Raw genomic sequence first — 228,094 nt, 5'->3', positions numbered from 1 at the left:
AGAGCGAACTTTCAGGTAGGCGTTGGAATAAGGCTAACATTTGGTAATAATCGATGAATATAGATACGCTTGACGAACAGGAATCTGAAGGCGGGAATTTTATTTCTCAGATTCCGGTAATTATCTGGCAACGAAAGTGGCTGTTCATCATTCCGCTTTTGCTTTGTTTAGCCGCTGGTATCGCGGCCTATTTCCTTTTGCCTACGGTATACAGGTCACAAGCGATCTTGCTGGTGCAATCATCGCAACTTCCCGATGAAGTGGCTGGAGATGGCGCGAACGAGATTATTGATCGCCGCATCGCCAGAATTCGTCAGCAGGTACTTAGGGTCAGGACCTATTAAATTGCTTGCATGATTGGTTGAAGGTTGATTCAATGGTGGCATCAAAGGAGATGCCGCTGATGAGTGAACTGTTTATGTTGAGCAAGGCGCAGATGCGCCGGATAGAGCCATATTTTCCATTATCGCACGGGGTCCCCAGGGTTGATGACCGGCGAGTGCTAAGCGGGATTGTCTTTGTGATCCGCAATGGCTTGCGCTGGCGTGATGCCCCTGCTGGTTACGGGCCGCACAAGACGATCTATAACCGGTTCATACGCTGGAGCCGTCTGGGCGTGTTCAACAAGATACTCGCGAGCCTTGCCGCCGATAGCAGCGCAGACGATGTGCTGATGATCGATGCCACACATCTCAAAGCGCACCGTACTGCTGCCAGCCTTTTAAAAAAGGGACTATTCCCAGACGTATCGGAAGAACGAAAGGCGGCTTGAACTCCAAACTCCATGCCGTGTGCGACGGGACCGGAAGACCGCTGATCCTGTGTTTAAGTGAAGGGCAGATGAGCGATCACATCGGTGCAAAGCTCACATATCCAGTACTTCCGCGCCATGCCAAGTGCATGATCGGAGATAAAGGCTATGACAGCGACGAGTATCGCGCTGCCCTGCAGGCCAAAGGCATCACGCCATGCATCCCACCGCGAAAAGGACGGATATTACCCGCTGACTTCGACAAAAACCTCTACCGTCAGCGTCACAAAATCGAGAATATGTTCGGGCGCCTCAAAGATTGGCGACGCATCCACACCCGCTATGATCGCTGCGCTCACACATTCTTGTCCGCAATCGCTATCGCAGCTACCGTCATCTTCTGGCTCAGTTAATGAGTCCTGATCCTAGTCGTCCTGGCCTAATCGAACTGATCAACAGATATCAGCTTTATAGTTCCGAACGCGGCAGCGACCCGCTTTCCGAAATTGTTGAGAATATGCGCGATTCCGTCGAGATCGTTCCGATGACCGCAGAAGTGCAGCGTATCGGCAGCGGACAGAGCGCAACGATCGCATTTGCGCTGGCTTTTGAATATTCCGATCCGGTCCGAGCGCAAAGCGTTGCCCAAGACCTGACCGAGCAGATTTTGCAGCTCGATTCCACCGTAAATTCTGAGCAGGCCAGTAGCACAGAGGAATTTCTGACTGATCAAGCTGCTGGGCTCGAAGCGCAGATTCAGACGCTGGAAGGCCAAATCGCCATGATCAAGGCAGAAAATGGCAGTGTTCTAGGCAATAGCGGAATGATGTTTGGTGGCGGTGGCGGCGGCTATGATGTGCAAATTGCGGCGCTGCAAAGAGAAAATTCTCAATTGGTGTCACAGCGGGAAGACGCGTTGAAATCATCCAACCGTGATCCCATTGTGTCAGCGGCTGAACAACAACTAGCCGGTGCGAAAGCGGTTTATTCTGATAATCATCCGGATGTTGTTATTGCCGAGCAGAGATTGGCAGAGGCAAAGGCACTGGCGAACCAAAATCTTTCAAAATTGCCAGTCGACACAATCAATCAGCAGATCGCTTTTAACAACACGCAAATTGCCAGTTTGCGCGCGGCAAAATCAAGGGAGAATGCTCAGGTATCTGCATCTCTCAATGCACAGGCACGTGCCCCGGTTATCTTGCAACAGATTGAACAGCTTCAACAGCGGCTCAATGGCCTGAACGAGCAATATCAAGTGGTCTCAAGCCGATTACTGGCTGCGCAGGCTGGCGTAAAAGCCGAAAACGAGCAAATGGGTGAGCGGTTGTCGGTTATCGATCCGCCGGTGATACCCGATAAACCAGCGTCTCCCGATTGGATGCTCCTATCAGGGGGTGGCTTGGGTGCGGGATTGGCCTTAGGTTTCATTCTGGTATTCGGTACAGAGTTGTTTTTGCAGCCCATTCGTGATCCCAAAACGATTTCCAACGCTTTGGGTGATGCACCGATGGTCGTTATTCCAACGATTAAAGAGATCAGTGATGAAGAGCCTCGTCGCAGTTTTTGGCCATTTCGCCGTCGTGAGGCCCACGCCGAATAGTTTTTAAATGATTTTCGACTAATCCTAACTTTTTAGATTTTGGACAATGCTCTGTGCTTAACACTACTAATGACAAAACCGATATTCCAGGGCCTGTTGTGATTCCCGGGCCAGCAGAGTTGGAGACGCTTGTCCCTGATGCGGCGACATTGGAAGCCAATCATATCGTGGGATTTGATGGCAATGATATCCGGTCGCGACCATTTAACTTATTGCGGTCCCAAGTGATAAAAGCGCTCGATGCGAATGGTTGGAAACTGTTCGGGACAACGTCGGCAACACCCGCTGCTGGCAAATCCTTTCTTTCCATGAATCTAGCTGCAGCGCTTTCCCGACTTTCCGACAAAACCATATATCTGTTTGATTTGGATCTAAGACGCGGATCTTTGGCAGACGCCTTGGGGATTGAGGGAAAAGTGGGTCTTGGCGAATATCTGGCCGGCAAAACCGACGATTTGCGATCTGTCGGTCGTCGTATCGGTGATAACAATCTGGTTCTTTTTCCTTGTTATCGTGTCAAATCCAACTCTGCAGAACTGATTGCGGGCAAGAGATTTGCCAATTTGATGGAGGCCGTGAAAAACCTTCCTGATGATGTGATCGTGATCTGCGATCTTCCGCCAGCTTTTGCCAATGATGATACGATAATGATTTCGGAATATCTGGATGCCTATATGCTCATCATTGAACAAGGCATCACGACAAAGAAGCAGATGAACAACACGGTCGATTTGCTCAAACCAACGCAATGTCTTGGGACCGTCCTTAACAGATATGTAGGCGGGTTGATCGATCCCTATGGCTATGGATATGGCGGGTCCGAATATAGCAAATATTATTCGGATTGAGCTATTGAGTCCGCAAATAGTTTTGGGAGCGGAGATACCGCAACTTTAATGTCAAATTCCCGGGCAATTGTCTGTTCGGCTTTTGAAGCCATCATCAATGATTGTTCGGGATTGGTCAGGCTTTCGAGCATAGCTGTTTGCAAGCCTTTCCAGTCTGCCGGGTGAAACAGCCGACCGTTCTCACCGTCATCGATCAGCTCAGGCACACCTGCAACACGGCTAGCGACTACTGGCACACCCAGCGCCATCGCTTCCATGAGCACTACTGGCAGGCCTTCCATGAAGCTTGGAAGAACCAACAAATCGGCTTCGGCAATAGCCGATAGCGTATCTGGCTCAGATCTCCGGCCGAGAAAACTCACATCGCCTTCAATGCCTAGCTTCTTGCATTTTTCTTCGATCGCTTCTTTTTCAGGGCCATCGCCCAACAATGCCAGTTCTGCCTCCAATCCGTCTTTCCTGGCTCCTGCAAAGGCTTCCAGCAGGCCAATTATGCCTTTCTCACTGGAAAGTCTGGCGACACAAATAATTCGTTTGGGCGATCCGGACAAGCTCTCCGGTTGTCGCTTTGGCATTCTATCAAGCGCAATTCCGCATCTAACCGTATGAAATTTGTTCCAATGCTTAGGACTGCTAATCCGCATCGCCTGTGCGCGTCCGAACCATGACACGCACGCCACAAATTCAGCCGCTGCCACCTTTTCCCCAGCAACAGGCCCGCCGGATAGTCAGTCTCGGAAATGCCGTGCAAAGTCATGCTCCACGGTATTTTCCCAAAATACGCTGCAAGCATACCCACATTGGCGGCGGAATTGGCGAAGTGATTGTGCAGATGTGACACATTATCCGCTCTCAATTGATCAGCCAGCGTGATGCTTTCCACGAAGTGAAACAGGGACCACAATAATGCTTTTCCGCCCGGCACGCGATGCTGCATCGCACGTTTCAGAGTTTTGAAATAACGAGATGGGTGCCTGAAAAGAGCTGCGCCATGAGCAGAGATATGCCTCGTCGCCCCCTGCCCCAGGACATAAAATGTCTGATCCTTGGCTTCGATATCCATGGGATGATCGAGCCCGGAAACGGGCTTCCTGATGCTATAGGTCAAAATGTCGAGACCCTTTTCCCGCAACTCAGCAATTTCCCGTCGAATGAAGGTGTGGGAAGACGCAGGATATTGACTTGTAAGATAGGCAATAGGACCGGACGTGCCGGCTATTGGTCTTTTTTCCTTATCTGATGCAGGGATTGGGGTCATTTATAAAATATCGCTCCCCCGCTTCGCCCTTGCAGCATCCGCACAACGAACCGGAATGCGCCTAGACTCTCGGCAAATTTCGCTATCATATTCAATGCAGCAAATTTCCAGGAAAAGCTATTCTTGATCCCCAGCCTGGCTGCCATACGCGTTAGTTGCACGCTATAGATCAACGGCAGGGCCAGCAGAAAAAGTGGACTGGCAAAAGCACCGATAATGATCGCAAGGGGCAGGATAACCGACCAAAATACGGCCCGCGCCAATTCACGTCCGTACAGCGCATGGCCTTTCCGGCGCGTGGCCCACCACACTTGTGCATAGCCAAAACCGCTGCGTATCGCGCGCATCCACCATTGCTGAAAATGATACATTGCAGCATCGTGGATTGTCATCGGTTGATCAATACGCCAGATTTGCAACCCTTTTGCCCGTATACGGCTGCATAGTTCGGGCTCTTCTCCTGCTATCATGCTTCCATTATAGCCACCGACGATGGTTAGAGTACTAACCCGCATCAACGCATCACCACCGCAGGCTTCAGCCTGTCCAATGGCAGTATTCCATTCTCGGTCACACAGCATATTAAAGAATGAAGCATCGGGATATCGCTCTCTTCGACGTCCGCAAACGACTGCAGCTTCCGGTTTATTGTCAAGAAAAGCAGCGGCCGCCGCAATCCATCCCTGTTCAACCTCACAATCACCGTCAACAAATTGCACATAGTCGATATCGGGCGCGATCTCCATCAATCGCGCAAAACCTTCATTGCGCGCGCGCGCCGCAGTAAAGGGTGTCGCCAGATCAAGATCAAGGACATCGGCACCACGCATTTTTGCCGCGGCGACACTGTCATCGGTGGAAGCGGAATCAACATAAACAATTGGCAATCCCGATGATGCCAGGGAATCGAGACATTGGATCAACCTCTCCCCTTCGTTCCGCCCGATGGCAACGACCCCTATTCTTGCATCCTGTCGCGCGCTATCCACCATTCATGATGCTCCCATAGGCCAACCATGTATTGAAATCTGCAACCAGACCCAATTGCATGAATATGTAGCGCCATGCCACCACAAGAATTGCAAACAAACCAAGCAATAGAATATCCTGCTTGAAGAATGACAGACCTTCGCGCCACTGCGAGTAGGACAAGGAAATATAACGAAACAAGTCAGCGATTGCGATAGCACCAAGTGCCGCGATAAATCCTGAATAGGTCAATGCCAATGGCACAGAAATGACCAACCAAAGCAGTTTGGCAAAATTTGCCTGGGCGCTATGGACCGATTTCCCAATTCCCAACATGAAAGATTCACCCATAGTCGAAAGGATTGAAAACCATGCGCCAGCCATCAATATTGGCAGCATGAAAGCAGCCGCCGTGTAACGGTCATCATAGAGTATGAGGATTATGATGTCGGAAAGCGCTACCAGGATAGATAAACCACAAGCCGTCGCGAAAAGGGCTTTCAGCCGCAATCCGGCAATCGCGGGCCGCAGCTCCGAGCGTTCCTTGGCGAAAGCGGCAACCTTTGGAAAGATCATCATGCTGCCAACCCGCTGGACCAGCATGCCGATCATGTCGGAAAAGGTGCGTGCTATTCCGTAGATGCCCAAAATCGCGAAGGGAATCTGTTTGGCAAAATAGAGACGGTCAAAATTCATCGCCAGGAAAAACACAACGGAAGATGCAAAAACCCACTTCCCGAAGGAGATGATCGCTTTCACATGTTCGCGCGAAATCTTTATCCTGTGCAGTCGGAAATCGATCAGGAAGAAGCTCGTTGTCGCCGAAACCGAGGTGGCAACGATTAAACCTGCCACCAGGGCCCAGATTGTCGGAGAATAGAGTGCCAAGGCAATGTGAACGATGGCGGAAACAACAGCCATCGATATATCATATAGCGCGATTTTTCTAACGGCTTGCTGCTTTTGAAGTATGAAGCGTGCCGGCGATTGGAAACCGGTAAGGAGAAAGAGCACTGAAATAATTGGAATTATTTCAATAAGTTGCTTGCTCTCATAAAAATCTGCCAAAGGCTGGGCGAGCAGCAAAGCAATTGCGAAAAGCAATATCCCGCGGATAATCTGGATCGTCCATGCCGTGTTATAAAAATCGGGCTGATCACCTTTGCGATTGCTAACAATATTTTGGCCGATACCGACGTCAGATAACAATTCTATGCCGGTACGAAGCGTGTTGACGATGAGCATAATGCCAAAGAGCTGGGGCGCCAACAGACGTGCCAGAATGACATTTGTGAAAAGCCTGAGACCCTGTGTAACGCCATAGGATCCCGCAACCCAAGTGATCTGGGATAACATTTGACGAGAAATTATTGTCATCCCTTTATTCTCGTCTGTCCCATCATGCTGAATGCCCTATCGCATGTTGTGATGGGATACATCACAAAAAGGGACACTTAACTGTAAACTGTAATGGCATGGAATTCCGAATATATCGTTACAAACAAAAAACCCGCCAGCTTTCGCCAGCGGGTTCTTTCTTAAAGCTGATCTCGAATTAGGCGAGCGCAGGCAGTTCAGCAACTGACTTGCGGCGGCGACGCAGCGCTCCACCAACAAGACCGAAACCAAAGATCATCATGCCCCAGGTTGCTGGCTCAGGAACAGCTGCAATGTTCACAGTGCTGAAGCCTGCATCTGGATTGGCCAAGACATCAAAGTTCAGGTTCCAACCCATTGCATCAAATGCAGCAAGGTCAAGAGCTGTAATAATGCTGTTGGTGCCGCGAGACAATGTTGGATCCATGATGCCGCGCTGGACTTCGTCACGGGCAACATCTCTCCAGTGACTAGCCTGACGCCCGTCACCCAAGAAGTCACCGGTTGAGAAAAATGCATCACCAAACAGGTTTGTTGCACCGCCATCAATGGAGAAATATGGCGCTTCGCCATCTACACCACCAACGCCCCAATCTAGAACGCCGAGTTGATCACTCAGTTCGCTGTAGCGGAACAGATCAAATGGACTGGCGATACGGAATGGATTAAGATCCAGGTCCGCAAAGGTGCCGTCGCCGAAAGGAATGTCCGGGTTTCCGCCAACAAAGTCATAGGTATCAACACCAGAGACAAAACCAAGAGCGTGACCGATTTCATGGATGGCGATGCCGATAAAATCAAAAGCACCATCGGAAATACCGTCAGTGGAATTGAAGTCAAAATCAAACTCGTTGCTGAAGGTGATGGCTGCATCTGAAGAGCCGTCATCTGCCAGCAATCCAACAGCCTTCAAATTCGCGGTGTTCGCATCGAGCACAACGTTATTTGCACTGCCGTCAGCATCAAGCGTCCGGCTCAAAGGCACAGCAACGCCGCCACCGCCTGCATTTGGAGCTGAAATCAGAGCGTTAACGCCAAGAATATTGCTGCCATCGTCATTTTCAAATTGCGAGGCAACCAGATTTGGGAATACGGCCTGCGCATCCAAATTTGTTGTACCGGTTGCACGAAGCGCATCCAGAAAATCTCCAACCAATACGCCAGAACTATTGCTTCCTGCCTGTGCCAGAACACCCGGGCGCAATGCCTGAAAACCGACATCAATGCGGACGGTTGCATCGTTCGTTAGAATACTTTCCCAGAACTGTGCAGCCGCTTTAAAACCAAGAAATGCGTCTGTACCCACTTCTGCGCCACCATTATTATTCAGCACAATCGTTAGAGCATTGGCTGGTGTGGCTGAAAGCGGCACTGCAAAGAGCGCAGCACCTGCAAGCAGTGACTTGACTTTATTCATATTTTTTCCCCTTTGGTCCCGCCAGAATAGGCGTTAATAAAAAGTTAATTCCAATTCCATGGGGTAGAGTCAATGGGATTTTTGGTTTCCGATTAAATTACTTTGTGACTGTCGGAATTTATTACAACTATGCTGTACCCAGTATGTTTCCAGAGGATTTATTGGGAATTAATCGTTTAATAATAGATAGATCGGTCATCGGAGCAGCTTGGTTAATCCAAACATGTGTCAAAATAGGACAGGTCATTTTACTTTACGATACTGTAAGGTTAAGAATGGGCTATCTCCACTAAGCTGTTACAAAGGATACCAATTTAGTTTCTTGGCTCCGCATAATTCATCTAACGGACGAGGAGCATGTTATGAAGCTGTTATCCATTTTATGGTGTGACACAAAAAAATAAGCTTGATGGTTTTTTGATAGTTATTCGGTATTTGAAAGCGGACTCGGGTTGCGACTCCAACGCTCATCTTTCCGTAGGGGAAAATAGACAATGAGATTTATTGCGCTAGCAGCGATCATTTTCTCCGTTCCGGTGTTTATGGTTCTGTTGCAGCAAAGCGCCCAATATCGGCGCTATCTTTATTTTGCGGTTGGGCTTTTGCCGTTCATAATGTCGGCACTGAATCTGGATGCTGCCATTATCAGCTGGGCCAGTTGGCCGGGTCAAAGCAAGGGAATGATTATTTCCCTGCTCGACGCGCTGGCTTTGGCGATTGTTATTAGAAGTCGGCGATCGCCTCTCTTTTTTCCTTTCGCAGCCATATTGATCGCATATATTTGCGCTGCAGCCTTATCGATTGCTTTTTCCAACAATCCTCAAGCTTCATTCTTCTATGTTTGGCAATTGTCCAGAATGTTTCTCGTCTTTTGGGCTGTTGCAAATATATGCATGGTTGATGACGGCCCAAAAATGATCATCAGTGGCCTGGTTTGTGGCGTAGCGTTGCAAGCAGGCTTTGCGATAAACCAGAAATTGTCCGGTGTCGTTCAGGCTAGCGGTACGATGGGGCATCAAAACCTGTTGGGTGTTGCAACCCATTTCGCGCTTTACCCTGCCCTTGCTATGTTAATGGCATCCAAAAAAGCAAAATTGCCTATATTAGGCGTGATCGCTGGCCTGGTTGCCGTTTCCTTTGGCGCATCCCGAGCTACAATCGGCCTTGCAGGTATCGGCGTTGTGTTACTGATCTTGCTGTCCATGGCGCGCAAGCCATCGGCCCGGAAAACCAAGGTTGCCATTGCCGGGCTGGTCATTCTGGCAATAGCAACCCCGGTTGCCATCGCCTCGCTACAGCAACGATTTACCATCCAGTCGACGGAAGGCAGCAATGAAGAGCGGCAGGCGTTTAATCGTGCCGCCAGAATGATCTTTGCGGATAATCCGATGGGCATTGGCGCAAATCAATATGTCGTTATTGCCAATACCAAAGGCTATTCGGAAAAGGCCGGCGTTATCTGGAACAGGTCCAGTCGCACAGCGCCGGTGCATAACAGCTATCTGTTGGTTCTCGCGGAAACCGGCTTTGTCGGACTATTCTGTTTCATACTTGTCCTGATTGTGCCCATTTTCATGGCTCTTCGATTTGCCTGGCAAAACCGCAGGGATCCGCGCGGGGATATAGCCCTGGGCTATGGCGTTACGCTGATCATATTCGCGCTGCACAGCTTTTACGAATGGATCATGTTGACCTGGATCATCCAATATATGTTGGGCATAGCACTCGGGCTGCTGGCTGGCCTTATAATGCAACGCAAGGCGATACAGCGCGCCACTCTCGTGGCCAGGCGCAAAGAACGTCAGAAGAGCGAGGCGAATGACACGCCCGCTCTTGCCAAATCATCATGAAATCATTCGGGACGTGTCAGAATCTGGCTAGAATCTATCAAGAACCGCGCTTCCTATTGTTCTTTCACCGGCCTTGTGTTCGAACTCAGATAGCCTGCATAAGCCTCTGTAAAGGATGACAATACGCTGTCGGCCTCTTCGGTCGCATATGCGAGTGCTTCTTCTTCCGAGCTGTCAAATTCGATTTCGTCTTTTTTGATCGCCGCGATCATCGCGCTGCGCTCATCCATACAAGCCTCTTCTGCAGCTTTCCTGAACGGGCCACGTGCTGTCTTCTGGTCAAGATGAGTGATTGAAAAATCGGTCAAGCAATTGGAATAATTAACTCTGCTGGTTTCCGCATCGGCGGCGCCAGTTGAGGCAGAACTTAAGAGGGCAACGGCGAACAATGTAAACATAGGAACCTCCCAAAAACGATATCTCAAGATATCATATTTTCCATTTCTACGCTACGAAATCTGCATGCTCCGACTATATCGGGTAACGCTTGAAAAACCCCGGAATTTCGCTGTTATCAGAGAATTTTGAGGTGAAAACCTAATAGTTGATTGTAAAATTTGCGACACTGATCGGCGATCTGCTGCTGGCTAGCCGTCAGAATCGGAGTCCGGTCCGATGGCGCTGCAAAGCTGGTGGTATCGAGCACGCGATTATACCAGTGGGAAGCCCATATCCCGTCCGTGTCCCGTGGCCCGCTCTTCCACGCAAGCATTGCCGGGTCCCAACCGATATCCAAAGCCGCGCACAGGCTCTGCAAATGCTTTTCAGGAGCCTTTAGGATTTCAGCGCTATCCAGCACAATTGGCGCACTTCCCGTCATTTGCGCGGCGCGGTCGCAATATTCCACCTGCCGCTCGTAACCAAGATCTTCGGGCGTCACTTCCACCCGCTTGGCGGCGTAACTCGCAACAACATGGTCTGGGTCACGAATCAGGAAGGCGTGCCGGTGATTGGGAAAATCCGCAATCGAAACATCGTCAACCATGTGATGCGGCATATGCTTTTGATACCAGACCGTCTTACCCTCTGGCACGGGGCCAAGCATGGTGTTCTTCACCGAGGTCCAATCGCAATCCATCGAAGCGATGATCTGATCAGCCATGGGCTGCTTAAATCCGGTCTTTTTCAGGAAGGCACCGTAAAATGGCTCGTCGGTAACCGCGCAGTCGCTACGGCTACCAAAACTGCGCATCATCGCGGTAGAGATGTTCCGCGGGCCCGACCACATGGCGATACGAACAGGCTGTGACGTCATGACACCGTGTCGCGTTCAATCAGGTCTTTGTACAGCCCCTGCAGGCGTTCGACCATCGGCCCCCTGCCCTTGCTCAATATGCGGCCATCCACCTCGGTAGCGGGCACAACGCCGGCAAAGGTTCCAGTGACAAAGGCTTCATCGGCGCCATAAACATCGGTCAGCGAGAAATTCTTCTCAAATACCGGGATGTCATTCTCCCGACACAGCTGGATCACGTTGCTCCTTGTGATACCGCCAAGGCAATAATCGCCACTCGACGTCCACACCTCGCCTTTGCGGACAATGAAGAAATGCGTGCTGTTACAGGTCGCAACAAAACCCTGCGGGTCCAGCATCAGAGCCTCGTCTGCCCCGGCCTGTGTCGCCTGAATACAGGCGGTGATGCAGTTCAGCTTGCTGTGCGAGTTCAGCTTCGGATCCTGCACCGCCGGATCACCGCGCCGGACATGGACGGTAAACAGCCGGATGCCATTCTCGACAGTGCTCGGCAGCGCTTCCTTATATTCCGGGATGATGACGATGGTGGCGGGTGAAATGATCACACGCGGGTCTTGATAAGGCGTGGACCGGATACCCCGCGTCACCATCAGGCGGATGTGGCAGGCGGTCATGCTATTGGCTTCTACGGTCTCATAAAGCCGCGCAACCAGTTCGTCCCGGCTGATGCCGATATCCATCGCTATGGCTTTCGCCCCTTCGAACAGGCGGTCCATATGCGCGTCCAGAAAGGCTATACGGCCCTTATGAACCCGCAAGCCTTCCCAGACCCCGTCGCCCAGCATGAAACCGCTGTCAAATACCGACACCATGGCCTCGGCCCGCGGCGTAATAACGCCGTTGACGTTGATCAGGATCGTTTCGTTGCGCGGGTCCTCGACATAATCATGGGTACCTTTTGCCATTTCATTGTCCCTTTACGAGCGCTCCGCCCTTCACCACGACATCGACATCTTCCAATTCTTGCACATTGGCAAGCGGATCACCGTCAACGGCGATAAAATCCGCATGATATCCGGCCTTTATCCGCCCAACCTGATCGGCTTTGCCAAGCGCATCGGCGGCATTGATGGTGGCGGCTCTTATGGCTTCCAGCGGCGTCATGCCGTAGTCGACCATGATCTTGAACTGACCGCCCGCAATACCGTGCGGCATGACGCCGGCATCGGAACTGAACACCATCTTCACGCCCGCCTGATGCGCGGCGCGGAAATTGTCGCGCTGCAGCTGGGCAATTTGCCGGTCTTTGAGAAGATTTTCCTCCAACACCCCGTTTTTCTTGCCTTCTGACTGGGTATATTCGGTGTTGAAAATATCCATTCCGAAATAAGTGCCGTTCTTGCGCGCTAGATCAATGCCCTCTTTGTCGACCAGGCTGGCATGCTCAATAGTGGTAAAACCGGCACGGATCGCTGTCTTGATTCCGGCAGCGCCATGGGCATGGGCCGCTGTTTTCAGACCCCACAGCTTCGCCTCATCGACAATCGCGCTGAGCTCTTCCAGCGACAATTGCTGCTGTCCCGGCTCCGTATTGCGGGAAAACACTCCGCCCGTGGCACATACCTTGATGACCTCGGCGCCATATTTGCGCTGTTCACGCACCTTTTTGCGCAGTTCCGCAGGGCCATCGCCGACGGCAGGCGATTTGGCCTGGAACGACGGTGGCAGGAAGGTCTGGTCGCAATGGCCTCCGGTTGCGCCTAGCGAATAGCCCGCAGGTGTAATGCGCGGTCCAGCGATCAATCCTTCATCAATCGCCTGCTTGTATGCGATGTCCGAGTAATTGTCGGAACCGATATTCCGCACGCTGGTAAACCCTGCCTCCAGCATAGCGCGTGCATTGGCGACACCCTGCACCGTAAAGAACTGATCCGTGAATTGCAGGCCGCTATAGCCGCCATAAAGCGGATTGGCATCAAGATGGACATGCATGTCGATCAGACCGGGGAGAATTGTGACATTTCCCAGTGCAATTGTTTTGGCGTCTGCCGGTTCGACCGGGTCGTTCTGATTCGTAACCCGGGCGATTTTGCCATCGGTGACGATAATGGCGGGATTCTCGATCATCCGGCCACTATCGACATCCAGCATCCGGTCGGCCGTGTAGACAATAGTTTCCGCATTAGCGGTCGCAGAGACGGTAAGAGATAGTGCCAGTAAGCCTTTGATCGGATTCATCGATTTTTCCCCTCTTTGAATCCTCTCCCCTTGAGGGAGAGGACAACGAAGACTTAGCACCGCAGATGCTTAGTCGCAGTCGGTGAGGGGGCAGCGTCCACACGCAAAGCTAGTGTTTGCCGCCCGCCCCTCTCTAAGACTTGCTAAGGCAATAAATTGCCAAGCCAAGTCTTTTCTCTCCCTCAAGGGGAGAGAAGTAGTTTTCCACTCCCAATTTGCGCTCCTATGATTGGCGCGACGATACCCCGTTTTTCCTCTCCCCTTGAGGGAGAGGATACCAAAGCCTTAGCGCCGTAGGCGGTTAGGCGACGTTGGTGAGGGGTGTTGGGAAAGCGCAACCAAAATAGCTTCCAAAACGCCCTCCAGATTCTCGTTTATCTCATTATTCCAATATCTAAGAACAGAGTAGCCTTGCTTTTTCAACCACTGATCGCGCGCCAGATCATGACCGCTATCATAATGCTGCAATCCATCTGCTTCCACAATCAGATTCTCTTCGTGGCATATGAAATCAACAATATAAGGACCTATTGGCTGTTGTTTTCGAAACTTATACCCACCTAATTGCCGATCTCTTAACCGGTTCCAAAGCAAGCGTTCCTGCGGCGTCATGTCGCGCCGTAGCTGTTTGGCGTGTTTTAGAGTTTGCGGACTATATCCGGCCATCGGCGCTTGACCATCACCCCTCACCAAGATTTTCTAACGAACAAGTTCGTAAGCAAATCTGTCCTCTCCCTCAAGGGGAGAGGAAGGTTGTTCTTGTCAGTTTCGGCCACTTTCCTCTCCCCTTGAGGGAGAGGATACCAAAGCCTTAGCGCCGTAGGCGGTTAGGCGACGTTGGTGAGGGGTTAACGCGCCTGATCACATGTGCAAAACCCGCTCATAGGCGTCGAGCACGCTTTCGTGCATCATTTCGCTGAGCGTCGGATGCGGGAAGACGGTGTTCATCAGTTCCGCTTCGGTCGTCTCCAGCGTCTTGCCAACAGTATAGCCCTGGATCAGCTCGGTAACTTCCGCGCCGATCATATGCGCACCCAGTAATTCGCCGGTTTTCGCATCGAACACGGTTTTGATGAAACCTTCGGTCTCTCCGAGCGCAATGGCCTTCCCGTTCCCGATAAACGGGAAATTTCCGACTTTGACGTCATGGCCCGCTTCCTTGGCCTTCGCCTCGGTCAGGCCGACGCTCGCGATCTGGGGGTGGCAATAGGTGCAGCCCGGGATATTGTTGACATCCATCGCATGCGGATGGCCGCCAGCAACGGCTTCTGCCGCTATAACGCCTTCATGACTGGCCTTGTGCGCCAGCCATGGTCCGCCGGTGACGTCACCAATGGCGTAAATGCCCTCGACATTGGTCCGGCACATGGAGTCGGTCTTGATATGGAAGCGCTCGTCCGGTTCGATGCCCAGCTCGTCCAGACCGACCGTTTCGACATTGGGCTGTATGCCCACAGCGACGATGACGTGGCTGAAGTCATGGCTGGCCTTTTTGCCTTTGCTGTCTTCAATCTCCGCCTTGACGCCCTTGGCCGACGTCTCGATGCTCTTGACGCCAGCGCCGGTCATGATGGTCATGCCCTGCTTCTTCAGCGACTTTTCAAGGAATTTCGAGATTTCCTCGTCTTCTACCGGCACAATGCGGTCCATCATCTCCACCACGGTCACGTCCGCGCCCATGTCATTATAGAAGCTGGCAAATTCGATTCCGATCGCACCGGAGCCGATAACCAGCAGTTTCTTGGGCATTTCCGGCGGCGTCATGGCGTGGCGATAGGTCCAGATGCGCTTGCCATCGGCCTTGGCAAAAGGCAGATCGCGGGCGCGGGCACCGGTCGCGATGATGATATTCGGCGCGGTTAGTTCTTCGTCGCCCTTCTCTGTCTTGACGGCGACTTTGCCTTTCTCGACAATCTTGCCATCGCCCATCACGACATCAATCTTGTTCTTCTTCATCAGGCCGGTGACGCCTTTGTTCAGCTGGCTCGCCACCCCGCGGGAGCGTTTGACCACCGCATCGAGATCCGCGCTGATCTTCTCCGCCGCCAGACCATAATCCGCGGCATGTTTCATATTGTGAAAGATTTCGGCGGAACGCAGTAGCGCTTTGGTCGGTATGCAACCCCAGTTGAGGCAGATGCCGCCGAGATTTTCGCGCTCGACAATGGCGGTTTTCAGGCCGAGTTGCGATGCGCGGATGGCCGCGACATAGCCGCCGGGGCCAGAACCGAGGATGATGAGGTCGTAAGATTTAGTCATATTGCACCTTTTCATCCTCTCCCCCTGCGGGAGAGGAAACCAAAGCCTTGGCAACTTGTTGCTTAGGCGACGTTGGAGAGGGGGTTTTCAGCGCCGCGAGAATCGCCTCCGCTACCCCATCGGGATTGTTCAGGATATCATTATTCCAGAAACGCAGGATCTGAAAACCTTCTGCCTTCAGATAGCTATCACGTTTCTCATCATAACTATTCTCTGCATGTTGAGAGCCATCTGCTTCCACTATCAATTTTCGCGCAAAACAAACAAAATCTCCAATATAGTGGTCGATCGGAACCTGCTGTCGGAACTTATAGCCACCCAAGCGTTTGGCACGAAGGATGGTCCATAGCTTGGTTTCGGCTTCAGTGGGTTCGGAGCGCATAGACTTAGCCCGGCGGCGTATGATTGCTTCGGGGGCTTCCGTTTCTTTGGGACGGCAGACGCCGTCCACCCCTCTCTCCAACCTCTCTCCCGCGAGGGGAGAGAGGCTACGTTCCATTTGCGTAGTCCTGTGTTGAAAGCTCAAGCCAACATCCCCAACGGGTTCTCCACCAGCTCTTTAAACACCTGCATCAACTGTGCGCCATCTGCGCCGTCAATGGCCCGGTGATCAAAGCTGCCAGTGGCACTCATGATCGTCGCGATTTGCAGGCTGTCGTCGATGACATGGGGGCGCTTCTGCCCTGCCCCTATGGCCATGATCATCGCTTGGGGCGGGTTGATCACCGCATCGAAATTCTTGATGCCGAACATGCCCATGTTCGAAATACTCGCAGTGCCGCCCTGATATTCGTGCATCTTGAGCTTGCCATCCTTGGCGCGGCCAGCCAAATCTTTCATCTCGGTGGAGATGGTGCTGAGCGACTTGGTGTCGGCGCTAGTGATAATCGGTGTGATCAGACCGCCGGGAATGCTGACCGCGACCGAGATATCGGCGCGTTCAAAGGTCTTGAGCTGGTCCCCGTCAATCGAGACATTGCATTTGGGCACTTGCATTAGCGAGACGGCCAGCGCCTTGATCAGCAGATCATTGACCGACAGTTTGACGCCGCGCGGTTCCAGCGTCGTGTTGAGCTCGCTGCGCAGCTTGAGCAGCTTGTCGAGCTGGATATCCACGGTGAGATAGATATGCGGTATGGTCTGTTTCGCTTCGGTCAGCCGGCGGGCAATGGTCTTGCGCATGCCCGACAGTTTTTCCGACGTGTGCGGGATATCGAAATCATTGGCTGCCGGTGCCGATGCCGGGGTCGCGGCAGGGGTTGGCGCGGGCGCCGCAGTTTCGCTTTTAACCGGCGCGGTGCCGCCTTCGGCCGCATCAATATCCGCCTTGATGATCCGGCCGCCGGGGCCGGAACCGGTTAACGCGGCGAGATCAACGCCCTTTTGCTCGGCCAGACGCCGGGCCAGTGGGCTGGCCTTGATACGGTCGCCATCCGGTGCGGAAGCGGTAACTTTAGGGGCCTCATCTGTAACCTTTGGAGCAACCTCCTGTACCGGTTCCGCAGGCTTTTCAGCAACTTCCGCTGCCTGTTTGGGCTTCTCCGCGGCACTTTCGTCCACTTTTGAAGCGGCGCCAACATCCTCCCCCTCTTCGGCGATAATCGCAATCACTTCCCCAACTTTGACATTATCGGTTCCCTCGGCAACGACGATCTTCGCAATCGTGCCCTCATCAACCGCTTCAAACTCCATCGTCGCCTTGTCGGTCTCTATCTCCGCCAGCAAATCACCTGAAGCGACCTCATCGCCTTCCTTGACCAGCCATTTGGCCAACGTCCCTTCTTCCATTGTCGGTGACAAAGCGGGCATTTGAAGGTTGATCGGCATGGAGAGGAAACCCTTATTCTATAGCAACGTTGCAGGCGTTTATGCGCAAATCTCAGGAAAGCGCAAGCTGTGTAAATCTTGCATATCACAGGCTTTTATCGCAAGCATGGTTTTAATAGTGATTTTGCGCAGTCAGTTGGGGAGTTTTCATGCGTACTTACCTGGTGGTTATCGATGAGACCGAAGAGGCAAGCATCGCGCTTCGCTTCGCTTCACGCCGCGCAATGAAAACCAATGGCGCCTTGCACATTCTGGCTTTGGTGGAGAGCGAAGGATTTGTTGCCTGGGGCGGCGTTCAGGCGACGCTGGAAGAAGAAGCAAAAAATCGAGCCGAAGCACTTGTTTCCAGCGCTGCCGGTACGCTCTTTGAGGAGACTGGTATCAGGCCTGCAATAACCGTCAGAGAAGGCAAAGGGCCAAAAGATGTGCGAAGGTTGATGGACGAGATTGATGGTCTCGCTGCTTTGGTTCTCGGAGCTGCCAGCAATGGCTCACCCGGTCCGTTGGTAACCCATTTTGCCGCAACGGAGGCAGGCACCCTTCCCTGTCCGGTGATGGTTGTACCGGGATCACTTAGCAAAGAAGAAATTGATCGATTGAGCTAAGCTATCTGCGCCGCTTATAGGTCGTCGTAGCCCTATTCGCTAATATCATCGGCTGCGATGACGAATATTTGCCGGACGACCTTGTTTTCCCTTGCGATGTGCCTTTACCTTAGACTGACTGCGCCCGCGTCGGGGTTCATGGCGACCTGACATGTGATTGGCCCCTTCTGCCAATTCAAAGAGTAAGCTTCCCGTAGCGGCGTTGGCCTCGACTAAACGCAAATCGAGCTTTTGCCCGATATTGTAAGTAACTCCGGTCTCAACGCCTTCCAGTTGTTGCTTTTGTTCGTCATAGTCAAACCGTTCGACACCCAATGTCCGGACAGGAACAAGCCCATCTCCGCCCAATTCTTCAACCGTTGCGAAAAACCCGAAATTCTGGACGCCGGTAATCCGGCATTTGAGCACTTGACCGACATGATCGGACAAATGCGCCGAGATATAACGATCTATGGTTTCCCGCTCGGCCTTCATGGCGCGGCGTTCGAGCTGGCTGATCTTCTCGGAAATCATATCGAGCTTGCCCGCCATATCTTTCGATAGTCCGCTTTGCACCGGAATATTCTCATTCTCGGGCTCAGGTTGCTCCAATTTGCAGCCACTGACCAGAGCGCGATGGACTATCAGGTCTGCATAGCGGCGAATGGGGCTGGTGAAATGCGCATAGCTGCCAAGAGACAGGCCGAAATGGCCCATATTTGTGGCACCGTAATAGGCCTGTGTCTGACTGCGTAATATCTGTTCCATAACCAGCGGCAAAATCTCCGCCTCGCCAACTTGTGAAATCAGACGGTTGAACACGGCGGGCTTGATCACCTGGCCCATGGCAAAGCTAACGTCGAAGCTCTTCAGATAGTCTTTGAGCGCGATCAGTTTTTCGCGTGACGGTGTCTCATGGACACGGTAAATCAAAGGCGACTTCTTGGATTCAAGCATCTTCGCCGCAGCGACATTGGCCGCGATCATGTAATCCTCAACCAGACGATGCGCATCGAGACGCTCACGAACGGCAATTTCAGCAATGCGCCCCTGATCATCCAGAACAACGCGCTTTTCCGGCAGATCGAGGTTTAGCGGCTCACGGCCATCGCGGGCCTTTGAGAGCAGTTTCCAGCAGGTCCAAAGTGGTTCAAGAGCTGCTGCTTTCATCGGATGCTCTAATTTTCCGTCCATCGCAGCCTGTGCATCTTCATAAGCGATGTTGCCGGTCAAACGAACGATTGCGCGCGTGAAACGGGACGAGACCACCTTGCCCTTGGCGTCTATCTTGAGATGACAAGCCAATGCGGCCCGGTCGACATCCTGTTTGAGCGAACAAACATCAGTCGACAGCGCTTCGGGAAGCATGGGAACCACGCGATCCGGAAAATAAACGCTATTGCCGCGCTTATAGGCTTCGCGGTCGAGTTTGCTGCCGCTGCGGACATAGAAGGACACGTCGGCAATCGCGACTATGGCTTTGAATCCGCCAGCGTTATTCTCGTCATCATCGGGCGCTGCCCAGATGGCATCATCATGATCCCGCGCATCAGCCGGGTCGATTGCTACGATAGGTAGATCAGTCAGATCTTCGCGATGTTGCTTGCTGAGCTCCAATTGGGTCGCTTGTTCCGCTTCGTCCAGAACATCAGAGGGAAATACTTGTGGGATTTCATATTTGTGGATCGCAATCAGACTGAAAGATTTCGGTGCAAAAGGATCGCCCAGCACCTCTTTCACCTGCGCTTTGATTTGCGTTCCGCGACCAACTGGCTCTGCGAGAACCAAATTTCCGACTTCCGCTTCACCCAGATCAGAAATGGCTGTGCTGCGCCTGATTTTCCGATCGACAGGTTTCAACCAGAACCGGTCGCGCTCGTCTTTCTCGATTACACCCAACAGCATATCACTGCTTTGGGCGATTTTTTTCATCATGAAGGCGATATGCCCCTGGCCGCGCTCTTCGGTCCGGGCCAATATGCGGTCGCCGACAGCCAGTGCTGCGCGGCGGCCTCTTTCCTTGATCCGCAGACGCGGCGCTGGGGCTTCGGCTTCCCAGCGTTCCGGCATGCCGATGGCTTCATTACCATCAATTTCAACAATTTTGAGCACGGTAACCTTCGGAATACCGCCCATTTTGTGAAAGGCCCGCCCCGGTGTGCTGTCGATCAACCCCTCATCGGCCATATCTTTCAACAGGGCTTTGAGGGTGATTTTATCGGATCCGCGCAATTGAAAGGCTTTGGCGATTTCCCGTTTGCCAGCGGGCTGATCAGAGTTTTCGATAAATTCCAATATCTGTTTGCGCGAAGGAACCTGTCTTGGCTTATGAGATTTGGACGGTTTGGCCATTAATAGGCTTTGCCGATGAGAATCCGCTCAACTGCTGGCTTTCCGGTGAATATACAATTGCCATCCACGGCAGCCGCCTCCTGGGGAACATTGCGGAAGGTCAACTTCAACTTTTTCAATCGCTCCTCGATCTGGTCCAACTCTTCACCCGTGGCTCTACACCACTGCACTTCGAGCCAACCGGGATATTTTTTATTCTCTTTGTAAAATTTCTGAACTTCAGCAAAATCGGTCAAACCGCGCGTAATATTGGAGTCCAGTCTCTGCTTGGCTTCACCATGCAATTTTGACTGGATTTCTTCCAGCAAGGCAGGAACCTGATCCGCAAAAGCATCTTTTGCAAGAATCTGGGAATCCAGTTTGCCATTATCTTTGTAAAGCGCATCTCGGCGAAGTGCCGAAACATTGCTTTCCGCGACATCACGCGGACCGATTTCCAGTATCAGCGGCGCACCTTTTTTGACCCAGGCCCAGCGTTTATTGGATGCCTTGGCTCCGCTCTTGTCCAGTTTTACCCGAACGTTCTCGTCAAAGGCGCGTAATCCGGCGATTTGTTTCGTTAGCGCGGTGCAGAAGTTCAAGACCTCTTCATCTTCCGGTTTGTCGCGCAGCATGGGTATGATCACAACCTGATAGGGCGCAATCAGTGGCGGTACGCGCAGGCCGTCATCGTCGCCGTGGGTCATGATCACGCCGCCGATCAGCCGCGTGGATGTGCCCCAACTCGTCGTATAAGCGAACTGAAACTGCCCCTCTTTATCCTGATATCGGATGTTCTGCGCCTTGGAGAATGTTTGGCCCAAGAAATGGGACGTACCGGCTTGCAATGCTTTGCCATCCTGCATCATGGCTTCAATGGAATAGGTCGCATCAGCACCGGGAAACCGTTCATTTTCCGGTTTTTCACCAGCAACAACCGGCATGGCCAGAACTTCTTCCGAAAAGCTGCGGTACATTTCCAATATATCGAGCGTTTCTTCCATAGCTTCGTCGCGGGTTGCATGGGCGGTGTGCCCTTCCTGCCAGAGAAACTCGCTGGTGCGCAGGAACATCCGTGTGCGCATTTCCCAGCGCACGACATTGGCCCATTGGTTGATCATAACCGGAAGGTCACGCCAGCTTTGCACCCATTTGGAAAATGATGTGCCGATCACGGTTTCCGATGTCGGCCGAACGACCAACGGTTCTTCGAGTTTTGCTTCAGGATCGACAACAAGGCCGTCCTTATCGTCTTTCATCAATCGGTGATGGGTAACGACTGCCATTTCTTTGGCAAAACCGTCCACATGTTCGGCTTCCTTGGCGAAGTAGCTGAGCGGAATGAAGAGTGGAAAATAGCAATTTTCATGGCCGGCCGCCTTGATCCGCTGATCCATCAGAAATTGTACCCGTTCCCAGATACCATAGCCCCAAGGGCGCATGACCATGCAGCCGCGAACACCGGATTCTTCGGCCAAGTCTGCTTCGGATATAAGTTGCTGGTACCAGGCTGAAAAGTCAGCCTCTCTGGTCACGGATAAAGCATTTTTCTTCACGTAGTTGGGTTCCTGTCGGGAAATTTCCAGAAATTCAGAGCGGCAAAAGGCAGTTTAATCGTCGAGACTATCGATCTTCGATTGAATGTCGGCAAGCTGCTGTTTGAGTTGCATGATCTCAAGATCTTTTGCAGACATTTCTTCCTCTTCCGGCTCCGGTTCTGCGTCGTTAGAGGCTGTCTTATCACCCAGTCCTAGTGGGTTTAGCGCCTTTTCAACGACACCCGCCAATGGACTGGATTTCAAAGCATTTTCGATGGCTTCCTGAAACTGTTTCTGATTCTTGACGGCCATCTGCCCCAATGGATTCTTGTTCAACGCACCCTCGACAGCTTCTTGAAACTGTTTCTGGTTTTTGCGGAAATTTTCCATGGATGCTTCTAGATATGAGGGCATCAGGGATTGCATGCTGTTGCCGTACATCGAGATAAGCTGGCGCAGAAAATTAACGGGGAGCATATTTTGCCCGCTACTTTCCTCGTCAACAATGATCTGGGTGAGGACATTATGCGTAATATCATCGCCGGTTTTCGCATCGACCACGACAAAATCAATATCGTTCCGCGTCATCTCAGCGAGAAAATCCAGTGTGATATAATTGGACGTCTGCGTATTGTAGAGCCGCCGATTTGCGTATTTCTTGATCGTGATCGGGCCGTCCGGATCGCCCTTTTTCGTCTTCGCCATGTTATCTCCTGTGAACCATATCGCGTATTTTATGTTTTTGTACGTCGACATGCCTTCAAAATAATGAGGGATCCCAATGGCATTAGACAATATTGTGCATCGCCGCAACCAAAGCCGCTGCAGGAGATGAATATAATGCAACTAGCGCGGAATTTCGCCGGTTAATTCATGTGCGTCTGCGATATGGCAGTTGCTCAGTTTAGACCCAATACCGATCGTAACGCTGGCCAAGTCCGGTGATCAGCTCATATTGGGAAAGCCCGGACTGCTGCGATGCAATCGGCAAATTATATTCCGCCGTCACCCAGTCCGATTCCTTGAGATGGGAAGCGTCAGAAATATCAATCGCGATCAAGTCCATCGACACACGACCAAGAACCGGGAGCTTGGTGTTACCGCTTAAAAACACACCTTCATTGGAGAAGCCGCGCAGATATCCGTCCGCATAGCCCATTGCCAGGATCGCAATCGGATGCGCCCGTTTAGCCGTATATTTTGCGTTATACCCAAGCTTGTCACCAATTTTTAAATCCCGGACCTGCAATATCTGCGTTTCGGGAAAGGCAACTTGCCGGATTGTTTGTTCAAGCTCGGGACGCTGTTTTCCACCATAAAGTGATAAGCCGGGCCGCGTGCAGTCGAAGTGATAGGCGCTGCCCAGAGCTATGCCGGCGCTGTTGCTGAGACTCCGGCGCTGGCCGGGGATATATTCGAGCGCATCGATAAATTGTTGCAATTGACTGGCATTCTGCGGGCCGTCTTCGTCGGCTGATGCCAAGTGACTCATTACGATGTCGATATCCAGACCGCTCCAGTCATATTGCTCGATATCCACTATATTGATCCCGAGCCGGTTCATACCGCTATTGATCATGACATCACATGGGCGACCAGTTTCCTGCCAGCGATGCACCTGCTCGATGCTGTTCAGCACCGGTTTGGCTGCTGAGACGGTGGCAAAGGGCATGTCTTCGGCACGGACACCGTTAAGGACGGAGATACAGCTATCCCCTTCCAGATGACCTTCTAGCTCTCTGGCCTCCTGCCAGTTTGCGACGTAAAAATCGCGGCAGCCTGCTGCCTGCAAGCGCTGCAGCACCTCGATTGATCCGAGGCCATAGGCATTGGCTTTGATGGCTGCACCGGCACTGGCCGAACCGCTCATCCTATCCAACGTTTGCCAGTTGGATACGAGCGCATCTTCATCAAGACGCAGCTTGGCCGTTGCAGGAATTTCGATCGTCTTATCGCTCATCATGCGGCGATAGTCAGTTTAATCCGCTTCGTCGAGTGCTGCTTCCGGATCTCTGGGAATACCCCACCACGCCACGATTACCCCAAAGGCAACCACGACCCAAGTATACCAGAGGCCCGAATAGACATCACCCGAACGCGCTACAATATAGCCTGCAATCAATGGCAGGAAGCCACCAAGATATCCCGCGCCAATATGATAGGGTATCGACATGGAGCTGTAGCGAATTTTTGGCGGGAACATCTCCGCCAGCAGCGCCGCAACCGATCCGTAGGTCAGTGCGCTAAGTGCGCCCAGAACAAGCAATATGGCGACAATGCCCAATATCCGCATGGCTCCAAGCTGTTGTTCCTCAAAATCAAAGCCAGATTCACTCAGTGCGCTGCGAATACCATCCCTACGCGCCGCGCCGTCGCTGAACCAGGTGGCGTCGACTGCGATTTCCTCGCTGCCGGCGAAGAGTTTTAACTCAGGCCCATCGGTCAACGAATAGGCCACGCCAGAGGCGGTAAGGGTCTCCAAGATCTTACCACAGTCGCTTTGCTCGCGATTAAACAATTCCGCAAAGGGATCCGTACTGCAAGCCGTGCCTTCGACACGAACCGGATTGGCCTCCGATGCCGCCGTTAGTCCGGGATTGGCGAGTTGCCCCAAGCCCCAGAAAGTAGGGAAAAGCAATAGCAGCGACAGGATTGCACCGACAATTATCGGCTTTTTCCGCCCCACCCTATCCGACCATTTACCAACCATCAGATAGAAAGACATGGAGATCAGACCGGCAAAAAACAGGATCAGGTCCACCGTCAGGTCGTTAACGTTCATAGGTCCGCGCAAAAAGGACATGCCGGAGAAGAAAGCAGTATACCAGATCGTGGTCAATATGCCGGTGATCCCGAACAGCGCGACGAAAATCCGCTTCTTGTTGCCAGGATAGGAAAAGCTTTCGGTAAAGGGGTTTTTGGAGGTTTTTCCTTCCGCTTTCATCGCCTGGAACACGGGGCTTTCGTTGAGCTTCAGCCGCATCCACAGCGAAATGCCGAGCAATATGATCGAGAGCAGGAACGGTATTCGCCAGCCCCAATCATTAAATTCTTCTGTCGGAATCAGGAAACGGCAAGCCAGCACCACGCCGATAGATAGCACAAAGCCTCCAGCGACGCTGGCCTGGATGTAGCTGGTATAATAGCCGCGTTTCTCCGTCGGAGCATGTTCCGCCACGTAGATGGCCGCGCCGCCATATTCTCCGCCCAGCGCCAGTCCTTGCAATACACGCAGGAAAATAACGATAGCCGGGGCAGCCAGCCCGATGGTTTCGGCGCTAGGGATCAAGCCGACGCCAGCGGTCGCTATGCCCATCAAGGTAACCGTAACCAGAAACGTATATTTGCGCCCTAGTCGATCGCCCAGAAAGCCGAACAAGACAGCGCCTACGGGACGGAAACCAAAACCAATTGCAAAGGTCGCCCAAACCAAAAGGATTTCGAGCGTTTCATTGCCGCTCGGGAAAAAGGTCGGGCCAATGATGTAGAACAGCGTTCCATAAATAAAGAAATCATACCATTCGAAAACCGTCCCTGCGGATGACGCGCCGATGACGAGCCTGATTTCCTTGTCGGTTGGTTCGCGCTGCATTGCAACGCCTGCCTCACTGGCCATATTTGCCCTCCCCAAGGCGTTTTGCTTATTCCAGTTCGAGTATCACTGCATCGACCGCAAGGCTATCCCCTTGTGCTGCCTCAATCGATTTCACGACTGCATTTTTTTCTGCACGCAGAATATTTTCCATTTTCATCGCCTCGACAACCGCAAGAGGCTGGCCTTCCTCGACCTTGTCGCCTTCTTTCACATGCAGCGCCACCAATAGTCCTGGCATTGGGCAAAGCAGATATTTGGATAGATCGGGCGGTATTTTCTCGATCATATGCACGGCATGTTGGGCGATATGAGCCGGCAAGACCCGGGCCTTATGCGTCGCACCATGCGTATTCAGCGCAAAGCCATTAGCGGTTTTGGATATTTTGACGGATAGCGGCTCTTCGCCAATACTCGCCAATATCAGGCTGTCGCCTGGCGTATAGGCAACCGACAGATCCACGTCCTGATCATCGACCAAGATGCCGTCTTCGGAGACAGACACCTTTTGAACGCTATCGCCAATTTTGACTTCCCATTCCGATGGTGGCTGCAAACGCTGTCCCAATTGATTGTCAATCCGGCGCGCACGATCGGCGTGGGCTGTCGCCGCAAAAGCAGCGATGGCAGCCAGATTGCGGAGCAGGTCATCCGACGCCGGTGCGCCCTGAAAGCCGTCGGGATATTCCTCGGCAATGAAATTGGTGGTGATATTGCCTTCGCGGAACCGTTCGTGCTGCATTAGCGCCGACAGAAAATCGATATTGTGACCCGGGCCAATAATCTCGAACCGGTTCAGCGCATCAATCTGGCGATCAATCGCCTCGATGCGGGTTTCGCCATAGGTGATGAGCTTCGCAATCATCGGGTCATAGAAGATCGACACTTCTCCCCCCTCGGCAACGCCATCGTCCACGCGTATGCCTTCCTCGGCTTCTGGCGGATTATATCGCACCAGACGGCCCGTGGATGGCAGGAAATTGCGATAAGGATCTTCTGCATAGACGCGGTTTTCAACCGCCCAACCTGTCAGGGTGACCTCATCCTGCGTCAGCGGCAGCTTCTCTCCATAAGCAACGCGGATCATCTGTTCGACGAGATCAAGGCCGGTAATATATTCGGTCACGGGATGTTCGACCTGAAGCCGGGTGTTCATTTCGAGAAAATAGAAACTCTTGTCCGCACCGACGATGAGTTCGACCGTACCGGCGCTGTGATAATCTACCGCCTTGGACAGAGCGACGGCCTGCTCACCCATTTTCTTGCGCATCTCGGGATCGACAAAGGGCGATGGCGCTTCTTCGACGACTTTCTGGTGGCGCCGCTGGATCGAACATTCGCGTTCGCCGAGATAGATGACATTACCATGTTTGTCGCCAAGCACCTGGATTTCGATATGGCGGGGTTGCTCGATAAATTTCTCGATAAACACACGGTCGTCACCAAAGCTGGCAAGACCTTCGCGCTTGGTCGCTTCAAAGCCCTCGCGGACGTCTTTCTCGTTCCAGGCGAGGCGCATGCCTTTGCCGCCGCCGCCGGCGCTGGCTTTCATCATCACCGGATAGCCAATGCCTCCCGCAATCTCGACCGCATGTTCCGTATCGGCAATTTCACCGATATGCCCCGGAACAACGCTAACTCCGGCCTTTTCGGCCAGTTTTTTGGACTCAATCTTGTCCCCCATGGCCGCGATGGCATTGGGCGGCGGGCCGATAAAGGCGATGTCATTTTCGGCCAATTGCTCGGGAAAGCTTGTCCGTTCGGAGAGAAAACCGTAGCCCGGATGCACGGCTTCTGCGCCCGTTTCCTTGCAGGCCGCGATAATTTTGTCAGCGATCAGATAAGATTCCGCCGCAGGAGATGGCCCAATATGAACCGCCTCGTCCGCCATCCGCACATGCGGTGCGCGCGCATCGGCATCGGAATAGACGGCCACCGTCTTGATACCCATTTTCTGGGCGGTGCGAATGACCCGGCAAGCAATTTCACCGCGGTTTGCGATCAGTATTTTTTTGAACATTATGGCTCCAGCAGGTCGACACCCTGAACTTGTTTACCTTGCGGTGACCTTCGGTTCAGGGTCCATCGTGCAAATTGCAAGAATGGTGCATGTTTAAAAATAGATGCGGAAACAAGTTCAGCATGACGATGATATTTAAAATTCATAACTATTCGGCGGCTTCCATCTGAACGTCTCTGGGTTCCGCTTCCATCGGAACCAACCCCAATTTCTCAAACATCGCCTCATCCGCATCATCACCAGCATTGCCGGTCGTCAGCAATTTGTCTCCGGTAAAGATGCTGTTCGCTCCTGCCATGAAACAAAGCGCCTGTGTGCTCTCCGACATGGATTCTCGGCCAGCGGACAAGCGCACCATCGAGGCAGGCATTGTAATCCGTGCCACCGCAATCGTCCGGACAAACTCGATATCATCGATCTTCGCCAGCGGCGTGTCGGCAAGCATATCGCCAAGCACGGTTCCTTTGACAGGAACCAGCGCATTCACAGGAACGCTCTCGGGATGCTTGGGAAGCGTCGCGAGCGCATGGACAAAACCGACCCGGTCTTCGCGGGTCTCGCCCATGCCGACAATGCCGCCAGAGCAAACATTGATCCCGCTGGTCCTTACATTTTCGAGTGTTTCGAGACGATCGCCAAAAGTCCGCGTTGTGATGACCTTTTCATAATGCTCGGGCGATGTGTCGATATTGTGATTATAATAATCCAGCCCCGCCTCGGCGAGCATATCCGACTGTTTCTTGGTGAGCATGCCCAGCGTCATGCAGGTTTCCATACCCATTTGCCGGACACCTTTTACCATCTCGATAATCGCCGGCATGTCGCGGTCTTTGGGATTGCGCCACGCGGCACCCATGCAGAAACGGGATGAACCGCGATCTTTCGCCTGCGCTGCTGTTTGTAACACCGAACGAACATCGACCAATTTTTCTGCTTTCAGACCGCTTTCGGCATGGGCAGATTGATTACAATAGCTGCAGTCTTCCGGGCATCCGCCCGTCTTGATCGACAGCAATGTGGACAGTTGAACCTGGCCGGGGGTGTGATGCTGCCGGTGGACTGTGGCGGCCTGGAACAGCAGTTCGTCAAAGGGAAGGTTGAACAGGTCGGCAATTTCCTCGCGCGACCAGTCTTGACGGACTTCGTATCCCTGCGCAGGCAGGGATCCATCTCTTGCCGTTGCATTACGTGAAGATGTTGGGAGATGGGCACCTGCCTGCGCAGGTGCACTGGTGTTTTCGTCTAAATTCATTCAGCGGCTTCCTCGGTCTCGGGTGGCATATTATGGCCCAACAGGCGCAATATATCCGCGGCACATTCCACAATATTGCTCCCCGGTCCATAGATTCCGACAACACCCGATTTACGGAGGAATTCATAGTCTTGTGGCGGGATGACACCGCCTGCAAAAACCTTGATATCGCTGCGCCCGGAATCCCGCAGCATTTGGATCAGCTCCGGGATGAGGGTTTTGTGACCAGCGGCGAGACTGGACGCGCCTACGGCATCCACATTTTCTGACAGTGCCAGATCGCGGGTCTCGCCCGGTGTCTGGAACAAGGGTCCGGAAATCACATCAAAGCCCATATCTGTAAACGCACTCGAAACGACATTGGCGCCACGGTCATGACCATCCTGCCCCATTTTGGCGACAAGGATTTTTGGTTTGCGGCCGAGCCGTTGTGAAACAGCATCCACACCGTCGACAACCAGTGCATATTGCGGATCGCCTTCATAGGCCGCCCCGTAAATGCCTTTCACCGGTGTCGGTTTGGTTGCGTACCGGCCAAAGGCCGCTTCCATCGCATCCGATATTTCGCCCAAAGAAGCGCGTTTGCGCGCAGCATCAACCGCAAGAGCCAGCATATTGCCATTGGCCTTGGCGCCTTCGGTAATGGCTTTTAGCGCAGCCTGACAGGCATCTTCGTCCCGTTCTTTGCGCATCTTGTCGAGCCGCGCGATCTGCCCCTGCCGTACCTTAGCGTTATCGATATCCAGCGTTTCCAGCTGGTCTTCGTCTTCCAGAACATATTTGTTCACGCCGACAATGACATCATCACCCTTGTCGACCCGCGCCTGACGACCAGCAGCGGCTTCCTCAATCATGCCTTTGGGCCAACCATCAGCAACCGCTTTGGCCATGCCGCCTTCGGCGTCGACCCGTTCAATAATCTCCCACGCCTTTTCAACCAGTTCATCGGTCAGCGCTTCGACATAATAGCTGCCACCCAGCGGATCGACGACCTTGGTGATACCGGCCTCTTCCTGCAAAACAATCTGTGTATTGCGGGCAATGCGGGCGGAAAAGTCAGTCGGTAGCGCAATCGCCTCATCCAGCGCGTTGGTGTGGAGTGACTGCGTACCACCCAATGTTGCGGCCATGGCCTCTATGGTTGTCCGGATGACGTTGTTGTAAGGATCCTGCTCGGTCAGCGAAACGCCCGATGTCTGGCAATGGGTACGCAGCATCTTGGAACGTTCCGATTGCGCGCCCAGATTGGTCATGACGCGGTGCCACAAGGTCCTGGCTGCCCGCAACTTGGCCACTTCCATGAAAAAGTTCATGCCGATGCCGAAGAAGAAACTCAGGCGGCCTGCAAATGCGTCAATGTCGAGCCCCGTCGCCATGGCTTGCTTGGCATATTCCCGGCCATCGGCAATGGTGAAGGCCAGTTCCTGCACCGCTGTCGCGCCCGCTTCATGCATATGATAGCCGCTGATCGAAATGCTGTTGAATTTCGGCATATGCTCGGACGTATAGGCGATAATATCCGAGATGATCCGCATGGAAGGCGCAGGCGGATAGATATAGGTGTTGCGAACCATAAACTCTTTAAGGATATCATTCTGAATCGTGCCGGCGAGTTGATCTTGCGAGACCCCCTGCTCTTCTGCTGCAACAATGTAGAAAGCCAGACACGGGATAACCGCGCCATTCATCGTCATCGAAACCGACATGGTGTCGAGCGGAATACCATCGAACAGGATTTTCATATCCTCGATGCTGTCAATCGCCACACCAGCCTTGCCGACATCGCCGACTACGCGGGGATGGTCACTGTCATAACCCCGATGGGTCGCAAGATCGAAAGCAACCGACAGGCCTTTCTGCCCCGCCGCCAAATTGCGACGATAGAAGGCGTTGGATTCTTCGGCTGTTGAGAAGCCTGCATATTGACGGATTGTCCAGGGACGCCCCGCATACATGCTGGCCTTCACACCACGCGTGAACGGCCCAAAGCCGGGAAGTCCCGGGTCACCCGCATCGTCCGCTGTATAAAGCGGTTTGACAGCAATGCCTTCCGGCGTTTCCCAAGTCAGATCACGCCCTTTGACTTCTTTGTCAGCCAGCGCTTTCCAGTCTTCTATCGTCGGTTTATCGGTCATTATTCGCCCTTAAATTCGGCTTTCCGTTTTTGCAGAAAGGATATCGCACCCTCGCGTGCATCTTTGCTGTCACCGGCCAGTCGCTGGCCTTCGGCTTCCTTGAGCAGAGCCGAACTATAGTCGCTTTCGAGCGCCGCGGCCAGATTTTGACGCATGACGCCCAAGGCGACTGTTGGTCCATTGGCCAGACGCTTTGCCAAGGCGTTGGCTTCATCCATCAAAGCGGCATCGTCCACGCATTTATAGATTAATCCCCAATCTGCGGCTTTTTCGCCGGGAATTTTTTCGCCAAGCATCATCATCTCGGTGGCCCGCGCCTTGCCGACCAAACGGGTGAGCATCCAGCTCGCCCCGCCATCGGGCACCAGACCAATATTGACGAAGGCTTGCAAGAAATAGGCGGACTTTCCGGCAATCGCAAAATCACTTGCCAGCGCGATAGAACAACCCACGCCTGCCGCTGGACCGTTGACTGCGGTAATCGTCGGAATATTCAGCTTGGCGAGTTTCAGCATCAACGGGTTATAATGTTTGTTCAGCGCCGCATATGAGCCCTGCCCACCTGACAAGGCGCTATCACCGCCTTTGGCTTGAAGATCGGCACCTGCACAAAAGGCACGGCCTTCACCGGTGATGATGACCGCGCGTGCATCTTCCAGCTTGTCGAGCGCCAGATAGATGTCGTCCGCCATGTCCAGGGAGCAAGCGTTGAGGCGGCTAGGCTGGTTCAGCGTGATCGTTGCCACCTGATTGGCAATGGCCAGTTTGATATTCTCGAATTCCATATGTTGTCCCTTTGAGTGGCGTCAAACCGGTTGGTTCCGGATCGACTTTTCTATTTTTGGCTGAGCGGATCAGTGATCCTTTGGTGTTTCCATAATCTCGGTTAGCATCCCGCCCATATCCTTGGGATGCACAAAAAAGATAAGAGTGCCGTGCGCGCCAATGCGCGGTTCGCCCAGGACGCGCTTGCCCATGGCTTCGAATTCGGCCCTGGCGGCATGAATATCGGGCACTTCAAAACAAATATGATGCTGTCCGCCAAGCGGGTTTTTGGCAAGGAACCCATGGATCGGACTATCTTCTCCGAGCGGTTCGATCAATTCGATCTGTGTGCCGTTCGTAGGTCCATCTGCCGAGGTATCAACAAAACAAACCTTCACACCTTGTGCGGGAAGATCGAAAGGTTCGCAAATGGATGTCGCTCCCATAACATCGCGCCAATGGGCGATACTGTCAGGGATAGAGGGAGTAACTACGCCGATGTGATTGAGGCGGCCTAATTTCAATGTGCTTCTCCGTGCGGAATGATTTTATGAACCAGTGGCGCGATCACCGCGCCCACGGCTACGCCGAGCAGGCCGGATAATATCGCAAAACTGATCCCGCTGGCAAATAGCTGGGCCGTTTCCGGAAACAGGCCGACGAGCGGATGTGAAATGACTTCAATAAGATGCTCCGGACCATGCCAGCCAACCGCCGCGATATTATGCACCAGCAGGCCTCCGCCGACCCATGCCATGGCCAGTGTGCCAATGATCGAAATGGTAGTCAGCAATTTGGGCATAAACGCGACCAAGCCGCGCCCAAAGGATGCGACAAATCCTTCATTTTCGGTCGCGAGATGCAGCCCGACATCATCCATTTTCACGATCAAAGCGACGACACCGTAGACACCCACCGTTATCACGATGCCGATCAGCGCGAGAATGATGCCCTGTTGCCACCAAACTTCATCAGTAACCTCGGACAGAGCGATCGCCATTATCTCCGCAGACAGAATGAAATCGGTGCGGATTGCGCCCGACACCATTTCATCTTCGCGGCCAGGACCTTCGACAATGGCGGGTTTTGTGTGCTTGGTGGTTTCATCGACATGAAGCCATTCCAGCACTTTTTCAGCCGCTTCATAGCATAGGAACAGACCGCCAAGGATCAAGATGATCGGGATCAGAAACGGTGCAAACTGACCCAGCAGAACGGCTGCGGGCAGCAGGAAAAGAAGCTTGTTCTTGATCGATCCCTTGGCGATCTTCCAGATCATCGGCAATTCACGCGCCGGGCTAAAGCCGGTCACATATTGCGGTGTGACAGCAGCATCATCGATAACGACACCAGCAGATTTGGTTCCAGCGCGAGCGGCGGCTACACTAATATCATCAATCGATGCGGCAGCGACCTTTGCAATGGCTGCGACATCATCGAGAAGGGCTACTAATCCTGTTGGCATAGCTACCCTTTACAACGGAATATTGTCATGCTTTTTCCACGGATTTTCGAGCTGCTTGTTGCGCAGCTTCCGCAATCCCAGTGCCACGCGTCTCCTTGTCGAATGCGGCATGATTACCTCATCCACAAAGCCCTTTTGTGCCGCGATAAACGGATTGGCGAAGCGGTCTTCATATTCCTTGGTTTTCTCGGCAATTTCCTCTTCAGTCTTGCCGCGGAAGATGATCTCGACTGCCCCCTTGGCGCCCATGACCGCGATTTCAGCGGTCGGCCAAGCATAGTTCAAGTCGCCACGCAGATGTTTTGACGCCATGACGTCATAGGCACCACCATAGGCTTTGCGGGTGATGATCGTGATCTTCGGCACCGTTGCCTCGGCATAGGCGAAGAGCAGCTTTGCGCCATGTTTGATAATGCCATTATGCTCTTGCGATGTGCCGGGCAAAAAGCCGGGGACATCGACCAGAGTCACAATCGGAATAGAGAACGCATCGCAATAGCGGACAAAGCGTGCCGCTTTCTTCGATGCATTAATGTCAAGGCAGCCTGCGAGAACCATCGGCTGATTGGCGACCACGCCAACGGTAGAGCCTTCCATCCGGCCAAAACCGCAGATGATATTGCCGGCATGGGCTGGCTGAATTTCAAAAAACTCGCCTTCATCCAACATCTTTTGAATGACCTCATGCATGTCATAAGGCTGGTTCGCGTTAGCGGGAACCAGTGTATCGAGACTGTCTTCCAATCGGTCCCATGGATCGGCAGTTGGTCGCTCGGGCACTTCTTCCCGATTGCTCAGCGGCATATAATCGATGAAATCACGTGCCGCAAGCAGGGCTTCGATGTCATTTTCATAAGCAACATCGGCGACGCTGGTCTTGGTGGTGTGGGTTACGGCCCCGCCCAATTCTTCCTGGGTTACAATCTCGTTGGTGACCGTCTTCACAACATCCGGCCCAGTCACGAACATGTAACTGCTATCCTTCACCATGAAGATAAAGTCTGTCATCGCCGGTGAGTAGACCGCTCCGCCGGCACAAGGACCCATGATCAGGCTGAGCTGCGGAACAACCCCGCTGGCCAGCACATTTCGCTGAAACACATCGGCATATCCGCCAAGCGATGCGACGCCTTCCTGGATACGCGCTCCGCCGCTGTCATTAATACCAATGACCGGGGCGCCGACTTTCATGGCGTTTTCCAGTATCTTACAGATTTTCTCTGCATGGCGTTCGCTGAGCGAGCCGCCGAAGACAGTGAAATCCTGAGAGAAAACAAAAATCAAACGGCCATTAATCGTACCGGAGCCGGTAACAACACCGTCGCCCGCAATTTTGGTTTCCTCCATGCCGAAATCGACACAATTATGTTCGACATACATGTCGATTTCTTCAAAAGACCCTTCGTCAAGAAGTATCTCAATCCGTTCGCGTGCGGTCAGCTTGCCTTTGGCATGCTGGCTATCAATCCGTTTTTGTCCGCCGCCGAGCATCGCCTCTGCGCGCTTGGCTTCCAATTGTGCGATAATGTCTGACATTCATCCCCCGACTGTGAATCACTAGGTGTGATATGCCCTAGTCAATGCACAGCCGGTTAGGCAATCGTCAATATCAAATTAATCGATCGATTAAGTTACTTTTGAAACGGCCCATGCCGTAGCGTCACCCTATTTCATCAATACCAATTCTTCGGACATGCTAGGGTGCAACGCGACGGTGTCATCAAACGCCTGCTTGGTCAAACCCGCCTTGACCGCAACTGCCGCGGCTTGAAGAATCTCCGGCGCATCCGGACCGATCATATGAAGGCCAAGAATCTTCTCGCTCGTGGCCTCGACAATCATTTTATAAAGACTGCGTTCTGGACGGTCAGCAAAGGCGTTGCGCATCGCCCGGAAATCGGACGAATAGACTTTGATATTGCCATATTGCGTCCGCGCCTCGCCCTCGGTCAGGCCAACAGAAGCAATAGGCGGTTGAGAAAATACCGCCGATGGAATGCAGCTATAATCGACTGTCTTGGGCGTATCGTTAAACACCGTTTCGGCAAAAGCCTGCCCTTCACGAATAGCCACAGGGGTCAGTTGGACGCGGTCCGTCACATCACCCACGGCGTAAATGCTATCGACATTGGTCCGGCTATATTCATCAACTTTGATGGCACCTTTGTCGTTCGTTTCGATGCCTGCATTTTCAAGACCAAGGCCTTCAATCTTGGGACGCCGACCTGTCGCCGCAAGCACAACATCAGCCCGCATTGCCGGCTTGCCGTCCATATAGACATCCAGCGCCCCATCTTCGCGTTTTTCAATCTTATCGAAGGTGCAGTTAAATTTGTAATTAATGCCCTTGGTCATGGCGATTTGCAGCAACCGGTCGCGCAAGCTTTCATCATAGCCGCGCAAGATCACGTCTGACCGATTGACCACAAATACTTCGCTGCCCAGACCATTGAAAATACCGGCAAATTCATTGGCGATATAGCCTCCGCCCGAGATGATCACGGTTTCGGGAAGTTTATCCAAATGGAACATTTCGTTGGATGTCAGCATATGTTCGCTGCCTGGAAATTCTGCCACATCAGGCCATGCACCTACAGCAACCAGTATATATTTGGCTGTGACAGTCTTGCCGCTGGCCAGCTTCACTTCATGCGGGCCAGCAATCTCAGCACGCTCTAGGATGATTTCAACATCATGGTTGTTCAGCGTCTGGGTGTAAGCGGAGTTAAGCCGGTCGACGTCGGAAAGAATATGATCACGCAACTTGGTCCAGTCGAATTTCGCATTTTCCCAAGTCCAGCCAAAATTCTTGCCATCTTCCAAATCTTCGGAAAAATGAGAGCCGTAAACCAGCATTTTTTTCGGGACACATCCACGAATGACACAGGTGCCACCAACGCGATATTCTTCCGCAACGGCTACTTTGGCACCATAAGATGCGGACACGCGCGCCGCTCTTGTTCCGCCCGATCCTGCACCGATGACGAACAGGTCATAATCATATTTCGACATTTAATTTCCTTGATAACTCAGGCAGGAAATGCCCGGTTTTTTAGTGTTTCGGTCGATGCGTCCATTTGGTTACTATCCCCTGCCATAAGCGTATTAGCCATTTCCTTGCCCAGCTCCACACCAAACTGGTCATAGGGATTAATGCCCAACAGCACAGCATTGGCAAAAGTGCGATGCTCGTAAAAAGCGATCAGCGCGCCCAAGGTCCGGCCGTCAAGATCGTCCAGTAATAGAGTGACCGATGGCCTGTCGCCCGGATAATTTCGATTAGGGTCATCGGATGTCTTGCCTGCCATCAGGGCAGCGCCCTGCGCGAAACAATTGAGCAACAAGCCGTGATGATGTTCGGCTGCCAGGGAATGACCCGGTTCAATCACAGCAAGAAATTCAACCGGTACAAGATGGGTGCCCTGATGGAGCAATTGGAACACGGCATGCTGCGCATCGGTTCCAACTCCGCCCCAGACAATCGGGCTGCTGTGGCGATCAAGCGGCTTACCGTCCGCCAAAACCGACTTTCCATTACTTTCCATTTCAAGCTGTTGCAGATAATCCGGCAAAAGGCCCAACCGTTCGTCATAGGCGAAGACCGCGCGGGTCTCGCAATTGCGGATCTGGCTGTAATATTGGTCACAAAAGGCAGCTATGACCGGTATATTCTGATCAAAGGAAGCCTCTTTGAAATGCTGATCCATTTCAGCGCCACCAGCAAGCAGGTCATCGAAAACATCCACGCCCAGCGTCAAGGCGACGCTAAACCCGATGGAAGACCAAAGCGAATAACGCCCGCCAACTGTCTCGGAAAAGGGCAAAACGCGGCTTTCGTCGATGCCCCATTCAACCGCCTTGTCCGGCATGGCAGTCAGTGCGACGATTTTTCCGAAAGGATCAGTGACGCCCTGCTCTGTCATCCAGTCTGTCACCGACCGCGCATTGAGGAAGGTTTCCGCGGTCGTGAAGCTTTTCGAAGCGATCACCAGCAATGTTTTATGCGCGTCAAAACGCTCGAGCACCGGTTCGAGCGCGCAGCCATCAATGTTTGAGATGACAGCCGTCTCATATTTTTCGTCGCCGATTTTCAGGGCTTCGAGTAGCAATTCCGGTCCTAATGCCGATCCGCCAATTCCGAGATGAATGATATATTCGATATCACCGAGCGCCCCGTCATCAATCGCTTCAATCAAGCCTTGCATCCGGTTTTTCAGCAAGCGGGCATTTTCGACACTGGTTTCCGCGCCGATCCCCCGTTCAGCGGTGTGTTCCGCAGCACGGCCTTCACTTATATTGACGGCAATACCGCTGATCAGTGCGTCAACTTGAGTGGATAAGCCTGCATCTTCAGCCAGTTTTTGAAAATTTTCAAGCAAGGCTGCATCCATATGTGTCTTAGAGAAATCAAAATAGATGCCGGATTGTTCAAAGCTGAGTTTCTTCACCCGTTCGGGATCGGCTTCAAACAGAGCAGTGAGAGTCGATACAGGTTGGGTTTCAATCAAATTCCAATAATCCAAATCAAATTCTTTCTTGTTAATTACAATGACCTGTTCGCCCCGCGTTTCCGATCCTAGCTCTATCCTGCGACCCTTTGATGAACAAGGTCAAATCACCAGCTATCGCCGTTAAACACTGTCTCTTGACCGCGCGCTTCAATATAAGCAAAGGAGCGCGATGAAAGATAAAACCGCTGAGCGATCAGAAACCGCTGATTTCATGATATTCCTCGTAAAATTGGCGATTTTCGTCATTATTTTGCGCAGCTTTATCGTCTCTCCATTCAATATCCCGTCGGAATCCATGCAACCGCGCCTGATGGTTGGCGACTATCTGCTGGTCGCAAAATGGCCCTATGGCTATTCGAAATACAGCATGCCGTTTAGCGTCCCGGTCATCCCAGGACGTATTTTAGCGAACAAGCCGGAACCCGGTGATGTCGTGGTGTTCAAGGCACCGCCGAGTGGCTCGGACGATTATATCAAGCGGGTTATCGGTTTGTCCGGCGATATTATCCGGGTAAGTGATGGCGTTGTGTCAATCAACGGCGTCGAAGTCGGCCGCAAGAAAATCGATGACTATGTGCATCTGGTTTCGCCTAATAGCACCTGCTATGAAAATTACTTTGAAACAACCAATGCAGACGGCGAGCGGATTTGCCGCTATCCGCAATATGAAGAGACGCTCCCCAATGGCAGATCCTATCGGGTGCTGGACGTCAAACAAGATTCTGTAGGCGACAATACTGAGAGCTTTGTTGTTCCGGATGGTCATATGTTCCTGATGGGTGACAACCGTGACCGTAGCGCTGATAGCCGTTTCCCGGCTGTTGAGGGTCAGGCTATCGGGATGGTGCCGCAGGAAAATCTTGTCGGTCGGGCGTTGGTATCGGTATTCTCAACCGACGGATCGGCAGAGTGGGTCAAACCATGGACATGGTTCACCGCCGCGCGTTGGGATCGTATTGGAGAGGATTTTGAATAAGTCGGCATTTCTGGATTGGATCACTGGGTTGATCGGAAAAGCCCCTCGGGATGAAAAACTTTATATTCGCGCCTTTACTCATGGCAGCTTCGGCGATGAAGATTATCAGCGCCTGGAATTTCTCGGTGACCGGGTTCTGGGCGTAACCATTGCGACGCAACTTTACGAGCAATTTCCAAACGAGCCAGAAGGCAAGTTATCACAGCGTTTAAATGGTCTTGTTTCGGGAAAAGTCTGTGGAGAGATTGCTAAGGAAATCGGTTTTTCCCATCATTTGCTGCTCGGTAAACAGGCGCGCGATGACGGAGCACGCCAGAGCAGCAAAGTGCTTGGTGATGTCATGGAATCCCTGATAGGAGCGCTTTATCTTGATCAGGGTGCTGATGCGGCGAAACAGTTCATTCTCAAATATTGGGGTGACCGGATATCGGGCATGGCAAAGGATATCCGCCATCCCAAATCCGCGCTTCAGGAATGGGCAGCGGCGCACAACCGAAAAATGCCGGTTTACGAGCTCGTCGAAAAATCGGGCCCTCATCATGACTTGCGTTTTACAGTTCGGGCCAGCATCAACAACGTCGGAGCAGTGGAAGCCTCTGCGTCCTCCAAACAGACTGCAGAAACGGAAGCTGCGAAACTCTTTCTGGAACAATTTACATGACCGAAATATCCACCTCCCCGAAATGTGGTGTAGTGGCGCTGATCGGCGCACCCAATGCGGGAAAATCTACGCTGATCAATGCACTTGTAGGCCAGAAGGTTGCGATTACCAGTTCCAAACCACAAACGACGCGGACCCGATTGTTGGGAATTGCGATTGAAAATGAAGCGCAACTGTTGCTTGTCGATACACCGGGCATCTTCGAGCCGCGACGCCGGTTGGATCGCGCAATGGTTTCGGCAGCTTGGGAGGGCGCGGAAGATGCTGATATTATCGTCATGCTGGTGGATTCGCGTGCGGGCCTTGGCCCCAAGGTCACTTCGATTGTGGAACGGATCAAGCATCGCCCGGAAAAACTCATTCTGGTGATGAACAAGGTCGACATTGCCGCAAAAGACAAATTGCTGACGCATGTTACTAAACTCAATGACCTGTGCGGTTTTGACGAGACATTTTTTGTCAGTGCGAAAACTGGAGACGGGTTGGATGAACTGAAATCTTATCTGGTCGATGCAATGCCGGAAGGGCCTTGGCACTTCCCGGAAGACCAGGTGTCTGACGCCAGCGAACGGCTTTTGGCTGCCGAGATTACGCGGGAACAGGTTTTCCGTCAGCTCCATGCCGAGCTGCCTTATGCGACCGCGATCGCGATGGAGCAATATAAGGAACGTCCAGATGGATCTCTGGAGATTCACCAGCAAATTCTGGTCGAGAAACCGACCCAGCGCGCGATCATCCTCGGCAAAGGTGGGCACCAGATCAAGGAAATCGGTGCCAGAGCCCGCGCTGAGCTGTCCGAAATTTTGGGTAAAACCGTGCATCTTTATCTCCATGTCAAAGTAAGTGCGAATTGGGATGAAGACAAAAGCCTCTATCAGGATATGGGCCTCGACTGGGTCAAGTAACCGGACGGTTCAGATACTATCTAAAAATCAGGGGCAGGCTGTTCCCTCACCATCTTGTTTGGTCACTCCCAGATAGAGTTGACGGACCAACGCAGACTTAACTTGCGAAAATCCCTTAAGATATCGAAGCGCCAACCGTTATAAACAGAGTGTTTCGGACTCTCCATCATAGCAATGATGCAGACAGCCCTCGCACAACAATTGAGCACTCTTTTTTTCCTCTCCAGGACAAGGTGAAATAAATGGTCGGAAATGTTCAATCAGCTAAGGTTGAAGCCCTGGATCATGACAATTCTGAAAGCGCGCAGGAACGGCGAAAAAAGGAACGTCAGCTGACCGTATTTCGCTTGGCAAAAATCACGTCTGGGACAGCCGAAGGGTGGGGTTTCATAAAAAACATCTCCGGCAGCGGGGTCATGATTGAGATACATCCCAGTTTTGAATTGAAGGAAACGGCAACGGTCGCTCTGACCGATGATGTCGCGCTCACGGCAACCATCCGTTGGCGCAAGGATGCGCTGGTTGGCATGCAATTCAAGAACGAGATCAACGTCAACGAGCTGCTCGCCAGCCTGCGGGTCCACAACAAATATCAACTCTCCCGGCTGCCGCGTGTACATATGCGGCAAGCAATCGTTTTCAGGATCGGTTCCACGTTGGTGAGAGCCGAAATCTGCGATATCTCACCGGCCGGAATCCGGATCAATGCCGATTATATATGTGAAGTCGGCAACCAGCTAACACTGGTGGTGCCAGATCTGGGCGATATTGCCGGCACCGTCCGCTGGCAAAAAGGCTCTGAGATTGGCATCAAATTTCATCAGAGGGTTTCTGTTCCGCAAATAACCGATTGGCTAGCCAATTTTTATACGAAGGAAATTACGCCTGAATCAGGGTGCAGGGTTGAGTTGGGTTAAGCGACTACTTACCGCTCAAGAACATCGGCTTTCTCTCCGAAGCGGACGCCAAATTTAAGTTTAGATTGGCCTGTCTCTTTATTGTGAGACCTCCAACACTGCGTCAATCGGGCGACGGAGCGACATTGGCATTGTTGGCCCATAGCCAAAGCGCATGATGATATTGGGGCGCCGCTTCGGCGTTCCAACCAAGGCCGCCAGCTCCGGACGCAGTTTTAAGACTTCAACGGGCTGATTTATATACGCCTGCTTCAATCCCAGAGCGGTCGCCTGCAAAGCAAACCTTTGACAGGCGCGGCCTGCTTGCACCCAATGCTCCGGATCATCCTTCTCTCCAACAAATACCGCAATGCCAGCAGAACCGTTAATCTGGCGGGCATATTTGTCGTTCTCCGTGTTTTTCTGGAATAGCAGATCAAACATCCCACGCCCGAGCCAGCTTGGCAAAGCGGGATTTCCACCGCTCGCCCCAAACAGACCATCGCGCTTTTCCATCGCATCATTGGGATTGAAGCGGATCCACTGCTTCAGTTCGTCAACAAATCCCTTGTCCTCCATCTGCAAGCTATTCCCGGCGATCACTAAATCCCGAATGCGGTTCATTTGCATTCTGTCGGTTATCAGAATCGTTGCGACGCCAGGAATTTCCGATGCAGAGGATAGCAAAGCCAAATCGGTGGTGCTTACAGATCTGCCATCATAGTCTGTTCTGGTCGATTGCCTTTTGATAATAGCCCCTAACAAGGGTGAGCGTTCTTCGCCGCCTGCCACCGTATCGACCACAACTTTTCCGTTTTCAGCCGGATCAAAGCGAAGCTCGCTCGTGCGATTGGCGGCTGTGCATGCAATCATCAGGTTTTCGGCAGCACAGCCAAGGCTGGCGAAGAGATGATGATCGTCGGGATCAACTACGATCGTTCTTCTCGTGAAATCCGGCAGAATCTCAAAGCTGCCCCCTCGAACTCGAAACTTCCAAGGCTGGGTATTGTGCCCATTGGCTGCGAGTGTTGCGTAACGGATCAGTTCGCGGTCGTTTGGTTGCACAGCAAGCGGCAAGCGCAATTGTTTTGCAACTTCCTTATATTCGTCCATTGATCCCGTTTGCTTAAGTCCGATTGCGGTTGCAGCGCCACCTGCGACAATCACAGCCCCGCCGCCAATCAAAAGAGTGCGCCTGTGCATCCGCTTTTCTCCCGTCAATTATCGGAAAATTGGTCCGATCAGGAATATGCGTTGGCTCTGGATACACAAATACGTGTTCTAACGGATATCCTCCGAACAGATTGAGCTCCATGTTTAATGTCCGCTTTTGCGCCCAAAGCAGACACTGGCGTTGCCGGTGACTCAAGCCCCAGCTCGAGCAAACCGGAGCTTCCCTACTCCGCCTTAGCCTTCGCAGGGGCTTTCTTCGCCGCCGGTTTCTTTTTCGCCGCAGGCTTTTTCTTGGCCGCAGCCTTCTTCTTCGGCACTGCTTTCTTCTTGCGCTTCTTTGCCGGGCCTTTTGCCGCGCGGTCATCAATCAGCTGTGCTGCTTCTTCGAGCGTGAGCTGATCCTTATCCACTGTCTTGGGTAGTGACGCATTGGTCGTACCATCGGTCACATAGGGGCCATAGCGACCATCCATCAGCTTGATTTCTTCTTCGGTGCGCGGATGTTTGCCCATGATCTTGAGTGGCTCAGCGCCTCTGCGGCCACCCTTACCGTTTTTCGCGGCATCGGCGAGCTTGGCAACGGCGGCGTTCATGCCGATTTCAAAGACTTCCGCCGTGTTTTCCAGACGTGCCGATTTGCCGTCATGACTCAAATAGGGACCATAGCGACCAATCAGCGCGTTAACTTCCTTGCCCGTTTCCGGATGCACACCAACTTCGCGTGGCAATGAAAGCAGTTTCAATGCCCATTCGAGGCCAAAATCTTCTGCCGGCACATCTTTCGGGATGGAGGAACGCTTGGCTTCCTTGCCCTCGCCACGCTGGACATAGGGACCAAAGCGGCCAACCATCTTGGTCACTTTTTCATCTGTATCCGGATCAACACCCAAATCTTCCGGACCTTCATCCGCATCGGCATTGGCGCCGCCACCTTGCGCAAAGCGCCGGGTGAACTTGCATTCAGGATAGTTGGAACAGGCGACAAAGGCGCCAAAGCGGCCGCCACGAAGGGCCAGTTTGCCTTCGTTACAGCGCGGACAGAGGCGCGGATCGGTGCCGTCTTCTTTTTCCGGGAACAGATAAGGTTCGAGAAACTTGTCCAGTTCTGCCGTTACTTCTGACGGCAATTTCTCCATGACTTCGACCGTTTTTGGTTTGAAGTCATGCCAGAAGGCTTCGAGAATCTTCTGCCATTCGGCACGACCGCCACTGACATCATCCAGCTCGTCCTCAAGGCCGGCGGTATATTCATAAGCGACATAGCGCTCGAAAAATCTTTCGAGAAAACCTGTTAAAAGCCGCCCGCTTTCCTCTGCAAAGAAACGATTTCCCTCGGTCCGGACATAGGCACGGTCTTTCAGCGTCTTGATGATCGAGGCATAGGTGGAAGGACGGCCAATGCCGAGTTCTTCCATCTTCTTGACCAGGCTCGCTTCGCTGTAACGCGGTGGCGGTTGCGTGAAATGCTGATTGGCTTCGACGGACTTCTTGGCCGGACTATCACCTTTGGACATAGCCGGGAGCAAGCCGCCATTTTCGTCTTTGCTGTCGTCGCGGCCTTCTTCGTATAGCGCCATAAAGCCCGGGAATTTGACGACCTGACCGGTGGCGCGCAGGCCGGTTTGACCCGTGCCATCGAGCATTTCAACGGTCGTGCGCTCCAGTCGCGCGGCGGCCATCTGGCTGGCCATAGCGCGTTTCAGGATCAGACTGTAAAGCTTGGCATGATCGCCGCTGCCCATCGTGTCGCGGGTAAAGCTGGTGGGCCGGATCGCCTCATGGGCCTCCTGCGCATTTTTGGCCTTGGATTTGTAGATGCGGGGACTGTCGGGCACATAGCTGGCGTCATAGCGATCGGATATCGCCTTGCGCGCGGCGGAAATGGCGCTGCCGTCCATCTGCACGCCATCGGTACGCATGTAAGTAATACCGCCATCTTCATAAAGCTGCTGCGCGATACGCATCGTGTGGCTTGCCGAATAGCCGAGTTTACGGGCTGCTTCCTGTTGCAGGGTCGAGGTCGTAAATGGCGGTGGCGGGTTGCGGGTAAGCGGCTTTGTTTCGACCGTTTCAATCGTGAACAGGCCGTTTTCAACCGCTGTTTTGGCGGCCGTGGCCTCGGCTTCGTTGGACAGGTCCATCTTGCCAAGCTTTTTGCCCTGATGAATAGTGAGCCGTGCTTCAAAAGCCTGACCGCCCTGCTCCATCTGTGATGTGACGGACCAATATTCCTGCGGATTGAACGCTTCAATTTCGCGCTCACGCTCAACGATCAGGCGCAAAGAGACGGATTGGACACGGCCAGCGGATTTGGCACCGGGCAGTTTACGCCACAATACAGGGGACAATGTGAAGCCCACCAGATAATCCAGCGCGCGGCGCGCACGATAGGCATCGATCAAATCGTCATCCAGCGCCCGCGGATTGGCCATGGCTTCGGTGACCGCAGATTTCGTGATCGCGTTAAAGGTTACGCGGTCGACCTTTTCAGGGAGCGCTTTCTTTTTCCGCAAAACTTCCTGCACATGCCAGCTAATCGCTTCGCCTTCCCGGTCAGGGTCGGTCGCGAGAATGAGGCGCGTGGCCTTTTTGGACAGGTCGGTAATCGCCTTGAGCTGCTTGGTCTTGTCCGCATAGGGCTGCCACAGCATGGCAAAGCCGTCATCAGGATCAACCGAACCATCTTTGGGTGGCAGATCCCGGATATGGCCATAAGAAGCCAATACCTTGAAATCCGACCCCAGATATTTTTCGATTGTTTTCGCTTTGGCGGGTGACTCAACGATTACTAATTGCATAATTTCCGATTTTCATTTGTCTCACGTATACGCGCGAGGCTGGAACACAGGTTGGACATTCGTCAAGCACTTGATGGACGAGATTGCCGTTTAGCTTAATTTTATAGGATTTCAACTGGGCAAACTTACGCGGGCTCCCGAGTGGCGTACCAATCGGCCGGCGAGTTCCAGTTCCAGCAGGATCATTTGTACCGAGGCAGCGGACAAGCCGGATTGCCGGACAAGCTCATCGACTGACACCGGCGTCATGCTGAGCAGCCGGGTTAGCAACTGTCTGGCTGTGTCATCAATTTCTTCATTGGGCATTTCCCGCAATTTCGAGGGACCACCTTGGTTTTCAAACAGATCGAGCGGTATATTGGCGCCTGCTGCGCGCTCATCAAAATGGCGGATGAGTTCCAGAACGTCATCTGCGGACTGGATCAGCGTCGCGCCTTCGCGGATCAGTCCGTTGCAACCCCTTGACCGCGGATCGAGCGGAGAGCCGGGTACAGCCATGACATGGCGTCCGGCCTCTGCGGCCAGTCTGGCGGTGATCAGAGAGCCTGATCTGGGAGCGGCTTCAACGATGATTGTTCCTTGGGACAGGCCGGCAATAATCCGGTTCCGATAGGGAAAATGGCGGGCTTTGGGTTCTGTACCGGGTGGTTGCTCGGCCAATAGCAGACCATCTTGCGCTATCTGGTTCTGTAGTTTTTCATTTTCCGGTGGATAGCAGATGTCGATGCCGCCGGCGATTACCGCAACGGCGGATTTGTTGACCGATCCCTGATGAGCGGCCGTATCTATTCCTCTCGCCAGGCCGGAAACAACCGTAACATGCTCGGTCATCAGGCTGTTGGCGAGATCCCTGGCAAACCGGCAAGCGGCGGCGGAGGCATTGCGCGCACCGACAATCGCAACGGTTGGATGGCTGAGCAAAGCCAGTTTGCCGCGATAGATTAAGGCTGGCGGCGCGTTGCCAAGTTCTGTCAGCAGATAGGGGTAATCCGGGTCGCCAAGAAACAGATATTGCGCGCCCAGCTTGCGCGTCCTTTCCATTTCCCGTTCGATGCTGGAGCGATCAGAGAGGCGTGGTGCCCTGCCCCCGCCTCTTGCGGCCAATTCAGGCAGCATCTCAAGCGCTTTGGCGGCAGTGCCATAACGACGGATGAGTTGGACATAGCTTACCGGGCCAATATTGGCGGATCGAATCAGCCTCAGCCGATCAAAGTCTTCGTTCATGCTGCGTACCGTTTAACGGGTTGGGGGAATTAGGACGCGCCGACTTTGGGCTCTTCGCCTGCCATCAGCCGCTCAACATTAGCGCGGTGCTTCCAGATTACAAGCAGGGCAAAGCCTATAAACATGGGTACCCATGAATATTGACCAACTATAACAGCTGTGATGGGTATCGAAATAGAGGCGAGCATGCCACTAACCGATGAATATCGTAATATTACCAGACAGGCGATCCAGGTTATGGCAAAGACTATGCCCAATATAGGGGCCAAAGCGGCAACAATACCGAGCAAGGTCGCGACCCCTTTACCACCCTTGAATTTCAGCCAAACCGGATAAAGATGGCCCAGAAAAGCCCCCATCCCCGCCAACACGCCCAATCCGCCTTCAATGCTCGACGCAATAAGCACCGCCACGGCACCCTTGCCGACATCGAGTAGCAGGGTCAGCGCTGCTATGGCTTTGTTTCCGGTTCTCAAAACGTTGGTCGCGCCTATATTTCCAGAGCCAATATCGCGCAGATCGCCACCGCCAGACAAGCGCGTCAGCAACAGGCCAAAAGGGATCGACCCCAGCATATAGCCAAAGAACACAGCCAAAATTGGTTCAATCCACATGGATTGCATCGTACCAAATCCCCTTTGATTTCTGGGAGCTATCTGCAAGAAAGCTTTTGAGCAAGGCTTTTACGTTGTAAAAACAGGTAAGATCAACCAGTTGTAGGGTCAGCCGAAACAATTGAGATTCCAAATTATTCGGGTTTAAAGGTGCAGTGATGAAGGCCGATCAAACAAAAACAGTTGCTCCACTTTTGTTTTTCGACACTGGTATTGGTGGATTCTCGATCCTGCGTGAAGCACAAAAATTACTTCCTGGAGCGCCAATCATCTACGCGGCTGATTATGCCGGGATGCCTTATGGCATGAAGTCTGAAGAGGAGCTTTCCACCAGAATTCCTTTACTACTCGGGCGTTTGGTTGAACGCTACAAACCCAAACTAGTTACAATTGCTTGCAATACGGCATCTACAATTGCACTCGACGTCGTTCGATCTGTTTTGGATACACCCGTCGTTGGAACCGTCCCCGCGATTAAACCAGCAAGCCAGATCACGAAAACCGGTGTCATCGGTTTATTGGGTACCCGAGCCACCATACGGCAACCCTATGTCGATCGATTGGCTGCTGAATTTGCAGCAGACAAGCTATTGCTACGCTATGGCGCTCCTGATCTTGTTCATGCTGCTGAAGCCAAATTGCGTGGTGAGGAACCTGATTCTGCAATCATCGATGCAGCGGTTCAGGGCCTGTTGGACCAAGAGCGCGGTGAAGAAATAGACACAGTCATACTAGCCTGCACTCACTTTCCATTGCTGCAAGAAGAGTTGCAGAAATCATTTGTCAGAGACATTCAATTTATCGATGGCTCTCGAGGTATTGCAAGACGGATAGCCTATCTGACAAGTGATGTCATATGGCCAGAACCGTCAGAAAATGGCGTTTTTGTTACAACGGGCACACTTGATCAATTGCTACCTTATAGAGCAACGTTTCAAAAGTTCGGCATTACCAAATTGGATACATTGTAATTGGAAGGCTTATTGCGAATGGTTCGCGCTGGAAATTCAGCAAAAAGGTCGTTAATGGCCGTCGATAAAGGATCGCTTGGCAAAAGAATGACACAGGGAAAAGTGTAAAGTGGACTACGACAAGGTTTTTTCTCAAGCGATTGACCGCCTTCACAGCGAAGGCCGCTATCGAGTTTTTATAGATATTTTACGGAACAAGGGAACGTTTCCCAATGCGCGCTGTTTTGCGCATCATAATGGACCAAAACCTGTTACCGTTTGGTGTTCTAATGACTATCTCGCAATGGGCCAGCATCCTACTGTCATTGCAGCAATGGAAGAAGCCTTGCATGATGTCGGCGCAGGCTCTGGAGGAACCCGCAATATCGGTGGCAATACCCATTATCATGTAGAGCTTGAAAACGAACTTGCAGACCTGCATGGCAAATCCGGTGCCTTGCTTTTTACCTCCGGCTATGTTTCCAACGAAGCCACACTTTCAACACTGACCAAGATACTGCCCGGTTGCATTATCTTTTCAGACGAATTGAACCATGCATCGATGATCGCCGGTATCAAGAATAGCGGATGCGAAAAACGCGTTTTTCGGCATAATGACCTTGAACATCTTGAAGAACTGCTTGCGGCCGAAGAGCCGGACGCTCCCAAATTGATCGCTTTTGAAAGTATCTACTCGATGGATGGGGATGTGGCACCATTACACGATATTTGTGATCTCGCCGACAAATATAACGCCCTTACCTATTGTGATGAAGTTCATGCAGTTGGCATGTACGGCGAACATGGTGGCGGTATATCAGAGCGCGACCGCGCAGCCGATCGCATCACAATTATTGAAGGCACTCTGGCAAAGGCCGTTGGTGTTATGGGCGGCTACATTACGGCTGATCAGAAGATCATCGATGTTATCCGATCCTATGCCCCCGGGTTTATCTTTACTACTAGCCTGTCTCCAGTCCTAGTTGCTGGCGCACTTGCAAGCGTGAGACATCTCAAGCAATCAAATAGCGAGCGGGAAGGTCAGCAAGCTGCGGCGCAAACATTGAAAGACATGCTTTCCAATGCCGGGCTCCCGGTAATGGGTTCGACGACCCATATCGTTCCATTGCTTGTCGGAGATCCCGTCAAAGCCAAAAAGATAAGCGACATCCTCTTGGCCGAGTACGGCGTCTATGTGCAACCGATTAACTACCCCACGGTTCCTCGTGGTCTTGAGCGGCTACGCTTTACTCCAGGCCCGGTCCATACAGAGGAAATGATGGCTGAGCTTACGAAGGCCTTGGTTGAGATTTGGGGCCGAATGGAATTACAACTCGCGGCTTGATATAGTTTCTCTGGAACTTTTATCAATTTCAGTACTATAGATGGGGATGACCGAAGCAGCCCATTGGATAGAACCCCATCCGCATGGAATCTATATCAAACCGGCAGATGCCTGGATTGATCCATCCCGACCGGTATCGCGCGCATTGGTGACCCATGGTCATGCCGATCACGCCAGAGGCGGTCATGAAGAAGTATGGGCAACCCCCGAAACGCTGGCCATAATGGGCTTGCGCTATGGCACGCATTCAGGACAAGCGATTAGATATGGAGACGGTTTTGATCTGGGTGGCGTAAAAATAAGCTATCACTCTGCAGGCCACGTTCTGGGTTCCGCCCAGATATTGATGGAATACGAGGGAGAGCGCGTCGTTGCCACCGGAGATTATAAACGACGAGCCGACCCAACTTGTGAGCCTTTTGACGTGGTGCCTTGCGATATTTTCATAACGGAAGCTACTTTTGGATTGCCGGTTTTCAAGCATCCAGAAACGGAAGTTGAAATTCAAAAACTGCTTTCTGCGAGAGCGGCCAATCCCGACCGCTGTATTTTGGTGGGCGCTTACGCATTGGGTAAGGCGCAGCGGGTGATTGGGGAATTGCGAAACGCTGGTTATAACAATCCAATCTACCTGCACGGTGCGCTGAAAAAAATGTGCCATCTTTATCAAACACTCGGCATTGCCTTGGGGGATATCCGACCTGTGATGGATACCGAGAAAGATGCTATGCGAGGTGCAATAATTTTGGCACCACCCTCCGCTCTAAATGACCGCTGGAGCCGGAGGTTGCCAAATCCGATAACGGCAATGGCTTCTGGATGGATGCGTGTGAGGCAACGTGCTCGTCAGCGTAACGTCGAGCTACCTCTCATCATGTCAGACCATGCAGATTGGGAGGAACTGACACAGACTATAAAGGAAGTCTCGCCCTCCGAAACATGGATTACGCACGGCAGAGAAGATGCTCTTGTGCATTGGTGTTCACTAAATCAAATGAAGGCTAGAGCATTGGAAATGGTCGGTCGCGAAGAAGAAGATGACTGAATAATGCAGGCCTTTTCCGATCTCTTGGATCGTTTGATTTATACCCGTTCGCGTAACGGAAAGTTGCGCTTGATTAGTGAGTATCTGAAAACAGCATCTGATCCCGATCGTGGATGGGTTTTGGCTGCTTTGACGGGAGAGCTTGATTTTCCCAATGTCAAAGCCTCCGCGGTTCGCACCATGGCGATGGAACGCGTCGATGAGACTCTTTTCAAGTTAAGTCGGGATTTTGTAGGTGACACTGCGGAAACCGTTGCACTAATTTGGCCTGACAAACCGAGAGCGGACAATATTGATGTGCTTTCGGTCGGACAAATTGTCGATGAACTACTCACCGTCAACCGATCTGATGCACCCAAATTACTGACAAATTTCATGGATCGGATGGATGCAAATGAGCGCTATGCACTATTGAAACTAGCCACCGGTGGAATGCGTGTGGGAGTATCAGCACGATTAGCTAAAACCGCTTTAGCGCAAGCCTTTGATTTGACGGTCGAGGATATCGAAGAAGTTTGGCATGCTCTGACGCCACCCTATTTAGAACTGTTTGCTTGGGGTGAAGGAAAAGCTGAACGTCCGAACTTGGACGGCATGGCGTTTTTCAGACCATTCATGTTAGCTCATCCTCTCGAAGATAAAGCTCTTGATATGACGGACTATGCCGCCGAGTGGAAATGGGATGGAATTCGCATCCAAATTACTGGAACAGGAGAGGAAACCAAGCTTTTTAGTCGTGGAGGAGATGATATTACCGCAGCGTTTCCTGACGTAGCGACGGCTTTTCAATCAACAGGTGTTGTTGATGGCGAGTTACTGGTTCGTGGTGAATTCCAGGGTGGGGAAGCTGCAAGCTTTAACGCATTGCAGCAAAGACTGGGACGCAAGAGAGTATCGGCCAAAATGCTCAAGGAATATCCAGCATTTGTCCGGCTATATGATATTTTGCTTGATGGAGACGAAGATCTGCGAAATCGAAGCTGGGCATATCGGCGAGCGAAGCTGGAAAAATTCGTTCCTACATTGGACTCAGAGCGATTTGATATTTCAGCGATATTGGAAGCGCCTGACTTTGAGCATCTTACCAAAATTCGAGACGGGACGCGTGATTCTGCCATAGAAGGCGTCATGCTCAAACGTCGAGACAGTCCCTATATCTCTGGCAGAAAGATAGGCTATTGGTACAAATGGAAGCGCGACCCATTAGTTGCTGATTGTGTATTGATGTATGCTCAGCGCGGATCTGGTAAAAGGTCATCCTTCTACTCTGATTATACATTTGGATGCTGGACGGAAGAGGGGGAGCTTTATCCCGTCGGTAAAGCTTATTCGGGATTTACCAATGAAGAGCTGAAAATGCTCGACCGTTTTGTCCGACAGAATACGATAAACCGGTTTGGACCAGTTCGCGAGGTTGAGAAAACAATGGTTTTGGAAGTCGCGTTTGATTCCATCCATCGAAGCAAGCGTCATAAATCTGGTTTGGCTATGCGCTTTCCCCGGATATCAAGAATACGAACAGATAAACCCGCCGCAGAGGCAGACCTTGTCGCCACTCTAAAGCGCATGGTGACTTGACAAAAGACCCACAGAAACGAATTTCTGTGGGTCCAGAGCGAATAGAACTGCTTATCGTCAGGGCATTACAACCGTATCGATGGCGTGAATTACGCCATTGGACTGGTTTACGTCGGCCATAACGACTTTTGACATACCGCCCTTCGCATCAGTGAGCGTCAATGAACCGTCGCGTCCCATGGATGCCTTTAATACACCACCTTGGACGGTTGGAATTGAAGCAACACCGTCAGGCGCTTTCTTGATTAAACCCATCACATCTTTGGCTTTGAAGCGACCGGCTACCACGTGATAAGTCAGGATTGAGGTAAGGGTCTCTTTATTCTCAGGCTTCACCAAAGTTTCGACGGTTCCTTCGGGGAGTTTTGCAAAAGCGGAATTCAGAGGCGCAAATACCGTAAAAGGGCCTTCACTGGACAATGTACCAGCAAGATCAGCTGCGGTGACTGCGGCGACCAGAGTGGAGAAATCATCGGTACTGGCGGCTTTCTCTACGATATTCTGTGAGGACATTTCCGCGTGATGCTTCATGGCATAAGCACTGCCACCACTGACCAGTGCAAGCGAACCGACTAATGCTACTGCGACTTTGGAAAAACGAATATTCTTCATTGGGGGTAACTCCTAAAAATTTATATCCGAAGCTGGATATGCGAGGAGTTACGGGGAGAGTTTTGCAACGGATGCAAAATCGATCAAATAATTGTTATTTTGCCCGTTGCGACTGGTTCCCCGGTGGGTTTGGCGTGGGGAGTTTCGGAGGGGGGTTCCATGGTAAGTTGCAAAGTTGCCGCGGAAGTGATGAATTCGCGGTGGTCGCTGGGGACCGTCATCTCGCTAACGCCATCACGCCCGATCTGGCCCAGGGAACGGAAGACGCCGTCCTGATCGACAACCCAGATTTCCGGGGCCGTGTCGGTTTCCGGCATACCATCCACATCAACCCGCATTTCGGCAGTTTCAGGATTGTAGGACACCGCCAGAACCAGCCCCTCAATATTGCCGGTCAGTTGCGCAACCGCTACAGACCGGGGCTCGGAAGTTGGCGTTATGGTACCAGGACCGACAATCAAAGCCAGCGCCAGACAGGCTGCCAGCGCGCCAGACACAATCGCCCCCATGCGCCAGCGTTTCAACTGCACCACCGCGCTGGAGGAAGATGATCCCCCGTCAAGCCGGCTCTCAATCCCGTCCCAGACAGAAGCCACTGGCTCGACTTCTTTAATTTCCTGAAAAAGCGGATCGATGCGCGCATTCCACTCATCAACTGTCTGCGCAAATTTTGGATCGGAAAGTTGCATGCGCAGCGCCCTGGCTTTCTCGTCACCATCCAGCAGCCCAAGCACCAGCTCGGCGGCCAGTGCCTCGTCATCTTTCAGCGGTTCCGTTTCTTCAACCATCGTCCATGCAATCCTTCAAACGCTTCAATCCCCGGCGAACCCAGCTTTTAACCGTCCCTAATGGCGTGCCCAGCTTTTGTGCCAATTCATTGTAGCTATGCCCTTCAAAGAAAGCCGTTCGGATTACGTTGCGCTGCCGGGCTTCCAGACCATCAAGGCATTTGTTCAAAATATCCGCACCTTCCTTTGTCTCTAATCTTTCCAATGCACTTTGTTCATCCGCTGCCATATCCTTTATGGCATCATCCGAAACCATCACCCGGTTACCGCCCGATCGTTTCCGATCAATGGCGGTGTTGCGCGCTATGGTGGCCAGCCAAGTTATCGGACTGGCACGCTTTGCATCGAACCGCCCTGCGCTGCGCCAGACTTTGACATAGGCATCCTGCAGCGCATCTTCCGATGCCTGGCGATCATTCAAGATACGGAGGCAAACGCCAAAAAGTTTCGCCGAAGTCAGATTATATATATCCTGAAACGCCTGACGGTCACCATCAGCGGCCTGCCCGATCAGGGCCGAGAGCTGCGCGCGGGCGCGATCTGTTTCACTGGATTGGGGCATATTCTCCGCCGCAGAGACTATGATAATTCACCAAAGTTTCAAGCACCTATTATCGCAGCGAACCGATCACGGTCGACGTTGCCACCGGAAATTGTAATGACGGTTCTGTCTGTCACAGCGGCTTTACCGGACAATATCGCGGCCAGGGCCACGGCTCCGCCCGGCTCCACAACCAGACGCAGTTTTTCAAACGCCACCCGCATTGCATGATGCACTTCCGCCTTGGTGACAGCGAGACCCGTCGCCTTACGCGTTTTCAATACGTCAAAAGTCAGCGGTGAAACCAACAAGGTTTGCAAGGCATCACATTCTGTTTCAGGCGGATTGTCCTGAACCGGAACGATGCTGCCACCTTCCAGCGACCGTTTCATATCGTCCCAGCCTTCCGGTTCGACAACCGTTATGCCCGCTTCGGGATTGACCAGCGACATGCCTGTCGCCAATCCGCCGCCGCCGCAGCAGGCAACGAGGTGATCGGGCACACCGCCCGCTTGCTCCATCATCTGTTCGCGAATCTCCGCGCCGGTGCTGCCCTGCCCTTCGATAATCCAGGGATCGTCAAAACTGGGCACAACCACCGCACCGTTTTTACCTGCCAACTCTGCCGCCAATTCTTCGCGGGAATCAGCCAGACGATCATAGGTAATGACTTCGGCACCCAGCTTCTTCGTATTCTCCAGTTTCGCAAGTGGCGCATCCGCCGGCATGATAATGATAGCTTTGATGCCAAGGCGCCGCGCCGCCCACGCTACGCCCTGCGCGTGATTGCCGCTGGAAAAGGCCACCACACCGCTCTTGCGTTGCTCTTCGTCGAGATCGGTAAGACGATGCCACCCGCCGCGTATTTTGAAGGCTCCGATCGGCTGCAGGCATTCCGCTTTGCACCAGATTGTCTTTCCATCGACGGTCAATGGCAGCAATGGCGTTTTTGGAAGAATATCCGCAACCTTGGCAGCCGCCCTTTCGACGCCCGCCGCACTTGGTTTTCGGTTCGGGTCCAAAAGTAATTGCTCTGTCATGGCGTCCTTCTATATGCGGTTACTCGATTCCTCTAGCAAAATGAGTGTGCGATATGAGCAAAGTTTTGGTGATTGGTGCAGGTGGTGTCAGTTCAGTGGCAGTGCACAAGATGGCGCAGCTGATCGCCAAAGAAACTGGTCCCTTTTCAGAAATCATGCTGGCCAGTCGCACGGTTTCCAAATGCGAAGCCATTGCCGAGTCCGTCAAGGCCCGTACCGGCGTAGTGATTGAAACTGCCCAAATTGATGCAGATGACGTTCCCGCCATGACTGCGCTGATCGAAAAAGTGCAGCCCGCTCTCGTCGTCAATCTGGCCCTGCCCTATCAGGATTTGCCAATCATGGATGCCTGTCTGGCTACCAATACTGATTATCTCGACACAGCCAATTACGAACCACGCGACGAAGCCAAGTTCGAATATAAATGGCAATGGGATTATCATGATCGCTTCAAGGATGCCGGTATCATGGCGCTGCTTGGGTCGGGCTTTGACCCCGGAGTCACTTCCATTTTCACATCATGGCTTAAAAAACATCATTTCGACCGGATCGACACGGTCGACATTCTGGATTGCAATGGCGGTGATCATGGCCAGCATTTCGCCACCAATTTCAATCCGGAAATCAATATCCGCGAAGTGACCGCTCCTGCGCGCCATTGGGAAAATGGCGAATGGGTCGAGACACCTGCCCTATCCCACAAACAGGAATTTGATTTCGAGGCCGTGGGTCCGAAGAACATGTATCTCATGTATCATGAGGAAATTGAATCGCTCAAAACCCATATTCCGGAAATCAAGCGCATCCGGTTCTGGATGACCTTTGGCGATGCCTATCTTACCCATCTGGAAGTGCTGCAAAATGTAGGCATGACCCGGATTGATCCGGTTATGTATGAGGGCCGCGAGATCATTCCGCTGCAGTTTCTGAAAGCCGTATTGCCCGAACCTGCAAGCCTGGGCGAGACGACAAAGGGCAACACCAATATCGGGGTGATTGCGACCGGTGAAAAAGGCGGGGTCCAGAAGACGCTGTACGTCAAGAATATCTGCAGCCACGAGGCGGCGTTTAAGGAGACTGGCAATCAGGGTGTGAGCTACACAACCGGCGTGCCGGCGATGATTGGATCAGCCTTGATGCTGTCCGGCAAATGGGTCGGCAAAGGTGTCTTCAATATGGAAGAATTTGATCCCGATCCGTTTATGGATATGCTCAATGAATACGGCTTGCCGTGGACGCTGGAAGAGCTTGATGGGCCGTTGGAATTCTAGTCCCCTCTCCCCTTGAGGGGATAGGGTTAGGGAGAGGGGCAGTCTCTCAAAATTTATCTTACTGGCCGGGGAAATTGGATTCCCCCTCTCCCCGGCCCTTTCCCCTGAAGAGGTAGAGGAAGGCTATATGGAAACCAAAGCAGGCGATCCCGGCGCATTTGCGAATTTTGATCTGTCGCGAGTCCCCTCGCCTGCCTTTGTGGTGGATGAAGCGGCTGTTCGCCGCAATCTTGAGATATTGGCTGATATAAAGGCGCGATCTGGCGCGAAAGTACTGCTGGCGCTGAAAGCTTTTTCGATGTGGTCCCTAGCGCCGCTTATCGATCAATATCTCGACGGCTTTTGTGCATCCGGGCTTTGGGAGGCGAAGCTCGCCAGTGAGCATTTCAATGGCTCTATCAGCACCTATTCCCCCGCTTACAAAGCGGACGATCTTGTCGAGATTGCGGCTCTTTCCCATCATGTCACTTTCAACAATCCAGCACAGATTGTTCAGTGGAAAAGCCATTCCATTAAAGGTCTGGATGACTGCGATATTGGTCTTCGCCTGAACCCCGAAATTGCGCTGGGTGAGACACCAAAATATGACCCCAGCCAGAAACACAGCCGTTTGGGCTTTCCAGTGTCACAGCTGCAGGCCGGTCATTTCAACGACATCTCCGGCATCCATTTTCACAATTTGTGTGAGCAAAATTTCGATGCCCTGGAACAGACCTGGGCAAAGATAGAACCGCTTATCGCTCCCTATTTCGATCAACTCAAATGGATCAACCTGGGCGGCGGTCATCATATTACCCGGGATGATTATGACCGCGAGGCGCTGGTTGAGTTTCTAACCGAGCTCAAGGCCAAGTGCGGTTGCGAGATTTATCTCGAACCCGGCGAGGCCGTGGCGCTCGATGCAGGGATATTGGTCGGCGAGATACTGGACGTTTTCGATAACGACATGCCCATTGGTATTACTGATATATCAGCCACTTGTCATATGCCCGACGTAATCGAAGCACCTTATCGCCCCGCAATGTTGAACGAAGCCAGCGATGGGGACGCGATCAGGCTGGGCGGACCAAGCTGTCTCGCGGGTGATATTATCGGCGACTACCGGCTGCCGGAACCGGTGCATATCGGCCAGCGGATCGCCTTTCTCGATCAGGCCCATTATTCAATGGTCAAAACCAATACATTTAACGGTGTACCCCTGCCCTCTATCTGGCTGTGGAATAGCGAGACCGATGATCTGCGTTGTGTGAAGCAGTTTGACTGGACGGAATTTCGCGATCGCTTGAGCTAGCCAGTTTTCGGGCCGTGAAAATATTTTTCATACTGTTCAGCTTTTATAAGGCTTTGGGTCTTTACAGATCGCCCAGTCGGCAATATAGCCGCCCTCGCTGCCCCATGGCCGCTTGCGAATCCGCAAGGCAGCTCAATCGATCTTAAATCTAGGGGGTCCCTTGAGTTGCACAATTTCCATGATGCGCAGGAGCTGACGAAGGCTCTTAGCCCCGATATTCCAGTTTTGCTGAACCGTCCGCATGCGGCCCGGCGTGCTGCGCGCTATTTTGTCGAGCAGTTTCCCGGCAAGTCGCTTTATGCAGTGAAGGCGAATCCATCACCTGCACTGTTGCACTTGTTGTTTAGTGAAGGTGTGACCCATTTTGACGTGGCGTCGATTGATGAAGTGCGTCTTGTTCGCAGCACTATTCCCGAGGCTGTACTGTGCTTCATGCACCCAATCAAATCGGAAGCGGTAATCCGCGAAGCCTATCATGACCATGGCGTGCGTGTATTCTCGCTCGACAGCATGGATGAGCTGGAAAAGATTGAACGGGCCACCAATGGCGCAGAAGATCTGACGCTTTGTGTCCGTATCAAGGTTGCTTCGGAATTTGCGCAGATCAGTCTGGCATCTAAATTCGGTGTAGCTGTGGACCAGTCAGTTGAGCTGCTGCAACGCGCGCGTCAGGTTGCTGATGAACTGGGAATCTGTTTCCATGTTGGCAGTCAGGCGATGACGCCGCTGGCCTATGTTCACGCATTGGAACGCGTGCGTACGGCGATTGTCGAGGCATCTATCACCGTTGATATCGTCAATGTCGGCGGCGGCTTTCCGTCTATCTATCCCGATATGGAGCCACCATCGCTAAACCACTATTTCAACGCGATTGACCGGACATTTGAAGATTTGCCGATCAGCTATTCGGCTGAGCTTTGGTGCGAGCCGGGTCGTGCCTTGTCCGCGGAATATAATTCGCTCATCGTCAAGGTAGAGCAGCGACGCGGCAATGAACTTTATATCAATGATGGTGCTTATGGCACCTTGTTTGATGCAGCCCATATTGGCTGGCGCTTTCCGGTGCAATTGCTCGGTGACGGATCCGATGCGGCAGCGACAACAGAATATAGCTTTTACGGCCCCACTTGCGATGACATGGATCATATGGCTGGACCCTTCATGCTGCCCGCAGATGTGAAGGCCGGCGACTATATCGAGATTGGCATGCTTGGCGCTTATGGATCGGCAATGCGCACCAAGTTTAACGGCTATGGTTCGATCGATGACCATGACGTGGCGGACGAACCGATGGCAAGCCTCTATGTCGGCGAAAATCTCGACCGCACAGATCGTGAAAATGTGGTGTCTTTTCCGGGCGCATAAGCTCCGATTAAGTTGCATTTGACAATTTACAATATGTGACGCAGGTTCCGCCCAATTATTGACTAATTGGGGAGGAAACTATCATGAGCACTGCAATATTGGCGCCAGCAGCCCTGCTGGTCATCTGGTCTCTTGTCATGCTTTTCTGGATGGCGGGGACGCGGCTTCCGGCAGCCAAGAAAATGGGCATCGACATCGCCGCCAAGCCCGGTGGCCGGGGTCCGGATGTCGATCCGCAACTGCCTGACAAGGTTGCTTGGAAGTCTCACAACTATACCCATCTGATGGAACAGCCGACGCTGTTTTACGCTACTGTCATTATCCTTGCGATCGCTGAGGCGGGGACAGGGATCAATCTGTGGCTGGCGTGGGGCTATGTCTTGCTGCGGATCGCTCACAGCATCTGGCAGGCCACCGTCAACCTGGTGAATGTGCGCTTCATGCTGTTCCTGGCGTCGACATTATGCCTGCTGATCATGGCGATGAATGCTTTTTTTACAACTTTTGTGTGAATTTTTAGGGGGGAATAAAAATGGAAAATAGTCCTATCTTACAGCCTGTTGTGGCGCTTATCCTGTGGACCATGATCATGTGGCTGTGGATGTATGTGACGCGTCTTCCAGCGATGAGCAAGGCCAAGGTTGATCCTGACAAGCTCAGCCGGGAGTCCACCGCTGGCGGCCTCGATGCCCTGCTGCCGCCGGAGGTACAGTGGAAAGCGCATAACTATAACCATCTGCTCACCGAACCGACGCTATTTTATGCGGTATGCATTGTGTTGGCGTTGGTCGGACAGGGAGACGGCCTGAATCTTGTCATCGCATGGGCCTATGTTGGCTTGCGCGTGCTGCACAGCCTGATCCAGGCGACGATCAACAAGATCATGTACCGCTTTTTGGTGTTCGCCTTGTCCAGCCTGTGTATTATCGCCTTGGCTATCCATGCAGCAATTACAGTGTTCCACTAACCAGAAACGGTCTTTGCCATGCCCCAGTTTTTGAATGTCGCAATAGTCCAGGCGGCACCGGTTCCCCTATGCATCGACAAGGGGATAGAACAAGCCGTTAACCTGGCCCGCAAGGCCAGCGACGAGGGCGCGCGGATGCTCGCCTTTGGCGAGACATTTCTGGGCGGCTACCCGATCTGGCTCGACGAAGCACCGGGGGCCGCGCTGTGGGATCATCCGGGGAGCAAGGCCTTGCACCGGATATTAATGGACCAGGCGATAGTCGAGAACGATCCAAGACTGGCGCCGCTGCAGGAACTGGCAGACGCGAGGAAACTGTGTATTTCAATCGGCGTGCACGAGCGGCTGCGCTCCAGTCTCTACAACAACCAGATGATGTTCCGACCGGAATTGCCGGTGCTGAACCATCGCAAGCTGGTCCCGACCCACGGCGAGCGGCTGATCTGGAATCGCGGTGACGGCTCCACCATCAATGTGCATCAGGCTGAGTGGGGTCGGGTCGGCAATCTGATTTGCTGGGAACACTGGATGCCACTCGCCCGCGCCGCGATGCATAATTTACGGGAAGACGTCCACGTCGCAGCCTGGCCCACGGTTAGAGAAACCTATCAAATAGCCTCGCGCCATTATGCCTTTGAAGGTGGGTGTCATGTGCTGGCGGCGGGTACATTATTGCACCGCGATGATCTGATCGAAGGCCTGAAACTGGTCGGAGGCAATGAAGACGCGCTGGCCCTATTCAAGGAAATTCCGGACACGCAATTGCAATTTGGCCACAGCATCATTGTCGCGCCCGATGCCACCATATTGGCAGAGGCAGGCGAAGAAGACATTATCCTGACAGCCGATATCGATCTGGATGCCGGTAAAGAGGCGAAGGCGGCACTGGATGTTGACGGTCACTATTCCAGAGCAGACGTGTTTGACCTGACGGTGGATACACGATCAAAGGCAGGCGTGAACTGGTCCGAAAACTAGACTAACCCTGCTATGCCTTGGTGAAGCTTGAAACCAGCTCCACATGGGTCGACCACAGGAATTGACCCACCGGCCACAGAGTATCCAGCTTATAGCCTGCGTCACAAAGCTGCTTTGCATCACGCGCAAAGCTCGCTGGATTGCAACTTATGTAACAAACCTTTGGCACCTCGGATTGCGCGATCTGGGCAACCTGATCCCGTGCACCGGCACGCGGCGGATCCAGAATCACGGCTCCAAACCGATTCAATTCTTCCGGACTGAGCGGGCGACGAAACAGATCGCGATGCTCCGTAAATATTTGCCGACCGGAAAGGTTCGCCGCCATTTTCAATGCGCCAATTGCATCACGCGATCCCTCCGCGGCATAGACCTTATGGCCGTCCCCTAGAGCAAAAGTAAAAGTGCCAAGGCCGGCAAACAGATCGGCAACCAATTTGGTATCACCCACCGTTTCCAGCATCGCGGCGACCAGCGCCGCTTTGCCGTCCGATGTGGGCTGGAGAAAACTGTTGTGCGGCAAGGCCACGGCAATTCCGTTGAAGGTGACAGTCACCGGCTCCGGCTCCCACTGGGTTTCCGGTCCATAGCCATTGTCGACCGACAGCCGGGCCAATCCGATAGACTGGGCAAAGGCGGCCAAGGCTTCACGCTGTTCCAGGTTTTCCGGCTCATAATTTTTGATACACAGATCAACGCCCTGATCAGACAGGCTCATCTCGACATTCATGTCATGCTTGCGCCGCGCCACGGATTTCAGAAAATTGCGCAGCGGCGCGATAACGGCAAATAGCTCAGGCCGCATGATTTCACACTGTTTTAGATCAATGATCCGATGACTGCCTGCGCCGCTAAATCCTAGCTTAAAGACTTTACCCATCATCGCACCGCGCAGGCTTGCGCGGATACGGCTTTTTCGACTGGAAACCTGCGGTGGATGCAATGTTCCGACTGTAAGCCCCTGTCCTTCCAGGGCATAGGCAACACGATCGATTACAAATTGCGCATAGCTCTCGGCATCAAGCTGTTGAAGACTGCACCCTCCGCATGCTTTAAAATGCTGACAGGGCGGCTCGACATGATGCGGCCCCTTTATCAGGCCACCGTCATCATTTAGCCTGTCGAGAGGCGCGGAAAAGGCGATATGACGGCCGTCGGCGGTAACGCCGTCTCCCTTGGCTGCAATGCGTAAAATGACATTTGGATCGGTTTCGGTGCTCATAGGCACTCTTGTAATGCTTTCGGGATATGATCAATCAGTATCTCGGGTGAAAAAGCAGCCCCCGCCAAAATGGCTGCACGGCCGTGCAGCCATTGCCCCTGTTTTGCAGCCAAAAACGCATCTTTCTCATTCGTGAAACGGGCTGCGATCATGCCGGCCAGAACATCTCCTGAACCGGCGGTGGATAGCCAGCTGGAGGTTCGAGCAACCAAGACCACATCGCCATCGGGAGCAACGATAACGCTGTCGCTGCCTTTATGGACAACAACCGAGCCGCTTTTGGTTGCCAATTTTTCAGTAAGCTCGATCTTTGATCCGCCGCGTTCGGAAGAGATTGCCGCAAACTCGCCAGCATGAGGGGTCATGATTGTTGGCGAAGATCGACCTTTTAGTCGCTCGGCACCGGTACTGCCTAAAAGAACCAATGCATCGGCATCCAGCAGAACGGGCTTTTCGATATTCAGGGCCAAATCCAAAAGACGCTTGGCATGGTCATCGCGGCCTAATCCCGGTCCAATGACAATGATCCCAATCCGTTCATCCGACAAGTTTTTGGTGAGATCGTCCAGATCCCGATATGATTGAACGACTATGCTGTGATTGGGCGACGAAAACCCGTTTTCAGCAAATATCTTCACATAACCAGCGGCTGACCGCTGTGCTGCCAAGGCCGTGAGCTTTGCCGCTCCCGGCATGTTTCCTGCAACAACCGCAACCAGTCCTCTTGTATATTTGTGGTCGAGCTGCGCTGGTGGCTTTATGGCAGGCCGATCGAGCAGCCGGATGTGTGAAGCGGCACTGACACCGATGTCGACCCCGATCAAATCACCCATAAGCGCGGAGGCCGGTGCGAGGTAATGCGCCGGTTTATACGCACCAAGAGCAATGGTCAGATCATAGTTTGAGACTGGGTTTAGAAGATTCCCGGTATCCGTTTCAATTCCGCTAGGCAGATCTACCGCTATCCGCCGCTCCGCTCCATCAAACAGCCGTTGATAGTTGACCAACAAACTGCCCGAGACTGGCCTCGTTAATCCCGTTCCAAACAGACAATCCACAAACTGCATCTCTGGCTTGGTATCGTCCCATGCCATTATCTGTCCCTGCCATAGGGATTTTGCATTTTTTGCAGCATCAGTTTCCGGTTCGGCTGTTGCCGCAATTTTTACGGTCACTCCCTTTTCCAGCAGAGCTTGTGCGATGACATAGCCATCGCCGCCATTATTGCCGGGGCCGCAAAGTACCAGTGTGGGGCAATCCGGCGCTGCCCGCCAGATAACATCTGCAGCACCAGTCCCGGCCCGGTGCATCAACTCTGTAACCGATATTCCATTATCTATGAGCTGTTGCTCCGCGGCCCGCATCGCCGCGGCAGTCAGGATATGCCCTTTATTGAGCATCGTGACCGCTAATTTCCGGCTTGCGGTGCTGGTCCGTCGACTTGGCCAGCAGCGTGAGCCGTCGCGGACGTTTTCTTCCGAGCGGGCATGATATATTTGTCCGAACCAACGCTCACCAAAATCTTGTTTTCTTCGACAATTTCGATCTTGGCTTTTTCCGATCCGTCAGCGGCCTCCAAGCCACGGCCATCGGTGAGAATATTGAACCGGCGAAAACCACCATCGGGATGCCGCACAATCAAGGTGACGCCATTTTCCCCGGCGAGACGTTCGCTCAGGCAACCGTTTGAAAAATCGCTGTCTCCATTGATAGCGCATTCAATCCTGCCGTCATCGGCAGCCTGTTCTGCCGCATCTTCTTCGGCCTCGGCCAAGAACTCGTTATCCGGCATGCCGCATGCCGTAATCAGCAACAGGGCAGAAAGGGTGCTATATATCCGCATAGACATGTTTTTCGGCTTTTGCTCCAGGATGGGTAACAGCCCCCTTATAGGCCGGACCCACATTCTGAGCATAGCGCCATAATGCCCCTGACCCATAATCATTCAAATGGGGAGTGAAGCGTGAACGGCGTTCTTCCAGGATATCTGCATCAACCTCAAGGTCAATTACGCCTGATACTGCGTCAATATTGATGATGTCACCCTCTTCCACCAAGCCTATGGGACCTCCATCTACCGCTTCCGGTCCGACATGACCTATGCAGAATCCGCGCGTCGCGCCGGAGAAGCGGCCATCGGTTATAAGCGCCACCTTTTCACCCATCCCCTGACCATATAGCGCTGCGGTGGTGGCCAGCATTTCGCGCATGCCCGGACCGCCTTTCGGGCCTTCGTTGCGAATGATGATAACCGAACCTTCTTTAATCTTGCGGTTTTCAACGGCCGCATAAGCATCTTCTTCACATTCGAATATTTGTGCGGGGCCGCGAAATTGCAATCGTGCCATGCCGGCAACCTTCACAATCGCCCCTTCCGGAGCAAGCGAACCCTTCAGGCCGACCACACCGCCGGTTTCAGTGATCGCGTTCTTCACGTCATATATGACCTTCTGATCACTATTCCATGTAATCTCGTCGATATTTTCACCCAGAGTTTTGCCGGTAACGGTCATGCAATCGCCATTGAGTAGATCATTATCCATCATGGTTTTCATCAGCATATAGACGCCGCCGGCATCATGCATGTCTCTGGCGACATATTTTCCGCCCGGTTTCAGGTCAGCGAGATATGGCGTTGATTTGAAGGCTTCTGCCACATCAAACAGATCAAAATCGATACCGGCTTCACTGGCCATGGCTGGCAGATGGAGAGCCGCATTGGTTGATCCACCGGTGGCGGCGACAATACGGGCGGCGTTAACAAAAGCCTCGCGCGTACAGATATCACGCGGACGGAGATTGCGTTCGATCAAATCCATCACCTGACGCCCTGCGGCTATCGCCATATCATCACGGCTCTCATAAGGTGCTGGCGCCATGTTACTGTTGGGCAATGACAATCCGATCGCCTCGGCAACGCAGGCCATGGTGTTGGCGGTGAACTGACCGCCACAGGCGCCGTGACCGGGACAGGCGACTTTTTCGAGTTCAATCAGTTCCTGCAGCGGACAGTTTCCGGCGCTATGCTGTCCAACAGCTTCAAAAACATCCACCACGGTGACATCTTCGTCATGGAACCGTCCTGGCAGGATGGAGCCGCCATATACGAATATGGAAGGCACATTCAGCCGCAGCATGGCCATCATCATCCCGGGCAGGCTTTTGTCGCAGCCCGCATAGCCGATGACAGCGTCATAGCAATGCCCACGCACACTGACTTCCACGGAATCTGCAATGACTTCACGCGACACAAGCGAGGATTTCATTCCTTGATGCCCCATCGCAATGCCATCTGTTACGGTTATGGTGTTAAACCGGCGCGGTGTGCCACCGGCTTCGATAACACCTTGACGTGCCATATCGGCCTGTGCATCCAACAGAGTGTTGCACGGCGCGCTGTCATTACCGGCGGAGGCGATGCCAACAAATGGTTTTGCGATATCTTCTTCGGTCATGCCCATGGCGTAATAATAGCTGCGCTGCGGTGCGCGTTCCGGGCCGACGCTGACATGGCGGCTTGGTAGTTTGGATTTATCGAACGTCCGGGTCATTTGTTGGTCCTGCAAAAGAGGGAGCTGAAGTTGCCGATCCTCCTTCCAAAACTGCAGCCTTCACGCAAGCCCTGTTCGTATTTTCTCGCAAATTCGTAACAATATATCGGCAAAACGGCGCTGACCGGTTTCTTCCGAAACCAAATCCTGACGAATCTCGATTTCTGTGTATGCTTTTCCGATATCTTCTGCCTGCCGTTTCATGGTCGCGTGGAGATCTTTCCCGGAATATGGTTGCTGATCACCAACGACCAATTCTTCCTGTTCGAGAAACTGGATTGCGAGTCGTGAAGCTGCTTCGTACTGGTTATATAGTACGCCAACTTGCCATGGCCTGACGGCAGCATCTTCTTCTGTCTGCAACCTGGGCGTAAAACTATGCAGAAAAAGCGTGAGCGCCGGATTCAGATCGCGAATTAGGCCAGCAACACGATCATGATAGGGATGAAAATATCGGTTGAGACGCGCTGCTCTTTCGGCTTCGCCAATGGCATTGCCCGAAATCTCCACACCATCACTGCGCATTGGTATCACGGCTTGTTCATCGGGATACCGATTCAGGTCGACCACCAACCGCGAAACCGTACCCAAAATGCTCAAATACCCCGGTGTTTCAGCCATGTAGCGGGCGACATTGGCAACTCCAATATCATAGGCAATATGGTCTTCTAGTATTGCGTCATCGATTCCAAGGTCAATATCAGCCGGAACATGATTGGAAGCATGATCCACGACGATCAGGACGCCATGCTCCTGAGGCAGGCCAAAGATTTCATAGGGCAAATTCATTTCAATCCTCCCACCATAGTCCATGCGCCCGGTAGCGTTTCAGTGATCATTTTCTCGGCTGCATTGACTTGTTTTTTAGTTCTATAAAGACCAAAACAGGTTGCACCCGACCCGGACATTCTCGCCATTACAGCATCAGTCTGTTGCAATTTTGATAAGATTGTCTTGATGACCGGGGCCAGAGTTTCGGCGGGTTTTTGTAAATCGTTCCGACCAGCAATCGCCGCCAGAATGGGGTCCGTACCACTGAGCGCCCCTCGATCCATGCCGTCCCATTGCTGAAACACAGTCGCCGTGGATATTGGAACCAACGGATTGACAAGCAACCCAAAGCAGCCGGTCAACGGCCCGTTTTTGATCGGCACCAGATTTTGACCAATGCCCTTTCCACAGGAAGTTTCATTTAACACACAGGCGGGAACATCCGCGCCCAATGTTTCGGATAGTTTGGCCAAATCTGACAAATTTAGCTGCAGTCCCCAATAGCGGTTCAATAACCGCAGAGTTGCTGCCGCATCAGCAGAACCGCCGCCAATGCCCGATGCGACCGGCAACCGCTTGTCCAGAGTTAAATGCGCGCCAGTTTCGACTTTCGCGTGAGAAGCTAAAAGGTGAGCTGCTTCGAGAACCAAATTATCCTTATTGCTCAGACCACCAGAAAATGGTCCAGAAATGGCTAGCTGAATATCGCTTCCGGTGCCGGCTGATATGACGTCGCCGCAATCCAGAAACGCAAAAACCGTCTCAAGGTCATGATAGCCATTGGCGAGTCGACGACGAACGTGAAGCGCCAGGTTTATCTTTGCGCAGGCGACCTCCGTGCCCAATGTGGTCATATCGTCTGAGACCATCAGGGTGATACGAGATCGGGTTTAAGCCCCATGTCTATTTTGGAAGCAAGCCGCGGCATATCTTCATCATCGGCAAAAAGCTTGGCTGATTTCCAGGCATATCGCGCCTCGTATTTCCGCCCCACCGTCCAATAGGCATCACCCAGATGTTCGTTAATCGTTGGATCTTGTGGTTCGCCAGCGCGGGCAAGCTCAAGATACCCGACTGCCTTTTCATGCTCTCCGGTGATAAAATAAGCCCATCCCAACGAGTCTGTGATCGCCGGTGAAGTCGAACGCATCTCGTGCGCCTTTCTGATGGCCGCTATTGCTGAAGCTGTGTTTTCCCGGCGCTCCAATTGCGCATATCCCAAATAGTTCAATATACTGGCAGAATTGGGTTGCAATGCATTGGCCTTTTTCAGCGCCTCCAATCCGGCAGGCCATAATCCTGCCTGCTCCTGGGCGCTTCCAAGCGACAACCAATAGCTTGCCAGTAACGCATCAGAAAAATCCATTTTTTCTGCCAATTCGATGGCTTGCTCAAAGAAAGTCGCAGCAGCCTTATGATCGCCACTTATCTGGAGCAATTGACCCATCAAATATTTTAATTCCGGAGTAGTTGGATCCTGAGAGATCAATTCGTTCAATCTCTCTTGCCCGCCAAGATAGTCCTCATCTCTAGAATAGCTTGCAATTTCCATGCTTATAGCTTGCAAAGCATAGGCGCTGCCAAAGGCAATCTTTTTATATTCCGACCGAGCGGACAAACCATTTTCGTTGTCTGCATAAGATCCGCCTAATACCAGATGTCCATAATCGCTATCAGGATTAATGCGTGCTGCGGCGTGGGCACTGACAAGGGACAGGAAAAAGGCTCGTTGTGTGCTGAGGTCTGATGCAAGGCGTTGGAACAGAAAGCCCATACCAACATCCGTATCGACTTTTTTTGCAAGGTTTTTTGTATTACCCGACATTATGCTATTCAGCAGCCTGGCTTCAGGACCGGTCCTTTTCTTTTCCAATAACTTGATCGCACGCTCTCGATCCTTTTTGGCCAGAAAATGCTTCGCCGCGATTATACGAACCGGCGCCATGCGAGCTTCATTCTGTTCCACAACTTTTTCGAGTAACGCCATCACATCATCGTCGCTTCCGCGCGCGAGCCCGTGCAAAATAAACTGTTCCAGGTGATAATAAGACGCTGTTTTGTTCTTCTCGGCTACCGCTAGATCAGCCAGAGGATTTCCTCCGCCATCGGCAGCAATCCAAGCATCAACCAAAGGTGCCAGAAAAGCAAAATTCCCGAGAGCTTCCATTTCCACAGATGCGTTTGCAGCAGCCTTCATATCATTACGCGCAAAAGCGTCAGCGAAAAGCAAGATCGGCATTTCAGCATCTAGTTCGCCGCGCAAACTGAGGCTACGGATCGCTTTTACCGCAAGATCGAAATCTCCTGCTTCGACAGCTTTTACGTAAGTCTTGCTCGCCAAAAGCAAGTTATCGGGCTGTTGCTTAAGGGAATCGGCATAGATCGCGGCGGCAACAGCAGGTCGATCAACGGACTCCGCCAATCGCGCTTCAACAAATTGTTTCAGCCCTTCGGCCCCAACGGTTCGTTTGGCATATGCATTGCCTCCAGCCAAAGCTGAAGCAGCAACACCGAAGGCAATTATCTTACATATTCGGGTAATTGGGGCCTCCACCACCTTCTGGGACAACCCAGTTGATGTTTTGCGATGGATCTTTGATATCACAGGTTTTGCAATGAACGCAATTCTGCGCATTGATCTGGAATTTTGGATTTCCAGCGTCATCCTCGATAAATTCATAAACACCTGCCGGACAATAGCGCTGTGATGGTCCCGCGAATATCGGCAGATTGACATCTACCGGTATCGTCTCGTCTTTCAATTGCAAATGAACCGGCTGATCTTCTTCGTGATTGGTATTGGACAAGAAGACCGAGGACAGGCGGTCAAAGCTGATAACACCGTCGGGTTTCGGATAATCGATCGGCGTACAATGTTCGGCCCGTTTGAGGCGAGTATGATCTTCATGATGTTTCATCGTAAACGGCATTTTGATTTTCAAATGCTCCGCCCACATATTGATACCTGCGATAATTGACCCCAGAAGATCACCATATTTTTCCGCTGCTGGCAGGACATTGCGAACAACACGCAGTTCTTCACGCACCCAGCTATTTTCATAGGCGGTACCATAAGCAGCCAGTTCGTCACATTGACGATCGGCGACGATCGCCTCAAAAGCTGCCTCAGCTGCCATCATACCGGTTTTCATGGCTGTATGCGTGCCCTTGATCCGCGGTACATTTACGAATCCAGCAGAACAGCCAATTAACGCACCGCCGGGGAAAAATAATTTAGGTACGGATTGGAAGCCGCCATCATTAATTGCACGGGCACCATAGGAGATACGCTTACCTCCTTCGAGTATTTTACGGATTTCGGGATGCTGCTTCCACCGCTGCATTTCCTCAAATGGTGACAAATATGGATTTTCGTAGTTCAGCCATGTGACAAAGCCCAAGGCGACCTGATTATCCGCTTGATGGTACAGAAAACCACCGCCGTTAGCCCCTTCGCCCAGCGGCCATCCCTGACTGTGAATCACACGTCCGGGAACATGTTTGTCGGGATCGATATCCCACAATTCCTTGATACCAAGACCGTATATCTGTGGTTCACTATCGGCATCCAAAGCAAACTGGTTTTTGAGAATCTTTGTGAGATGTCCACGCACACCCTCTGCAAAGAAAGTATATTTTGCATGGAGCTCCAATCCTGGCTGATAATCAGGCTTGTGGCTGCCGTCCCGTGCGACACCCATGTCACCCGTTGCAACACCTTTTACCGATCCATCGTCGTTGTAGAGAATCTCAGCTGCCGCGAATCCGGGGAAAATCTCAACACCCATATTCTCGGCACGTTCTCCCAACCAGCGGCATAAATTGCCCAAGGACCCGGTATAAGTTCCCTTATTGTGCATGAATGGTGGAGTCATGATGTGCGGGATTGAGAATTTCTTGTTCTTGGTCAGAACCCAATGCTGGTTATCAGTTACAGGAACAGCAGCCATTGGACAGTCTTCGTCTCGCCAATTGGGCAATAGCTCATCCAAGGCCTTCGGATCGATAACCGCCCCAGAGAGGATGTGAGCGCCAATTTCCGACCCTTTTTCCAATATACAAACGGAAAGATCTTTGCCTGCTTCATCAGCCAGTTGCTTGAAACGGATGGCGGCGCTTAGTCCTGCTGGTCCCCCACCAACAATGACCACGTCATAAGGCATAGATTCTCGTTCACTCATCGTATTTTTCCTGTATTCAACCACATGTTATTTTCTTACAATCGCCCTACCGCAAACGGCAACCCTTTGGACAGAAACATGCTTGCCCGCCAATTGACCAACTCGTCAACTCATGACTCTATGCATATATGAATTTTTCTGCACCGACACTCAATGATAACACGGCTATTGAACAGATAGAAAGCCTCCATGACTGGTGGAGTCTATCGGGTGTCGACTTGCACTACAAGCATGACCCCTCGTCCCTTTTAGAGGCGGAAATCTCTGCTGGCAGCGTGCCGGAAACGCCGCCAACAGAAACAATTGCCGCTACGGAAATAAAGCCTCCGCCAACAGACGAAAAGCCTCAATCAAGAACTCAAAACGAGGCTTTCCCAAATCAATATGAAGATTTTATCTCCTGGCTTTCGAGGCCTGAAAACCTGATTGAAGCCCCGTGGTCCCAAAATCAGGTTCTTCCTTGGGGCATGGTCGAGCCTGAAATCATGATCATTGTAGCGATGCCTGAACAGGATCGTTTGGCTCAAAATTCCCTCTTTTCCGATAAAAGCACCGCATTACTGGCCAATATGCTGAAGGCAATCGGATGCGATTCGGAAAAAGCCTATTTTGCATCTTTATCTCTGGGGCGATCATTTGATGGCCGTATCGAGCCTAGATATCACGAACCGCTTAAAAAGCGGATATTGCACCATATTGGATTGGTTCGCCCGAAAAAGATCATCGTTTTTGGCGAAACACCTTCCCTGTTGTTTTTCGACCAAAATCTGCTCACTGCGCGCAAAAATAAACAATTTGTTAACCACATTTCATCCAAAACGGAGGCAATCGCGACTTTCCATCCGCGGATTTTGATCGAAAGACCAGAATTTAAGACGGAAGCATGGAAAGATTTGCAGTTGCTGACGAGGAACCCGAGTACATGATTAATCAGTTTTCCGTAAAATTGAAATTGGCGGCCACCGTGGCCTTGTTTGCGTTACCGATAACGCCGGCATTGGCTGAAGAAAGCGGAGCGGTGCTCTTCAAAATCTCCTCTGTCGCCAAGGACATACCGTCCCAGCTGGAACGAAAGCAATCAGAGCATTATCGTGCGATATTCAAGGCAATGGGCAGCAATCAATGGGATATTGCGAAAAACCTGCTCGATGAAGCCCCAAAGGGTCCGTTGAAGTCTATCGCTCAAGCAGAGTATTTCTTGGCTGCCAACTCCCCTCGCGCAGAATTAGGACCGCTTCTGGTCCTCGTGAATGAAGCACCACAGATTCCACAAGCCGCTCAACTAGGGAGACTGGCGAAAAAGCGGGGCGCGCAATTGCTTCCCAATCTGCCACAACGACGCAACCTCTCCTACGTACCGGGCTTGCCGATCCGGAAGAAACCGAACGCGATTGAATCCGACAACGCAGCCAATAGCATTCGCGGCCGGATTATGGAATTCATCAAGAATGACAGTCCGCAATCCGCCGAAGCCCTGCTTTTTGAAACCAATGACGTGTTATCTTCGGACGCCCGCACGGAACTGGAACAGCGGGTAGCATGGTCCTATTATATCGAAAATGATGACCGTGCAGCTCAGCGTATGGCGCAAAAAGCCCAAAAAGGCAGCGGACCCTGGGTCGTGCATGCCGATTGGGTGGCAGGCCTGGCTTCCTGGCGTCTCAAAGACTGTCAAAACGCCAGTTTGGCCTTTGACAATGTAGGCCGCCGAGCAGCTGACTCTGACTTGCAAGCTGCAGGTCTCTATTGGGGTGCTCGTTCTGACGTCGTTTGCGGCCGTCCCCAGAAAGCACAAGGCAAACTGCAGATGGCTGCCAAACGCAGCGACAGCTTTTATGGCCTGCTCTCGGCGCATACTCTGGGCATGGAAATCGCCAGTACGAAATCAAGTGGCGCATTTGCAAAAGGTGATTGGAAAGCTCTGCAGCGACACGATAACGTCAAATCGGCTATCGCTCTAGTCGAAATTGGCGAAGATAGTTTAGCCGATGAGGTTTTGAGGCACCAGGCGCGGATCGGCGATTTCAATGACCATGCAGCTTTGTTGAAACTGGCGCGGGAACTGAACCTCCCCCGCACGCAATTGTGGCTGGCGCATAATGCGCCTCGCGGCTTCAGGCCGGATGAGCAGGCCCGTTTCCCTGCACCCAAATGGACGCCCGATGGCGGATGGCGCGTCGATCCAGCTCTGGTTTATGCCCATACGTTGCAAGAATCCGCCTTTCGTAGCCAAGCTGTCAGCCCGGCCAATGCCATTGGCCTCATGCAGGTTCGGCCCGGAACTGCTGGCGATATAGCTCGCGCCAATGGCCGGTCATTTGAAAAGGCTGATTTGTTCGAACCATCGACCAATTTGGAATATGGGCAATCCTATCTCGAATATTTGAGCAATTCATCTATTACGGACGGCAAGCTACCCAAAGTCGCAGCTGCCTATAATGCGGGCCCGGGATCAGTGCAGCGCTGGAACAGCGAGATTAGAGATAATGATGATCCGCTACTTTACATGGAGAGCATTCCTTATGTTGAAACACGTGGATATGTTTCAATCATTATGCGGAACTACTGGATGTATGAAAAACAAGCCGGAATCAAATCCGCTAGCCTGAACAGCCTATCGCAGAATAAGTGGCCAAGTTTTCCGAAGAAACCTAGCAAAAGCAAAACACGCTTTACCGCCAACTAGTTCTAAAGAAACCGGATGAGCCAACAAAGACCCATCCGGTTCTCAATTAATAACGGTAGTGGTCTGGCTTAAATGGGCCTTCTGGAGTCACGCCGATATAGTCCGCTTGCTCCTTCGACAATTTCGTCAACTTGACACCCAATTTATTGAGGTGCAGCTCAGCAACTTTCTCATCGAGATGCTTCGGCAGCACGTAAACGTCATTTTCATATTGCTCAGGCCGCAACCATAGCTCGATCTGCGCCATTACCTGGTTGGTGAAACTAGCTGACATCACAAAACTCGGGTGACCCGTCGCGCAGCCGAGGTTAACCAGACGTCCCTGCGCAAGGATGATCAATTTCTTACCATCGGGAAATTCAACTTCGTCAACCTGCGGTTTAATCTCGTTCCATTTCATGTTTTGCAGACCGGCAATCTGGATCTCGCTGTCGAAATGGCCAATGTTGCAAACGATCGCACGATCTTTCATATCACGCATGTGATCAACCGTGATTACGTCTTTATTGCCTGTAGCGGTCACGAAGATATCTGCGCGCTTGGCCGCTTCTTCCATGGTGACAACTTCATAGCCTTCCATTGAAGCCTGCAAGGCACAGATCGGATCGACTTCGGTAACGATAACGCGAGCACCACCATTACGGAGTGAGTCAGCTGAACCTTTGCCGACATCGCCAAAGCCAGCCACACAGGCTACTTTACCAGCCAGCATCACATCAGTGGCGCGGCGCACAGCGTCCACCAGCGACTCTTTGCAACCATAGAGGTTATCGAATTTCGATTTGGTTACACTGTCATTCACGTTGATTGCCGGGAAAGGCAATTTACCTTGCTTGGCCAGGTCATAAAGACGGTGAACACCTGTGGTGGTTTCTTCCGAAACACCCTTGATGGTCGCAACCGTTTTGGTCAGATATCCAGGGCGTTCGGCCAGGAAACGCTTCAGAGTGGCAATGAAGACTTCTTCTTCTTCATTTTCAGGCTTGAACAGTTCCTCACCGGCTTCCACCCGCGCGCCCCAAAGCGCGAACATTGTTGCGTCGCCGCCATCATCCAGGATCAGATTGCAGGTTTCTTCTGGACCCCAGTCAAAGATACGCTCGACATAAGACCAATATTCTTCAAGCGTCTCTCCTTTGATCGCAAAAACCGGCGTTCCGCCTGCAGCAATCGCAGCGGCCGCATGATCCTGCGTGGAATAAATGTTACAAGATGCCCAACGAACGGTTGCACCAAGCGCTAGAAGTGTTTCAATCAAAACTGCAGTTTGAATGGTCATATGCAGCGAACCAGTTATCCGCGCACCTTTCAAAGGTTGCTCGGCACCAAATTCTTCACGCAAAGCCATCAGGCCAGGCATTTCTGTTTCTGCGATCTCAATTTCCTTGCGCCCGAAATCGGCAAGGGAAATATCCTTGATCACATAGTCCAGGTTCGCTGTATCCGCTGCGGTAGCCACAATCATTCTCCTTGAAAGACGAATTGCCGCACCATCGAACCGGTGCGGCAGTTTCGTCATTCCTTAGCGATATGCGGCTTTGGAAGCAAATATAAAGATGTCTTTATATTTGTAATAAAATTATCATTTTCCGCTGGATGCCATAACTATACCACAGCGCCCGCCCGGCAGTGTCGGCGATAGACCGTGCATTTGCGCGACTCTGACCAATGAAGATAGATTGTGTTCGCTATCAGCTGCAGCCATGGCAAAATTCTTCATGGTTTCGCATTCCGAGAGGTCACCTGAACCCGCTCCATATTTGTTGGCGAGCGATACGGCGTAACGATCATATTGCTTTACTGCCTGATTTTTCGTTCTGCCTTTTGCAAAGTGGCTCCGAAGAATTCCGTTACCCAGCATCAATAGCGGCTTCTTGCCACTCACAAAGCGATTGTAATGCGGCAGAACATCGTGATTTGATTTTGCGCAACGCAGCGCCGCCACCATCAGCCGAGACTGAAGGTCTCGTACATGCGCGGCTTCTACCGCTGACGGTGTCCAACATGCCGCTTGCGCAGACGCCGAAAAAGCAATGCTGGCAATGGCACTTGCCAATATGAATTTTCCTATTTTTTTCATTTCCCGAAATCCCCTTCCCATTGAGAACTGGGAAAATGTTCCTTCGGGCTTAGAGATTTTCTAAGGAGATTGGTTAAGCGATATTCAGTATGGAAATGGCGAGAACCAATAGGCTTTTTTAGGAACTCGATAGATTCAAGCGCTACCGAACTGACCCGACAACATGCCGGGATCTATACCCTGGGCTTTCCAGGCCATTTCCCATTTGTCTTTGGCTTCTGTTTCATAAAGCCATTCCGGTTCACCCGGCGTAACCGACCATCCGTTCTGGGTCAGCTCATGCTCCAACTGCCCAGCCCCCCAACCGGAATATCCCAATGCGGCGATCCATTTCTCTGGCCCACGGTCTTTTGCGATAGCGCCCAATATATCAAGCGAACTGCTCAAACCCCACCGCTCGCCGACCTGCAGCGTGTCCGATAGATTGAAATCGAGACTATGAAGTATGAAACCGCGATGCATTTCTACCGGCCCGCCGACAAACACATTGCGGTCTTTCAAAGCTTCGGGATCAATATCAAACTGCTCCAATATCCCATGAAAACTGATGTCTGTTGACGTCTCGCCTATATTGATTCCCAAAGCACCATTTTCATCGTGCGAACATATAGCGATGATCGAACGCGCGAACCGCGGATCAGCCATACCGGGTGTCGCAAGCAGAAACTGGCCAGAGAAATAGAGCGGATCATCCATGTCCCTAACATAAGTCACTTATCCCGCCCTGCCCATGGTAAATTCGATAAACGGAGCATTATCGTTACATTGCTTGCAATTTCATGATGCTGTCACCACAACAGGATAACAGATAATGACAATCCCAAAATTTCATAAGGAGCGACAATATGATCAACAAAGGCGACAAGATTCCAGAGGTGAACCTCGTAAAAGCAACAGAAAACGGACCTGAGCAAGTCAGCTCTTCAGACTATTTTGCAGGCAAGAAAGTCGCACTCTTCTCCGTTCCTGGTGCCTATACACCGACCTGTTCAGCCAAGCACTTGCCGGGCTATGTTGAGAAAGCCGCCGAATTGAAAGCCAAAGGCGTCGATGAAATTGCCTGCACCGCCGTAAATGATGCGTTTGTTCTCAACGCCTGGAACAAGGATGCGGGCTCAGAAGACGTAACCATGCTGGCTGATGGCAATGGCGATTTTGCCAAAGCCATAGGCCTTGAAATGGATGGATCCGGCTTTGGCATGGGCACCCGTGGCCAGCGTTTCTCCATGATCGTCAACGACGGTGTTGTTGAAGAACTAAATGTCGAAGCACCCGGCGATTTCAAAGTCAGCGCTGCCGACTATATGCTTGATCAGCTTTAATCCGCTACAAAATCTCAAAAACCGGCGGAAGTGTCATTTTTCCGCCGGTTTTTTTGCGCTTACCAACCGCATGATTTGCCCTTATTCTCCTCTTTCAGCCAATCCATCAGCGGTTCAAAATAACTGATCATTGCTGACCCATCCATTTCACGCGTACCGGTAAAGGCTTCCAAAGCATCAGGCCAAGGCTTGGATGCGCCCAGTTCCAGCATGGCGTTCAAGCGCGCGCCGACTTCTTCGTTGCCGTAGAAGGAGCAGCGGTGAAGCGGTCCTTTCCAACCAGCAGCATCGCAAGCTGCTTTGTAGAATTGGAACTGCAAAATCCGCGCAAGGAAATAGCGTGAATAAGGCGTGTTGCCGGGAATATGATATTTCGCGCCCGGATCAAAAGCGTCATCGGGCCGCTCTACTGGCGGAGTAATACCCTGATATTGCAATTTCAGATCATGCCAGGCGGGCGTATATTGCTCTGGCGCAATATCGCCGGAGAAAACCTGCCAACGCCATTTATCGACCAATAGACCGAAGGGCAGGAACGCCACCTTGTCCATCGCCTGACGCAACAACAAGCCAACATCCTTATCTTCGCTCGGCACCTTATCGGCATCCAGTAATCCGACCTGCACCAGATATTCCGGTGTGATCGACAAGGCGATCATATCGCCAATGGCTTCGTGGAAACCGTCATTGGCGCCGTCGAGGTGCAGATAGCTCTGCTTGTTATAGGCGCGCTGATAATAGTTATGACCGAGCTCGTGGTGGATGGTGACAAAATCATCGCCATTCACCTTGATGCACATCTTGATACGGATATCGTCGATATTGTCGATATTCCAGGCGCTGGCATGACACACGACTTCGCGGTCCGCCGGCTTGGTAAATTGCGACCGGTCCCAGAATGTGTCAGGCAGCGGTTCAAAGCCCAGGGACGAGAAGAACCCCTCGCCCGCTTTGACCATTTTCATCGCGTCATAGCCCTTGGAGGTCAGTAGCTGGGTCGTATCAAAACCGATGTCACCCGCACCTTCCGGAGCGACGATATCATAGATATTGCCCCATTCCTGCGCCCACATATTGCCAAGCAGGTCTGCACGGATCGGGCCGGTTTCGGGTTGCACGTCATCGCCATATTTTTCGTTGAGCTTGTCCCGGGTATAGCAATGCAGTTCATCATAAAGCGGCTTGACTTGCGACCATAGCTTATCGGTCAGCTTGGCAAAATCATCCGCCGGCATGTCATAGCCGGAACGCCACATCGCACCGACATCGGCAAAGCCCAATTCCTTGGCGCCCTCATTGGCAATCTCGACCATGCGGGCATAATCATCCTTCATCGGCGCACCGACATTGCTGTGCCAGCTTTCCCACATTTCGGACAGTTCGTCCGGATTGCGGTTGGTGCCCATGGCCGCTTCGATATCGGAGCCGTTGATTTCCTGACCGTTTAACGTGCCCTTGCCTTTGCCATAGGCAGAGTTGAGCTTGGTCGCGATGGTGTTAAGCTCTGTTGCCGCACCCTCGGTTGTAGGCGCGGGAAGCACGATGCCACCGCGCAGCTTATCAAGCTTGCGCGTGGTCACGGCATCCAGACCCTGAACGTCTTTATATTTGGCGGCATCAATTGCAGCTTGCACGGACTTGGTGGTCCCTTCGGCTCCCACTTTTGCAGCCAGCGCGTCGGTATCATCGTTTATATAAGTGGAGTTGATCCAATATGTCCGCGCCGCATCAAGCGAGAAATCGAACATCTCCTTTTCGGTTTCATCGACAAATTTCTTGGCATCTTCGGCGGTTGGATTTGCCCCGTCATCCTTGGCATGGACTGGCGCGCTGACGGCAATGGCGGCCAGGGCAATAATCGAAGCGGCAGTTTTCATGATTTATCCTCTGTGACTTATAATTTTGGTATGAATTGAAACTTTATTACGGGACCGTCAAGCACGTCTTTCCCGTTTACGCCAGATCAACGCTGCGATCATGCCGATAGTGCCGATAATCCATGTTGCTATCTTCGGTGGCCTCGCAAAGGCGGCGATGCTGGCCAGCGTGTCACTGCCCTTTTCCTGCAGCACTTGCGTGATCTGGCTAAGCGTCTCGACATAGTCAAAGAGGCCGAACAGAAAATAAGTAAGGACCATGAAAAGGCCGAGCTTTTTGAGCGATGGAGAATCTGCCTCCTGCCAAATCAACCGCCCGCCCAATATGCCACCAATCGTGTAAAGTCCGATAAAGACAAGGTCGGTTATCATTGACCATTTAGCATAGTTCATCTGTCCCGCCGCTGCCCAGCTTTGCTGTATGGCGTCAACCCGTTCGGCCGTGGCCGCGCTTTGATGATCAAGAATCCCGGTTGGCGCGACATCGGTCATCAGCGGACCGCTGGTCAGCACGTTGAAGAGAAACACCGCCAGTCCGCCGAGCCAGAAAATCCAGAAATTACGCCAGTTCAGATATTTCGGCATCGTCCATCCTCTCCTATATATCGCTGCTCAGAAACCGCAGCATCTCTTGCGCCATTTCCGGTTTTGTAACGCTGCTCATATGCGTGCCGGGCACCGCAATGTGATGGCCATGCGGCAACAAATTCGCCAGCGCCTCAGGATCGCCATTGTCACGATCTTCCGATCCGCAAAGGACCAATGTCGGCGTAGTAATTGTCTCGATCGCTTCCGGCTGCATATCCGAAAATGTCTTGAGCAAATGGGCAGCGGCGATTGTGTCAATCTTCTGGCTTTTCATGAACTGTATGGCCATCCAATGGGGATCGCCGCGTTTGGCGGTGTCGCGTATTTCTATAGCTTTCAGGAAAAAGCCCTGCCGCCGGTCCCAGCCTGCGAGACCTTCCAGCCCCATCCCCGCCAGAATGGCTTTTCCTGGTGCAATGTCGGTGGTGAGAAGTTTCGCGGTTGTCCGGGCACCCAGCGAGAAACCGCCCAGATCATATTCCGCCATATCGAGATGATCGATGAGCGCCAGAGCATCCTTGATAAGCACATCGTCCGGATAAGCATTGGCATCGTGCGGTGCCTCGCTTTGGCCATGCGCGCGCAGGTCCGGCATGACCACTCGGAAACCCGCCTCGGCCAGACTTCCGGCATGGCCGAACTTGATCCAGTTGGTCTCCGCATTGGAGAAAAGACCGTGGAGCAGGATGACGGGCTTTCCCTGTCCTGTTTCATGTATTTTCAGTTTCACCCCGTCAAAGGAGGAAAAGTCCCAGCTCTTTAATTCCACTATTATTGCCCCAAATTATTGCGCCAGACGAGCACATCGTCCGGCTGTGTCTGATGCTGATCTGTGTCCGGATCGAGCATGATTCCAGCCTGCTTTTTGGAAACCCATAAATGGCCGACTGGTGCGATGTCTACCGAGTGATCCAAGGTGCCGACTTTTAGGGTAATAGCCGTCGGCGGATTGGTTCGGCTGTGCCAAAGCCGTGTGCCGCAATCCCCCCAGAAATAGTTATATTTCCGGTTTCCGCTAAACGCGGTGGTTTCAAAAACGTTCGGCGTGCCGGTCACCGTCAAAGCATCATAGGTCAAGGGAATGGACATTGAAAAAGCGCTGGCACTCTGTTTCTTGCACTCGCCGCAATGACAGGCATAGGCAGGCGGGATGGGACCGTTGAACGCGTAACGCACAGCGCCGCATTGGCAGCCTCCGGCAAGTACGCCCTCCATGTCTCGATTCGTGCCTTCTGAGCTTGCCAAACTACGTCTCGAGAAATTCTACAAAAAATACGCAAAATGGGGGTGAAATTCGGTCGAACCGAGTATCATGGCCGTTGAACCGAGTGGGAGCGGAGAGCCAATGTGTCATCCGATCAAGCTAAGCGTTTTCGGGAATGTAGGAAAGCGCAAAATGTCAGCGCTTGGCCAAGCCTTTTTGCTGCATTCGCCAGACCGCCAGCTCGACCCGGTCCTGTCCGAAAAACGGTTCACCCTCGAACACCAATGTTGGCACGCCCCAGTGGCCAGCTGCTTCCAGAGCGTTCTGGTTACCCGCAATTTCCTTGTCCAACTCCTCTGGGCGCGCCTCGGCTTCGGCTTTCAGCTCGGCCAGATCAAGCCCTGCGCGCGTGGTAGCCTGCTCCAGATGATCGCCCTCATTCCAACCCTGCGTCCCGCCCCAGATAAGACGCGAGACTTCATCGGCAAATTCCAGCCCCTTGCCGCGCCGGGACGCCGCCTGCCCCATGCGTGTGAGCAAAAAGATATGCGGCTGATCTTCGGCAATTTTGCGGGTGGCAATATCCTGCACAATCGGATCGGGATTGGGCGGTGCCATCGGGATATCCATAAACTGCGCCACGCGGAAGATATCGCGAAACGTATAGGCCAGCCAATTGGGATGGTTTTTCTCAAAGAAATCGGGATCGCGGATCGCAAGCGGATACACAAAACGCTGGTTGATGGTGAGATCATATTCCCGCGTCAGCGCGACATAGCGCCGTGTTGCGAGATAGCTATAGGGCGATCGGAACGACCAATATACGTCTGCTTCTAATGTCATCGGCATGTCTTGCGGGAAATTTACCCTTTTTGCAAATGCTTGCGCCCCAAAAGCTCCGCAATCTGCACCGCGTTGAGCGCCGCGCCTTTGCGCAGGTTATCGGACACGCACCAGATGATCAGGCCGTTTTCCACCGTCGGATCTTCACGCACGCGGCTGACATAGGTGGCGCTGTCGCCAGCGCTTTCAACGGGGGTGGTATAGCCGCCATCCTCCCGCTTATCGACCAGCATGATGCCCGGTGCCTCGCGGAGGATTTCCTGTGCTTTCTTGGCCGAGATTTCATTCTCGAACTCGATATGGATCGCTTCACTGTGGCCTACGAAAACCGGCACGCGGACGCAGGTCGCGGTCAGTTTGATCTTGGGGTCGAGAATTTTCTTGGTCTCGACGACCATTTTCCACTCTTCCTTGGTCGAGCCATCATCCAGGAACACGTCGATATGCGGGATGACGTTGAAGGCAATCTGCTTGGTAAAAACGTGGTTTTCCTTGGGGTCGCCAACAAAAATCGCACGGGACTGTTCGAACAGTTCATCCATGCCGCTTTTGCCAGCACCGGAAACAGACTGATAGGTCGATACGACCACGCGCTTGATCGTAGCGGCATCATGCAGCGGCTTGAGGGCCACAACCATCTGCGCCGTCGAGCAATTGGGGTTGGCGATAATATTGCGCTTCGTATAGCCAGCAATGGCTTCGGGGTTCACTTCGGGCACAATCAGCGGCACGTCAGGGTCCATGCGATAGAGCGAGCTGTTATCGATCACAACACAGCCTGCAGCCGCCGCCTTGGGTGCATATTCCTTGGTCGGGCCAGAACCGGCAGCAAATAGAGCCATGTCCCAGCCAGCAAAGTCGAAATGCTCGATATTCTGAACTTTGAGCATCTTGCCCGTATCACCCAGCTCGACTTCGGTCCCGTGAGACCGCGACGATGCTACAGCGGCGATCTCGTCAATTGGAAATTCGCGCTCGGCAAGGATGGTCAGCATTTCGCGCCCGACATTTCCGGTCGCGCCCACAACTGCAACTTTGTAACCCATGAAACTTTTCCTGTACTGAATATGAAAACAGCCGGTTATCCCTTTGGAAAACCGGCTGTTTGGAATTGGTTATGAAGCGTGTCTTATTTCGCTTCTGCTTCCTTTGCAGCTGGCTTTTCTGCCGGTTTGGTTGTTGCTACAGCATCTTTAGGCTGGTTCAAGCGGCGTTCCGCAATACGAGCCCGTTTACCTGTACGGCCGCGCAGATAGTAAAGTTTCGCACGACGAACGACACCACGGCGAACCACGGTAATGCTTTCGATGTTAGGGGAGTAAAGCGGGAACACACGCTCAACGCCTTCGCCGAAAGAAATCTTTCTAACGGTGAAGTTGGAGCCCATGCCGCGATTGGTCCGTGCAATGCACACACCTTCAAAATTCTGGGTACGAACGCGTTCGCCTTCAACGACGCGAACACCGATGCGCAGCGTGTCGCCAGCGCGAAATTCCGGTATTTCTTTAGAGGCTGCAAATGCTTCTACAGCTTCTTTCTCAAGTGTCTGGATCAGGTTCATGACCGATCTTCCTTTTTCTGTCCTCGCGCACCAGAGGGCGACTGATCCGGAGCATCCCTGTGATGCTCCCATAAATCGGGCCGCCTTAGCCGTGTATCTTCCTCTGCCCGTTGTTTCCGCCAAGCAGCTATTTTCGCATGATCCCCCGATCGCAAGACTTCAGGGATAATACGCCCTTCCCATTTCTGAGGCCGGGTATATTGCGGATATTCCAAAAGTCCGGTTTCGAAACTCTCGTCATCTCCGCTAGAAGACGCGCCCATTACCCCGGGAAGCAGGCGAATGCAAGCGTCTAAAAGCACCAAAGCGCCCATTTCTCCGCCGGAGAGGATATAATCTCCGATCGAGACCTGTTCAATCGGCCGCGCATCGAAAATCCGCTCGTCAAAACCTTCGAAACGACCGCATAGGATGGTGACGCCTGGCCCAGCGGAAATGTCCCGCACACGCGCTTGAGCCAGCGGTTTTCCGCGCGGTGTCATCGCGAGGATGGGGGCATTCGGCTGCTGTTCCAGCGCGTGATCGACCGCCGACGCCATGACGTCAGCCCGCAAAACCATGCCAGCACCGCCACCTGCTGGCGTGTCATCGACTGATTTGTGCTTGTCGGTGGCAAAATCGCGCATCTGAATGGGCTTGCACACCCACTTCCCGTCTTCCAGCGCCCTGCCCGCGAGCGATGTGCCAAGGGGTCCGGGGAACATTTCCGGATAAAGCGTCAGGATTTGGGCGGTGAAGGTCATTTGTCCTGACTCGTTTTCCGGATCTCCATGATCACAAAAGTCATGATGGAAATCATCAAACCCATTGCAGCATATATAATTACAGCTTTCAGAGGATTATCACCAAAATTGCGATCTTCAGAATAGGCGAGCCATATTATTCCAGGCGTGAGGATGACTTGTCCTGCGACTATCGTGCTGGCCATACGGACAAACTGATCCGATTTCTGCTTGAATTTCCAGCCAACGAAAGCCGGAAAGGCAACCAAAATAACAATTATAGCGATAAAGAATATCGGGCCGTTCATGGTTCGACAAATTCAGAAAGCACAATAGCAAATTTATTGCTGTTAGATGTCTGAACGCCTTGATTCGGCAGGGACATAAGGAATTGAGCAGCATGCGTCATTTCGAGCGCTCATAGGATTTTGCAACAAACACTCCTAACCCAGCTGAAACCGTTGAGAACACAAATAAAATTGCGATCATTGGTAGATATAGTTGTTCTTGTGATTGACTGGTCAATTTCATCAACATCAACAATGAAGCCGAAGATAGTGCTGCTGAAACGATAACAACAAACGCGGTTCTTACAACGCTATTCGGTCTGGTCATTTTGAAGATAATCCACGCTAATCCAAAAGACGATACCATGATATAAGTTCCGATTACCAGCAAACCTCCGATAAGTAATAAGATCATTGCATCACCAATTATTAGCTTTTGAATTCACTCCACAAAATCCGACAGCACAATGGCCGGATCATTGCGCATATCAATGGCACCGACGGGCACCATGAATTTCTTGCCGCTCGCGCGCTCTATTTCGATGACATCGCCAGCACCAAATTCATAAATGGCGAATATTTTGCCCAGCTCTTCGCCATTGTCCGAGACACAGCGCAGGCCGATAACGTCGATATGATAAAATTCGTCTTCATCGAGTGGCGGCAAGGCGGCACGCGGGACCGTTAATTCTGTCCCCCGGGCGGCTTCTGCGCCATTGCGGTCGGTAATTTCGGCAATCCGTGCAATCGCGCCCATTTTATGGGGCTTCACGGATTTCAGCGTCAGTTTTCCGCCGTTGAAACTCTTGTGCTGTTTGAGACTGTCCAAAGTCTCGCAGAACAGCTTGAGCCGGACCTCGCCCGTCACCCCGTGCGCGCCAATAATGACGGCAAGGGGGACAGACGTGTCCGGATCAACTTCAGCCAAGGATTAGCCCTCGGACTTTTCTTCGGTCGCTTCTTCTGCAGCGGGAGCCTCTTCAGCAGGTGCTTCTTCGGCTTTGGCTTCCTCGGCAGGCGCTTCAGCAGCAGCTTCTTCAGCGGCTGGTGTTTCTTCTGCCGGTGTTTCTGCGGCCGCTTCCTCTGCTGGCGCTTCTTCAGCAGGAGCAGCAGCCGCTTCTTTGGCAGCTTCTTCAGCAGCAGCAGCTTTTTCGGCTTTTTCTTCGAGACGCTCAGTGGCTTTTTCGCCTGGCTTGCCCTTGTTCGGGTTGTTGCGTGCGTCACGCTTGATCAAGCCTGCGGCATCAAGGAAACGGGCGACACGGTCTGACGGCTTGGCGCCAACGCTCAACCAATGCTTCGCGCGATCAACGTCCAGAACTACACGCTTTTCGTCATCTTTGGCGAGCAGCGGGTTATAGCTGCCGATACGCTCAATAAATTTACCGTCGCGTGGTGCACGTACATCGGCGATCACGATCTTGTAATAAGGACGTTTCTTGGAGCCGCCACGGGCCATTCTCATTGCTACTGACATAATAAACCTTTCTAAAACAATATAATAAACGTAATTTCTAAAACTATTTCTTCTTATTCAACAAATTTGCAAGATCAGGTGGCAATCCGCCTGGAGACATGTCCGGCAGTCCGGGCATACCGCCCATTCCACCATTTTGACCGCCCATGCCTGCACCAGCAGCACCGCCGCCTCCGCCAAACATCGACATCAAGCCCTTCATGCCGCCCATTTTCTTGATCTTTTTCATCGCCTTGGACATTTCCTGATGCATTTTCAGGAGCTTATTGACGTCCTGCACTGTCGTACCGGAGCCCTTTGCTACACGCACCTTGCGCTTCGCATTGAGCAGGCCGGGGCGCACGCGCTCTTCCTTGGTCATCGAACCGATAATAGCATCCATGCGCACCAGAACCTTGTCGTCCATCGCGCCACCCGCCATGGCGGCCTTGGCCTTTTTCATGCCCGGCATCATCGAGGCCAGCGCCCCGAGGCCGCCCATTTTGGTCATCTGGCGGAGCTGCGAGCGCAAATCATTGAGGTCAAACTGCCCCTTGGCCATTTTTTCGGCCAGCGCCTCGGACTCTTCCTTGTCGACCGTTGCAGCGGCTTTTTCCACCAGGCTGACAACATCGCCCATGCCCAAAATGCGGCCGGCAACACGTTCCGGATGAAATTCTTCCAGCGCATCGATTTTCTCGCCAACGCCGACAAATTTAATCGGCTTACCGGTAACCGCCCGCATCGAAAGCGCCGCACCACCACGGGCATCGCCGTCCATCCGCGTCAGGATCACACCGCTCAGATCGACCTGCTCGGAAAAGTTGGACGCGACATTAACGGCATCCTGACCGGTCAGAGCATCGACAACCAAGAGTGTTTCTTGTGGTTTCGAGACATCGGCGACCGCCTTCATCTCGTCCATCAGTTGCTGATCGACATGCAGGCGACCTGCGGTATCGAGCATCAGAACATCGAAACCCTGCAATTTTGCCGCCTGCAGTGCGCGTTTGGCTATCTCGACCGGTTGCTGTCCTTCGACAATTGGCAGCGTGGCAGCATTAATCTGCTCGCCCAATACTGCCAGTTGTTCCTGAGCCGCAGGGCGATTGACGTCGAGCGAGGCCATCATGACCTTCTTATTCTCTTTGTTTTTCAGCCGCTTGGCGATCTTGGCAGTGGTCGTTGTCTTACCAGAGCCCTGCAGACCGACCATCATGATGATTGCCGGCGGTGCTACCGCCAAATTCAGACCGCTGACTTCGGCTCCCAGCATATCCGTCAGACCGTCATTGACGATCTTGACGACTTGTTGGCCCGGTGTAATCGATTTGAGTACCGACTGGCCGACAGCCTGTTCGGTGACTTTTTCAACGAAATCCTTTACAACCGGAAGCGCAACATCGGCTTCCAGCAAAGCAATCCGCACTTCGCGCATTGCTGCGCGGACATCTTCTTCTTTCAGCGCCCCGCGACCACGCAGTTTGTCAAAGACGCCGCCGAGCCGGTCGCTTAACTTGTCAAACATGGCGTCTTCCTTTCTCTCAAACCGGCTGAAATCAGCCTAAAACAACCCTAAAACCGGGCAACGCAAAAAACGCCGGTGGGCGAAACCTCGCTGACCGACGTGTGAGTTTTTGAACTCGAAACTGAAATCACGAAACATCAAGTCTCGCTATTTGAGGTGCCATTAGTCGATCTTGGATCGCCTCGCAACCCTTTAAATCCCCTAAATTCAGCAATCTTAACCAGAAATTGAGGATTATCATCCCAATAAGCACACTGAAAAAATGTGGGAAAACCGTCATGGGGCAAAATATGTCGGCCGAAAAAAGCGTAACGTCCAATAACAAGCATGCAATCTCTGCGCGACGTGACGTTGTCACTAGCCTGATTGTGATCTTTGCGATCCTGATGTTCGTTGGTACTGGCGGCACCGTTATCACCGAAGCGATCGCATCTCTTTCGGGCTACGGCGGTGGCACTGACAAAATGCTGGTATCGGGCTTTCTCCTTAACATCGCACTGATTTTATTCGGATGGCGCCGTTATCGCGATCTGGAGGCAGAAGTCGCAGAACGGGCTGCGGCAGAAGAACTGGCCCATTCATTGGCGGTTACTGATCCGCTGACCGGTTTTCTCAACCGTCGGACATTGACCGAAAAAACATCGGAAATGATCGCATCAGCACAGCGCAAGAACAAGAGTACCGCATTCCTGATGCTCGATCTCGACAATTTCAAAACCGTCAATGACGTGCACGGCCATAGTGCCGGCGATGTTGTGCTGAAAGAGGTTGCCGCGAGAATTGCGCAGGTCATTCCGCCAAATAACCTGCTGGCTCGTCTTGGTGGTGATGAATTTGCCTGCGCATTTATCTTTGATGCGGATCAGCCGGAAATGGTCGACCGAATTGCCGATGACCTGATTGACAGTATTTCGATGCCAATTGTTGAAAATGGCAATCATCTCGTCGTTACGACTTCAATCGGCATGTCGCGTTTTGACTTTGAATCGGAAGGGGTCGACGTTCTGATGCGCCGGGCCGATATCGCGATGTATAGCGCGAAAAAGCAGGGCCGTAACCGTTTCTGCTGGTTCGATGTTTCGATGGAGCAGGAGCTGCAAACCCGCAATACAATTGAGTCGGGTATGCGCAAAGGTATACCGGCTCATGAATTCGTGCCTTATTATGAACAGCAAATTGATCTGGCGACTGGCAAACTGACCGGTTTCGAGATGCTTGCTCGCTGGGAATCTCCAACCCAAGGTTTGGTCTCTCCGGAAGTATTCATCCCGATTGCAGAAGAAACCGGCATGATTGGAGACTTGTCGCTTGATGTGATGCGCCAGGCATTTGAAGATGCGAAAAATTGGGACCCCAGTCTCAGCATTTCGGTAAACATATCGCCCGTTCAGCTTCTGGATCCCTGGCTCGCCCAAAAAATAGTCAAACTACTTGTCGAAACCGGGTTTCCGGCAAACCGGCTTGAAATTGAAATCACCGAGAGTTCCCTCTTTGAAAATCTCAGTCTTGCCCAGTCAATTGTTGGCAGCTTGAAGAACCAGGGTATTCGCATTGCTCTGGATGACTTTGGTACCGGCTATAGTTCGCTCGCCCATTTGCGCGCCCTGCCCTTCGATAGAATCAAGATTGATCGCAGTTTTGTGGTGTCAATTCTGGAAAACCCTGAAAGCGCGGCAATTGTCAAAGCCATAACGGGGCTTGGCGAAAGCCTCGGCATGCCAATTACCGCAGAGGGTATCGAGGACAAAGCCATTGAAAATGTGCTGCGTGACATTGGCTGTTCCAAAGGACAAGGCTGGCACTATGGACGGCCATTGTCGATGCAACAGACACGCAAATTACTTGCAGAACGCAATCTGTTGCCGGCCCAGCCCGTCACTGACAAAGCCAAGGACCCAGATCAGGCGCAGGCAGTTGACGCGCACCAGCAGCTTAAAGCGGGCTAATCTCTGCTGAATACCGCGATCTGGCCTATTCTATTGCTGGACTTGCCAGACAGTCGTCCCTAAATCGCCCTTCATGACTATCGGGCGATTTCATAAAATGCATGGGTTGGGCAATGACTTTGTCATTATCGACGCGCGCGCTCCAGACATGTCTGAAGATATCTCCATGCCACCAGCGAAGGCCGCAGCCATTGCCCATCGCCAGAACGGGATCGGCTGCGACCAGCTCATCATTCTCAGATCGTCGGACAAAGCCGACGTTCGCATGCAAATTTACAACGCCGATGGCGGCGAAGTTGAATCGTGCGGCAATGCAACGCGATGCGTGGTGAAATTGCTCGGCGCCGAAACCACTATAGAAACGGCCGGTGGAATGATTTCCGGCCATGCGACCGATGAAGGTGCCCTGGTCGACATGGGCGAACCGGTTTTTGACTGGAACCGCATCCCCCTCGCCTATGCTATGGACACATTGCATATGCCGGTCGGCTGGGAAGATTTGCAAGATCCGGCAGCCGTCAATGTCGGCAATCCACATGTGGTCTTTTTCGTCGAGAATTGCGATGCTGTCGAACTTGACCGCCTGGGGCCCATGATTGAGGTGGATCCCCTGTTTCCGGAGCGGGTGAATGTGAATATTGCCCATATCAATGACAATGATATCCATTTGCGGGTCTGGGAACGCGGTGTCGGCCTAACCCGGGCGTGCGGAACGGGGGCCTGTGCCACCGCGGTCGCCGCTCTAAAGCGCGGATTGGTAGAAAGCCCGGTCAACGTGCATCTGCCCGGAGGAACGCTTGTCCTCTCTTGGGAAGAAGGCGGCTCTATCCAGATGCAGGGTCCGACAACCTATGTCTTTTCCGGCGAAACCAATTGGGATGAATTCGGATGAGCGGTCCTGAAATCATCGGCATGGGCTGCCGCCTCAATATCGCGGAAAGCGAAGCAATCCGGCAAAGTCTGGCGAGATCTAAAGTCGACGCGGATCAGTTGATCATCGTCAATAGCTGCGCCGTCACGAACGAAGCTGTTCGGCAAACCCGTCAGGCCATTCGCCGCGCCAAGCGGGATAATCCCGAAAAAAATGTCGTCGTGACCGGCTGTGCAGCCCAGATAGATCCGGCCATGTTTGACGCCATGCCTGAAACATCCGGCGTGGTCGGCAATTTCGACAAATATGATGCCGACAATTTCAAATTCGGACTGGATACCAACAAGCCGGATATACGCGTGTCCGATATCATGCAGGTCCGTGAAACTGCACCACATATGGTCAGCGCCTTTGCCGAACGGTCCCGCGCCTTTGTCGAGGTGCAAAATGGCTGCGACCATCGCTGCACCTTTTGCATTATTCCCTATGGCCGCGGCAACAGCCGGTCAGTTCCGGCGGGGCAAGTCGTGCAGCAGGTTCAGGAACTGGTCGACAAAGGTTTTAACGAGGTCGTACTGACGGGCGTTGACGTGACCAGCTATGGCCCCGATCTGCCGGGCTATCCAAGCCTGGGGCAACTGGTCGAGCGATTATTAAAGCATGTACCTGATCTAAAGCGGCTTCGGCTCTCGTCCGTCGATGGTGTCGAGATTGACGATCGTTTGTTTGACATTTTGACCGGTGAACAGCGGATGATGCCGCACGTACATCTATCGCTGCAATCCGGTGACAATATGATCCTTAAACGAATGAAGCGCCGCCATGACCGCGAACAAGCGATAGAGCTGGTTGCCCGGTTGAAGGAAAAGCGTCCCGAAATTGCGATTGGTGCGGACATTATCGCTGGATTTCCGACAGAGACCGAAGCGATGTTTGCCAATAGCATGGACATTATCGATCAATGCGATGTCATCCATGGGCATATCTTCCCCTATTCACCGCGTAAGGGCACGCCAGCTGCCAAGATGCCGCAAGTGGACGGTACCGTCATCAAACAGCGAGCGAAGGCACTACGGGAGAAAGTCGCCAACAAGGCACAGGCCTGGCGCGACAATCTTGTCGGCACACGGCAGAATGTTTTGTGCGAGCTAAATGGCAAAGCCGGTTATGCAGAGAATTTTGCGCATATTCGTTTCGAAGAAACCATGCCAGAAGGACAAATCATCCCCGTCGAAGTCATTGCGTTTGATGGCGGGAACCTGATTGGAAGACATATTACATGAGTGAAAAACCGGGGTGGAAAGATCGTCTGTTCGGCGGTTTCAGCAAGACATCAGGCCGCCTGACTGAAAACCTGTCGGGGCTCGTCACCAAGGCGAAACTGGATGAGGCAACGCTTGATGAAATTGAAGACGCCCTGATCATCTCCGATTTGGGTCCCGCAACCGCCGCGTCCATTCGCGAAAAACTGTCCAAAGAACGGTTTGAGAAAGGCCTTAGCGAACATGCGGTTCGGGAAATTATCCAGTCGGAAATCGCCGAGATTCTGGCTCCTGTGGCTGTTCCCCTTGAAATAGACGCCTTCCCCCGACCGCAGGTCATCCTGGTGATCGGCGTCAACGGATCGGGAAAAACCACAACAATCGCCAAGCTGGCGCATTTGTTCTTGGAACAGGATTATGGGGTGATGCTTGCGGCGGGTGACACGTTCCGCGCGGCTGCGATTGGACAGCTGAAAGTCTGGGCCGAACGGCTTGGCGTTCCGATTATCAGTGGCAAGGAAGGCGGCGACAGCGCCAGTATCGTCTACGAAGGTGTTAAACAGGCCACAGCAACAGGCATTGACGTGTTAATTGTCGATACAGCCGGACGCCTTCAAAACCGCACGGAATTGATGGATGAGCTCGACAAGATCCGCCGGGTTCTTGGACGACTTAACCCAGAGGCACCGCATAATGTCGTATTGGTTCTGGATGCCACAACGGGACAAAATGCCTTGTCCCAGATTGAAGTATTTAAGGAAGTGGCAAAGGTTACCGGTTTAATCATGACCAAGCTTGATGGAACCGCGCGTGGCGGCGTGCTTGTGGCCGCTGCCAAACAGTTTGAAATGCCGATCCATGCCATTGGCGTGGGTGAGACTCTGGAAGATTTACGACCGTTTGATGCCAACGATCTGGCGGCGGCCATAGCAGGAATTGAAGAATGAGCGATGATGTCATCAATGTAGAACCGAAACAGGAACATAAAGGCCTGAGCTTTGCGCTTGATTTCGGTCCGTTGGTTGTCTTTTTTCTGGTCTACAAATTTGCGGTTCCGGGTGACAATCCGATCTTGTCCGCGATTTATGGTACGGGTGCCTTCATGGCGGCAATAACGGTCGCCGTGATTGTCTCCAAATGGAAGCTGGGCAAAGTATCGCCAATGCTTTGGCTTTCGGCGGTTCTTGTGATCGGCTTTGGCGCGTTGACCATCTATTTTAACGATCCGCGGTTCATTCAGATCAAGCCCACCATCATCTATCTGGGCTTTGCCCTGATTTTGGGCGTTGGTTTATTGCGCGGCAAAGCCATGCTGAAATATCTACTGCAGGCCGCTTATGAAGGCCTGTCCGATGAAGGTTGGTTAAAGCTTTCGCGTAACTGGGCGATATTCTTTGTTGCCATGGCAGTCCTGAACGAAGCCATGCGATTATTTCTCACATTCGACTTGTGGCTGACGCTGAAAGTATGGGGCATCACCATATTATCTTTCGTTTTCGCTTTAGCCAATGTCCCGATGCTCATGCGTCACGGGCTTGATCTCGGTCAGGATGAAGAGAGGGAAGAGGTCAAATCCAAATAAGCACCCAAGTAAAAACCGCGCCCCGATGGTACGGAGCGCGGTCCCGAAATTTCTAGGTAAAACTGTTTAACCTTGGTCAGCGCGGCTGACGCCCTCGCCATCCAAATTCTGTGCAACAAAGTCCCAATCAATCGCATTATCGAGCAATGCCGACACATAGTCAGGACGAGCGTTCTGATAGTCCAAATAATATGCATGCTCCCAAACATCGATGGTCAGCAATGGCTTCATATCATGAGCAACCGGGCTATCCGCATCATGCAGTGAAGTAATTTCAAGTTTATCACCGTTCAGCACCAACCACGCCCAACCGCTAGCAAAATGGCCCACCGCTTCGGCTTTGAATTTTTCCTTAAACTCCTCAACTGACCCAAAGTCCGCTTCAATACGGCTTTTCAATTCCGCTGGCATTTCTTTCTTTTCCGGGCTCAGGCACAACCAGTAGAAGCTGTGGTTCCAAACCTGCGCGGCGTTGTTGAACAGTCCGCCTTCAGAAGCTTTGATAATCTCCGACAATTTTTTATCGGCATGATCCGTCCCGGCGATCGCATCATTGGTTTTGGTCACATAGGCATTGTGATGTTTACCGTGGTGAAAATTAAATGTCGCTTCGGAGATTAGTTCACCGAAAGCGGTTTTGGCGTAGGGTAGCGGGGGAAGTTCAAAGGACATTGAGGGTTTTCTCCATGGTTAAAATAACTTTCAAACAGCGCATATGGTGGCAAAAGGTTCCATCAGCAACTGTCCATTAGAGCATATGGGCACGTGACAGCGTTTTTCCGTGACAAAAACGGCTTGGCGGCATAATATTGCGCCATTGTTACAGGCTAATCTTGGGGGAGAATATAATGGCTAAGTTTTTTGGAAATCTGAATCTGGTGATGCTGGTGGGCTTGTTGCTCGCCATATTGGTCATTGTCGGCATCGGCCCGCTGGGCGACCAGGTTAATGGTCTTTTCCGCTGGCTGCACACATTTTTCGGCGTACTGTGGATCGGCCTGCTTTACTATTTCAACTTCGTCCAAGTCCCGCAAATGCCGAATATTCCCGATGAAGCAAAGCCGGCAGTGTCCAAGCATATCGCACCAAGCGCGCTTTTCTATTTTCGCTGGGCCGCCTTGTTTACGGTGATCACCGGGTTGGTCGTCGCCCATCTGACAGGCTATCTGACGCAGGCTCTGCTTCTGCAGGAAGGCTATCTGTTGATTGGTGTTGGCATGTGGATGGCGCTCATTATGGCATTCAACGTCTGGTTCCTGATCTGGCCAAACCAGAAAAAAGTTTTGGGCATGGTGGAAGCGGATGCAGATGCAAAGGCGTCTGCGGCCAAAGTTGCTCTAATGGCGTCACGGACCAACACGCTGCTGTCCTTGCCAATGCTTTACTGCATGGTGAACGCCAATCTCGGCGGCTAATCATACTGGAAACAGACAGAGAAAGAGGGCTTTACGGCCCTCTTTTTTTGGTTTGTTTATGCGTGATCGGATCTAGCAGAGCCGTTTGGGAGGTTATGGGCCGGTTGGGCGAACAAGAACCTACCCCAATAAATCATGACGCTTGAGCGAATGCCGAAGCTGATCATAGGTAAGATTAAGTGCTTTGGCGGTCTGCCGCTGATTATAGCGGGACTTGGCCAAGGCCGCTTCGAGAATACGCTTTTCGTAAGCTTCGACTGCTTCTTTCATATCATCAACCGCAGAATATTCCGGTTCTGCACTGGGCGCTGACTGAGCAGATTCCGCCTTTTCCGGCGGGCTTTCCAATTCGGCAGTCCGTGATTGCCTAGACGGCATTTCCCTCGGCTTCCAGGGCGATTCAAAGGGATCGAAAACGATATGGTCAACGGGCCGGGTAAAGTCACTCCATTGATAAACCGCGCGTTCGATGACATTGCGAAGCTCGCGAACGTTACCTGGCCATTGATGCCGTCCCAGGGCTTCCGAGGCCAATTGACCAAAACCGGGCCATTGTTCCCACTCCAGCTCTGCCGCCATCCGCCGTCCGAAATAGTCCGCCAGTACCGGTATATCGCCCTCGCGGTAGCGCAGCGGCGGCAAGGTCACGACTTCAAAAGAGAGCCGGTCGAGCAAATCCGCGCGAAATTTCCCTTCATCGGCCATTTTTGGCAAGTCTGCGTTGGTTGCCGCAACAATACGCACGTCGACCCGCTGCGGCCGTGAAGACCCAATGCGCGTGATCTCGCCATATTCCACCGCACGGAGCAATCGTTCCTGGGCAGCGGAAGACAAAGTCCCCAGTTCATCGAGAAACAATGTGCCACCATCCGCTTCCTCAAAGCGCCCGACCCTATTCTTGGTCGCACCTGTAAAAGCACCGGCTTCATGGCCAAACAGCTCGGCCTCGATCAACGTTTCGGGCATCGCAGCGCAATTCAGCGTAACCAGCGGGCCATCCCAACGCATACTTAAGCGGTGAAGCCGTTCTGCGATCAACTCTTTACCTGTGCCGCGCTCCCCGATAACAAGGACGGGGCGGTCCAAAGCAGCCGCGCGACTGGCTTTTTCCACCGCATCAAGAAAAGCCCCGGATTCCCCGATAAACTGATTTTCGCGTTCCATGACCAATATATAGTGCAAATTCCTATTAAATAGCAATTAATACCATGTTCATTTTGATAGAAACTTATATTATTTCTATTTATCAATAGCTTATAAAACTGGCACGGCTCCTGCAATGTTGTTTACGAACCCGAAAGGGACCGAAATCGACCAAACGGAGGACAAAATGTCAGCAACTACGAAATCAAGCAAATCTATGAATTTGAGCAGAACCGACGTTTCTGCGATCATTTCTGTCTTGCTTTTCAGCCTGACGATTTTGATCAGCGCCGTTGGCCCTGCCGAAGCGCAAGGTCCGACCATCTCAGAAGATGGTACAATTTCCCCAACTGTCAGCTATAAAGCGTGACAGGCGAAATGGCCGGGACCCCTTCATTCCCCCTTGCCGAAGTAAGGTCCCGGCCACCTTTTCAGATTGAAGACGTCGAATTTTATGAAGACCAGCCTGAACGTTCGAACCATTCCAGGCACAATGCTAGCAACTACCGGAGTTTAACTATGGGTATTTTTTCAAGAACACGCGATATCATCGCCGCCAATGTTACGGACATGCTCGACAAGGCGGAGGATCCATCCAAGCTGATCCGTATGATCATCCTGGAAATGGAAGAAACCCTTGTCGAAGTTCGCGCCTCTGCTGCGCGCACCATTGCCGATCAAAAGGAAATGCGCCGCCATATTGATAAGCTGAACCAGCTTACCGAAGACTGGAACGAGAAAGCGCAACTGGCGCTGTCCAAGGATCGCGAAGATCTCGCCAAGGCTGCGTTGATCGAAAAGCGCAAAGCCGCTGACATGGCGGAACAGCTTACGGTTGAAATTCAGGTACTGGACGATGCGCTGCGCGCGTCAGAAGGCGATATCGCCAAGCTGCAAAAGAAACTGCAGGAAGCACGCTCTCGCCAGAGCAGCCTGGTTAACCGGCTCGAAAGCGCCGAGAACCGCTATAAAATTCGTGAAATGTATAATGGCGACAAAGTTCATGACGCATTTTCGAAATTTGAATATCTGGAGCGTCAGGTGGACCAGGCCGAGGGACGTGCCGATGCACTCACGATGGGTGGTGAACCGGAAACGTTGGAAAGCCAGATTGCCGCGCTCGAAAGCAGCGACAGAGTTGATGATGAACTGGAAGCCATGAAGGCAGCCATGAAGAAAGGTGACAAATAATGGAAGACATACTCGTACCGATATTTGTCGTTGGCATGCTGTTTATCGGCCTGCCCTGGATCATCTTTCACTATGTTACAAAATGGAAAACGGCCGCAACCATCACCAATGAAGACGAGCAACTGCTCGATGAGTTGCACACCATGGCTCGCCGTCTTGATGATCGAATGGAAACGATCGAACGGATCATGGCGGCCGATAATCCAAATTGGCGTCAGTCGGCTCTTACCGACGCGACCAGTGACCCGAAACCAACCCTCGAAAATTTTGACAAAATGCTCAAAGAAAGGCGCTGATCATGACCTCTACAAGAACGAAATTTTATCTTGATAAGCAGCGCGCCAAATGGAGCGGAGTATGCGCCGGAATTGCCGACTATACCGGGATAAATGTTATCTGGGTGCGGATCGCGGCTGTCATCGCAACGGTAACTTTTGCCTTTCCATGGACCTTGATCGCCTATTGGGTTGCAGCAAAATCGGCGGATGCCAAACCACTGGAACTCTACGGTACCGAAGAGGAATTGCAATTCTGGCAAGGTGTGCGCCAGTCCCCTCGCCGCACGGCACGTGATGTGAAATCACGGTTCCGCGAGATTGACCGCCGTCTGGCCGACATGGAGCTATATTACACCAGTAACAACAGCGCGCTCTCCAACGAGATCGAGCAGCTGCGCTAAACCGAACGAGAGATTTAAGGGAGATTATCTATGAATTGGGGTGGACCGGGATTTGTAATCGCTATCATCGCAGTTTGCTATGCTGGCTGGATTATCAACAACTGGATCAGAGCAAAACATGGCTACCCACTCGAAGATGAATGGGGCGGAACATCTGACAAGGGTGATCCAAAGGCCGAACGTAAAATCGAGCTGCTTTCTCATGAAAATGAAGAACTGGTCGGCAAAATCGACCGCTTGCAAGAACGCCTCGCTGTACTTGAACGGATCGCCACCGATCCTGCCAAACGAACAGCAGATGAAATAGAAGCTTTAAGGGAGAAGGGATAATGGAAGCCATTTTAGCTAACCCATCAATTTTGTGGCCCATCGGATTTGCCTGTACAGCCATCACGTTAGGATGGGTAGCCACAACCTGGATGCGAATTAAAAACGGCTATCCGCTCGAGAATCAGTGGGGCAAGGCAGTTTATCCGAAAACCGATAACGAAGCGGTCGAACGCGTCAAACTGCTGACACAGGAAAACGCAGAACTGCGCGCCGAGATTGGTTCAATGAAAGACCGTCTTGCCAATGTTGAGCGGATTGTGACCGACGACAGCCACCGACTGACAAACGAAATCGAAGCGTTACGCGCGCCGAAGAATTGAGGAGATCAATATGATAGAATATCTAGCCCTAATGATCCCCTTTGCCGGCATTGGCGTAGGCGTATTCGCCATCTGGACCAGCCATCAGCAAAAGATGATGAAGATGCAGTCCACGATCTCGGCTGAAAAAGCGGCGCAATATGCTGCCAATAACGAGAGACTGGAACAACGCGTCCGCGTGTTGGAAAGAATTATCACAGACAAGGGCTTTGATCTGGCTGGCCAGATTGAAGATCTTCGTGACCAACCTGAAATGAAGGAACTGAACTGATGGATTGGTTAGCGTTGCTTATTCCCCTGGCCCCGTTCGGTCTTGGTGGCCTGTGGATCTGGACCCGTCATCAGAGCAAGATGCTGGACAAGCAGAAAGAACTTATGTTGCTCGGCAAAAATGCTCCGGAAAGCGGCGACGGTCGGCGCATGAATGAAGACATGAAATATCTCAAAGAGCGCGTAGCGACGTTGGAGAAAATAGTCACCGATGAACGCGGCACGCGGGAATTGGAAAGCGAAATAGCAAAGCTGAGAGACAGCTAAGCAAAACGTAGTTGGAGGGAAGTGAATAAATGAACCCATTTGAAATGGTTGTCGCCATCATCATCGTAATCACTGTCGGGAAAGTGGTCAGCACGCGCATTCAAGCAAAACATGGTATTTCGGCCGACGAAGACGGCAATCCAGTAGCTATGGTTGACCCCGACGCCGGGCGGCTCCGCGAAGAAGTGAAATATCTCAAGGAACGCGTCGCTGTACTGGAAAAAATCGCCACTGATGATCGCGGCGCACGCGATCTCGAAAATGAAATTGAGAAATTGCGGGATAACTGAACCAGTTCCCGAATAAGAAGCAGGAAGAGAAGAAGGATAGCATCATGCCAGAACCCAGTTTTTACCTGATGACTGCTGCATTTACTCTAATTGGCCTAACGGCGGTCTCCCTTATCGCCTTGCGCGGATGGCGCGATTGGATTGCTCTCAAGACCAAGGAACTGGAGCAAAAGCGCGAAGAAAATCCCCCCAGCGCAACATCGCGGATTGAAGTTGCGGACCTGAAAGAACGCATCCGCAAGCTGGAAGCGATTGCCGCCGGAGTGGAGCTTTAACAACCGACCCTAAAAAGGGATGACGCGAATCCCCTGCCCTGCTAGCGGGCGGGGATGAGCAAAATTGACGATCTTGTAGAAGAATATGAATTCCTGGAAGCTGATGACCGATACCGGCTTCTTATAGACCTTGGCAAAGAGCTCGAACCGATGCCAGATGCCCTCAAAACGGATGCGACTTTGGTTCGCGGTTGCTCTGCCTCCGTTTGGGTTTATCCCACACAACTGGACGATGGGCGGCTACATTTTCTGGCAGACAGCAACGCTGCCATTACCAAGGGCATTATCGCTTTGGTATTAGAGACGGTTCAGGATCAACCGATCGACGCTGTTTTGAAAACCGATATTGCGGAAAAGCTGGCACCGTTTGATCTGAAGAACCAGCTCAGCTCCAATCGCACACAGGGCATTCCAAATATGATCGCGCTGATCAATGAAACTGCGGAGCGCTATCAAAACTAAAGCTGTGATCCAGCGCAGGCAGGAACATATCTCCCAAACGCGAGATATGACAAAGCCGAGGGAGATGGATTTCTGCCTGCGCTGCAATGATGTGCAGATGCATCAGGTTTGAAACCGCAAGTTCTAAACTGGTTTCCAGATTCGACGTTCTTCAGCGACTTTCAGCACATCAAAGGCCGCCTGAGCAGCCTGAAATTTTTTGGCCGCATCTTCGTCACCCGGATTGACGTCGGGATGATATTCCTTGGCCATTGCACGCCAGGCTTTCTTGACAGCTTCGAAATCGACATCGGGCGTAAGATCAAAAATCTCCAGCGCGGTCATTTCATCCCGTGACCGGCTACCATCGCCGGAACCCATCCAGCTATAATGTTTCGCTTCCTGATAGGCATTGGCATCGCGCTGTTCATCGGCTTCGCGTTTTTTTCGCTCTTCCTTGTCCAGGCCTTCGAAATAGTCCCAACCGCGATTATATTCCGCCGCATGGGTTTGGCAGAAATACCAGCGATCGGGGCTGTTGGGTGATTTGGGTGCCGGGCAATTGCCTGCCTCGTTGCAGCCATGCCGATCGCATATCTTGACCTGCTCGGTTTCGCGCGAGCTTTCATAGCTGCCCCAGCGGGGAAAGCCCCAGTTATCGGATCGTTTTGCTTTTGGCATATCACTCTCTAACAAAGGCCCTGCGCCAGTTCCAGCCATATTTAAATACCAGAGGGTCTGTAAGCCGGGTTCTGTCCATTCTCTTTCGAGAAATAGCCAGTCATTCATCTCGGCGATGCATTGCTGCGCCGCTCTAGCAACCAACCCGGGCTGCAGGCCGAAAAAGCCATATGCCGCCCCTATTTGGTTTTGCTCCAGGTGGGGTTTACCGTGCCGGGGCTGTTGCCAGACCCGCGGTGCGCTCTTACCGCACCCTTTCATTATCACGCTGCCGAAGCATTAGGCCGAAGCCGACGCGACCTGCTTTCTGTTGCACTTTCCCTGAACAGGCGATCACTCCCCTGCCCGCCGGACGTTATCCGGCACCTTTTAATCGTGGAGCCCGGACTTTCCTCGCGAATACTTGCATATTCCCGCGACTGGCCGACCCTCTGGTGCGCCCTATTTAGTGATTCCGCGCTCTCTGTCGAGCATTAAAGACAATAACAGCGTGCGGCATTCGCCATCGATCACGCCATCGATATTTTTGGGGCGAAAACGCCGCTGAAAAGCGCGCACCGCATCTTCGGCGGCCGTAATATCATAACCAAAGCGTTCGAGGGCGAGCATGAACCCGCCATCCGTCCATGGCGGTTCACCGCGATTCAAAGAGGGCTTTTTAAGCGCAATACCGTGTCTGGCAAGCCGGTCCCAGTCAAATAATTCGCCCGGGTCCTGCTTTCGAGCCGGCGCCAAGTCGCTATGCCCGATGACGTTAGAGGGCGCTATATCATGCCGTTTGACAATATCATGCGCGAGCCGTGTAACCGCATCCATCTGTTCTTCGGGAAACGGTACATAGCCCCATTCATGGCCCGGATTGACGATTTCAATACCTATGCTGGCACTGTTCACATCTTCAATGCCGCGCCAATAGCCCCGGCCCGCGTGCCAGGCACGATCCTCTTCCTTGACCATGCTGACGATCTGCCCATCCTCGGTCACAACATAATGAGCGGAAACCTTGGCTTCGGGATTGGCAAGCCAGTTGATCGCCGAGGCTGCATCCTTCATGCCGGTATAATGCATGACCAATATGCTGATCGGCAGCTTACGCTCGTCAAAATTTGGAGAAGGCGTCCAGATCATGTCCATCGTCTTTGCCTCCCTTGGATACCGGTATCAGACGACAATCGCGCCTAGCAATAGCTCTGTACCGGAAGCAGGCGATACCCGCAGATCACCGCCATTCTCGCATGACAGTTCACGGGACATCCAGGCAGCAGCTGTGCGGGCAGTCAATTCGGATTGCGGCAGCGTGCCTTCCAGCGCAGCACGAATACCGTCATCCAGAGCAATTTTTGGCCCTTCGGCGCGGACGACAACTTCGATACCATTATCACCTTGCTCGGCGCCCACATCCAATTGCCCGCCGCGTACCAGCGCTTCCCGCGCAATGAGAGCCAGATTCAACAGAATCTTGATTGCCTTTTTCGGCAGGACGCCGCTCTGAACTGCCCAGCCCAAAGTGATTTTACCCTGATCGCCAACCAGACTTTCGACCAGTTGCTTTGCTTCAGCGGGGTCAACCTCATCACCAAAGCCGCCCGCAGCCCCAAAGGCCAAACGGAAATATTTCAACTTGTCCGCCGATGCCCGGGCACTGTCAGCCAGCAAATCGAGACAGCGGTCCCGCATCTCGGGATCGGTTTCGTCTTCCAGTAGCTCCAGCCCGTTGTTGATCGCCCCCACGGGGCTCAACAAGTCATGGCATAATTTGGAACACAGCAAGGCAGCAAGATCGACACCGGATTGAGACATGAAAATGAACCTTTAGTTTGTGAATGATCAATCGTCCGCTGTTTGGCCTTTTGTGCTTTGGCAATCAAGGGTGATTGGATCAAAGCGGCCATATATTTTGCCGTTTTCCATAGCCTGCCAGGCCGCAGCATCCTGACCATTGATAATCAGCCATATCCGTTCATCCCCTGCTGCCATGGCGGCATCTGTTTTTGATGGCTCAACAGTGCCGGACGGGTGAGAATGATAATAGCCGATTATGCCGGGCCCATTATCTCGCATTGCGCATTCGGCAGCAATTAGATCACGGGGATCGACTTCAAAATGGCGCAGCCGGTTTTCCGCAACATTTTCCGTCGCCTTAAAACTTGAAACTGTCCCATTATCACCAAATAGCAATCCGCAGGCTTCCTCTGGCGCCGCTTGCCGTGCAAGTTCCTGCAATTCTTCCAATATCGCGCTTGATAAGACCAGTTCCATAGCCCACATCTAGGCGATGACTGCAGGGCAATCCATAAAATCCGGTATCGTACCCGAAACCGAGAAGAAACAGAGACTGGATGCGGCATTGGCCGGTTTTCTTGATGATCTGTCGCGTGAGCGGATCAAAAACCTGATTACCGGCGGTAATTTGTTGATCGAAGGCGTTACATGCATTGATCCGGCATCCAAAAAATGCGCCGGCAAGACATTTGCACTGACGGTACCAGCACCTGTTGAAGGCCCCGCTCAACCTCAGGATATTCCGCTGGACGTCATATTTGAAGATGATCACCTAATTGTGGTCAATAAACCGGCAGGATTGGTGGTGCATCCCGCAGCCGGCCATGCCGATGGAACCTTGGTCAATGCTCTGCTGCATCATTGCAAAGGCCAGCTTTCGGGCATTGGTGGCGTAACCCGGCCTGGTATTGTCCACCGGATAGATAAGGATACTTCCGGATTGATGGTGGCGGCCAAAACGGACAAAGCCCATCAAGGGTTAAGCGCGCTATTTGCCGCTCATGATATCGAGAGACGCTATCTCGCGATTTGCAATGGCCGCCCCAATCCTCACTCGGCAACGATTGAAGGCAATATCGGGCGGAGCAACACTGATCGCAAGAAAATGGCGGTAGTCGGTGATGATAAAGGCAAGCCCGCCATTACCCATTATACTACCAAGGAACCGCTAAAAGGCGCCACTTTGGTAGAATGTACGCTGGAAACCGGGCGCACCCATCAGGTGCGGGTCCATATGTCCCATATAGGGTATAGTCTTATTGGCGATCCCCTTTATGGTCCTCGTCGAAAATCATTGCTTTCCGGCAGAAAAGATATTCGATTTTGCCGTCAGGCGCTACATGCTGCTATTCTTGGATTTGTTCACCCCATAACGGGAGAAAAATTGTTATTTAACTGTAACTTTCCACCCGATATGCAGGAACTATTCAGTAAGTTGCGTGTATAGAATTTAGATACTATATGGAATTAGACCAATGGGTGCTTGATGAGGCCCGGCGGCAAACCAGAGAAGGAACAAAAATGGCTGATAATAGCAATGTTCCGGCAAAAATCCCTGCCTTAGGGGGGGACGCGAGCCTGAACCGTTATCTTTCGGAAGTGCGTAAATTTCCGTTATTGACACCTGAACAAGAATATATGCTGGCTAAACGCTATTCTGAACATAAAGATCAGGAAGCAGCTGCACAGCTAGTAACGTCCCACCTGCGACTTGTGGCAAAAATTGCCATGGGCTTTCGTGGCTATGGCCTGCCTGTCTCGGACCTGATTTCCGAAGGCAATGTTGGCCTGATGCAGGGCGTGAAGAAATTTGAACCCGATAGAGGTTTTCGCCTGGCAACCTATGCCATGTGGTGGATCCGCGCGTCGATACAGGAATATGTATTGCGTAGCTGGAGCCTTGTAAAAATGGGTACAACCGCCGCACAGAAGAAGCTTTTCTTCAACCTGCGCCGGATGAAAAACAATCTTGAGGCATTTGAAGACGGTGATTTGTCACCTGAAGATGTGAACAAGATTTCAACCGATCTCGGCGTGGCTGAACATGAAGTGGTCAATATGAACCGCCGCATGTCGATGGGCGGCGATGCATCGCTGAACGTCCCATTGTCGGAAGACGGTGATGGCGGCCAGTGGCAGGACACGTTGGAAGATGACGGCCCGCTGCACGATCAGCAGATTGCCGATGCGCAGGAAGCCGATTTCCGCCACGAGATGCTGACCGAAGCAATGGAATCGCTCAACGAGCGCGAACAGCATATCCTTGCCGAACGACGCTTGTCGGAAGATCCAAAAACGCTTGAGGACCTGAGCAAGGTCTATGAAGTCAGCCGTGAGCGGATTCGTCAAATCGAAGTCCGTGCATTTGAGAAGCTACAAAAGGCGATGCTTCGCATTGCCGGAGAAAAACAGCTTCTTACAGCGAGTTGATAATTCAACTTCGCAAACCAACTGAAGATTTTAACGCCTCGAAACAATATTTGTTTTCGGGGCGTTTTTTCATTATCTGATGACCATGGCAACGAAACCGCGCCGAAAAATAAAAGGCCTGCCCTCGCGCTTGATCAAGCTGTTTTTCAAGCTGATCATCTATTTTTTATTGATCTCCATTGCTTGGGTTGGATTACTGGCCTTTGTGCCGCCTCCAATCACGGCTACGATGATCATAGACGCAAACGGCATCACCAAAGACTGGGAACCGCTTGAATCTATATCCCCTAATCTTACGCGGGCTGTTATCGCCGCTGAAGACAGCAAATTTTGCAGTCATGACGGCTTTGATCGCGAGGCCATCCGCACTGCTATCAAACGCAATGCGCAAGGCGGGCGCATCCGCGGCGGATCTACAATATCCCAGCAAACTGCGAAAAATGTCTTCCTTTGGCAAGGCGGAGGCTATTTTCGTAAAGGGTTGGAAGCCTATTTCACTTTCCTGATCGAGAAAATCTGGGGCAAGAAACGGATCATGGAAGTCTATCTCAATGTCGCCGAAACCGGCATCGGCACCTATGGAGCGCAGGCCGGTGCGCAGCGCTATTTCAAGAAAGACGCTTCAGAACTGACCAAGATGGAGGCTGCCCGCATAGCGGCAGCCCTGCCCCTACCTAAAAAACGGGCTGTGAACGGCGCCAGCGGCTTTACACGACGCTATGGTAATACGATTGCGGCCAGAATCAACGTCGTGAAGCGCGATGGTCTGGATGCTTGCGTCTACAAGTAGCCGTTACTTTGACATGATGTCCGCTTTGGGCACGATGACGAACGCCGACAAGTTTGTGAAATGCAAAAGGCAAAAGGAAAGCCCATCATAGTCTAATCCAATGTCAATTTCGGCATTCAGGGGTGATTGCGCATATGCACCTTATTACCGAAAAACAGATATCACACCTTCACAAAGGCTATAAACGGTTGGCCGTTCAGTGCCTGAACGAATGAAAATACTACCAAGACCAGATATGCAACCGAGAATCCGGCCACCATTAAGAGTGCATCACGGTTTTTTTTCAAACCTGAAACGAGGAGGCCACATAGGGGAATGGCATGCATTGCATGGGTCGAAAGAAAATGGGCAACACGCAAATCGCCCTGCTGTCTTGACCAACCCATAACAGGAAAGCCCTCTCCATCCGGCAACGCTCCGCCGATCAGATGCGTGCCCTGACTGGACAAGAAACCGGCAACAAACGCGGTTAGAAAGAAAGTCAGCACCAATCCTATGACCAGGGCAAATTGCACAGCTGGTTTGAGACCGCTGTCACGATTGCGCGCAATCAGAATGCCATAGACCAGCGAGGCACTGGTAAGTGTTGCTGCAAAAAACCCCATCACCGGATAGATCGTGGCCATGAACGGATTGGAATAGTTGAAATGTGACTGGATACCAAACATCGCAGCTCCACTGATCCAGAGCATTTCAGCCAGTACGCAAAAACCGACGATGAGCGAGAATATCCGGTAAAGCGGTTTCCGGGTGGTTCCGGGGGGCAACCAGGTGGCAAACCAAACTAATGTGGCCAGATATATGATCAGCGCGAACTGAAATTTCAGCGGTTTTGACCAGACATTCTCAGCGAGCAAGGTCCGGTCATCCAGTGCCATTGCCGCAAGGGTTTGGATCATCAGCGCAACCAGGAACAAAGCAATGGCGGAAAATACCGGCTCCAGAGCGTAAATCCGCGCAGGAGAAAAGCCTGTCCACCGCTTGTCCTGGGGGATAGCTGGATCTGTCATATTGCGGTTGCTCCTTCGTCTGGATTGAACCTGACGCGGTTGATCGCCCGGAACGTTACAAACAGCAACAAGCCAACAGGACCAAACATGAACGTCAATGGCAGACAGGGCAAAACCAGCCAGAAAGGTATTTTTTCTGCGCGTGCCGTCCGACATTCCCAAGCGCCGATAAACAGGTCAAAGGCCAGGTAGTGAATCCATCCGGCCAATGCGATTTCGGGTTGCTGGAACAGTGTCATGACGTCGTCCAAGCTCCCGAAACCGCCGTCGGCGCTGGTCCAGAAAACCATGACAAGTGCCGTATAACCCACGGATAAAACTACCGGAATGATCCTGCCCGATAGCCATTCCGTAACTCTAGGAAAGAATGGTGAAAGCAGGAGGATGACCCAGCCTACAAGCGCCGTCGAGCTGGCGAACGAAAATATTTGAGCATTTTCCATGCTATAGCCTTAATCTAGTCACTGTCTGGATTAGTGCTGAACTTATAACTAGACAGTGTCAAGACATAAAGTTATTGAGAATTATGGCCAAAAACCAAACCATCGACAAGAATGCCTATCATCACGGCGATCTGCGTGCAGAACTGCTCCGCGCTGCCGAGACGGTGCTTTCGGAAAATGGCATCGAAGCATTTTCCTTGCGCGCGGTAGCCAAGCGGGCGGGTGTGAGTCACGGGGCACCGGCACATCACTTCAACGATGTGAAGGGGCTGCTGACTGCCCTGGCCACAATTGGCTATGAACGCTTCATTGAAACCCAGAACGCGCGTCAACGCAACGCCGATACCGACCCCCGCGCGCAATTAGCTGCCTCGGGTCTTGGTTATATTGATTTTGCGCTGGAAAATCCGGCGCTCTTCCAATTAATGTTCTCTTCCCAAAAACCAGACAAGTCAGATAGCAGCCTCGCGGCGGTTGCTGACGCTGCGTTCGAAAAGCTTGTCGACGATGTTGGGAATGTCCATCAATCAAATCCGCACGAGAATCCGGCCATGATGCAGGATGTGATGGCGGCCTGGGCCATCGTACATGGCATGGCAGATCTGATGATTGCCGGGCGAACGGGACGGGCCCTGCCTTTTGGAAATATGGATGATAGTCAACGCGATGCCACGCTATCCGACCTCATTCTGCGGTCCATCGGCGAATGAGAACAGGTACAAAAGCTGCCTTCAACATAGCATTTGGTCGTAAAAGGTGCTGACGAAAGCCAATGGCTCGTAATTGAGTAACGCCTGTTTTGGCAACCAACCCAGCAAATGTCGGTGTTAACTTGGTGCGTAAAAATAACGTTGCTGTAGCGACCTTGACTCATATTCTACTTTTGTCATATATATTCCACTAATGGATTATGGGAGTGGGTAAAGTGCTAAGATATGCAATTTTAGTTGCCCTCTCTGAAGGAGCAAAGTCAGGTTATGATGTTGCCAAGCAGTTTGATGAAGATATCGGGTTTTTCTGGCGCGCCCGTCACTCGCAAATCTACCGGGAAATGGGCAAGCTGAAGGAAACCGGTTTAGCCAGTGCCAGGGAAGTACCCCAATCCGGTAAACCCAATCGCATAGTCTTCACCATCACCGATGCCGGACGAGAAGCATTGTTGCAATGGTCTCGGGAACCGTCAGAACCACCTGAAATGAAAGATCATTTCCTTGTTCAACTCTATGGAATTGAGTCGGTTGATCTGGACAGTGTTCGACAAAATCTACTGCGGCGGATTGAGCGGCATCAGGATCGCCATTCTGAATATCAGTTGAAGCACAAGTTGCTTGAAGATAGCAAATCGCTTGCTGATGTCGGCAAGCAGCTGGCTCTGGAAGTCGGTATGCGATGGGAATGGGAATGGGTCGACTGGTGCACAAAAGCGCTCGCGCGGCTGTCACCGGAAGCGGTGGCGGACATGACTAATGTTGTTCCTTTCGAAAAGGGGGAAAAGGCAAATGATGAGCGATAAGAGGCGAGCACTGCTGGTGCTGAACGGGGTCGGCTTGCTAATATCAGCAGTATTGAGCGGATGGCTCTATTTCTTCTTTCTGCTGGGGGCCTTGGACCTCTGGCCTCTTTTTACCGATATACCGTTGGAAATCGGCGGAGACCGGCGAGCGTGGAACATGGCGCATCTCGAAGGGATAACCAACGGGGTGATTCTGATTGCCCTGGCAGCAGCAGCGCCTTTTGTTACGTTGGGGCCCAGGGCGCAGACCTGGTTATTCTGGTCATCACTGACTTACGGATGGTTGTTTACCCTGCCCGCTATCGCCAATGCCATATTCAGCACCCGCGGCCTTGAATTTGGCGGCGGACCATTCCCGGGCGATGTTACCATAAACAATATTATCTACCTCTTTGGCTGGCCGCCGATCATTGCCGTGCATATCGGCTTCGGTCTTTTTGCCTGGGGTACGTGGAAGAAATATCAATCACTGGAGTCAGCAACATGAACGCACCTGCAAAAATACCGCATCCACAAGCAGGCGGCATAGTGGTGCGCGCCATTCCCTTTTCCTTCGACGAACATATCGATCCCGTCTGGCATCCGGGACGCCCTGAATGGAGCCATATTGCCAACGGCTCTTCGTTGGCTATGCCTTATCTGGAACCTTTCCTTATCAAGACGGTTCGCGAAGCGTTAAAAAACACGAGCAACAAGCAGTTGAAAGACGATGTCCACGGTTTCATGGCGCAAGAAGGCAATCATTTTCAAAACCACCGCCGCTATAATGAGATTTTGAAACGCCATTATCCCGATCTTGCCGAGGTTGAGGACGAGATGACGGCTGATTATAAAACTTTTCAGAAGAAAAGCCTGCGCTGGCGCCTGGCCTACACGGCAGGGTTCGAAACGATGACTATGGGCATGACCGAATGGCTGATCGAAGATCGCCGCCAGCTGTTCAAAAATGCCGATCCGTCGGTTTCATCCTTGATCCTCTGGCACATGGTCGAGGAGACCGAGCACAAGAATGTCGCCTACGACCTCTATCAGGATCTTTATGGCAGTTATTGGCCGCGTACATGGGGTTTGATCTACGCCAGCTTTCATGTCGCATGGTCGAGCCGTAAGGGCTATCGGCATATGCTGAAGCGGGATGGTCGCTGGAACAAGCTCGGCAGCCGCCTTCGGGTCTGGCGCATGATATTGCGTTTTCTGATCAAGGCTTCACCGGCCATGTTACGGTCATTGGTTCCGGGCTATCATCCAAGCAAGGTCGATGACCCCAGTTGGGTAGCGCGCTGGACCTCCGCATATGCGGATCTGCCGGAAAACATAATTCCGCTATTGGATACCAACGACCCAGACATTCCTGCCCAGTTTGTAAGTTAAGCGCAAATACGGGAAATGGCCGATCGCATAAACAGCACAGGCCTAACGGCAACTTTCTTTAAAGCCTCTTGTTCTTGGGCAACCAGCGTAATTAAGCCGCGTCTTCTTTTTCAGCCTTGCTGCTCTTGGCAATCACCTTAACGGGTTCTTTGGTACCGGCGACCACATCCTTGTCGATGACAATTTCGTCTACACCTTCCAGATCAGGAAGATCGAACATCGTATCGAGCAGTATGTTTTCGACAATAGACCGCAATCCGCGCGCACCGGTTTTGCGCTCAATCGCCTTCTTACCGATGGCGACAAGAGCGTCATCGGTGAAGGTAAGTGCAACGTCTTCCAGTTCAAACAATTTCGCATATTGCTTGACCAGTGCGTTCTTCGGCTCCTGCAAAATCTGCACGAGCGCATCAATATCGAGATCTTCCAGCGTCGCAATAACCGGTAAACGGCCAACAAATTCAGGAATAAGACCGAATTTCAATAGATCCTCGGGCTCACCTTCGGCCAGCAGCTTTCCGATCTTGCGCTCTTCCGGTGCCGCGACATGCGCGCCAAAACCGATTGATTTGGCTTCGAGCCTGTCACCGATGATTTTTTCGAGACCCGCAAAAGCCCCGCCACAGATGAACAAGATGTTCGTCGTATCAACCTGCAGAAATTCCTGTTGCGGATGCTTGCGACCGCCTTGTGGCGGTACACTGGCAGTTGTGCCTTCCATAAGCTTCAACAGAGCCTGCTGAACGCCCTCACCCGATACATCTCGGGTAATGGAAGGGTTTTCCGCCTTGCGGCTAATTTTGTCGATTTCATCTATATAAACGATGCCGCGCTGGGCCTTCTCGACATTATAGTCAGACGATTGCAGCAGCTTCAGAATGATATTCTCGACATCTTCGCCGACATAGCCAGCCTCGGTCAATGTCGTGGCATCAGCCATTGTGAATGGCACGTCAAAAGTTTTCGCGAGTGTTTGCGCCAGAAGCGTTTTACCGCAGCCTGTAGGTCCAACGAGGAGTATGTTGGATTTAGCGAGTTCAATGTCACCTGATTTTGCGGCGTGGTTGAGGCGCTTATAGTGGTTATGGACAGCAACTGACAAAACGCGCTTCGCACGATCCTGGCCAATCACATAATCGTTAAGGACATCACAGATTTCCTGCGGCGTTGGTACTTCACCGTCTTTTTTGCCGGTAATAGCGCCTTTGGTTTCTTCTCGGATAATGTCGTTGCAGAGCTCAACACATTCGTCGCAGATGAATACTGTTGGTCCGGCAATCAACTTCCGGACTTCATGCTGGGATTTTCCGCAGAACGAGCAATATAGCGTGCTCTTCGAATCAGATCCCGTCAATTTCGTCATAAAAAGTCCTTAAAACTAGGCTAGAAATTGCAATCTAACCCTCAAAATACAAAATGCTACCGCTTTTTTCGGCACCATCCGTCACGACACCTAAGTCTATCAAAAGCAGCTTAATTTTCATTTAGGCCGGTGATAACAGCTTATTTAGCATCTTCATCGGCAGGTTTTGGCCGTTTGTCATAAACTTCATCGACAATACCAAAAGCTTTGGCTTCATCGGCTTCCAGGAACGTATCCCGGTCCATCGCCTGTTCGATCTCTTTGATCGGTTTACCGGTATATTTTGCATAAAGCTCGTTCATCCGGCTCCGAATACGCAGGATTTCCTTGGCCTGAATTTCGATATCGGATGCCATACCCTGTGCGCCACCAGAAGGTTGATGCACCATGATCCGGGCATTGGTCGTGGCCATACGCATTCCTGGTTCTCCCGAAGCCAACAGAAAACTGCCCATGGAAGCGGCCTGCCCCACGCATACAGTGCCGACGCGGGGGCGGATATATTGCATGGTATCGTGGATGGCCATGCCGGCGGTTACAACGCCGCCAGGTGAGTTAATGTAAAGATAGATGTCTTTTTTTGGGTTTTCCGACTCCAGAAACAACAGCTGTGCGGTAATGATCGAGGCCATGCCATCTTCGACCTGACCGGTTACGAAAACGATCCGCTCTCTGAGCAGCCTGGAAAAAATGTCAAAGCTACGCTCTCCGCGGTTGGATTGCTCAATAACGACGGGAACAAGAGCGTCGACGATCGGATCATGCATGGTAAAATAGTGCCTTCTGTGAAAATCTCGATATGGAAATGGAAGCACCGTCAATCGGAGTCCCCATCTGTTGAGCCCTACATCGGTGTATCTTAAGCAATGTTCAAGTCGGTTAAGGATTTTTTCCAGATCATTATGGCGATTGGATGACATTGCGCATCAAATATCCTCCGTCTATGCTCCCAAAAAAGACCAAACAACCCGTTCTTGCAGGAGATATTTATGCCAACCTTTTCGCCATCCATTCCAGAATTCCATGCCGATGAAGAAAATGGAGCGTCAGATCCCTTGGCCTTCATGATGAAACGGTTGCTGGAAACGCGGACGGTTATGATTTTCGGTGGTGTCGATCAGAAACTGGCAGAGCGCGTCTCAGCGCAAATGCTGTACCTGGACCATATCAGCGAAGAACCCATCCGACTGCTGATCAATTCGCCCGGCGGCCATGTCGAGTCGGGCGATACGATTCACGATCTGATTGAATATATCAGCGCGCCGGTCGCCGTGATCGGAACGGGCTGGGTTGCCAGCATTGCCACGCATATTTTCCTCGGCGTGCCAAACAAACAACGATTTTGCCTGCCCAATACCCGTTTTCTTATCCACCAGCCTTCTGGCGGAGCGGGCGGAAAAGCGTCGGATATCGCCATTCAGGCTGAAGAGATTGTCAAAATGCGCGAACGCATTGCCCAAAAAATTGCCGAAGCGACCGGCCAATCGATTGACCGTGTGCGCAAGGATATCGACCGTGATTACTGGATGTCCACGGATGAGGCCAAGGAATACGGTATTTTAGGCACCGTAATCAATAAGGCTAGTGAAGTTAGCTTTTAAGCAGATAGACTAGCCGGAGCATGCCAGGCATGTCCGGCTAGTATAATCCTGAAGACTATTTTTTAGCGGCAGGCTTCTTGGCTGCTGGCTTTTTGGCTGCAGGTTTCTTAGCAGCGGTTTTTGCCGGTGCTTTTGCAGCTGGCTTTTTCGTTGCTGGTTTTTTGGCTGCAGGTTTCTTTGCCGGAGCCTTTTCAGCTGTAGCGGCCTTGGCAGCTGGCTTTTTCGCTGCCGGCTTTTTGGCAGCAGCCTTCTTCGCTGGTGCCTTTTTCTTGGCAGGCTTGGTTTCTGCTTCGTCTTCCGCTTCGATCGCCGCTTCCAATTCTTCGCGGGTTACCGTCTTGTCGGTAATTTCCGCTTTGTCGAACAGGAAGTCTACGACCTTGTCTTCATACATAGGAGCGCGGAGCTGGGCTGCGGCCATCTGGTCTTGCTGGATATATTCCACAAAACGCTGACGATCTTCTTCACGATATTGCTGGGCTGCCTGCTGGATCAGCATGGACATTTCCTGCTGGCTGACTTCCACACCATTGGCCTGACCGATTTCAGAGAGCAACAGACCAAGGCGAACGCGGCGGACAGCGATCTCGCGATACTCGTCCTTCTCGTCTTCCATTTCTTTCTTCGCAGCTTCAGGATCTTCTTCCTGCGCCGCTTCCTGCTCCAATTGCTGCCAGATTTGGTTGAATTCAGCTTCAACCATCGTTGGCGGCACTTCAAAATCATGCGATGCGGCCAATTGATCCAACAATTTACGCTTCATGTGCGTACGCGTCAGGCCGTTAAGTTCTTGCTCAATTTGCCCCTTTAGCAATTCACGGAGCTGATCGAGGCCCTCGAGCCCCATGGATTTGGCCATTTCGTCATCAGCTTTTGCAGCCTTGGCGGTCTGGACCTCGCCGATCACTACATCAAATGTAGCGTCTTTGCCCTTCAGGGTTTCGACATTATAATCTTCCGGGAAGGTTACCTTGACCAGGACTTCATCATTGGCCTTCTTGCCAACCAGCTGGTCTTCAAATCCGGGTATCAAGCGGCCAGAGCCGAGCTCGATCGCCATGCCTTCGCCTTTGCCGCCGTCAAAGGGTACGCCGTCCACTTTACCTTCAAAATCAATCAGGCATTGATCACCGATTTTTGCTTTGTGGCTTTTGGGTGCAGTTTCAAACTGTTTCTGGCTCTCGGCAAATCTGTCGAGTGATTCCTGAACTGTTTTATCATCGGCTTCGACCTGCAGGCGCTCAAGCTTAATACCATCGACCGAAGGCGTGGGGACGTCGGGAAGTATTTCCAGCTCGACCTTCACTTCAGCATCTTTTCCGGCTTCATAGCCATCTGCCAATGTGACGCTCGGCTGCATCGCGGGGCGCAGCTTGTTGTCGGCGATCGTTTTTTCGACGCTTTCCTGAACAGTGCTGCTCAGAGCATCCTGCATCAGGGCATCATTGTGCATCTTGCGCACAAGATTCGCAGGAACTTTGCCTTTGCGGAAACCGGGCATGTTGACCTGAGGGGCAAGTTTCTTGACCTCATTCTCGACGCGCGTTTCAATGTCCTTCGCGGAGATTTTGATGTCATAGGCTCGCTTGAGCCCTTCGTTCAGCGTTTCAACAATCTGCATGATTACCCTTTAATGCCTTCATTATTTCTATTTCGATCCATTTTTCGGTGTTGTGGTGCGGGCGAAGGGACTCGAACCCCCACACCCGAAGATACCAGAACCTAAATCTGGCGCGTCTACCAATTCCGCCACGCCCGCACGAGTTACACCGTCAAATCACTATCGAATTTTGATTGACGCGTGCGCCTAGCGGATCGATGCCCAAAGGGCAAGCCCGCTTTGCGCGTTCGCGCCCCTATTTTGCCCCGCCCGATTATCCCGCAGGACCAAGCGTCTTTTTCAGCAACTCATTCACAACCTGCGGATTGGCTTTGCCCTGCATTGCCTTCATCGTTTGACCGACGAAGAAACCGAATAATTTGTCCTTGCCGCCGCGATATTCTGCGACCTTGTCTTCATTTGCAGCCATGACGTCAGCGATGACTTTCTCGATCGCTCCAGTGTCGGATTCCTGCTTCAGGCCCTTATCTTCGACAATTTTGGCTGCACCATCGCCGGTTTCGAGCATGATCTCGAACACCTGCTTGGCGATTTTGCCGGAAATGGTGCCGTCTGCGATCAAGCCAAGCAATTCAGCCGCTTGCTGCGGAGATACGGGGCTTTGCTCAATGGACAGCCCCATTTTGTTGAGGGCACCAAACAGCTCGGAAGTCAGCCAGTTAGCCGCTGAACTTGCGATTTTCTCTGGCTCGTCCGTGGTTTCCAGCAATTCTTCAAACCAGATAGCGGTTTCATGCTCGGCCGTCAGAACGGCGGCGTTATAGGCACTCAGACCAAGAACATTCTTGTACCGTGCCCGTTTTTCGTCAGGAAGCTCGGGCAGGCTTGCCTTGCAATCAAAGATGAAGTCATCTTCCAGCTCCAGTGGCAGCAAGTCCGGATCGGGGAAATAACGATAGTCATGCGCGTCTTCCTTTGAGCGCATCGACCGGGTTTCATTCCGGTCCGGATCAAACAGCCGGGTTTCCTGCACGATTTCACCGCCGCTTTCGAGCACATCGACCTGACGCTGGGCTTCATATTCGATAACCTGCTGAATGAAACGCAGGGAATTGACGTTCTTGGTCTCCGTCCTGATGCCCAGTTTGTCGCCGGGTTTGCGGACGGAAACATTGACGTCTGCGCGCATGGAGCCCTGCTCCATATTGCCATCACAGCTGCCAACATAGCGCAGAATTGATCTGAGCTTACGAACATAAGCTGCTGCTTCCTTGGGCGATGTCATGTCCGGCATTGATACGATTTCCATCAACGCCACACCGCAGCGGTTGAGATCGACATAGCTCATCGTCGGATGCTGGTCATGCATCAGCTTACCGGCATCCTGTTCGATATGAATACGTTCCACGCCTACGGTCTTGCCATGAGCGTCCGGATCTTTTTCATCGAGAGAAATCTCGACTTTCCCCTCACCCACAATCGGATGATAAAGCTGCGAAATCTGGTAACCCTGCGGCAAATCGGCGTAGAAATAATTTTTCCGGTCGAAACGCGAATATTTGTTGATCTGTGCATTGAGAGCAAGACCCGTGCGCACGGCTTGGCGGACACATTCCTTGTTCAGCACGGGCAGCATTCCCGGCATGGCCGCATCGACCAGACTGACCTGCGTATTGGGTTCTGCGCCGAATTCGGTGGAAGCGCCTGAGAAGAGCTTCGCGTTGGAGGTAATCTGCGCATGGACTTCAAGGCCGATCACAACTTCCCATTCGCCGGTTGCGCCCTGGATACGATATGTTGATTCTGTCATATTCACCACCACTGCTCCGGCTTCGCAACAAAGCCGGCACGCTCTTCCAATGCCAGTCCGGCGTTAAACACGCCCTGTTCGTCCAGCGCCTTGCCAATAATCTGCAATCCCAAGGGAAGCCCCTGCCCGTCCAGTCCAGCGGGCACCGACATGGCTGGCAATCCCGCCAGAGAACTTGGCACCGTGAACACGTCATTTAGATACATGGCCAGCGGATCGGTCTTCTCACCCAATCCGAAGGCCGCACTCGGCGCGGTTGGCGCCAATAGAAGATCACAGCTTTCCCAGGCCTTGTCGAAATCCTGCGAGATCAGGGTCCGCACTTTCTGCGCCTGTGTGTAATAGGCGTCATAATAGCCGGCAGACAGCACATAGGTGCCAATCATGATCCGGCGCTTCACCTCGGGGCCAAAGCCGGATTCGCGGGTGGCGGCATACATGTCCTGCAGCCCTGCCCCGTCCGGCAGATCGCGCATTCCGTAACGCACACCATCATAACGCGCGAGATTGGAGGATGCCTCTGCTGGCGCGATGATGTAATAGGCAGGAAGCGCATATTTTGTATGCGGCAAGGACACATCGACGATCTTCGCACCCGCATCTTTCAGCCACTCTATGCCTTTCTGCCACAGCGCATCAATTTCCGGCGGCATATTGTCCACCCGATATTCTTTCGGGATACCGATGCGTTTACCCGTGAGATCACTTTTCAGTCCTGCCTCCCATTCGGGAACTGGCAGATCGAGCGAAGTTGAATCCTTGGGATCAAAGCCTGCCATGGCTTCCAGCATGATCGCACAATCACGCACATCATGCGCCATCGGGCCAGCCTGATCGAGCGAGCTGGCAAAAGCAATCGTACCCCACCGCGAACAGCGGCCATAAGTCGGCTTGAAACCGGTAATGCCTACAAAAGCAGCAGGCTGACGGATCGAACCGCCTGTATCTGTTCCGGTTGCTGCCGGACAGATACGACCAGACACAACGGCAGCACTGCCGCCGGAAGAACCACCGGGCGCCAGATCGGTATTGCCGCCATCATTGCGACGCCATGGCGATATGACATTGCCGAATGCGCTGGTTTCATTGGACGATCCCATAGCAAACTGGTCCATATTCAGCTTGCCGAGCATGCCAGCGCCCGCCTTGAACAGATTTGCCGAAACGGTGGATTCATATTGCGGCGTAAACCCGTCCAAAATCAGGCTGCCCGCCGTCGTCGCGACACCCTCGGTGCAGAACAGATCTTTCATGCCGATTGGCACTCCAGCCATCTTGCCGAGCGTTTCGCCGGCTGCTTTTGCTTTGTCGGTTGCCGCTGCCGCTGCCAGCGCATGATCAGGGGTTTCAACGAGTACCGCGTTAAGGGCTTTGGCGGCGCTCACGCGTGCGATGAAGGTTTCAGCCACCTCTTTTGCCGAAAATTCACCCGAAGCGACACCGCTGCGGATATCCGAAATGCCCAGTTCAAAAATCTCGGCCATTATTCGATCACCTTTGGTACAGCAAAGAAGCCATGTTCAGCCACCGGCGCATTGGCGAGAACCTTGTCACGGACGTTGCCGTCACTGACGATGTCATCGCGCAAGCGCAATTTGTTGGGGATGACTGCAGTCATCGATTCGACCTTGGAGCAATCCACCTCGCCCAGTTGCTCGACCCATCCGAGGATGTTGTTGAGCTCCGGCACCAAAGCGTCGGCCTCTGCCTCCGTTACGGCAATCCGAGACAGGCTTGCGATCTTTTTCACGGTTTCTTTATCGACTGACATATTTCATTCTTTATCGGTTCATCTTTTTTCGGGTAATAGCACAGAATATTGTGTACTTCGCGCCGCTAGCATTGGCGCGAGGCCGCTTCAAGTTGAATGAGCGGCTATAGCCCAAATTGGAGTAAAATAATTGGCGCGTAAGTTTCTTTATTTTGTTGCAGCCATGGTCGTGTTGATCCTCGCAGGGGCATTTGTCCTGCGTGTCTATGGAGAAGAACTGGCCGAAGTCGTGTTTGTTCCCGAAACGGAGTTTCAGGCCCAGGAAATGCTGGAAGACAGCATTTATGCTGATGTTTCCATGTGGTACGCACGGCCCGAAATCAAGAAAGGCAACCCGGCCCTCTGGTTGCCGCAAGGTTATGAAGCAATTGGCTCAGCTCCCAAAGCAGACCAGCGAGCGGCCATATTCTTTGTCCATCCGACATCATTTATCGATAAGTCTAAATGGAACGCGCCGCTTGGCCATAAAGAGACGGAAGATCGTACGAAGATATTTCTGCGCGGACAGGCGAGCGCCTTCAACAAAGCTGGCGATGTCTGGGCACCACGTTATCGTCAAGCAACGCTCGGCGCTTTTCTAACGGAGAAAAAAGAAGGGCAGCAGGCGCTCGACGCCGCTTATCGGGATGTCCTGATGGCCTTTGACTATTTCATCCGAGAAGTCCCCGATGATCGCCCGATCATATTGGCAGGGCATAGTCAGGGCAGCCTGCATCTGACCAATTTGCTGAAAGACCGGGTTGCGGGTACGCCGCTCGCTAACCGGATTGTCGCGGCCTATGTTGTTGGCTGGCCGGTATCGATAGAAGCGGATGTGCCGGCAATGGGCCTGAAAGTCTGCGAAACAGCCGAGCAAACCAATTGCCTGCTAAGCTGGGAAAGCTTCGCCGAGCCTGCTGATTATGGCCGGATCATTGAGGTTTATGACACAACCATCGGGTTTACCGGCGAGCCGCGCAAGGGCACCAATCTGCTGTGCAGCAATCCGATCAGTGGTAATATCAATTCCGAATCACCGGCAGCGCTGAATCTCGGCACACTGGTTCCGAATGACGAGTTGAGCGATGCAACGCTGGTCGAGGGCGCGGTGCCCGCGCGCTGTGATGAACGCGGGTTCCTGCTTATCGGCGATCCGCCGGATCTGGGGCCTTACACCCTGCCCGGCAATAATTATCATGTCTATGATTACAGCCTGTTCTGGCGTAACGTTCGCGAAGATGTGATGAAAAGGATGACTGCATTTCTCTCGCGCTAATGACAGACGACCGGAGCGCTTTTCGGGCCGCACTGCCTGACGGCGGGCGCTTGCTGGGGCTGGATGTCGGCACCAGGACGGTCGGCATGGCGCTGTGCGATGCCCAGTGGATGATTGCAACCGCTGCTGAAACAATAGAACGGCGCAAATTCTCCAAGGATCTTGAACGAATCAAGGCCGTCGTTGCACTGCAATATGTCGTCGGTTTTGTGGTTGGCCTCCCACTCAATCTGGATGGTAGCCAAAGCAAACAGACCCAGGCGGCAAAATCATTTGCCCAGAATCTGCGCCCCGTTGGGTTGCCGATATTGCTGTGGGACGAGCGCTGGAGCACACAGGCCGTCACCCGCGATCTGATCGCCGCAGATGTCAGCCGCAAACGGCGCAGCCAGGTCGTCGACCAGATGGCCGCTGCCTATATTTTGCAGGGAGCAATTGACGGGCTTGCCGCCTTAGAATGATGCCTCTATAGGGCTTGCTTTAATGACAATTGATCAAACAGGTTCACCGCCGACCGCCGGACATCAGTTTCCCGCTGGATCGGACGCTTTTCCACATCGCCATTTATTGGGTATTGCCGGTTTGCAGCCCTGGGAGATACTATTTCTTCTGAAAGAGGCCGAGCAATGGGTCGACCTCAATCGAAAATCGATCAAACATTCGAATAGGCTGGATGGCCTGACCGTCATCAACGCCTTTTTCGAGAATAGTACGCGCACGTTGCTGTCGTTTGAAATTGCGGGCAAGCGAATGGGCGCTGATGTCGTCAATATGCATGCCGCACAATCCAGCGTGAAAAAGGGTGAAACGCTGATCGACACAGCCGTAACATTGAACGCCATGCGCGCCGACGCAATTGTTATTCGCCACGCGAGTTCCGGCGCCGTGCAATTGATTGCCGACAAGGTAGACTGCCCTGTCCTCAACGCGGGTGACGGCAGTCATGAACATCCGACGCAAGCCTTGCTCGACGCGCTGACAATCCAGCGGCGCAAAGGCGATATCAGTGGTTTGACTATTACGATCTGCGGCGATGTCATGCACAGCCGGGTTGCACGCTCCAATATCTATTGCCTGACAACATTGGGCGCAAAAGTGAGGGTTTGCGCGCCAACCGCACTGTTGCCGGCTGCGTTGGATCGGATGAATGTCGAAGCCTTTTCAAATTTCGAAGATGCGCTGGACGGTGCGGACGTCGTGATGATGCTGCGTCTGCAAAACGAACGCATGAGCGGTGATTTCATCCCCAGTCCGCGAGAGTTCCACCATCTTTACGGCCTGACCAGACAACGTCTGGCAATGGCGAAGCCGGATGCACTGGTCATGCATCCAGGACCGATGAACCGAGGTGTAGAGATTAGCAGCGATGTTGCCGATGACCTTGATCGCTCCGCTATAACCGAACAAGTGGAAATGGGAGTCGCCGTGCGTATGGCCTGCCTTGATGTGTTGACCCGCCGATCGCGCGGTGTGGAGGGCTGGACATGAAACAGCTGTTTACCAACGCCCATGTGCTTGTTCCTGGTTCCGCCGCACCACAGCCTGTTAGTGTGGGAACGGACGGTGACCGCATCACCGCAGTCGGATCAGAAATCGAACAAACTGATCACAATATTGTAGATTGTCAGGCAACCATATTGACTCCGGGGATTATCGATCTCGGCGTGTTCGCCATAGACAAGCCGGCATTTCACTATGGCGGCATTACACGCGCGGCTCTTATGCCCGATCAGTCGCCAGTGCTCGACCTGCCGGCGATGATCAAACATAATGCTTCGGAAGGAAAACCCGATCTCTGGTCGCATCCTCTGGCGGCTGCGACAAAAGGCTTGAATGGTACCGAACTGGCGGAAATCGGTTTGATGAAGCAAGCCGGTGCGCGGGCGGTTGCGACTGGCCGAAGCTGGATCGCCGATAGCGGGATCATGCTCAAACTACTTCACTATTGCCGGTCCCTGGACATGCCCGTCATCGTTCACAGCGAGGATAGCGGCCTGACTGCAAATGCCGTTGCTACTGCAGGAGAAACAGCGACCCGTTTGGGGCTGTCCAGTGCACCTGCTTCCGCCGAAGCCCTTTCCATCGCGCGCGACATTGCGCTGGTTCGAGAAAGTGGCGCCCATGTCCATTTCCGGCAGGTAACAACAGCGCAAGGCTTGGATTTGATCCGTCAAGCAAAGGCAGAAGAATTGCCCGTTACCTGCGGCATAACTCCAGCGCATCTGTTTTTGTCCGACATAGCGATTAGTGATTTTCGAACCTTCGCCAAATTGTCACCACCGCTGCGCAGTGAAGAAGACCGTCTGGCTTGCCTGCAAGCCATTGCAGACGGCACGATCGACGTAATCGCATCCGGCCATGATCCAAGCGGTCCGGAAGACAAGCGCTTGCCGTTTGCGGAGGCGGATTCGGGAATGGCTGGCGCAGAAACCTTGCTGGCTCTCTCTCTCAATCTCGTTCGTGACGGACTTGTCGATTTGAACCGACTATTTGAGTTGTTATCCGCGACTCCGGCAAAAATATTGGGCTTGGAGGCAGGCCAAATTTCGGAGGGCTATGAAGCCGATCTGATATTGATTGATCTGGACGCCCCATGGCAAGTGGACACACGCAAAATGGCAGCATCGGCCGGTAATACACCGTTTGACAAGCTGCCCGTTCAGGGGCGCGTGCGTGCAATATATAAGGGCGGAAAAGCACTTTAGCTTTCCCGCCCTCAAATTGTTTGTTTGGGTTTTTTAGCGTGCCGCCAGTTTCCGTGGCGCTTTTTCAGCCATCTGGGTCGGGCGAACATTCTGCACATGGCGGACGATGCAAGCACCGCCTTTGGCTTTGATACCGGTACACATGTCTTTCGCGGACTGTTCGTTGCCAAAGCCCATGGCCGCCAGACGATATAATGTTTTGCCATTCCGGCTGATCGGGGAGCTTGCATATTCAAATGCTGCCAGATCCTCGTTCTTTGTAGAAAGGATACCCCAGGCACGTTTCACATTTTCGGGTGACGAAAATACGCCGAGCTGCACCAGATGCTTGCCATTGGAAATGGAGCGTGCACGCGGTGTGAATGCGATTTTCTGCATGATAGGTTTAACAGCAGAGATTGCTTGTGCCGCTGCGGTTTTAACAGGAGCAGCTTTTGGTGCCGGTTTCGGAGCATCTGCGGCTTCAACAACCAAAGTCTTTTCTGCTGTTTCAGGCGCAGGTTTAACATCGGAAGCTTTTTCAGCAGGCTTGCTTGCCGGTATTGCGACCTTGGTCACGGTCACATTGTTTTCCGTTGCGGTAAAGTCCACATCGGAATCTGTCGCTGGAGCAGGACCTACAGCGGGCAATGCTACATCACGATCGAAGCTAGCCACTTCCCGACTATAATCTTCTGCCGGTGTAGTTGCGGCAACGGCGGGCATTGCAGGAGCTGCGTTCAACGCCAAACCAATAGGTTGACCGGGATCATTGGCTACAGGCTGGACGTTTAGCAATGAAGCTACACGCACTTCATATGCATCCGGACGCGCCATCTGCGCCCATTGCATGATACGGCTATCGACGGTTGCAGGCGTCATGTCTTGCATCGCCATCAGTTTGGCTTCTCTCCAGCGACCATCCAAAGCATAGGCAAGGCCCAGGTTTTGGCGAGTACGGCCAGTGACATTGGAACTGCGGATAGCTTCTTCCAACGCAGCAATGGCAGTTTTGGTATCACCGGCAAGAGCCAGAGCCAGACCATAATCGGCGGTTGGAATAAATTGGCGGTTATTCTCGATGAGCTGCTTCGCTTTATTGGCTTTGCCCTGCGCCAGTTGCGACAGGCTCAGACTCAAAATCGTGCGTGCATCTCTTTTCCCGAGTTCCATGGCATCCAGGAAACTGCGCTCAGCGGAGTAAAAACGACCGGCAGCCATGTAAGACTGACCCAACAAAGCCCGTGTCTCCGGATCGCTGCCTACACCGGCAACAGAGCGCTCAGCGTAGACGATAGCCTTTTCAACCTGGCCTTTGGCAAGTGCCTTTTCAGCTTTCTTGGCATATTTGGCGCCATCTTTAACCGTAGCAGGTTTGCTCGATGAAGATGCCACCGAGCCACCTCCAAATGGACCACAGCCGGTAAGGGTTGCGGAAATAACCATGGTCGAAGCGGCCAGTTTCAATATCGTATCGCGTTTCATTTCAATGCCCTCGCAATTAAATTCTTTATCTTCGTTCTAAGCAGCGCCGCGTGACGGAATGCGCTCTGCCAAGTCGTCAAGTTCGGGGATAGACCTCAAATATTCATCCACAGCCTTGGTTACCAACTGCTGTGCCGAAACATTCTTCACCGCCGTCGCCAACCGCAGTTTTAGGTGCCTGTCAGCATCCAAACGTAAGGTAAACGCGGCCTTGGCTTTGCGTGTCCGCGACTTGGTTGCGGGACGGCGCGAATTGGCTGGCTGCTCTGTCGCTGCTGCTTTTTTGCGCCGTGGCGGTACGGCACCGATGCTGGAATTTTCAGCAACAGGTGCCACTTCGCGTGAAATGGACAATGGAACCGGTATAGCCGGTTCCGCTGCAACTGGTGCGGGCGCTGGCTGAGGCTCTGCAGCAACTTCTTCTTCAAATGCAGATTGTTGACTCAATTTCGCAGCAATTTCTTCCTGCTGTTTCCGGACCGCAGGAACCGGTTCCGGGATAGCGCCAGCCAGCGGATTATAGTGATACTGATCCGATTCTGATGGGCTTTGCGTCTCCGCGTGGGTCTCATCATGGTCAGGATTGGCGTCATAGCCCATGTCGTTCCAGCCCAGATCTTCTGTTTCGTGATCATGCTGACTTGGAAATGCCATTCCCTGACGTCGCATGGCAGGCTTTGCGCCGCCTTTGCGAGCCAGTAAAGAGGATGACAGTGATGCTAATGGCTTAGGTTCGCTCATAATCTCTGCTCCTCTCATCAAGACCCGATGACCCGGCGGCCAAAATTGCCTCCAGGTCGCTGCACTCCAGCATTCGGACTGGGTGTCATTGCAGGTGATGTGAATACCGTGCGGCGGAAATTTTTCTCTAGTCGATCAGAAATATATCCCCACAGCTGCTGTATCTCGTTGGAAGAACGACCCTCTGGATCAACTTCCATAACAGTACGACCATCGATCATCGAACCGGCAAAATCAGTACGGTGGTGGACGGTGATCGGAGCAACCGTGCCATGTTGTGATAGCGCCACGGCGGCTTCCGATGTAATTTTTGCTTTCGGGGTCGCACCATTCACGACGAACAAGAGCGGCTTGCCAGCTCGCTCGCAAAGATCGACAGTGGCACCCACTGCGCGCAGATCATGCGGGCTGGGACGGGTTGGAATAACGATAAGCTCTGCAACCGAGATGACCGACTGGATGGCCATAGTGATTGCGGGCGGTGTATCAATGACAGCCAGTTTAAAACCCTGCTGCCGCAATATTGCCAGGTCAGCGGCAAGGCGTGACACTGTGGTCTGTGCAAAGGCAGGCAATTCTGCTTCGCGTTCGTTCCACCAGTCTGCCAATGAGCCTTGGGGATCAATATCAATCAGGACAACTGGACCGGCACCGGCCAGTTGCGCTTGTACGGCCAAATGACCCGACAAAGTTGTTTTGCCGGAGCCACCTTTTTGGGATGCCATTGCTAGAACTCGCACTCTATTCCCCTTAGTCTCATCGCGGGTTGATCAGGACGTCTGAATTACATTCATCGCCTTCTCTGACATAACAGGGCTAAAATAGGGTTAACGAAGCTATGATGTTTTTTGCCGGGCCAAAAAATATTTTACATCACGTTAGATTTGAAAACGGATGTCATTGATTTTCAGTCAAGGTTACCAAAAATTTGCAAATTGGCGTTAAGGACAAATTACGGATATGATGTTCTCCACAAGTTTGCAGACCAAGGGCCTATAATATGAGTTATTCGAAATCAGCACGCCATCTCCTATTGGTTTCCGCCATGCTCGGATTAGCAATGCCTGCACTCGCGAACGTGAAGGATGGCGTGGATGCCTGGGGACGTGGTGACTATAAGACCGCTGTTGCCGAATGGCGCGGCCCGGCTGCTGCCGGCGATGCAGACGCCCAGTTTAATATGGCGCAAGCCTACAAGCTAGGCCGCGGCGTTCCAATGGATCTGGCGCAAGCGGAACGATACTATAAAAAGGCCGCTGATCAGGGGCACTTGCAGGCCAGCGACAATTACGGCCTGATCCTCTTCCAGAATCAGCGCCGCAAGGACGCCCTGCCCTATTTGCAAGCTTCCGCCAATCGCGGTGAACCGCGGGCTCAATATGTGCTGGGCACCGGACATTTTAACGGCGACTTTGTCGAAAAAGACTGGATCAAAGCTTATGCGCTAATGACCCGGGCATCTGCAGCCGGGTTGCCGCAAGCAACGTCGAATATGGCGCAGATGGATAAATATATCCCGCTTGATCAACGCCGCCAGGCAATTGAACTCGCTGGTCAGATGGAAGAAAATGAAAAACGTGTTCGCACCGCACAGGTGGGCGGTTTGCGGCCCGTGCAGTCCACCGGTGCCATTCAAACGGCGCAATTGCCGGCATCTCAAACTGTAACGCCGGCTCCCGTTCAAAAACCAGCGCCAGAACCAGTCGTTCCTGCACCCGCGGCGAAACCCGCACCAGCACCAGTTGCAACTCCTATGTCCAAACCTACTCCGGCCCCGGTTCGCGCCACCGCTAGCGGGAAATGGCGCGTGCAATTGGGTGCTTTTGGCAATCAGAACAAGGCCAAGGCATTGTGGAACACGCTTGAAAAACGGGTATCGGGCCTGAATAACCTGCAACCCTATCTTGTCGCGGCCGGTAGTATAACCCGTCTACAAGCAGGACCGTTTGCGACAAAGGCGCAGGCCAATCAGATGTGCAACACCGTCAAGGCCTCCGGCAATGACTGTATTGTGAAGGCGCAATAACGATTCTGCCGAAACGGCCTAATCGATCGTCCACTCCCGGGATCCGATTCCCTGCATATACAGCAGAGCGCTAAGATCATTATGCCTGATTGCGACATCGGCGGCAGCAGCGGCTTTAGGCTTGGCGCGATAAGCTACTCCCGTGCCGGCCAATGCAATCATCGGAATATCATTGGCCCCATCGCCCACGGCCATGCATTGCGCCAGCGATAGCCCCGCAGATTGGGCGCTTTGACGGAGCAATTCAGCCTTGCGCTGCGCATCCACGATAGAACCTGCCAGTTTCCCGGTTAAAAGAGCATCGTTTTCTGCCAATATATTTGCTTCGGCGCAGTCGAACCCGATGTCCCGCGCCACCGGATCGGCAAATCGGGTAAAACCTCCAGAAACCAATATGGTTTTTGCGCCACGCGACGCCATCGTCCGAACCAATATTTTCGCACCCGGCATGATTTCGACTTTTTCTTGAAGGCACCGGTCAATAGCCGAAATTTCCAACCCGGCGAGCAGCGCCACCCTGCCCCGCAATGCTTCTTCGAAATCCAGTTCACCCAGCATTGCGCGTTCCGTGATTTCCGCGATCTGATCCTTGATCCCGGCATAGCCAGCGAGTTCATCGATACACTCGACTGTGATCATGGTGCTGTCCATGTCCGATATCAGCAGTTTTTTCTCGCGATTCTCGACTGGCTGGACCACAAAATCAATCGCGGTTTCTTCGATCGGCAAAGCCTTGCGCAGCGCCTTGATGTCGCCCTGGCAAAAAATATCACCCGCTTTGCCGTCGATAATCTCGCCTATCCGTTCAATCCGGGCGCCTGCTTCGGCCAGACGATCGGCGGCTGAACTTAGCTCTCCCTTTTCGAGCTGATCTGCTGCTATTAGCGTGGCAATGAGCATATATTCTCCGAAAGATAAAAAAGACGTCGCATTGATCGTCGGCCCGACGGCCAGCGGTAAATCCGCCTTGGCATTGGAGTTGGCCAAAAAGCAACCCTCCGTGATCATCAATGCGGATAGCGCACAGGTCTATAAGCACCTGCAGGTCCTCAGCGCCCGGCCCAGCGAAGCGGAAATGGATGGAATTTTGCACCGGCTCTACGGTTATATTGATGGCTCTGAAACCTGTTCGGCAGCCCGTTGGGCCGCCGATGCAAAGATTGAAATAACTGCTGCTCATGAAAGTGATGCGCTGCCAATCCTTGTCGGCGGGACCGGACTATATGTTCGCACCCTGCTCGACGGTATCGCGCCGATACCAGAGATTGATCCTTACATCCGCAAGCAGGTTCGGGATTTGGAGGTAGCAGATGCCTATACAGCCTTGCTGGACGAAGATCCCGTTTCTGCCCAACGGCTAAATTTAAGAGATTCGAGCCGCATAATGCGCGCTCTGGAAGTTGTGCGATCATCAGGCAAACCATTGGATCATTGGCATGCCCATAAGGCTGGCGGGATAAAGAACGATATCGTTTTGCACCCGCTCGTCCTGCTGCCGCCACGCGATTGGCTCTATGCCCGCTGTGATCTCCGTTTCCAGATGATGTTGGATCATGGCGCAAAAGATGAAGTCGCAGACCTTCTGGAAAAGAATTTGGCGAGCGATTGTCCGGTCATGCGGGCCATAGGCGTTCCCGAAATCAGCGCTTGGATAAGAGGAGAATGCTCGCTGGATGAAGCAAGAGCTCAAGCATCTGCGGCAACTCGCCAATATGCCAAACGCCAATATACCTGGTTCCGCAATCAGTGCCCGGCTGATTGGACTCGCTTTCAGCAGATCATAAATAACGATAATCTTAATAATATTGTTAGATTATTACAATAATAGACCTTGACACAATATATTAAAATATGTAGCGCCGCCCAAATCAGGCCGGTCTTACGCATTGCCTTGCAGTGCAGCATCGCCTATCAAACCCCCGCCGTTCGCGGTTAAACTATGGTAATGGAGCTTAAAGTGGCCGAAAAAAGCGGTGCAGAAATCTTGGTTCAAACACTGCTCGATCTGGGTGTCGATACCGTATTCGGCTATCCCGGTGGCGCTGTGCTGCCGATCTATGATGCACTTTATGACCATCCCAAGATCAAACATATTTTGGTACGTCATGAACAAGCGGCCACCCATGCCGCAGAAGGCTACGCCCGCTCCACCGGCAAGCCAGGCGTTGTTCTGGTCACGTCCGGTCCTGGCGCAACCAATGCGGTTACCGGAATTACCGATGCGCTCATGGACTCCATCCCGATGGTGGTCATTACCGGACAGGTTGCCACCAACCTGATCGGATCGGACGCCTTTCAGGAAGCCGATACGGTTGGCATAACGCGTCACTGCACCAAGCATAACTATCTGGTGAAAAAACCGTCGGAATTGGCTGGTGTGTTGAACGAAGCCTTCCATATCGCCACGCAAGGCCGCCCCGGACCTGTCGTGGTTGATATTCCAAAAAATGTTCAGGTCGCGGAGGCTGAATTCAGCGCCCATAACGGAAAGATAAACCCTCGGTATCAACCGCAAATTGATGGTGATTTCAAAGCCATTAACGAAGCCGCCGAGATGATCATGCGGGCAAAGGCACCTGTTCTTTATACGGGTGGGGGCATTATCAATAGCGGCCCCAAAGCCAGCGAAACATTGCGCGAGCTGGCCGAATTGCTGGGCGCGCCGGTCACGTCGACCCTTATGGGTCTTGGCGCTTTTCCGGCCTCGTCGGAACAATGGCTGGGTATGCTCGGCATGCATGGGACATTTGAAGCCAATATGGCTATGAATCGCGCCGACCTGGTTGTCTGCCTTGGTGCGCGGTTTGATGACCGCATTACGGGCCGGATCGACGCTTTCTCGCCCAACAGCAAAAAAATCCACGTCGATATTGATCGCTCCTCGGTCAACAAGACCATTCGCGTCGATCTTCCGGTAATTGGCGATGTTGGCCGGGTAATGGAACAGTTGCTCGCCGTGTTGAAAGGCCGCAAATTCAAGGCCCCTGACTATGAAGAATGGTGGTCACGCATCAAAGGCTGGCGCGCGACGGATTGCCTCGCCTTTCCGGATAGCAAAACCGAGATTATGCCGCAGCAGGCAATACGCAAATTATGGGAAGCAACCCATGAACGCCACCCGATCATAACGACCGAGGTTGGCCAGCACCAAATGTGGGCGGCGCAGCATTTCGATTTTGAAAAACCGAATAAATGGCTCACCAGTGGTGGCCTCGGTACAATGGGCTATGGCTTGCCTGCAGCCATCGGTGCGCAACTGGGCGATCCCGACGCACTGGTCATCGATATTGCTGGCGAAGCATCTATCCAGATGAATATTCAGGAATTGGCGACGGCCAGCCAATATCGGCTGCCAGTGAAGATTTTCATCGTTAATAATGAATATATGGGCATGGTTCGGCAATGGCAGGAACTGACCTATGAAAGCCGTTATTCCAATAGTTACAGCGATAGTCTTCCAGACTTTATCAAGCTTGCTGAAAGCTATGGCTGGACCGGGATTTTGATTGAAGACCCGGCTGATCTGGAAGCTGGCATTGCCAAAATGATCGAAACAGATGGCCCGGTACTGGTCGATTGCCGCGTGGCTAAACTAGCCAATTGTTTCCCGATGATACCGTCCGGTGCAGCGCATACGGAAATGCTGCTAACTCCAGAAGACGTCAAAGGCACAATGGACGATAACGCAAAGGCGCTTGTTTAATGCATATCAAAGAAGAACAAGTCGAACGCCACGTCCTGGCGGTATTGGTTGACAATGAAGCTGGTATTTTGGCCCGGATTGCCGGTATGTTCACCGCGCGCGGCTATAACATCGAAAGCCTGACCGTTGCTGATATCAGTGCCGATCACGCAATCAGCCGGATTACCATTGCCACAAATGGTCCCCCGCATGTGATTGAACAAATTATTGCCCAACTCGACCGGTTGGTACCAGTTCACAGCGTGCGCGACCTCACCGAAGCGGGACCGCATGTGCAACGCGAACTGGCGCTGGTAAAGGTTTCCGGGAAAGGTGAAAATCGGATCGAAGCCATGCGGCTGGCTGATGTCTATCGCGCGCGAGTTGTCGATGCGACAACCGAAAGCTTCGTGTTCGAGATTACCGGCGCGCCCGACAAGATCCAAACATTTGTCGGTCTGATGCGGGAAGTCGGTTTGGTTGAAGTCGGACGCACTGGAGTAGTTGCCATCGGCCGCGGCCCGGATGCAGCATGAGTGCGATACTGCTCTTTATTGCGGCAAGCTTGATTGTCCTTCTTGCTGTGTTCCATTCGGTCGCCGGTCATAAAAAACTGATTGGCCCAATGCTGCAGGAAGATACCGACATCTTGTCCGATCCCACATGGCGCGCAATCATAGTTTTCGGTTGGCACTCGACGACCGCTCTGATTTTGTTGATTGCACTCTATTTGGCATTGGTTGCAGGCGGTCTCACCACGGGCAGTGACCTGCAACTGGCAACAACAGCTGTCACATTTATCGGCTTGGGCATCGCGAATGCGATTCTGGCGAAGTTCAAGCATCCCGGTTGGATTATCTTATCCAGCGTGGGACTCATCATACTAACTGCTCTAATTATCTGAATATAAGGAAGAAAAATGAAAGTCTATTATGACGCAGATGCCGATCTCGGCCTCATCAAGGATAAGAAGATCGCGATTGTCGGCTATGGCAGCCAGGGCCATGCCCACGCCCAGAACCTGCGTGACAGTGGAGTCAAGGAAGTGGCCATTGCCCTGCGTGAAGGGTCTGCAACCGCCAAAAAAGCGGAAAGCGCTGGTTTTAAAGTGCTGAGCAATGCAGATGCCGCCGCTTGGGCCGATATTGTTATGATTTTGGCACCGGACGAGCATCAGGCCGCCATCTATGCCGCGGACTATCATGAAAATATGAAACCGGGCGCTGCCCTCGCCTTCGCCCATGGCCTTAACGTGCATTTCGGGCTGATTGAGCCACGCGAAGATCTTGATGTCATCATGATCGCACCAAAAGGACCCGGCCACACTGTGCGCAGCGAATATCAGCGGGGCGGTGGCGTCCCCTGCCTTGTTGCCATTCACGCAGACAAGAGCGGCAATGCTCATGACGTGGCTCTCGCCTACGCCTCTGGTGTCGGCGGCGGTCGTTCCGGTATTATCGAAACCAATTTCCGCGAAGAATGCGAAACCGATCTCTTTGGCGAGCAGGCGGTTCTATGTGGCGGGATCACCCATTTGATCCAGGCCGGTTTCGAAACCCTGACCGAAGCGGGTTACGCGCCCGAAATGGCCTATTTCGAATGCCTCCACGAAACCAAGTTGATCGTCGACCTGCTCTATGAAGGCGGCATTGCCAATATGCGCTATTCCATCTCCAACACGGCGGAATATGGTGATATCACCACCGGCCCACGGATCATTACCGATGAAACGAAAGCGGAAATGAAACGGGTGTTGGCCGATATTCAGTCCGGTCGTTTCGTCAAGGACTTCGTTCTCGACAATCGCGCCGGTCAGCCGGAATTGAAAGCTGCCCGGAAACAGGCAGAGGCCCATCCGATCGAGAAAACCGGCGCCGAGCTGCGCGCCATGATGCCGTGGATTGGTGCCAATCAGCTAGTCGACAAAGAAAAGAACTAGTATCTGGCAGATGTTTGAGTAATCGCGTTCGCTCTGGCCATTTCTTCGGCTAGGCGGCGCGGTCTCTTGCCGCAGCAAAACTGAGCAATTCGTCCGCTACATCTTTGTCGCAGGCTTTGGTCATTTCGCTGACGGCTGCAACCAGGCTATTGCTGCGTTCGGCATTTTTAGATGCCATGGTCCATTTGGGAAATTGTCGGCGCACGACAAAACCGCTTTTTACCATGAAAACCGCCGTATGCCGTGGATCGGATGCGATGCGGTTGAACGTCTCTTCAACTGCTTTCTGATCGCCTTCCAGATATTGCAGGAACCGTTTCTTGTCTTGGATCAGCAAGCCGGTAATATTGTTAAAGCGATTATTCTTGCGCGAGGACGCCAATATTTGATCGATGTCGGGCTTGCCCACCTCGGGTTTAGGCGTACTTAGATAAATCAGTCGAAACATGTATCGGCCCTCAAACGATAATGAAACGACAGTCTAGGCCGTTTTTGTTAATTATTTACGAGCGAACAAACTCCCATATAAAAAGGCAGTGAAGCCGAGCTCCACCGCCTTTTATGTCTTGAGCGTTAGCGCCTATGCGTCGTCGTAGCGAGCATCTGCCGGAATTTTGGGAAATTCCTCGTCCGCTTTTTCGATAAAGCCGGGAATATCCGTGTTCCATGTTTCCTGAACCTTTTCATTGAAGTTCAGATAGAGCTTGCCGTCGACAACCGCGTAGAGTTTCGGATCACCTGAGGCGAGCTTGCCGCGTGAAGCTGCCCATGCACAATGCCCGCCATATTGAGGCGCAAATTTTGCTGGCTCAGCTTGAAATTTCGCTGCATTTTCGGCCGAAGCAAAGTGATATTCGACGCCATTATATTTGACGCGATGCTCTTTACTACCTTCAACGGGCACACCGTCGCCTTCAAAATAGCTGACGGTGTCATAGCCGCTGACTGCGACATTTTCCGAACCCGCTGGCCCGGTAAACACGGGGAGCTTCATGTCATCGGAAACTTCGACAATAGTTGCAGCTTCTGTGGTTTCGGTATTCTCCGCCGTATCAGACGATGGTGAAGAACATGCGATCGGTAATGTTGCCATCATGATGGCAGCTAGAAATGTTTTATTCATGGGTAAATCCTTTAGGCAATTTCGTTTCAGGGGGAGACGTGTCTTAACATGTGCTAACCCTCTCAAACCACTATCAATTATTGCGGTGATCAGGCGGCGACACAAGCCGTTTGAGTCGCCTGAGCAGCAGAAGGCGCGATGCGCGCCAATGGTACAATTAAATTTTTCATTTTCCGGTCCTTGGCAAGATTCAAGTTCTTGTGTTTAATAGTAAAAATAATCTCATTGAGCTGTCATGCTCGTGATAGGTTTCGTAGGGGCGACCAAAAAGGTTTCACTCTGTGCAAAATAAATTCACCAGCATGGTTGATTTTTGCACCGCAACAGATATGAACATCGGCATGAGATGTGCCTCAAACCTAGAGCTACACCGACTTATGCGCCCTTAGGCGTAGCTGTGCTGCTGCTCGATGCAGCGGCCCCGCCTAAGGGATTATTTTTCCAGAAAATTGAAATTAACTAGCAATTTCCGCCTTGCGCGAAATCGCTTGCAGCATAAGAGTATCGACCATGCATCCTGTACCATCTCAAAAATATCGCCCCTTTGGCCAGATCGATTTGCCTGACCGCCAATGGCCTTCCCGTACTATCGAGAAAGCCCCGCGCTGGCTCTCCACCGACCTGCGCGACGGTAATCAGGCACTGATTGATCCGATGGACGCCCAAAAAAAACAGCGTTTCTTTGATCTGCTCGTCAAAATCGGGATCAAGGAGATTGAAGTCGGTTTTCCATCCGCCGGTGCAACAGACTTTGATTTCATCTCGGGTCTGGTAAAATCGGGCAGCATACCCGACGATGTCACAGTGCAGGTATTGACCCAGTCCCGTCGTGACCTGATTGAAACGAGCTTCGCCAGTCTGGAAGGCGCCAGAAAGGCTATCGTCCATCTTTATAATGCGGTTTCGCCAGCATGGCGTGATGTCGTGTTCAAGCTGGACAAGGATGGCGTGAAGGATATTGCGAAAGAAGGCGCAACGATCCTGCGCGAACAGGCGGAGAAATATCCTGATACCGACTGGCATTTCGAATATTCGCCGGAAACATTTTCCACGGCTGAAATCGATTTCAGCCTCGAAGTCTGTGAGGCGGTCATGGAGATTATCGAGCCCACGGCAGAGAAACCCCTGATCATCAATCTGCCGGCAACAGTCGAAGCTTCAACGCCCAATATCTATGCCGATCAGGTGGAATGGATGTGCAAACATATCAGCAAGCGCGACCATGTCGTGATCAGCCTGCATACCCATAATGATCGCGGTTCGGGGATTGCGGCATCAGAGCTTGGTTTGATGGCTGGCGCGGACCGTGTCGAAGGCTGCCTCTTCGGCAATGGCGAGCGCACCGGCAATGTCGATCTGGTGACGCTGGGCCTGAACATGTACACGCAGGGCGTTGATCCAAAGCTGGATTTTTCCAACATGGATGAAATCGTCAAGACTGTCGAATATTGCAACCAGTTGCCGGTTCCGGAACGCCACCCCTATGCTGGCGAGCTGGTTTTCACGGCCTTCTCCGGTTCGCACCAGGACGCGATCAAAAAAGGCTTTGCGGCGCAGGAACAGCGCAACGACGAGTTGTGGAATGTGCCTTATCTGCCCATCGATCCGCGCGACATTGGGCGCGATTATGAAGCTGTCATCCGCGTCAACAGCCAGTCCGGAAAGGGTGGAATCGCCTGGATTCTGGAACAGGATTACGGGCTGAAACTGCCCAAACGCCTGCAGGCCAATTTCAGCCGCACGGTTCAAGAGCTCGCCGACGAGACAAGCCGGGAACTGTCCGCCAAGGATATCTGGGGCGCCTTCCAGACACGCTACCATCTCGATGGCGGCGGCAAATACAGCCTGATCGACTATCAGGAGAGCCAGGCGGGCGGCGAACGCATATTTGTCGGAAAGGTAAAGGGGCCTGAAGGCGAAACGTCCGTCAGTGGCCGCGGCAATGGCTTGATTTCAAGCGTCGTCGATGCCCTCGCCTCATCGCTGGGAATCACGCTGGAAATCATGGACTATCAGGAACATGCGCTGGGATCAGGCAAGGACGCCCAGGCAGCAGCCTATGTCGAATGCACGACCGGCGATGGCCGCGAATTCTATGGTGTCGGGATAAACAGCGACGTTGCAAGGGCCTCGGTTGAAGCCCTGCTCAGCGCTGTAAACCGGATTTAGCACCCGGATTAAGCAATCGGTTAAAATAACAGTGGAATCCGCTGCCGCTTGCGGTATGGCGGGATCCTAAGCTTTTCTGTTTAGCCTTTTCTATTGGGGACCTTATGACTTTACCTGCCATTTTCGACAATCTTCGCCTTCCGCTTATCGGTTCACCTCTGTTTATCGTATCGGGTCCCGAACTGGTCATTGCGCAGTGTAAAGCCGGAATTGTCGGGTCTTTCCCCGCCCTTAACGCACGGCCGCAAAGCCTTCTGGACGAATGGATGCACCAGATCACCGAAGAGCTGGCCGCATGGAACCGCGACAATCCAGACAAGCCTGCAGCGCCTTTTGCGGTAAACCAGATTGTTCACAAGTCCAATGACCGGCTCGATCAGGACATGGCGACTTGCGAAAAATGGAAGGTGCCGTTGATCATCACCTCGCTTGGTGCCATCGAAGATCTCAATACCGCCGTCCATAGCTGGGGCGGGATTACGATGCATGACATTATCAACGACCGCTTTGCCCACAAAGCGATTGAAAAAGGCGCCGATGGCCTGATTCCGGTGGCGGCAGGTGCTGGCGGCCATGCAGGGGTCATCTCTCCCTTTGCGCTGATGCAGGAAATTCGCCAGTGGTTTGACGGTCCTGTCGCCTTGTCCGGTTCTATCGGTTGCGGCGCATCGATCCTGGGCGCACAGGCGATGGGCGCGGACCTCGGCTATATGGGTTCGGCCTTTATTGCGACCAAGGAAGCCAATGCCGATCAAGGTTATAAAGACGGCATTGTAGAAGGTCGTGCCAAGGATATTGTCTATTCCGACCTGTTTACCGGTGTCAGCGGCAATTATCTGCGCGGTTCGATCGAAAATGCCGGCCTCGATCCGGATAATCTGCCAGAGGGTGACTATAAAACCATGAACTTCGGCTCTGGCGGCAATACAGAGAAAAAGGCCTGGAAAGACATCTGGGGCAGCGGCCAGGGCATCGGCGCGATTGATGAAGTCCGCTCGGTTCAGGATATGGTCGACAAGTTGATCAGCGAATATCAGGAAGCACGGGATAGTCTGGTGACGCGGTTTAACTATTAGCGCTATCTATTTCTTCGATATTTTAATGTCCGCTTTGGGCGCAAAAGCGGACGTGCTTAGTCCGCATTTCATGCTAAGTGTTTTCAACACTTTTTGGAAAATAGCGAAAGAAAAGCATGTTGCATGTATTCTGTAATCTGGAAGATCTGGGTGACGGCAGTGACCCAATGTGTGACATGACTTTCGAAATTGTGGAACGTCAATTTGATGAACAATCTTCAACTTGGAAACTTGATCTTAGGGCGGATGCAACTCCCTACGGACAAGTAGGTTTTGATGCCAAGATTCCAACAGTGGGATGGAACGAGCAGATTGACGATTTGGGTGAAGAAGAATTTAGGATTTACTGGGGAAATATTACTCTGCAATCCTGCGGTGAAGAGAGCGATGAGTTGCTGACCCTAATGGCTGACTACTTTGAAATCTCTGCTCCGATTGCCACAGAACACGGCTTTATCCGAAAGATACTCAACCGGAGCAAAGACTCCTCAGTACCGAAGTGGACATTTGCGGAATCTATAGAATGTCAGACCGTCTGTTTAGCATCCGATCCTTCCGCAATTGCCGATAAACCAGTGCGAATGAAGCTGTTCTTTGAAAATGTCGATAAGAATGGACGCTATGCCGAGGTATTCCTGATCCTCGATATGGCAAAAGGCGTTGCTTATCTCGACGAGAAAGATGAGGATTATCGAGCTGACTTGATCCATTGGCTTTCTTTGTTTGGATCGACCGGCGAGGGTTAAAAATCTAACGTCCGCTTTCGGGATAAAGCCGCCCCTCCGGCATGACAGCGCTTTCGTGTCTCTTTGCCCTTTCCTACAAATAACCAGATAGGTTATATCTGCATGTTCCCCAACAGAAAGGAACAGAGCTATGACCGAACACCCGATACATGAACAATTTACCGACATCCCTGCTGCCGATGATCTGGCGCATCCCCGGGAGCGCCATGATGGCTGGTCGCCGGACAGGCAGGTGGCGTTTCTCGAAGCCCTGGCGCGAACCGGCAATGTGCGGGCAGCGGCGCGCTATGCCGGGTTGTCGCGGGAGAGCGCGTATAAGCTCAGGCGCAGGCCGGATGCGCGGGCCTTTGCCCGGGCGTGGGATGCGGCGCTCATTCATGCGCGCGATGTCTTTCAGGATGAGCTGATGGACAAGGGGCTCAATGGCTGGCGCGAGGCGGTATGGCATCAGGGCGAGGAAGTGGGCACCAGAGAGCGCTGGAGCGCGCCCTTGTTTCTGGCGGCATTGGCACGGCTCGACAAGATGGCCGACGGGCTGGATGTGAAAGGCAATCCGGCACGGGTGGCAGCAGAGCATTTTGATGATCTGCTGGAAGGCATCGGACAGGGCAGCGATTGTGCAGAACTGGTCGAGGAGATTGAGGCCTCTGGCCGGACGGTCGGTGCACAGCCGCAATCATCCTTGTCCAACAGCGATTTGCTGGCGACCATCGCGCTCCACAGCGAACGCGAGAAGATACAGGCGATGGCGCCGGAGGATATTGATGTCTCCGATCTCGATATTGCCGAGCGGGAAGAATGGGATGACCTGCAATGGGAGCGGGCCGATCGCAGCGGCTTGCTGGAGCGCAGCGGGATATTTGATGATCTGGAAGAACCGGTGTGAATTGTGTGAACTTTGGAGCGTGAAAGGGAGAAAGGAGGGTGTGTGAATTGTGTGAACTTTGGGAAGAGATAGGTAGGCAAAGCTGGTGGTTGGTGCTCCGCACTTGATGCGGAGCACGGGGGAGGGAGTTTTTTTAACCTCAGGCGCCGGGCGCGCTTGCCTCGCTGCGCTGGGACGGATCATCTCAAGTGAGGCACCGGTCTTTATTCTCTCCCCCGGAGGGAGAGAAAAGACTTGGCTTGGCAGCTGGCTGCGAAGCCAAGTCTTATTGAGGGGGCAAGTCTTAGAGAGAGGCCAGCGACAATCGCCAGCATCAGCGATAGCCGCCACCCCTCACCAAGTTTCGCTAGCGCCCCTGGACAAGCCCAGGGCCGCAAGCTGCACTGTCCTCTCCCTCAAGGGGAGAGGAGTTTTGAGTTAAGCTCAAGCGGGCGGATGCCCGCGCCCGGCGCCTGAGGAAAAAAACTCCCGCGACCCGCACAAGCGGTTGCGGCACTCTCGCGCCCGTGCTTCGACAGGCTCAGCACGAACGAGGTGAGCGCAGGGAGGTGTGAATGGTGTGAACTTTGGGGGCGATTGTTTACTGGGCGTTGGGGACCAGCAAACCATCATCACAACACTTGCATTCCTCTCGCAAATCCGCCATGAGCGCCGCTTCCGCGTCATTCGACTGTTCGAATCACTTGGAAAACCAAAGAAAGCCGGAGGGGCGTGTCTGCATGGTGCGGCGTCAGCGATCGGTAACATGAAGGAAATGAAGCATGCCGCATTATGAGCATGTCTTCCTCGCGCGTCAGGATTTGAGCCAGTCTCAGGTCGATGCACTCGCTCAGGAAGCTACAAAAATTGTTGAAGCCAATGAAGGCAAAGTCGTTTTGACGGAAACCTGGGGCCTGCGCACGCTGGCATACAAGGTTCAGAAAAACCGCAAAGCGCATTATGTCATGCTGCGTCTCGACGCACCGACCAACGTGATTGCCGAGTTGGAACGTCAAACCCGTATCAACGAAGATGTGATCCGTTTTCTGACCATCCGCGTGGACGAACATGAAGAAGGCCCATCTGTCATGATGCGCAAGCCTGATCGTGACACCCGCCGTGGTGGTGGTGATCGCCCTCGCCGTGATCACGACGATAGTTAAGCTAGAAAAGGAGTAATAATCATGGGACGTCCATTTTTCCGTCGCCGCAAAAGCTGCCCCTTTTCCGGCAAGAACGCACAACCGATCGACTACAAAGATGTGAAAATGCTGCAGGGATATATTTCCGAGCGTGGCAAGATCGTACCAAGTCGTATCACCGCCGTTTCCGCAAAGAAACAGCGCGAATTGTCCAAAGCCATTAAGCGCGCACGCCATCTCGGCCTGCTGCCTTATCTCGTGAAATAGGAGCAAGAGACATGGATATTATTTTGCTCGAACGAGTCGAAAAACTGGGCGGCATCGGTGATGTTGTTACCGTGAAGAACGGCTATGCCCGTAACTTCCTGTTGCCGAACAACAAAGCGTTGCGTGCGAACGAGGCCAATAAAAAGGTCTTCGAAGCCAATCGCAAGCAGATCGAAGCGGACAATGAAGCCAAACGCAAGGATGCGGAAAAAGCTTCCGGCAGTGTTGATGGCAAGCAGATCGTGTTGATCCGCGCCTCTTCAGCCAGCGGCCAGCTTTATGGTTCGGTCTCGGTTCGCGATATTGTCGATGCCTTGGCCGCTGATGGCGCCACGGTTGAGAAAAGCATGGTGATCCTCGAAAAGCCAATCAAGACGCTTGGCGTTTTCGATGTTCGTATCCGTCTGCACCCTGAAGTTTCCGTGAACGTGCAAGTCAATGTGGCGCGTTCCGATGATGAAGCTGAGCTGCAGAAAGACGGCGTCGACGTGATCGCACAGATGTTTGAAGAAGAGCAGGCTGAACTGGCTGCTGCGGCTTTGGCACCTGAAAGCGAAGATGACGGCGAAGCAGAAGCAGGCGATTCCGAAGAAGCCCCTGAAGAAGCAGCTTCCGAGGAAACGGCTGAAGAAACCGCAGAAAGCACCGAAGACAAAGAATAATTGTCAGCAAGTGATTGAAAAGCCCGGAGCTGGTGCGTTACATGGTAACAATCCGCCTTCGGGCTTTTTCTTGGATATGAGGGCGCATTGACCAGCAACTGGCAAAATCGGTTCACTCAGGATGCGGGGCTTCTGCCGCATCTTGTCGATCTGCCCACCGATCAAGTGTTGTTATCGCATTTGACCGAAGAAGATTATCGCAAGGCCAGTTTCCTGGATCAGCGCATCATAACGCCGCAATTGCCGCGACAGCTGGTGCCTTGGACAGAACTGTCGAAAGTCGAACTGCTCCAGAGTCCCAAGCCGCAATATATTTTTCACATCGGACATGTCGGCTCGACATTGCTTTCGCGGCTATTGGGGGAAATCGACACAGTTCTCGCGCTCCGGGAGCCGCAACTTCTGCGGACCTTGTGCGAAATTTCACAGATTCGGAATGAACCGGACAGCCCCTGGTCGCCGGAATCCTGCGAGCAGCGCTTTTCGGAGGCGGTCCGCTGGTTGTCGCGGCCTTTTCATCCTCGACAACGGGTCATGATCAAGGCCAGCAGCTTCGTGAGTGAATTGGCTCCTGCTCTATTGGCTGATAATATTAAGGCACTGTTCCTATACGCCCCGCTCGATCGCTATATCCCTACCATATTGGCTGGTGAAGCATCGGTACAGGAAACCCACATAATGGCTGGTGCGCGATTGAAGCGACTAACCCGGCACCTTGGCAAAGCCCCTGCCCGACTGTGGGAATTAACTCTGGTCCAGCGCGTTGCAATGAGCTGGATGTGCGAGCTGGTGACGTTGTTTGTGGCACAGAAAGCAACCGATCCCACCGGTATTTTGTGGATGGATTTTGAGTCATTTCTTGATGATCCTGAGGAACGGTTGTTAAGTGCAGCAACCCATTTCAATCATGAACTGTCATCAGAAAAAGCGGCCGATCTGGTATCAGGTCCAATCATGTCTTCCTATTCCAAAGCACCCGAACATGACTATAGTTCCGATTTGCGGCATGAATTGCTCAAAGAAGCGAACCAGCAATACGCAACCGATATTGGCGCGGCGATATTATGGGTCGAGAAGATAGCTACCGAATTTCCTCTGGTGGCCGCCGCCATGCAATGGATTGAAACGAGAAAATAATGTTCAAACAGCTGAAGATACTGGATCAGAGCCAAGTCAACGAAATCAAAAAGATCGCGAGCAGCGGTCAATTTGTCGATGGCAAGATCAGCAACCCGCATTCGAAAGTAAAGAACAACCTGCAGCTGCATGATCTGGATGCCTATAACAAGACGTCCAAAATCCTCCACGATGCGCTGATGTCCAATCCCGAGTTCACCGACTTCGCCTTTCCGGAGAAGGTGGCCCCGCCACTTATCACCCGGTATCAGCCGGGCATGCATTATGGCCTTCATGCAGACAGCGCGATCATTCCGCTCCCTGATGGCCCTATCAGGTCAGACCTCAGCTGCACCATATTTTTGAACGGCCCTGAAGACTATAAGGGCGGTGCCTTGCATGTGACGCAGGGCGAGGCGGGCATGCGATTTAAGGGCCTACCAGGAACCGCGATCACATATCCTTCTCACACGCTCCACGAAGTTGAAGCGATTTCAGAAGGCGAGCGCATGGTTGCGATCACCTTCATCCAGAGCAAGGTGCGTGACGTGATGAAGCGCAACCTGCTTTATGAGCTAAACGAAGTCGCCGCGCTCGAAGGACTGAATATGAAGCACGAAAACTATACCCGTATGCAGGCGTTGCAATATAATCTCATGCGTATGTGGATGGACTAGTCCAGCTAGTAACCCATCAAGCTCATTACTTCCTTGCGGCTTCGCGCATCATCAAGGAAACAGCCTAACAGGCGGCTCGTGGTCATTCCTACGCCCGGTGTCCGGACACCGCGAGCTGTCATGCAGCTGTGGCTGGCCTCGATGACGACAGCGACGCCATGCGGCTTTAGGTTGTCCCAGATACATTCTGCCACTTCGGCTGTGAGACGCTCTTGCACTTGCAGCCGCCGTGCAAAGCCATGCAGTACGCGCGCAAGCTTGGAGATACCGACCACCCGATCCGTCGGCATATAGGCGATGCTCGCCTTGCCAATAATTGGCGCCATATGATGCTCGCAATGCGAGTGAAATGGGATGTCCTTGAGCAATACCAGTTCGTCATAGCCGCCGACTTCTTCGAACGTCCGCGCCAAATGTATGGCAGGATTTTCCTGATAGCCCTCGCAATATTCCTTCCATGCCCGGGCTACGCGCTTGGGAGTATCAAGCAGACCTTCTCGCTCCGGATCCTCGCCGGACCAACGCAACAGAGTCTTGACCGCCTCTTGCACGTCCTCCGGCACAGGAAGTTTCGCCGCCTCGCGGGCAGCAAGAGCATCTTCAAAAGAGTCAGAATAGTCGGCCAAAAGGCAATCCTTTACGCGTGGAATAAATACATAATGCCGATAAGTTACGCTTCCCCGTACAGCAGCGCAAGTGCACCTAAGGCCGTATCATCAATAATGTGGGGAAAGTGGCGCGCCCAGGAAGATTCGAACTCCCGACCCCTTGATTCGTAGTCAAGTACTCTATCCAGCTGAGCTATGGGCGCGCATTGAAGGCAGTCAGATAGGGATAGTTGTCCGCGCTGGCAAGCCATTTTATATGTTTTTCTATCCCTTTTTCGCCAATGCCGCCTGTGCGGCTGCCAGTCGGGCTATCGGCACGCGATAGGGAGACGCGCTGACATAATCCAGCCCGGTTTTCTCACAAAAAGCGATAGAGGCAGGATCACCACCATGCTCGCCGCAAATACCGAGTTTGATATCAGGACGTGTTGCCCTGCCCCGTTCTGCCGCCAGTTCGATCAATTGCCCGACGCCTTCAATGTCCAGGCTGACGAACGGATCGCGCGGAAAAATGCCCTTGTCGACATATTGGGTCAGGAAACGCCCCGCATCGTCACGCGATACACCCAGCGTAGTCTGGGTTAAGTCATTGGTACCAAAGCTAAAAAACTCTCCATGCTCGGCAATTTTCCCCGCCATCAAGGCAGCGCGCGGCAGCTCGATCATGGTGCCGACCAAATATTCGATGCGGCGACCTTTCTCGGCAAACACTTCTTCCGCCATCCGGTCGACAGCATCTTTCATCAGCTCCAGTTCGCGGGCGGTGGCCACCAATGGTATCATCACCTCTGGAATAGGTGCTTCGCCGCTGGCTTCGGCGATTTCACAGGCGGCTTCAAATATCGCGCGCGCCTGCATTTCGTATATTTCCGGATAGGTCACACCAAGCCGGCAACCGCGATGGCCGAGCATCGGATTAAACTCGTGCAACTCATTGGCGCGCTGTTTCAACGTTTCGACGCCAACATCTGCCGCCGCTGCCACTTCTTCAAATTCCGACTGATGATGCGGCAAAAATTCGTGCAATGGCGGATCGAGCAAGCGGATCGTCACCGGCAGTCCAACCATGACTTCGAATATCTGGCGAAAATCCTCGCGTTGTTCGGGGAGCAACTTGGCCAGCGCTTCCCGCCTGCCCGCTTCATTGGCGGCCAATATCATCTGGCGAACGGCCGTTATCCGCGAAGTTTCAAAGAACATATGCTCGGTCCGGCACAAGCCAATGCCTTCCGCGCCAAAATCGCGGGCAACCCGGCAATCCTGCGGCGTTTCCGCATTGGTGCGCACGCCGAGACGGCGGACTTTGTCGGCCCATACCATCAGGACACCAAAATCACCGACCAGTTCCGGCTGGATGGTTTTCACGCGCCCCGCCATCACCTGTCCGTTGCTGCCGTCGATGGTCAGGATATCGCCTTCTTTCAGTTCGCGATCTCCGATTTTCAGCAGTTTTGTCTCGTTGTTGATGCTCAGGCTACCGGCACCGGAAACACAGGGACGGCCCATGCCACGCGCCACCACGGCGGCATGTGACGTCATACCGCCACGCGCCGTCAAAATGCCTTTTGCCGCGTGCATGCCGTGAATATCTTCCGGTGAGGTTTCGACCCGCACCAATATCACGTCATCGCCCATTTCCGTGCGGCGTTCCGCGGTATCGGAATCGAATACGATAATCCCGCAAGCAGCACCCGGAGAGGCCGGCAATCCAGTCGTCAGCACATCGCGCTTGGCATCTGGATCAAGCGTCGGGTGGAGCAATTGGTCCAATGCCATCGGATCAACCCGCGCAACCGCTTCTTCCTCGGTAATCAGGCCGTCATTTGCCATATCAACGGCGATTTTCAGCGCTGCCTTGGCGGTCCGCTTGCCCGAGCGGGTTTGCAGCATCCACAATTTGCCGCGTTCCACGGTAAATTCGATATCCTGCATATCGCGATAATGGCGTTCCAGCAGATCGAACACGTTGGTCAGCTCACCATAGGTTTCCGGCATCGCCTCTTCCATGGAAAGCGGCTTCGCATTGGCCTCCTCGCGCGCGGCTTTGGACAGATATTGCGGCGTGCGGATGCCCGCGACGACGTCCTCGCCCTGCGCGTTGATCAGCCATTCGCCATAATAGGCGCTGTCGCCGGTGGAAGGATTGCGGGTAAAGGCCACACCGGTTGCCGATGTCTCGCCCATATTGCCGAACACCATCGCCTGTACGTTGACGGCAGTGCCCCATTCAGCGGGGATATCGTTGAGCCGGCGATAGACCTTGGCCCGTTCTGCCTGCCAGCTGCCAAAAACGGCGCTGACCGCGCCCCAGAGTTGGTCATTCACATCCTGCGGGAAAGGCTTGCCCCATTGCTCTTCGACAAGGCCCTTATATTCAGCCACCAGCGCCTTCCAATGCTGAGACTCCATCTCAGTATCCGTGAAGAAGCCATTATCTTCTTTCGCTATTTCCAGCGCTTCCTCGAATGAATCATGATCCAGTTGCAGCACGACATCGGAGTACATCTGGATGAACCGGCGATAGCTGTCCCAGGCAAAACGCTCGTCACCAGAGGTTTTGGCGAGCCCTTCCACCGTTTCATCGTTCAGGCCGAGATTGAGAACTGTGTCCATCATGCCGGGCATGGATGCGCGCGCGCCGGAGCGGACAGAAACCAGCAGCGGATCGGCGGCATCACCAAATGTCTTGCCGGTAACTTTTTCAATATGCGCGACGCCCTGCACCACTTCGCCGGTCAGACTGTCGGGATAGACGCCGCCGTCATTCATGAAGCGCGTACACATCTCGGTCGAAATGGTGAAGCCGGGAGGAACCGGCAGGCCAATATTGGCCATTTCCGCGAGATTGGCGCCTTTGCCGCCCAGCAGGTTACGGGCTTCGGTGCTGTCGGTTGGCGCGCCATCGGCGTCCATGCCACCACCGAAACGATATACATATTGAGTCATATTATGTTCTATCTCCGAAATTTATCGGCCCAAAGTTCACACACATCACAGGGTGTAATTCGCTCAAATCTCTATGCACCGGTGCTCCGCACTTGATGCAGAGCCTAGGATGGCTGTCACGCCCGTTTACCCTGGGCTCCGCATCAAGTGCGGAGCACAAATGTTCTGAAACATGCGCGTTGCCTCTTCCAAAGTTCACACAATTCACAGGGTGTAGAGCGGCAATCACATCATCCCTCAATCTTGGAAAAATCAGCGACCTGATGCACCGCCGCGCGAAAGCGGGCCAGCAGAGCAAGCCGTGCTTCCCGTTTATCCGCATCGCTGTCATTCACCGTCACATCCTCGAAAAACTGGTCAATCGGCGCGCGCAAATGGGATAGTGCGGTCATCGCTTTTTCAAACTCCTCCGCTGCAATGGCTGCGGTCACATCCGGCTGTGCTGCATCGAGCGCGTCGATAAGCGCCTTTTCGGCTTTTTCCGGCGTGTAGGAAAGGGTTTTGTTCCCCTGCGTAGGCAGGGGGCCATCTCCTGAGGGCGCGTCTGAAGTGTCAGACGGGAGATGGGCACCTGCCTGCGCAGGTGCACTGATTTCTCCCAATTCTTTCTTCAAAATGTTGGCAGCGCGCTTGTAACCGGCGAGCAGGTTTTCACCATCCGGCGTTTCGACGAATGCCTGCAATGCCTTAACTTGAGCCAGCAAGCGGACCAGATCATCCTCGCCGCCAAGAGCGAAGACCGCGTCGATGAGGTCATGGCGGACGCCCGCTTCGCGTTGCTGGACTTTGAGGCGGTCGGCAAAGAAATCGAGCAAGCCCAGAACTGATTGTCCGTGATCTACGGTCGGGTTATCGATCTGTAGAGCATGCTTTTCAAATACTCGCCTCATCTCAAGGCGCAAACTGTTCTCGCTTACAAGCCGGATGACTGCCAACATCGCACGTCTGAGTGCAAAAGGATCTTTGGACCCAGTGGGTGTTTCTCCAATTCTCCAAAACCCAACCAAAGTATCCAGCTTATCCGCCAAACTCACCGCCACCGTCACCGGGTCGGTCGGCACTTCATCGCCCTGCCCGACCGGCTTGTAATGGTCACGGATCGCGTTTGCGACCGCCTTGGACTTGCCTTGTTTCTCTGCATAATAGCCGCCCATCAGACCTTGCAGGTCGGGAAACTCGCCGACCATTTCGGTGACGAGATCGGCTTTGCAGAGACGTGCGGCCTCAGACACTTCACCATGAAGTGTATCGCCGGGGCTGGACTGGTAAAAACCATTCCCTTCTAAAGAAACCAACCACTCGGCCAACTTGGCCACACGCTCTACCTTGTCGGCAACCGTTCCCAGTTTTTCATGGAACACAATGTTGCTCAATTTCTTGGCATGCTCTTCCAACGGTGTCTTCTGGTCCAATTCCCAGAAGAATTTGGCGTCGGACAGCCTTGCCGCCAATACTTTTTCATTGCCCGCAACAATTGCCTTGCCGCCGTCGGTGGCGTCAATATTGGCGGTGCAGATGAAATTTGGGGCCAAAGCCCTCTCCCCTTTAGGGGGGAGGGTTTGGGAGGGGGGCCTATCGGATTGAGCGGCATTCCCCTCTCCTTCCGCCGCTGCGCGGCTCCCTCCTCTCCCCTGAAGGGGAGAGGGTTGAGTGCACACGAAATATTTCTGGTTCACCCGGGCGGTGAGCTGAATCACCTCTTCCGGTACATCCAGAAAGGCCGGATCAAAGCTGCCCAGCAGAGGCACAGGCCATTCGGTCAGGCCGGCATTTTCGATCACCAGACCTTCGTCCGCCACCAGTTCCAGCCCGCCATCGGATGCCGCCTTGGCCGCGCCATCGCGGACAATTGCCTCACGCTCAGCCTGATCGACCAGAACATGGCAAGCGCGCAGTTTCTCGGCATAATCACCGGCATTGCCGATCGTTACCACTCCGTCATGGTGGAAGCGGTGACCGACGGTTTCATAACCTGACGTCACGCCGTCAATTTCGCATTCCACCAGATCATCGCCCAATATCGCAACAATGCCAGACAAAGGCCGCACCCAGCGCAGGCTTTCGGTCGAAAGGCTCGCATCGCCCCAACGCATGGATTTGGGCCATGGGAAGGCCTTGATGATCGCCGGAATGGCTTCGGACAATACGTCGCTGGTCGCCCGGCCCGGCTTGTTGATCACCGCAAAATAGGTGGCCCGCCCCTTGACGTCACGAACCTCGAGCTGATCGCGGGTTACGCCATTTTTGCGGCAGAAGCCATCAACCGCCTGATCCGGCGCACCTTCCGGTGGCCCCTTGGCTTCTTCGCTCACCGCTTCGGTCTGGTCGGGCAGATCCTTTGCTATCAGCGCAAGCCGCCTTGGCGTCGAGTAAACGGTAATATCCCCGGCTTTCAGGCCAGCATCACTCAGTTGCGCGACAAACAGGCGTTCGAGGTCCGCACGCGCCTTGGCCTGCATACGGGCGGGAATTTCTTCGGAGAGCAGTTCGAGCAGGAAATCAGCCATTATGCCGCCCACCCGTTCTTCGCCATATAGGCTTCACAGCTGCCTTTAGCGAGGTCGCGGACGCGGCCCATATAGCTGGCGCGTTCCTGCACAGAGATCACACCGCGTGCCTGCAAAAGGTTGAACACATGGCTCGCCTTGATCGCTTGTTCATAGGCCGGAATGGGTAGCTTCGCCTCAAGACAGTTTTCGCACTCGCCAACGGCCTTGTTGAACAGGTCAAACAGTGTTTCGGTGTTGGCGACCTCGAAATTCCATTCCGACATCTGCTTCTCATTATCCAGGAAGATATCGCCGTAACTGACTCCATTCCCATTATAATCCAGATCGTAGATGCTATCGACGCCCTGAATATACATGGCGAGCCGTTCGAGCCCGTAGGTCAGTTCGCCAGCCACCGGCTTGCAGTCAAAACCGCCCATTTGCTGGAAATAAGTGAACTGCGTCACCTCCATGCCATCGCACCAGACTTCCCAGCCCAGACCCCAGGCGCCCAGTGTCGGGCTTTCCCAGTCATCCTCGACAAAGCGAATGTCGTGGAGCATCGGATCAATGCCGATCGCGGTCAGGCTGTCGAGATATAGCTGCTGGATATCCGGCGGCGACGGTTTCAGGATCACCTGATATTGGTAATAATGCTGCAACCGGTTGGGATTTTCGCCATAGCGGCCATCGGTGGGCCGGCGGCAAGGCTGCACAAAAGCGGCATTCCACGGATCGGGACCCAGCGCGCGCAAGGTGGTCGCTGTGTGGAACGTACCGGCGCCCATTTCCATGTCATAGGGCTGCAGGATTGCACAGCCCTGATCACTCCAATAATCGTGGAGTTTCAGGATGATCTGCTGGAAGCTCAACGCTTTTTCGGGCGGCTTCTGGTCGGTCAATGTGATAGCTTTCTTCGCCGATAGACTGGGTGAGCAAGGAGTTCGGCAACGCTTTGGCTTATGGGGCTGCACGGGTCAAGAACCCATATCTATCTGGGCGGATAATATCCACCCGTTGGATCTGTCGCGTTAATCCTGCATTCAGTCGATTTATCTCAACGATTCCAGATGATTAAACCAACTTTTTTATCGCCGCGACTTATCAGTTTGTTGGCTCTGGGTGCTGTTACTCCGTTTGCCAGCCCGGTTTCAGCACAAAAAACCGCGGTGGAAGAAGCCGTCGAGGCCGTATCAGATGCGGCCGATGCAGCAACCGCGACATCAGCCGTCGTTGAAAGCGCCCGAGACGCACCCTCTCGCAGCAGTTCCGGGGCGATCAAGCAAGTTGAAATGTCCCGCGAGGAGCGGGAAGCCGCTTATAAAGCTGTCTTTGATTTTACGCCCAGCCCTGCGCTTTGGAGAATGGCCGACGCCGATTCTACCATCTATATATTTGCCGGAATTGAAGGGTTTTCAAATCCGATCAAATGGAAAAGCCAAGCCATTACGACTGCGCTGGAAAGCGCAGACAAGGTGTATTTAGAAACCGTTTATTACGATAAAAGAGACCGGGAAACGCGATGGCAAAATGAGCGCGAAGCCTTTCGCAAACTCATCCGCCATGACCGCGATCGGGTGGAAGATCGCTTTGACCCTGGCTTGTTTGAAAGAATTAAAGGGGATTTGAAGAGCAACTTTTTCGTCATTGGTGACTTCATGCCGACCTGGCTGCTCATAACGCTCATTTCCGACACCGACCGGATGTTCCAGCCCGGGCGCAATAATCAGTATCTCGACTACAAAATCACCAATGCAGTTAAAGATCGCGACCTCAAGATCGACGGTCTGGAAGAACCGTCACACCTGATTGACCTGCTAAACGATATCGATGAGAAAAAGCAGCGAAAGTGGCTCAACGCTTTTACCCGAGCGGAATTGACGGTGGAAAAATCTCAGCGATATAGAAACAGAAAACGCGGTCCTTACGGCCGAGTTGGGCCGTTGACTGCGCAAGAGCACCAAGGAATTACTTGGGCCAAAGGCGAGCCGCCAGAAGCTCCGCCAGTCAAGACAGAGGGCCTCCGCGATCTTTATGAGCATATTCGCCAAGACCGAATGAAAAACTGGTCGGCCAAAATCGGCGCAATGCTGGACGATGAAGGGACCAGTCTTATTATCGTCAGTCAGGAATATTTATACGGCGAAAACAATCTGCGAACCGCGCTGGAGAAAAAGGGATATAAGCTCGAACGCATGCCATAGACGGCTCGATAGCGAGCGCCAAACGGCGCCCTTGCCCTAATCAATCGATGCCGCAATTTGGTCCAGTCACTCAGCGGCCACCATTTCGGCCGCCCGCTCCACCGTTACGGGCGTAGCGTTGAGCACGGCATTGCCCGACAGGGGGTCAAAATTGGTCGGATCGGTCAAATCGTTTATCGAGACCCCCGGTTTTGAGGCAGCGACGGACAGCCCCACCCCTTTACGGCCATGACCGAAGCCATGGGGGATCGACACCACACCGGGCATGACGTCATGGGTGACCTCGACGACAATCTCAACGCTGTTCACCCGGCTTTCAACTGTGGCCATGTCGCCATCCGCCAATCCGCGCCCGGCGGCATCATCAGGATGGATCATCAATGTGCAGCGTTCAGGCCCCTTGAGCAGGCGCTTGCTGTTGTGCAGCCAGCTATTGTTGCTCCGCACATGACGGCGACCAATGAGCCGCAGCACGTCGGGACGTGTTTCGGCCAGAGACTGCGCAAATCGCTTTAACTCGGCCAGAAAATCGGGATGCGCGCACTGGATCAACTTATCTTCCGTCATCAGCCGGTCCGCCATGCAGGGGCGCAACGGCCCGAGATCAATCCCGTTCGGCGCCGCCTCTACGTCTGCCAAAGTCAGGCCAGCTGGCGAGCTTTGCAGCATATTGTCGAGCACATCGCGCGGCTCGCGGATATTGGGCACATCCTGCCCGTCCGTCGCCAGTATTTCGCGCGCCAATTCGGCAATAATTTCCCAGTCGGCCTTTTCACCATCACGAATATCGAAGATCGCAGGCGAATAGCTGGCATAGTTGCGCACGGCCAGAGGTCCGAAAAAGAACGGATAATGATCCTTTTCCAGCGGGCCGCAAGGGGGAAGGATATAGTCGGCGTGGCGGCTCGTTTCGGTGACATACATGTCGAACGACACCATCAGGTCGAGCTTTTCCAGCGCCCGGTCCAGTCTGGCACCATCAGGGGCGGACAGGACAGGATTGCCGGTAACAACGAATAACGAGCGGATACGCTCGTCATCGTCCCGCAGCATTTCCTCGGCAAAGGTGATCGTCGGCAACTCGCCCATGACGACCGGCATTTCACCGCGTGCGGTCTGGGTTTTCCGAATAGAACCCCTGCCCACCAGATTTATCGTATCGAGCGCCGGCTCCGGCACCATCGTACCGCCTTCGCGGTCGAGATTGCCCGTTGCGATGTTGATCACCTGAATCAGCCATTGGTTCAATGTACCATATTCACAAACAGAAACACCCATGCGGCCATATATCGCAGCCGGTTGATCGGCCCCCAGTTGCGCGGCGATTTCCCGCATATCGTCAACCGCTATCCCGCAATGGTCGGACAGCTGCGCCATGTCAAAGCCGGCAATCGCTGGCTCAATCGCGCCCCAGCTATCGTCCATAATGGTGTCCAGACGAGAAATATCGGCATGACCATCGTCAAAGACCACTTTCAAAATGCCGATAAACAAGGCCGTATCGGTTCCGGGCTTTACGAAATGATGCGCATCGGCCAGTTTCGCGGTTTCGGTCCGGCGCGGATCGATAACGACCATCTTGCCATCACGCGCCTGCATTTCCTTCACGCGCTTCTTGAAGTCCGGCACCGTCCAGATACTGCCGTTGGAAGCCGCTGGATTGCCGCCGACTATGACCAGATACTGACAGCGATCAATATCCGGCACGGCCGCCAGACTAACATGGCCATACATATGATATTGCACCACGTGATGCGGGATCTGGTCCAGTGTCGAGGCTGAATAGATATTTTTCAGGCCCATTGCCCGGCGGAGCGTGCTGATCTGTGTCGAGATACCATAATCATGCGCGCTGGGATTGCCCATATACATGGCGGGCTTGGCTCCTGCTTCTTTCAGGTCCTTGAGCTTCGCGGCAATTTCCTGAAAGGCCGTTTCCCAGCCAATTTCCCGCCACTCGCCGTTCACTTTTTTGACGGGTTTATGGAGCCGATCCGGATCGTCCTGCAAATCCGCAATGGCGGTTGCCTTCGGGCAGATATGACCGCGACTCAGGACGTGGTCGGGATTGCCCTTGATCGAGAGTATCTCGCGCCCTTCGACTTCAACCAAAACGCCGCAATTGGCTTCACAGATATGGCAGGTGCGGGCGTGAATCTGGCTCATCGGGTCTCTCCTAATTTAACTGATCAATTAGCAGAGTGACAAAGCAGTGACTACCGCCGGGAGGGAAAATTATTTCAATATTGAAAAATTGCTGGGATTTCCGGCATAAATAGTCAATTAACGTTCGCAACTTATCAAGCCCCCGTTCTTTCAAAGAAATTGGAATTTATACCCATGATGCGTCGCTGGTTTTCTCCGCTAATTTGCTTGCCTCTGGTGATAGGCTTGGCCGCCTGTCAGACAACCCCGGCACAATCTGCCAGTGCAACGGCACCTGTGGAGATGGAAATTGCCACGATACCGGACGATCCCGATCCGGCGCTCTGGGTTTTAAAGGACGAGGACACGACCATCTATCTGTTTGGCACGGTCCATATCCTGAAACCCGGCATGCAATGGTTTGATGAAGCGATCAAAGATGCGTTTGATGAATCAGGGGAATTGGTTATCGAGATGATTGAGCCGGAACCGGCGACCATGATGCAGATTGTCAGCGAGCTGGCTATCGACAAAACCGGCGTGCCGCTGCGCGACAAGCTCAGCCCGGAAGATCGCGCTGCCTATGAAGCGGCGCTGACCTCATTGAATTTGCCAGTCAATGCATTCGATCCTCTTGATCCCTGGTTTGCCAGCGTCAGCTTGTCGCTCGTACCCTTGATGCAAAACGGATATGATACCAATAGCGGCGTCGAAGATGATCTGACGGCAACAGCCAAGGCCAAAAACATGAAGATCATTGGCTTGGAAACAGCAGAGCAGCAACTGGGATTCTTCGACAATCTTCCGGAAGACGTGCAGATCCGCTTTCTCAATTTCAATGTCAATTCCATCGGTGATATGGCCGATGGTATGGAAAATATGGTCGCGCATTGGGCCAATGCCAATATCAGCGCTCTGGCCGAACTGATGAACGCGGGTCTGGAGGAGCAGGTTCTATATGATACGCTGTTGTCCAATCGCAATGCAGCTTGGGCAGAATGGGTGGACGAGCGAATGGATCAACCGGGAACGGTCTTTATGGCTGTTGGTGCGGGCCATCTGGCCGGTGATTCAAGCTTGCAAGAAAAGCTCAAAGAGCGCGGGCTCAAGACCAAACGCGTAAAATATTAGATCCCTTTGCGCAAAGGGGGCTTCTTTTTAACCGACACAATAACCAGATAACGCCTATGAAGTTCATTAAAGCTCTGCGCGCCTTGATCGCAACTGTCTCTCTGGTCGCTTGTTCCAACACACCAGAACCGCCGCCACTGGACACTATCGCTGAGGGTAAACCTGCACTCTGGAAAGTCACCGGCTCCAAGCCGGAGCAAAAAGGGTCTGCTTTTCTATTCGGCACGATCCACATCTTGCCCAAAGGCGTCAATTGGCGAACGCCTGCCCTGGAAGAAGCCATAGCGAGCTCCGACCGATTGGTGATCGAGGTATTGGGGCTTGAAGACACCGAGAATGCGGCCAGGATATTTTCCAGACTGGCGATCTCTCCCAACCAGCCAGAGATCGAAATGCGGATAAAGCCATCGCTGCGCGATGATCTAGATGCCGTTATTGACAAAAGCAGCATACCCGAATTTGCACTCAATCGCATGGAAAGCTGGGCCGCTGCCTTGTCCCTGGCTTCTGCACAAACAAATGCTTTGGGACTGGACTCCAGTGAAGGCGTCGAGAAAAAACTGGTCGCACAATATGAAGGTTTGAAAAAGCCAGTAGAAGGCCTTGAAACCATCGAACAGCAATTGGGCTATTTCGATACCCTGCCAGAAACACAGCAGCGGGACATGTTGGCCAGCGTCGTTGAAGAAGCGGCCGACGCAAAAAGTTCCTTTGAGAAACTCTTCAATGCCTGGATTTCGGGCGATACGGAAACCATTGTGGACCTTTCCGAGGGCGGCATTCTGGAAGATCCCAAAACCCGTGAAAAGCTTCTCGTTGCTCGCAATCAAGACTGGACCGAACAACTCGATAAAAAACTGCAAAGTCCTGGCATATCATTTGTAGCAGTGGGCGCTGCGCATCTGGTTGGGCCAGATGCAGTTCAAGCCATGCTCGAAAAGCGCGGATATAAGATCGAGAAAATTCAATAATCTAAATTTCGGGGCACTTTCATGACATTTCTGTTTGATCGCGAAACCGCGCTAATCCAGTGCGGCAACGGGCAATATACTATCGAAGCCAGTGACGTTTATCGCAATCCAACCGGTGCGGCATTTGGTGGCTGGGTAGCAGCAATCATGGCAAGAGCCGTCGAGAACCACCCTGATCGCACCAGTCCCATTGTTTCCCTGCAAGCCACCTATATTGCAGGTATCGGGCCGGGCGAGGTGCGCGTTGAATCAAAGCTGCTTAAATCAGGTGCGTCGACACAATTCTGGCGGGTCGAACTCTACCAGGCAGAAAATCTCGCTATTGTCGGCGATATTGTCACCAGCAACAGGCGGCCGGTCGATCTAAACTATCAGATCGCAATGCCTGAAATCTCTCCGCCCGAAGACTATCCCCGGCTCGAACCAGTTCCAGGTCAGGCGCCGGAATGGATCAGAACCTATGACCAGTATATCGCCAAAGGCGTACCTTTTCAGGTTAACGACACACCCGAAACGATCGTCTGGATCAAGGAAGAAGATGGCAGGCCGATCGACCGGATCAGCATTATTTCCATTTGCGACGTCCCCATGCCGCGGACGTTTTTTCTGAGTGACGAGTTTCATCCGGGATCGACCGTAGCCATGTCCACCTATATCTATGCCAGCGCGGAGGATATTGCGGCTGCAGGATCCGATTATATGATCATGCGTGTTACTGGTGCTGTCGTCAGAAACAGCAAGAGCGATTCCCGTGTGGAACTTTGGTCAGGCAATGGAACCCTGCTCGCCACCAGCAATCAAATCGGCTTTTTCCGATAGCGGCAAACCGCTGCAATTTGCCTTGCTTTTCCGCCTTTGCCTGCTTATAGCGCCCTCTTTCCGACCATGAGCACCCTGGAGGCGTGGCGGAAATATCGTAAAAACTATATTTTTGGAGCAACATTATGAGTGATCAGCTGACACTATCAGCCGAGCCTCGCGAACGGGCTGGCAAGGGAGCCTCCCGTGCACTACGTCGCGAAGGCCGCATACCCGCCGTTATTTATGGCGATAAAAAAGAACCTGTAACAATTCATGTGGAAGAGCGTGCGCTGAACAAGCTGCTCGGCACCGGCCACTTCATGAACTCTCTGGTCATGGTAGACGTGAACGGTGAAACAACCCGTACCCTGCCAAAAGATGTTGCTTTTGATCCGGTAACTGACCGCGCTCTGCATGTTGACTTTTTCCGTCTCGCCAAAGGCGCGAAGGTACAGGTCAATATTCCTGTAGTATTCGTGAACGAAGAAGAATCACCTGGTCTGAAACGTGGCGGCGTGTTGAACGTTGTTCGCTTTGAACTGGACCTGATGTGTGATGCTGACAAGATCCCTGATCAGATCGAAATCGATGTGACCGGTCTGGAAATTGGCGATTCCGTTCACATTTCCGACGTGACCTTGCCAGATGGTTCCGAAAGCTCGATCACAGATCGCGACTTCACCATTGCCGGTGTCACCGCTCCATCCGCGCTCAAATCTTCTGACGATGAAGCTGAAGATGCTGATGGCGAAGAGGGTGAAGAAGGCGCTGAAGGCGAAGCAGCTGAGGGCGAAGGCGAAGAAGAAGGCGGTTCCGAGGACTAGACCTTCACACCTAAATAACTGTAACAAAAAACCGTTCATGCTGCGCCTGGCGTCGTATGAGCGGTTTTTTTGTAACTGCGCTTAAGGGAATTCACGCATGCAACTATGGGTCGGCCTTGGTAATCCGGGCTCACAATATGCGCTTCACCGCCATAATGTGGGTTTCATGGTGATCGACGCATTGGAAGAAGTGCATGGTTTTCCTGCCCCCAAACAGAGGTTTCAGGGATGGGCCATAGAGGGGCGATTGGGCTCGGAAAAACTGCTGTTGCTCAAGCCCGCCACCTTCATGAATGAAAGTGGCCGCAGCGTTCGTGCAGCGATGGATTTCTACAAGCTCGAGCCAGAGGACGTAACCGTCTTTTACGACGAGCTGGATCTTGAGCCCTTCAAGATCAAGGTGAAGCGCGGTGGCGGCACCGCCGGCCATAACGGCATCAAGTCACTGGTTGCCCATATCGGCCCGGATTTCCGGCGCGTGCGCATCGGTATTGGCCACCCCGGTCACAAATCGCGCGTCCATGGCCATGTTCTTGGCAATTACAGCAAAGCGGAGATTGAACCGCTGGCGGGAATGCTGGGTGCGATAGCATCGGAAGCCGACTGGCTCGCCAAAGGTGATGATGCGCGGTTTATCAGCGACGTCGCCCTGCGGCTGCAGGACGACTGATACTGGTGCATCTGCCCTGATTAGCTGTAACTGACGCGGATCCGTTGACGCCGCCTGATCGCGGCACCCGTCATGAAGAATCCGAATATCATCATTGCCCAGGTGGTTGGCTCCGGCACGGAACCCAGCAGATTAAACTGGCTGTCCATATCGCGGGCCAGAGCTTCATGAATCGGCGCTGAAAAATGAACACCGTCGAATGAGAATATACCCTCACAGCCATTGGCAATCGCATCAGGACCGGCCAATTGGCAGGTAATATCCAGTCTTTGCTCTGGCAATCCAAGCGCGGCCGGGTCGGTGATTAGCCGATTGAAAAAATTGAGATAGTCATAGCGGAAGAAAGATACGTCACTGGCTAGACTAAGCGCTCCCAATTCCTGCGTCAGATAGGCTTCGCCTGCAAAACCGAGAGGACTGGCGATGGGAAAACCGGTTAGCAGAAAATTGCGTACGCCAATGTCATTCAATGCTTGAACACCCGCCGCATAGTCTTGAGCTGCCTGCCGAATAAACAGGTCGGCATCGCCCGGGTCATCAGGCGCGTTGAAAATATCATTGCCGCCAAAATTGAGAATGTAGAGCCCGTTCCGGTCAACCTCGTTACCTGGTACCGACAGATAACCGGCATATTGGCCGAGTTGCTCACCGAGATCGGGGACGATTGGATTGGTATTTGAAGCACGGGCACCGCCAAAGGCGAAATTGGTTCCACCCTGCAACGATGCCAATGTCGGCGCACCGAACAATTCAATGCTCAGTAGATCGGTATAATCATACCCGTTGGTGAACCGACCGTTGAAATAGCCATCTGCCGCAGCAGGAATAGCGCCTCCCGTTGCTGTAAAAATATTGCCCGCATCGACCAGGCTATCACCGAAGATCGTCAGGGATGTATATCGCGCGGTATCTCGCTCCGCGTGCGCTGGCACCGCCGTCGCCAGAATCAATCCGCCTGCAAGCGCCCCTAAAAGCCGTGCTTTCATATTCATTCTCCCCGTTACATTATCGTTAATTCTTATTAACCTGCACGGATTTGAGAATGAAAGCAATCCGGATTGCACGTTGCCACTGGTAATCGCAAAGGAGGCCCGCTATCGAGCACGCTTAATTCCACGGAGTGACTTAAATGGGTTTCAAATGCGGTATCGTTGGCCTGCCCAACGTCGGAAAATCAACGTTGTTCAACGCGCTCACCGAAACGCAGGCGGCGCAGGCGGCCAATTACCCGTTTTGCACGATCGAACCCAATGTCGGTCAGGTCGCCGTCCCCGATCCACGGTTACAGCAAATTGCAAAAATAGCCGGTAGCGCGAAGATTATCGAAACGCAGCTTGCCTTTGTGGATATCGCCGGCCTTGTAAAAGGCGCATCAAAGGGTGAAGGCTTGGGCAACCAGTTCCTTGGCAATATCCGTGAAGTCGATGCGATTGTGCATGTTCTGCGCTGTTTTGAAGATGACGATATCCAGCATGTATCCAACAAAATCGATCCGCTTTCCGATGCAGAGGTCGTCGAAACCGAATTGTTGCTCTCCGACCTGGAAAGCCTGGAAAAACGCGTTCCGGCTTTCGAGAAAAAGGCGACCAGCGGCGACAAGGAAGCGAAGATCGCCGCTAGCGTGCTGGGACAGACCCTGGAATTGCTCCGCGAGGGCAAGCCAGCACGCCTTACCGAACCCAAGGATGATGAAGAGCAGCGCATTTTCGATCAATCACAGCTCATTACCGCAAAACCCGTATTATATGTCTGCAACGTCAACGAAGGTGATGCCGCCACGGGCAACGCGATGAGCGCCACTGTTTTTGAAAAAGCCAAAGCCGAAGGTGCTGAAGCCGTGATCGTTTCTGCTGCCATCGAATCCGAGCTGGTCGGCATGGAGGCAGACGAGCGCACCGAATATCTTGCCGAACTGGGTCTGGAAGAATCCGGCCTCGCGCGCGTCATTCGCGCCGGCTATCAATTGCTCAACCTGCAAACCTTCTTCACCGCAGGCCCCAAGGAAGCCCGCGCCTGGACGGTGCATAAAGGCGCCAAGGCACCACAGGCGGCGGGGGAAATCCACACCGATTTCGAACGCGGGTTTATTCGCGCGGAGACCATTGCCTTTGATGACTATGTGTCGCTGGGTGGCGAGAGCGCGGCGCGCGATGCCGGTAAACTACGTCAAGAGGGCAAAGACTATGTCGCTCAAGACGGCGATATCATGAATTTCAAATTCAATGTCTGACTTGTCATAAAAGCCCGTTAGACTGTCTTCAGTCTAAGGGGAAAGTGATGATTCGTATGATATTACAAGCTATTGCGGCTTGTGCTTTGTTGGCGGGATGTGCGGTTTCGCAGACCGCCATGGTTGCTAGCGATAGCGCCCTGCCCGCTCAGGACGCTCGCGAGCCGGTTACTATATTGGTATCGATCGATGGGTTTCGCCCGGATTATCTGGATCGCGGGATAACACCTCATCTCAGCGCACTGGCTACATCGGGTGTCGTTGCCGACATGCGATCCAGCTTCCCCACCAAGACCTTTCCCAATCACTGGACATTGGTCACCGGCAAGCGTCCGGATAACCACGGCATTGTCGGCAACAGCATGGAAGATGTGGCCCGGCCCGGCGAGAAATTCACGATGGCGAACAAGGACCCGTTCTGGTGGGATCAGGCAGAGCCGATCTGGATAACCGCCGAGAAACAAGGCGTAAGAACAGCCACTATGTTCTGGCCAGGATCAGAGGTCGAGATCGATGGGACACGTCCCAGCGACTGGTGGCCCTTTTCACAGGCCCTTTCCGACGACCGCCGCGTCAATGCCGTGATTGACTGGATGCGCCGACCGGCTGCGACGCGGCCGCAGCTGGTCACACTCTATTTCGATACCGTGGATACGGCGGGTCATTTTTATGGCCCAGCGCCCGGCGAGAAACTCCATGCCGCGATCAGCGCCATCGACAAGAATATCGGACATCTGGTCGAGCAATTTACTGCTCTGGAGCAACCGGTGAATTTTGTCATCACATCGGATCACGGCATGGCGGAAACCCATCCTGATCGGGTCATTTATCTCGACACTATCCTGCCGCGTGATCAATATCGTCTGGTTGTGGATGGTAATTATGCAGGAATCGAACCTCTTGCTGATGATATGACCGCCATCAACGCCGCTTTCCTGAAACCGCATGACAATATGGAATGCTGGAAAAGAGAAGATATCCCGGCACGGCTTCAATATGGCAAAAACCCACGTGTCCCTTCCATTATCTGCCTGCCCACGACTGGCTGGGTTGTTTATCAGGACAAGCCTGAATGGATGACCGGAATTGGCGGTGGCCATGGCTATGATCATCTGCATCCGGACATGATCGCGTTTTTCCTCGCCAGCGGCCCCGATATAGTTGGCAATGGAAAGATCGCGACCTTCGATAATGTCGATATCTATTCGCTGCTCGCGCACTTGACCGGCGTCAAACCGAACCAGAGCGATGGCCATCTTTCATCATTTGAACAGGCGCTAAGACCCTGAAACTTTGCCATAGAAACATGGTTTCATAAGAAAGAATATCGATGCTCTATTACGAAGATATCCAAATCGACATCGTCCAGAAATACGGGTCATACGAGGTGACCAAGGACGAGGTGATCGAATTCGCCTCCAAATATGATCCGCAACCATTTCACCTTGACGAAGAGGCAGCCGCCAAGACCCATTTTGGCCGCCTGTCCGCCAGTGGCTGGCACAGTGCGGCAATGATGATGAGGATGATGGTTGACCAGATGAACGCCAATAAACAAGCGGGACTGGGCTCCCCGGGCGTTGATAATCTGCGCTGGTTAAAACCCGTCTATCCCGGCGACACGTTGCGCTGCGAACATGTTACGCTGGAAAAACGGCGGTCTGAAAGTCGTCCGGAAATGGGCATCATGAAGGGTAAGATCACCGTACTCAATCAGCATGACGAGAAAGTCATGACGATGGAAAGCACCGGACTCATTCAAGTGCGCGGGGACTAGTCAGGCCACTACGCACCGCACTCATAGGTTCCTTCATACATATTGGAGCCAACTTCATCCTGACTGATCTTAAGCGTCGCTGGCCAGAAATATGTGCCTTCCTTTTCGCTGCTCGGTTCGCCTCCAGAATGCGCGATAGTCACTTCAACCGCTTCGCTTGCGAACACGCCGCCGGCTTCTACTTGTGCGAGGCCGACGCCATTATGGGTCAGCACAACGATGGTATCGTTGATCTTGATCGCGCCTTTGCCGGCAATTTTATCGCTATCCGGCGCGGTGGCGACAAATAGGGGGTCTGTGTTGCCTTGGGCAACAAAGGCACAGCCTGCACCGGCTTCTATGGCTTGGCTAAATTCATCATAGACCATGGGCATTAACATAGGACAGCTCACGCCATCGCCGATGCTGCCGTCCGGTTCGACGGGCAAGACTTCTTCCGCCGGAGGTCCAACCGGTTCATCACTTTGAGCCGGAGAACAACCGGCGACTATCGATGCTGCAAGAACCAAAGCCAATAGTTTCATCACTTTCTCCCAAAGAGCTTTTCAATGTCCCCATGCGCCAATTTCACCCATGTCGGACGGCCGTGATTGCACTGCCCGGAATGCGGGGTCACCTCCATCTCACGAAGCAAAGCGTTCATTTCTGCAACGTTGAGTACCCGCCCTGCCCGCACCGATCCATGACAGGCCATGGTCGAGGCGACATGATCGATCCGTTCTTTGAGCGACAATGCCTCGTCATAGGCACCGAGTTCGTCCGCCAGATCCGTGATGAGGCCTTTTACATCGCCAGAGCCAAGCATCGCAGGCGTGGCCCGCACCAGCATGGCCGAAGGACCGAAGCGCTCCAGTTCCAACCCGAATTCCGACAGTTCCGCTATGCGCGCTTCCAGTCGGTCACAGGCATTTTCATCCAGTTCGACAACTTCCGCCATGAGCAAGGCCTGAGAAGCGACTGTACCGCCCTCCACGGCCTTGCGCATCCGCTCTAGCACCAACCGTTCATGAGCGGCATGTTGGTCGACAATCACCAATCCGTCCTCCGCTTCGGCAACGATATAGGTTTTGGATACTTGTCCGCGAGCGATACCGAGTGGATGGCTAACTGCGGCAGGAACCGGTTGCTCCGCCTCTTCGGCGCGACCCATGAGGGGAGCCAGCTCATCGGGATTGAGCGCATGGAAGGCACCGACATTATCCTGCACCGCGGATGGATAAGGTTGGGATTGGAACGTCGCCCTGCCCCCAAACGCTCCTTGCGCCGTAAAAATATTTGTCTGCGGATCGGGCGCTTGCGGTTCCGTCTGCCAATTCGCCAGCGCGGATTCGGCCGGACGCTGGACCGCACGAAAGCCGCCTTCATCCAGGGCGCGTCGCAAACCGCTGACAATCATGCCGCGGATCATCGCCGGCTCACGGAAGCGAACCTCGGTTTTGGCCGGATGCACGTTCACGTCCACAAACTCCGGCGGCATGTCAATAAACAGGGCCACAATTGGATGACGATCCCGCGCCAGCATTTCCGCATAAGCCCCGCGCACGGCTCCAACCAACAACCGGTCTTTAACCGGCCTGCCATTGACGAAAAGAAACTGATGATCGGCAACCCCGCGATTATAGGTTGGCAGGCCTGCCACGCCAGACAGCCGGACGTCTTCGCGAACAAGGTCGACAGCGACGCTATTGGCCCGCAATTCCTTGTTGGTAAGGGCCGCAACCCGGTCGGGGCCACTTTCCCCGCCCTGAACCGCAATCGCCCTGCGATTTTCATGGGTGAGTGTGAACCCGATATCAGGCCGCGCCATCGCAAGCCGCCGCACGACATCAACGCATGCGGCATATTCGCTCCGCGGCGTACGCAGAAATTTCCGTCTGGCGGGGACTTTGGCAAACAGCTGCTCGACCCGGACTTTGGTGCCGGGCGGAATGGCCGCTGGTCCATCATTTTCGACCTCGCCATGATTGACGATCCGCGTCCAGCCATCTTCACCCGCTACGCGACTCTCTATCGTCAAGCGCGCCACGCTCGCGATTGACGGGAGCGCTTCGCCACGAAAGCCCAATGTCGCGACCATTTCAATCGCTTCATCAGGCAGTTTGGACGTTGCGTGACGTTCGAGCGCCAGGGCGATGTCATCACGGGTCATGCCGCAACCATTGTCGGAGACCTCGATCAGATCGAGACCGCCCTGTTCGAGGCGGATATTGATCTGGCTAGCTCCGGCATCAATCGCATTTTCAACCAGCTCTTTCAGCGCGCTGGCCGGACGCTCGACCACTTCACCGGCAGCGATGCGGTTGATCAGGCTATTTGGGAGTCTTCTTATTGACATATCAGCATTCCTAGCCCAAGCGATCATGCCAAGCGACCCTTGATTGTGACTTAGTTTTTCGGGGTGTTTTGCTGGACGACGCATATGGTTAACTTCATCCCCCGTTCAGCCAAAATTTCGCTTTGGGTTTAGGGATCGGCTCGCGCCGTAAATATTAGAAAACACAGGTAAAAAAATGGTATTTGGAAATCTGTTCAAGTTCAGGTCTCAGGACATGGCAATCGATCTGGGAACAGCCAACACGGTTGTCTATGTGCGCGGTCAGGGAATCGTTCTCAATGAACCTTCGGTTGTCGCGATCGAAACGATCAACGGCATCAAAAAAGTGAAAGCGGTCGGGAACGATGCCAAGATGATGATGGGCAAAACGCCCGACAGCATCGAAGCGATTCGGCCCCTGCGCGATGGCGTGATTGCCGATATTGATGTGGCCGAGCAGATGATCAAACATTTCATTCAAAAGGTGAACGGCAAGAGCAAGCTGTTCAGCTATCCCGAAATCGTGATCTGTGTGCCAAGCGGTTCGACCTCTGTCGAGCGCCGCGCCATTCGCGACGCCGCTTCCAACGCCGGCGCCAGCCAGGTATTCCTGATCGAAGAGCCCATGGCCGCGGCGATTGGTGCCGATATGCCGGTTACGGAGCCTATCGGCTCGATGGTTGTGGATGTGGGCGGCGGAACGACGGAAGTCGCGGTCCTGTCCCTGCGCGGACTGGCATATACGACATCTGTACGCACTGGCGGCGACAAGATGGATGAGGCAATTGTCTCTTATGTCCGTCGTCACCACAATTTGCTGATCGGTGAAACCACGGCCGAACGTATCAAGAAAGATTTTGGTGTCGCCCAGGCCCCGGCGGATGGCGTAGGCCACACGATCCACATCAAGGGCCGTGACCTCGTCAACGGTGTTCCCAAGGAAATTTCAATCAATCAGGGCCAGATTGCCGAAGCATTGAGCGAGCCGATTGGTACGATTATCGAAGGCGTGCGGATCGCCCTTGAGAACACAGCACCAGAACTGGCCGCTGACATTGTCGATCAGGGCATCGTCCTGACCGGCGGCGGCGCCTTGATTTCCGGCCTTGATGAGGCACTTAGCGATGAAACCGGATTGCCCGTGACTGTTGCCGAAGATCCACTCGCTTGCGTTGCGATTGGGACAGGCCGGGCCATGGAAGACGAAATGTTCCGAGGCGTGCTCACAACGGCTTGATGGATGGTTTGACCAGAATGACGAAAGCGGGAGGATAAGCAAGCATGGCGCCGCCACCAAACCGGCGCCCAGGATTTTCCAAGCGGGCGCAATATAGTATATTCGCTAGCTATTTACTGGGCATATTAGGAGCTGTCGTCGGTCTCCTCCTGCTGCTTATCTCCATTCTTGACCCCCAAGGTTTTGCCGTTCTTCGCACCATTGGATCGGAAGCCACTGCTCCGGTTAGCAAAACACTTGCTGAAGTTGGCGGCGCCACCGGCAGCGCCGGCGATCATATCTCTGCCTATTTCAACGCCGCCTCCAAGAATGCGGCAATGGATCGCGAGCTGAGAAAAAACCGCATCGAGATTTTGGAAGCCCGCGCGCTGAAGCAGGAAAATGAACGGCTGAAAAGGTTGCTTGATCTCGACAAGGAAGTACCAGACGCGATCGGCATGGCGCGGCTGATCAGTTCGACATCTTCCAGCTCCCGCCGCATGGCAACCCTGGGACTGGGCACTACGGATGGCATTTTAATCGGACAACCGGTCCGGGCTCCAGAAGGCCTTGTGGGACGGGTTTTGGAAGCCGGCCCGACAACGGCCCGGATATTGCTGGTATCCGACGGTCAAAATGTAACACCCGTCAAGAGAGCCAGCGACGAGTTGCCCGCCTTTGCAACCGGACGCGGCGATGGCACGGTAGATGTCCGGCCAATCAATCTCGGGACCAATCCGTTTAAAGGCGGAGATTTGCTGATTACATCGGGCAGCGGCGGCCTATATGCCCCCGGCATTCCTGTCGCGGTGGTTATTCGCAAGACCGATACTGGCGCAATCGCCCGGATTTTAGCCAATTCTGCAAAAGTCAGTCACGTCATCGTACAACCGATGTTTCAGGCTGAAACTGTCGCCGCTATCAAGCAGGAGCGGATTGACGAGGCAGAATCCGATTCAGAAGGCGGCGAATAGTGGCGAAACCCTATCGCTCCCGGATAAATCGTCAGCCTTCCCAATTCCGGATCAAATTTATACCATCTGTCACCGTAATATTGGGATCAATGATCACAGCCTTGCCCTTGATCACCGATTATCCGATCCTGCCGCCCATGGGGCTCTTGATACTGCTCTCGTGGCGTTTGATACGCCCTGGCTATTGGCCAGTTTGGGCAGGATTTCCGTTGGGCATGGTTGATGACATGTTTAGCGGGCAACCTTTTGGCAGTGCTGCTTTTCTCTGGTCGGTGGTATTTCTTGCGCTGGAGACGCTCGACCGCAGAGGGGTTGGCAGGGACTATTGGCAAGACTGGCTAATTGCCTCCCTTTCTATCATTTTTGTGCTAATATGCGGCATGCTGATCATCGACTTTCAAAGCAATTTACTGCGGCTGGAAATATTGGTGCCGCAAATATTGCTTTCTGTCTTGCTTTATCCCTTCGTCACCCGCCTGATCGGCGCCATTGATAATTGGCGCGTGGCATTATGAGTATCAAGGGCAGCAAAACGATCAGCGGCGCGGTCCAGGCGCTCACATTTTCCCGCCGGGCCACCGTCATCGGCGGCTTGCAGGCCAGCATTGGAATCCTGCTGGCCGGACGAATGGCGTATATTTCCGTGGCCGAGAACGAACGATACCAGCTTTTGTCAGAAAGCAACCGGGTCAACTTAACGCTGGTGCCGCCAAGGCGAGGCTGGCTGATTGACCGCAACGGTAAGCCCATCGCCAATAACAAGACAGACTTTCGCGTCGATCTCATACCCGATCGAATGCGCGACAAAGAGAAAACGGTAGCATCACTTGCTGAACTCTTGTCGCTCAACCGGGAAGAAGTTGACCGTATCAACAAGGAATTGCAGCAGGCCAGCAGCTTCCAACCGGTTCAGGTAGCCACCGGATTGGATTGGGAAAGCTTTGCTGCCGTGAGCGTCCGCCTGCCCGATTTACCTGGCGTCTCGCCACGACAGGGCTTCTCTCGCTTCTATCCCACGGGGGCGGCCATTGGCCATTTGGTTGGTTATGTCGGCATTGCTTCTGCCGAAGATTTCAAGGAAAATCCCGATCCTATTCTCGTCACACCGGGTTATAAGATCGGCAAAGATGGTCTCGAAAAAACATTCGAAGATCATTTGCAGGGTAAACCCGGGGCAAAACGGGTGGAAGTGACCGCCCGAGGCAGGATTGTCAGGGAGCTGGAGAGTCGGCCCGATACCCCTGGCAAGGCTCTGCAAATGACGCTCGACATTGATTTGCAGGAATATGCCGCACGGCGGTTAGGTCCTGAATCAGGCGCTGTTGTCGTTATGGATTGCGAGAGCGGTGATATACTGACCATGACGTCCATGCCATCATTTGATCCCAACAGCTTTTCCGACGGGATTGGACAAACCGAATATGGCATGTTGCGTGATGATGACCACGTGCCGCTGCGCGACAAATCTCTAAAGGGCCTGTTCCCGCCGGGCTCGACAATCAAACCGATGGTCTCGCTTGCTCTGCTCCGCGGAGGTATTGATCCGGAAGAATCCGTCAGTTGCCCCGGCGGATTGCGGGTAGGCAATCGCTTCTTCAATTGCCACAGCACCCATGGCAGCGTGAACATGAAGAAGGCCAACGCCCAAAGCTGTGATACCTATTTCTACAAAATGGCGTTGCGCATTGGTTATGACGCGATCGCCCTCATGGCGCGTGAACTCGGATTGGGCGCGAAATATGATCTGCCTGTCGCCTCGCAGAGCTATGGTACAGTGCCGGACACGCAATGGATCAAAAAACGCCATGACCGTGAATGGGCCAATTTTGATACAGTGAATAGCGCCATTGGACAGGGGTTTTTCCTGTCCAACCCCTTGCAGCTTTGCGTAATGGCCGCCCGCATGGCTTCGGGAAGGAAGCTGGAACCCAAATTGCTGTTCGAACAGAACCGGCCTGCAGCACCGCCGCTGGATATCTCTCCGGAACATCTGTCCTTTGTACGCGAAGCCATGAGTGAAGTGGTAAATGGCGTCGGCACGGCACGGCGCGCGCAATTGCCGCTCGAGAATATCAAGTTGGGTGGAAAAACCGGTACCGCTCAGGTCGTGAGCCTGAAATTTGGCCGTGGCGGGCGTGACGTGCCTTGGAAATTCCGAGATCATGGTCTGTTTGTCTGCTTCGCACCGGTTGAAAACCCGCGCTATGCCGCGTCCGTCGTGATCCAGCATGGCGGCGGCTCGTCCTCCGCTTATCCGGTAGCGCGTGACGTCATGACGTTTCTTTATGATCGCGAACAGGCGATGGAGAAACTGCTAGCCATGGAAGAAAGCTGGGGCGGCACCATCTCCGAACGCATGGATCGCCAGCTCGCCGCGTATCGCGCGCGGATAGAGCTAGAAAAGGCTATAGCCGAAGGACGCGTTGCCCCACCTCAGAACGATGCAGCCGGCGAGGGTTCTGGTGCTGAAGTGGGGCAATAGGCGTTGAACGATTTTATTCCTGCGCCGATTGCGCAACTTCCTTGGAAAACAATATTATTGCTGCTTGTTATGGCGAGCTTTGGCTTCGTCGTACTCTATTCAGCGGCTGGTGGTAGCCTGACACCATGGGCTGGCCTCCATATGCTTCGGTTTCTCGTCTTTCTCTGCATGGCCATTATTTTCTCGCGGCTGAAAGAGAATTTCTGGAAAACCATTGCCTTCCCTGTCTATATCGTCGTGGTGATCATGCTGCTTGGCGTAGAACTGATCGGTGCCGTAGGCGGCGGTAGCCAGCGATGGCTTAATCTCGGTTTTATTCGCATTCAGCCATCTGAGCTCATGAAACCTGCCATCATCCTGGCCGTTGCGCGCTTTTATGACCTTTTGCCAGCAGGACAAATCCGGACATGGGGCGCTGTATGGCCGCTGCTGGTCCTTATTGCCTTTCCTTGTGCATTGATCCTGCTCCAGCCCGATCTTGGCACCACGATTACTGTTCTGGCTGGCGCGATGACAGTAGCCTTCCTGGCTGGCCTTCCGATGCGCCTTTTTGTCGGCGGTGCAGCGGCGGTTGCAGTGATTGCACCCCTCGCCTTCTTCTTTGGACTCGAAGAATATCAACAGCGCCGCGTCACAACCTTCCTCAACCCTGAGAATGATCCGCTAGGTGCCGGCTATCATATCAGCCAATCCAAAATTGCAATCGGATCAGGCGGTATCTTTGGCAAAGGATTTCTGAATGGAACGCAAAGCCATCTCGATTACCTACCCGAGGGCCACACTGACTTCGTATTTGCAACCATGGCAGAAGAGTGGGGGTTGATGGGCGGAGTTGCGGTCTTGTTTGGTTTCTTCCTGTTGTTCCGCTGGGGCCTTGGCGTTGCGATGAAAGCAAAAACCCGCTTCTCCCAACTGTTGGCCGCCGGTCTCTCGACAACGATATTTTTCTACGTCGCGATCAATTTGATGATGGTAATGGGGCTGGCTCCCGTAGTCGGCATTCCGCTGCCCTTTCTGAGCCATGGCGGCTCATCCATGATGACGATCATGATATGCATCGGGATATTGATGGCCATTGACCGCCATCCAGGCCGCAGGGGCGGAACATTTGGATAAGTCAAGATAGCCCATCAGACGGTTGTTCTTCCAGACGCGTGCCCTATATATCAAAGATACCAAATAAGGACGCTTAGCTCAGTTGGTAGAGCAGCTGACTCTTAATCAGCGGGTCACAGGTTCGAACCCTGTAGCGTCTACCATTTTCGCGGATTCAAAAACAATCCGGCGGATTGTTTTCCGCGAAAATCCCGAGCGCAAGCGAAGGGTGACCTGACGCAAGGGTAACGGCCCTCAAAAACCATAATAGCTCCCGCCATCCTCATTCAGACAGTCAGAAAGCAAACAGCGGAGCGCTATCACCCAACAGCGATTTCCCTGAATATCCAGAACCCATGAAAAAGGCGGGCCCAAAAAGGAACCCGCCTGCATTTTTTCAAACAAAGCGCGAAAAAAAAGGGGGAGCGCCTAAACACTCCCCCAATTTATTTATTTGTTAACGGCGTCCTTCAAGCCCTTGCCAGCTTTGAATTTTGCTTGTGTAGATGCAGGAATCTGCATTGGCTCACCCGTGCGTGGGTTACGGCCTGTTGAAGCTTTACGCTTTGAAGTAGAAAATGTTCCAAAACCGACGAGACGGACTTCATTTCCGCTCTTCAGCGAACCTGTGATGGAATCGAAAACTGCGTCCACGGCTTTGCCGGCATCGCTTTTGCTGAGACCACTGTGATCTGCAACGCTACTGATTAGATCCTGTTTATTCATAATGGGAATCCCCCCTTCTCTAAAAGCAATTCTTGATTGAATCGCGACTTTGTCTGGAGCCAGTAACAACAAGTGCCCCCCTTGAGTCAAAGGAAAACCGCCAATTTCTGGCTCAAAGATGCAATATTTATGTCAAATGGTTAAATTTGGTACAGTTTCGGGCGTTTTCCGCTCAAAATGCACCGAAACCGCCCGCAAATGTGGCCTCTTCCATCGGTGGCGACTCGCACCAATCTGCGCCTAATGGCGTGCCGAGGACCCGGTATCGTCAGCGACAGGAGCCGTCGCATGGCTGGCCAGTTCGTCCGCATCACTCCATTCGATCGGTTCGACTTTTTCTGCAAGTGCTTCTGCGAGAACTTCGTCGGCATGTTTCACCGGAATAATCTTGAGCGAAGCCGTGATATTCTCCGGAATCTCTACAAGATCCTTCTCATTTTCGGCTGGAATCAAAACGGTTGTGATACCACCTCGCAAAGCTGCGAGAAGCTTCTCCTTCAATCCGCCAATCGGCAAGACACGGCCGCGCAGTGTAACTTCGCCCGTCATCGCAACATCGCGGCGCACCGCGATACCGGTCAATGTAGATACAATTGCTGTCACAATACCAACACCCGCGGACGGGCCATCTTTGGGCACCGCGCCTTCCGGCAAGTGGATATGGATATCTTTCCTGCTGAATACGCTCGGCTTGATACCATAAGACGGTGCTCGCGCTTTGACGAACGACAAGGCTGCCTGAACGGATTCGGTCATTACTTCGCCAAGCTTACCAGTCGTTTTGATCTGGCCTTTGCCCGACACGGTTACCGATTCAATCGTTAGCAATTCACCGCCCACTTCCGTCCAGGCAAGGCCGGTTACGGCACCAACCTGGTTTTCTTCCTCGCCGACACCATGGCGGAATTTGCGAACCCCGGCATATTCAGACAGGTTATCCGGAGTAATTTCGATACTTTTATACTCGCCTTCCAAAATCCTGCGAAGCGCTTTACGGGCCAATTTGGCAATTTCCCGTTCTAGCGTCCGGACACCGGCTTCGCGCGTATAATAGCGGATCAAATCACGCAACGCGTCGTCTTGCAGAGCAAACTCGCCCTTTTTCAGCCCATGGGCATCAATCTGTTTCTCAATGAGATGACGCTTTGCAATCTCAACCTTTTCATCCTCGGTATAACCTTCGAGCCGGATGATCTCCATCCGGTCAAGCAAGGGTTGCGGCAAATTTAACGAATTTGCCGTTGTAACAAACATGACGTCCGACAGATCAATGTCGATTTCCAGATAATGGTCCTGAAACTTGTCATTCTGTTCCGGATCCAGCACTTCCAGCAGCGCTGACGCCGGATCACCGCGGAAATCCTGACCCAATTTGTCGATTTCATCGAGCAAGAAAAGCGGATTGGAAGTACCCGCTTTTTTCAAATTCGATACAATTTTACCGGGTAGCGAACCGATATAGGTCCGGCGATGTCCCCGAATTTCGGCTTCATCACGCACGCCGCCGAGTGACTGGCGAACAAATTCACGTCCCGTGGCCCGCGCGATAGAGCGGCCCAGAGAAGTTTTACCAACACCCGGAGGGCCAACGAGACATAGGATAGGCCCTTTGAGCTTGTTCGTCCGCGCTTGCACCGCAAGATACTCGACAATCCGCTCTTTCACTTTTTCCAGAGCGAAATGATCATCATCGAGAACCTTCTCGGCTTGCTTGATGTCTTTCTTTAGCCGGGATTTCTTGCCCCATGGCAGACCCAGCAGCACGTCCAGATAATTGCGAACAACCGTTGCCTCGGCTGACATCGGCTGCATGCCTTTCAGCTTTTTATACTCTGCAGTTGCTTTGGCTTTGGCTTCCTTGGAGAGTTTCATCTCTTCGATTTTCTTGCCCAGCGCTGACATTTCGTCGCCCTCGCCGTCTTCGCCGTCGCCCAGCTCGCGCTGAATCGCTTTCATCTGCTCGTTGAGATAATATTCGCGCTGGGTTTTCTCCATCTGGCGTTTCACACGGCCACGAATTTTCTTTTCAACCTGCAACACGCCAAGTTCGCCTTCCATGAAGGCAAAAGCCATTTCGAGGCGCTTGACCGGATCGCTTTCGATCAACAGACTTTGCTTGTCCGCGACTTTAACGTTGATATTGGCGGCAACCGCATCAGCAAGACGGGATGCTTCTTCAATCTCGCCAAGCTGCACCACGGTTTCTGCCGGCATTTTCTTGTTTAATTTCGAATAATTTTCAAATTGCTCGACGACAGAACGCATCAGCGCAGTTGCCTCCGGACCTTCTGCCGATTGCTCTTCGATCAAATCGACATGAGCCAGAACGAAACCTTCATCTTGTTCATCAAGCGACACATGCTTCGCCCGCTGCTTTCCTTCGACGAGAACGCGTACGGTGCCATCGGGTAGTTTCAGAAGCTGCAACACCGTTGCGACAACACCGAGATCATAGAGCTGGTCACGGCCGGGATCATCTTCAGCGGGATCCAACTGTGCGACCAGAAAAATTTCCTTGTCGCCGTCCATCGCTTTTTCCAATGCCACAACGGATTTGTCGCGCCCGACAAAAAGCGGCACGATCATATTGGGAAACACTACGATATCGCGCAACGGCAATAAAGGCAGCGCCTTGGCTTCGGGATTAGCGGCGGGTGTGGACTCGGACTGGGACATTGATACTCCAAACTATGGCGCCAAAACGAGCGCCTTTTAGCTTATATGGGGCGCGCCAGGATGACTTCAACCACCATAAAGCCATTCTGAAAGGAAAGCTGCAATACCTCTAAAAGGGTAGTTTAAATCCTGCCGGCAAGCCCATGCCTCCGGTCATTTTACCCATTTCCTCATTGCTCACCGCATCGGCTTTGTCCCGCGCATCATTGAAAGCAGCCGCTACAAGATCTTCCAAAATCCCTTTTTCTTCTGCTTTCATCAAGCTGTCGTCGATGCTGACGCTTAAAATCCGGCCTTTGGCGGTCGCTTTAACCGACACCAATCCGCCACCGGATTTGCCTTCTACTTCAATGCTGTCGAGCCTGGCCTGCGCTTCCTCCATTTGGGTTTGCACCGTTTGAGCCGCCTCCTGTGCCGCTTTGATCATTTCTTCCATAGATTTCATGCTTGTGAGCTCCTTGATTCAGGCCTGGATTCAGCTTGCGCCCGATCCGTATCATTTTCTAGTAATTCCGCATCGGGAAAAGCCTCAAATGCGGCCTTGACGAGCGGTGTGTTCAATATTGCTTGCGTCGCGGCATCCCGATCAAGCTCGGCCTGCTCGGAAATACTCGGTTTTGCCTCGCCCTGCCCTTCTTTCAATGTCCAAATCTTACCGGTTGCGTCTTTCAAGGCATCGGTGATCTTTTTCAGGTCCGACTCAGCAATCGGGCGGGCGGGCTGGTATTCAATGACGGGCGCGGAAAAGCTGATAATACGCATATCAGCTATCAATATGCTTTCCAATACCGGCGAAACGCCGCCGATGATCCTGATCACTTCATCAAAATCCTGAGGCAGCGGATTTTCAGGCGGGACCGGCGATGATGCTTGCGGTTCAACAGACGGCTGCCCGACGGTCGTTGGCTCGATCATTGGTGCGGGTTCATCTGTAATTGACACATCCGGTGCCGCCGGTGCTTCATGGACCGGTGCGGCTGCAGGTACCGACGCCGCCTCGATAGCAGGAGGAACGGTTGAAGCAGCGGACGCTGAACCTTTCTGCAACATCTTGGCCAATTCGCCCGGGTCGGGCATATCCGCAGCACAAAGCACCCTAAGCAGCGCCATATCGCAGGCTTCTCGCGGCATATGCGCCTGCTGCACTTCTTCATAACCTTTGAGAAGTAACTGCCATAACCGATGGAGAACGGGATAAGAAAGTCGATTGGACCAGCCATCCAGCAATGCTTTGGCCTCGTCCGAAAGCGTCGGGTCGTTTGCCCGGCCTACTTTATACAAAGTAACCTGGTGGCAAAGAGACAGGAGCCCATTCATCAATGACAAGGGCTCGACGCCTACGCGATATTGCTCGTCAATGGCATCAAGCAGCGCCTGGCTGTCAGCCTCCAGCAATAATCCAAACAACCGACGGACCGCACCGCGATCGGACAATCCCAGCATTTCACGGATTTGGCCCGCCTTGACCTCACCACCACCTTCCATATCAGCATGGGCAATCGCCTGATCGAGGATCGACAGGCCGTCCCGCACCGAACCTTCAGCGGCCTGAGCGATGAGGTCGAGCGCTTCCTGTTCCGCCTGCACGCCCTCTTTTTCAGCAATATGCGCGAAATGGGCGGACAATTGCTCAGCCTTGATCCGCTTCAGGTCGAAACGCTGACAACGGGACAGCACGGTAATCGGCACCTTATTCACTTCCGTGGTAGCGAAAATGAATTTTACATGGGCTGGCGGTTCTTCCAGCGTCTTCAACAGCGCATTAAAAGCGTTTTTCGACAACATGTGGACTTCGTCGATAATATAGATCTTGTAGCGCGCAGAAACCGAGGAATAGCGCACGGCTTCGATAATCTCACGGACATCATCCACACCAGTATGACTGGCAGCATCCATTTCGATGACGTCGATAAAGCTGCCCTCAGCAATCGAACGACAAGGTTCGCATTTCCCACAGGGGTCGATGGTTGGACCGCCCTGACCGTCTTCACCGATGCAATTCAGCGCTTTGGCAATCAACCGGGCTGTCGATGTCTTGCCGACTCCGCGCACCCCGGTCATCAGGAAAGCATGGGCCAGACGATCGCGTTTGATCGCATTGCCCAGCGTTTGCACCATGGCATCCTGCCCGATCAGCTCGGCGAAGCCGGACGGCCGGTACTTACGCGCCAGCACGCGATAAGGTTGCGCGGCAACCGGCACCGGATCAATGGGTGCTTCGACGCCGCCAGCGGCAAAAATATCGGGTGAATCGGACATGGGACGAGTTTAGGCGCTCCCCGCCAGCTTGTCGAAGGCTAAACAGCGATCAGGCATGAAAGCCTGTGTAAATTTTGTGAGTAGGAGCCGGGCGACCCGCAGAAAAATCGTTACGGCTGCTTCCTTCCGGATCTGACCGGGTTGGCGAACACTACGTCCACCCGACTCCCGCTGCGCATATGGCGAGGAGTCGTCCATAATTCAAGTGTACTTTTATGACGGACTCTAATCTGGAAGCGCTACGAACCGGACTGCAATCCTTGCGACATCAGCGATGGCCGCCTCAACCGCTTTGACAGGGGCCGTTGGGCGATCGACATAGACCGCAAGAATCAAAGGTTTTCCGGCATATTCTGCAGTAGAAGGCCAGATAATCGCGATATCATTGACCGCTATTCCGCCTGCAGCGGTGCCGGTTTTGTTTCCCACCGGCCATCCCTCCGGGAGACCTGCCCTGATGCGGGAGGCTCCCGTTTCGCTGCCCTTCATCCATTTTTGCAATGTCAGCTTGTCGATATCCAGCGACGCGTCTTCAATCGCAAGCTTTTGCATCAGCCTGGCCATGGCCTCGGGACTGGTTGTATCACGAGGATCGCCCGGGGCATTTTCGTTCAGTTCGGGCTCCATCCGATCCAGTCGCGTGATGTCATCGCCATTTTCTCTCATGAATTCCGTAAAAGCCGCCGGGCCACCAATCGCCTTGAGAACCAGATTTGCCGCCGCATTGTCACTGGTCATGGCCGCCGCGCCGGCCAGCTCATGGAGCGAAACCGGTTCCCTGGCAGTCAGCTTTTTCTCGACATACGGCATGTACGGGACGCTGTCGGAAGCTTTCAGATCAAATTTGGCAAACATATCGACCGTGCCTGATTGATGGGCAGCGAACAGCGCCGATGCCAATGCGGCTTTGAAGGTTGAACACATTGCAAAACGTTCGCCACCCCGGTGTGACATGACAAGAGCGCCGTCACCATCAACCAGCGCCACCCCTAGACGTCCACCGATACGTTTCTCAATTGCCGCAATTTCAGGTACGCTTAAAATCGCTGGTTTTGATGGGCTTTCACCACTCACGGCTGGCTGCGTCATGCAGCCGCTGACCAACAGAAAACTGGTCGTCAGGATGAATGTTCGACGATCAATCATCTCTAAACGCCCTGCATATTGCGACTTTCCGAGGGGATATGGACGGTCAGGCCATCCAGTTCTGACGTCAGCGTGATCTGACAAGCCAGACGGCTTGTCCGGCGTGCCCCCGCTGCTAGGTCCAACATATCCTCTTCCATCTCTGTGGCTTCGGGCAGTTTCTCGAAATCATCTGCGTCCACAATCACGTGGCAAGTCGAACAGGCCATCTGTCCTTCACAGGTGCCTTCGAGCGGTTGATCATGGATTTGCGCAACCGTCAGCAAATCGTCCCCTTCGGATGCTTTTGCGATGACTGTCTGCTCTCCATCGGCGCTGACAAAATTTACCGTCACGTCACTCATATACCCTGTGCCTCAGCTGCCTCGTTGATATATTGCGATGCCATTTCCACGTCTTCCAAGCTGTTATAACGACCGAAACCCAAGCGGATGGAGGATTTGATTTGTCCTGTTTCCAACCCCAGAGCAGCCAACACATGGCTCGGGCGGCCAGAACCGCTCGCGCAGGCGGAACCCGCCGAAAAAGCCACCCCGCGCACATCAGACATCAGACGCCCCACATCAACACCGTCCCGGCGGATGTTGAGATTACCCGGATAACGATGGTCCATAGAGCCATTGATCGTCCAATCGGCAAAACAAGAGCGCGCCTTATCGGCCAGTGCCTGAATATGAGCTGCATCGCTATTATGGCGGTCAGCGCATAAGGCAGCGGCCTTGCCAAATCCTGCGCACAAAGCCGGAGAAAGCGTTCCCGACCGGATTCCTTGTTCCTGACCGCCGCCATGAATCAGCGGAGGCAAGCCAATCCCCTCGCGCACCCACAAAGCGCCAATCGCTTTCGGACCATATATTTTATGCGCCGATATCGCGGCCATATCGACATTGTCTGGGATAGCGACGCGGCCATAGCCTTGCACGACATCACATAGCATTAGCGCATCATATTGATGGGCCAGTTCTGCTATGGCTTCAACCGGCTGAATGACGCCAATTTCGTTATTGACCAACATCGCTGCGACAAGAGCGGTCCGATCATCGATTGCCTCGCTCAGGTGCTCCAATGACACAATGCCGTCAGGACCTATCGGATGCCTTTCGACCATGAAGCCATACGCTTCATAAGATAGGGCGGTGTCCCTAACAGCAGCATGTTCGCTGTCGAGAACAATGATTTTGTCTCGTCCAGCGGCTTTCAAGGCATGGACAACGCCAAAACCCAGGTTGATCGCTTCGGTGGCACTGCCCGTAAATAAAACCTCACCACCTTTCGGCAACAGACCAGCCACCTGATCGCGCGCAACTTCCACAGCAGCGGCGGCCTTGCGGCCCGGCAAATGCGCGCTGTGCGGATTGCCAAAATTATCGCGCAGCCAGGGAACCATGACGTCAAACACCTCTGGTGCGAGGGGCGTCGTTGCCTGATTGTCGAGATAGATCGGGTCGTTTGTCATGAGATTATGCAGGCCGCGCCGCGCTGAATATCGATTTCCACTGCTCGATAAAATCGTAAATTTGCGCGCGTGTCGTGTCGCGACCGATACTCACGCGAATGACCTCGCGCGCAGTTGCCTCGTCAATGCCCATGGCTTCCAGAACATGACTGGGCTTCAAGGTGCCGGAAGAGCAGGCGCTGCCGGCGGAAACCGAAAACCCGGCCATATCAAACTTGATCAGCTGCGTATTCGCGGCCACACCCGGCATATGGTAGCTGCCGATGGTTGCAATACGCGGTGCGTTTTCTGCGATTACACCGCCGCCTTCTGTCTTGATTGCATTATCAAGATGCTCCCGCAATTCGGTCGCTCGCCCTGCCCAATTGGCTGGCGCCTCTAATGCAGCAACCATCGCCATGATATAGGGCAGGTTCTGCGTACCGGAACGATAGCCCTGCTCCTGCCCACCATGGGCATTGAGCAATTGCAAATCCTTGATCAGCAGAGCCCCAACGCCCGGAGGACCGCCAAACTTATGACCGGCAATGATAATCATGTCAGCATCTGGCAGCGGCATTTTTCCAGCGGACTGCGAGCAATCTGCCAACAGGATTGCACCGCGATCACGCACGACCTTCGGCAATGCCGCCATGTCCTGAATCACGCCGGTTTCATTGTTCACCGACTGGATCGCTACCAGGGCTTGCTCTTTCTCGCCTTTCAGCATGTCATCGAGCCGCATCGGAACCACCAGACCATTGAGATCAACCGGGATCGGCGTGGCGCCATCAGCAAATCGCAGCACCACATCATGCTCGACTGGTGACACGAATTGCCGAGAGGGCTTTGTTTGATTGAGTGCCATGGCAATCGCTTCACTCGCGCCGCTGGTGAAGATAACCTCGCCATCCCAGTCCAGGGCTGCTTTCAGACGTTTGCGCGCATCTTCGAGCATGGAACCGGCTGCACGTCCGTCGGCATGAGGCGATGACGGGTTCGCCCAATGGGCAAAGCCCTCCAGACAGGCCTGCCGCGCAACGTCGAGCATCGGCGTGGTTGCGGCATAGTCCAGATAGGTGCGTTTCTGTTCGGACATTATAGTTAGCAAAACCCTTTGAATATTGCCGGATTGAGTTGCGGTTTGATTTACTCTCTCTATATAGACGCTTCATTTAGCGCAAAAGCTAATCTGCCTTTTGACGCCATAGAAATCGTAATCCTGATTATAGAATTGAAAAAGCCATGCCTGACGTAATTTTTACCGGACCCGAAGGACGCCTTGAAGGCCGTTTTAGCCCGGGACCACGTGACCGCGCACCAGTCGCGATGATCCTGCACCCCCATCCGCAAGCAGGCGGCACCATGAATGATCGTATCACGCAGGCGATGTACAAGACATTTGTCCGTCGCGGCTTTGCGACCTTGCGCTTCAATTTCCGTGGTGTTGGTCGGTCACAGGGTACGTTTGACAATGGTATTGGTGAGCTTTCCGATGCAGCTTCTGCGCTGGACTGGGTACAAAGCATCCATCCCGAAGCGCAAACTACCTGGATTGCCGGATATAGCTTTGGCGCATGGATCGGTATGCAACTGTTGATGCGCCGTCCGGAAGTACGTGGATTTATTTCCGTGTCTCCGCCAGCGAACATGTATGATTTCAACTTTCTTGCCCCCTGCCCGTCATCCGGGATCATCATACAGGGCGTGAACGATGAAGTGGTGACACCAAGCGCGGTGCAAAAACTGGTCGACAAGCTGCGGACACAGAAACATATCACCGTCCATCATGACGAAATTCCGCGCGCCAATCATTTTTACGAAAATGAAATGGAATTGCTTATGGGCTCGGTCGACAATTATCTCGACATGCGCCTCGCGCCGGATTCGCCGATTAAATAGCCCTAATTTGGTGTGTCGGGGATCAGTGTTCCCGAATTCTGAGAACCGTCGGCGGTCGGAATTGTCCAGATTCCGACATTGGCAAACATGACAGCGGAGGCAATCAGCATCAATATGCCCTGCTTTTTATTCTTTCCGGTTCGGATCAAATAGACGCCACCGGCCAATAATCCGGCGCCTGCCAACATCAAAACTGATAATATCCAATCGGCCAATGACCAGCTCCTTCGCCAGAAGCATGCCGCGATATGGGATCGATATCAAGCCATGATCATTTTGGTTCGTTATGGATCAGTTGTGCCTCCTGCCCCTATGACGAGCCAGCGCCCTGTGATAAAGAACATAAAAAGAACATAGTGACTTTACGAGGCTGAAAAGATAAAGACCGATGGTGCCACAGAATCCGATCCTATTGATAATGGCGCCGATGCCAGACTCGTTCCGGTTAGGTGATCTGATATTGCCACAAGATGGTGCCGGCCCGGTCGCATTCAATCGGGCCAAATTTCCCGGAATAGAGGCCATAGAAGCGGTATTGGCGGGCTTGAGCTTCACTCTAACCTACCATAGAGCGGAGGAAGCAAGACAGTTTTCCTCCGAAGGAAAATGGGATCCTATTTTTTATAGTCCTCCCAAGCAGCCATTACCTGCCATCGGCATAACATTGAGCGACCATATCATCAGCGCAAAGCATGATTCCACCGTCAACAAGACTTTGCTGCAACTGGCTCGAATCATAGGCGAGGCTTTGGAGGCGAAGAGCGTCGTTTGGCAGCCAGCAAAGCTCCATATCGGATTCGAATATTTTACCGAGGCGACCAGTCAATATTCCGACGGAGGCCCGTTCCCTGTGCTGGTCCAGATCGCCATTTCGGAAAGCGCCGAGGGAATATTCCAGACATCCGGCCTGTCCTATTTCAGTGGTCAGGAAATGCGGCTCAGCGCCCCGTCAGACTACCCGCCCAATCAGGTTATCAAACGATTGGTCCGGATCGCTCATGATATCGCGAGCAACGGCAAAATAGACACGCCGATTGAGGCGGAAGGGTTTGTGCCGGGGGAAATGCTTTCGCTAACCCCCAGCTCAGACCTTGCTTTTGTCGACATAGCGATTGCCGCGTCCAGTCCACGGCAACTGCATTAAAAAAAAGCGGCTCAGGCGGCGGTAGGCGCCGCTTCCCGGACATTCTGATCTACATGCTCAGCAAATTGTGCAAAATTGTCGATGAACAGTTTTACCAGCTTCTGTGCGGTGGCATCATAGGCATCGCCGTCTGACCAGGTCGAACGCGGATCAAGTATCGCGCTATCCACGCCCGGAACCGATACCGGCACTTCAAAACCAAAATTGTCATCAATCCGGAATTCACCTTCATTCAGGCTGCCGTCCAGCGCCGCGTTGAGCAGTGCACGCGTTGCCTTGATAGGCATCCGGTTGCCCTCGCCATATTTTCCGCCAGTCCAGCCCGTGTTCACCAACCAGCAGCGCACGCCGCCTTTGGCGATACGCTCTTTGAGCAAGTTGCCATAGACTGAAGGGTGGCGCGGCATGAACGGTGCACCAAAACAGGTTGAGAACGTCGCCTCTGGCTCCGTCACACCAATTTCCGTACCGGCTACTTTCGCTGTGTAGCCGGACAGGAAGTGATACATGGCCTGCTCTGGCGTCAGACGCGAGATCGGAGGCAGCACACCGAAGGCATCAGCGGTCAGCATGATGATGTTTTTGGGAACCGGCCCCATATTCTTCTCGGAAGTGTTGGGAATATAGTCAATCGGATAGGCGCCGCGGGTATTTTCCGCTTTGCTGTTATCGTCGAAATCCAGTTCCCGTGTTACCGGGTCCATCACGACATTTTCCAACACTGTACCGAAACGGCGCGTCGTCGCATAAATTTCTGGCTCAGCCTCCTCCGACAGACGGATCATTTTCGCGTAACAACCACCTTCAAAGTTGAACACGGCAGTATCCGACCAACCATGCTCATCATCGCCAATCAGGACACGGCTGGCATCAGCGGACAGGGTTGTTTTACCGGTGCCGGACAAACCAAAGAAAATCGCCGTATCACCTTCCGGTCCCATATTGGCCGAACAGTGCATCGGCATGACCGAGTCGAGCGGCAGCAGATAATTGAGCAATCCGAAGACCGACTTTTTCATCTCGCCCGCATAGGCGGTGCCGCCAATCAGGATCAGCTTTTCGGTCAGATTTACGGCGATGACTGTTTCGCTGCGCGTGCCGTGACGCTCCGGATCAGCCTTAAAGCTTGGCAAATCGATAATCGTATATTCCGGATCAAATCCGGAAAGCTCGTCGGCGGTAGGCCGGACGAGCATCGTGCGGATGAACAGATTGTGCCAGGCCAGTTCATTGATCACGCGGACATTGACGCGATGCTCGGGCTGCGAACCACCGAAGAGATCCTGTACAAACAAGGTTTCCTTGTCAGCGACGGCTTTCAGAAAATCTTCTTTCAATGCGGCAAAATGTTCAGGTGTCATGCTGACGTTGGTTTTGCCCCACCAGACGCTGTCTTCCGTTTCGGCATCACGAACAATAAATTTATCGTTTGCAGAACGACCGGTATGCTTTCCTGTTTCAACAACCAGAGGACCGTCTTTCGCCAAATGGCCTTCGCCCCTTGAGACAGCCGCTTCAACCAGTGCCGGCGCGCCGAGATTCCAGTGCTGCTCTGCCGCTGTGGCAAAGCCTTGATCATTTAAAGTGGTAGACGACACTTGTGTCACGTTTATTCCCCTAGGCTTGAATTAGGAATGGATGATTGCCGGATTCGGCAGCTTTGCAGAGGCGCTTATCGTACCCTACCGAGTCGGTCAAATTCCCAGATTGGCCCGTTAATCCAACTGTTTCGATATGAGATAAATGACAACGATAGCCATTGCAACTCCGGCGCGCATCACCACATGTATACTTGTGCAGGCGTGGCGCTTCAACTAGGTCAACCTGCAGTTGATCTTTAAGAATGATGACAGGATGAACGCATTTAATGGCTGCAAATATTGCTCTTGTTGATGATGATCGGAACATATTGACGTCCGTATCAATCGCCATGCAGGCGGAAGGCTTTGTAACAAGGGTCTATTCCGACAGCGAGGACGCCCTGCAGGCAATAATCGATAACCCGCCTGATCTTGGTATTTTCGATATAAAAATGCCAAAAATGGACGGCCTCGAGTTGCTGCGCCGGGTACGTGAGAAAAGCAATCTGCCGATTATTTTCCTGACATCGAAGGATGAGGAGCTTGATGAAGCGCTGGGTCTGGCCATGGGTGCGGATGATTATATCAAAAAACCATTTTCACAGCGGCTTCTTATTGCCCGCGTGAAATCAATTTTGCGACGGGCCGAGTTGGTCAAATTATCCGATGAAGAGGCGGATATCGAAGGCCTGGAGCCATTGGTGCGCGGTAATCTTGAAATGGACCCCGCTCGACATCTCGTCAAATGGAATGGCGAGAATGTGACTCTGACCGTCACCGAATTCATGATATTGGAAACCCTCGCCAACCGTCCTGGCGTGGTCAAAAGCCGTAACCAGTTGATGGATGCGGCTTATCAGGACGATGTTTATGTTGATGACCGGACCATCGACAGTCATATTAAACGTCTGCGCCGCAAATTCCGTGAAGTTGACCCGGAATTTGACGCCATTGATACGCTCTATGGAGCCGGTTATCGCTACAACGAATAATTTTGCAGCGGGTGTCGACGATCCCGAACTTTCGCTTCGCTGGTCGGCGCGATTGTCGCTCACCACGCGCATATTGGCGGTTAATATTCTCGCCATAGCCTTGCTTGCGGGCAGCCTGTTCTATCTCGACAATTATCGTGATGACCTGACCACAGAGCGGCTCAGCCAGGCGCGGCTCCAGACACAGATAATAAGCGACGCGCTTAATTTGCAGACACCGGAGAACCGGAAAAGCCTGATCGTCAATTTCTCTGCCCATCTGGAAAGCCGGCTCAGGCTATATGACAAAAACGGCACCAAAATTGTCGACAGCTTTGCTCTGGCGGAACCGACATACAGGTTGAGAGACCCCGAAGCCGAACCCTGGCAAAAAGACGTGGCGCGCGCGCTTGATGAAGCGATTGAATTCATTGTGTTGAGCAAACCTATCTTTGCCTTTGCGGAACCCGAAACCGACGTGGCTGCGGCCTGGCCGGAGCTACAGTTTCTCGCAACAGATGCCCGGCCAAACAGCGCGGTTCGCTATGCACCAGATCGCACACCCGTGATTATTGCCGCAGCCCATCTGCCGAGCAGCGACCACGTCCTGCTGCTTACCAAAAATGCGCGGGACATCACCCGGACCGTCCGGGCAGAGCGATCCAACGTGATACTGGTCATTTTCCTGACTGCAATCGTATCGATCCTGTTGTCGCTATTTTTGGCGCGCACTATTGTCCGACCGATTAGAAAACTGGCCCGAGCCGCCATTCGGGTTCGCTTAGGCCGTGCACCGGAAATCACCGTCCCGCGCATGCCGGACCGACGCGATGAAATCGGTCAACTTGCGCGGGCCCTTGCCGATATGAGCGGCGCGCTGCGCTATCGTATTGATGCGACCGAAGCCTTTGCCGCCGATGTCAGCCACGAAATCAAAAACCCGCTCGCATCATTGCGCTCTGCATTGGAAGGTCTGGATCGGGTAGACGACCCTGATTTGCGCCAGCAATTATTGGATGTGGCCAATGATGATGTCCGGCGGATCGATCGGCTGATCAATGATATTTCCGAAGCCTCACGCGTCGATGCAGAGCTGGCACGGACAAAATTTGAACCGGTCGATGTTGGCCAGATGCTGGATCAACTCCTCGCCGCGCGCGAGCAACGGGACACCAATGAAAGCGTCAAAATAGCCTTTGCCCGACCAGGCCGTGGTGTTGCGACGGTGATGGGCGACGACGACAGGCTGGAGCGGGTTTTCAGCAATATACTCGATAATGCCGTATCCTTTTCTCCAAAGGATGGCTTGATCGAAATCCTCGCGACGCCCGACGCCAACGAAGTTATCATCCAAATCTCCGATCATGGCCCCGGGGTTGCCCGGGAACAGCGTCAGAATATTTTCAAACGCTTTCATTCCGATCGCCCGACGAATGAAGCCTTTGGCAGGCATAGCGGCCTCGGCCTTGCCATCGCCAAGACGATCGTGGAAGGTCATGACGGTACCATTGAGGTGATCGATCGGCCCGATGGCCAGACCGGCGCCTGTTTTGAAATCCGTTTACCCAAGGCAGCCACATGACAAAAGAAACGCGTCACGCCAGTTCCATTGCCATTGATGGCGCAGGTATCCTGATCTCTGGTCCATCGGGATCGGGAAAATCTGACCTCGCGCTGCGCTTGATAGATCGCGGAGCGCTATTGATCAGCGATGACTATGTAGACCTTCACAAAGATGGCACCCAGATTATATTGAACACACCTGCCAATATCGCAGGAAAGATCGAAATCCGGTCGCTGGGTATTTTCCATTGCGACCATGTCTCGAACATTCCGCTGAAGTTGCATGTGCAGCTGCAACCAGATCCCGAACGTTTCCCATTGGATAGTCAGACAGAAACAATAATGACCATGACCATAGCAACCGTCACCCTAAACGCTCTCGAAGCCAGCGCGCCGATCAAGGTCGAAATGGCATTGAAGCAAGTCTTGCAACAGACCGGACAGTCATGACCGGAAACAACAGAAAACATGTTTTGCTGGTTACCGGGCTATCAGGTGCAGGGAAAACAACCGCTCTTAAAACGCTGGAAGATATCGGCTGGGAAACGATCGATAATTTTCCCATCCGGCTGGTTGAAGGCTTGCTGAATACACCGCCATCCAGCTCTCGCGGAGACTCAGACCCGCCGCTGGCACTGGGCTTTGACAGCAGAACCCGCGGATTTGATCCAGACAATCTGATCAAGCGGGTCAAAAAGCTGCAACAAAACAAAAACTTCCTTATCTCGACGCTTTATCTCGATTGTGCAGGCGGGGAATTGGAGCGGCGATATGGCGAAACCCGGCGGCGCCATCCCTTGGCCCTGGATCGCCCGGCGAAAGAGGGTATCGCCCTCGAAAGAAGCCAATTTGAACCGCTTCGCCGCTGGGCAGATCATGTCATCGACACCAGCGATCTGTCGGCCAACGATCTTCAGCGGCAGATTCGCGAAGAGTTCAGCCTGCAAGACACCGATATCACCACCGTGACCATCACCAGCTTTGGTTTTTCGCGCGGACTTCCCAATAATATTGACCTGCTTTTCGATGTGCGTTTTCTATCAAATCCGTTTTGGGACGAAGAATTAAAACCCCTGACTGGCCTGGACGAACCGGTGGGAGCCTATATAGCTAAAGATCCAGCCTATGCTGAAGCAATTGAAAAATTTGAAGAAATGCTGAAATTTTTGCTCCCGAAATATATCAAGGCAGGAAAAGCCTACGTCAATATCGGGATTGGTTGCACCGGCGGGCGTCACAGATCGGTACATGTTGCAGAAGTGCTGAGCAAAAACTTGCATGCCGCTGGATTTTCGCCCACTGTCTTCCATCGCAATCTGGCATCACGACCAATGGATGCACTGGAAACCATGCAAGACCTGAACGGAAATAAGGGTATTTAATCGCAATGATCGGTTTGGTTCTTGTTACCCATGGCCGCTTGGCTGTCGAGTTTGTCACCGCCATGGAACATGTGGTCGGTCCGCAGAGATCAATCCTGACAGTCTGCATAGGTCCCCATGATGACATGGAACAAAGGCGCCAGGAAATTGCCGATTCCATTGAGAAAGTTGAAAACGGCAAAGGTGTAATCGTGTTAACCGATCTTTTCGGCGGCACGCCTTCCAATCTCGCGATTTCTCTCATGGACAAGGGAAAGGTCGAAGTCATCGCGGGCGTCAACTTGCCGATGCTCATCCGTCTTGATGGTGCACGCAAATGCATGGATGTGAGCGATGCTGTGGCAGCGGCAAAAGAGGCCGGACAGAAATATATCAGCGTCGCTTCTGAAATATTGGGAAGCGATGCGTGAGCGAGTATCGCCGCACCGTCGCCATCACCAATAATCGCGGGCTCCATGCCAGAGCCAGCGCCAAATTTGTCACATATGTCAGCAAATTGCCTGCCGGCCTGTCCGTCAAAGTCGGCAAGGACGGCACCGAAGTCACCGGCACATCAATCATGGGTTTGATGATGCTGGGTGCCGCCAAGGGCGATAGCGTAGAAATTATCGTTGAAGGAGAACAGGCCGAAAGCGCGCTGGAAAAACTCGCCGGACTGGTCGTCGACGGCTTTGGCGAGGATTGATATCCATGCCTTCCCTTGAACGCCGCCAAATTACCGGCTTTTCCAATCCCACGATAAAACGCCTGAAAAGCCTCCGCGAGAAAAAGCATCGCAAGCGTGAAGGCCATTTCCTTGCCGAAGGGCTGCGCATCCTGACCGAAGCGCTGGATGCCGGGAAAACGCCGAAATTGCTGGTCGTTGTTGAGGATAGCGAACTGCATCCGCTGGCACAGAAAATTGAACAGGCCACTTTTGATGCTGGCGGTGAAGTAATCGAAACCAGTGAGGCGATCATTGCCAAGCTGTCTGGCAAATCCAATCCGCAATCAATTATCGGTATTTACGAGGATCATCCGACACGGCTCACCGATCTCGACCGGAGCGAGGCACCAATCTGGCTGGTCGCTCAGGCACTTCGAGATCCGGGTAATCTGGGTACTATTTTACGCACCGGCGACGCGGTTGGCGCGGGCGGACTGATCCTGATCGACGATTGTGTAGACCCGTTTTCAGTCGAGGCAGTACGTGCCAGCATGGGCGCGATATTTACCCAGAAAATTGCGCAGGCATCGTGGCCGGAATTTACCGAATGGCTGCGCTCAGACACCGGGCAGCTAGTCGGTACCAGCCTGAATACCGATCAAGATTATCAAGCCGTGCAATATGATGCGCCCACATTTCTGCTGATTGGCAATGAAGCACAAGGATTGCCGCAGGAATATGAAGCCGCCTGTGATGTGCTGGTGAAAATGCCGATGATGGGCAAGGCAGACAGTCTGAATGCTGCCGTTGCGAGCGCGGTCATGGCCTATGAAGTGCTCAACCAACGCCGCAAATAATCACCAGTTGGCAAGATTGATTAATATGCTACTCTGTTTCCGGGGGAGAGAAACATGAGAAAAATGCTATTGGCCATGCCAATTCTGCCGCTGCTATTGGTGGCCTGTGGAGAAGCCGCGGAAGAACAACCTGCTGCGGAAGAGGAACTGACCGAATATCAGGCGCTTGGTATCGAACCGGGCTGGACGGTGGATATCAGGAATAATGAGATCACCTTTACGTCGCAAGAAGCGGGCAATGACTTCAGCCTTCCAGTCCAACGGATGAAGAAAACTTCCGCCGGTTGGGAAATCAAAGGCTTTAGCGATCAGCATAATATCACCGTTGCCATAACATCAGATAAATCCTGCAATGACGGCATGAGCGATCGTGAATATGCCGACACGGTAAAAATATCTGTTAGCGGTAGTGGCCATCACGACGGTTGTGGCGGGGAGATATTGTCAGACCCGGAAACCACGGAGTCGGAAGCTACCTAAATAGAGTTTTAATCCGCGGCAGTGTCTTTCTTGTCGTGATCATTCTCGATTAATGCCGCTTCGGCATCCGATGCATATCGCGGCAGGGCTTCTATCTCTGCAACGGGATCCAGTTCTTTTTTTCCGGTTTCAACGTTAAGCTCGGCAAATTTGCGCCCCGTTGCCATGACATTGCGTTCAAAGCTGCCGACAAATTTGTTATAATTACCAACGGCGCTGCCAAGGCCGGAACCCATGCGTTTCAGATGCTCGCCCGCCACGGCTAGCCGGTCATACATTTCCTTGCCCAGTTGCCCGATCTGTTTTGCTTCGGCCGCCATTTTCTCTTGCCGCCAGACACCGGCGACCGTGCGCGCAATGGCCACCAGATTGGTCGGAGTGGCGAGTAGAACCTTTTTCTCAAAAGCGTGATCCCACAAGGTCGGTTCATGTTCCAAAGCGGCGGCGAGGAAATGCTCACCCGGCACAAACATGATCACATAATCAGGCGCGTCTTCAAACTGGTCCCAATAGGCTTTCTTGGACAAACCATCGATATGCGTTTTCATCGAATTACAATGGCGCGCCATTGCAAAGCTGCGCGCATCTTCTTCCTCCGCTTCAAAAGCGTCCTGATAATCGTTAAGCGAGACTTTGGCATCGATCACCAATTTGCGACCACCTGGCACGCTGATCACCGCATCGGGACGCAGACGTCCTTCATCGGTATCAATGCTCTGCTCGGTTACAAAGTCGGTATGTTCCGACAGACCGCAGGTCTCGAGAACATTTTTCAGCTGCTGCTCGCCCCAACGCCCGCGTGACTTAGGGGCGTTGCGCAAGCTGTTTACCAGACGGGCCGCTTCTTGCTGCACCCTGTCCTGTCCCTGGCGGACCTGTTCGATCGTAGCGGTAATTCCGGCATAGGATTCGGTGCGTTCTTTCTCGATCTTCTTGATCGACTCTTCATAGGTGGCGAGCCGCTGGTGCACCGGTTGAAGCAGCTTGGCGATTTTCTCGCCGCCTTTCTCGTTGGCCTGGTCAAAGCGCTGATCGGCCCGCTCCAGAAACTGACGCTGGGCGGTTTCGAGCATCTTCGCGCCGACTTCCGAAAATTGTGCAGAGAGTGATTCCTTCGCTTCCACCAGTTGCTGCAGTTGCTTTTCGTGGTTGCGGGCATCCGCTTCCAGAGACGCAAGGGATTGCCGTGCCTGATCGCGATCTTCGCGGATCGCATCGCGTTCGGATCGTGCGGTATCACGCTCTGTTTGCAGGCCGTCGAGCATGGTCCGAAGCGAAGCGGCGGTTTCTTCGGCGGCCTTGCTGGCTGCCGCGGCCGCGCGTCCGCCCATATACCAACCGGCACCAAGCCCCATGATCAGGGTAAAAATAGCAATGAGAAGAGCGAAAACAGCGTCCAAAACAGACCCTTTCAGTAGGAACGAAACAAGAACTTAGGTCGGTTTGATGCAAAGCTCAAGCGCTTTATGTTCCGATCAGTCAGACCGGTGCTCCTGCGCAGGCAGGAGCCCATCTCCAATCATCGCAGTTGGTCGCTAGGGTGAGGTTGTGAGAGCGTCCGAAGATCAGCGCTTTCTCTTTTCGAGTAAGGGCGTGACGAGAAACGTGGGAGATAGGCTCCTGCCTGCGCAGGAGCACAAAGCGCGAGCCTAAGCCGCTTCTTTACGCTGCTTGGCAAGCTTCTTGAGCACCATCTGCCGTTTCAAGCGGGACAGATGGTCAATGAACAATATGCCTTCAAGATGATCCATCTCATGCTGCAAACAGGTTGCGAGAAGGCCGTCCATCTGTTCTTCATGCTGCTTGCCAGTTTCGTCCTGCCAGCGTGCCGTGATTGCAGCGGGGCGTTCGACATCGGCATATTGCTCTGGCACCGAGAGACAGCCTTCGCTGTAAACGTTCAAATCTTCGGACGGGTCGAGAATTTCCGGATTGATAAAAACACGCGGATCGCGAACGACTTCATGGTCGTGATTGCAATGCTCACCATGTTCGTGATCATGTTCCACAGGCTCTTGCAGATCAATGACCAGAATACGTTTCGGCACGCCAACCTGAATAGCGGCGAGTCCTATACCCGGAGCGTCATACATGGTTTCGAACATGTCCGCGATCAGGGTTTTCAGCTCGTCATCAAACACGGTCACCGGCTCTGAAACAGTTTTCAGACGCGGGTCAGGGACTTCAAGAATAGGTAAAATGGCCATAACCGAAATTTAGGGATTCTAGCCGGATTCGTCAAGGACTGCTCGCAGCAGCTTCGCAACATTCAATCGTTGCTGATCGGCCGGCGCGAACGCAACGCCTGCGCCAATGTACCCTCATCAAGATAATCAAGCTCTCCCCCCACGGGAATGCCGTGGGAAAGCTGGCTGAGACGCAGAGGATAGGTTTCCAGCCTTTCGGCAATATAATGCGCGGTTGTTTGCCCTTCCAGGGTCGCATTCATAGCCAGCACGACTTCATCAATACCGCCCTGCTCCACCCGCCTGATCAGCTTGTCGATCGCAATATCTTCTGGCCGCACACCGTCGAGCGCTGAGAGCCGTCCACCCAGCACGTGAAATTTGCCGGGAAACAGGCGGGATTTGTCGAGCGCCCACAGGTCCGAGACTTCCTCCACGACACAGAGCGATTTCGCGTCCCGCTTCGGATCATTGCATATCTGGCAGGGGTCCTGCGTATCAACATTCCCGCAAATTCCGCAGGTAACAAGATTGGCTTCCACCCGTTCCATTGCCGCCAAAATAGGCTTCATGGTGGTTTCGGGGCGCTTGAGCAGATACAGCACAGCCCGCCGCGCCGACCGAGGCCCCAAGCCCGGCAGTTTGGACAGAGCCTGAACCAGATTTTCGATTTCCTGCGATGCCATGATTTGACCTTTAGGGCCATGAGGTGCGCGCTGCCAATATAAAATCATGCTGTCCTACACGCACGAGTTTGGTTAGGGAGACAGCATGACTCACAAACCCGTTAAATTCGCGACATTCAAAGCGTTACGAAAAGAATCCGCTTTATCACCCGAGCCGGATGCAAGGGGTGAGAATTGTGTGAACTTTGGCACGGCGACAGACTGGAGCGGTAACAGAAACACCCCTGTGATCTGTGTGAACTTTGCAGCCGGGACCATGCTGCGGCAGGCGCGGCCATGACCGCCGCAGCGCCCACAAAACTGAGCCTGGCCTTCATGGGCACACCGGAATTTGCGGTCCCCGCCCTGCGCGCTCTGCATGCGGCAGGACATGATATCGTTGCCGTCTATTCACAACCGCCGCGCCGCGCCGGACGCGGGAAGAAACTTACGCCCTCGCCTGTCCAGCAGGTCGCAGAGGAATTGGGCCTAGAAGTGCGCGTGCCGGTTTCCTTGAAGAATGATGATGCGCAGACCGAATTTGCCGAACTTGATCTCGATGCAGCAGTCGTTGCCGCCTATGGCTTGATCCTGCCGCAAGCCATATTGGACGCACCCAAAATGGGGTGCCTGAATATTCACGGCTCACTGTTGCCCCGATGGCGCGGCGCGGCGCCCGTGCAGCGCGCGATTTTGGCTGGCGATGAGGAAACGGGCATTACGATCATGCAGATGGAGGCGGGACTTGATACCGGCCCGATGCTGCTGAAATCCGGCACGCCAATTGCGGAAAAAACCGCAGGCGAGCTGACCGAAGAGCTGGCGCGAACCGGTGCTGACCTGATGGTGCAATATCTCGCTTCTCCGGAAGATTATCCGCCAGAGAACCAAGATGATGCACTCGCCACCTATGCGAAGAAGATTACCAAGGAAGAAGCCCGTGTGAACTTTGAACAGTCCGCCACAGCGGTGCTGCATCAGATCAGAGCGTTTAATCCCGTGCCGGGCGCGTTTTTTGAATTTGGTGGCGACCGTTATCGCATCCATGCTGCCGAGCTAATAGATGCGTCGGGTTCAGCGGGCATAGTGCTGGATGACGATATGACAATCGCCTGCAGCGACGGGGCGATCAAACCCACATTGATTCAAAAAGCAGGCCGTCCAAAACTGACACTTGCGGAGTTTTTGAACGGCACGCAAATACCCGTAGGCACATCGCTGCAATGACCCGCTTCGCCCTCACTTTGGAATATGATGGCCGCCCGTTCATGGGCTGGCAGCATCAGGATCATGGCCCCAGCGTCCAGCAAGCTGTTGAAAATGCTATTAAAACTATTACCCAACAGGATATTCGCGTCTTTGCCGCTGGCCGGACCGATGCAGGTGTTCATGCGCTCGGGATGCGAGCGCATTTTGATCTCGAGACCAAGCTAACGCCTTTCCGGTTGATGGAGGGTCTCAATGCCGGACTGCGCCCTCATCCCGTAGCGGTCCTGGCCTGCGACATTGTCCCCGATGACTGGCACGCCCGCTTTGCCTGTATCGGCCGACGCTATGTCTACAAGATTACCAACCGGCGCGCGCCCTTGACATTGGACAGAGGGCAAAGCTGGCAGGTCGCAAGACCATTGGACGCCAGTCTCATGCACGAGGCGGCCCAAGAGCTGGTCGGACAGCATGATTTCACCACTTTCCGATCCGCCCATTGTCAGGCGCAAAGCCCGGTGAAGACCTTGGACAGCATTTCGGTCACCCGCTACGGCGAAGAGATTGAGGTCGAGGTGGCGGCGCGGTCGTTCCTGCATCATCAGGTGCGTTCGATGGTCGGCTGCCTCAAACTGGTCGGCGATGGCAAATGGACGCGCGACGACTTGTTGAAAGCGTTGAAGGCAAAAGACCGCGATGCGCTGGGCTTTAACGCGCCACCGGACGGGCTCTATTTTGTCGATGCGATTTATCCGGCCTAGTACATCATGGTCGGTATTCCAGAAACCGTTCGTCCTGAGCCTGTCGAAGGACATATCTCGCCTGAAAGCGCACTTTGACAAGCTCAGTGCGAACGGTTTTGACTAGAGTTGAAAGAGGCGCTGCAGTGATTTATCGAGCATCAGCAATTGCCAGAGCAAGCGGCTGTTATCGGCCTTTCCGGCGATATGATCATCCGCCACTTTGCGGAGCGCCTGATCGTCAAACCAGCCCATTCGCGCCAATGCGCCAGCGCCGGAGATATTCCGCGCTTCATCCGCCAGCGGCCCGCGAAACCATTGGGATATCGGCGTCACAAAGCCCATTTTCGGGCGATAGAGGATATCTTGCGGCAAATAGCGTTCCATCGACTTTTTCATAAGATATTTTCCGGTTCCGCGCCGTACCCGCAGGTTGGTCGGCAGCCTGGCAGCAAATTCCATCAGCTTGTAATCGAGCAACGGTTCCCGCGCCTCAAGGCTCACCGCCATGCTGGTCCGGTCAACCTTGGTCAGGATATCGCCGGGCAGCCACATTTTCATGTCGGCATATTGCGCCTGATCCAGACCATTGCGCGCCGGAGCGCCTTCCATCAGCCCGATCATATGCGTTTCGCCTTGATAGCCGCCCAACTGTTTCGCCATCGCATCGGAATAGATTGCCTGACGTCCTGCTGGTGTTGTTACCCCTACCGCTTCAGCATAGCCTTCCGGTCCGGAGCGCGCGAGCGACAGCAAAGTCGATTTGGCGCGGAGCGGTCTCGGTGCCCAATCCGCCTTGGGATAAACCTTGCCAAGCCAGCCCAGAGCCGGACCGCGAAAGGATTGCGGGAGCAAGCCCCTCACCCGTTCTTCGGCATGGTGGAACACATGGCGGCGATAGCCCGCCATCGCTTCATCCGCGCCATCTCCGGACAGCGCGACCGTTACATTTTCCCTCGCGAGTTCAGCCACACGATAGGTCGGCAAAGCCGATCCATCCGCAAAAGGTTCATCGAAATGATCGGCAAGCGTATCGATCAACCCGAAATCATCCGCAGCAACGGTGCGCGAACGATGATCGGTTTTGAACCGCTCTGCCACGCGCTCGGCATAGCCGGTCTCGTCAAGCGACGCCTGGTCAAAACCGATGGAACAGGTTTTAACAGGTTGCCGACTCTTCTCCGACATCAATGCAACGACCGCACTGCTGTCTACACCGCCGGACAGAAACGCGCCGAGCGGAACGTCAGCGATCATCCGCGCGCCGACAGCATCCTTCATCAGTGTGACCAGTTCTTCTTCCAGCGCCGCTGCCGAAGCCCTGCTGCGCTGGCTGAAATCCATATCCCAATATTCTATTGGCGCTGGCTCCGGCTTGCCTTGTTCGAGCAACAAATAGTAACCTGCCGGCAGCTTCTTAACGCCCTTCAACAGCGACCGATGATCGGGCACATAGCCGAACGCGAGATAGTCATCGACCGCTCGGATTTCGGGTTCTCGTCGCAGCAGGGGGTTTGCGAGCAAAGCCTTCAACTCGGAACCGAAGATTATGCTACCATCCGACACCGGCGCATAGAAAAGCGGCTTCACCCCCAACCGATCCCGGGCCATAAACAGCTGTTTGGTGCGCTGGTCAAAGATTGCAAAGGCAAACATGCCATTGAGCCGCTTCAGGCAATCAACGCCCCATTGCCGCCAGGCATAGAGAATAACCTCTGTGTCGCCGCTGGTGGCGAAACGATGGCCGAGCGATTCGAGTTCCACCCGGACGTCCTGAAAATTATAGATCTCGCCATTGTAACTGATCACCTGCGCTTCATCAGCGGTCAGCATTGGCTGCGCGCCGCCTTCCAGATCAATGATCGAAAGGCGGCGATGTCCAAGACCAACGCCCGGCGCGGTCCAGATCCCGGAACCATCAGGCCCGCGGTGGGTCAGGCTGTCGGTCATCTTGCGAAGGCGCACGGGATCAACCGGCTTGGCCGTCTCCAGATGAAATATTCCCGCAATGCCGCACATGATGTGCGCCCTAGCGCAGCCCTGCCATTTCGTCAGCCAATTTATCGATTGGCCCAAGTGCCTTGCGGAAATCATTCATGGCCGCCGCTGGACCAGCCTCGTCCACTTTCTCTGCCGATATCAAGACGGCGACCGCTTGCTGGTTGCCACCAAGCAATTTGGTCTTCACCGTTTCAAGCTTCACGGCCGATCCGCTACCGGTCAATATGTTCCCGACCCGATAAAAAGAATGCACATCCCGCACCACAGGACCGGGAGCAGTTATCTGTATGCCCTGACCTGATTCGGGAGCGGTCAGGTTGCGACTCCACGACCAATCGCTACCGGGATCGAAAGCGCCCTGTCCATAACCAACAATCTCACGGCCATCTTCCTGGCGATCATAGACTGCAATCGCTAGATCAACCTCGACACCACTGGACGCTTCGCGATACCGACCAAGCAATTGATGGTTGGCGCCATCAAATCGCGGTTGCCAGTCGAATTGGGGACGATAATCAATACGCTCCCAACCAGCAACTGCTGGTAAAGCAATCTTGTCCGGCACCGAAGAGCCTTGTGCGGCCAGGGCTGATGTCCAGAGCACGGGTGCAGCACCCATCAGTGCCATCACAATCATCGCGTTACGCGGCGATAGCTTTGACTGATCAGTCGAGTTTCGCGCGATTGCATCGCCATCAATTATCGATGCGTCAATCTTGCGATCGAAAAACGGCCAACCAACGGCCATCACCAAAGCGAGGACAAATGCAAAGAAGAACCAGCCGTAGAAAATATGGTCAAAGCCAGTGGCAAAATCGATGGTTGTGTGATGCGCGATATAGATAGTTCCAAACGCGCGAATGCCATTGGCGATGATTGGCACTGCGAGCGCGGCGATCATGAAAACCGTTCGCCGCCGCCAGCTTTGGAAGCAAATGTTGCTGACCAATGCTCCATAAGCGACCATCGCAATCAGGAACTTAACCCCCGAACATGCCTCTGCTACTTCAAAATACCCCGTAGGTGTCGAAATAAAAACGCCATCGATGAAAGCCGGAATATTTGCCCAACCGAGGAAAACCATCGACATTTTCGCAGTGATAGTCTGCAACAACGGCACAAATTCCTCACCAAATGGTACAAGGAAAAAACTGTAAAATATGGGAAAAATCAAACCCAGCATCACCTTGCGACCCAGCAAAGTTATCACTGCGCCCTGCAGCATCATGATCAGGCCCAGTTGACGGGCAAAAGACACTCCAGCCGCTTCACCAAGAAACCAGCCGATCGCCGCTGCACCGGTCCACCACAGTCCGGGAGCCCAGATAGAAGGGGTGATCTTTATCAGTTCCTCGCGTCGCTGGTAGACCAGCCAGAAAATGATCGGACCTATTAAAAGACAATGATTATAGGTCGAAACATTCCACCAAGCGTCCAGCATCGCCAGACCGTCCCGCCAGAACAGGATCAATATTACGGCAACTGCAAAACCCAACAGACGGAGATGCTTTCTCCAAAGGACTGTTTTTGATGCCACTGAGCGCCCATCCAATTTGTGATTAATGGCTGCACTGCTCATCTGGCTGCCTCAACAGGTTCCCGCTCGTCGATGCCGCAAAGCTTGGCGATATTGGCTAGCTGCTTGTTCCAACTATAGTTCGAACGGATCAGTTCGCTCGCTCGTTCGCCAAGTGCTTTCGCCTTTCCAAGGTCTGACAATAGATCACAAACCAGCATTGCTTCATGCTGCGCATCGTCAGCAACGTGAAAATGCTGACCATCGATGGCAGCAATACCCTGTGCGGCCGGAGCGGAGGCCACGACAGCTTTGCCCATCGCCATGGCCTCAAGAACCTTATTTTGTATCCCACGTGCGATGCGAAGCGGCGCTACCACAACATCGGCGGCCTTCAGCCAGCAGCGAATGTCGTCAACGCTGCCGATCACCAACGTGCCATTCAATCCATCGAGACGCGAAACTTCTGGCGTGGGAGCACGTCCAACAATAGCGAACCGCGTATCAGGGTGTTGCTCAAGAATTTTGGGCATAACCTCTTTAGCAAAACTGATAACAGCTTCAACATTCGGGCGATAATCCATCTGGCCTGTAAAAATGATCAGCGGCCTGCCATTGGGGAGTTCAGCTGCAAGCACCTTTTCCTGATCATAGAATTCTAGATCAATTCCGTTGCCGACTGCTATCACCTTTTGATGATCAAGACCCGAGCGTTGCCGGAACAACTGCGCTTCGGCTTCACTGACGAAGAGCGAATGGTCAGCGCGTTCACCAATCTGCTTTTCAAAATCCCTTAAAAGCCTGCCTTCGCGACGATTGACCCTGGTCATTAGACCAGACCCTTCACCGGCATAGCTTTCAAATTTTGCGCTATCGACATCGGCAAAGTCCATGATCACCCGGCCAGAAAAATCCGCTGGAATATATTGTGCCATCTGACCAGAGAATACGAAAATGCAGTCAATGGGACGTGTCTTCAAAATGTCGTCGACATAATTTTGGATTTCCGCGCTCTCAAAAGCGGTCAGCGAAACGGGCTTGCCCGACGCAATGGCTTCGATGCCTGCCCACCAATTGGGTTTGCTTCGACGGGCTATTCTCACCGTTGCGAGTAATCCCTTAACATCACACCATTCCGCTGCCTCAGTCTCGTCATCAGCAAAGCAAGCCAGATGCACCGGCCGATATGTAATCAGCTTTCGCAGAATATGGTGCGCGCGTATCTTGTCACCCCGATTGGGCGGCCAAGGTACACGGTGGGTCAGAAACAGGATCTCGCCCATCAGCCAAGGCCTTTGGCGATCAGCGGTCCCAGTCGATTTGCAATGGAAAGCGGCAATTTCTGCCACAGAGCGACTTGCAGCCGGTATTTCGGGCTCATCGGATTAACATCGCGCGCATCTTCGCCATCTGCCGTCCGGATGAAATAGGATAGCGGCTCTGGTTCAAAGCCCCAGTTTTTCTTGAAGGAATAGGCCCCGGTGCCCACCTTGGAACGACCAAAATCAAAGTGCTCACAGCCTCTTTCGCGGGCATGGTTCATCAATGCATAATACATCACATCATTGGCCCGCAGGCGGCGAGCATCGAAGGTTCCGCCGCCCCAATAGGGCATTACATTTCCCTTGTGATAAAGGCTTAGAACGCTCGCCACGGGCCTGTTATCCGCAAATATGGTTAGAATATCCGCATCCTCCCCGAAGGCTTCCAGAACCGCATCAAACAATGACTTTGGGAACACCGGCGTACCAAGATTCCGCACACTTTCTGCATAAACGGCATAGTGATCTGCTCGATCCTGTTCACCAACCCCGACACGAATGACAAGATCGTTGTTCAGTCCCTTGCGAATCTCTGCGCGTTGCTTGCGTGGAACAGCGAGCAATTGATCCTCATCATTACCCGCAAGTGCTCTAACAAAGCTTGCATAGATACCATCCTTATTTTGCCAATTGGCACCGGGATTGGGTCCGCCACGCAGCTCAATGGACGGGAAACTGTGCCTTTCGGCAAAGTTCCATGCAGCTTGTGCGAGTGTTTGTGTAGCCTGATCACTTTGTCCCAATATACCCCCGCCGACAGCGAAACCGGACGATACCAATGCGCGACCGAATAGCGCGGAATGGATCAGGTGGAGCGGCAATAGCGCCTCTATCTCTCCGTGACCGTTTTCTGCCAACAAGTAGCACCAATCATGGCCGCTAGCCTTTGCAATGGCCAAAAGCCAGGCCGGTCGATGAAAAGCCGTGCCTTGGACATGATCGCTGACAAATTTGTCGATGCGGGCTATTTCGTTCGGATCATCCTGTGCCAAAACACGAACGTTCAGAACCCGAGGAGAGAATGGCATATTCATATCGCAAGTTCCGCCTCTAACGCGGCTAGCTCATCAACCCTGCCCCAGCGAAAATCTTTGCCAACACGGACCAGTTTAGCTCGCATGGCTTCAAGCTTGGTATAGTGGCGAAGCTTTGATTTCAGCGGCGCATTGCCAACCCGTGGTTGTTTCGGATCGATTTCCCAGGGATGGAAATAGAAAATTGCTCCACGTCCGTCATCTTTATGCATTTTGCGGATTGCGCGATCATAAACAGCATAGGGGAGCAGTCGAAAGAAACCGCCTCCACCTGACGCTAGAACACGGTTTGCAACTTTAACGGTCGTGACCGGAAGTTCGATTAGATTCGAACCTACAACAGGTTTCCAGGCGAAACGCGGTGAACCGGCCCAACCATAATGGTCGTGCTTGATCGGCGCGACACTGGATGAATAGCGATAACCTTGTTCAGCCAATATCTCATGCGCCCATGGTGTCCGTTGATCGATAGAGAAGCTGGGCGCACGATAGCCGGTCACTGCTTGTCCGGTACTGTCTTCCAGAATTTTACGGCTATGCGCCAGATCATCCCGAAACTGATCGGCGGACATTGTGAAAACGCGCGCATGATCATAGCCATGGCTGGCCACCTCATGCCCGGCAGCAATGATGCGCTGCATGAGCTTTGGATAGCGTTCTGCTACCCAGCCCAGCGTAAAAAAGGTTGCCTTGATGCCAACTTCATCAAATAGCTCGAGAACTTGATCGCTATTGCGTTCAACGCGATGTTCTAAACTGTCCCAGTCGGCACGGTCGATGACGGTTTCAAAGGCGCCAACCTGAAACCAGTCTTCGATATCCACTGACATGGCGTTGAAAAAAGCATTGTCTTCTCTCGCCTTGTTGATGGGTTCAGGCCGCGCGTCCTGCATTGACATAGCTTTCCTTGCTTCGGATATCGCTTTCGACCCAATCCACCAGCATCGTCAAGATGTGGTGCAGATGTTCTTCCTGACCAGCCATCCGAGCTTCCATCTCGGCTAGCCGTTCAGCTATTGCTTCGACTGCCGCTGTGTCGGTTTTCTCTTCCACGGGCGCTGACGCCTTTTCGGGCTTCTCCATGGCAACAGGCGGAGCGGATACGGTCTCGGCAACGGGTTCCGCGCTTTTAAACGGCAAAACGTCATGTTCGGACGATGCCACTTCTTCTTCGGTCGGAACTGACGGTTCCGCAACGGTAGCAACAACCGATGCGGCAGATTCCGATACAACCTCTGTTTCAGGTGCCGCTGGGGACTGACCGGAACGTGCCGGCTTTTCCCATAAGGGACTCTTCGCTGCGGGAAGATCGGCTTCCATTTCGGGTTCTGCTATATCAATTTGTTCACCGTTCAAATCCGCAAGCACACGTCCAACGAGCGATTGGTCAATCAGTTCGGCCTGTTCAACTGCTCCCATCAACATAACTCTGCTCATCAACGTGTTGATCTTGCGCGGAACCCCTTCGGTTTCGCTATAGAGCAGGGAAAACACGTCGGATGTGATTTTCGGACGGCCAGACCAACCACTTCTGGATAACCGGTGGGTTATGTATGGCTCAATCTCATGCGATTCCATGGGTTCGAGATGATGATGCGCGATAACGCGCTGGCGTAGTTGCTCCAATCGATCAGACCCTTGCAGCAGATCACGAAACTCCGGCTGACCGAGCAAAAAAATCTGAAGCAGAGCCTGCCCGCCCAATTGGAAATTCGAGAGCATGCGCAGCTCTTCCAGAGCACCTGTCGGCAGGTTTTGCGACTCATCGACGATCAGCAGGCAACGCCGGCCGGCCCTGGCTTCTGCATGTAAAAACTCTTCAAAAGCACTCAGCAACTGAGCCTTGTCCATGTCGTCTGTATCAATATCAAAGTTATTCGCGACCACACGAACGATGTCTTTGCTATCCAGCTTGGTGGTAACGATATTGGCGGCCGTGAGGCGCTCTGTATCAATCGTCGCCATCAAATGACTTACTAGTGTGGTTTTGCCCGCACCAACATCACCCGTGATAACAATGAAACCTTCACCTTGGGCCAGACCGTAACCGAGATAGGACAAAGCCTTCCGGTGGGTCAGGCTCTCAAAATAATAATGCGGATCAGGGGTCAGCTGGAAAGGCCGACTTTTCAGTCCATAAAAAGTTTCATACATTCTGGTTTCTCCCACCCACTTTTGCGGTGACCTGTTTAAAATTCATATTGCAGCCCAAGCAAGGCAGAGGCCGTGAGTTCACTGTCAAAGCCATCCTGCTGAAAGCTGTCCAGGCCAACCGCTGCTGTCCCGGTCAAACCCGGAATGATCTGACGATAATAGGCGGCGTTGGCTCCCAGAGCGAGTACGTTGGGTGCACCCGCAAAACCGCTGTCGAGCAGATTGGCATAGACATTGGTGTCAAAACTGGAGCGCGCATCCAGCTGGCGACCGATTGACAGATTGGCGTAGTAATTCTCGTCCACAAGCCCATCGACAGCCGATAATCCGCCCAATTGTGCGGCAAAGAACCGACGGCGCGAATAGCCCGCTGCGACGGCTGCATTCCAGCCATTATAGCTATAAGCCAGCTGCGCGTTCACACCGCGCGCGCGGAACGATGAAGATGCCGCCGATTGCAGCGCATCGTTGAAACACAGGCTGCTCGACTGCCCGAAGGCGCATCCGTTTAACTCGCCGCTCAATGGATTCCGACTGCTGGAAAAACTGGTGCCAAGAGACGCCAGATTATCGTTCAGCAAGTTGCCAAAACCCGACACCGTATCGTAGACTGAAACATTCAGTGACGTATTCTCGTTCGGTTGATAGCCAAGGCTACCGGCATAGGTCGTGCTACCATAGCGACGCCCGACACGCGCTTCGAGAGATGTCCGTCTGCTAGGCCGCCACAATACTCCAGCATCCCAGATCAAACCGTCCTGATCATATGATAAAAGACGCGGTGATGCTTCATCGGTGACCAAACGACCGTCATTATCGATCACAGGGTCGCCATTCACATCGCGCAGTGCATCACGTTCCGAAATCTCGATATCTTCATAGCCAACACCACCAACAAGAGCGACAGTCGGCGTAACGGGAACCGTGACATCGGCGCGGACATATTTACCCTCGAACCGCTGGTCCAGTTGGCCAGCATCTTCGCGTTCATAGCCCGCCCCGACGGACCAACCAAATGGCAGTTCACCCGGGCGCATTCCAACACTGGCGCTGGCTGAGTGGCTTACCGAGTCGTCGAAAATATCAATCGGCAGCTGACCTGGCGGTAATATGCCCGTATCTTCGCTTTCAACCTTGGTATAGCCGACACGATAATTGGCATTCACATCCAATGCACCGATATTGGTCGACAAGGACGGTCCAGCATAAACCGAATAGACCTGCGTCACATTGTCGATATTTCCGACCGTGTTCGATGGCGCAGCACCTCGAATATCGATGCGGCTACGTGTCGCAATACCGCCAGCTTCTAATGCTAATATGTTTGGAACGATTTGCACACTACCACGCGCCAAGCCGCTCAAAATGTCATCATCACCAATATTGTCCTGATAGAAAAAGCGCCGCTCATAGCGCAGATTCACTTGCGCTTCCGCTCGGCGAGTCTGGATCGATGTCTCAATTCCGGCTGCAACTGCTGTATAGGTAAGCACGTCTGAACCATTTTTGAGATCGGCAACGAGGACCTGTTGCACTTCAAGATAAGGCGTAACTTCGACGTTCCGATCCCGCGCTTGCACCGGCTGTACCGCCATGATCATCAGCGGCGAAACAATCGCTCCGATTTTCATAATACGTTTGGGTTGAGGGCTGATCACTTTTGCTCTCCATATCCATAATAGGATCCAAAGCTCCGCCCTGTTGGCGAGAATTTCGTGCCGTTCAGGAGCAATTGGATATTGTCACAGCCAGCCATCAGGCTAAGCGCATCGCGCAGGGCTGTTTCGGTTGTTTCATCTGCTTTTACGATCATCACCACCTGCCCGACATGGGTCGCAAGCACGGAAGCCGGTGATGCTGACAATGCCGGTGGTGAATCAAAAATAACAATCCGGCTGGGGTTATGCTGGGTTAACTGATTAAGCACATCCTGCGTACGCGAAGAGGCCAGATATTCGGTATCAGCATTAGTTTGCTCACCCGCTGGTAGAATAGCGAGACCGGCAATATCAGTATGAATTATGCACTGCTCGACCGGCAACTGCGGATCGGCCAATGCATCCATCAATCCCTTGCTGCCTTCCAGACCAAGGCTGGACAAAATACTGGGCTTAGCAAAATCAGCGTCGACAAGGAGCACTTCATTGTCTTTCTCGGCGGCAATCGAAAGCGCCAGATTCAATGCGCAAAAGGTCTTGCCTTCGTTCGGATGGGCTGAGCAAATCAAAATGCGCTCGCCATGCGGCAAAGCCGCCTGTTTGTTGGTGCCCTTGGCCGCCATCAGCAGTTGGCGTTTGATAATCCGGAATTCTTCGGAAATACCGGTGACTGGTCCATCAGGGACAACAAAGCCTGCTTCTCGAAGTTTGTCGCGATCAACTATGACCCGCGGGCCATCATAGGCCGGCTGATTTCGGGCCGGTGTCCGCACGACTTGCTGTGGTTTAGCCGCTTCCGGAACCAATATTTCAGGACCGTAATTCTGTTCAGGACCGCCTGTTTTAGAGGGGACATAGTCATAGACTTGCGCCGCGCGCTCCAGCAGCGAACTCGGTTTATTGAGGGGATTATATTTGTTCATGTTCTCTCCTCAAGCAACCATGCCGCGCTGGATAAACTCCACGACCATCAACAGCGCAAAAACGCCGAACAGAGCCCCGCCGGCGCTATAAAAGAGCCGCATTTTTTTCTGCCGGATAACCCTCTGACTGCTCGTCAGAATCTGTGAAACTGAGCCAATGACAGGCAGTCCGCTCGCCTTTTCAAGCTTGGCTGACGTTGGATAGCTGGTCTGCAATTGTCCCATGGCGAAGGCCGCACCGACACCGCCGCCAATGCCGACGAACAATACCATCGCAAGCAAAAGAGGCCGGTTAGGAGCCGCTGGCGAGCGTGGGCTGGAAGGTGGGTCAATAACCTTGAACTTAACCGAGTCCGTTTCCGATTCGACCTGTCCGCGCAATTTGATCTGTTCGCGATCCTGCAGCATCTTGTCATACTGGTTTTTCAACACCTCGTAATCGCGATTAATCCGTGCCATTTCTGCAGCGACACCGGGTTCCAAAGACTGTTTCGATGACAGCTGCGCCATGTCTGCCTGGATGGCATTTTTGCGTGCCTGCAGGGCGGCTACTGATGCTTGCCGCTCCGCCCTCATGCTTTGCAATGAACTGTAGGCCGGATTTGGCGTTCGGTAGGACGAACTGCCCGAATCATTCGGTTGCGCAGCTACTTGGGCGCGGAGTGCAGCGATCTGGCTCTTCATAGCAATGATATCTGGATGGCTATCGGTCCATCCTCGTGCTCGCGCAGAGGCCAGTTGGCCTTGTGCCTGCGCCAGTTGGCCACGCGCGCCACCACCGGAACTGGCACCGCCGAATCCGGGAGTCGCGATAGTGGGCGGTGTTCCAGCTAGCTGACCATTCAACGCCGCCAGTGAACTGGAAGCGGAAGCCAATTGTGATTCAATCTGACTGAGTTCGGCGCGCGACGCCTCGATCCGCTGACTGATCGACCCAACGCCAGGCAGAAGCCCCAAATTTTCCGTCTCGAATTGAACCCGTTTTTGTTCGGCTTCCTGAAGGTCCTTCTCCCTTGACGCGAGTTGCGCATCAAGAAACTTCAAAGTCTGACTGGTTTCATCCCGGTCACCGGACAGATTTTCTTCCACGAAAATATCAATCATCTTCTGCACGATTTCACGGGATAGAACCGCGTTTTCGGCATCCGAAAGATTGCCGACCGATGCATTCGCGGTAATTTCGAAAAGATTGTCCTTTTCCGATTTAATCTCGATATTCTTGCGCAGCATCTCGACCTTTCCGGCCAATTCGCGATCACTGGCAACGGAAAGGTTCAAATCCGTTCCGCGGACTACTTTTTCCAGATTGATGGTCGACGCCAGCGTTTCCTGAACCCGGTCCATATTTCTTTTGCGGTCGCGCGTTTCGATGCCAACCTTGTCTGAGAGGATGGACTGCATTTCGACAAACACGCGAGCTTTGGATTGGTAGCTATTCGGGATCAACGCGACGACCAGCCAGCCGAACAGGCAAATACTCCAGGCGACCGCCAATGCCAGCCAGCGCCTGTTCCAGACGCTGTGCAATGCTATTCGAAATTCGTCATAAAGGCCGTTCATCAGTCTTTTCGATCCCTGTAGGTTTGCGGCACGGGCGTATTAAAACATGCTCTTTGGGATAATGATTACATCGCCGGGACGAAGCATGACGTTGGCCTTGGTCTGCCCGCGGTCGAGCAGGTCACCAATGCGCAGGGCATATTCCTGCTGCTTGCCAGTCCCGCGATTATAGCGGACCAGTCGCGCCTTATTGCCGGATGCGAATTCAGACAGGCCGCCCACAGCAATCATCGCATCAAGCAGAGTCATATTCGCACGATAAGGAATCGAAGCTGGTTTCTCGGTTGCACCGACCACGCGAATTTGCTGAGAAAAAGTACCCGAAAAATTGTTGACGATGACCGACACGAGCGGCTCGTTGATATATTCCGACAATTGCAATTTCAGGTCTTCGGCCAACATGGCGGGTGTTTTGCCAACGGCAGGCATATCGGTAATCAAAGGCGTCGTAATCCGTCCGTCGGGGCGCACCTGAACCTTTGCGCCGAGTTCTGGGTTGCGCCAGACAAAAATTGTCAACTCGTCCAACGGCCCGATAACATATTCTTCACCGGGTCCTTCTTGCATCGAGACAAAGGACGCTGGTGGCAGCTGGGGACCTGAAGAGGCACTCGAACATCCAGCAAGCACCAAAGAGGCTAAGCCAGCACCGATCATATATTTCGGTAGCTTTTTAAATTTGAACGCAGCAGTCATTTTCTTTTCCTCGCAAACAGCCGTCGCTGAACAACCGATTCCACAGGGAAATCGGCCAATCACGCATGGTCACGAGAATGCTATCGGCGAAAATAGTGAAGATAGCGTTAGGATTGATTGAAATAAGGGTTAATATTTGGCTGTTTTTATGGGATTGCGGATTCTCGGCAGCTCAACTGACCAGGATTTCCTTAGCCGGTCCTTGCCCTAAAAAATTCGCAGGGCTCGCAGTAGCCCCATAAGCGCCAGCGCAGAATATCACCACAACATCGCCCACCTGTGCCATTGGCATCTCTGACCGATCGCTAAGCAAATCGAGCGGTGTGCAGAGACAACCGACAATTGAGACCACTTCGTCGGACGGTTGGTCAAAGCGGGTCGCAATAGCAGCCGGATAATTCCGCCTGATAACCGTCCCGAAATTACCGCTTGCAGCCAATTGATGATGCAATCCGCCGTCGGTCACCAAAAATATCTCGCCCTGACTCTCTTTGCGATCGACGATTCGGGTGAGGTAGAACCCCGCCTCTCCGACAAGATAGCGCCCGAGTTCCAGTGCAAATTGCGTTTTTGTCAAAATGTCGGGCAGATTGGTCAATTGCTTTCTCAGAGCATCGCCAATGTGCTCCACATCAACAGGTTCGTCGCCCGGAAAGTAAGGAATTCCGAAGCCGCCACCCAGATTGACATGTTCTGGTCTATGGCCGATCTCTTCTGACAGCCGCGCTGCCAATGATATGGTCTGCGCCTGGGTTTCGATTATCGCTTCCGCTTTTAAAGCCTGTGAGCCGGCGAATATATGCAATCCGCGCCAATGTGCGCCGGCTTTCAAAATCTCATGGACGGTAGGCGCCACCAGTTCGACATCCATCCCAAATGGCTTTGCCCCGCCGCCCATTTTCATGCCAGACCCTTTCAGGTCAAAGTCAGGATTAACGCGGATGGCAAGTCGCGGCTCCAATCCCGCCTCGGCCCCAATAGCCAAAGCGCGATCACATTCGCTGGGCGACTCAATATTAATCGTCACCCCTGCCTCAATGGCTGCTCGCAATTCATCGTCGCGTTTTCCAGGACCGGCAAAGCTGATTTTCTCGGCTTTGGCGCCTGCTTTCAAGGCCAAGGCCAACTCGCCGCCGGAGGCAATGTCAATTCCATCTGCCAACCCGATCATATGCGAAAGCACAGGTGCGTAAGGATTGGCCTTCATCGCATAATGAATATGCAAGGACGCTGGCATGGCACTCCGCAAAGACTTCATCCGCAAGTCCAGGAGACTTTTCGAATAAACGAATAGAGGTGAGCCGTGCTCAGCGACCAATGCGCTCGTTTTCACGCTGCTTATCGCAAGCTCACCATCAAGACTCTCATAGCCTGCGGGAATCGGACCTGTCGGTTTGACCTTACTCATGATTTTTCATTCTCTGCCAAAGCGTTGCGGTCTATCTTGCCATTCGGATTTTTTGGAAACTCATTCAATATTCGTATATCGCGCGGGTGCATAAAATTGGGTAAATTCTGCTTCAGATATTTTCGTAATTCTTGCTCTATGTCATGGTGTTCCGATGGATCGGTAGCGCGAACAAACAGACAGATAGCATGACCCAAAAGCTCGTCAGCGACCCCGATAGCAACGGCTTCGCTGACCAATCCGGACTCCACCGCAACTTCTTCAATTTCAGTTGGGCTGATCCGATTGCCGGAGCTCTTGATCATATTGTCAGTCCGCCCAACAAAATAGAGCAGTCCATCGGCATCTCTTCGAACCGTATCACCGGACCAGACCGCCGTCCCGCCATATTCGGATTCATCTGGTGCAGGCTTGAAACGATCAGCCGTTCGTTCCGAATCCCGCCAGTATCCCTTGGCTACCAGTGGACCGGCATGTACCAATTCCCCTTCCTCGCCAGGGGCGGCTATGGCACCATTGGCGTCAACCACCATGATTTCGGCGAAGGGAATGGCAGTTCCCATGCTGGTGGGATTATCATCGATTAGCGCCGGATCGAGATAGGTTGACCGAAATGCCTCGGTCAGACCATACATCGCGTATATATCCGTCCGATCGCCAAATATCGCCCGTAATCGTCTGACCAATGACGGTGTCAAAGCCCCTCCACTATTGGTCAGTCGCCGCATGGAATCCACCGCTTCACCTGACCAATCCTGATCGACAAGTTGCACCCAAAGCGGCGGAACGGCGGCCAGAGTTGTGATGCTATTGCGCGCGCAAGCCTTGGTAACGTCCCGCGGCATCAGATAATCAAGGGGATAGGAGCAGCCACCAGCATACCAGGTGGATAATAGCTGATTCTGCCCATAGTCGAAACTTAGCGGCAGCACGCATAAAGTTCGATCATCAGGATTCAGCTTCAGATAATGCGCAACGCTCATTGCACCCAGGCTAAGATTGGCATTGGTCAGCATGACGCCTTTGGGCCGCCCCGTCGATCCGCTGGTATATAATATCGCAGCCAATGTTTCACTGTCTGAATCAATCATACCGGATTCCAATGGATCGGTTATCGCTTCCATGTCGGACACGACCTCTTCATCTTCCCGGATTTTGCGATCTGGATCTAAAGGCTTGTCTTCAAGAGACTTCAGCCGTCCCTTGTTAGTAACAAGCAACCTGGCACCGCTGTCAGCGACAATATGCTGCACTTGTGCGGGCTTCAAAACAGGATTGATCGGCACATGCACCAAACCCGCCCTGACCGCTGCCAGCGGCATGATACAGGCCAGTTCTGTCTTAGGCAGCCACGTCGCAACCCGGTCGCCCGGATAAAAATCCTGCCGCAAAAGCCAGCGGGCCAGCAGACCAACACGATGATTTAACATCTTGTAGCTAAGAGAGCCCTGGCGCGTAATCAATGCCGTCGCCTCTGGATCCTTGCCAATAGCAAGGCGGTCCAGCGGGAACGGAGAATTTGTAATGGGCTTGTTCAAATGCTTGTACCTATGGGAAAAAGAACAAAATTGTGACAGACATGACCTTGGCTATGAACAGTGAATATCACGATAACTTCCAGTCTGTGCAAGCGGTAGCTGGGGAAAAACTTGGTCGAGCGGATCAGCGATCGCTTTTTGACCGGCTGGAATGGTTGCGTCACCTGCATGAACTCTGCCTACCCGGCCATAAACCTCTTATTGTTCAAAGCGCAGAAGGCGACGCGCAAGCCTGGCTTTTCCTGATGAAAAAGGGTCTGGGCCGCTATACCGCTCTCGCCAACTGGTACAATTTTACCTATCGTCCGATTTTTGCCGGTGACTATGATGAGGTCACCAAACTAGCCTTGCTTGCCACTATTGCCAAAACATTATCCTCTCATTCCCATCGCGTTGAGATAGCTCCCGTTCCCGAGGAAGATCTCACCGCCAGCCTCACCGAACGCGCTTTTGAACAGGCCGGCTGGCTGGTTTTCAAATCCAAGGCCGATGACAATCATATCCTGTCCATCAACGGCCGCACTTTCGATCAATATTGGGCCGATCGCCCGGGCCGATTGCGCAATACTGTCCGGCGAAAGGCCAAAAAAAACATCGTGTCCATTCGCATTGAAACCGAATTTTCCGAAGAACATTGGGATGACTATCTCGATGTCTACGCAAAAAGCTGGAAACCGGAGGAAGGCAATCCCGATTTCCTGAAAAACCTAGCCAAACGCGAGGCAGAAGCCGGATGTTTGCGCCTTGGCCTTGCCTATATCGATGGTAGGCCGGTCGCGGCACAATTCTGGACAGTCGAGAATGACGAAGCGCTGATCCACAAACTCGCCCATGTCGAGGAAGCAACAAAATCATCGCCCGGCACCTTGTTGTCCGTTGCCATGTTTCAACGCGTTATCGACGTGGATCGCGTAAAAATAGTCGACTTCGGCACTGGCAATGATTCGTACAAACGCGAATGGATGGAAGATGTTCGTCCTCGCTATCGTCTAGAGATGTTTTGGCCCAACAACCCCCTTTCTTGGCTATCTATCCTCAGATACCATATGTCTGCTCTTGTAGGAAAGCCTTGATCCCTTTAGGGAAGCGCCGTTGTCCGGAGTCGGGGGTTTATTGATGTCGGAAAATCTAGATTTGACACCTGAAGCCGCCGTGCGCGCTGTGATGCAGGACATATTAGGGCTGAATGCCGAACAAGTTAGCGCTTTTACCGCAGAAACCGAGCTTTTTGGTGCTTTGCCGGAATTGGATAGCATGGCAGTGGCCGGCTTGCTAACCGAGCTTGAAGACCGTCTCGACATCATGATCGAAGATGACGAGGTAGATGGCGAACTGTTTGAAACATTCGGTAATTTGGTTGCCTTTGCCGAAATGAAAGTCGCTGAGTGACGGCTAGGCTCGAATTTTCGAGTTACCATTTTGACGGCCATGACGAATTGTGTCTGATCACTGGTGCACAGCATAGTCAAACCATCCTGCTTATTCCGCCATTATTTGACGAAATGAACCGCATGCGGCGGATGCTGATTGATGTCATGCGCCTTTTGGCCGAGCGTGAGATCGGTAGTATGTTGCCTGACCTGCCCGGCACGAATGAAAGCCTTTTCCCGCAGGAACTGGCCAATCTGGTCATATGGCGCGAAGCCCTGGCTGCACTGTCCGCGGGCCGAAAGCCCCCTTTGAAGATCGCATCGTTCCGCGCTGGATGTCTGATTGACGACTTTACCGATGGTGCGTCGAAATGGCGCTTTTCACCGGTAAAGGGCCAGAGTGTGCTTAGAACCATGATGCGTACCCGGATTGCGTCCGACAAGGAGGCCGGGCGATCAACCGATATGGCGCAGATTACTGCCGAAGCGCGGAGTGGAAGCGTGAATCTTGCCGGTAACAGCATAAGCTCTGTTTTGTTTTCCGAGCTGGAAGACGCCGTCCCAACCCCGTCCGAACAGGTTGAGACCGTACAGTTGGAGAGCAGCACACGGGCGGCGGATGCAAAGCTGCCAGGCTCTGCACTGTGGTTGAGAGCCGAGCCTGATGAAGACCTGCTGCTGTCTGGTGCCATTGCTGACAATCTCGCCTCATGGGTTCTGCAATGACACGGTCCTTTCATCATTTTGGTTGCGAGGATCAAATGCTCGCGGGAACGCTCGATCATGGCCAGTTGAAGACCGGCCTGCTGATCATCAGCGGTGGCAATGAAATCCGGTCGGGAGCCCATGCCGGAATGGCCAAACTGGCCCAACGCATCGCCGCGAAAGGCTATCCGGTATTTCGCTATGATCGGCGGGGTATCGGTGATAGCAGCGGCGCTAACCGGGGCTTTCGCGAAACACAAAATGACATTCAATCGGCCGTTGAACATTTTGGTGACACCAATCCTCATATCAAGAAAATGATCGCCTTTGGCAATTGCGATGCAGCCTCCGCGCTGGCCTTGTTTGGTTCTGCATTTTCCATTGACGGGTTCATCCTCGCCAACCCCTGGGTCATTGAAAGTTCCGAGCCGACAAGCCAGCTCCCCGGCGCCCCGCCACCGTCAGCGATCCGGTCACGCTATTGGGAGCGTCTGAAAAACCCGCGATCAATTATCGATCTGTTGACCGGCAAAATCGACCTTGGAAAGCTTGCAAAAGGCCTGAAGCAAGCCTCTAAAAAGCAAGGAAATAATGACCTGACTGTTCAGATCGGACACAGGCTGGCCCGATTGGAAAAACCCTGCCACATATTGCTCGCCAGCCGCGATACCACCGCGCGCGCATTTCTGGCAGCATGGAACGGCAAGGCCTTTGCCAGCACCAGAACCATGCGCCACATCACGACAGCATCGCTCGATAGCGCATCACACAGTTTCGCCGATGAACCTGCCAAGCTCTGGCTGGAAAACCAGATACTCGAAATACTCGATAACGCCTGATTATTCGGCGGCGAGCAACTCAAACTCTTCTTCGGCCAGAAACCGTTCCGCATCCAGAGCAGCCATACAGCCCGTTCCCGCTGCCGTGACAGCTTGCCGATAGACATGGTCCATCACGTCACCGCAGGCAAATAGCCCCGGAATCTTGGTTTTCGGGGTGCCTGGCTCGACTTCAATATAGCCGCCATCGATCAGATCGAGATGGTCTTTGAAAATCTCCGTCGCTGGCGCATGGCCAATGGCGACAAAGGCCCCATCGGTCTCGAGATGGCTCTTCTCACCAGTCTGTGTATCGACCAGATCAACGCCGACCAGACCCACGGGATCACCGCCTCCGACAAATTTCTCGACTGTCTTGTTCCACAGCACAGAAATTTTCGGGTTCGCAAACAAACGGTCCTGCAGGATTTTCTCCGAACGCAGGCTGTCACGGCGATGAATCAGCGTCACGTCATCGCTGTGATTGGTCATGTAAAGCGCTTCTTCAACCGCCGTGTTACCGCCGCCGATCACGACCACTTTCTTGCCGCGATAGAAAAAGCCATCGCAGGTTGCACAGGCAGAAACGCCCTTGCCACCAAGCTCTTCCTCGCCGGGAACGCCCAGCCATTTGGCCTGCGCGCCGGTTGCGATGACCAATGTATCGCCTTCATAAACCGTACCGCCATCGCCGGTCATCCGGAACGGGCGCTGCGAGATATCAACATCCACAATCGTATCGAACATCGTCCGCGTGCCGACCTTGTCCGCCTGCGCCTGCATTTCTTCCATCAGCCACGGCCCCTGCACAACGTCGCGAAACCCGGGATAATTTTCCACATCAGTGGTGATGGTCAGCTGTCCACCGGGTTGCAATCCCTGCACCACAATCGGTTCCAGCCCCGCGCGTGCGCCATAAATGGCGGCGCTCAGGCCAGCAGGCCCGGAGCCGAGGATCAGCATTTTGGTACGATGTGTTTCGGTCATATTTTCATCCTAGATTCGTTTCCTCCCACATAAGGATGCAAGGCAGGACTCGGCAAGGGCAGAGACGAGAAGAATCGCTGTTGGTGGCAGTATTTTTTGTTTTTGCGTTCTGCTTTGTACTCCGGGTGATATGTTGGTGTGCCTTCCTTCAAAGTTCACACCATTCACACCTCCCTGCGCTCACTCCGTTCGTGCTGATCCTGTCGAAGCACGGGGCGAGAGTGCCGCAACCGTTTGCGCGGGTCGCCTGAGGTAAAATGAAAACCTCCCTCCCCCGTGCTCCGCATCAAGTGCGGAGCACCAACCACCAGCTTTGTCACGCTATCCCTTCCCAAAGTTCACACAATTCACACCGGTTCTTCCAGATCATCAAATATCCCGCTGCGCTCCAGCAAGCCGCTGCGATCGGCGCGCTCCCATTGCAGATCATCCCACTCTTCGCGCTCGGCAATATCAAGATCGGAGACATCAATATCCTCCGGCGCCATCGCCTGTATCTTCTCGCGTTCGCTGTGGAGCGCGATGGTCGCCAGCAAATCGCTGTTGGACAAGGATGATTGCGGCTTTGTACCGACCGTCCGGCCAGAGGCATCAATCTCCTCGACAAGCTCTGCACAATCGCTGCCCTGTCCGATGCCTTCCAGCAGATCATCAAAATGCTCTGCTGCGACCCGTGCAGGATGGCCTTTCATGTCCAGACCGTCGGCCATCTTGTCGAGCCGCGAAAGCGCGGCCAGAAACAGAGGCGCGCTCCAGCGTTCCCGTGTTCCCACTTCTTCGCCCTGATGCCACACCGCCTCGCGCCAGCCATTCAGCCCCTTGTCCATCAGCTCATCCTGAAAGATATCCCGCGCATGAATGAGCGCGGCATCCCACGCCCGGGCAAAGGCCCGTGCATCCGGCCGCCTACGAAGCTTGTAAGCACTCTCCCGCGAGAGCCCCGCATAGCGCGCCGCTGCCCGCACATTGCCGGTCCGCGCCAAGGCTTCCAGGAACACCACCTGCCGATCCGGCGACCAGCCATCATGGCGCGCTCTGGGCTGCGCCAGATCATCGGCAGCGGGGATATCGGTGAAACTGTCGTGAGGGAATTGTTCGGTCATAACTTGTGTTCCTTTCATCAGGGGGAACAGCAGAGATAACCTATCTGGTTAGATGTAGGAAAGGGCAAAGAGACACCAAAGCGCGGTTATGCCGGAGGGGCGACTTTATCCCGAGAGCGGGCTTTAGGATGAAGTTTATTTAGTAAACTGTCACCGTAATTCCTCGTAATTCCGCAATTCTAATTCTGATTAGAGAAGAGTTCAGGTGGCGCGCAATATTGAACCATTTTGGATCTTTTAGCCAATCGACTCTCCAGTGAAACCTAGGCTAAGCTCTTTTTTGCGGAGTTTATATCTGCACCTGATTTTAGGGAGATCAGGTTTGTAGGTTCGGGGGTAACATCATGAAATCTGTGGCATTTGCCGTAACTCTTCTTGTTGGATTTTTGGCACCAACAGAAGTCAATCTAAGCGAATCCGGGGCTGTATTCGCTCAATCTTCCGTATGCTGCAAAACCTGGAGCAAAGGCAAAGCTTGTGGCGATAGCTGCATTGCTCGCGATAAAGTATGCAATAAGGGTAAGGGTTGCGCCTTTATCGGCTGAACCCAGGGGGTAATGATGAAATTTTTACATGTCGCTTCCGTTTTTTCGGTGAGCATTGCATTGTCAGCTAACCCAGCTTTCGGAGCAAAGCGCTTTTTGGATCTGGAGGCTACCGAAACACAAGACAGCCGAATGTCCTCTGGAGTTGAGGCTATCGATAACAATGAGGCTGGAACATCGGTTCGCATAGTAGAGCCTGAGGACAAAGTCCGGAAGCGTATGTTCATCCAAATATCAGCATTAAACGCATCTGATGCACCCATCAACTTTGGTCCTGAGAATATCGTTGCCAGGATTATCGACGGTGAAGAAATCGCGGTTATCAGTTATGAAAAATTGGCCAAAGAAGAGAAGAACCGCCGAAAGTGGGCTGCCATAGCTACTGGCCTTGGAGCAGCTTCGAATTCGATTGCAGCTAGCAACGCTGGCAACTACAACGGCACAGTATACAGTGGCGGGCGGGTCGCGTCCTTTTCAGGTTATAATGCTGGATCGGCCTATGCAGCTCAATCCTTAGCAAACCTCGAAAACCAAAGCCGCTTTGATCAGCTTGCACGAAATAACGCGGCTAGCGACGAACAACTTAGATCGTATTTGCGCACCACAACGATTGATCCGGGTACCTCATTTGGCGGGACAATAGTAATTGAGATGCCAAAAACAGCTCGAAAGACCAAATATCCATTGCCTTTTGAAATAAAAGTTTCGTTCGGCGATGATACTCATTTCTTCACTGGAAATATTATCGTTGAATAGCTCGTTCTCATTAAGGTCATGCTAGAATTACAGTGGAATTACAGTGACAGTTTACTAAATACACTTAATTCTAGCTATTCTGAGAAGCTTTCGGGCCGCGCTTTTGTGCCGTCAGGGTCCGGCCTGTCTGTTTTTCCAATTCCTTCAGCCAGCGATCATTGCCCAGTGGCCATCCCGTTGTTTCTGACTGACGCAGCGCTCGGAGTGCCGCCTCGTCGCCTTCCCCTGTCCCCATAAACATGCGGAAGCTGCCATAGCGTTCCAGAACCGGTGCAACGGCTTGTCTTTAATTCATCCTAGACCCGCTTTTATCGCTGCTAATGCGCCGGTTTGAGCATTTTCTAGGGATGGTTTGAAAGCTATCTCCATGGTGAAAATCATGGAAAAGCGATAAACTTGCTCATCAACGTAAAGGACAAAGACCCGTTTCAAACACTCCCCGATTTACCGAAAATAAGGACCGGATTGATGAGGTTATTGAGCTTTAAGTCGGTTTCACACGCCATCAAACCACGATCCGGGCCGCGAATATTCGGGGTCGGCGCCGCAAAAACGGGTACGCACAGCATAGGCGAAATGTTCTCCGACGCCGTTTTCTCTGCGCATGAGCAAGACGCCGAAAAGCTTATCAATATGCATTTGCAACGCGACGCCACCGGCAATGACCGGTCACTGAAACGCTATTTGAGGGTTCGCGACCTCCTGCGAAATCTCAAAATCGATAGCTCCCAGCTCAACATTTACTTGATTGACGATTTGGAGCAGCTGTTTCCGGAAAGCTTGTATATCTTGACCATAAGGCCTCCGCTGGATTGGCTGCGGTCAATGGTCGACGATAGCCTCAGACGTGAGACGAGCGAGACCTGGCTGCGTTTTCGGGATTATCGCTTCGGTCCCAAGGCGTCGCTGCCACAGGAATTGCCGCTAAAATCACGCGGCCTCTACTCTCTTGACGGATATCTCAAATATTGGAGCGCCTCGATCGAGGCTGTCACCCGCCGGATCGCGCCGGAACGCCTTTTGATTATCAGGACCAACAGCATTTCAGCGCAGGCGGGCCGGATTGCGGCGTTTTGCGGCATCCCGGCAGATGGCGTCAATCAGGACAAAACACGCTCGTTCGTCAATCCGGAGCGGTTCGGGGTACTTGGTGAGCTGGATCCGGCCTATCTGATCGCCGCGACCGAGAAGCGTTGCGGCAATCTTTCGCGCCGCCTATTTCCCGAATATTCCATTCGGGATGCCGTCGCCGCTCTCTGAGCGACGTAGCGGCCTTATAAATCACGCGCGTGGTGCGCGATACACCCTCCCTTGCGGTCGGGAGTTTTTCCGGAAATCATCCGCCGGATGGGTTGCGCGATACACCCTCCCTTGCGGTCGGGAGTTTTTCCGGAAATCATCCGCCGGATGGGTTGCGCGATACACCCTCCCTTGCGGTCGGGAGTTTTTCCGGAAATCATCCGCCGGATGATTTCTATTCGGAAAAACTGGTAGCGGAGGAGGGACTCGAACCCCCGACACATGGATTATGATTCCACTGCTCTAACCACCTGAGCTACTCCGCCATAGGTTTCTGCCTGCAACCTGAATCGCGACAAAAAACCTTGGATCGCGGCGCTATAGTCACCGCATCCTTATCGGTCAACAAGTTGCCTATCATTTTCTGCTAATGCTTGCATGGTGCCCGCCATCCGCGCTAACAGACATGCCCTTGCCGATCTCGGCGCAATGGGGCCAAATATGAATAATTTCTACGATATTCTCATCGTTGGCGCGGGCCATGCAGGCGCGCAAGCCGCCATCGCGCTGCGACAGCAGAAATTTGAAGGCACGATTGGCCTGATGGGTAATGAGAAATATCCACCCTATGAGCGGCCGCCGCTGTCGAAGGAATATCTTGCCGGGGACAAGCCATTTGAGCGCATAATGTTGCGCCCCGAAAGCTTTTGGGGGGAACGCAATGTCGATTTGCTGACCGGGTGCCGCGTATCAAAAGTTGATCCGGTCAACAAGACCGTCACGCTGAGCACCGACGACGAGGTTGGCTATCGCAAGCTTATCTGGGCTACCGGCGGTTCACCACGGATGCTGGATTGCCCGGGAAGTCAGGCACGCAATATTCATGGCGTGCGATCGCGCGCGGATGTCGATAAAATCATGGCCGCCCTGCCCACCACCGAAACTGTCGTCGTCGTCGGCGGCGGCTATATCGGGTTGGAGGCCGCAGCGGTTCTGAATAAGCTGGGCAAGAAAGTGACGGTTCTGGAATCACTTGACCGGGTCCTGTCGCGGGTCGCCGGAGAAACGTTATCGCGTTTCTACGAAGCAGAGCATCGTGCGCATGGTGTCACGATCGAACTGGGCGCCATGGTCGAGGCGTTCGAGACCAATGACGAAGGCATGGCCACCGGCGTAAAACTTTCGGATGGACGAGTGTTCCCAGCCGATATGATCATCGTTGGTATCGGCATCATCCCCGAAACCGGCCCGCTGGTGGCTGCTGGTGCCGCTGCAGGCAATGGCGTCGATGTCGACCAGCATTGCCGGACCAGCCTGAACGGGGTCTATGCCATTGGCGACTGTGCAGCCCATGCGAACCGCTTTGCCGCTGGCGCGCATATCCGGCTTGAGTCTGTCCAGAATGCGAATGATCAGGCGAAAGTGGCCGCTCTCGACATTATCGGCGAGGATTGCGAATATGATTCGGTGCCATGGTTCTGGTCCAATCAATATGATCTGAAACTGCAAACCGTGGGACTATCGACCGGTCATGACGAATATATCGTGCGTGGAGATCCTGCCAACCGGTCATTCTCGGTCATCTATCTGAAAGACGGAAAGGTCATCGCGCTCGACTGTGTCAACGCCACCAAAGACTATGTGCAAGGCCGCAAGGTCGTTGAAAGCAATCTTAGCCTGGACCCGGTGCAACTGGCTGACACCGACATACCGATCAAGGAAGTCGAGCAGATTTAACCGCGAAACGGCCACGACCCGATATCCTGCCACGGCCCATCCATATAATAATGCAACGCCAGGCCCGTTATCTGAAATGGCCGGGGCTCAAAATCCAGCGACAGAGTCGTCTGCAGCTCTTTTGCCTCTTTCGCGGATACCTTGTTCTGCACCGTAATGTGCAACCGCGGTACCTGCTGATCCTGCGCCACCAAAAGCCCGTGGAACCGGTCAGCCAATTCCATGCGCATGTTTAATAGTTCGGGAGAATGAAGCTGGTAGGCAACCCCGCTCCCGAGATGGATCAGGCGTTGCAGGGACGTCGCTGGCGGCGCGCTATATCGGGTTACGTTTTTCACAGCTTCCTTGATCTCATGCAGCGCCTGAGGCGGCAGGTGATGAAATAATGTGATATGTGCTGGCAGGACGTTGCGGGCGGGCGGATAATATTGCCGGCGTTGAGCATCGGCCCAGGCAAAATCCTCTTTCCCCATCACGGCGGTCATAATGATGGGCTTGCTGCGCACTGTCATATCGCCAGACTATAGTCAAAATGAAAAGACCGCGAACGAATAATCACCCGCTCCGCTCGCAGTGACAGATAAAAGAACATGTTTTTTTCTGGCTCTTGTTATAAACTAACAAGTGCGGTGGGAGGCGCGACACTTATGGAAGACAATCGAAAAATACCTGTCTGGTTCTGGATCGTCGGCACTTTTGCCTTGTTGTGGAATGGGCTGGGGGTCGCAGCCTATGCCTCAGAAATAATCATGAGTGCTGAAGATTTTGCCGCACTGAGTGAAACGGAACAGCGATTATATGCGAACCGTCCCTACTGGGTATCTGCCGCCTTTGCCGTTGCTGTTTTGGGCGGTTTCATGGGTTCAGTCATGCTTTTGATGCGCAGGCCGATCGCCGTCCGGCTTTTCCTGTTGTCTCTGATCGCGGTTCTGATCCAGTTTAGCAGCTTCTTCATTCTCGATGGCTATTTGGATTATATCAGTGAAACGGGCTGGATCATGCCAGCCTCGATTCCGGTCTTTGCAATCGCTTTTCTGTTATTCGCCAGATGGGCGGAGAAAAACAGGTTTCTCAGATAACCGTGTTGATCAGGTCTTGGTACTGAATGGCGTAAAGTCGGTCGTCTCGTCGTAAATGTCAACGCCTTCGCGCCGTTTCAGCCAACCGACAACGGCATAGGTTACCGGCGTGAGAACCGCCTCCCACAGGACTTTCAGCAACCAGTTAGTGACCATCACCGTCAGCACGGCAGATGTTTCCCATATGCCCCAAAATGCCAAGGGATAGAAGATAAGGCTGTCGACTCCCTGCCCTACGACCGTGGATCCGATCGTTCGCGACCACAGCATCTTGCCCTGGGTCCAGACTTTCATCCGCGCCATTACATAGCTGTTCACAAATTCTCCGGCCCAGAATGCAATGATCGAGGCAGCAACGATACGCGGCACCTGGCCAAACACGCTTTCATAGGCCGCCTGCCCTTCCCAGCCCTCTGCAGGCGGCAAGGACACAACAACCCAGCTCATAAAAGCCATGAACAGCATCGCCGCAAAACCCGCCCAGATAACCCGGCGGGCGCGCGCATAGCCGTATACTTCGGTCAATATGTCGCCGATTACATAACCAAGTGGAAAGAATAAAATTCCGGCGCCGTAAACCCATTGCTCGCCACTGATTGTGACGAATGTCGGTTTGGCCGCGCCAATCACGTTGGATAGCAAGAGGACGGTCACAAAAGCCGCCATCACAAAATCAAAATATCGGAATTGGTGTCCAGCCTGGCTGGCAGCCGTGCTGCGTTTGATCGGATCGCTATTCATCGCCGGATGATTAGCCAATTGCGATCAAGTTTCAATCATTTAACTGATAGCAGGCCGGGCAAGCCCATACTCATCCCGTTTGCAATTTCCTGCCGTCCTGGTTGAAGAACCGTAACACCTCGGTGCCGGATATCGGCTTACTTATCAAAAAGCCCTGTATCTGATGGCATCCTCTTTCTTTCAGAAAGGCCAGTTGCTTTTCGCTATCCACGCCTTCGGCGACTGTTTTGAAATTCAGCGCGGCACCCAGGCCCGTCACTGCGTTAATGATCGGGGCAGACCCTTTGAACTGATCGATCTGGGCAATGAAACTACGGTCAATTTTCACCTTGTCGAAGGAAATTGCGCACAGGTAGCTCAAGGACGAGAATCCTGTGCCAAAATCGTCCAGTGCTATCTTGATGCCGATATCCCGCAATTTGGTTAGAACGTTCTTTGTCTCGTCAATATTCTCAATGAACACGGATTCGGTTATTTCCAGCTCCAAACGTCTCGGGTCAAATTGATATTGTGCCAACGATCGCAGTATTTTCGTTATGAAATCAGGCTCGGTCAATTGGGTTGCCGAAACATTGATGGAAACATGGACATCATCCGGCCATTCGGCTGCCTGCCGACAAGCCTCGATCAGCACCCAGTCGCCAAGGGCACCGATGGTGCCGGTTTCTTCAGCTATGGGAATGAATTCTGTTGGTGAAACGGTGCCGAAATCTTTGTGGTCCCAACGCAAAAGGGCTTCAAATGATTTGATCTGATCAGTTTCGATATCCAGTTGCGGTTGAAATAAAAGATACATTTCACCATCGAGCAATGCCGTTTTCAAGTCATGTGCCAGACGCGTATACCGCTCGTGCTTGCGCCCGATATCAGGGCTGAACATAACCGGCACCTTGGGTATCGTCTTTTTTGAACAGTAAAGCGCAATATCGGCTTCTTTGGCCAGCAGCTCTTGTGACTTTTTCCCTATCTGGCCAACGGTCCATCCGATACTGGCCGAACAGCTCAGCTGATGGGAATTTACATTGAACGGTCTGGCAAAACAGGTTCTGATTTCCTCCACCATTTTTTCGCAAGCCTGGCCGTCACCATCAATACGCTTTATTATCGCGAATTCGTCGCCGCCTATTCTTGCCATATTCTCGGCACCCTCGACGTTTGAAAGGCGCCGAGAGACCTGAATCAAAAGCTCGTCACCCGCCGGGTGGCCGAGATCATCATTGACCCTTTTAAAATCGTCCAGGTCGATAAGAATCAAAGCGATATCATTTTCTTTATCGACAACCAGGGCATTATGGTTGGTAATTTCATGGATTTTTTCAACGAACATTTTGCGATTTGCGATACCAGTCAAGGCGTCAATACGCGCGGCCAGCCGGAGTTTCTCTTCGAGCCGAAACCTGTCGGTAACATCCTGACAGACGCCAACAATCGAAGTTAACCTGCCCTCTTCAAACTGCGGCTCCCCGATATTGCGAACACGTTTATTCTCACCATTTGCAGTTCGAAAGTCGGTTTCCAAATCAAAGGGCTGCTGTCGTTCAATCGACTGTTTGATGGTTTCGTAAAGCCGCTCCCCGGCTTCACCGGGATAGAATTCCATCAATTTGTCAAAGGACGGGGCTTTTCCAACCGGAATGTCATGAATGGCAAAGATTTGATCAGACCAGGAGAGCATGAAGGAGTGCGCGTCCACCCGCCAGGTTCCAATTTTCGCAATCTGCTCGGCTTTACGAAACAGATGGTTGGCGTTGTCAATTTCGAACTGAAGCGATTTCTGTTTGCTGATATCAAAACTCAGGCCGATATATCCCTGTGGATTGCCCAGTTCATCTCGATAGAGGCTGCTGAGTGCTGATGTCCAAACACAATCACCATTGGGCTTTTGAAAACGGAAATCCAAACTGAAGACCGCTTGCTTGGTTACGGCCTCATTCCAGGTTTCCCAAACGAGGTTCCGATCATCAGGGTGAATCGCATTGGTCCAACCCTGGTCTTTTGCCTCCAAGGCGTTTAGCCCTGTCAGCTCCATCCAGGACGGGTTTACATAGGTGCAGTTGCCAGCGCAGTCCGTCAGGAAAATCCCAGCCGGAGAGATGTCTGCGAGACTTTTGAAGCGCAGCCCATCTTTTTTGAAGTCCATATTATTCATATGATATTTGTACGGCAGCGCTGAATTTTTTTAAGTGTTAACCATCAATCCTTTTCCCCTGATTTCGCCACCGGGATATTATCGGAAGTGACGATCTGATGGTTGACAATCCGCCTGATCCTCTTTACGCGCTAAGCCGCAGAAAACTGCGATTGAGCAGGTTTTTCCAGGCGCGCGCCCGTAGCTCAGCTGGATAGAGCGCGAGACTTCTAATCTTGAGGCCACAGGTTCGACTCCTGTCGGGCGCGCCAACCTTGCTGCTATTTCGGACAAATTTAATGGAAATCGGGGTGAGCAACGCCCACCCCGTATAACTTAAAGGCCCTCGACGCTTTTGCTGACCATGATATTCACGGCAACACGGCGGTTTTGTGCCTTGCCTTCTTGGGTGGAGTTATCCGCCAGCGGATCTGCCTCGGCCATCCCGGTAGGTGTCAGCATGCGATAAGGTTTCCAACCGCAAGCCTGCTGGATATGGTTCACAACCCGACCGGCGCGCTTCTCGCTAAGGACCTGGTTATATTCCTGACTTCCGACCGAATCGGTGTAGCCGACAACCAGAAGGAGCGCATTTTCCATCGCCTCGGCCTGGGCCGCTGTTTCGCAAAGCTCCTGCTCAGCCTGAGGAGACAGTCTCCATTTGCCGGTGTCGAAATACACGTTTGTCGTACCTCGAATATTATATTTATCGATATCGCCAACGCGGCCGCGCAGCGCTTCGGTCGCTGCCGTCTGTTCGGCAAAGCCCTGGGCAGTACCGTTCCGAATCATGCTAGCGGTCTTGAGGTCGTTGTTACGCAGACTGATTCTGCTCGCTACCAAACCTTCGCCCCACATGACGGTTTTCACAGTAACGGGCAAACCGTTCAGCAGCGAGCCGGCATCAAGTTTGCTGCGGCCGAGACCCAGGAAACCCTTGCTCGCTTTGATCTCGGTCGCTTCCGCGACAATGATTGGAGTATTGGAACCATCATCGCTCGTAACCTGCATCCGGTCAGCTTTGCGCGCTGAAATAAAGCCTTCGACATCCGGCCCTTCAGGCAGACCGGACAGGTCAGCCGGCGGCAAGCCGGTTACGGTAATGTCGACCTCATCCATATCCTGTTGCTGTGCAAATACGCTAGCTGGTGCAGCGACGGCAAGCGTCGCAAGTACCAATGTAATTCTTGAACTCTTGGAAATATTTCGCATTTCTCTTCTCCTTCAAATAACAATCGCAGTCTTTCCGGGTTCGCGACGTCCCGTCCGACCGAACCCCTTCATCTCGGCATACAAGATGTGCGGAATGGTGCCCTTAGTGTTCAGACCATCCTTTCTGGTACATGAACATCAACGGTGACACTGTCAGTTGTGCGGACAATCCGACCATATCATGCGGCGAACCGTTGACGCCGCGCTGCACAATTATGTGATCGCCCACGAATATACCTGCCTGCTAAATGTGAACGGCGTTGCCAAGAGTGATGATGGATTTGTCCAACAACGCGGGTCTGAAAACCGTAAATTTGTCGCAATGCCGGTGGTTGCGATGAACCAAAAATGTCATCAACTATCTCAAATATTGCAAATCTGGTGCATCCGAAAATCTGTTTCGCTCGTATTTATCATCATATGAGAAATTAGGAGCCTGATCGACCATCATGAACCAGTCCCGATCGCAAAATAAATCGTTAGCCTCGCTAACCCGGTCGATTTCCAAGGACCCGCAGGAACCGGACTATTTTGATATAGCAAATGAGGGAAATCCAGAGATATCCTTTGATATCCTTAACACGCTCCTGTTCGCCAGTAGCCTCGATCAACTATTACGAGACAAATCGACCTTTACGTTGCTAGCACCGACCGATCAGGCATTTGGAAAACTGCCCCAAGGCAAAATCGATTATCTTTTGCAGGGCCAGCATATCGACTGCCTCGTTTCGCTGCTTTCCTATCATATTGTTACCACGCGCATTTCTTCGACCAGCCTGGCGACGACCTCGGTCAACACCACCACTATTGGCAAAGAGGCCATTGCGATTACGGTGCAGGGAAAATGGATTTCCATGCATTCAGCCCGTGGTGATCAATTGGTCGATGCGAGTGTGGTCGGCGATGATATCAAATCCGCCAACGGTGTTATCATCCCGATCAACGCCGTGGTGACACCTATGGACTCAAAAGTTTTTCAGGATTGATGCAACAAGGGACGCTTATTTGCTGAACCCGCGCTGCACGGCGTCCATCGGTTCGGACGTTATCGGATAGCCAATCCCTTCCGGGATGCACAGGTGCACTCCGTCATCGCGCTTTTCAATTGTCGGCGATACCATTGTAACCGGATGCAGTCCGCTATGCTCTGCAGCTTCCGCGTATGAACCGAATTGTGCGAGCCGCTCGAGATTACGCTTGGTCGGGAAGATGATTTTCACATCACCCGCTTCCGCCTTGTCAAGCACACCCTGCGCGCTGCTCCAGAACAGATTGTAATTCTCGGTTTCGTCTACGGTGGCTTCTGCATCATGGTCATCATGCGATACCATGTAGAAGCGAGTATCAAAAACCCGCTTCTCTGCGAATGGCGGACACCAGCGTGTGAACGGGACCAGCTTGTCGAGCTGCAGCGCCCAGTCAAACTGGCCACAAATTTCCGATAATATAGTGCCGTCGTGCAGCGCGTCGCGTGCCTCGGCTATTCGGCGCGCGGCAAGGTCGCCCTCGACTGCCACCGCGATGCCCGTTTCCTCGATCGATTCCCGGATAGCTGCGATGCGCGCGCCAAATTCCTCGACATCTTGATGACCGAGTGTTCTGGCAAAATCATAATCCGCATCATCGACCCGGCCACCGGGGAACACAGCTGCTCCGGCAGCAAAAGCCATTTTGGCTGATCGTTCCACCATCAACAGATCGGGTGCTGTCCTGCCAGGCTGATCGCGAAAAATCACCAATGTCGAAGCAGGAATGGGTTTTGGCATCGGTTTTCCGGTCAGGGCATCAATGCTGTTTGGCTTATTATCTTTTGTCATGGCCCGTATATGACCAGCATGGCTCGGCAATGTAAAGCGATAGCGCATGGAAACAAATCCTGCGCCGATTTGCCAAGCCGGACAGATCGTGGCAATCATACACCATGGGGATTGTAGAGATATTGGGATTGGCTGGCAGCGTCAGTCTTCTATCGGGTTGGCGCTTGTACCTGACCGTGTTTGTCACTGGCCTTGCCATGCGGCTGCAATGGATCAGCCTGCCTGAAAATCTGCAAATGCTAGATGCGCTCGCCAACCCATGGGTGCTTGGCATCAGCGCACTGGGCGCTCTTGCGGAATTTTTTGCTGACAAGATATTATGGCTCGATAGCATCTGGGATACGATCCACACCGTCATTCGACCGCTTGGAGGCGCGTTGTTGGCACTGGCCGTTGTCGATTCCGGTGACCCGGCCTGGCAAGTGATCATATTCCTGCTTGGCGGCGGTGCCGCGCTGATGAGCCACGGCGCGAAAGCCGGTGCCCGGGCGATCGTCAACACCAGCCCCGAACCGGTCAGCAATGCCGTAGTGTCGACCGGCGAAGATATTGCAACCGGCGGACTTTTGATTTTGGCTTTGACCAATCCGGTAGCAGCACTGGTCATCGCTTCCCTGCTAATGATCTTCTGTGCTTTTCTTGTATACAAGGGTTACCGGCTCTGGCGACAGATTGTTTCGAGTGGTAACTAGCAGCTAGGCTATTTCCGACCAGGCCGACGAAATTTCAGAAATGATCCTGTACGCGGCGCGATTGTTTTCCAGTCGACCTACAGGATCATCAGTTACAATTAACGCGCGGGCCTGACTATAGTTACGACGAAGGTTGCGAGCCAGTTCGCCACCTCTTTCCATATCCAGACTGACGATCAGTGAATCCACAATGCTTAGAGCCATAGCCTGCTGGTCAACAATCTTGCGGGTAGGATCACGGGTTTGAATGACGTGGATTTCATCGAGCAGATTAAGGAGCTCTTCGAACAATATCGTGATCAACTCGTGCGCATTGGCGTTTAGCACCCGTGCATCTTTTGCGGCAGCGGCATATCCGGATTGTATGAAGCTCATATTGTTCATAGCCTGTATCCCAACATTGGAAGATCAATCATTGTCGCCGTTCCAGATGGCGATCTGCTGCGTAAGATAGCTTTGTGTAGCCTGCAGAACTGCAAGCTGACGGTCCATATTGGCAAAGGTCCGGCGCAACTGCGTTTCATATTGTGCACTATCCTGATCCAGCCTTTCCCGTGCCTTGACCAGATCAGCCTTAATTTTCTCCAGCCGGTTCTCAGATGTTTCCAACGGGCCGTTAGCACCTTGCAACCGGTCTCTTATTGACTGCAGCACACCGGCAATGCCCGGATTATTGGCATCGGGAGTTAACGGATCAAGCATATTGGCAACGGCATCAGGGTCAGCAGCCAACACGTCATCAAGCCGGTCCTTGTCGATAGACAAGGTGCCGTCACGATTTGTTTTCACACCGATATCCGAAAGGGCGCGATAAGGGCCGTTGTCGACCAATGCGGTCGCCCCAATCTGACTTAAGGCGCGCATCATTTCACGGACACCCGTATCCCCTGCAAGCGGGCCGGCAGTCCCATTCGCTCCGTCATAAGCGGTTGCAGCATTGAGCGCTTCTCGTAATTGGTTATAGGCATCAACAAACTCGCCTACCAAAGCGGAAATCGTTGTTGTGGGTTGATCACCGCTAATAGTTATGAGTGATCCTGGTGCAGCAGCTTTCAGATTGATTGAAACGCCCTGAATCGCATTCTCGATCACATTGCTACTGAAGCGCAAATCAATTCCGTCTATCTTGACCAGAGCATCGGCAGCCTCGCTGACCAGCGTCATGCCGGTAGCACCCGGCGGATAATTAAAGTTGGCAAAATCGCCACTGATAGTAAACATATTGCCGGCCCCTTCTTGCCCCTCCAAAACAAGGCGGGAGCCTGTATCATCGGTCAGAATTGAAGCAGACACGCCGGAACCGGACTGATTGATCGCGTCGGCAAGATCGTCCAGACTGTCAGCGCCGTTCGCCAACGTTACCGTGAAATTGCCACTGCCTGTACCAATGGTCATCGTACCAGCACCCAGCGCGACATTGCTGTTGGCGACGGGAGCGGAGGCAAGCCGACGGGTTGCGGCCAACTGTGTAATTTCCAGTGTTGCCGGCAGACCCTGTGGACGTGCGCCATTGAAGAAACCAACGGTTGCCAAAGACGGGTCGCTCGATACCAGATTGCCCGCAAAGGCACGACCATCCAGCAGATCGGTTAGTGCCTTCGCAAAGGTATCAAGCGATGATGATGCCGACGCCAAGGCTGATATCTTAAGACTGTTGGTTTGTTCGCGATTGCGCAAAATGGCTTCTTTGGGTTCGCGGGAGGCAGCAAGCAAATCTTCGATCAGCTGTCTACTATTGACGCCTGTGCCAGCGCCGACGAGATTGGATATAGAGCTAAACATAATCATCAAAACGACAAGTGCCGGGATAGTTTTAGTTCAATTTTCGCGATTGCCCTGGCTATCAAATCGCAGCTCGTCCGGCAGGTCTATATGCGGCCGATCCAGCTCGTCGGCAATTTGCGCGTCCAAGCGAAACAGAAAAGCGAGCACTGTGGCAACAGCCACATAGAGACGCTCGTCAATCACTCCGCCAACGGGTGTTGTGAAATAAATCGCGCGGGTGAGCATTGGAAATTGCAGCATCGGCACATTTTTCTCTTCGGCCAGTTGGCGAATGGCGTCTGCCACCTCCCCCCTGCCCCGCGCCAGTACAACGGGAACCGCATCCTTGCCCGGGCGATATCGCAGAACCACCGAAAAATGTACCGGGTTATTCAGCACAACAGTCGCGTCCGCGATCGCCTTGCGCGCCGAGTGCGATAGCGTTTCCTGTTGTCGTTTCCGCTGCGCCCATTTCACTTCCGGCGCCCCTTCAAGATCCTTGTGCTCGTCCTTGACTTCCTGCTTGGTCATGCGAAGCCGTTTGTTGCGCTGGAACATCTGCGCAGGGACATCAATCGCCGCGATGATGAAAAATCCGACGGCCATGGCCATAGCAATGAACAGAAACAGACCACCAAATTGCGTTACTGCAGTTTGCATATCTTGTCGGCCAAGCGCGAACATGTAGGGAAGATTGGCATAGACCAGCCACAGTCCGATACATCCCAATAGCAGCACTTTTGCCATGGACTTACCCAGTTCAATCAGGCCGCGTATCCCAAACATCCGCTTCAATCCATTAAGCGGGTTTATCTTCTCGCCCTTTGGCTTCATGACTGACCAGCGAAATCCCAGCGATCCGAGCAAAATTGGAGTGGCGATAGCGGCAACCATCGTCATTCCAAACAGGCCCAAAAAAGGGAGGAAGATTTTCGCGAGATGGCGATAGGTTTGGGTTCCCGGATTGAAATTCTCGATATCATCTCTGGCTATCGTCAAACCACTGGTCAGCATCTCGGCAATGCCGTCCATAAGGAAGCTACCCAAGGCAGCAAAGCCAAAGGCAGCAGCCAAGACGACCATTGCTCCGCCCAATTCTTTTGATTGCAAGACGTCGCCTTTCTTGGCGCTATCCTGCAGTCGTTTGGCTGTGGGAGCTTCGGTCTTTTCACCGCCGCCTGATGGTCCCTCTGCCACTATTGGCCTCTCGCCAGACGGTCACTTTGCTCAAGCGACTGGGTCAGGGCTTGGCCAATGCCATCAATCATCAAGGGCGCGGCCATTGCCAGCATGACGAGACCCAATGTCAATGTGGCTGGAAGGCCAACAGCAAACAGGTTCATCGAAGGCGCAGAACGTGCAAGCAACCCCAATATAATCTGCATCAACAGCAAAGCCGATCCGACCGGAAAAGCAATGGCCAGTCCCGCCACAAAAAGCGTGCCACCAAAATAAACCAGTTTCAGCGTCGCATCGGCCGACAACAAACCACTGCCCGGCGGCAGATATTCATAGCTGCTCACGATGGTAGCGGCGAGGATCAAATGCCCATCCATGGCGAGAAAAATTAGTGTGGCCATGATCGAAAAAAACTGCCCAATGACCGGCGTCGACTGTCCGGTTTGCGGATCCGACATCGATGCAAAACCAAGCCCCATCGCGTTGCTGATTGTTTCCCCCGCGACAAAGGCGGCACCATAACCGATCTGTATGGCAAAACCGATCGCAAGTCCGATGATCACCTCTCCCGCGATCAGGACAAATCCGGAAATACTGATCAATCCGTCTTCGGGCAAGGTAAGACCGGAACCACCAAGCGCTGCTATCCCGACCGCGAGAGACACGACGAGCCGCAATTGTATCGGCACCACACGTGCACCAGTTACCGGGGCCGCAAAAAAAGCGGCACCCGGTCTGATCATGGCAAAAAGCCATAACCAGAGCTGATCTTCCAAACCTGCAAATCCGGGCGCAATCATCTTAATCGGTCAAGCCAGCAAGGCTGGAATCCGATCATAAATATCCCGAGTGAAATCGACGATCAGATACATGATTGAGCCGCCGAAAACTCCCAACATGATAGCAACGACCAACAGTTTGGGAACAAAGCTAAGCGTTGCTTCGTTGATAGAAGTAGCGGCCTGTATCATGCCCAGCAACAATCCACCAAGCAACGCAGGAACCAAAATAGGGGCAGCCGCCAACGCGGTAATCCACAAAGTTTGCTGCGCCATACCAATGAAAAAATCACCGCTATCAGACATCCGTTCTTCCTTTCCTAAACTGCAAAAGAACCAGCGAGCGTCCCCATGGTGAGTGCCCATCCATCGACGAGAACGAACAACAGGAGCTTGAATGGCATTGAGATAATTGTTGGTGACAGCATCATCATGCCAAGCGCCATT

231 protein-coding genes, 5 tRNA genes, 2 other RNA genes and 2 pseudogenes (2 of these 240 only partly in view) are annotated in these 228,094 nt (G+C 53.0%); 108 read left to right on the top strand and 132 right to left on the bottom strand.

Features of this window, described 5'->3' with window-relative positions; genetic code table 11:
• From ACO6S1_RS17230 to ACO6S1_RS17210, 5 genes are all read left to right on the top strand, one after another.
• Positions 1-57 carry the final stretch of a hypothetical protein gene (locus ACO6S1_RS17230; RefSeq protein WP_422343786.1) on the top strand. It extends 1,143 nt beyond the left edge of the window, so the window shows 57 of its 1,200 coding nt (coding positions 1,144-1,200); its start codon lies beyond the left edge, outside the window; its stop codon occupies positions 55-57.
• Positions 54-344, top strand: a complete 291-nt coding sequence (locus tag ACO6S1_RS17225) for a Wzz/FepE/Etk N-terminal domain-containing protein (RefSeq protein ID WP_422343785.1) — start codon at positions 54-56, stop codon at positions 342-344. Before ACO6S1_RS17230 ends, ACO6S1_RS17225 begins: the two co-directional genes overlap by 4 nt.
• 59 nt (positions 345-403) lie before the next feature.
• A protein-coding gene (locus tag ACO6S1_RS17220) for an IS5 family transposase (protein ID WP_422343784.1) occupies positions 404-1,164 on the top strand; the annotation gives its coding sequence in 2 pieces (ribosomal slippage) (positions 404-737 and positions 737-1,164; 762 coding nt in all).
• Positions 1,164-2,354 carry a lipopolysaccharide biosynthesis protein gene (locus tag ACO6S1_RS17215; protein ID WP_422343783.1) on the top strand — a complete coding sequence of 397 codons (1,191 nt, stop codon included), beginning with the start codon at positions 1,164-1,166 and terminating at the stop codon, positions 2,352-2,354. The genes ACO6S1_RS17220 and ACO6S1_RS17215 overlap by 1 nt, the downstream gene beginning before the upstream one ends.
• 53 nt (positions 2,355-2,407) lie before the next feature.
• On the top strand, positions 2,408-3,202 hold the full coding sequence (locus ACO6S1_RS17210; RefSeq protein WP_422343782.1) for a CpsD/CapB family tyrosine-protein kinase: 795 nt from the start codon (positions 2,408-2,410) through the stop codon (positions 3,200-3,202).
• On the opposite strand, the gene ACO6S1_RS17205 is transcribed toward ACO6S1_RS17210, so the two are convergent.
• The 6 genes and pseudogenes from ACO6S1_RS17205 to ACO6S1_RS17180 all read right to left on the bottom strand — a co-directional run.
• Positions 3,190-3,777 (bottom strand): glycosyltransferase family 4 protein, encoded by a 588-nt coding sequence (locus tag ACO6S1_RS17205; protein ID WP_422343781.1) that lies wholly within the window; start codon positions 3,775-3,777, stop codon positions 3,190-3,192. The genes ACO6S1_RS17210 and ACO6S1_RS17205 overlap by 13 nt on opposite strands.
• The gene (locus ACO6S1_RS17200; protein WP_422343780.1) at positions 3,693-4,460 is read right to left on the bottom strand and encodes a hypothetical protein; all 768 of its coding nucleotides are present in this window, start codon (positions 4,458-4,460) and stop codon (positions 3,693-3,695) included. Before ACO6S1_RS17200 ends, ACO6S1_RS17205 begins: the two co-directional genes overlap by 85 nt.
• On the bottom strand, positions 4,457-5,452 hold the full coding sequence (locus ACO6S1_RS17195) for a glycosyltransferase (RefSeq protein ID WP_422343779.1): 996 nt from the start codon (positions 5,450-5,452) through the stop codon (positions 4,457-4,459). Before ACO6S1_RS17195 ends, ACO6S1_RS17200 begins: the two co-directional genes overlap by 4 nt.
• Complete coding sequence (locus ACO6S1_RS17190; protein WP_422343778.1) at positions 5,442-6,806, bottom strand: oligosaccharide flippase family protein; 1,365 nt, start codon at positions 6,804-6,806, stop codon at positions 5,442-5,444. Before ACO6S1_RS17190 ends, ACO6S1_RS17195 begins: the two co-directional genes overlap by 11 nt.
• Positions 6,807-6,984: 178 nt before the next feature.
• Positions 6,985-7,107 (bottom strand): annotated as a pseudogene (locus ACO6S1_RS17185) (PEPxxWA-CTERM sorting domain-containing protein); the annotation flags it as partial.
• Positions 7,108-7,164: 57 nt separating this feature from the next.
• Positions 7,165-8,223 (bottom strand): annotated as a pseudogene (locus tag ACO6S1_RS17180) (NF038122 family metalloprotease); the annotation flags it as partial.
• A 494-nt stretch (positions 8,224-8,717) separates the two neighbouring features.
• Here ACO6S1_RS17180 and ACO6S1_RS17175 point away from each other — a divergent pair.
• Positions 8,718-10,073, top strand: a complete 1,356-nt coding sequence (locus ACO6S1_RS17175; RefSeq protein ID WP_422343777.1) for an O-antigen ligase family protein — start codon at positions 8,718-8,720, stop codon at positions 10,071-10,073.
• A gap of 53 nt (positions 10,074-10,126) precedes the next feature.
• Here ACO6S1_RS17175 and ACO6S1_RS17170 read toward each other — a convergent pair whose 3' ends face one another.
• The 8 genes from ACO6S1_RS17170 to ACO6S1_RS17135 all read right to left on the bottom strand — a co-directional run bounded on the left by ACO6S1_RS17170 (position 10,127) and on the right by ACO6S1_RS17135 (position 17,592).
• On the bottom strand, positions 10,127-10,471 hold the full coding sequence (locus tag ACO6S1_RS17170; protein WP_422343776.1) for a hypothetical protein: 345 nt from the start codon (positions 10,469-10,471) through the stop codon (positions 10,127-10,129).
• Between the two features lie 116 nt (positions 10,472-10,587).
• On the bottom strand, positions 10,588-11,328 hold the full coding sequence (locus tag ACO6S1_RS17165; protein ID WP_422343775.1) for an HAD family hydrolase: 741 nt from the start codon (positions 11,326-11,328) through the stop codon (positions 10,588-10,590).
• Positions 11,325-12,233 carry an aminotransferase class IV gene (locus ACO6S1_RS17160; RefSeq protein ID WP_422343774.1) on the bottom strand — a complete coding sequence of 303 codons (909 nt, stop codon included), beginning with the start codon at positions 12,231-12,233 and terminating at the stop codon, positions 11,325-11,327. The genes ACO6S1_RS17165 and ACO6S1_RS17160 overlap by 4 nt, the downstream gene beginning before the upstream one ends.
• A 1-nt stretch (position 12,234) precedes the next feature.
• Positions 12,235-13,506, bottom strand: coding sequence for an amidohydrolase family protein (locus tag ACO6S1_RS17155; protein WP_422343773.1), 1,272 nt, complete (start codon positions 13,504-13,506; stop codon positions 12,235-12,237).
• Between the two features lie 285 nt (positions 13,507-13,791).
• Complete coding sequence (locus ACO6S1_RS17150) at positions 13,792-14,172, bottom strand: endonuclease domain-containing protein (RefSeq protein WP_422343772.1); 381 nt, start codon at positions 14,170-14,172, stop codon at positions 13,792-13,794.
• A 195-nt stretch (positions 14,173-14,367) separates the two neighbouring features.
• Positions 14,368-15,765, bottom strand: a complete 1,398-nt coding sequence (gene lpdA, locus ACO6S1_RS17145) for a dihydrolipoyl dehydrogenase (protein WP_422343771.1) — start codon at positions 15,763-15,765, stop codon at positions 14,368-14,370.
• Positions 15,758-16,264, bottom strand: a complete 507-nt coding sequence (locus ACO6S1_RS17140) for an endonuclease domain-containing protein (protein ID WP_422343770.1) — start codon at positions 16,262-16,264, stop codon at positions 15,758-15,760. The genes lpdA and ACO6S1_RS17140 overlap by 8 nt, the downstream gene beginning before the upstream one ends.
• Before the next feature lie 23 nt (positions 16,265-16,287).
• Positions 16,288-17,592: a pyruvate dehydrogenase complex dihydrolipoamide acetyltransferase gene (locus tag ACO6S1_RS17135; protein ID WP_422343769.1), complete on the bottom strand. Its 1,305-nt coding sequence runs from the start codon at positions 17,590-17,592 to the stop codon at positions 16,288-16,290.
• Between the two features lie 149 nt (positions 17,593-17,741).
• Between ACO6S1_RS17135 and ACO6S1_RS17130 the strand changes: the two genes are divergently transcribed.
• Positions 17,742-18,197, top strand: a complete 456-nt coding sequence (locus ACO6S1_RS17130) for a universal stress protein (protein ID WP_422343768.1) — start codon at positions 17,742-17,744, stop codon at positions 18,195-18,197.
• Positions 18,198-18,242: 45 nt separating this feature from the next.
• Here the strand turns inward: ACO6S1_RS17130 and rnr are convergent, their stop codons facing one another.
• From rnr to pgi, 14 genes are all read right to left on the bottom strand, one after another.
• Complete coding sequence (gene rnr / locus ACO6S1_RS17125; protein ID WP_422343767.1) at positions 18,243-20,528, bottom strand: ribonuclease R; 2,286 nt, start codon at positions 20,526-20,528, stop codon at positions 18,243-18,245.
• Positions 20,528-22,063: a proline--tRNA ligase gene (gene proS / locus ACO6S1_RS17120; RefSeq protein WP_422343766.1), complete on the bottom strand. Its 1,536-nt coding sequence runs from the start codon at positions 22,061-22,063 to the stop codon at positions 20,528-20,530. Before proS ends, rnr begins: the two co-directional genes overlap by 1 nt.
• 54 nt (positions 22,064-22,117) lie before the next feature.
• A complete protein-coding gene (phaR, locus tag ACO6S1_RS17115; protein ID WP_422343765.1) occupies positions 22,118-22,750 on the bottom strand; it encodes a polyhydroxyalkanoate synthesis repressor PhaR in 633 nt (210 codons plus the stop codon).
• Between the two features lie 199 nt (positions 22,751-22,949).
• Positions 22,950-24,008, bottom strand: coding sequence for an alanine racemase (gene alr, locus ACO6S1_RS17110; protein WP_422343764.1), 1,059 nt, complete (start codon positions 24,006-24,008; stop codon positions 22,950-22,952).
• Positions 24,009-24,023: 15 nt separating this feature from the next.
• Entirely contained in the window at positions 24,024-25,661 is a 1,638-nt protein-coding gene (locus tag ACO6S1_RS17105; protein WP_422343763.1) for an MFS transporter, read from the bottom strand.
• A 25-nt stretch (positions 25,662-25,686) separates the two neighbouring features.
• On the bottom strand, positions 25,687-27,660 hold the full coding sequence (locus ACO6S1_RS17100; RefSeq protein WP_422346225.1) for an acetyl-CoA carboxylase biotin carboxylase subunit: 1,974 nt from the start codon (positions 27,658-27,660) through the stop codon (positions 25,687-25,689).
• 145 nt (positions 27,661-27,805) lie between these two features.
• A complete protein-coding gene (gene bioB, locus ACO6S1_RS17095; protein ID WP_422343762.1) occupies positions 27,806-28,909 on the bottom strand; it encodes a biotin synthase BioB in 1,104 nt (367 codons plus the stop codon).
• Entirely contained in the window at positions 28,906-31,044 is a 2,139-nt protein-coding gene (scpA, locus tag ACO6S1_RS17090; protein ID WP_422343761.1) for a methylmalonyl-CoA mutase, read from the bottom strand. The genes bioB and scpA overlap by 4 nt, the downstream gene beginning before the upstream one ends.
• Positions 31,044-31,829, bottom strand: a complete 786-nt coding sequence (locus ACO6S1_RS17085) for an enoyl-CoA hydratase-related protein (protein ID WP_422343760.1) — start codon at positions 31,827-31,829, stop codon at positions 31,044-31,046. Before ACO6S1_RS17085 ends, scpA begins: the two co-directional genes overlap by 1 nt.
• Before the next feature lie 69 nt (positions 31,830-31,898).
• Entirely contained in the window at positions 31,899-32,333 is a 435-nt protein-coding gene (gene mce / locus ACO6S1_RS17080; protein ID WP_422343759.1) for a methylmalonyl-CoA epimerase, read from the bottom strand.
• The gene (locus tag ACO6S1_RS17075; protein ID WP_422343758.1) at positions 32,330-33,274 is read right to left on the bottom strand and encodes a DUF808 domain-containing protein; all 945 of its coding nucleotides are present in this window, start codon (positions 33,272-33,274) and stop codon (positions 32,330-32,332) included. The genes mce and ACO6S1_RS17075 overlap by 4 nt, the downstream gene beginning before the upstream one ends.
• Positions 33,275-33,283: 9 nt before the next feature.
• Positions 33,284-34,810 carry an acyl-CoA carboxylase subunit beta gene (locus ACO6S1_RS17070; protein ID WP_422343757.1) on the bottom strand — a complete coding sequence of 509 codons (1,527 nt, stop codon included), beginning with the start codon at positions 34,808-34,810 and terminating at the stop codon, positions 33,284-33,286.
• A gap of 129 nt (positions 34,811-34,939) precedes the next feature.
• Positions 34,940-36,286: a glutathione-disulfide reductase gene (gene gorA, locus ACO6S1_RS17065; protein ID WP_422343756.1), complete on the bottom strand. Its 1,347-nt coding sequence runs from the start codon at positions 36,284-36,286 to the stop codon at positions 34,940-34,942.
• A gap of 17 nt (positions 36,287-36,303) precedes the next feature.
• Positions 36,304-37,782 (bottom strand): glucose-6-phosphate isomerase, encoded by a 1,479-nt coding sequence (gene pgi, locus ACO6S1_RS17060; RefSeq protein WP_422343755.1) that lies wholly within the window; start codon positions 37,780-37,782, stop codon positions 36,304-36,306.
• A gap of 172 nt (positions 37,783-37,954) precedes the next feature.
• On the opposite strand from pgi, the gene lepB reads away from it, so the two are divergent.
• The 4 genes from lepB (at position 37,955) to ACO6S1_RS17040 (ending at position 41,244) form a co-directional block, all read left to right on the top strand.
• Positions 37,955-38,761, top strand: a complete 807-nt coding sequence (lepB, locus tag ACO6S1_RS17055; RefSeq protein WP_422343754.1) for a signal peptidase I — start codon at positions 37,955-37,957, stop codon at positions 38,759-38,761.
• Positions 38,754-39,422, top strand: coding sequence for a ribonuclease III (rnc, locus tag ACO6S1_RS17050; protein WP_422343753.1), 669 nt, complete (start codon positions 38,754-38,756; stop codon positions 39,420-39,422). Before lepB ends, rnc begins: the two co-directional genes overlap by 8 nt.
• Complete coding sequence (gene era / locus ACO6S1_RS17045; protein WP_422343752.1) at positions 39,419-40,327, top strand: GTPase Era; 909 nt, start codon at positions 39,419-39,421, stop codon at positions 40,325-40,327. The genes rnc and era overlap by 4 nt, the downstream gene beginning before the upstream one ends.
• 242 nt (positions 40,328-40,569) lie before the next feature.
• Positions 40,570-41,244, top strand: a complete 675-nt coding sequence (locus ACO6S1_RS17040; protein ID WP_422343751.1) for a PilZ domain-containing protein — start codon at positions 40,570-40,572, stop codon at positions 41,242-41,244.
• A gap of 78 nt (positions 41,245-41,322) precedes the next feature.
• Here the strand turns inward: ACO6S1_RS17040 and ACO6S1_RS17035 are convergent, their stop codons facing one another.
• The 4 genes from ACO6S1_RS17035 to plsY all read right to left on the bottom strand — a co-directional run bounded on the left by ACO6S1_RS17035 (position 41,323) and on the right by plsY (position 47,041).
• A complete protein-coding gene (locus tag ACO6S1_RS17035; protein ID WP_422343750.1) occupies positions 41,323-42,426 on the bottom strand; it encodes an Acg family FMN-binding oxidoreductase in 1,104 nt (367 codons plus the stop codon).
• Positions 42,427-42,620: 194 nt separating this feature from the next.
• Positions 42,621-45,194: a type I DNA topoisomerase gene (gene topA, locus ACO6S1_RS17030; protein WP_422343749.1), complete on the bottom strand. Its 2,574-nt coding sequence runs from the start codon at positions 45,192-45,194 to the stop codon at positions 42,621-42,623.
• Positions 45,195-45,305: 111 nt separating this feature from the next.
• Positions 45,306-46,418, bottom strand: coding sequence for a DNA-processing protein DprA (gene dprA, locus ACO6S1_RS17025; RefSeq protein ID WP_422343748.1), 1,113 nt, complete (start codon positions 46,416-46,418; stop codon positions 45,306-45,308).
• 29 nt (positions 46,419-46,447) lie between these two features.
• Positions 46,448-47,041 carry a glycerol-3-phosphate 1-O-acyltransferase PlsY gene (gene plsY / locus ACO6S1_RS17020; protein ID WP_422343747.1) on the bottom strand — a complete coding sequence of 198 codons (594 nt, stop codon included), beginning with the start codon at positions 47,039-47,041 and terminating at the stop codon, positions 46,448-46,450.
• 149 nt (positions 47,042-47,190) lie between these two features.
• Here plsY and murI point away from each other — a divergent pair, with 149 nt between their 5' ends.
• The 4 genes from murI to ACO6S1_RS17000 all read left to right on the top strand — a co-directional run bounded on the left by murI (position 47,191) and on the right by ACO6S1_RS17000 (position 51,950).
• Positions 47,191-48,003 carry a glutamate racemase gene (gene murI, locus ACO6S1_RS17015; RefSeq protein WP_422343746.1) on the top strand — a complete coding sequence of 271 codons (813 nt, stop codon included), beginning with the start codon at positions 47,191-47,193 and terminating at the stop codon, positions 48,001-48,003.
• A 109-nt stretch (positions 48,004-48,112) separates the two neighbouring features.
• Positions 48,113-49,327 (top strand): 5-aminolevulinate synthase, encoded by a 1,215-nt coding sequence (gene hemA, locus ACO6S1_RS17010; RefSeq protein ID WP_422343745.1) that lies wholly within the window; start codon positions 48,113-48,115, stop codon positions 49,325-49,327.
• 46 nt (positions 49,328-49,373) lie between these two features.
• On the top strand, positions 49,374-50,372 hold the full coding sequence (locus ACO6S1_RS17005; RefSeq protein WP_422343744.1) for a ligase-associated DNA damage response exonuclease: 999 nt from the start codon (positions 49,374-49,376) through the stop codon (positions 50,370-50,372).
• Positions 50,373-50,375: 3 nt separating this feature from the next.
• Positions 50,376-51,950 carry a cisplatin damage response ATP-dependent DNA ligase gene (locus ACO6S1_RS17000; RefSeq protein WP_422343743.1) on the top strand — a complete coding sequence of 525 codons (1,575 nt, stop codon included), beginning with the start codon at positions 50,376-50,378 and terminating at the stop codon, positions 51,948-51,950.
• A gap of 57 nt (positions 51,951-52,007) precedes the next feature.
• Here the strand turns inward: ACO6S1_RS17000 and ACO6S1_RS16995 are convergent, their stop codons facing one another.
• The 4 genes from ACO6S1_RS16995 to ACO6S1_RS16980 all read right to left on the bottom strand — a co-directional run bounded on the left by ACO6S1_RS16995 (position 52,008) and on the right by ACO6S1_RS16980 (position 54,931).
• Positions 52,008-52,562 carry a fasciclin domain-containing protein gene (locus ACO6S1_RS16995; RefSeq protein WP_422343742.1) on the bottom strand — a complete coding sequence of 185 codons (555 nt, stop codon included), beginning with the start codon at positions 52,560-52,562 and terminating at the stop codon, positions 52,008-52,010.
• A gap of 83 nt (positions 52,563-52,645) precedes the next feature.
• Positions 52,646-53,350, bottom strand: coding sequence for an anti-sigma factor (locus tag ACO6S1_RS16990; RefSeq protein ID WP_422343741.1), 705 nt, complete (start codon positions 53,348-53,350; stop codon positions 52,646-52,648).
• The gene (locus ACO6S1_RS16985) at positions 53,343-53,912 is read right to left on the bottom strand and encodes a sigma-70 family RNA polymerase sigma factor (protein ID WP_422343740.1); all 570 of its coding nucleotides are present in this window, start codon (positions 53,910-53,912) and stop codon (positions 53,343-53,345) included. The genes ACO6S1_RS16990 and ACO6S1_RS16985 overlap by 8 nt, the downstream gene beginning before the upstream one ends.
• Positions 53,913-53,950: 38 nt before the next feature.
• Complete coding sequence (locus ACO6S1_RS16980; RefSeq protein WP_422343739.1) at positions 53,951-54,931, bottom strand: threonine ammonia-lyase; 981 nt, start codon at positions 54,929-54,931, stop codon at positions 53,951-53,953.
• Between the two features lie 53 nt (positions 54,932-54,984).
• Here ACO6S1_RS16980 and ACO6S1_RS16975 point away from each other — a divergent pair, with 53 nt between their 5' ends.
• From ACO6S1_RS16975 to ACO6S1_RS16950, 6 genes are all read left to right on the top strand, one after another.
• Positions 54,985-56,202, top strand: coding sequence for a saccharopine dehydrogenase C-terminal domain-containing protein (locus ACO6S1_RS16975; protein ID WP_422343738.1), 1,218 nt, complete (start codon positions 54,985-54,987; stop codon positions 56,200-56,202).
• Between the two features lie 127 nt (positions 56,203-56,329).
• Positions 56,330-57,493 carry a carboxynorspermidine decarboxylase gene (locus tag ACO6S1_RS16970; protein WP_422343737.1) on the top strand — a complete coding sequence of 388 codons (1,164 nt, stop codon included), beginning with the start codon at positions 56,330-56,332 and terminating at the stop codon, positions 57,491-57,493.
• Between the two features lie 165 nt (positions 57,494-57,658).
• Positions 57,659-58,858: a type III PLP-dependent enzyme gene (locus tag ACO6S1_RS16965; RefSeq protein ID WP_422343736.1), complete on the top strand. Its 1,200-nt coding sequence runs from the start codon at positions 57,659-57,661 to the stop codon at positions 58,856-58,858.
• An 83-nt stretch (positions 58,859-58,941) separates the two neighbouring features.
• Positions 58,942-59,370, top strand: a complete 429-nt coding sequence (locus ACO6S1_RS16960) for an MAPEG family protein (RefSeq protein ID WP_422343735.1) — start codon at positions 58,942-58,944, stop codon at positions 59,368-59,370.
• Between the two features lie 20 nt (positions 59,371-59,390).
• Entirely contained in the window at positions 59,391-59,825 is a 435-nt protein-coding gene (locus ACO6S1_RS16955) for an MAPEG family protein (protein WP_422343734.1), read from the top strand.
• Between the two features lie 18 nt (positions 59,826-59,843).
• The gene (locus ACO6S1_RS16950; protein ID WP_422343733.1) at positions 59,844-60,803 is read left to right on the top strand and encodes a carbon-nitrogen hydrolase family protein; all 960 of its coding nucleotides are present in this window, start codon (positions 59,844-59,846) and stop codon (positions 60,801-60,803) included.
• Between the two features lie 10 nt (positions 60,804-60,813).
• Here the strand turns inward: ACO6S1_RS16950 and ACO6S1_RS16945 are convergent, their stop codons facing one another.
• From ACO6S1_RS16945 to ACO6S1_RS16910, 8 genes are read right to left on the bottom strand one after another with little or no spacing between them, the layout of a single operon-like run.
• Positions 60,814-61,989, bottom strand: coding sequence for a class I SAM-dependent RNA methyltransferase (locus ACO6S1_RS16945; protein ID WP_422346224.1), 1,176 nt, complete (start codon positions 61,987-61,989; stop codon positions 60,814-60,816).
• Between the two features lie 32 nt (positions 61,990-62,021).
• Positions 62,022-63,425: an NAD(P)H-hydrate dehydratase gene (locus ACO6S1_RS16940; protein ID WP_422343732.1), complete on the bottom strand. Its 1,404-nt coding sequence runs from the start codon at positions 63,423-63,425 to the stop codon at positions 62,022-62,024.
• Between the two features lie 8 nt (positions 63,426-63,433).
• Complete coding sequence (locus tag ACO6S1_RS16935; RefSeq protein ID WP_422343731.1) at positions 63,434-63,874, bottom strand: hypothetical protein; 441 nt, start codon at positions 63,872-63,874, stop codon at positions 63,434-63,436.
• Positions 63,855-65,576 (bottom strand): dihydroxy-acid dehydratase, encoded by a 1,722-nt coding sequence (gene ilvD, locus ACO6S1_RS16930; protein WP_422343730.1) that lies wholly within the window; start codon positions 65,574-65,576, stop codon positions 63,855-63,857. The genes ACO6S1_RS16935 and ilvD overlap by 20 nt, the downstream gene beginning before the upstream one ends.
• Positions 65,577-65,636: 60 nt before the next feature.
• The gene (locus tag ACO6S1_RS16925) at positions 65,637-66,365 is read right to left on the bottom strand and encodes an N-formylglutamate amidohydrolase (protein WP_422343729.1); all 729 of its coding nucleotides are present in this window, start codon (positions 66,363-66,365) and stop codon (positions 65,637-65,639) included.
• Positions 66,362-67,216 carry a 4-(cytidine 5'-diphospho)-2-C-methyl-D-erythritol kinase gene (locus ACO6S1_RS16920; protein WP_422343728.1) on the bottom strand — a complete coding sequence of 285 codons (855 nt, stop codon included), beginning with the start codon at positions 67,214-67,216 and terminating at the stop codon, positions 66,362-66,364. Before ACO6S1_RS16920 ends, ACO6S1_RS16925 begins: the two co-directional genes overlap by 4 nt.
• A complete protein-coding gene (locus ACO6S1_RS16915; protein WP_422343727.1) occupies positions 67,216-68,904 on the bottom strand; it encodes a tetratricopeptide repeat protein in 1,689 nt (562 codons plus the stop codon). Before ACO6S1_RS16915 ends, ACO6S1_RS16920 begins: the two co-directional genes overlap by 1 nt.
• Positions 68,873-70,528, bottom strand: coding sequence for a 4Fe-4S dicluster domain-containing protein (locus ACO6S1_RS16910; RefSeq protein ID WP_422343726.1), 1,656 nt, complete (start codon positions 70,526-70,528; stop codon positions 68,873-68,875). The genes ACO6S1_RS16915 and ACO6S1_RS16910 overlap by 32 nt, the downstream gene beginning before the upstream one ends.
• A gap of 128 nt (positions 70,529-70,656) precedes the next feature.
• On the opposite strand from ACO6S1_RS16910, the gene ACO6S1_RS16905 reads away from it, so the two are divergent.
• Both ACO6S1_RS16905 and ACO6S1_RS16900 read left to right on the top strand, forming a co-directional pair.
• Positions 70,657-71,454, top strand: coding sequence for a uracil-DNA glycosylase family protein (locus tag ACO6S1_RS16905; RefSeq protein ID WP_422343725.1), 798 nt, complete (start codon positions 70,657-70,659; stop codon positions 71,452-71,454).
• The gene (locus ACO6S1_RS16900) at positions 71,451-73,214 is read left to right on the top strand and encodes a lytic transglycosylase domain-containing protein (RefSeq protein WP_422343724.1); all 1,764 of its coding nucleotides are present in this window, start codon (positions 71,451-71,453) and stop codon (positions 73,212-73,214) included. The genes ACO6S1_RS16905 and ACO6S1_RS16900 overlap by 4 nt, the downstream gene beginning before the upstream one ends.
• A 46-nt stretch (positions 73,215-73,260) precedes the next feature.
• Here ACO6S1_RS16900 and ahcY read toward each other — a convergent pair whose 3' ends face one another.
• The 3 genes from ahcY to ACO6S1_RS16885 all read right to left on the bottom strand — a co-directional run bounded on the left by ahcY (position 73,261) and on the right by ACO6S1_RS16885 (position 76,008).
• Positions 73,261-74,679: an adenosylhomocysteinase gene (gene ahcY / locus ACO6S1_RS16895; protein ID WP_422343723.1), complete on the bottom strand. Its 1,419-nt coding sequence runs from the start codon at positions 74,677-74,679 to the stop codon at positions 73,261-73,263.
• A gap of 117 nt (positions 74,680-74,796) precedes the next feature.
• Positions 74,797-75,294 (bottom strand): hypothetical protein, encoded by a 498-nt coding sequence (locus ACO6S1_RS16890; protein WP_422343722.1) that lies wholly within the window; start codon positions 75,292-75,294, stop codon positions 74,797-74,799.
• A 135-nt stretch (positions 75,295-75,429) separates the two neighbouring features.
• Positions 75,430-76,008, bottom strand: a complete 579-nt coding sequence (locus ACO6S1_RS16885) for a YqgE/AlgH family protein (protein WP_422343721.1) — start codon at positions 76,006-76,008, stop codon at positions 75,430-75,432.
• 131 nt (positions 76,009-76,139) lie between these two features.
• Here ACO6S1_RS16885 and ACO6S1_RS16880 point away from each other — a divergent pair, with 131 nt between their 5' ends.
• The gene (locus ACO6S1_RS16880; protein ID WP_422343720.1) at positions 76,140-76,616 is read left to right on the top strand and encodes a peroxiredoxin; all 477 of its coding nucleotides are present in this window, start codon (positions 76,140-76,142) and stop codon (positions 76,614-76,616) included.
• A gap of 59 nt (positions 76,617-76,675) precedes the next feature.
• On the opposite strand, the gene ACO6S1_RS16875 is transcribed toward ACO6S1_RS16880, so the two are convergent.
• The 13 genes from ACO6S1_RS16875 to ffh all read right to left on the bottom strand — a co-directional run bounded on the left by ACO6S1_RS16875 (position 76,676) and on the right by ffh (position 86,682).
• Positions 76,676-78,493, bottom strand: a complete 1,818-nt coding sequence (locus tag ACO6S1_RS16875) for a M2 family metallopeptidase (RefSeq protein ID WP_422343719.1) — start codon at positions 78,491-78,493, stop codon at positions 76,676-76,678.
• Between the two features lie 57 nt (positions 78,494-78,550).
• Positions 78,551-79,078, bottom strand: coding sequence for a hypothetical protein (locus tag ACO6S1_RS16870; protein ID WP_422343718.1), 528 nt, complete (start codon positions 79,076-79,078; stop codon positions 78,551-78,553).
• 13 nt (positions 79,079-79,091) lie between these two features.
• Entirely contained in the window at positions 79,092-79,850 is a 759-nt protein-coding gene (locus ACO6S1_RS16865; RefSeq protein WP_422343717.1) for an alpha/beta fold hydrolase, read from the bottom strand.
• A gap of 2 nt (positions 79,851-79,852) precedes the next feature.
• The gene (locus ACO6S1_RS16860; RefSeq protein WP_422343716.1) at positions 79,853-80,296 is read right to left on the bottom strand and encodes a GFA family protein; all 444 of its coding nucleotides are present in this window, start codon (positions 80,294-80,296) and stop codon (positions 79,853-79,855) included.
• Positions 80,297-80,480: 184 nt separating this feature from the next.
• Positions 80,481-81,128, bottom strand: a complete 648-nt coding sequence (locus tag ACO6S1_RS16855) for a 2-hydroxychromene-2-carboxylate isomerase (RefSeq protein ID WP_422343715.1) — start codon at positions 81,126-81,128, stop codon at positions 80,481-80,483.
• A 20-nt stretch (positions 81,129-81,148) separates the two neighbouring features.
• Positions 81,149-82,174, bottom strand: coding sequence for an aspartate-semialdehyde dehydrogenase (locus ACO6S1_RS16850; RefSeq protein WP_422343714.1), 1,026 nt, complete (start codon positions 82,172-82,174; stop codon positions 81,149-81,151).
• 83 nt (positions 82,175-82,257) lie between these two features.
• Positions 82,258-82,689: a 50S ribosomal protein L19 gene (gene rplS, locus ACO6S1_RS16845; RefSeq protein ID WP_422343713.1), complete on the bottom strand. Its 432-nt coding sequence runs from the start codon at positions 82,687-82,689 to the stop codon at positions 82,258-82,260.
• On the bottom strand, positions 82,686-83,432 hold the full coding sequence (gene trmD, locus ACO6S1_RS16840) for a tRNA (guanosine(37)-N1)-methyltransferase TrmD (RefSeq protein ID WP_422343712.1): 747 nt from the start codon (positions 83,430-83,432) through the stop codon (positions 82,686-82,688). The genes rplS and trmD overlap by 4 nt, the downstream gene beginning before the upstream one ends.
• On the bottom strand, positions 83,429-83,719 hold the full coding sequence (locus ACO6S1_RS16835; protein ID WP_422343711.1) for a hypothetical protein: 291 nt from the start codon (positions 83,717-83,719) through the stop codon (positions 83,429-83,431). The genes trmD and ACO6S1_RS16835 overlap by 4 nt, the downstream gene beginning before the upstream one ends.
• Before the next feature lie 97 nt (positions 83,720-83,816).
• Positions 83,817-84,113, bottom strand: coding sequence for a hypothetical protein (locus ACO6S1_RS16830; RefSeq protein WP_422343710.1), 297 nt, complete (start codon positions 84,111-84,113; stop codon positions 83,817-83,819).
• 27 nt (positions 84,114-84,140) lie between these two features.
• Positions 84,141-84,626: a ribosome maturation factor RimM gene (gene rimM, locus ACO6S1_RS16825; RefSeq protein WP_422343709.1), complete on the bottom strand. Its 486-nt coding sequence runs from the start codon at positions 84,624-84,626 to the stop codon at positions 84,141-84,143.
• Between the two features lie 3 nt (positions 84,627-84,629).
• Positions 84,630-85,175: a 30S ribosomal protein S16 gene (rpsP, locus tag ACO6S1_RS16820; RefSeq protein WP_422343708.1), complete on the bottom strand. Its 546-nt coding sequence runs from the start codon at positions 85,173-85,175 to the stop codon at positions 84,630-84,632.
• Positions 85,176-85,218: 43 nt separating this feature from the next.
• Positions 85,219-86,682 (bottom strand): signal recognition particle protein, encoded by a 1,464-nt coding sequence (ffh, locus tag ACO6S1_RS16815; protein WP_422343707.1) that lies wholly within the window; start codon positions 86,680-86,682, stop codon positions 85,219-85,221.
• 290 nt (positions 86,683-86,972) lie between these two features.
• On the opposite strand from ffh, the gene ACO6S1_RS16810 reads away from it, so the two are divergent.
• The 5 genes from ACO6S1_RS16810 to ispZ all read left to right on the top strand — a co-directional run bounded on the left by ACO6S1_RS16810 (position 86,973) and on the right by ispZ (position 92,343).
• Entirely contained in the window at positions 86,973-88,628 is a 1,656-nt protein-coding gene (locus ACO6S1_RS16810; RefSeq protein ID WP_422343706.1) for a putative bifunctional diguanylate cyclase/phosphodiesterase, read from the top strand.
• A 73-nt stretch (positions 88,629-88,701) separates the two neighbouring features.
• Entirely contained in the window at positions 88,702-89,520 is an 819-nt protein-coding gene (gene dapF, locus ACO6S1_RS16805) for a diaminopimelate epimerase (protein WP_422343705.1), read from the top strand.
• The gene (gene mtaB, locus ACO6S1_RS16800) at positions 89,517-90,782 is read left to right on the top strand and encodes a tRNA (N(6)-L-threonylcarbamoyladenosine(37)-C(2))-methylthiotransferase MtaB (protein ID WP_422343704.1); all 1,266 of its coding nucleotides are present in this window, start codon (positions 89,517-89,519) and stop codon (positions 90,780-90,782) included. The genes dapF and mtaB overlap by 4 nt, the downstream gene beginning before the upstream one ends.
• Positions 90,779-91,708: a signal recognition particle-docking protein FtsY gene (gene ftsY, locus ACO6S1_RS16795; RefSeq protein ID WP_422343703.1), complete on the top strand. Its 930-nt coding sequence runs from the start codon at positions 90,779-90,781 to the stop codon at positions 91,706-91,708. The genes mtaB and ftsY overlap by 4 nt, the downstream gene beginning before the upstream one ends.
• Entirely contained in the window at positions 91,705-92,343 is a 639-nt protein-coding gene (gene ispZ / locus ACO6S1_RS16790; RefSeq protein ID WP_422343702.1) for a septation protein IspZ, read from the top strand. The genes ftsY and ispZ overlap by 4 nt, the downstream gene beginning before the upstream one ends.
• Before the next feature lie 66 nt (positions 92,344-92,409).
• On the opposite strand, the gene ACO6S1_RS16785 is transcribed toward ispZ, so the two are convergent.
• Positions 92,410-93,015 carry a superoxide dismutase gene (locus tag ACO6S1_RS16785; protein WP_422343701.1) on the bottom strand — a complete coding sequence of 202 codons (606 nt, stop codon included), beginning with the start codon at positions 93,013-93,015 and terminating at the stop codon, positions 92,410-92,412.
• A 176-nt stretch (positions 93,016-93,191) separates the two neighbouring features.
• Between ACO6S1_RS16785 and ACO6S1_RS16780 the strand changes: the two genes are divergently transcribed.
• Positions 93,192-93,758, top strand: a complete 567-nt coding sequence (locus ACO6S1_RS16780; RefSeq protein WP_422343700.1) for a urate hydroxylase PuuD — start codon at positions 93,192-93,194, stop codon at positions 93,756-93,758.
• Between the two features lie 120 nt (positions 93,759-93,878).
• Here the strand turns inward: ACO6S1_RS16780 and pspF are convergent, their stop codons facing one another.
• A complete protein-coding gene (pspF, locus tag ACO6S1_RS16775; RefSeq protein ID WP_422346223.1) occupies positions 93,879-94,922 on the bottom strand; it encodes a phage shock protein operon transcriptional activator in 1,044 nt (347 codons plus the stop codon).
• A 196-nt stretch (positions 94,923-95,118) separates the two neighbouring features.
• Between pspF and ACO6S1_RS16770 the strand changes: the two genes are divergently transcribed.
• The 11 genes from ACO6S1_RS16770 (at position 95,119) to ACO6S1_RS16720 (ending at position 98,985) form a co-directional block, all read left to right on the top strand.
• A complete protein-coding gene (locus tag ACO6S1_RS16770) occupies positions 95,119-95,271 on the top strand; it encodes a hypothetical protein (protein WP_162559066.1) in 153 nt (50 codons plus the stop codon).
• 149 nt (positions 95,272-95,420) lie between these two features.
• A complete protein-coding gene (gene pspA, locus ACO6S1_RS16765) occupies positions 95,421-96,092 on the top strand; it encodes a phage shock protein PspA (protein ID WP_422343699.1) in 672 nt (223 codons plus the stop codon).
• Positions 96,092-96,388, top strand: a complete 297-nt coding sequence (gene pspB, locus ACO6S1_RS16760) for an envelope stress response membrane protein PspB (protein WP_422343698.1) — start codon at positions 96,092-96,094, stop codon at positions 96,386-96,388. The genes pspA and pspB overlap by 1 nt, the downstream gene beginning before the upstream one ends.
• Before the next feature lie 2 nt (positions 96,389-96,390).
• Complete coding sequence (gene pspC / locus ACO6S1_RS16755; RefSeq protein WP_422343697.1) at positions 96,391-96,771, top strand: envelope stress response membrane protein PspC; 381 nt, start codon at positions 96,391-96,393, stop codon at positions 96,769-96,771.
• A gap of 30 nt (positions 96,772-96,801) precedes the next feature.
• On the top strand, positions 96,802-97,101 hold the full coding sequence (locus ACO6S1_RS16750; RefSeq protein ID WP_422343696.1) for a hypothetical protein: 300 nt from the start codon (positions 96,802-96,804) through the stop codon (positions 97,099-97,101).
• Positions 97,101-97,421: a hypothetical protein gene (locus ACO6S1_RS16745; protein ID WP_422343695.1), complete on the top strand. Its 321-nt coding sequence runs from the start codon at positions 97,101-97,103 to the stop codon at positions 97,419-97,421. The genes ACO6S1_RS16750 and ACO6S1_RS16745 overlap by 1 nt, the downstream gene beginning before the upstream one ends.
• Before the next feature lie 10 nt (positions 97,422-97,431).
• Positions 97,432-97,692, top strand: coding sequence for a hypothetical protein (locus ACO6S1_RS16740; protein ID WP_422343694.1), 261 nt, complete (start codon positions 97,432-97,434; stop codon positions 97,690-97,692).
• Complete coding sequence (locus ACO6S1_RS16735) at positions 97,692-97,958, top strand: hypothetical protein (protein WP_422343693.1); 267 nt, start codon at positions 97,692-97,694, stop codon at positions 97,956-97,958. Before ACO6S1_RS16740 ends, ACO6S1_RS16735 begins: the two co-directional genes overlap by 1 nt.
• A 29-nt stretch (positions 97,959-97,987) precedes the next feature.
• Positions 97,988-98,248, top strand: coding sequence for a hypothetical protein (locus ACO6S1_RS16730; protein ID WP_422343692.1), 261 nt, complete (start codon positions 97,988-97,990; stop codon positions 98,246-98,248).
• 44 nt (positions 98,249-98,292) lie between these two features.
• On the top strand, positions 98,293-98,523 hold the full coding sequence (locus ACO6S1_RS16725) for a hypothetical protein (protein ID WP_422343691.1): 231 nt from the start codon (positions 98,293-98,295) through the stop codon (positions 98,521-98,523).
• A 54-nt stretch (positions 98,524-98,577) separates the two neighbouring features.
• Entirely contained in the window at positions 98,578-98,985 is a 408-nt protein-coding gene (locus ACO6S1_RS16720) for a SufE family protein (RefSeq protein ID WP_422343690.1), read from the top strand.
• Between the two features lie 123 nt (positions 98,986-99,108).
• Here the strand turns inward: ACO6S1_RS16720 and ACO6S1_RS16715 are convergent, their stop codons facing one another.
• The 5 genes from ACO6S1_RS16715 to ACO6S1_RS16695 all read right to left on the bottom strand — a co-directional run bounded on the left by ACO6S1_RS16715 (position 99,109) and on the right by ACO6S1_RS16695 (position 101,904).
• Entirely contained in the window at positions 99,109-99,645 is a 537-nt protein-coding gene (locus ACO6S1_RS16715; protein WP_422343689.1) for a DnaJ domain-containing protein, read from the bottom strand.
• A gap of 44 nt (positions 99,646-99,689) precedes the next feature.
• Positions 99,690-100,080: RNase P RNA component class A (gene rnpB, locus ACO6S1_RS16710), an RNA gene on the bottom strand.
• 6 nt (positions 100,081-100,086) lie between these two features.
• Positions 100,087-100,773, bottom strand: a complete 687-nt coding sequence (locus ACO6S1_RS16705; RefSeq protein WP_422346222.1) for an N-acetylmuramoyl-L-alanine amidase — start codon at positions 100,771-100,773, stop codon at positions 100,087-100,089.
• 33 nt (positions 100,774-100,806) lie between these two features.
• Positions 100,807-101,445, bottom strand: coding sequence for a histidine phosphotransferase family protein (locus ACO6S1_RS16700; protein WP_422343688.1), 639 nt, complete (start codon positions 101,443-101,445; stop codon positions 100,807-100,809).
• A gap of 27 nt (positions 101,446-101,472) precedes the next feature.
• The gene (locus tag ACO6S1_RS16695) at positions 101,473-101,904 is read right to left on the bottom strand and encodes a Mov34/MPN/PAD-1 family protein (protein ID WP_422343687.1); all 432 of its coding nucleotides are present in this window, start codon (positions 101,902-101,904) and stop codon (positions 101,473-101,475) included.
• A gap of 16 nt (positions 101,905-101,920) precedes the next feature.
• Here ACO6S1_RS16695 and ACO6S1_RS16690 point away from each other — a divergent pair, with 16 nt between their 5' ends.
• The 3 genes from ACO6S1_RS16690 (at position 101,921) to mtgA (ending at position 104,647) form a co-directional block, all read left to right on the top strand.
• A complete protein-coding gene (locus tag ACO6S1_RS16690; RefSeq protein WP_422343686.1) occupies positions 101,921-102,874 on the top strand; it encodes an RluA family pseudouridine synthase in 954 nt (317 codons plus the stop codon).
• Positions 102,875-102,948: 74 nt separating this feature from the next.
• On the top strand, positions 102,949-103,857 hold the full coding sequence (rpoH, locus tag ACO6S1_RS16685) for an RNA polymerase sigma factor RpoH (protein WP_422343685.1): 909 nt from the start codon (positions 102,949-102,951) through the stop codon (positions 103,855-103,857).
• Positions 103,858-103,942: 85 nt separating this feature from the next.
• A complete protein-coding gene (mtgA, locus tag ACO6S1_RS16680) occupies positions 103,943-104,647 on the top strand; it encodes a monofunctional biosynthetic peptidoglycan transglycosylase (protein WP_422346221.1) in 705 nt (234 codons plus the stop codon).
• A gap of 161 nt (positions 104,648-104,808) precedes the next feature.
• Here the strand turns inward: mtgA and ACO6S1_RS16675 are convergent, their stop codons facing one another.
• Positions 104,809-105,657, bottom strand: coding sequence for a hypothetical protein (locus tag ACO6S1_RS16675; RefSeq protein ID WP_422343684.1), 849 nt, complete (start codon positions 105,655-105,657; stop codon positions 104,809-104,811).
• Complete coding sequence (locus tag ACO6S1_RS16670) at positions 105,654-106,100, bottom strand: ABA4-like family protein (RefSeq protein ID WP_422343683.1); 447 nt, start codon at positions 106,098-106,100, stop codon at positions 105,654-105,656. Before ACO6S1_RS16670 ends, ACO6S1_RS16675 begins: the two co-directional genes overlap by 4 nt.
• Before the next feature lie 83 nt (positions 106,101-106,183).
• On the opposite strand from ACO6S1_RS16670, the gene ACO6S1_RS16665 reads away from it, so the two are divergent.
• The 4 genes from ACO6S1_RS16665 (at position 106,184) to ACO6S1_RS16650 (ending at position 108,984) form a co-directional block, all read left to right on the top strand.
• Positions 106,184-106,810 carry a TetR/AcrR family transcriptional regulator gene (locus tag ACO6S1_RS16665; protein WP_422343682.1) on the top strand — a complete coding sequence of 209 codons (627 nt, stop codon included), beginning with the start codon at positions 106,184-106,186 and terminating at the stop codon, positions 106,808-106,810.
• Positions 106,811-107,025: 215 nt separating this feature from the next.
• Positions 107,026-107,613, top strand: coding sequence for a PadR family transcriptional regulator (locus tag ACO6S1_RS16660; RefSeq protein WP_422343681.1), 588 nt, complete (start codon positions 107,026-107,028; stop codon positions 107,611-107,613).
• Entirely contained in the window at positions 107,600-108,100 is a 501-nt protein-coding gene (locus ACO6S1_RS16655; RefSeq protein WP_422343680.1) for a hypothetical protein, read from the top strand. Before ACO6S1_RS16660 ends, ACO6S1_RS16655 begins: the two co-directional genes overlap by 14 nt.
• Positions 108,097-108,984 (top strand): metal-dependent hydrolase, encoded by an 888-nt coding sequence (locus ACO6S1_RS16650; protein ID WP_422343679.1) that lies wholly within the window; start codon positions 108,097-108,099, stop codon positions 108,982-108,984. Before ACO6S1_RS16655 ends, ACO6S1_RS16650 begins: the two co-directional genes overlap by 4 nt.
• Before the next feature lie 91 nt (positions 108,985-109,075).
• On the opposite strand, the gene clpX is transcribed toward ACO6S1_RS16650, so the two are convergent.
• On the bottom strand, positions 109,076-110,347 hold the full coding sequence (gene clpX / locus ACO6S1_RS16645; protein ID WP_422343678.1) for an ATP-dependent Clp protease ATP-binding subunit ClpX: 1,272 nt from the start codon (positions 110,345-110,347) through the stop codon (positions 109,076-109,078).
• A gap of 140 nt (positions 110,348-110,487) precedes the next feature.
• Positions 110,488-111,114, bottom strand: a complete 627-nt coding sequence (locus ACO6S1_RS16640; RefSeq protein WP_422343677.1) for an ATP-dependent Clp protease proteolytic subunit — start codon at positions 111,112-111,114, stop codon at positions 110,488-110,490.
• A 222-nt stretch (positions 111,115-111,336) separates the two neighbouring features.
• Between ACO6S1_RS16640 and ACO6S1_RS16635 the strand changes: the two genes are divergently transcribed.
• A complete protein-coding gene (locus tag ACO6S1_RS16635) occupies positions 111,337-111,948 on the top strand; it encodes an ATP-dependent Clp protease proteolytic subunit (RefSeq protein ID WP_422343676.1) in 612 nt (203 codons plus the stop codon).
• 55 nt (positions 111,949-112,003) lie between these two features.
• Here the strand turns inward: ACO6S1_RS16635 and tig are convergent, their stop codons facing one another.
• From tig to gatC, 5 genes are all read right to left on the bottom strand, one after another.
• Positions 112,004-113,569: a trigger factor gene (gene tig / locus ACO6S1_RS16630; RefSeq protein ID WP_422343675.1), complete on the bottom strand. Its 1,566-nt coding sequence runs from the start codon at positions 113,567-113,569 to the stop codon at positions 112,004-112,006.
• Between the two features lie 53 nt (positions 113,570-113,622).
• A tRNA-Leu gene (locus ACO6S1_RS16625) sits at positions 113,623-113,707 on the bottom strand.
• Between the two features lie 115 nt (positions 113,708-113,822).
• Positions 113,823-115,319, bottom strand: a complete 1,497-nt coding sequence (gatB, locus tag ACO6S1_RS16620; protein WP_422343674.1) for an Asp-tRNA(Asn)/Glu-tRNA(Gln) amidotransferase subunit GatB — start codon at positions 115,317-115,319, stop codon at positions 113,823-113,825.
• A 2-nt stretch (positions 115,320-115,321) separates the two neighbouring features.
• Positions 115,322-116,803 (bottom strand): Asp-tRNA(Asn)/Glu-tRNA(Gln) amidotransferase subunit GatA, encoded by a 1,482-nt coding sequence (gene gatA, locus ACO6S1_RS16615; RefSeq protein ID WP_422343673.1) that lies wholly within the window; start codon positions 116,801-116,803, stop codon positions 115,322-115,324.
• Positions 116,803-117,090: an Asp-tRNA(Asn)/Glu-tRNA(Gln) amidotransferase subunit GatC gene (gene gatC / locus ACO6S1_RS16610; protein ID WP_422343672.1), complete on the bottom strand. Its 288-nt coding sequence runs from the start codon at positions 117,088-117,090 to the stop codon at positions 116,803-116,805. The genes gatA and gatC overlap by 1 nt, the downstream gene beginning before the upstream one ends.
• Positions 117,091-117,220: 130 nt before the next feature.
• Here gatC and ACO6S1_RS16605 point away from each other — a divergent pair, with 130 nt between their 5' ends.
• The 4 genes from ACO6S1_RS16605 to ACO6S1_RS16590 are packed head-to-tail and all read left to right on the top strand — an operon-like array spanning position 117,221 to position 121,050.
• Positions 117,221-118,345 (top strand): DUF3089 domain-containing protein, encoded by a 1,125-nt coding sequence (locus tag ACO6S1_RS16605; RefSeq protein ID WP_422343671.1) that lies wholly within the window; start codon positions 117,221-117,223, stop codon positions 118,343-118,345.
• The gene (gene ruvX, locus ACO6S1_RS16600) at positions 118,345-118,806 is read left to right on the top strand and encodes a Holliday junction resolvase RuvX (RefSeq protein WP_422343670.1); all 462 of its coding nucleotides are present in this window, start codon (positions 118,345-118,347) and stop codon (positions 118,804-118,806) included. Before ACO6S1_RS16605 ends, ruvX begins: the two co-directional genes overlap by 1 nt.
• 22 nt (positions 118,807-118,828) lie before the next feature.
• Positions 118,829-119,833, top strand: a complete 1,005-nt coding sequence (locus tag ACO6S1_RS16595) for an aspartate carbamoyltransferase catalytic subunit (RefSeq protein WP_422343669.1) — start codon at positions 118,829-118,831, stop codon at positions 119,831-119,833.
• Positions 119,830-121,050, top strand: a complete 1,221-nt coding sequence (locus tag ACO6S1_RS16590) for a dihydroorotase (protein WP_422343668.1) — start codon at positions 119,830-119,832, stop codon at positions 121,048-121,050. Before ACO6S1_RS16595 ends, ACO6S1_RS16590 begins: the two co-directional genes overlap by 4 nt.
• 33 nt (positions 121,051-121,083) lie before the next feature.
• Here ACO6S1_RS16590 and ACO6S1_RS16585 read toward each other — a convergent pair whose 3' ends face one another.
• Genes ACO6S1_RS16585 through ACO6S1_RS16575 form a run of 3 tightly spaced genes read right to left on the bottom strand, consistent with a single transcriptional unit; the run spans position 121,084 to position 123,995 of the window.
• Entirely contained in the window at positions 121,084-122,514 is a 1,431-nt protein-coding gene (locus ACO6S1_RS16585; protein WP_422343667.1) for an SPOR domain-containing protein, read from the bottom strand.
• A gap of 36 nt (positions 122,515-122,550) precedes the next feature.
• Positions 122,551-123,255, bottom strand: a complete 705-nt coding sequence (locus ACO6S1_RS16580; RefSeq protein WP_422343666.1) for a hypothetical protein — start codon at positions 123,253-123,255, stop codon at positions 122,551-122,553.
• Between the two features lie 17 nt (positions 123,256-123,272).
• Positions 123,273-123,995 carry an AAA family ATPase gene (locus tag ACO6S1_RS16575; protein ID WP_422343665.1) on the bottom strand — a complete coding sequence of 241 codons (723 nt, stop codon included), beginning with the start codon at positions 123,993-123,995 and terminating at the stop codon, positions 123,273-123,275.
• A gap of 260 nt (positions 123,996-124,255) precedes the next feature.
• Here ACO6S1_RS16575 and ACO6S1_RS16570 point away from each other — a divergent pair, with 260 nt between their 5' ends.
• Entirely contained in the window at positions 124,256-125,281 is a 1,026-nt protein-coding gene (locus tag ACO6S1_RS16570; protein WP_422343664.1) for an SPOR domain-containing protein, read from the top strand.
• A gap of 18 nt (positions 125,282-125,299) precedes the next feature.
• Here ACO6S1_RS16570 and serB read toward each other — a convergent pair whose 3' ends face one another.
• Complete coding sequence (gene serB, locus ACO6S1_RS16565) at positions 125,300-126,181, bottom strand: phosphoserine phosphatase SerB (RefSeq protein ID WP_422343663.1); 882 nt, start codon at positions 126,179-126,181, stop codon at positions 125,300-125,302.
• Here serB and miaA point away from each other — a divergent pair.
• The 5 genes from miaA to ilvC all read left to right on the top strand — a co-directional run bounded on the left by miaA (position 126,174) and on the right by ilvC (position 130,902).
• On the top strand, positions 126,174-127,106 hold the full coding sequence (gene miaA / locus ACO6S1_RS16560; RefSeq protein WP_422343662.1) for a tRNA (adenosine(37)-N6)-dimethylallyltransferase MiaA: 933 nt from the start codon (positions 126,174-126,176) through the stop codon (positions 127,104-127,106). The genes serB and miaA overlap by 8 nt on opposite strands.
• Before the next feature lie 132 nt (positions 127,107-127,238).
• A complete protein-coding gene (locus ACO6S1_RS16555; RefSeq protein WP_422343661.1) occupies positions 127,239-128,984 on the top strand; it encodes an acetolactate synthase 3 large subunit in 1,746 nt (581 codons plus the stop codon).
• Entirely contained in the window at positions 128,984-129,499 is a 516-nt protein-coding gene (ilvN, locus tag ACO6S1_RS16550) for an acetolactate synthase small subunit (protein ID WP_422343660.1), read from the top strand. The genes ACO6S1_RS16555 and ilvN overlap by 1 nt, the downstream gene beginning before the upstream one ends.
• Positions 129,496-129,867, top strand: a complete 372-nt coding sequence (locus ACO6S1_RS16545; protein WP_422343659.1) for a hypothetical protein — start codon at positions 129,496-129,498, stop codon at positions 129,865-129,867. The genes ilvN and ACO6S1_RS16545 overlap by 4 nt, the downstream gene beginning before the upstream one ends.
• Positions 129,868-129,882: 15 nt before the next feature.
• On the top strand, positions 129,883-130,902 hold the full coding sequence (gene ilvC / locus ACO6S1_RS16540) for a ketol-acid reductoisomerase (protein WP_422343658.1): 1,020 nt from the start codon (positions 129,883-129,885) through the stop codon (positions 130,900-130,902).
• Between the two features lie 49 nt (positions 130,903-130,951).
• On the opposite strand, the gene ACO6S1_RS16535 is transcribed toward ilvC, so the two are convergent.
• Together ACO6S1_RS16535 and ACO6S1_RS16530 are read right to left on the bottom strand one after the other, a co-directional pair.
• Positions 130,952-131,350: a BLUF domain-containing protein gene (locus ACO6S1_RS16535; RefSeq protein WP_422343657.1), complete on the bottom strand. Its 399-nt coding sequence runs from the start codon at positions 131,348-131,350 to the stop codon at positions 130,952-130,954.
• Between the two features lie 132 nt (positions 131,351-131,482).
• Complete coding sequence (locus tag ACO6S1_RS16530) at positions 131,483-132,025, bottom strand: YHS domain-containing (seleno)protein (protein ID WP_422343656.1); 543 nt, start codon at positions 132,023-132,025, stop codon at positions 131,483-131,485.
• A 510-nt stretch (positions 132,026-132,535) separates the two neighbouring features.
• Here ACO6S1_RS16530 and leuA point away from each other — a divergent pair.
• The 9 genes from leuA (at position 132,536) to ACO6S1_RS16485 (ending at position 140,745) form a co-directional block, all read left to right on the top strand.
• Positions 132,536-134,194 (top strand): 2-isopropylmalate synthase, encoded by a 1,659-nt coding sequence (gene leuA, locus ACO6S1_RS16525; protein ID WP_422343655.1) that lies wholly within the window; start codon positions 132,536-132,538, stop codon positions 134,192-134,194.
• Positions 134,195-134,298: 104 nt separating this feature from the next.
• A complete protein-coding gene (locus tag ACO6S1_RS16520) occupies positions 134,299-135,270 on the top strand; it encodes an NAD(P)H-dependent flavin oxidoreductase (protein WP_422343654.1) in 972 nt (323 codons plus the stop codon).
• Positions 135,271-135,386: 116 nt separating this feature from the next.
• Complete coding sequence (locus ACO6S1_RS16515; RefSeq protein WP_422343653.1) at positions 135,387-136,016, top strand: hypothetical protein; 630 nt, start codon at positions 135,387-135,389, stop codon at positions 136,014-136,016.
• 130 nt (positions 136,017-136,146) lie between these two features.
• Positions 136,147-136,902, top strand: coding sequence for a hypothetical protein (locus ACO6S1_RS16510; RefSeq protein ID WP_422343652.1), 756 nt, complete (start codon positions 136,147-136,149; stop codon positions 136,900-136,902).
• Between the two features lie 761 nt (positions 136,903-137,663).
• Positions 137,664-138,044 carry a 30S ribosomal protein S6 gene (rpsF, locus tag ACO6S1_RS16505; RefSeq protein ID WP_422343651.1) on the top strand — a complete coding sequence of 127 codons (381 nt, stop codon included), beginning with the start codon at positions 137,664-137,666 and terminating at the stop codon, positions 138,042-138,044.
• 21 nt (positions 138,045-138,065) lie between these two features.
• Positions 138,066-138,290, top strand: coding sequence for a 30S ribosomal protein S18 (rpsR, locus tag ACO6S1_RS16500; protein WP_108810187.1), 225 nt, complete (start codon positions 138,066-138,068; stop codon positions 138,288-138,290).
• An 11-nt stretch (positions 138,291-138,301) separates the two neighbouring features.
• Positions 138,302-138,952, top strand: a complete 651-nt coding sequence (gene rplI, locus ACO6S1_RS16495) for a 50S ribosomal protein L9 (RefSeq protein ID WP_422343650.1) — start codon at positions 138,302-138,304, stop codon at positions 138,950-138,952.
• Between the two features lie 87 nt (positions 138,953-139,039).
• Positions 139,040-140,089: a hypothetical protein gene (locus ACO6S1_RS16490; protein ID WP_422343649.1), complete on the top strand. Its 1,050-nt coding sequence runs from the start codon at positions 139,040-139,042 to the stop codon at positions 140,087-140,089.
• Positions 140,089-140,745 carry a Fe2+-dependent dioxygenase gene (locus tag ACO6S1_RS16485; RefSeq protein WP_422343648.1) on the top strand — a complete coding sequence of 219 codons (657 nt, stop codon included), beginning with the start codon at positions 140,089-140,091 and terminating at the stop codon, positions 140,743-140,745. Before ACO6S1_RS16490 ends, ACO6S1_RS16485 begins: the two co-directional genes overlap by 1 nt.
• A 5-nt stretch (positions 140,746-140,750) precedes the next feature.
• Here the strand turns inward: ACO6S1_RS16485 and folE are convergent, their stop codons facing one another.
• The 5 genes from folE to ACO6S1_RS16460 form a co-directional block, all read right to left on the bottom strand.
• Positions 140,751-141,371 (bottom strand): GTP cyclohydrolase I FolE, encoded by a 621-nt coding sequence (gene folE / locus ACO6S1_RS16480; protein WP_422343647.1) that lies wholly within the window; start codon positions 141,369-141,371, stop codon positions 140,751-140,753.
• 108 nt (positions 141,372-141,479) lie between these two features.
• A tRNA-Arg gene (locus tag ACO6S1_RS16475) sits at positions 141,480-141,556 on the bottom strand.
• A 61-nt stretch (positions 141,557-141,617) separates the two neighbouring features.
• Positions 141,618-144,299 carry a pyruvate, phosphate dikinase gene (gene ppdK / locus ACO6S1_RS16470; protein ID WP_422343646.1) on the bottom strand — a complete coding sequence of 894 codons (2,682 nt, stop codon included), beginning with the start codon at positions 144,297-144,299 and terminating at the stop codon, positions 141,618-141,620.
• 230 nt (positions 144,300-144,529) lie between these two features.
• On the bottom strand, positions 144,530-146,806 hold the full coding sequence (glyS, locus tag ACO6S1_RS16465; protein ID WP_422343645.1) for a glycine--tRNA ligase subunit beta: 2,277 nt from the start codon (positions 146,804-146,806) through the stop codon (positions 144,530-144,532).
• On the bottom strand, positions 146,806-147,645 hold the full coding sequence (locus ACO6S1_RS16460; protein ID WP_422346220.1) for a glycine--tRNA ligase subunit alpha: 840 nt from the start codon (positions 147,643-147,645) through the stop codon (positions 146,806-146,808). The genes glyS and ACO6S1_RS16460 overlap by 1 nt, the downstream gene beginning before the upstream one ends.
• A gap of 213 nt (positions 147,646-147,858) precedes the next feature.
• On the opposite strand from ACO6S1_RS16460, the gene ACO6S1_RS16455 reads away from it, so the two are divergent.
• Positions 147,859-148,992 carry a TraB/GumN family protein gene (locus ACO6S1_RS16455; RefSeq protein ID WP_422343644.1) on the top strand — a complete coding sequence of 378 codons (1,134 nt, stop codon included), beginning with the start codon at positions 147,859-147,861 and terminating at the stop codon, positions 148,990-148,992.
• Positions 148,993-149,058: 66 nt separating this feature from the next.
• Here ACO6S1_RS16455 and ACO6S1_RS16450 read toward each other — a convergent pair whose 3' ends face one another.
• Positions 149,059-151,158: a molybdopterin oxidoreductase family protein gene (locus ACO6S1_RS16450; protein ID WP_422343643.1), complete on the bottom strand. Its 2,100-nt coding sequence runs from the start codon at positions 151,156-151,158 to the stop codon at positions 149,059-149,061.
• Between the two features lie 174 nt (positions 151,159-151,332).
• Here ACO6S1_RS16450 and ACO6S1_RS16445 point away from each other — a divergent pair, with 174 nt between their 5' ends.
• The 5 genes from ACO6S1_RS16445 (at position 151,333) to pth (ending at position 155,534) form a co-directional block, all read left to right on the top strand.
• Entirely contained in the window at positions 151,333-152,268 is a 936-nt protein-coding gene (locus ACO6S1_RS16445; RefSeq protein ID WP_422343642.1) for a TraB/GumN family protein, read from the top strand.
• A 56-nt stretch (positions 152,269-152,324) separates the two neighbouring features.
• Positions 152,325-153,239: a TraB/GumN family protein gene (locus tag ACO6S1_RS16440; protein ID WP_422343641.1), complete on the top strand. Its 915-nt coding sequence runs from the start codon at positions 152,325-152,327 to the stop codon at positions 153,237-153,239.
• Between the two features lie 21 nt (positions 153,240-153,260).
• Positions 153,261-154,058 (top strand): thioesterase family protein, encoded by a 798-nt coding sequence (locus ACO6S1_RS16435; RefSeq protein ID WP_422343640.1) that lies wholly within the window; start codon positions 153,261-153,263, stop codon positions 154,056-154,058.
• A 125-nt stretch (positions 154,059-154,183) separates the two neighbouring features.
• Positions 154,184-154,864 (top strand): 50S ribosomal protein L25/general stress protein Ctc, encoded by a 681-nt coding sequence (locus ACO6S1_RS16430; RefSeq protein ID WP_422343639.1) that lies wholly within the window; start codon positions 154,184-154,186, stop codon positions 154,862-154,864.
• A gap of 97 nt (positions 154,865-154,961) precedes the next feature.
• Positions 154,962-155,534, top strand: coding sequence for an aminoacyl-tRNA hydrolase (gene pth / locus ACO6S1_RS16425; protein ID WP_422343638.1), 573 nt, complete (start codon positions 154,962-154,964; stop codon positions 155,532-155,534).
• Between the two features lie 20 nt (positions 155,535-155,554).
• Here pth and ACO6S1_RS16420 read toward each other — a convergent pair whose 3' ends face one another.
• The gene (locus ACO6S1_RS16420; RefSeq protein WP_422343637.1) at positions 155,555-156,520 is read right to left on the bottom strand and encodes an SGNH/GDSL hydrolase family protein; all 966 of its coding nucleotides are present in this window, start codon (positions 156,518-156,520) and stop codon (positions 155,555-155,557) included.
• Positions 156,521-156,663: 143 nt separating this feature from the next.
• On the opposite strand from ACO6S1_RS16420, the gene ychF reads away from it, so the two are divergent.
• The 3 genes from ychF to ACO6S1_RS16405 are packed head-to-tail and all read left to right on the top strand — an operon-like array spanning position 156,664 to position 159,541.
• Positions 156,664-157,764, top strand: a complete 1,101-nt coding sequence (ychF, locus tag ACO6S1_RS16415) for a redox-regulated ATPase YchF (RefSeq protein ID WP_422343636.1) — start codon at positions 156,664-156,666, stop codon at positions 157,762-157,764.
• A gap of 47 nt (positions 157,765-157,811) precedes the next feature.
• On the top strand, positions 157,812-159,053 hold the full coding sequence (locus ACO6S1_RS16410; protein ID WP_422343635.1) for an ectonucleotide pyrophosphatase/phosphodiesterase: 1,242 nt from the start codon (positions 157,812-157,814) through the stop codon (positions 159,051-159,053).
• 41 nt (positions 159,054-159,094) lie between these two features.
• Positions 159,095-159,541 (top strand): MaoC family dehydratase, encoded by a 447-nt coding sequence (locus ACO6S1_RS16405; RefSeq protein WP_422343634.1) that lies wholly within the window; start codon positions 159,095-159,097, stop codon positions 159,539-159,541.
• Between the two features lie 8 nt (positions 159,542-159,549).
• Here the strand turns inward: ACO6S1_RS16405 and ACO6S1_RS16400 are convergent, their stop codons facing one another.
• Positions 159,550-160,065, bottom strand: coding sequence for a hypothetical protein (locus ACO6S1_RS16400; RefSeq protein ID WP_422343633.1), 516 nt, complete (start codon positions 160,063-160,065; stop codon positions 159,550-159,552).
• On the bottom strand, positions 160,065-161,876 hold the full coding sequence (mutL, locus tag ACO6S1_RS16395) for a DNA mismatch repair endonuclease MutL (RefSeq protein WP_422343632.1): 1,812 nt from the start codon (positions 161,874-161,876) through the stop codon (positions 160,065-160,067). The genes ACO6S1_RS16400 and mutL overlap by 1 nt, the downstream gene beginning before the upstream one ends.
• Before the next feature lie 175 nt (positions 161,877-162,051).
• On the opposite strand from mutL, the gene ACO6S1_RS16390 reads away from it, so the two are divergent.
• From ACO6S1_RS16390 to ACO6S1_RS16365, 6 genes are all read left to right on the top strand, one after another.
• Entirely contained in the window at positions 162,052-163,092 is a 1,041-nt protein-coding gene (locus ACO6S1_RS16390) for a rod shape-determining protein (RefSeq protein WP_422343631.1), read from the top strand.
• Positions 163,093-163,136: 44 nt separating this feature from the next.
• Positions 163,137-164,045 carry a rod shape-determining protein MreC gene (mreC, locus tag ACO6S1_RS16385; RefSeq protein ID WP_422343630.1) on the top strand — a complete coding sequence of 303 codons (909 nt, stop codon included), beginning with the start codon at positions 163,137-163,139 and terminating at the stop codon, positions 164,043-164,045.
• On the top strand, positions 164,045-164,560 hold the full coding sequence (gene mreD / locus ACO6S1_RS16380; RefSeq protein ID WP_422343629.1) for a rod shape-determining protein MreD: 516 nt from the start codon (positions 164,045-164,047) through the stop codon (positions 164,558-164,560). Before mreC ends, mreD begins: the two co-directional genes overlap by 1 nt.
• Entirely contained in the window at positions 164,557-166,527 is a 1,971-nt protein-coding gene (gene mrdA, locus ACO6S1_RS16375) for a penicillin-binding protein 2 (protein ID WP_422343628.1), read from the top strand. Before mreD ends, mrdA begins: the two co-directional genes overlap by 4 nt.
• Positions 166,528-166,530: 3 nt before the next feature.
• Entirely contained in the window at positions 166,531-167,643 is a 1,113-nt protein-coding gene (gene rodA, locus ACO6S1_RS16370) for a rod shape-determining protein RodA (protein WP_422343627.1), read from the top strand.
• 67 nt (positions 167,644-167,710) lie between these two features.
• Positions 167,711-167,786: transfer RNA gene (locus ACO6S1_RS16365), tRNA-Lys, on the top strand.
• Positions 167,787-168,072: 286 nt separating this feature from the next.
• Here the strand turns inward: ACO6S1_RS16365 and ACO6S1_RS16360 are convergent.
• The 9 genes from ACO6S1_RS16360 to ACO6S1_RS16320 all read right to left on the bottom strand — a co-directional run bounded on the left by ACO6S1_RS16360 (position 168,073) and on the right by ACO6S1_RS16320 (position 176,963).
• Complete coding sequence (locus ACO6S1_RS16360; RefSeq protein WP_074205352.1) at positions 168,073-168,348, bottom strand: HU family DNA-binding protein; 276 nt, start codon at positions 168,346-168,348, stop codon at positions 168,073-168,075.
• Positions 168,349-168,588: 240 nt separating this feature from the next.
• The gene (gene lon / locus ACO6S1_RS16355) at positions 168,589-171,024 is read right to left on the bottom strand and encodes an endopeptidase La (RefSeq protein ID WP_422343626.1); all 2,436 of its coding nucleotides are present in this window, start codon (positions 171,022-171,024) and stop codon (positions 168,589-168,591) included.
• 109 nt (positions 171,025-171,133) lie between these two features.
• Positions 171,134-171,469, bottom strand: a complete 336-nt coding sequence (locus ACO6S1_RS16350) for a YbaB/EbfC family nucleoid-associated protein (RefSeq protein WP_422343625.1) — start codon at positions 171,467-171,469, stop codon at positions 171,134-171,136.
• Positions 171,466-173,283 (bottom strand): DNA polymerase III subunit gamma/tau, encoded by a 1,818-nt coding sequence (locus tag ACO6S1_RS16345; RefSeq protein ID WP_422343624.1) that lies wholly within the window; start codon positions 173,281-173,283, stop codon positions 171,466-171,468. Before ACO6S1_RS16345 ends, ACO6S1_RS16350 begins: the two co-directional genes overlap by 4 nt.
• Positions 173,284-173,360: 77 nt before the next feature.
• An RNA gene (gene ffs, locus ACO6S1_RS16340) (signal recognition particle sRNA small type) lies at positions 173,361-173,455 on the bottom strand.
• A gap of 53 nt (positions 173,456-173,508) precedes the next feature.
• Entirely contained in the window at positions 173,509-174,429 is a 921-nt protein-coding gene (bla, locus tag ACO6S1_RS16335; RefSeq protein ID WP_422343623.1) for a class A beta-lactamase, read from the bottom strand.
• 2 nt (positions 174,430-174,431) lie between these two features.
• Positions 174,432-174,773: a 2Fe-2S iron-sulfur cluster-binding protein gene (locus ACO6S1_RS16330; RefSeq protein ID WP_422343622.1), complete on the bottom strand. Its 342-nt coding sequence runs from the start codon at positions 174,771-174,773 to the stop codon at positions 174,432-174,434.
• Positions 174,770-175,885, bottom strand: a complete 1,116-nt coding sequence (locus ACO6S1_RS16325; protein ID WP_422343621.1) for a cysteine desulfurase family protein — start codon at positions 175,883-175,885, stop codon at positions 174,770-174,772. Before ACO6S1_RS16325 ends, ACO6S1_RS16330 begins: the two co-directional genes overlap by 4 nt.
• Before the next feature lie 4 nt (positions 175,886-175,889).
• On the bottom strand, positions 175,890-176,963 hold the full coding sequence (locus ACO6S1_RS16320) for a cysteine desulfurase family protein (protein ID WP_422343620.1): 1,074 nt from the start codon (positions 176,961-176,963) through the stop codon (positions 175,890-175,892).
• A 146-nt stretch (positions 176,964-177,109) separates the two neighbouring features.
• On the opposite strand from ACO6S1_RS16320, the gene ACO6S1_RS16315 reads away from it, so the two are divergent.
• Complete coding sequence (locus ACO6S1_RS16315; protein ID WP_422343619.1) at positions 177,110-177,766, top strand: alpha/beta hydrolase; 657 nt, start codon at positions 177,110-177,112, stop codon at positions 177,764-177,766.
• Positions 177,767-177,768: 2 nt separating this feature from the next.
• Here ACO6S1_RS16315 and ACO6S1_RS16310 read toward each other — a convergent pair whose 3' ends face one another.
• Positions 177,769-177,981: a hypothetical protein gene (locus ACO6S1_RS16310; RefSeq protein ID WP_422343618.1), complete on the bottom strand. Its 213-nt coding sequence runs from the start codon at positions 177,979-177,981 to the stop codon at positions 177,769-177,771.
• 173 nt (positions 177,982-178,154) lie between these two features.
• On the opposite strand from ACO6S1_RS16310, the gene ACO6S1_RS16305 reads away from it, so the two are divergent.
• Complete coding sequence (locus ACO6S1_RS16305; RefSeq protein WP_422343617.1) at positions 178,155-178,910, top strand: hypothetical protein; 756 nt, start codon at positions 178,155-178,157, stop codon at positions 178,908-178,910.
• A gap of 11 nt (positions 178,911-178,921) precedes the next feature.
• Here ACO6S1_RS16305 and ACO6S1_RS16300 read toward each other — a convergent pair whose 3' ends face one another.
• A complete protein-coding gene (locus ACO6S1_RS16300) occupies positions 178,922-180,517 on the bottom strand; it encodes a phosphoenolpyruvate carboxykinase (RefSeq protein WP_422343616.1) in 1,596 nt (531 codons plus the stop codon).
• Positions 180,518-180,777: 260 nt separating this feature from the next.
• Between ACO6S1_RS16300 and ACO6S1_RS16295 the strand changes: the two genes are divergently transcribed.
• From ACO6S1_RS16295 to ACO6S1_RS16260, 8 genes are read left to right on the top strand one after another with little or no spacing between them, the layout of a single operon-like run.
• Positions 180,778-181,482, top strand: a complete 705-nt coding sequence (locus ACO6S1_RS16295; RefSeq protein ID WP_422343615.1) for a response regulator — start codon at positions 180,778-180,780, stop codon at positions 181,480-181,482.
• Positions 181,454-183,043, top strand: coding sequence for an ATP-binding protein (locus ACO6S1_RS16290; RefSeq protein WP_422343614.1), 1,590 nt, complete (start codon positions 181,454-181,456; stop codon positions 183,041-183,043). Before ACO6S1_RS16295 ends, ACO6S1_RS16290 begins: the two co-directional genes overlap by 29 nt.
• Entirely contained in the window at positions 183,040-183,474 is a 435-nt protein-coding gene (locus tag ACO6S1_RS16285; protein ID WP_422343613.1) for an HPr kinase/phosphorylase, read from the top strand. Before ACO6S1_RS16290 ends, ACO6S1_RS16285 begins: the two co-directional genes overlap by 4 nt.
• A complete protein-coding gene (gene rapZ / locus ACO6S1_RS16280; RefSeq protein ID WP_422343612.1) occupies positions 183,471-184,406 on the top strand; it encodes an RNase adapter RapZ in 936 nt (311 codons plus the stop codon). Before ACO6S1_RS16285 ends, rapZ begins: the two co-directional genes overlap by 4 nt.
• 5 nt (positions 184,407-184,411) lie before the next feature.
• Entirely contained in the window at positions 184,412-184,816 is a 405-nt protein-coding gene (locus tag ACO6S1_RS16275) for a PTS sugar transporter subunit IIA (RefSeq protein ID WP_422343611.1), read from the top strand.
• Positions 184,813-185,091: an HPr family phosphocarrier protein gene (locus ACO6S1_RS16270; protein ID WP_422343610.1), complete on the top strand. Its 279-nt coding sequence runs from the start codon at positions 184,813-184,815 to the stop codon at positions 185,089-185,091. The genes ACO6S1_RS16275 and ACO6S1_RS16270 overlap by 4 nt, the downstream gene beginning before the upstream one ends.
• A 5-nt stretch (positions 185,092-185,096) precedes the next feature.
• On the top strand, positions 185,097-185,909 hold the full coding sequence (locus ACO6S1_RS16265) for a TrmH family RNA methyltransferase (RefSeq protein WP_422343609.1): 813 nt from the start codon (positions 185,097-185,099) through the stop codon (positions 185,907-185,909).
• 54 nt (positions 185,910-185,963) lie between these two features.
• Positions 185,964-186,389: a hypothetical protein gene (locus ACO6S1_RS16260; protein ID WP_422343608.1), complete on the top strand. Its 426-nt coding sequence runs from the start codon at positions 185,964-185,966 to the stop codon at positions 186,387-186,389.
• Between the two features lie 8 nt (positions 186,390-186,397).
• On the opposite strand, the gene ACO6S1_RS16255 is transcribed toward ACO6S1_RS16260, so the two are convergent.
• The 3 genes from ACO6S1_RS16255 to recR all read right to left on the bottom strand — a co-directional run bounded on the left by ACO6S1_RS16255 (position 186,398) and on the right by recR (position 189,261).
• Positions 186,398-187,789, bottom strand: a complete 1,392-nt coding sequence (locus ACO6S1_RS16255) for a DNA recombination protein RmuC (RefSeq protein WP_422343607.1) — start codon at positions 187,787-187,789, stop codon at positions 186,398-186,400.
• A 249-nt stretch (positions 187,790-188,038) separates the two neighbouring features.
• Positions 188,039-188,596: a peptide deformylase gene (gene def, locus ACO6S1_RS16250; protein WP_422343606.1), complete on the bottom strand. Its 558-nt coding sequence runs from the start codon at positions 188,594-188,596 to the stop codon at positions 188,039-188,041.
• 62 nt (positions 188,597-188,658) lie between these two features.
• Positions 188,659-189,261, bottom strand: a complete 603-nt coding sequence (gene recR, locus ACO6S1_RS16245; RefSeq protein ID WP_422343605.1) for a recombination mediator RecR — start codon at positions 189,259-189,261, stop codon at positions 188,659-188,661.
• An 85-nt stretch (positions 189,262-189,346) separates the two neighbouring features.
• Here recR and ACO6S1_RS16240 point away from each other — a divergent pair, with 85 nt between their 5' ends.
• The 3 genes from ACO6S1_RS16240 to truA are packed head-to-tail and all read left to right on the top strand — an operon-like array spanning position 189,347 to position 191,207.
• Positions 189,347-189,541 (top strand): hypothetical protein, encoded by a 195-nt coding sequence (locus tag ACO6S1_RS16240; protein WP_422343604.1) that lies wholly within the window; start codon positions 189,347-189,349, stop codon positions 189,539-189,541.
• Between the two features lie 20 nt (positions 189,542-189,561).
• Positions 189,562-190,467, top strand: coding sequence for a methionyl-tRNA formyltransferase (fmt, locus tag ACO6S1_RS16235; RefSeq protein ID WP_422346219.1), 906 nt, complete (start codon positions 189,562-189,564; stop codon positions 190,465-190,467).
• Positions 190,464-191,207 carry a tRNA pseudouridine(38-40) synthase TruA gene (gene truA, locus ACO6S1_RS16230; protein ID WP_422343603.1) on the top strand — a complete coding sequence of 248 codons (744 nt, stop codon included), beginning with the start codon at positions 190,464-190,466 and terminating at the stop codon, positions 191,205-191,207. Before fmt ends, truA begins: the two co-directional genes overlap by 4 nt.
• Positions 191,208-191,309: 102 nt before the next feature.
• Here the strand turns inward: truA and ACO6S1_RS16225 are convergent, their stop codons facing one another.
• The 12 genes from ACO6S1_RS16225 to ACO6S1_RS16170 form a co-directional block, all read right to left on the bottom strand.
• Positions 191,310-193,205: an XrtA/PEP-CTERM system amidotransferase gene (locus tag ACO6S1_RS16225; RefSeq protein WP_422343602.1), complete on the bottom strand. Its 1,896-nt coding sequence runs from the start codon at positions 193,203-193,205 to the stop codon at positions 191,310-191,312.
• Positions 193,206-193,215: 10 nt separating this feature from the next.
• Positions 193,216-194,766: an exosortase A gene (xrtA, locus tag ACO6S1_RS16220; RefSeq protein ID WP_422343601.1), complete on the bottom strand. Its 1,551-nt coding sequence runs from the start codon at positions 194,764-194,766 to the stop codon at positions 193,216-193,218.
• On the bottom strand, positions 194,763-195,986 hold the full coding sequence (locus ACO6S1_RS16215; RefSeq protein WP_422343600.1) for a TIGR03087 family PEP-CTERM/XrtA system glycosyltransferase: 1,224 nt from the start codon (positions 195,984-195,986) through the stop codon (positions 194,763-194,765). Before ACO6S1_RS16215 ends, xrtA begins: the two co-directional genes overlap by 4 nt.
• Positions 195,986-197,059, bottom strand: a complete 1,074-nt coding sequence (locus ACO6S1_RS16210; RefSeq protein WP_422343599.1) for a FemAB family XrtA/PEP-CTERM system-associated protein — start codon at positions 197,057-197,059, stop codon at positions 195,986-195,988. The genes ACO6S1_RS16215 and ACO6S1_RS16210 overlap by 1 nt, the downstream gene beginning before the upstream one ends.
• Entirely contained in the window at positions 197,056-197,952 is an 897-nt protein-coding gene (locus ACO6S1_RS16205; protein WP_422346218.1) for an XrtA system polysaccharide deacetylase, read from the bottom strand. The genes ACO6S1_RS16210 and ACO6S1_RS16205 overlap by 4 nt, the downstream gene beginning before the upstream one ends.
• Positions 197,933-199,213 carry an XrtA/PEP-CTERM system-associated ATPase gene (locus ACO6S1_RS16200; protein ID WP_422343598.1) on the bottom strand — a complete coding sequence of 427 codons (1,281 nt, stop codon included), beginning with the start codon at positions 199,211-199,213 and terminating at the stop codon, positions 197,933-197,935. Before ACO6S1_RS16200 ends, ACO6S1_RS16205 begins: the two co-directional genes overlap by 20 nt.
• A 35-nt stretch (positions 199,214-199,248) precedes the next feature.
• Positions 199,249-200,871: a hypothetical protein gene (locus ACO6S1_RS16195; protein ID WP_422343597.1), complete on the bottom strand. Its 1,623-nt coding sequence runs from the start codon at positions 200,869-200,871 to the stop codon at positions 199,249-199,251.
• A complete protein-coding gene (locus ACO6S1_RS16190; RefSeq protein WP_422343596.1) occupies positions 200,868-201,794 on the bottom strand; it encodes an AAA family ATPase in 927 nt (308 codons plus the stop codon). The genes ACO6S1_RS16195 and ACO6S1_RS16190 overlap by 4 nt, the downstream gene beginning before the upstream one ends.
• 9 nt (positions 201,795-201,803) lie before the next feature.
• Positions 201,804-203,354, bottom strand: coding sequence for an XrtA system polysaccharide chain length determinant (locus tag ACO6S1_RS16185; protein ID WP_422343595.1), 1,551 nt, complete (start codon positions 203,352-203,354; stop codon positions 201,804-201,806).
• Between the two features lie 39 nt (positions 203,355-203,393).
• Positions 203,394-204,011 carry an XrtA/PEP-CTERM system exopolysaccharide export protein gene (locus ACO6S1_RS16180; protein ID WP_422346217.1) on the bottom strand — a complete coding sequence of 206 codons (618 nt, stop codon included), beginning with the start codon at positions 204,009-204,011 and terminating at the stop codon, positions 203,394-203,396.
• 211 nt (positions 204,012-204,222) lie between these two features.
• Positions 204,223-205,458, bottom strand: coding sequence for a pyridoxal-dependent decarboxylase, exosortase A system-associated (locus ACO6S1_RS16175; protein WP_422343594.1), 1,236 nt, complete (start codon positions 205,456-205,458; stop codon positions 204,223-204,225).
• On the bottom strand, positions 205,455-206,996 hold the full coding sequence (locus ACO6S1_RS16170) for an acyl-CoA ligase (AMP-forming), exosortase A system-associated (protein ID WP_422343593.1): 1,542 nt from the start codon (positions 206,994-206,996) through the stop codon (positions 205,455-205,457). The genes ACO6S1_RS16175 and ACO6S1_RS16170 overlap by 4 nt, the downstream gene beginning before the upstream one ends.
• Before the next feature lie 41 nt (positions 206,997-207,037).
• Here ACO6S1_RS16170 and ACO6S1_RS16165 point away from each other — a divergent pair, with 41 nt between their 5' ends.
• The 4 genes from ACO6S1_RS16165 to ACO6S1_RS16150 are packed head-to-tail and all read left to right on the top strand — an operon-like array spanning position 207,038 to position 209,910.
• Positions 207,038-208,069: a GNAT family N-acetyltransferase gene (locus ACO6S1_RS16165; RefSeq protein ID WP_422346216.1), complete on the top strand. Its 1,032-nt coding sequence runs from the start codon at positions 207,038-207,040 to the stop codon at positions 208,067-208,069.
• A gap of 43 nt (positions 208,070-208,112) precedes the next feature.
• Positions 208,113-208,385 (top strand): acyl carrier protein, encoded by a 273-nt coding sequence (locus ACO6S1_RS16160; RefSeq protein WP_422343592.1) that lies wholly within the window; start codon positions 208,113-208,115, stop codon positions 208,383-208,385.
• Positions 208,382-209,092: a hypothetical protein gene (locus tag ACO6S1_RS16155; protein ID WP_422343591.1), complete on the top strand. Its 711-nt coding sequence runs from the start codon at positions 208,382-208,384 to the stop codon at positions 209,090-209,092. The genes ACO6S1_RS16160 and ACO6S1_RS16155 overlap by 4 nt, the downstream gene beginning before the upstream one ends.
• On the top strand, positions 209,089-209,910 hold the full coding sequence (locus tag ACO6S1_RS16150; RefSeq protein ID WP_422343590.1) for a hydrolase 1, exosortase A system-associated: 822 nt from the start codon (positions 209,089-209,091) through the stop codon (positions 209,908-209,910). The genes ACO6S1_RS16155 and ACO6S1_RS16150 overlap by 4 nt, the downstream gene beginning before the upstream one ends.
• On the opposite strand, the gene trxB is transcribed toward ACO6S1_RS16150, so the two are convergent.
• Together trxB and ACO6S1_RS16140 are read right to left on the bottom strand one after the other, a co-directional pair.
• Positions 209,911-210,876 (bottom strand): thioredoxin-disulfide reductase, encoded by a 966-nt coding sequence (gene trxB, locus ACO6S1_RS16145; protein ID WP_422343589.1) that lies wholly within the window; start codon positions 210,874-210,876, stop codon positions 209,911-209,913.
• A gap of 347 nt (positions 210,877-211,223) precedes the next feature.
• Entirely contained in the window at positions 211,224-211,979 is a 756-nt protein-coding gene (locus ACO6S1_RS16140) for a hypothetical protein (protein ID WP_422343588.1), read from the bottom strand.
• A 557-nt stretch (positions 211,980-212,536) separates the two neighbouring features.
• On the opposite strand from ACO6S1_RS16140, the gene ACO6S1_RS16135 reads away from it, so the two are divergent.
• Entirely contained in the window at positions 212,537-213,280 is a 744-nt protein-coding gene (locus ACO6S1_RS16135; RefSeq protein WP_422343587.1) for a hypothetical protein, read from the top strand.
• A 70-nt stretch (positions 213,281-213,350) separates the two neighbouring features.
• Here ACO6S1_RS16135 and ACO6S1_RS16130 read toward each other — a convergent pair whose 3' ends face one another.
• The gene (locus ACO6S1_RS16130; protein WP_422343586.1) at positions 213,351-213,521 is read right to left on the bottom strand and encodes a hypothetical protein; all 171 of its coding nucleotides are present in this window, start codon (positions 213,519-213,521) and stop codon (positions 213,351-213,353) included.
• A 227-nt stretch (positions 213,522-213,748) separates the two neighbouring features.
• On the opposite strand from ACO6S1_RS16130, the gene ACO6S1_RS16125 reads away from it, so the two are divergent.
• Complete coding sequence (locus tag ACO6S1_RS16125) at positions 213,749-214,540, top strand: sulfotransferase (protein WP_422343585.1); 792 nt, start codon at positions 213,749-213,751, stop codon at positions 214,538-214,540.
• Between the two features lie 228 nt (positions 214,541-214,768).
• Here the strand turns inward: ACO6S1_RS16125 and ACO6S1_RS16120 are convergent.
• Positions 214,769-214,845, bottom strand: a tRNA-Met gene (locus ACO6S1_RS16120).
• A 175-nt stretch (positions 214,846-215,020) separates the two neighbouring features.
• Between ACO6S1_RS16120 and ACO6S1_RS16115 the strand changes: the two genes are divergently transcribed.
• Entirely contained in the window at positions 215,021-216,256 is a 1,236-nt protein-coding gene (locus ACO6S1_RS16115) for an NAD(P)/FAD-dependent oxidoreductase (protein WP_422343584.1), read from the top strand.
• Here ACO6S1_RS16115 and ACO6S1_RS16110 read toward each other — a convergent pair.
• Positions 216,253-216,768 (bottom strand): 2'-5' RNA ligase family protein, encoded by a 516-nt coding sequence (locus ACO6S1_RS16110; RefSeq protein WP_422343583.1) that lies wholly within the window; start codon positions 216,766-216,768, stop codon positions 216,253-216,255. The genes ACO6S1_RS16115 and ACO6S1_RS16110 overlap by 4 nt on opposite strands.
• A 135-nt stretch (positions 216,769-216,903) precedes the next feature.
• Between ACO6S1_RS16110 and ACO6S1_RS16105 the strand changes: the two genes are divergently transcribed.
• Positions 216,904-217,335, top strand: coding sequence for a sugar transporter (locus ACO6S1_RS16105; protein ID WP_422343582.1), 432 nt, complete (start codon positions 216,904-216,906; stop codon positions 217,333-217,335).
• Positions 217,336-217,344: 9 nt separating this feature from the next.
• On the opposite strand, the gene ACO6S1_RS16100 is transcribed toward ACO6S1_RS16105, so the two are convergent.
• Positions 217,345-218,076, bottom strand: a complete 732-nt coding sequence (locus tag ACO6S1_RS16100) for a queuosine precursor transporter (protein WP_422346215.1) — start codon at positions 218,074-218,076, stop codon at positions 217,345-217,347.
• A 70-nt stretch (positions 218,077-218,146) separates the two neighbouring features.
• Complete coding sequence (locus ACO6S1_RS16095; RefSeq protein WP_422343581.1) at positions 218,147-220,216, bottom strand: sensor domain-containing protein; 2,070 nt, start codon at positions 220,214-220,216, stop codon at positions 218,147-218,149.
• Positions 220,217-220,399: 183 nt separating this feature from the next.
• Between ACO6S1_RS16095 and ACO6S1_RS16090 the strand changes: the two genes are divergently transcribed.
• Positions 220,400-220,476, top strand: a tRNA-Arg gene (locus ACO6S1_RS16090).
• Between the two features lie 64 nt (positions 220,477-220,540).
• Here the strand turns inward: ACO6S1_RS16090 and ACO6S1_RS16085 are convergent.
• Positions 220,541-221,416: an OmpA family protein gene (locus ACO6S1_RS16085; RefSeq protein ID WP_422343580.1), complete on the bottom strand. Its 876-nt coding sequence runs from the start codon at positions 221,414-221,416 to the stop codon at positions 220,541-220,543.
• A 181-nt stretch (positions 221,417-221,597) separates the two neighbouring features.
• On the opposite strand from ACO6S1_RS16085, the gene ACO6S1_RS16080 reads away from it, so the two are divergent.
• Both ACO6S1_RS16080 and ACO6S1_RS16075 read left to right on the top strand, forming a co-directional pair.
• Positions 221,598-221,840, top strand: coding sequence for a hypothetical protein (locus tag ACO6S1_RS16080; RefSeq protein ID WP_422343579.1), 243 nt, complete (start codon positions 221,598-221,600; stop codon positions 221,838-221,840).
• A 25-nt stretch (positions 221,841-221,865) separates the two neighbouring features.
• Positions 221,866-222,402, top strand: coding sequence for a fasciclin domain-containing protein (locus ACO6S1_RS16075; protein ID WP_422343578.1), 537 nt, complete (start codon positions 221,866-221,868; stop codon positions 222,400-222,402).
• Between the two features lie 15 nt (positions 222,403-222,417).
• Here the strand turns inward: ACO6S1_RS16075 and ACO6S1_RS16070 are convergent, their stop codons facing one another.
• Entirely contained in the window at positions 222,418-223,233 is an 816-nt protein-coding gene (locus ACO6S1_RS16070; protein WP_422343577.1) for an NUDIX domain-containing protein, read from the bottom strand.
• Positions 223,234-223,337: 104 nt separating this feature from the next.
• Between ACO6S1_RS16070 and ACO6S1_RS16065 the strand changes: the two genes are divergently transcribed.
• Entirely contained in the window at positions 223,338-223,925 is a 588-nt protein-coding gene (locus tag ACO6S1_RS16065) for a DUF4126 domain-containing protein (protein WP_422343576.1), read from the top strand.
• Between the two features lie 3 nt (positions 223,926-223,928).
• On the opposite strand, the gene fliS is transcribed toward ACO6S1_RS16065, so the two are convergent.
• The 6 genes in view from fliS to fliP are tightly spaced (at most 33 nt apart) and all read right to left on the bottom strand, a layout consistent with a single transcriptional unit that may run on beyond the window.
• Positions 223,929-224,300, bottom strand: coding sequence for a flagellar export chaperone FliS (gene fliS, locus ACO6S1_RS16060; protein ID WP_422343575.1), 372 nt, complete (start codon positions 224,298-224,300; stop codon positions 223,929-223,931).
• Positions 224,301-224,333: 33 nt separating this feature from the next.
• Positions 224,334-225,713 carry a flagellar filament capping protein FliD gene (fliD, locus tag ACO6S1_RS16055; RefSeq protein ID WP_422343574.1) on the bottom strand — a complete coding sequence of 460 codons (1,380 nt, stop codon included), beginning with the start codon at positions 225,711-225,713 and terminating at the stop codon, positions 224,334-224,336.
• Positions 225,714-225,743: 30 nt separating this feature from the next.
• Positions 225,744-226,886: an EscU/YscU/HrcU family type III secretion system export apparatus switch protein gene (locus ACO6S1_RS16050; RefSeq protein ID WP_422343573.1), complete on the bottom strand. Its 1,143-nt coding sequence runs from the start codon at positions 226,884-226,886 to the stop codon at positions 225,744-225,746.
• Complete coding sequence (fliR, locus tag ACO6S1_RS16045) at positions 226,886-227,668, bottom strand: flagellar biosynthetic protein FliR (RefSeq protein WP_422343572.1); 783 nt, start codon at positions 227,666-227,668, stop codon at positions 226,886-226,888. The genes ACO6S1_RS16050 and fliR overlap by 1 nt, the downstream gene beginning before the upstream one ends.
• Positions 227,669-227,677: 9 nt before the next feature.
• The gene (locus ACO6S1_RS16040) at positions 227,678-227,953 is read right to left on the bottom strand and encodes a flagellar biosynthetic protein FliQ (RefSeq protein WP_422343571.1); all 276 of its coding nucleotides are present in this window, start codon (positions 227,951-227,953) and stop codon (positions 227,678-227,680) included.
• 14 nt (positions 227,954-227,967) lie between these two features.
• Positions 227,968-228,094, bottom strand: partial view of a flagellar type III secretion system pore protein FliP gene (gene fliP, locus ACO6S1_RS16035; RefSeq protein ID WP_422343570.1) — the end only. 635 nt of this gene lie beyond the right edge of the window; only the last 127 of its 762 coding nucleotides appear in the window; its start codon lies off the right edge, out of view — the gene reads right to left on this strand; its stop codon occupies positions 227,968-227,970.

The organism is Parasphingorhabdus sp. (genome assembly GCF_965233695.1).
In the GTDB taxonomy this organism is placed as follows: Bacteria; Pseudomonadota; Alphaproteobacteria; order Sphingomonadales; family Sphingomonadaceae; genus Parasphingorhabdus.
The sequence above is the reverse complement of the archived record's forward strand: the minus strand, read 5'-3'. Positions and strand labels throughout refer to the sequence as shown.

Excerpts from the sequence above, each read along its gene's own strand:
- ACO6S1_RS16205 (WP_422346218.1), bottom strand. The coding sequence starts at position 197,952 with ATGCAGGACGCGCGGCCTGAACCCATCAACAAGGCGAGAGAAGACAAT.
- ACO6S1_RS16390 (WP_422343631.1), top strand. The coding sequence starts at position 162,052 with ATGGTATTTGGAAATCTGTTCAAGTTCAGGTCTCAGGACATGGCAATC.
- ACO6S1_RS17085 (WP_422343760.1), bottom strand. The coding sequence starts at position 31,829 with ATGGAATTCGAGAATATCAAACTGGCCATTGCCAATCAGGTGGCAACG.
- ACO6S1_RS16890 (WP_422343722.1), bottom strand. The coding sequence starts at position 75,294 with ATGAAAAAAATAGGAAAATTCATATTGGCAAGTGCCATTGCCAGCATT.
- ACO6S1_RS17200 (WP_422343780.1), bottom strand. The coding sequence starts at position 4,460 with ATGACCCCAATCCCTGCATCAGATAAGGAAAAAAGACCAATAGCCGGC.
- rplI (WP_422343650.1), top strand. The coding sequence starts at position 138,302 with ATGGATATTATTTTGCTCGAACGAGTCGAAAAACTGGGCGGCATCGGT.
- ACO6S1_RS16695 (WP_422343687.1), bottom strand. The coding sequence starts at position 101,904 with ATGGAACTGGTCTTATCAAGCGCGATATTGGAAGAATTGCAGGAACTT.
- recR (WP_422343605.1), bottom strand. The coding sequence starts at position 189,261 with ATGGCATCGCAGGAAATCGAAAATCTGGTTCAGGCTCTGTCCAAACTG.
- ACO6S1_RS16570 (WP_422343664.1), top strand. The coding sequence starts at position 124,256 with ATGAGTTATTCGAAATCAGCACGCCATCTCCTATTGGTTTCCGCCATG.
- ACO6S1_RS17160 (WP_422343774.1), bottom strand. The coding sequence starts at position 12,233 with ATGGCAAAAGGTACCCATGATTATGTCGAGGACCCGCGCAACGAAACG.
- ACO6S1_RS16080 (WP_422343579.1), top strand. The coding sequence starts at position 221,598 with ATGCGGCGAACCGTTGACGCCGCGCTGCACAATTATGTGATCGCCCAC.
- ACO6S1_RS16085 (WP_422343580.1), bottom strand. The coding sequence starts at position 221,416 with ATGCGAAATATTTCCAAGAGTTCAAGAATTACATTGGTACTTGCGACG.
- phaR (WP_422343765.1), bottom strand. The coding sequence starts at position 22,750 with ATGGCGAAGACGAAAAAGGGCGATCCGGACGGCCCGATCACGATCAAG.
- ACO6S1_RS16115 (WP_422343584.1), top strand. The coding sequence starts at position 215,021 with ATGAATAATTTCTACGATATTCTCATCGTTGGCGCGGGCCATGCAGGC.
- ACO6S1_RS16700 (WP_422343688.1), bottom strand. The coding sequence starts at position 101,445 with ATGTCTCAATCCGGTGTCGATCTTGCTGCCTTGCTGTGTTCCAAATTA.
- ACO6S1_RS17195 (WP_422343779.1), bottom strand. The coding sequence starts at position 5,452 with ATGGTGGATAGCGCGCGACAGGATGCAAGAATAGGGGTCGTTGCCATC.
- ACO6S1_RS16985 (WP_422343740.1), bottom strand. The coding sequence starts at position 53,912 with ATGCCCCAATCCAGTGAAACAGATCGCGCCCGCGCGCAGCTCTCGGCC.
- ACO6S1_RS16675 (WP_422343684.1), bottom strand. The coding sequence starts at position 105,657 with ATGACAGATCCAGCTATCCCCCAGGACAAGCGGTGGACAGGCTTTTCT.
- ilvC (WP_422343658.1), top strand. The coding sequence starts at position 129,883 with ATGAAAGTCTATTATGACGCAGATGCCGATCTCGGCCTCATCAAGGAT.
- ACO6S1_RS17070 (WP_422343757.1), bottom strand. The coding sequence starts at position 34,810 with ATGTCAGACATTATCGCACAATTGGAAGCCAAGCGCGCAGAGGCGATG.
- gatB (WP_422343674.1), bottom strand. The coding sequence starts at position 115,319 with ATGACAGAATCAACATATCGTATCCAGGGCGCAACCGGCGAATGGGAA.
- ACO6S1_RS16705 (WP_422346222.1), bottom strand. The coding sequence starts at position 100,773 with ATGATCTGGACGCCTTCTCCAAATTTTGACGAGCGTAAGCTGCCGATC.
- ACO6S1_RS16995 (WP_422343742.1), bottom strand. The coding sequence starts at position 52,562 with ATGAAGAATATTCGTTTTTCCAAAGTCGCAGTAGCATTAGTCGGTTCG.
- ACO6S1_RS16640 (WP_422343677.1), bottom strand. The coding sequence starts at position 111,114 with ATGCATGATCCGATCGTCGACGCTCTTGTTCCCGTCGTTATTGAGCAA.
- trxB (WP_422343589.1), bottom strand. The coding sequence starts at position 210,876 with ATGACCGAAACACATCGTACCAAAATGCTGATCCTCGGCTCCGGGCCT.
- ACO6S1_RS16925 (WP_422343729.1), bottom strand. The coding sequence starts at position 66,365 with ATGAATTTGCCCTATGAAATCTTTGGCCTGCCTCAGGAGCATGGCGTC.
- ACO6S1_RS16835 (WP_422343711.1), bottom strand. The coding sequence starts at position 83,719 with ATGAACGGCCCGATATTCTTTATCGCTATAATTGTTATTTTGGTTGCC.
- ACO6S1_RS16285 (WP_422343613.1), top strand. The coding sequence starts at position 183,040 with ATGACAAAAGAAACGCGTCACGCCAGTTCCATTGCCATTGATGGCGCA.
- fliD (WP_422343574.1), bottom strand. The coding sequence starts at position 225,713 with ATGATTATGTTTAGCTCTATATCCAATCTCGTCGGCGCTGGCACAGGC.
- ACO6S1_RS17105 (WP_422343763.1), bottom strand. The coding sequence starts at position 25,661 with ATGGCCAGTGAGGCAGGCGTTGCAATGCAGCGCGAACCAACCGACAAG.
- ACO6S1_RS16910 (WP_422343726.1), bottom strand. The coding sequence starts at position 70,528 with ATGAGTGAACGAGAATCTATGCCTTATGACGTGGTCATTGTTGGTGGG.
- pspB (WP_422343698.1), top strand. The coding sequence starts at position 96,092 with ATGGAAGACATACTCGTACCGATATTTGTCGTTGGCATGCTGTTTATC.
- ftsY (WP_422343703.1), top strand. The coding sequence starts at position 90,779 with ATGAGTGAAAAACCGGGGTGGAAAGATCGTCTGTTCGGCGGTTTCAGC.
- ACO6S1_RS16110 (WP_422343583.1), bottom strand. The coding sequence starts at position 216,768 with ATGACAGTGCGCAGCAAGCCCATCATTATGACCGCCGTGATGGGGAAA.
- ACO6S1_RS17140 (WP_422343770.1), bottom strand. The coding sequence starts at position 16,264 with ATGGAACGTAGCCTCTCTCCCCTCGCGGGAGAGAGGTTGGAGAGAGGG.
- ACO6S1_RS16455 (WP_422343644.1), top strand. The coding sequence starts at position 147,859 with ATGATTAAACCAACTTTTTTATCGCCGCGACTTATCAGTTTGTTGGCT.
- ACO6S1_RS17040 (WP_422343751.1), top strand. The coding sequence starts at position 40,570 with ATGGTCGGAAATGTTCAATCAGCTAAGGTTGAAGCCCTGGATCATGAC.
- ACO6S1_RS17000 (WP_422343743.1), top strand. The coding sequence starts at position 50,376 with ATGCAGGCCTTTTCCGATCTCTTGGATCGTTTGATTTATACCCGTTCG.
- ACO6S1_RS16105 (WP_422343582.1), top strand. The coding sequence starts at position 216,904 with ATGGAAGACAATCGAAAAATACCTGTCTGGTTCTGGATCGTCGGCACT.
- ACO6S1_RS17170 (WP_422343776.1), bottom strand. The coding sequence starts at position 10,471 with ATGTTTACATTGTTCGCCGTTGCCCTCTTAAGTTCTGCCTCAACTGGC.
- leuA (WP_422343655.1), top strand. The coding sequence starts at position 132,536 with ATGCATCCTGTACCATCTCAAAAATATCGCCCCTTTGGCCAGATCGAT.
- era (WP_422343752.1), top strand. The coding sequence starts at position 39,419 with ATGACCGAAATATCCACCTCCCCGAAATGTGGTGTAGTGGCGCTGATC.
- lepB (WP_422343754.1), top strand. The coding sequence starts at position 37,955 with ATGAAAGATAAAACCGCTGAGCGATCAGAAACCGCTGATTTCATGATA.
- fliS (WP_422343575.1), bottom strand. The coding sequence starts at position 224,300 with ATGAGCTTCATACAATCCGGATATGCCGCTGCCGCAAAAGATGCACGG.
- ACO6S1_RS16720 (WP_422343690.1), top strand. The coding sequence starts at position 98,578 with ATGAGCAAAATTGACGATCTTGTAGAAGAATATGAATTCCTGGAAGCT.
- mrdA (WP_422343628.1), top strand. The coding sequence starts at position 164,557 with ATGAGTATCAAGGGCAGCAAAACGATCAGCGGCGCGGTCCAGGCGCTC.
- ACO6S1_RS16295 (WP_422343615.1), top strand. The coding sequence starts at position 180,778 with ATGGCTGCAAATATTGCTCTTGTTGATGATGATCGGAACATATTGACG.
- xrtA (WP_422343601.1), bottom strand. The coding sequence starts at position 194,766 with ATGAGCAGTGCAGCCATTAATCACAAATTGGATGGGCGCTCAGTGGCA.
- ACO6S1_RS16210 (WP_422343599.1), bottom strand. The coding sequence starts at position 197,059 with ATGAATATGCCATTCTCTCCTCGGGTTCTGAACGTTCGTGTTTTGGCA.
- ACO6S1_RS16875 (WP_422343719.1), bottom strand. The coding sequence starts at position 78,493 with ATGAAAACTGCCGCTTCGATTATTGCCCTGGCCGCCATTGCCGTCAGC.
- ACO6S1_RS16735 (WP_422343693.1), top strand. The coding sequence starts at position 97,692 with ATGGATTGGTTAGCGTTGCTTATTCCCCTGGCCCCGTTCGGTCTTGGT.
- ACO6S1_RS16590 (WP_422343668.1), top strand. The coding sequence starts at position 119,830 with ATGAAACAGCTGTTTACCAACGCCCATGTGCTTGTTCCTGGTTCCGCC.
- ACO6S1_RS16655 (WP_422343680.1), top strand. The coding sequence starts at position 107,600 with ATGATGAGCGATAAGAGGCGAGCACTGCTGGTGCTGAACGGGGTCGGC.
- ACO6S1_RS16200 (WP_422343598.1), bottom strand. The coding sequence starts at position 199,213 with ATGTATGAAACTTTTTATGGACTGAAAAGTCGGCCTTTCCAGCTGACC.
- ACO6S1_RS16585 (WP_422343667.1), bottom strand. The coding sequence starts at position 122,514 with ATGAAACGCGATACGATATTGAAACTGGCCGCTTCGACCATGGTTATT.
- ppdK (WP_422343646.1), bottom strand. The coding sequence starts at position 144,299 with ATGACTCAATATGTATATCGTTTCGGTGGTGGCATGGACGCCGATGGC.
- ACO6S1_RS16870 (WP_422343718.1), bottom strand. The coding sequence starts at position 79,078 with ATGCCGAAATATCTGAACTGGCGTAATTTCTGGATTTTCTGGCTCGGC.
- mreC (WP_422343630.1), top strand. The coding sequence starts at position 163,137 with ATGGCGCCGCCACCAAACCGGCGCCCAGGATTTTCCAAGCGGGCGCAA.
- gatC (WP_422343672.1), bottom strand. The coding sequence starts at position 117,090 with ATGTCAGTCGATAAAGAAACCGTGAAAAAGATCGCAAGCCTGTCTCGG.
- ACO6S1_RS16690 (WP_422343686.1), top strand. The coding sequence starts at position 101,921 with ATGACTGCAGGGCAATCCATAAAATCCGGTATCGTACCCGAAACCGAG.
- ACO6S1_RS16125 (WP_422343585.1), top strand. The coding sequence starts at position 213,749 with ATGAGGTTATTGAGCTTTAAGTCGGTTTCACACGCCATCAAACCACGA.
- rnr (WP_422343767.1), bottom strand. The coding sequence starts at position 20,528 with ATGGCCAAACCGTCCAAATCTCATAAGCCAAGACAGGTTCCTTCGCGC.
- ahcY (WP_422343723.1), bottom strand. The coding sequence starts at position 74,679 with ATGATTGTGGCTACCGCAGCGGATACAGCGAACCTGGACTATGTGATC.
- ACO6S1_RS16860 (WP_422343716.1), bottom strand. The coding sequence starts at position 80,296 with ATGGAGGGCGTACTTGCCGGAGGCTGCCAATGCGGCGCTGTGCGTTAC.
- ACO6S1_RS16780 (WP_422343700.1), top strand. The coding sequence starts at position 93,192 with ATGGCTAAGTTTTTTGGAAATCTGAATCTGGTGATGCTGGTGGGCTTG.
- ACO6S1_RS16100 (WP_422346215.1), bottom strand. The coding sequence starts at position 218,076 with ATGAATAGCGATCCGATCAAACGCAGCACGGCTGCCAGCCAGGCTGGA.
- ACO6S1_RS16175 (WP_422343594.1), bottom strand. The coding sequence starts at position 205,458 with ATGAGTAAGGTCAAACCGACAGGTCCGATTCCCGCAGGCTATGAGAGT.
- ACO6S1_RS16330 (WP_422343622.1), bottom strand. The coding sequence starts at position 174,773 with ATGAGTGACGTGACGGTAAATTTTGTCAGCGCCGATGGAGAGCAGACA.
- ACO6S1_RS16770 (WP_162559066.1), top strand. The coding sequence starts at position 95,119 with ATGAATTTGAGCAGAACCGACGTTTCTGCGATCATTTCTGTCTTGCTT.
- glyS (WP_422343645.1), bottom strand. The coding sequence starts at position 146,806 with ATGGCTGATTTCCTGCTCGAACTGCTCTCCGAAGAAATTCCCGCCCGT.
- ACO6S1_RS16880 (WP_422343720.1), top strand. The coding sequence starts at position 76,140 with ATGATCAACAAAGGCGACAAGATTCCAGAGGTGAACCTCGTAAAAGCA.
- pspF (WP_422346223.1), bottom strand. The coding sequence starts at position 94,922 with ATGGAACGCGAAAATCAGTTTATCGGGGAATCCGGGGCTTTTCTTGAT.
- pth (WP_422343638.1), top strand. The coding sequence starts at position 154,962 with ATGCAACTATGGGTCGGCCTTGGTAATCCGGGCTCACAATATGCGCTT.
- ACO6S1_RS16140 (WP_422343588.1), bottom strand. The coding sequence starts at position 211,979 with ATGACCGAACAATTCCCTCACGACAGTTTCACCGATATCCCCGCTGCC.
- truA (WP_422343603.1), top strand. The coding sequence starts at position 190,464 with ATGACCCGCTTCGCCCTCACTTTGGAATATGATGGCCGCCCGTTCATG.
- ACO6S1_RS16180 (WP_422346217.1), bottom strand. The coding sequence starts at position 204,011 with ATGATCGGTGCTGGCTTAGCCTCTTTGGTGCTTGCTGGATGTTCGAGT.
- ACO6S1_RS16485 (WP_422343648.1), top strand. The coding sequence starts at position 140,089 with ATGTTCAAACAGCTGAAGATACTGGATCAGAGCCAAGTCAACGAAATC.
- ACO6S1_RS17215 (WP_422343783.1), top strand. The coding sequence starts at position 1,164 with ATGAGTCCTGATCCTAGTCGTCCTGGCCTAATCGAACTGATCAACAGA.
- ACO6S1_RS16960 (WP_422343735.1), top strand. The coding sequence starts at position 58,942 with ATGAGCACTGCAATATTGGCGCCAGCAGCCCTGCTGGTCATCTGGTCT.
- dapF (WP_422343705.1), top strand. The coding sequence starts at position 88,702 with ATGACTATCGGGCGATTTCATAAAATGCATGGGTTGGGCAATGACTTT.
- ACO6S1_RS16950 (WP_422343733.1), top strand. The coding sequence starts at position 59,844 with ATGCCCCAGTTTTTGAATGTCGCAATAGTCCAGGCGGCACCGGTTCCC.
- ACO6S1_RS16810 (WP_422343706.1), top strand. The coding sequence starts at position 86,973 with ATGTCGGCCGAAAAAAGCGTAACGTCCAATAACAAGCATGCAATCTCT.
- ACO6S1_RS17165 (WP_422343775.1), bottom strand. The coding sequence starts at position 11,328 with ATGACGTCACAGCCTGTTCGTATCGCCATGTGGTCGGGCCCGCGGAAC.
- ACO6S1_RS16595 (WP_422343669.1), top strand. The coding sequence starts at position 118,829 with ATGACAATTGATCAAACAGGTTCACCGCCGACCGCCGGACATCAGTTT.
- ACO6S1_RS16535 (WP_422343657.1), bottom strand. The coding sequence starts at position 131,350 with ATGTTTCGACTGATTTATCTAAGTACGCCTAAACCCGAGGTGGGCAAG.
- ACO6S1_RS16130 (WP_422343586.1), bottom strand. The coding sequence starts at position 213,521 with ATGTTTATGGGGACAGGGGAAGGCGACGAGGCGGCACTCCGAGCGCTG.
- ACO6S1_RS16715 (WP_422343689.1), bottom strand. The coding sequence starts at position 99,645 with ATGCCAAAAGCAAAACGATCCGATAACTGGGGCTTTCCCCGCTGGGGC.
- ACO6S1_RS16040 (WP_422343571.1), bottom strand. The coding sequence starts at position 227,953 with ATGTCTGATAGCGGTGATTTTTTCATTGGTATGGCGCAGCAAACTTTG.
- ACO6S1_RS16430 (WP_422343639.1), top strand. The coding sequence starts at position 154,184 with ATGAGTGATCAGCTGACACTATCAGCCGAGCCTCGCGAACGGGCTGGC.
- gatA (WP_422343673.1), bottom strand. The coding sequence starts at position 116,803 with ATGGCCGAGATTTTTGAACTGGGCATTTCGGATATCCGCAGCGGTGTC.
- ACO6S1_RS16360 (WP_074205352.1), bottom strand. The coding sequence starts at position 168,348 with ATGAATAAACAGGATCTAATCAGTAGCGTTGCAGATCACAGTGGTCTC.
- pspA (WP_422343699.1), top strand. The coding sequence starts at position 95,421 with ATGGGTATTTTTTCAAGAACACGCGATATCATCGCCGCCAATGTTACG.
- alr (WP_422343764.1), bottom strand. The coding sequence starts at position 24,008 with ATGATGAGCGATAAGACGATCGAAATTCCTGCAACGGCCAAGCTGCGT.
- ACO6S1_RS17035 (WP_422343750.1), bottom strand. The coding sequence starts at position 42,426 with ATGCACAGGCGCACTCTTTTGATTGGCGGCGGGGCTGTGATTGTCGCA.
- pspC (WP_422343697.1), top strand. The coding sequence starts at position 96,391 with ATGACCTCTACAAGAACGAAATTTTATCTTGATAAGCAGCGCGCCAAA.
- def (WP_422343606.1), bottom strand. The coding sequence starts at position 188,596 with ATGGCCATTTTACCTATTCTTGAAGTCCCTGACCCGCGTCTGAAAACT.
- ACO6S1_RS16165 (WP_422346216.1), top strand. The coding sequence starts at position 207,038 with ATGACCTTGGCTATGAACAGTGAATATCACGATAACTTCCAGTCTGTG.
- ffh (WP_422343707.1), bottom strand. The coding sequence starts at position 86,682 with ATGTTTGACAAGTTAAGCGACCGGCTCGGCGGCGTCTTTGACAAACTG.
- ACO6S1_RS16345 (WP_422343624.1), bottom strand. The coding sequence starts at position 173,283 with ATGTCCGATTCACCCGATATTTTTGCCGCTGGCGGCGTCGAAGCACCC.
- ACO6S1_RS16450 (WP_422343643.1), bottom strand. The coding sequence starts at position 151,158 with ATGAGCCAGATTCACGCCCGCACCTGCCATATCTGTGAAGCCAATTGC.
- ACO6S1_RS16420 (WP_422343637.1), bottom strand. The coding sequence starts at position 156,520 with ATGAAAGCACGGCTTTTAGGGGCGCTTGCAGGCGGATTGATTCTGGCG.
- ACO6S1_RS16325 (WP_422343621.1), bottom strand. The coding sequence starts at position 175,885 with ATGACAAACGACCCGATCTATCTCGACAATCAGGCAACGACGCCCCTC.
- ACO6S1_RS16905 (WP_422343725.1), top strand. The coding sequence starts at position 70,657 with ATGAATTTTTCTGCACCGACACTCAATGATAACACGGCTATTGAACAG.
- rpsR (WP_108810187.1), top strand. The coding sequence starts at position 138,066 with ATGGGACGTCCATTTTTCCGTCGCCGCAAAAGCTGCCCCTTTTCCGGC.
- ACO6S1_RS17175 (WP_422343777.1), top strand. The coding sequence starts at position 8,718 with ATGAGATTTATTGCGCTAGCAGCGATCATTTTCTCCGTTCCGGTGTTT.
- ACO6S1_RS16740 (WP_422343694.1), top strand. The coding sequence starts at position 97,432 with ATGATAGAATATCTAGCCCTAATGATCCCCTTTGCCGGCATTGGCGTA.
- plsY (WP_422343747.1), bottom strand. The coding sequence starts at position 47,041 with ATGCAATCCATGTGGATTGAACCAATTTTGGCTGTGTTCTTTGGCTAT.
- ACO6S1_RS16135 (WP_422343587.1), top strand. The coding sequence starts at position 212,537 with ATGATGAAATTTTTACATGTCGCTTCCGTTTTTTCGGTGAGCATTGCA.
- ACO6S1_RS16440 (WP_422343641.1), top strand. The coding sequence starts at position 152,325 with ATGAAGTTCATTAAAGCTCTGCGCGCCTTGATCGCAACTGTCTCTCTG.
- ACO6S1_RS16240 (WP_422343604.1), top strand. The coding sequence starts at position 189,347 with ATGACTCACAAACCCGTTAAATTCGCGACATTCAAAGCGTTACGAAAA.
- ACO6S1_RS16095 (WP_422343581.1), bottom strand. The coding sequence starts at position 220,216 with ATGGACTTCAAAAAAGATGGGCTGCGCTTCAAAAGTCTCGCAGACATC.
- rpoH (WP_422343685.1), top strand. The coding sequence starts at position 102,949 with ATGGCTGATAATAGCAATGTTCCGGCAAAAATCCCTGCCTTAGGGGGG.
- ACO6S1_RS17190 (WP_422343778.1), bottom strand. The coding sequence starts at position 6,806 with ATGACAATAATTTCTCGTCAAATGTTATCCCAGATCACTTGGGTTGCG.
- ilvN (WP_422343660.1), top strand. The coding sequence starts at position 128,984 with ATGCATATCAAAGAAGAACAAGTCGAACGCCACGTCCTGGCGGTATTG.
- lon (WP_422343626.1), bottom strand. The coding sequence starts at position 171,024 with ATGTCCCAGTCCGAGTCCACACCCGCCGCTAATCCCGAAGCCAAGGCG.
- ACO6S1_RS16955 (WP_422343734.1), top strand. The coding sequence starts at position 59,391 with ATGGAAAATAGTCCTATCTTACAGCCTGTTGTGGCGCTTATCCTGTGG.
- ACO6S1_RS16160 (WP_422343592.1), top strand. The coding sequence starts at position 208,113 with ATGTCGGAAAATCTAGATTTGACACCTGAAGCCGCCGTGCGCGCTGTG.
- ACO6S1_RS16350 (WP_422343625.1), bottom strand. The coding sequence starts at position 171,469 with ATGAAATCTATGGAAGAAATGATCAAAGCGGCACAGGAGGCGGCTCAA.
- fliR (WP_422343572.1), bottom strand. The coding sequence starts at position 227,668 with ATGATTGCGCCCGGATTTGCAGGTTTGGAAGATCAGCTCTGGTTATGG.
- ACO6S1_RS16725 (WP_422343691.1), top strand. The coding sequence starts at position 98,293 with ATGCCAGAACCCAGTTTTTACCTGATGACTGCTGCATTTACTCTAATT.
- murI (WP_422343746.1), top strand. The coding sequence starts at position 47,191 with ATGAAGGCCGATCAAACAAAAACAGTTGCTCCACTTTTGTTTTTCGAC.
- ACO6S1_RS16940 (WP_422343732.1), bottom strand. The coding sequence starts at position 63,425 with ATGCTCAATAAAGGGCATATCCTGACTGCCGCGGCGATGCGGGCCGCG.
- lpdA (WP_422343771.1), bottom strand. The coding sequence starts at position 15,765 with ATGACTAAATCTTACGACCTCATCATCCTCGGTTCTGGCCCCGGCGGC.
- ACO6S1_RS16635 (WP_422343676.1), top strand. The coding sequence starts at position 111,337 with ATGCCAACCTTTTCGCCATCCATTCCAGAATTCCATGCCGATGAAGAA.
- ACO6S1_RS16070 (WP_422343577.1), bottom strand. The coding sequence starts at position 223,233 with ATGACAAAAGATAATAAGCCAAACAGCATTGATGCCCTGACCGGAAAA.
- ACO6S1_RS16855 (WP_422343715.1), bottom strand. The coding sequence starts at position 81,128 with ATGACATTAGAAGCAGACGTATATTGGTCGTTCCGATCGCCCTATAGC.
- ACO6S1_RS16745 (WP_422343695.1), top strand. The coding sequence starts at position 97,101 with ATGGAAGCCATTTTAGCTAACCCATCAATTTTGTGGCCCATCGGATTT.
- ACO6S1_RS16650 (WP_422343679.1), top strand. The coding sequence starts at position 108,097 with ATGAACGCACCTGCAAAAATACCGCATCCACAAGCAGGCGGCATAGTG.
- topA (WP_422343749.1), bottom strand. The coding sequence starts at position 45,194 with ATGCAATTAGTAATCGTTGAGTCACCCGCCAAAGCGAAAACAATCGAA.
- rplS (WP_422343713.1), bottom strand. The coding sequence starts at position 82,689 with ATGAACCTGATCCAGACACTTGAGAAAGAAGCTGTAGAAGCATTTGCA.
- ACO6S1_RS16530 (WP_422343656.1), bottom strand. The coding sequence starts at position 132,025 with ATGAATAAAACATTTCTAGCTGCCATCATGATGGCAACATTACCGATC.
- ACO6S1_RS16400 (WP_422343633.1), bottom strand. The coding sequence starts at position 160,065 with ATGAAACTATTGGCTTTGGTTCTTGCAGCATCGATAGTCGCCGGTTGT.
- ACO6S1_RS17150 (WP_422343772.1), bottom strand. The coding sequence starts at position 14,172 with ATGGCCGGATATAGTCCGCAAACTCTAAAACACGCCAAACAGCTACGG.
- rapZ (WP_422343612.1), top strand. The coding sequence starts at position 183,471 with ATGACCGGAAACAACAGAAAACATGTTTTGCTGGTTACCGGGCTATCA.
- ACO6S1_RS17155 (WP_422343773.1), bottom strand. The coding sequence starts at position 13,506 with ATGAATCCGATCAAAGGCTTACTGGCACTATCTCTTACCGTCTCTGCG.
- ACO6S1_RS16305 (WP_422343617.1), top strand. The coding sequence starts at position 178,155 with ATGGTGCCACAGAATCCGATCCTATTGATAATGGCGCCGATGCCAGAC.
- ACO6S1_RS16445 (WP_422343642.1), top strand. The coding sequence starts at position 151,333 with ATGATGCGTCGCTGGTTTTCTCCGCTAATTTGCTTGCCTCTGGTGATA.
- ACO6S1_RS16410 (WP_422343635.1), top strand. The coding sequence starts at position 157,812 with ATGATTCGTATGATATTACAAGCTATTGCGGCTTGTGCTTTGTTGGCG.
- mtaB (WP_422343704.1), top strand. The coding sequence starts at position 89,517 with ATGAGCGGTCCTGAAATCATCGGCATGGGCTGCCGCCTCAATATCGCG.
- ACO6S1_RS16320 (WP_422343620.1), bottom strand. The coding sequence starts at position 176,963 with ATGTCCGAACAGAAACGCACCTATCTGGACTATGCCGCAACCACGCCG.
- rpsP (WP_422343708.1), bottom strand. The coding sequence starts at position 85,175 with ATGTCAGTAGCAATGAGAATGGCCCGTGGCGGCTCCAAGAAACGTCCT.
- ACO6S1_RS16215 (WP_422343600.1), bottom strand. The coding sequence starts at position 195,986 with ATGGGCGAGATCCTGTTTCTGACCCACCGTGTACCTTGGCCGCCCAAT.
- ACO6S1_RS16980 (WP_422343739.1), bottom strand. The coding sequence starts at position 54,931 with ATGACAGAGCAATTACTTTTGGACCCGAACCGAAAACCAAGTGCGGCG.
- ACO6S1_RS16260 (WP_422343608.1), top strand. The coding sequence starts at position 185,964 with ATGAGAAAAATGCTATTGGCCATGCCAATTCTGCCGCTGCTATTGGTG.
- ACO6S1_RS16315 (WP_422343619.1), top strand. The coding sequence starts at position 177,110 with ATGCCTGACGTAATTTTTACCGGACCCGAAGGACGCCTTGAAGGCCGT.
- ACO6S1_RS16850 (WP_422343714.1), bottom strand. The coding sequence starts at position 82,174 with ATGGGTTACAAAGTTGCAGTTGTGGGCGCGACCGGAAATGTCGGGCGC.
- ACO6S1_RS16970 (WP_422343737.1), top strand. The coding sequence starts at position 56,330 with ATGGAAACCAAAGCAGGCGATCCCGGCGCATTTGCGAATTTTGATCTG.
- ACO6S1_RS16075 (WP_422343578.1), top strand. The coding sequence starts at position 221,866 with ATGAACCAGTCCCGATCGCAAAATAAATCGTTAGCCTCGCTAACCCGG.
- ACO6S1_RS17130 (WP_422343768.1), top strand. The coding sequence starts at position 17,742 with ATGCGTACTTACCTGGTGGTTATCGATGAGACCGAAGAGGCAAGCATC.
- ispZ (WP_422343702.1), top strand. The coding sequence starts at position 91,705 with ATGAGCGATGATGTCATCAATGTAGAACCGAAACAGGAACATAAAGGC.
- ACO6S1_RS16935 (WP_422343731.1), bottom strand. The coding sequence starts at position 63,874 with ATGTCTATGCGGATATATAGCACCCTTTCTGCCCTGTTGCTGATTACG.
- ACO6S1_RS16265 (WP_422343609.1), top strand. The coding sequence starts at position 185,097 with ATGCCTTCCCTTGAACGCCGCCAAATTACCGGCTTTTCCAATCCCACG.
- ACO6S1_RS16830 (WP_422343710.1), bottom strand. The coding sequence starts at position 84,113 with ATGATCTTATTACTTATCGGAGGTTTGCTGGTAATCGGAACTTATATC.
- ACO6S1_RS16785 (WP_422343701.1), bottom strand. The coding sequence starts at position 93,015 with ATGTCCTTTGAACTTCCCCCGCTACCCTACGCCAAAACCGCTTTCGGT.
- ACO6S1_RS16150 (WP_422343590.1), top strand. The coding sequence starts at position 209,089 with ATGACACGGTCCTTTCATCATTTTGGTTGCGAGGATCAAATGCTCGCG.
- ACO6S1_RS16510 (WP_422343652.1), top strand. The coding sequence starts at position 136,147 with ATGACCGAACACCCGATACATGAACAATTTACCGACATCCCTGCTGCC.
- ACO6S1_RS16750 (WP_422343696.1), top strand. The coding sequence starts at position 96,802 with ATGAATTGGGGTGGACCGGGATTTGTAATCGCTATCATCGCAGTTTGC.
- ruvX (WP_422343670.1), top strand. The coding sequence starts at position 118,345 with ATGACAGACGACCGGAGCGCTTTTCGGGCCGCACTGCCTGACGGCGGG.
- ACO6S1_RS17005 (WP_422343744.1), top strand. The coding sequence starts at position 49,374 with ATGACCGAAGCAGCCCATTGGATAGAACCCCATCCGCATGGAATCTAT.
- clpX (WP_422343678.1), bottom strand. The coding sequence starts at position 110,347 with ATGACGAAATTGACGGGATCTGATTCGAAGAGCACGCTATATTGCTCG.
- ACO6S1_RS16990 (WP_422343741.1), bottom strand. The coding sequence starts at position 53,350 with ATGGTTGAAGAAACGGAACCGCTGAAAGATGACGAGGCACTGGCCGCC.
- ilvD (WP_422343730.1), bottom strand. The coding sequence starts at position 65,576 with ATGACCCGGACGTTCGATAAATCCAAACTACCAAGCCGCCATGTCAGC.
- ACO6S1_RS16900 (WP_422343724.1), top strand. The coding sequence starts at position 71,451 with ATGATTAATCAGTTTTCCGTAAAATTGAAATTGGCGGCCACCGTGGCC.
- dprA (WP_422343748.1), bottom strand. The coding sequence starts at position 46,418 with ATGAACGAAGACTTTGATCGGCTGAGGCTGATTCGATCCGCCAATATT.
- ychF (WP_422343636.1), top strand. The coding sequence starts at position 156,664 with ATGGGTTTCAAATGCGGTATCGTTGGCCTGCCCAACGTCGGAAAATCA.
- ACO6S1_RS16520 (WP_422343654.1), top strand. The coding sequence starts at position 134,299 with ATGACTTTACCTGCCATTTTCGACAATCTTCGCCTTCCGCTTATCGGT.
- ACO6S1_RS16190 (WP_422343596.1), bottom strand. The coding sequence starts at position 201,794 with ATGAACAAATATAATCCCCTCAATAAACCGAGTTCGCTGCTGGAGCGC.
- tig (WP_422343675.1), bottom strand. The coding sequence starts at position 113,569 with ATGCAGATTGTTGAAACGCTGAACGAAGGGCTCAAGCGAGCCTATGAC.
- scpA (WP_422343761.1), bottom strand. The coding sequence starts at position 31,044 with ATGACCGATAAACCGACGATAGAAGACTGGAAAGCGCTGGCTGACAAA.
- gorA (WP_422343756.1), bottom strand. The coding sequence starts at position 36,286 with ATGTCGAAATATGATTATGACCTGTTCGTCATCGGTGCAGGATCGGGC.
- ACO6S1_RS16670 (WP_422343683.1), bottom strand. The coding sequence starts at position 106,100 with ATGGAAAATGCTCAAATATTTTCGTTCGCCAGCTCGACGGCGCTTGTA.
- ACO6S1_RS16665 (WP_422343682.1), top strand. The coding sequence starts at position 106,184 with ATGGCCAAAAACCAAACCATCGACAAGAATGCCTATCATCACGGCGAT.
- trmD (WP_422343712.1), bottom strand. The coding sequence starts at position 83,432 with ATGACCTTCACCGCCCAAATCCTGACGCTTTATCCGGAAATGTTCCCC.
- ACO6S1_RS16225 (WP_422343602.1), bottom strand. The coding sequence starts at position 193,205 with ATGTGCGGCATTGCGGGAATATTTCATCTGGAGACGGCCAAGCCGGTT.
- ACO6S1_RS16275 (WP_422343611.1), top strand. The coding sequence starts at position 184,412 with ATGATCGGTTTGGTTCTTGTTACCCATGGCCGCTTGGCTGTCGAGTTT.
- ACO6S1_RS16580 (WP_422343666.1), bottom strand. The coding sequence starts at position 123,255 with ATGAGCGAACCTAAGCCATTAGCATCACTGTCATCCTCTTTACTGGCT.
- ACO6S1_RS16975 (WP_422343738.1), top strand. The coding sequence starts at position 54,985 with ATGAGCAAAGTTTTGGTGATTGGTGCAGGTGGTGTCAGTTCAGTGGCA.
- ACO6S1_RS16730 (WP_422343692.1), top strand. The coding sequence starts at position 97,988 with ATGAACCCATTTGAAATGGTTGTCGCCATCATCATCGTAATCACTGTC.
- ACO6S1_RS16065 (WP_422343576.1), top strand. The coding sequence starts at position 223,338 with ATGGGGATTGTAGAGATATTGGGATTGGCTGGCAGCGTCAGTCTTCTA.
- ACO6S1_RS16515 (WP_422343653.1), top strand. The coding sequence starts at position 135,387 with ATGTTGCATGTATTCTGTAATCTGGAAGATCTGGGTGACGGCAGTGAC.
- ACO6S1_RS16920 (WP_422343728.1), bottom strand. The coding sequence starts at position 67,216 with ATGGTCTCAGACGATATGACCACATTGGGCACGGAGGTCGCCTGCGCA.
- ACO6S1_RS17075 (WP_422343758.1), bottom strand. The coding sequence starts at position 33,274 with ATGCCAACAGGATTAGTAGCCCTTCTCGATGATGTCGCAGCCATTGCA.
- ACO6S1_RS17205 (WP_422343781.1), bottom strand. The coding sequence starts at position 3,777 with ATGCCAAAGCGACAACCGGAGAGCTTGTCCGGATCGCCCAAACGAATT.
- ACO6S1_RS16185 (WP_422343595.1), bottom strand. The coding sequence starts at position 203,354 with ATGAACGGCCTTTATGACGAATTTCGAATAGCATTGCACAGCGTCTGG.
- ACO6S1_RS16435 (WP_422343640.1), top strand. The coding sequence starts at position 153,261 with ATGACATTTCTGTTTGATCGCGAAACCGCGCTAATCCAGTGCGGCAAC.
- mtgA (WP_422346221.1), top strand. The coding sequence starts at position 103,943 with ATGGCAACGAAACCGCGCCGAAAAATAAAAGGCCTGCCCTCGCGCTTG.
- bioB (WP_422343762.1), bottom strand. The coding sequence starts at position 28,909 with ATGAATTTAGACGAAAACACCAGTGCACCTGCGCAGGCAGGTGCCCAT.
- miaA (WP_422343662.1), top strand. The coding sequence starts at position 126,174 with ATGAGCATATATTCTCCGAAAGATAAAAAAGACGTCGCATTGATCGTC.
- ACO6S1_RS17135 (WP_422343769.1), bottom strand. The coding sequence starts at position 17,592 with ATGCCGATCAACCTTCAAATGCCCGCTTTGTCACCGACAATGGAAGAA.
- mutL (WP_422343632.1), bottom strand. The coding sequence starts at position 161,876 with ATGTCAATAAGAAGACTCCCAAATAGCCTGATCAACCGCATCGCTGCC.
- ACO6S1_RS17225 (WP_422343785.1), top strand. The coding sequence starts at position 54 with ATGAATATAGATACGCTTGACGAACAGGAATCTGAAGGCGGGAATTTT.
- ACO6S1_RS16290 (WP_422343614.1), top strand. The coding sequence starts at position 181,454 with ATGGAGCCGGTTATCGCTACAACGAATAATTTTGCAGCGGGTGTCGAC.
- ACO6S1_RS16545 (WP_422343659.1), top strand. The coding sequence starts at position 129,496 with ATGAGTGCGATACTGCTCTTTATTGCGGCAAGCTTGATTGTCCTTCTT.
- bla (WP_422343623.1), bottom strand. The coding sequence starts at position 174,429 with ATGATTGATCGTCGAACATTCATCCTGACGACCAGTTTTCTGTTGGTC.
- rpsF (WP_422343651.1), top strand. The coding sequence starts at position 137,664 with ATGCCGCATTATGAGCATGTCTTCCTCGCGCGTCAGGATTTGAGCCAG.
- serB (WP_422343663.1), bottom strand. The coding sequence starts at position 126,181 with ATGCTCATTGCCACGCTAATAGCAGCAGATCAGCTCGAAAAGGGAGAG.
- ACO6S1_RS16405 (WP_422343634.1), top strand. The coding sequence starts at position 159,095 with ATGCTCTATTACGAAGATATCCAAATCGACATCGTCCAGAAATACGGG.